General features: G+C 60.6%; 178 protein-coding genes and 6 tRNA genes (1 of these 184 only partly in view). 75 read left to right on the forward strand and 109 right to left on the reverse strand.

Annotated elements, in window-relative coordinates; genetic code table 11:
- Nucleotides 1-7, reverse strand: partial view of an AMP-binding protein gene (locus DTI93_RS05740; RefSeq protein ID WP_249079951.1) — the 5' portion only. 1,634 nt of this gene lie to the left of the window's left edge; the window shows 7 of its 1,641 coding nt (coding positions 1-7); the start codon lies at nt 5-7; its stop codon lies beyond the left edge, outside the window.
- Complete coding sequence (locus DTI93_RS05745; protein ID WP_043561817.1) at nt 7-291, reverse strand: phosphopantetheine-binding protein; 285 nt, start codon at nt 289-291, stop codon at nt 7-9. Before DTI93_RS05745 ends, DTI93_RS05740 begins: the two co-directional genes overlap by 1 nt.
- A 15-nt stretch (nt 292-306) precedes the next feature.
- Here DTI93_RS05745 and DTI93_RS05750 point away from each other — a divergent pair, with 15 nt between their 5' ends.
- Nucleotides 307-978: a hypothetical protein gene (locus tag DTI93_RS05750; RefSeq protein WP_249079953.1), complete on the forward strand. Its 672-nt coding sequence runs from the start codon at nt 307-309 to the stop codon at nt 976-978.
- A gap of 155 nt (nt 979-1,133) precedes the next feature.
- Nucleotides 1,134-2,072, forward strand: a complete 939-nt coding sequence (locus DTI93_RS05755; protein ID WP_249079955.1) for a hypothetical protein — start codon at nt 1,134-1,136, stop codon at nt 2,070-2,072.
- 165 nt (nt 2,073-2,237) lie between these two features.
- Here DTI93_RS05755 and DTI93_RS05760 read toward each other — a convergent pair.
- The 6 genes from DTI93_RS05760 to DTI93_RS05785 all read right to left on the reverse strand — a co-directional run bounded on the left by DTI93_RS05760 (nt 2,238) and on the right by DTI93_RS05785 (nt 8,906).
- Nucleotides 2,238-2,313, reverse strand: a tRNA-Glu gene (locus DTI93_RS05760).
- Nucleotides 2,314-2,354: 41 nt separating this feature from the next.
- Nucleotides 2,355-4,181: a single-stranded-DNA-specific exonuclease RecJ gene (gene recJ, locus DTI93_RS05765; protein WP_052349224.1), complete on the reverse strand. Its 1,827-nt coding sequence runs from the start codon at nt 4,179-4,181 to the stop codon at nt 2,355-2,357.
- A 17-nt stretch (nt 4,182-4,198) separates the two neighbouring features.
- Nucleotides 4,199-5,203 carry a class II fructose-bisphosphatase gene (glpX, locus tag DTI93_RS05770; RefSeq protein WP_043561816.1) on the reverse strand — a complete coding sequence of 335 codons (1,005 nt, stop codon included), beginning with the start codon at nt 5,201-5,203 and terminating at the stop codon, nt 4,199-4,201.
- Nucleotides 5,200-6,534, reverse strand: a complete 1,335-nt coding sequence (locus DTI93_RS05775) for a homoserine dehydrogenase (RefSeq protein ID WP_249079957.1) — start codon at nt 6,532-6,534, stop codon at nt 5,200-5,202. The genes glpX and DTI93_RS05775 overlap by 4 nt, the downstream gene beginning before the upstream one ends.
- 57 nt (nt 6,535-6,591) lie before the next feature.
- Nucleotides 6,592-7,785 (reverse strand): LL-diaminopimelate aminotransferase, encoded by a 1,194-nt coding sequence (locus DTI93_RS05780; RefSeq protein ID WP_249079958.1) that lies wholly within the window; start codon nt 7,783-7,785, stop codon nt 6,592-6,594.
- A 149-nt stretch (nt 7,786-7,934) separates the two neighbouring features.
- Nucleotides 7,935-8,906 carry a hypothetical protein gene (locus tag DTI93_RS05785; protein WP_081562521.1) on the reverse strand — a complete coding sequence of 324 codons (972 nt, stop codon included), beginning with the start codon at nt 8,904-8,906 and terminating at the stop codon, nt 7,935-7,937.
- Nucleotides 8,907-9,236: 330 nt separating this feature from the next.
- Here DTI93_RS05785 and DTI93_RS05790 point away from each other — a divergent pair, with 330 nt between their 5' ends.
- Both DTI93_RS05790 and DTI93_RS05795 read left to right on the forward strand, forming a co-directional pair.
- On the forward strand, nt 9,237-9,842 hold the full coding sequence (locus DTI93_RS05790) for an ATP-dependent Clp protease proteolytic subunit (RefSeq protein ID WP_181005240.1): 606 nt from the start codon (nt 9,237-9,239) through the stop codon (nt 9,840-9,842).
- Nucleotides 9,843-9,868: 26 nt separating this feature from the next.
- Nucleotides 9,869-10,888, forward strand: coding sequence for a hypothetical protein (locus tag DTI93_RS05795; RefSeq protein ID WP_081562520.1), 1,020 nt, complete (start codon nt 9,869-9,871; stop codon nt 10,886-10,888).
- A gap of 121 nt (nt 10,889-11,009) precedes the next feature.
- On the opposite strand, the gene recA is transcribed toward DTI93_RS05795, so the two are convergent.
- Nucleotides 11,010-12,110 carry a recombinase RecA gene (gene recA / locus DTI93_RS05800; protein WP_052349241.1) on the reverse strand — a complete coding sequence of 367 codons (1,101 nt, stop codon included), beginning with the start codon at nt 12,108-12,110 and terminating at the stop codon, nt 11,010-11,012.
- Between the two features lie 141 nt (nt 12,111-12,251).
- On the reverse strand, nt 12,252-13,673 hold the full coding sequence (locus DTI93_RS05805; RefSeq protein ID WP_248630814.1) for a gamma-glutamyltransferase: 1,422 nt from the start codon (nt 13,671-13,673) through the stop codon (nt 12,252-12,254).
- Between the two features lie 337 nt (nt 13,674-14,010).
- Between DTI93_RS05805 and DTI93_RS05810 the strand changes: the two genes are divergently transcribed.
- The 4 genes from DTI93_RS05810 to folE are packed head-to-tail and all read left to right on the forward strand — an operon-like array spanning nt 14,011 to nt 17,191.
- Nucleotides 14,011-14,778 carry a DsbA family protein gene (locus DTI93_RS05810; protein ID WP_249079960.1) on the forward strand — a complete coding sequence of 256 codons (768 nt, stop codon included), beginning with the start codon at nt 14,011-14,013 and terminating at the stop codon, nt 14,776-14,778.
- 27 nt (nt 14,779-14,805) lie between these two features.
- Nucleotides 14,806-15,666 (forward strand): dihydropteroate synthase, encoded by an 861-nt coding sequence (folP, locus tag DTI93_RS05815; protein ID WP_249079962.1) that lies wholly within the window; start codon nt 14,806-14,808, stop codon nt 15,664-15,666.
- Complete coding sequence (gene folK / locus DTI93_RS09510) at nt 15,663-16,532, forward strand: 2-amino-4-hydroxy-6-hydroxymethyldihydropteridine diphosphokinase (protein WP_103765738.1); 870 nt, start codon at nt 15,663-15,665, stop codon at nt 16,530-16,532. The genes folP and folK overlap by 4 nt, the downstream gene beginning before the upstream one ends.
- A 17-nt stretch (nt 16,533-16,549) precedes the next feature.
- A complete protein-coding gene (gene folE, locus DTI93_RS05830; RefSeq protein ID WP_249079963.1) occupies nt 16,550-17,191 on the forward strand; it encodes a GTP cyclohydrolase I FolE in 642 nt (213 codons plus the stop codon).
- Between the two features lie 20 nt (nt 17,192-17,211).
- Here folE and DTI93_RS05835 read toward each other — a convergent pair whose 3' ends face one another.
- The 6 genes from DTI93_RS05835 to DTI93_RS05860 all read right to left on the reverse strand — a co-directional run bounded on the left by DTI93_RS05835 (nt 17,212) and on the right by DTI93_RS05860 (nt 21,505).
- Nucleotides 17,212-17,766 (reverse strand): 6-carboxytetrahydropterin synthase, encoded by a 555-nt coding sequence (locus tag DTI93_RS05835; RefSeq protein ID WP_103765739.1) that lies wholly within the window; start codon nt 17,764-17,766, stop codon nt 17,212-17,214.
- The gene (gene queC / locus DTI93_RS05840) at nt 17,763-18,503 is read right to left on the reverse strand and encodes a 7-cyano-7-deazaguanine synthase QueC (protein WP_249079964.1); all 741 of its coding nucleotides are present in this window, start codon (nt 18,501-18,503) and stop codon (nt 17,763-17,765) included. The genes DTI93_RS05835 and queC overlap by 4 nt, the downstream gene beginning before the upstream one ends.
- Nucleotides 18,503-19,144 carry a 7-carboxy-7-deazaguanine synthase gene (gene queE / locus DTI93_RS05845; RefSeq protein ID WP_103765772.1) on the reverse strand — a complete coding sequence of 214 codons (642 nt, stop codon included), beginning with the start codon at nt 19,142-19,144 and terminating at the stop codon, nt 18,503-18,505. The genes queC and queE overlap by 1 nt, the downstream gene beginning before the upstream one ends.
- A gap of 144 nt (nt 19,145-19,288) precedes the next feature.
- Nucleotides 19,289-19,365: transfer RNA gene (locus tag DTI93_RS05850), tRNA-Asp, on the reverse strand.
- Nucleotides 19,366-19,486: 121 nt separating this feature from the next.
- On the reverse strand, nt 19,487-20,437 hold the full coding sequence (locus DTI93_RS05855; RefSeq protein WP_249079966.1) for a retroviral-like aspartic protease family protein: 951 nt from the start codon (nt 20,435-20,437) through the stop codon (nt 19,487-19,489).
- Between the two features lie 63 nt (nt 20,438-20,500).
- Nucleotides 20,501-21,505, reverse strand: coding sequence for a tyrosine recombinase XerC (locus DTI93_RS05860; RefSeq protein WP_227656450.1), 1,005 nt, complete (start codon nt 21,503-21,505; stop codon nt 20,501-20,503).
- Between the two features lie 34 nt (nt 21,506-21,539).
- Between DTI93_RS05860 and DTI93_RS05865 the strand changes: the two genes are divergently transcribed.
- The gene (locus tag DTI93_RS05865) at nt 21,540-23,789 is read left to right on the forward strand and encodes a primosomal protein N' (RefSeq protein WP_103765741.1); all 2,250 of its coding nucleotides are present in this window, start codon (nt 21,540-21,542) and stop codon (nt 23,787-23,789) included.
- Nucleotides 23,790-23,799: 10 nt separating this feature from the next.
- On the opposite strand, the gene DTI93_RS05870 is transcribed toward DTI93_RS05865, so the two are convergent.
- Together DTI93_RS05870 and ykgO are read right to left on the reverse strand one after the other, a co-directional pair.
- Entirely contained in the window at nt 23,800-24,402 is a 603-nt protein-coding gene (locus DTI93_RS05870) for a hypothetical protein (RefSeq protein WP_249079969.1), read from the reverse strand.
- Nucleotides 24,403-24,573: 171 nt separating this feature from the next.
- Entirely contained in the window at nt 24,574-24,699 is a 126-nt protein-coding gene (gene ykgO, locus DTI93_RS05875) for a type B 50S ribosomal protein L36 (RefSeq protein WP_043561915.1), read from the reverse strand.
- Nucleotides 24,700-24,929: 230 nt separating this feature from the next.
- On the opposite strand from ykgO, the gene DTI93_RS05880 reads away from it, so the two are divergent.
- Nucleotides 24,930-25,346: a hypothetical protein gene (locus DTI93_RS05880; RefSeq protein ID WP_043561914.1), complete on the forward strand. Its 417-nt coding sequence runs from the start codon at nt 24,930-24,932 to the stop codon at nt 25,344-25,346.
- Nucleotides 25,347-25,411: 65 nt separating this feature from the next.
- Here the strand turns inward: DTI93_RS05880 and DTI93_RS05885 are convergent, their stop codons facing one another.
- Genes DTI93_RS05885 through DTI93_RS05895 form a run of 3 tightly spaced genes read right to left on the reverse strand, consistent with a single transcriptional unit; the run spans nt 25,412 to nt 29,837 of the window.
- Complete coding sequence (locus tag DTI93_RS05885; RefSeq protein ID WP_249080042.1) at nt 25,412-27,553, reverse strand: S9 family peptidase; 2,142 nt, start codon at nt 27,551-27,553, stop codon at nt 25,412-25,414.
- 52 nt (nt 27,554-27,605) lie between these two features.
- A complete protein-coding gene (locus DTI93_RS05890) occupies nt 27,606-28,427 on the reverse strand; it encodes an aminotransferase class IV (RefSeq protein WP_249079971.1) in 822 nt (273 codons plus the stop codon).
- Nucleotides 28,428-28,430: 3 nt separating this feature from the next.
- A complete protein-coding gene (locus DTI93_RS05895; protein ID WP_249079973.1) occupies nt 28,431-29,837 on the reverse strand; it encodes an anthranilate synthase component I family protein in 1,407 nt (468 codons plus the stop codon).
- A 120-nt stretch (nt 29,838-29,957) separates the two neighbouring features.
- Here DTI93_RS05895 and gyrA point away from each other — a divergent pair, with 120 nt between their 5' ends.
- The 9 genes from gyrA (at nt 29,958) to DTI93_RS05940 (ending at nt 39,659) form a co-directional block, all read left to right on the forward strand.
- Nucleotides 29,958-32,735 (forward strand): DNA gyrase subunit A, encoded by a 2,778-nt coding sequence (gyrA, locus tag DTI93_RS05900; RefSeq protein WP_081562510.1) that lies wholly within the window; start codon nt 29,958-29,960, stop codon nt 32,733-32,735.
- Complete coding sequence (gene coaD, locus DTI93_RS05905; RefSeq protein WP_373364577.1) at nt 32,728-33,234, forward strand: pantetheine-phosphate adenylyltransferase; 507 nt, start codon at nt 32,728-32,730, stop codon at nt 33,232-33,234. The genes gyrA and coaD overlap by 8 nt, the downstream gene beginning before the upstream one ends.
- A 116-nt stretch (nt 33,235-33,350) precedes the next feature.
- Nucleotides 33,351-33,830 carry a peptidylprolyl isomerase gene (locus tag DTI93_RS05910; RefSeq protein ID WP_043561902.1) on the forward strand — a complete coding sequence of 160 codons (480 nt, stop codon included), beginning with the start codon at nt 33,351-33,353 and terminating at the stop codon, nt 33,828-33,830.
- A 141-nt stretch (nt 33,831-33,971) separates the two neighbouring features.
- Nucleotides 33,972-34,047: transfer RNA gene (locus tag DTI93_RS05915), tRNA-Lys, on the forward strand.
- Between the two features lie 17 nt (nt 34,048-34,064).
- A tRNA-Leu gene (locus tag DTI93_RS05920) sits at nt 34,065-34,151 on the forward strand.
- A gap of 487 nt (nt 34,152-34,638) precedes the next feature.
- Nucleotides 34,639-36,879 carry a catalase/peroxidase HPI gene (gene katG / locus DTI93_RS05925; protein ID WP_043561779.1) on the forward strand — a complete coding sequence of 747 codons (2,241 nt, stop codon included), beginning with the start codon at nt 34,639-34,641 and terminating at the stop codon, nt 36,877-36,879.
- Between the two features lie 87 nt (nt 36,880-36,966).
- Nucleotides 36,967-37,410: a pseudoazurin gene (locus tag DTI93_RS05930; protein WP_249079974.1), complete on the forward strand. Its 444-nt coding sequence runs from the start codon at nt 36,967-36,969 to the stop codon at nt 37,408-37,410.
- Between the two features lie 110 nt (nt 37,411-37,520).
- Entirely contained in the window at nt 37,521-38,105 is a 585-nt protein-coding gene (locus DTI93_RS05935; RefSeq protein WP_227431408.1) for a cytochrome b, read from the forward strand.
- 270 nt (nt 38,106-38,375) lie between these two features.
- The gene (locus DTI93_RS05940; protein ID WP_043561774.1) at nt 38,376-39,659 is read left to right on the forward strand and encodes a cystathionine gamma-synthase family protein; all 1,284 of its coding nucleotides are present in this window, start codon (nt 38,376-38,378) and stop codon (nt 39,657-39,659) included.
- A gap of 88 nt (nt 39,660-39,747) precedes the next feature.
- Here DTI93_RS05940 and DTI93_RS05945 read toward each other — a convergent pair whose 3' ends face one another.
- The 6 genes from DTI93_RS05945 to DTI93_RS05970 form a co-directional block, all read right to left on the reverse strand.
- Complete coding sequence (locus DTI93_RS05945) at nt 39,748-40,398, reverse strand: methionine ABC transporter permease (protein WP_043561771.1); 651 nt, start codon at nt 40,396-40,398, stop codon at nt 39,748-39,750.
- The gene (locus DTI93_RS05950) at nt 40,379-41,416 is read right to left on the reverse strand and encodes a methionine ABC transporter ATP-binding protein (RefSeq protein ID WP_249079976.1); all 1,038 of its coding nucleotides are present in this window, start codon (nt 41,414-41,416) and stop codon (nt 40,379-40,381) included. Before DTI93_RS05950 ends, DTI93_RS05945 begins: the two co-directional genes overlap by 20 nt.
- Entirely contained in the window at nt 41,413-42,243 is an 831-nt protein-coding gene (locus tag DTI93_RS05955) for a MetQ/NlpA family ABC transporter substrate-binding protein (RefSeq protein ID WP_249079978.1), read from the reverse strand. Before DTI93_RS05955 ends, DTI93_RS05950 begins: the two co-directional genes overlap by 4 nt.
- 306 nt (nt 42,244-42,549) lie before the next feature.
- Complete coding sequence (locus DTI93_RS05960) at nt 42,550-43,437, reverse strand: hypothetical protein (protein ID WP_249079981.1); 888 nt, start codon at nt 43,435-43,437, stop codon at nt 42,550-42,552.
- Nucleotides 43,434-44,306, reverse strand: coding sequence for a 3-hydroxyacyl-CoA dehydrogenase family protein (locus DTI93_RS05965; protein ID WP_043561766.1), 873 nt, complete (start codon nt 44,304-44,306; stop codon nt 43,434-43,436). The genes DTI93_RS05960 and DTI93_RS05965 overlap by 4 nt, the downstream gene beginning before the upstream one ends.
- 176 nt (nt 44,307-44,482) lie before the next feature.
- Nucleotides 44,483-44,770 (reverse strand): YciI family protein, encoded by a 288-nt coding sequence (locus DTI93_RS05970; protein WP_154980905.1) that lies wholly within the window; start codon nt 44,768-44,770, stop codon nt 44,483-44,485.
- Between the two features lie 212 nt (nt 44,771-44,982).
- Here DTI93_RS05970 and DTI93_RS05975 point away from each other — a divergent pair, with 212 nt between their 5' ends.
- Nucleotides 44,983-45,147 (forward strand): YqaE/Pmp3 family membrane protein, encoded by a 165-nt coding sequence (locus DTI93_RS05975; RefSeq protein WP_086441572.1) that lies wholly within the window; start codon nt 44,983-44,985, stop codon nt 45,145-45,147.
- A 106-nt stretch (nt 45,148-45,253) separates the two neighbouring features.
- On the opposite strand, the gene DTI93_RS05980 is transcribed toward DTI93_RS05975, so the two are convergent.
- From DTI93_RS05980 to DTI93_RS06015, 9 genes are all read right to left on the reverse strand, one after another.
- On the reverse strand, nt 45,254-47,716 hold the full coding sequence (locus DTI93_RS05980) for a mechanosensitive ion channel family protein (RefSeq protein ID WP_181005237.1): 2,463 nt from the start codon (nt 47,714-47,716) through the stop codon (nt 45,254-45,256).
- A 211-nt stretch (nt 47,717-47,927) separates the two neighbouring features.
- Nucleotides 47,928-49,211, reverse strand: coding sequence for a tetratricopeptide repeat protein (locus tag DTI93_RS05985; RefSeq protein WP_249079983.1), 1,284 nt, complete (start codon nt 49,209-49,211; stop codon nt 47,928-47,930).
- 3 nt (nt 49,212-49,214) lie between these two features.
- The gene (locus tag DTI93_RS05990; RefSeq protein WP_043558836.1) at nt 49,215-49,655 is read right to left on the reverse strand and encodes a biopolymer transporter ExbD; all 441 of its coding nucleotides are present in this window, start codon (nt 49,653-49,655) and stop codon (nt 49,215-49,217) included.
- 113 nt (nt 49,656-49,768) lie between these two features.
- A complete protein-coding gene (locus tag DTI93_RS05995; protein WP_043558738.1) occupies nt 49,769-50,191 on the reverse strand; it encodes a biopolymer transporter ExbD in 423 nt (140 codons plus the stop codon).
- Between the two features lie 3 nt (nt 50,192-50,194).
- Nucleotides 50,195-51,241 (reverse strand): MotA/TolQ/ExbB proton channel family protein, encoded by a 1,047-nt coding sequence (locus tag DTI93_RS06000; protein ID WP_081563354.1) that lies wholly within the window; start codon nt 51,239-51,241, stop codon nt 50,195-50,197.
- Between the two features lie 202 nt (nt 51,242-51,443).
- Nucleotides 51,444-52,133 (reverse strand): energy transducer TonB, encoded by a 690-nt coding sequence (locus tag DTI93_RS06005; RefSeq protein WP_043558736.1) that lies wholly within the window; start codon nt 52,131-52,133, stop codon nt 51,444-51,446.
- A gap of 12 nt (nt 52,134-52,145) precedes the next feature.
- The gene (locus tag DTI93_RS09515) at nt 52,146-52,271 is read right to left on the reverse strand and encodes a hypothetical protein (RefSeq protein WP_258036102.1); all 126 of its coding nucleotides are present in this window, start codon (nt 52,269-52,271) and stop codon (nt 52,146-52,148) included.
- 462 nt (nt 52,272-52,733) lie between these two features.
- Nucleotides 52,734-53,865 (reverse strand): peptide chain release factor 2 gene (prfB, locus tag DTI93_RS06010; RefSeq protein ID WP_103765750.1). Its coding sequence is split into 2 segments (ribosomal slippage): nt 52,734-53,795 and nt 53,797-53,865, totalling 1,131 coding nucleotides; the frame shifts between segments, so codons are not numbered across the junction.
- Between the two features lie 39 nt (nt 53,866-53,904).
- Nucleotides 53,905-56,463, reverse strand: a complete 2,559-nt coding sequence (locus DTI93_RS06015; RefSeq protein ID WP_249079985.1) for a penicillin-binding protein 1A — start codon at nt 56,461-56,463, stop codon at nt 53,905-53,907.
- A gap of 174 nt (nt 56,464-56,637) precedes the next feature.
- Between DTI93_RS06015 and rph the strand changes: the two genes are divergently transcribed.
- From rph to DTI93_RS06060, 9 genes are all read left to right on the forward strand, one after another.
- Complete coding sequence (gene rph, locus DTI93_RS06020; RefSeq protein WP_043558726.1) at nt 56,638-57,360, forward strand: ribonuclease PH; 723 nt, start codon at nt 56,638-56,640, stop codon at nt 57,358-57,360.
- Nucleotides 57,360-57,980, forward strand: coding sequence for an RdgB/HAM1 family non-canonical purine NTP pyrophosphatase (gene rdgB / locus DTI93_RS06025; RefSeq protein WP_154981003.1), 621 nt, complete (start codon nt 57,360-57,362; stop codon nt 57,978-57,980). Before rph ends, rdgB begins: the two co-directional genes overlap by 1 nt.
- Before the next feature lie 271 nt (nt 57,981-58,251).
- Nucleotides 58,252-59,871 carry an alginate export family protein gene (locus DTI93_RS06030; protein WP_198027189.1) on the forward strand — a complete coding sequence of 540 codons (1,620 nt, stop codon included), beginning with the start codon at nt 58,252-58,254 and terminating at the stop codon, nt 59,869-59,871.
- Nucleotides 59,872-60,094: 223 nt separating this feature from the next.
- Nucleotides 60,095-60,868: a phosphoadenylyl-sulfate reductase gene (locus DTI93_RS06035; protein ID WP_081847662.1), complete on the forward strand. Its 774-nt coding sequence runs from the start codon at nt 60,095-60,097 to the stop codon at nt 60,866-60,868.
- Between the two features lie 65 nt (nt 60,869-60,933).
- The gene (cysD, locus tag DTI93_RS06040; RefSeq protein ID WP_043558821.1) at nt 60,934-61,728 is read left to right on the forward strand and encodes a sulfate adenylyltransferase subunit CysD; all 795 of its coding nucleotides are present in this window, start codon (nt 60,934-60,936) and stop codon (nt 61,726-61,728) included.
- 13 nt (nt 61,729-61,741) lie between these two features.
- Entirely contained in the window at nt 61,742-63,613 is a 1,872-nt protein-coding gene (gene cysC / locus DTI93_RS06045) for an adenylyl-sulfate kinase (protein WP_249079986.1), read from the forward strand.
- Nucleotides 63,614-63,773: 160 nt separating this feature from the next.
- Nucleotides 63,774-64,538 (forward strand): sulfite exporter TauE/SafE family protein, encoded by a 765-nt coding sequence (locus DTI93_RS06050; RefSeq protein ID WP_043558721.1) that lies wholly within the window; start codon nt 63,774-63,776, stop codon nt 64,536-64,538.
- Nucleotides 64,539-64,669: 131 nt separating this feature from the next.
- Entirely contained in the window at nt 64,670-66,919 is a 2,250-nt protein-coding gene (locus tag DTI93_RS06055; protein ID WP_408902107.1) for a TonB-dependent receptor, read from the forward strand.
- Between the two features lie 124 nt (nt 66,920-67,043).
- Nucleotides 67,044-68,021, forward strand: a complete 978-nt coding sequence (locus tag DTI93_RS06060; protein ID WP_052348948.1) for a DMT family transporter — start codon at nt 67,044-67,046, stop codon at nt 68,019-68,021.
- 39 nt (nt 68,022-68,060) lie between these two features.
- Here the strand turns inward: DTI93_RS06060 and DTI93_RS06065 are convergent, their stop codons facing one another.
- From DTI93_RS06065 to DTI93_RS06080, 4 genes are all read right to left on the reverse strand, one after another.
- Nucleotides 68,061-69,518, reverse strand: a complete 1,458-nt coding sequence (locus tag DTI93_RS06065; protein WP_227431429.1) for a replicative DNA helicase — start codon at nt 69,516-69,518, stop codon at nt 68,061-68,063.
- Nucleotides 69,519-69,667: 149 nt separating this feature from the next.
- Nucleotides 69,668-71,005, reverse strand: coding sequence for a folylpolyglutamate synthase/dihydrofolate synthase family protein (locus tag DTI93_RS06070; protein WP_249079989.1), 1,338 nt, complete (start codon nt 71,003-71,005; stop codon nt 69,668-69,670).
- 94 nt (nt 71,006-71,099) lie between these two features.
- The gene (accD, locus tag DTI93_RS06075) at nt 71,100-71,978 is read right to left on the reverse strand and encodes an acetyl-CoA carboxylase, carboxyltransferase subunit beta (RefSeq protein WP_081563350.1); all 879 of its coding nucleotides are present in this window, start codon (nt 71,976-71,978) and stop codon (nt 71,100-71,102) included.
- Between the two features lie 208 nt (nt 71,979-72,186).
- A complete protein-coding gene (locus DTI93_RS06080; RefSeq protein ID WP_249079991.1) occupies nt 72,187-72,663 on the reverse strand; it encodes an Lrp/AsnC family transcriptional regulator in 477 nt (158 codons plus the stop codon).
- Nucleotides 72,664-72,820: 157 nt separating this feature from the next.
- Here DTI93_RS06080 and DTI93_RS06085 point away from each other — a divergent pair, with 157 nt between their 5' ends.
- Both DTI93_RS06085 and DTI93_RS06090 read left to right on the forward strand, forming a co-directional pair.
- A complete protein-coding gene (locus DTI93_RS06085; RefSeq protein WP_249079994.1) occupies nt 72,821-74,524 on the forward strand; it encodes an alpha-keto acid decarboxylase family protein in 1,704 nt (567 codons plus the stop codon).
- An 8-nt stretch (nt 74,525-74,532) separates the two neighbouring features.
- Nucleotides 74,533-75,735 carry an amino acid aminotransferase gene (locus tag DTI93_RS06090; RefSeq protein WP_249079995.1) on the forward strand — a complete coding sequence of 401 codons (1,203 nt, stop codon included), beginning with the start codon at nt 74,533-74,535 and terminating at the stop codon, nt 75,733-75,735.
- Between the two features lie 49 nt (nt 75,736-75,784).
- On the opposite strand, the gene DTI93_RS06095 is transcribed toward DTI93_RS06090, so the two are convergent.
- Nucleotides 75,785-78,259 (reverse strand): heavy metal translocating P-type ATPase, encoded by a 2,475-nt coding sequence (locus DTI93_RS06095; RefSeq protein WP_249079997.1) that lies wholly within the window; start codon nt 78,257-78,259, stop codon nt 75,785-75,787.
- Nucleotides 78,260-78,539: 280 nt separating this feature from the next.
- Here DTI93_RS06095 and DTI93_RS06100 point away from each other — a divergent pair, with 280 nt between their 5' ends.
- Complete coding sequence (locus DTI93_RS06100) at nt 78,540-78,782, forward strand: hypothetical protein (protein ID WP_043558707.1); 243 nt, start codon at nt 78,540-78,542, stop codon at nt 78,780-78,782.
- Between the two features lie 78 nt (nt 78,783-78,860).
- On the opposite strand, the gene trpA is transcribed toward DTI93_RS06100, so the two are convergent.
- From trpA to DTI93_RS06115, 3 genes are read right to left on the reverse strand one after another with little or no spacing between them, the layout of a single operon-like run.
- Entirely contained in the window at nt 78,861-79,676 is an 816-nt protein-coding gene (trpA, locus tag DTI93_RS06105) for a tryptophan synthase subunit alpha (protein ID WP_249079998.1), read from the reverse strand.
- Nucleotides 79,677-79,687: 11 nt separating this feature from the next.
- A complete protein-coding gene (gene trpB / locus DTI93_RS06110) occupies nt 79,688-80,920 on the reverse strand; it encodes a tryptophan synthase subunit beta (RefSeq protein WP_043558701.1) in 1,233 nt (410 codons plus the stop codon).
- A gap of 30 nt (nt 80,921-80,950) precedes the next feature.
- Nucleotides 80,951-83,653, reverse strand: coding sequence for a 2-oxoglutarate dehydrogenase E1 component (locus DTI93_RS06115; protein WP_249080000.1), 2,703 nt, complete (start codon nt 83,651-83,653; stop codon nt 80,951-80,953).
- Between the two features lie 142 nt (nt 83,654-83,795).
- On the opposite strand from DTI93_RS06115, the gene DTI93_RS06120 reads away from it, so the two are divergent.
- The 3 genes from DTI93_RS06120 to hemH all read left to right on the forward strand — a co-directional run bounded on the left by DTI93_RS06120 (nt 83,796) and on the right by hemH (nt 86,738).
- The gene (locus DTI93_RS06120) at nt 83,796-84,434 is read left to right on the forward strand and encodes a 2OG-Fe(II) oxygenase (protein WP_081563348.1); all 639 of its coding nucleotides are present in this window, start codon (nt 83,796-83,798) and stop codon (nt 84,432-84,434) included.
- Between the two features lie 82 nt (nt 84,435-84,516).
- The gene (locus DTI93_RS06125; protein ID WP_081562491.1) at nt 84,517-85,581 is read left to right on the forward strand and encodes an aspartate-semialdehyde dehydrogenase; all 1,065 of its coding nucleotides are present in this window, start codon (nt 84,517-84,519) and stop codon (nt 85,579-85,581) included.
- Nucleotides 85,582-85,706: 125 nt separating this feature from the next.
- Complete coding sequence (hemH, locus tag DTI93_RS06130; protein WP_043558690.1) at nt 85,707-86,738, forward strand: ferrochelatase; 1,032 nt, start codon at nt 85,707-85,709, stop codon at nt 86,736-86,738.
- A gap of 86 nt (nt 86,739-86,824) precedes the next feature.
- On the opposite strand, the gene DTI93_RS06135 is transcribed toward hemH, so the two are convergent.
- From DTI93_RS06135 to metK, 7 genes are all read right to left on the reverse strand, one after another.
- Nucleotides 86,825-87,190, reverse strand: a complete 366-nt coding sequence (locus DTI93_RS06135; protein ID WP_081563347.1) for a hypothetical protein — start codon at nt 87,188-87,190, stop codon at nt 86,825-86,827.
- 290 nt (nt 87,191-87,480) lie between these two features.
- Nucleotides 87,481-87,557 (reverse strand) — tRNA-Pro (locus DTI93_RS06140).
- Nucleotides 87,558-87,748: 191 nt separating this feature from the next.
- Nucleotides 87,749-88,663, reverse strand: coding sequence for an electron transfer flavoprotein subunit alpha/FixB family protein (locus DTI93_RS06145; protein ID WP_103765761.1), 915 nt, complete (start codon nt 88,661-88,663; stop codon nt 87,749-87,751).
- A complete protein-coding gene (locus tag DTI93_RS06150) occupies nt 88,663-89,412 on the reverse strand; it encodes an electron transfer flavoprotein subunit beta/FixA family protein (protein WP_043558796.1) in 750 nt (249 codons plus the stop codon). The genes DTI93_RS06145 and DTI93_RS06150 overlap by 1 nt, the downstream gene beginning before the upstream one ends.
- Before the next feature lie 69 nt (nt 89,413-89,481).
- Nucleotides 89,482-91,131, reverse strand: coding sequence for an electron transfer flavoprotein-ubiquinone oxidoreductase (locus tag DTI93_RS06155; RefSeq protein WP_227449753.1), 1,650 nt, complete (start codon nt 91,129-91,131; stop codon nt 89,482-89,484).
- A gap of 51 nt (nt 91,132-91,182) precedes the next feature.
- A complete protein-coding gene (locus DTI93_RS06160) occupies nt 91,183-91,935 on the reverse strand; it encodes a tRNA (guanosine(46)-N(7))-methyltransferase TrmB (RefSeq protein ID WP_081562490.1) in 753 nt (250 codons plus the stop codon).
- A gap of 60 nt (nt 91,936-91,995) precedes the next feature.
- Nucleotides 91,996-93,180, reverse strand: a complete 1,185-nt coding sequence (metK, locus tag DTI93_RS06165) for a methionine adenosyltransferase (protein WP_081562489.1) — start codon at nt 93,178-93,180, stop codon at nt 91,996-91,998.
- A 187-nt stretch (nt 93,181-93,367) separates the two neighbouring features.
- Between metK and DTI93_RS06170 the strand changes: the two genes are divergently transcribed.
- Entirely contained in the window at nt 93,368-94,495 is a 1,128-nt protein-coding gene (locus DTI93_RS06170; protein ID WP_219811872.1) for a DNA adenine methylase, read from the forward strand.
- 73 nt (nt 94,496-94,568) lie between these two features.
- On the opposite strand, the gene dapB is transcribed toward DTI93_RS06170, so the two are convergent.
- The 3 genes from dapB to dnaK form a co-directional block, all read right to left on the reverse strand.
- On the reverse strand, nt 94,569-95,321 hold the full coding sequence (dapB, locus tag DTI93_RS06175) for a 4-hydroxy-tetrahydrodipicolinate reductase (protein WP_043558682.1): 753 nt from the start codon (nt 95,319-95,321) through the stop codon (nt 94,569-94,571).
- Nucleotides 95,322-95,333: 12 nt separating this feature from the next.
- The gene (gene dnaJ, locus DTI93_RS06180) at nt 95,334-96,479 is read right to left on the reverse strand and encodes a molecular chaperone DnaJ (RefSeq protein ID WP_043558680.1); all 1,146 of its coding nucleotides are present in this window, start codon (nt 96,477-96,479) and stop codon (nt 95,334-95,336) included.
- A 190-nt stretch (nt 96,480-96,669) separates the two neighbouring features.
- Nucleotides 96,670-98,568, reverse strand: a complete 1,899-nt coding sequence (dnaK, locus tag DTI93_RS06185; protein ID WP_043558677.1) for a molecular chaperone DnaK — start codon at nt 98,566-98,568, stop codon at nt 96,670-96,672.
- A gap of 484 nt (nt 98,569-99,052) precedes the next feature.
- On the opposite strand from dnaK, the gene DTI93_RS06190 reads away from it, so the two are divergent.
- From DTI93_RS06190 to murA, 6 genes are all read left to right on the forward strand, one after another.
- The gene (locus DTI93_RS06190; RefSeq protein WP_081563344.1) at nt 99,053-100,078 is read left to right on the forward strand and encodes a hypothetical protein; all 1,026 of its coding nucleotides are present in this window, start codon (nt 99,053-99,055) and stop codon (nt 100,076-100,078) included.
- A gap of 40 nt (nt 100,079-100,118) precedes the next feature.
- Nucleotides 100,119-101,318 (forward strand): glycosyltransferase family 4 protein, encoded by a 1,200-nt coding sequence (locus tag DTI93_RS06195; RefSeq protein ID WP_086431746.1) that lies wholly within the window; start codon nt 100,119-100,121, stop codon nt 101,316-101,318.
- A complete protein-coding gene (locus DTI93_RS06200; RefSeq protein ID WP_166651588.1) occupies nt 101,315-101,491 on the forward strand; it encodes a hypothetical protein in 177 nt (58 codons plus the stop codon). Before DTI93_RS06195 ends, DTI93_RS06200 begins: the two co-directional genes overlap by 4 nt.
- The gene (locus DTI93_RS06205; protein ID WP_227431401.1) at nt 101,492-102,481 is read left to right on the forward strand and encodes a DMT family transporter; all 990 of its coding nucleotides are present in this window, start codon (nt 101,492-101,494) and stop codon (nt 102,479-102,481) included.
- A gap of 159 nt (nt 102,482-102,640) precedes the next feature.
- Entirely contained in the window at nt 102,641-103,192 is a 552-nt protein-coding gene (dcd, locus tag DTI93_RS06210) for a dCTP deaminase (RefSeq protein WP_043558674.1), read from the forward strand.
- A gap of 71 nt (nt 103,193-103,263) precedes the next feature.
- Complete coding sequence (murA, locus tag DTI93_RS06215; RefSeq protein ID WP_043558672.1) at nt 103,264-104,538, forward strand: UDP-N-acetylglucosamine 1-carboxyvinyltransferase; 1,275 nt, start codon at nt 103,264-103,266, stop codon at nt 104,536-104,538.
- Here the strand turns inward: murA and DTI93_RS06220 are convergent.
- Complete coding sequence (locus tag DTI93_RS06220; RefSeq protein ID WP_043558779.1) at nt 104,504-105,058, reverse strand: TIGR00730 family Rossman fold protein; 555 nt, start codon at nt 105,056-105,058, stop codon at nt 104,504-104,506. The two genes, murA and DTI93_RS06220, sit on opposite strands and share 35 nt — an antisense overlap.
- 123 nt (nt 105,059-105,181) lie before the next feature.
- Entirely contained in the window at nt 105,182-106,423 is a 1,242-nt protein-coding gene (locus tag DTI93_RS06225) for an MFS transporter (RefSeq protein WP_043558670.1), read from the reverse strand.
- Nucleotides 106,424-106,697: 274 nt separating this feature from the next.
- On the opposite strand from DTI93_RS06225, the gene DTI93_RS06230 reads away from it, so the two are divergent.
- From DTI93_RS06230 to hrpB, 5 genes are all read left to right on the forward strand, one after another.
- A complete protein-coding gene (locus tag DTI93_RS06230; RefSeq protein WP_043558668.1) occupies nt 106,698-107,276 on the forward strand; it encodes an NUDIX hydrolase in 579 nt (192 codons plus the stop codon).
- Between the two features lie 14 nt (nt 107,277-107,290).
- Nucleotides 107,291-107,944 carry a TVP38/TMEM64 family protein gene (locus DTI93_RS06235; protein ID WP_052348945.1) on the forward strand — a complete coding sequence of 218 codons (654 nt, stop codon included), beginning with the start codon at nt 107,291-107,293 and terminating at the stop codon, nt 107,942-107,944.
- A complete protein-coding gene (locus DTI93_RS06240) occupies nt 107,941-109,203 on the forward strand; it encodes a multidrug effflux MFS transporter (protein ID WP_081847659.1) in 1,263 nt (420 codons plus the stop codon). The genes DTI93_RS06235 and DTI93_RS06240 overlap by 4 nt, the downstream gene beginning before the upstream one ends.
- 95 nt (nt 109,204-109,298) lie before the next feature.
- Nucleotides 109,299-109,838, forward strand: coding sequence for an adenine phosphoribosyltransferase (locus DTI93_RS06245; protein ID WP_043558665.1), 540 nt, complete (start codon nt 109,299-109,301; stop codon nt 109,836-109,838).
- A 30-nt stretch (nt 109,839-109,868) separates the two neighbouring features.
- Nucleotides 109,869-112,355 carry an ATP-dependent helicase HrpB gene (gene hrpB / locus DTI93_RS06250; RefSeq protein ID WP_249080044.1) on the forward strand — a complete coding sequence of 829 codons (2,487 nt, stop codon included), beginning with the start codon at nt 109,869-109,871 and terminating at the stop codon, nt 112,353-112,355.
- Between the two features lie 68 nt (nt 112,356-112,423).
- On the opposite strand, the gene DTI93_RS06255 is transcribed toward hrpB, so the two are convergent.
- Nucleotides 112,424-113,491, reverse strand: a complete 1,068-nt coding sequence (locus DTI93_RS06255) for a glycosyltransferase family 32 protein (protein ID WP_249080004.1) — start codon at nt 113,489-113,491, stop codon at nt 112,424-112,426.
- Nucleotides 113,492-113,836: 345 nt separating this feature from the next.
- Between DTI93_RS06255 and DTI93_RS06260 the strand changes: the two genes are divergently transcribed.
- Nucleotides 113,837-115,120 (forward strand): S1C family serine protease, encoded by a 1,284-nt coding sequence (locus tag DTI93_RS06260; RefSeq protein ID WP_227656456.1) that lies wholly within the window; start codon nt 113,837-113,839, stop codon nt 115,118-115,120.
- A gap of 17 nt (nt 115,121-115,137) precedes the next feature.
- On the opposite strand, the gene DTI93_RS06265 is transcribed toward DTI93_RS06260, so the two are convergent.
- The 4 genes from DTI93_RS06265 to DTI93_RS06280 form a co-directional block, all read right to left on the reverse strand.
- Complete coding sequence (locus DTI93_RS06265) at nt 115,138-115,938, reverse strand: SIMPL domain-containing protein (RefSeq protein WP_156878796.1); 801 nt, start codon at nt 115,936-115,938, stop codon at nt 115,138-115,140.
- Complete coding sequence (locus tag DTI93_RS06270) at nt 115,935-116,282, reverse strand: hypothetical protein (protein ID WP_227449758.1); 348 nt, start codon at nt 116,280-116,282, stop codon at nt 115,935-115,937. Before DTI93_RS06270 ends, DTI93_RS06265 begins: the two co-directional genes overlap by 4 nt.
- Nucleotides 116,283-116,358: 76 nt before the next feature.
- Entirely contained in the window at nt 116,359-117,885 is a 1,527-nt protein-coding gene (locus DTI93_RS06275; RefSeq protein ID WP_086431722.1) for a HAMP domain-containing sensor histidine kinase, read from the reverse strand.
- Nucleotides 117,886-117,896: 11 nt separating this feature from the next.
- Nucleotides 117,897-118,583 (reverse strand): response regulator transcription factor, encoded by a 687-nt coding sequence (locus DTI93_RS06280; protein ID WP_043558662.1) that lies wholly within the window; start codon nt 118,581-118,583, stop codon nt 117,897-117,899.
- Nucleotides 118,584-118,748: 165 nt separating this feature from the next.
- On the opposite strand from DTI93_RS06280, the gene DTI93_RS06285 reads away from it, so the two are divergent.
- Complete coding sequence (locus DTI93_RS06285; RefSeq protein ID WP_043558659.1) at nt 118,749-119,798, forward strand: NADP(H)-dependent aldo-keto reductase; 1,050 nt, start codon at nt 118,749-118,751, stop codon at nt 119,796-119,798.
- A gap of 59 nt (nt 119,799-119,857) precedes the next feature.
- Here DTI93_RS06285 and DTI93_RS06290 read toward each other — a convergent pair whose 3' ends face one another.
- The 6 genes from DTI93_RS06290 to ybaK form a co-directional block, all read right to left on the reverse strand.
- A complete protein-coding gene (locus DTI93_RS06290) occupies nt 119,858-120,601 on the reverse strand; it encodes a cytochrome c1 (RefSeq protein WP_086431723.1) in 744 nt (247 codons plus the stop codon).
- Nucleotides 120,598-121,791: a cytochrome b N-terminal domain-containing protein gene (locus DTI93_RS06295; protein ID WP_249080006.1), complete on the reverse strand. Its 1,194-nt coding sequence runs from the start codon at nt 121,789-121,791 to the stop codon at nt 120,598-120,600. Before DTI93_RS06295 ends, DTI93_RS06290 begins: the two co-directional genes overlap by 4 nt.
- Before the next feature lie 15 nt (nt 121,792-121,806).
- Nucleotides 121,807-122,478: a ubiquinol-cytochrome c reductase iron-sulfur subunit gene (gene petA, locus DTI93_RS06300; protein WP_043558652.1), complete on the reverse strand. Its 672-nt coding sequence runs from the start codon at nt 122,476-122,478 to the stop codon at nt 121,807-121,809.
- A gap of 112 nt (nt 122,479-122,590) precedes the next feature.
- A complete protein-coding gene (locus DTI93_RS06305) occupies nt 122,591-125,905 on the reverse strand; it encodes an efflux RND transporter permease subunit (RefSeq protein WP_249080007.1) in 3,315 nt (1,104 codons plus the stop codon).
- A 153-nt stretch (nt 125,906-126,058) separates the two neighbouring features.
- A complete protein-coding gene (locus tag DTI93_RS06310; RefSeq protein ID WP_043558645.1) occupies nt 126,059-126,514 on the reverse strand; it encodes a hypothetical protein in 456 nt (151 codons plus the stop codon).
- 154 nt (nt 126,515-126,668) lie between these two features.
- Complete coding sequence (gene ybaK, locus DTI93_RS06315) at nt 126,669-127,151, reverse strand: Cys-tRNA(Pro) deacylase (protein WP_043558642.1); 483 nt, start codon at nt 127,149-127,151, stop codon at nt 126,669-126,671.
- Nucleotides 127,152-127,352: 201 nt separating this feature from the next.
- Between ybaK and DTI93_RS06320 the strand changes: the two genes are divergently transcribed.
- Nucleotides 127,353-127,649 (forward strand): putative quinol monooxygenase, encoded by a 297-nt coding sequence (locus DTI93_RS06320; protein WP_043558639.1) that lies wholly within the window; start codon nt 127,353-127,355, stop codon nt 127,647-127,649.
- 21 nt (nt 127,650-127,670) lie between these two features.
- Nucleotides 127,671-128,345, forward strand: a complete 675-nt coding sequence (gene alkB, locus DTI93_RS06325; protein ID WP_249080047.1) for a DNA oxidative demethylase AlkB — start codon at nt 127,671-127,673, stop codon at nt 128,343-128,345.
- Here alkB and DTI93_RS06330 read toward each other — a convergent pair.
- The 7 genes from DTI93_RS06330 to phoU form a co-directional block, all read right to left on the reverse strand.
- Nucleotides 128,314-128,997: a hypothetical protein gene (locus tag DTI93_RS06330; RefSeq protein ID WP_249080008.1), complete on the reverse strand. Its 684-nt coding sequence runs from the start codon at nt 128,995-128,997 to the stop codon at nt 128,314-128,316. The genes alkB and DTI93_RS06330 overlap by 32 nt on opposite strands.
- A gap of 88 nt (nt 128,998-129,085) precedes the next feature.
- Nucleotides 129,086-130,462 carry an L-serine ammonia-lyase gene (locus DTI93_RS06335; protein WP_043558632.1) on the reverse strand — a complete coding sequence of 459 codons (1,377 nt, stop codon included), beginning with the start codon at nt 130,460-130,462 and terminating at the stop codon, nt 129,086-129,088.
- A 192-nt stretch (nt 130,463-130,654) separates the two neighbouring features.
- Nucleotides 130,655-131,512, reverse strand: coding sequence for a sugar phosphate isomerase/epimerase (locus DTI93_RS06340; protein ID WP_081562476.1), 858 nt, complete (start codon nt 131,510-131,512; stop codon nt 130,655-130,657).
- Nucleotides 131,509-132,330: an alpha/beta fold hydrolase gene (locus DTI93_RS06345; protein ID WP_248630843.1), complete on the reverse strand. Its 822-nt coding sequence runs from the start codon at nt 132,328-132,330 to the stop codon at nt 131,509-131,511. Before DTI93_RS06345 ends, DTI93_RS06340 begins: the two co-directional genes overlap by 4 nt.
- A gap of 92 nt (nt 132,331-132,422) precedes the next feature.
- Entirely contained in the window at nt 132,423-133,682 is a 1,260-nt protein-coding gene (locus DTI93_RS06350) for an ATP-binding protein (protein WP_081562474.1), read from the reverse strand.
- 8 nt (nt 133,683-133,690) lie between these two features.
- The gene (locus DTI93_RS06355; protein WP_043558620.1) at nt 133,691-134,422 is read right to left on the reverse strand and encodes a response regulator; all 732 of its coding nucleotides are present in this window, start codon (nt 134,420-134,422) and stop codon (nt 133,691-133,693) included.
- Nucleotides 134,419-135,147 (reverse strand): phosphate signaling complex protein PhoU, encoded by a 729-nt coding sequence (gene phoU / locus DTI93_RS06360; protein WP_227449759.1) that lies wholly within the window; start codon nt 135,145-135,147, stop codon nt 134,419-134,421. The genes DTI93_RS06355 and phoU overlap by 4 nt, the downstream gene beginning before the upstream one ends.
- A 221-nt stretch (nt 135,148-135,368) precedes the next feature.
- Between phoU and DTI93_RS06365 the strand changes: the two genes are divergently transcribed.
- Together DTI93_RS06365 and DTI93_RS06370 are read left to right on the forward strand one after the other, a co-directional pair.
- A complete protein-coding gene (locus tag DTI93_RS06365) occupies nt 135,369-136,283 on the forward strand; it encodes an alpha/beta hydrolase (protein ID WP_086441420.1) in 915 nt (304 codons plus the stop codon).
- Between the two features lie 669 nt (nt 136,284-136,952).
- Nucleotides 136,953-137,315 (forward strand): hypothetical protein, encoded by a 363-nt coding sequence (locus DTI93_RS06370; RefSeq protein ID WP_043558618.1) that lies wholly within the window; start codon nt 136,953-136,955, stop codon nt 137,313-137,315.
- A 114-nt stretch (nt 137,316-137,429) separates the two neighbouring features.
- On the opposite strand, the gene DTI93_RS06375 is transcribed toward DTI93_RS06370, so the two are convergent.
- From DTI93_RS06375 to DTI93_RS06390, 4 genes are all read right to left on the reverse strand, one after another.
- Nucleotides 137,430-138,989, reverse strand: coding sequence for a Hint domain-containing protein (locus DTI93_RS06375; RefSeq protein ID WP_192848576.1), 1,560 nt, complete (start codon nt 138,987-138,989; stop codon nt 137,430-137,432).
- A gap of 240 nt (nt 138,990-139,229) precedes the next feature.
- Nucleotides 139,230-150,401, reverse strand: coding sequence for an autotransporter-associated beta strand repeat-containing protein (locus DTI93_RS06380; protein WP_249080009.1), 11,172 nt, complete (start codon nt 150,399-150,401; stop codon nt 139,230-139,232).
- Nucleotides 150,402-150,590: 189 nt separating this feature from the next.
- Nucleotides 150,591-151,382 (reverse strand): autotransporter-associated beta strand repeat-containing protein, encoded by a 792-nt coding sequence (locus tag DTI93_RS06385; RefSeq protein ID WP_249080010.1) that lies wholly within the window; start codon nt 151,380-151,382, stop codon nt 150,591-150,593.
- 603 nt (nt 151,383-151,985) lie between these two features.
- On the reverse strand, nt 151,986-152,915 hold the full coding sequence (locus DTI93_RS06390; protein ID WP_081847776.1) for a LysR family transcriptional regulator: 930 nt from the start codon (nt 152,913-152,915) through the stop codon (nt 151,986-151,988).
- A 70-nt stretch (nt 152,916-152,985) separates the two neighbouring features.
- On the opposite strand from DTI93_RS06390, the gene DTI93_RS06395 reads away from it, so the two are divergent.
- Complete coding sequence (locus DTI93_RS06395) at nt 152,986-154,623, forward strand: alpha-keto acid decarboxylase family protein (RefSeq protein WP_249080012.1); 1,638 nt, start codon at nt 152,986-152,988, stop codon at nt 154,621-154,623.
- Nucleotides 154,624-154,751: 128 nt separating this feature from the next.
- Here the strand turns inward: DTI93_RS06395 and DTI93_RS06400 are convergent.
- The 7 genes from DTI93_RS06400 to hisB form a co-directional block, all read right to left on the reverse strand.
- Nucleotides 154,752-154,827 (reverse strand) — tRNA-Glu (locus tag DTI93_RS06400).
- A 140-nt stretch (nt 154,828-154,967) separates the two neighbouring features.
- Nucleotides 154,968-155,348, reverse strand: coding sequence for an HIT domain-containing protein (locus tag DTI93_RS06405; protein WP_043562011.1), 381 nt, complete (start codon nt 155,346-155,348; stop codon nt 154,968-154,970).
- A gap of 90 nt (nt 155,349-155,438) precedes the next feature.
- Nucleotides 155,439-155,801: a phosphoribosyl-ATP diphosphatase gene (locus DTI93_RS06410; RefSeq protein WP_052349243.1), complete on the reverse strand. Its 363-nt coding sequence runs from the start codon at nt 155,799-155,801 to the stop codon at nt 155,439-155,441.
- 29 nt (nt 155,802-155,830) lie between these two features.
- Entirely contained in the window at nt 155,831-156,592 is a 762-nt protein-coding gene (gene hisF, locus DTI93_RS06415; protein WP_103765784.1) for an imidazole glycerol phosphate synthase subunit HisF, read from the reverse strand.
- Complete coding sequence (gene hisA / locus DTI93_RS06420; RefSeq protein WP_249080014.1) at nt 156,586-157,980, reverse strand: 1-(5-phosphoribosyl)-5-[(5-phosphoribosylamino)methylideneamino]imidazole-4-carboxamide isomerase; 1,395 nt, start codon at nt 157,978-157,980, stop codon at nt 156,586-156,588. The genes hisF and hisA overlap by 7 nt, the downstream gene beginning before the upstream one ends.
- Entirely contained in the window at nt 157,965-158,609 is a 645-nt protein-coding gene (gene hisH / locus DTI93_RS06425) for an imidazole glycerol phosphate synthase subunit HisH (RefSeq protein ID WP_043562021.1), read from the reverse strand. Before hisH ends, hisA begins: the two co-directional genes overlap by 16 nt.
- 82 nt (nt 158,610-158,691) lie before the next feature.
- Nucleotides 158,692-159,294, reverse strand: coding sequence for an imidazoleglycerol-phosphate dehydratase HisB (hisB, locus tag DTI93_RS06430; RefSeq protein WP_086441412.1), 603 nt, complete (start codon nt 159,292-159,294; stop codon nt 158,692-158,694).
- A gap of 111 nt (nt 159,295-159,405) precedes the next feature.
- Between hisB and DTI93_RS06435 the strand changes: the two genes are divergently transcribed.
- The 3 genes from DTI93_RS06435 to DTI93_RS06445 all read left to right on the forward strand — a co-directional run bounded on the left by DTI93_RS06435 (nt 159,406) and on the right by DTI93_RS06445 (nt 163,216).
- Complete coding sequence (locus tag DTI93_RS06435; protein WP_249080015.1) at nt 159,406-160,023, forward strand: nitroreductase; 618 nt, start codon at nt 159,406-159,408, stop codon at nt 160,021-160,023.
- A gap of 82 nt (nt 160,024-160,105) precedes the next feature.
- Nucleotides 160,106-161,371, forward strand: a complete 1,266-nt coding sequence (ubiM, locus tag DTI93_RS06440; protein WP_081562671.1) for a 5-demethoxyubiquinol-8 5-hydroxylase UbiM — start codon at nt 160,106-160,108, stop codon at nt 161,369-161,371.
- A gap of 237 nt (nt 161,372-161,608) precedes the next feature.
- Nucleotides 161,609-163,216 (forward strand): NAD(P)/FAD-dependent oxidoreductase, encoded by a 1,608-nt coding sequence (locus DTI93_RS06445; RefSeq protein WP_043562029.1) that lies wholly within the window; start codon nt 161,609-161,611, stop codon nt 163,214-163,216.
- 5 nt (nt 163,217-163,221) lie between these two features.
- On the opposite strand, the gene DTI93_RS06450 is transcribed toward DTI93_RS06445, so the two are convergent.
- The 4 genes from DTI93_RS06450 to DTI93_RS06465 form a co-directional block, all read right to left on the reverse strand.
- Nucleotides 163,222-163,983 carry an RluA family pseudouridine synthase gene (locus tag DTI93_RS06450; protein ID WP_249080017.1) on the reverse strand — a complete coding sequence of 254 codons (762 nt, stop codon included), beginning with the start codon at nt 163,981-163,983 and terminating at the stop codon, nt 163,222-163,224.
- A 3-nt stretch (nt 163,984-163,986) separates the two neighbouring features.
- Nucleotides 163,987-167,010: a DNA translocase FtsK gene (locus DTI93_RS06455; protein WP_249080019.1), complete on the reverse strand. Its 3,024-nt coding sequence runs from the start codon at nt 167,008-167,010 to the stop codon at nt 163,987-163,989.
- Nucleotides 167,011-167,107: 97 nt separating this feature from the next.
- Nucleotides 167,108-167,755: an RsmD family RNA methyltransferase gene (locus DTI93_RS06460; RefSeq protein WP_043562032.1), complete on the reverse strand. Its 648-nt coding sequence runs from the start codon at nt 167,753-167,755 to the stop codon at nt 167,108-167,110.
- Nucleotides 167,756-167,759: 4 nt separating this feature from the next.
- The gene (locus tag DTI93_RS06465; protein WP_043562036.1) at nt 167,760-168,539 is read right to left on the reverse strand and encodes a pseudouridine synthase; all 780 of its coding nucleotides are present in this window, start codon (nt 168,537-168,539) and stop codon (nt 167,760-167,762) included.
- Nucleotides 168,540-168,650: 111 nt separating this feature from the next.
- Here DTI93_RS06465 and DTI93_RS06470 point away from each other — a divergent pair, with 111 nt between their 5' ends.
- Nucleotides 168,651-169,130 (forward strand): nucleoside deaminase, encoded by a 480-nt coding sequence (locus tag DTI93_RS06470; RefSeq protein WP_227431393.1) that lies wholly within the window; start codon nt 168,651-168,653, stop codon nt 169,128-169,130.
- Here DTI93_RS06470 and DTI93_RS06475 read toward each other — a convergent pair whose 3' ends face one another.
- Both DTI93_RS06475 and DTI93_RS06480 read right to left on the reverse strand, forming a co-directional pair.
- On the reverse strand, nt 169,131-169,433 hold the full coding sequence (locus DTI93_RS06475; protein WP_043562038.1) for an AzlD family protein: 303 nt from the start codon (nt 169,431-169,433) through the stop codon (nt 169,131-169,133).
- Nucleotides 169,430-170,149, reverse strand: coding sequence for an AzlC family ABC transporter permease (locus tag DTI93_RS06480; protein ID WP_052349255.1), 720 nt, complete (start codon nt 170,147-170,149; stop codon nt 169,430-169,432). The genes DTI93_RS06475 and DTI93_RS06480 overlap by 4 nt, the downstream gene beginning before the upstream one ends.
- A gap of 190 nt (nt 170,150-170,339) precedes the next feature.
- Between DTI93_RS06480 and DTI93_RS06485 the strand changes: the two genes are divergently transcribed.
- Nucleotides 170,340-171,884 carry a Do family serine endopeptidase gene (locus tag DTI93_RS06485; RefSeq protein WP_043562042.1) on the forward strand — a complete coding sequence of 515 codons (1,545 nt, stop codon included), beginning with the start codon at nt 170,340-170,342 and terminating at the stop codon, nt 171,882-171,884.
- Between the two features lie 247 nt (nt 171,885-172,131).
- Here DTI93_RS06485 and DTI93_RS06490 read toward each other — a convergent pair whose 3' ends face one another.
- Nucleotides 172,132-173,196, reverse strand: a complete 1,065-nt coding sequence (locus DTI93_RS06490; RefSeq protein WP_086431761.1) for a low specificity L-threonine aldolase — start codon at nt 173,194-173,196, stop codon at nt 172,132-172,134.
- A gap of 140 nt (nt 173,197-173,336) precedes the next feature.
- Between DTI93_RS06490 and folD the strand changes: the two genes are divergently transcribed.
- The 3 genes from folD to DTI93_RS06505 all read left to right on the forward strand — a co-directional run bounded on the left by folD (nt 173,337) and on the right by DTI93_RS06505 (nt 177,206).
- Nucleotides 173,337-174,248: a bifunctional methylenetetrahydrofolate dehydrogenase/methenyltetrahydrofolate cyclohydrolase FolD gene (gene folD, locus DTI93_RS06495; protein WP_086431762.1), complete on the forward strand. Its 912-nt coding sequence runs from the start codon at nt 173,337-173,339 to the stop codon at nt 174,246-174,248.
- 256 nt (nt 174,249-174,504) lie between these two features.
- Entirely contained in the window at nt 174,505-175,620 is a 1,116-nt protein-coding gene (locus DTI93_RS06500; protein ID WP_043562047.1) for an HlyD family secretion protein, read from the forward strand.
- Nucleotides 175,621-175,628: 8 nt separating this feature from the next.
- Nucleotides 175,629-177,206, forward strand: a complete 1,578-nt coding sequence (locus tag DTI93_RS06505) for a DHA2 family efflux MFS transporter permease subunit (RefSeq protein ID WP_043562050.1) — start codon at nt 175,629-175,631, stop codon at nt 177,204-177,206.
- 29 nt (nt 177,207-177,235) lie between these two features.
- Here DTI93_RS06505 and DTI93_RS06510 read toward each other — a convergent pair whose 3' ends face one another.
- Nucleotides 177,236-177,919, reverse strand: a complete 684-nt coding sequence (locus DTI93_RS06510; protein WP_227449770.1) for a TetR/AcrR family transcriptional regulator — start codon at nt 177,917-177,919, stop codon at nt 177,236-177,238.
- Nucleotides 177,920-178,002: 83 nt separating this feature from the next.
- Between DTI93_RS06510 and DTI93_RS06515 the strand changes: the two genes are divergently transcribed.
- Nucleotides 178,003-179,691, forward strand: coding sequence for an efflux transporter outer membrane subunit (locus DTI93_RS06515; RefSeq protein WP_248630302.1), 1,689 nt, complete (start codon nt 178,003-178,005; stop codon nt 179,689-179,691).
- Nucleotides 179,692-180,044: 353 nt separating this feature from the next.
- Here DTI93_RS06515 and DTI93_RS06520 read toward each other — a convergent pair whose 3' ends face one another.
- Complete coding sequence (locus DTI93_RS06520) at nt 180,045-180,773, reverse strand: YfdX family protein (RefSeq protein WP_249080021.1); 729 nt, start codon at nt 180,771-180,773, stop codon at nt 180,045-180,047.
- 144 nt (nt 180,774-180,917) lie between these two features.
- Nucleotides 180,918-182,462, reverse strand: coding sequence for a carbohydrate porin (locus tag DTI93_RS06525; RefSeq protein ID WP_081562663.1), 1,545 nt, complete (start codon nt 182,460-182,462; stop codon nt 180,918-180,920).
- A gap of 212 nt (nt 182,463-182,674) precedes the next feature.
- Here DTI93_RS06525 and DTI93_RS06530 point away from each other — a divergent pair, with 212 nt between their 5' ends.
- From DTI93_RS06530 to DTI93_RS06555, 6 genes are all read left to right on the forward strand, one after another.
- Nucleotides 182,675-184,033 (forward strand): cytosine permease, encoded by a 1,359-nt coding sequence (locus DTI93_RS06530; protein WP_043562053.1) that lies wholly within the window; start codon nt 182,675-182,677, stop codon nt 184,031-184,033.
- A gap of 283 nt (nt 184,034-184,316) precedes the next feature.
- Nucleotides 184,317-185,180: a transporter gene (locus DTI93_RS06535; protein WP_081563390.1), complete on the forward strand. Its 864-nt coding sequence runs from the start codon at nt 184,317-184,319 to the stop codon at nt 185,178-185,180.
- 76 nt (nt 185,181-185,256) lie between these two features.
- Entirely contained in the window at nt 185,257-186,429 is a 1,173-nt protein-coding gene (gene nhaA, locus DTI93_RS06540) for a Na+/H+ antiporter NhaA (RefSeq protein WP_249080022.1), read from the forward strand.
- An 80-nt stretch (nt 186,430-186,509) separates the two neighbouring features.
- Nucleotides 186,510-187,301, forward strand: a complete 792-nt coding sequence (locus DTI93_RS06545) for an epoxyqueuosine reductase QueH (protein WP_086431766.1) — start codon at nt 186,510-186,512, stop codon at nt 187,299-187,301.
- A 43-nt stretch (nt 187,302-187,344) separates the two neighbouring features.
- Nucleotides 187,345-188,508 carry a glycerate kinase gene (locus DTI93_RS06550; RefSeq protein WP_249080024.1) on the forward strand — a complete coding sequence of 388 codons (1,164 nt, stop codon included), beginning with the start codon at nt 187,345-187,347 and terminating at the stop codon, nt 188,506-188,508.
- An 81-nt stretch (nt 188,509-188,589) separates the two neighbouring features.
- Nucleotides 188,590-191,034, forward strand: coding sequence for a DUF3772 domain-containing protein (locus DTI93_RS06555; RefSeq protein WP_043562059.1), 2,445 nt, complete (start codon nt 188,590-188,592; stop codon nt 191,032-191,034).
- A gap of 59 nt (nt 191,035-191,093) precedes the next feature.
- On the opposite strand, the gene DTI93_RS06560 is transcribed toward DTI93_RS06555, so the two are convergent.
- The gene (locus DTI93_RS06560; protein ID WP_156878809.1) at nt 191,094-191,258 is read right to left on the reverse strand and encodes a hypothetical protein; all 165 of its coding nucleotides are present in this window, start codon (nt 191,256-191,258) and stop codon (nt 191,094-191,096) included.
- 213 nt (nt 191,259-191,471) lie between these two features.
- Between DTI93_RS06560 and DTI93_RS06565 the strand changes: the two genes are divergently transcribed.
- Nucleotides 191,472-192,614, forward strand: a complete 1,143-nt coding sequence (locus DTI93_RS06565; protein ID WP_249080026.1) for an AI-2E family transporter — start codon at nt 191,472-191,474, stop codon at nt 192,612-192,614.
- 32 nt (nt 192,615-192,646) lie between these two features.
- Here the strand turns inward: DTI93_RS06565 and DTI93_RS06570 are convergent, their stop codons facing one another.
- The 3 genes from DTI93_RS06570 to DTI93_RS06580 form a co-directional block, all read right to left on the reverse strand.
- A complete protein-coding gene (locus tag DTI93_RS06570; RefSeq protein ID WP_249080028.1) occupies nt 192,647-194,557 on the reverse strand; it encodes a PepSY domain-containing protein in 1,911 nt (636 codons plus the stop codon).
- Nucleotides 194,557-194,856, reverse strand: a complete 300-nt coding sequence (locus DTI93_RS06575; protein WP_193699483.1) for a hypothetical protein — start codon at nt 194,854-194,856, stop codon at nt 194,557-194,559. Before DTI93_RS06575 ends, DTI93_RS06570 begins: the two co-directional genes overlap by 1 nt.
- Nucleotides 194,857-195,029: 173 nt before the next feature.
- Complete coding sequence (locus tag DTI93_RS06580; protein ID WP_249080032.1) at nt 195,030-195,185, reverse strand: hypothetical protein; 156 nt, start codon at nt 195,183-195,185, stop codon at nt 195,030-195,032.
- 167 nt (nt 195,186-195,352) lie between these two features.
- Here DTI93_RS06580 and DTI93_RS06585 point away from each other — a divergent pair, with 167 nt between their 5' ends.
- The 5 genes from DTI93_RS06585 to DTI93_RS06605 all read left to right on the forward strand — a co-directional run bounded on the left by DTI93_RS06585 (nt 195,353) and on the right by DTI93_RS06605 (nt 198,178).
- A complete protein-coding gene (locus DTI93_RS06585) occupies nt 195,353-195,865 on the forward strand; it encodes a GNAT family N-acetyltransferase (protein ID WP_081562651.1) in 513 nt (170 codons plus the stop codon).
- A 192-nt stretch (nt 195,866-196,057) separates the two neighbouring features.
- Nucleotides 196,058-196,549 (forward strand): hypothetical protein, encoded by a 492-nt coding sequence (locus tag DTI93_RS06590; protein ID WP_081562649.1) that lies wholly within the window; start codon nt 196,058-196,060, stop codon nt 196,547-196,549.
- A 20-nt stretch (nt 196,550-196,569) separates the two neighbouring features.
- Entirely contained in the window at nt 196,570-196,926 is a 357-nt protein-coding gene (locus DTI93_RS06595) for a hypothetical protein (protein WP_143539973.1), read from the forward strand.
- Between the two features lie 141 nt (nt 196,927-197,067).
- Complete coding sequence (locus DTI93_RS06600) at nt 197,068-197,508, forward strand: hypothetical protein (RefSeq protein ID WP_043562073.1); 441 nt, start codon at nt 197,068-197,070, stop codon at nt 197,506-197,508.
- 52 nt (nt 197,509-197,560) lie between these two features.
- A complete protein-coding gene (locus DTI93_RS06605; RefSeq protein WP_043562075.1) occupies nt 197,561-198,178 on the forward strand; it encodes a trimeric intracellular cation channel family protein in 618 nt (205 codons plus the stop codon).
- 9 nt (nt 198,179-198,187) lie between these two features.
- Here the strand turns inward: DTI93_RS06605 and DTI93_RS06610 are convergent, their stop codons facing one another.
- From DTI93_RS06610 to DTI93_RS06655, 10 genes are all read right to left on the reverse strand, one after another.
- Entirely contained in the window at nt 198,188-198,529 is a 342-nt protein-coding gene (locus DTI93_RS06610) for a YnfA family protein (protein WP_081562647.1), read from the reverse strand.
- 92 nt (nt 198,530-198,621) lie between these two features.
- Nucleotides 198,622-198,849 carry a hypothetical protein gene (locus tag DTI93_RS06615; RefSeq protein WP_052349246.1) on the reverse strand — a complete coding sequence of 76 codons (228 nt, stop codon included), beginning with the start codon at nt 198,847-198,849 and terminating at the stop codon, nt 198,622-198,624.
- 75 nt (nt 198,850-198,924) lie between these two features.
- Nucleotides 198,925-199,374, reverse strand: coding sequence for a structural protein P5 (locus DTI93_RS06620; protein ID WP_249080034.1), 450 nt, complete (start codon nt 199,372-199,374; stop codon nt 198,925-198,927).
- A 5-nt stretch (nt 199,375-199,379) separates the two neighbouring features.
- Nucleotides 199,380-199,679 carry a hypothetical protein gene (locus DTI93_RS06625; RefSeq protein ID WP_043562083.1) on the reverse strand — a complete coding sequence of 100 codons (300 nt, stop codon included), beginning with the start codon at nt 199,677-199,679 and terminating at the stop codon, nt 199,380-199,382.
- Between the two features lie 63 nt (nt 199,680-199,742).
- Nucleotides 199,743-199,976: a hypothetical protein gene (locus DTI93_RS06630; RefSeq protein WP_043562086.1), complete on the reverse strand. Its 234-nt coding sequence runs from the start codon at nt 199,974-199,976 to the stop codon at nt 199,743-199,745.
- Nucleotides 199,976-200,209: a hypothetical protein gene (locus DTI93_RS06635; RefSeq protein ID WP_043562088.1), complete on the reverse strand. Its 234-nt coding sequence runs from the start codon at nt 200,207-200,209 to the stop codon at nt 199,976-199,978. The genes DTI93_RS06630 and DTI93_RS06635 overlap by 1 nt, the downstream gene beginning before the upstream one ends.
- An 8-nt stretch (nt 200,210-200,217) precedes the next feature.
- Nucleotides 200,218-200,694 carry a hypothetical protein gene (locus DTI93_RS06640; RefSeq protein ID WP_086431776.1) on the reverse strand — a complete coding sequence of 159 codons (477 nt, stop codon included), beginning with the start codon at nt 200,692-200,694 and terminating at the stop codon, nt 200,218-200,220.
- Nucleotides 200,691-202,700, reverse strand: coding sequence for a right-handed parallel beta-helix repeat-containing protein (locus tag DTI93_RS06645; protein ID WP_043562094.1), 2,010 nt, complete (start codon nt 202,698-202,700; stop codon nt 200,691-200,693). The genes DTI93_RS06640 and DTI93_RS06645 overlap by 4 nt, the downstream gene beginning before the upstream one ends.
- 60 nt (nt 202,701-202,760) lie before the next feature.
- Nucleotides 202,761-203,864 (reverse strand): glycine-rich domain-containing protein, encoded by a 1,104-nt coding sequence (locus DTI93_RS06650; RefSeq protein ID WP_249080036.1) that lies wholly within the window; start codon nt 203,862-203,864, stop codon nt 202,761-202,763.
- A complete protein-coding gene (locus tag DTI93_RS06655; protein ID WP_249080038.1) occupies nt 203,861-204,457 on the reverse strand; it encodes a DUF2612 domain-containing protein in 597 nt (198 codons plus the stop codon). Before DTI93_RS06655 ends, DTI93_RS06650 begins: the two co-directional genes overlap by 4 nt.
- Nucleotides 204,458-204,611: the final 154 nt, after the last annotated feature.

Here is a 204,611-nt window from a genome sequence, read left to right on the forward strand (position 1 = left end):
CAGGCATCAGCCCGGACGGTGTGTGCTGATATGGTGTGCAAGAGAACGGAGGGAGTGAAAGATCTTGCGGTTGTCATCATCATGTGATTCCAGCTTGATCCCGTATTGTGTGTTGACCATGAGGGCTATTTCCAGCACATCGATGGAATCCAGCCCCAGCCCTTCACCAAAGAGGGGCATTTCGGGATCAATGTCCAGGGGATCCATGTCCAGCTGGACGGCCTCTGTCAAATGGGCAGCCAATTCACGTTCCAGAGGCGTCTGATCGTGAGAAGCGGAAACTGTCGTCACTAAGAGGTTAATCCATTGATGATAGGGAAGGTCTATCACAGTCTAGCATCGGGTTTATCCTTCAGCAAGAGGTGGGCAACCCGGTCATGGCGGCTGGTCCTGCTGCTCGGGGGTGTTGGGCTGGTCAGTCTGGTGCCGGAAAGTGCTGGCTGGTCCGCAGGCTGTGTCTGTCTTGGCCTGATGATGCAGCTGGCCGCTCTGCTGTCCGGACGGCATCCGGGCTGGTTCGTGTTCGTACCTGTTGCAGGGGTACTGGGGTGGTATGCTCCGGCCCTGTCCAGAGTGTGTGACCAGCTGGCCATTTACGGGTTGATGTTGTGGGGGATGCTGTGGCTGTTTGTCCGCTCTCTCAGGCGGGGGCAGGTCCCATTGGTGACCCGGCTGGCCGGGGTCGTGCATGGGACTCCCCTGCGGGCGGATGTGCAGCGTTATACGGTGGGTGTGACATGGGCATGGAGCATTTTTTTCACTCTTGCCCTGCTGGCCCCTCTCATGTTGTGGCTCTGGGCACCACATGAGAGGGCATGGCGTTGGCCTCTTGAGGGAGGAACAGGCCTTGCGGCGGTCGTTTTCTTTGCTGTGGAGATGATCATCCGCCGTCTCGTCATCCGGCATTATGACCATTCCACCCTGAAGCAGAATTTCATGGCTGGCCGTGCCGTTTTCATGCGGAAGGACCTGAAATGAATGGCAGGTTTCTGGCTGGCCATTAAGGCCTGTCATCTGGCTGGGCTTTCGCTTAAGACACGGGCAGATGGGTGAATTTGCAGGGGATGGCCTGAAACATGATGGTATTGCTGCCAGTCTATCATTCTGAACCAGAGAGAGCGGGGCCATCCCCCTTGGCCACGATCTGCTATGGAGGGGCCAGTGGTGGGCTGGATGTGCGGAATGGTCGTGTCCACATGACATTGCCCGGGCCTTTGCCGGCGACCTGCGAACAGTGGTGTCCAGCATCCCTATCGGGTGAGACCCGGCACGAACAGGCTGCCAGAGGTCGGCAGGCAGGGCTGGAACAGGGGATCGGCTGGAGTGCAGAAGGTGATCTGCTTTTCGCTGCCTTCTGGGTGGAAGACCAGCCGGAGCTCTGCGAGGCGGTGCAGACCAGTTACGAACGGCTGATCGGCCTAGCGCGGGGCAAGGGTTTTGGCCACATCTATCGGATGTGGAATTATCTGGGGGCCATCAATCAGGACAATGCCCGGGGTGAGGAACGGTATCGGGATTTCTGTAGTGGTCGTTCCCAGGCGTTTGAAGCCATGAGCATCGGTTTGGGTGAGCTGCCTGCGGCAACGGGCATTGGCCTCTCTTCCGGTGGTGTGGCTGTCTTCCTGATCGCCCATCGTCATGTGGGTGGTGTCAATCTGGAGAATCCCAGCCAGCTTCCTGCCTATCATTATCCGCCCCGTTACGGGCGGCGTTCACCGTCCTTTGCCCGTGCCACCGTCATGGAAGGACCAGATCGGACAGCTCTGTATCTCTCCGGCACGGCGAGCATCCGGGGACATGAATCCGTCGGGACGACGGTGGAGGAGCAGCTCTCTGTCACGATTGAAACAATCAATTCATTGCTTGATGCGGCCCGGAAACGTTTTCCCCGTCTTGAAGCAGGGCGCTTTGAGAGCATGAAGCTCTATGTCCGTCATCCTGAAGATGCAGCGGTCGTGCGGGAGGGTATTTCACGGGCCTTCCAGTGCCCGCTGGAGCAGTCCCCGCTCTTCATTGCCGACATCTGCCGGGCAGAGCTGTTGCTGGAGGTCGAGGGGGTGTTTCTGGGGTGAGGGGGACGGCTGATCCGTATCGGCACAAAGGCTGATGGGAGGGTGTCCCCGCCTCATGGCGGCTCAACTGGTCCGGAGAGCTTGGCCCCCGGCAACGTAATCCGTTATTTATGGGAGATAGCCCATGAAAGGCCACATTGTTCTCTTCTCATATGGAAGAAGATGTGGCGTCCCGTACGGGATTCGAACCCGTGTTGCCGCCGTGAAAGGGCGGTGTCCTAGGCCTCTAGACGAACGGGACTAAAGGCGTGAGGCGGTTAATAGGCAGGAACGGGGGTGGCGTCAAGCCCGTGCGGCATCAAAAATGAAAAAAGTAAGATTTTCCCGTTCCTGCCATGTTTCCAGACGCAGCTGCCCGGCTACATGCAGCAGGGGGCGGCTGCGATCTTCCAGAAGATCGGTGAAGTGTTTGTCCCCAGCCCGAAAGACCAGCCCCTTGATCCGGCTGTAGCCATCAGCATCCTGAAGAATGACACGCAGTGTGTTGCCATCCTGCCCGATCCGATCGGCCTTCACGCAGCGGACATCCCGTATGGCCAGCAGGGGTTCCTCATTGCCCGGCCCAAAGGGGGCCAGCAGGGCGATCTGTTGGGCCAGTGTGGGGGTAGCCCCCCTGATGGTGACGACACCATCCAGCAGCAGGTCATCCTGGGGGGGGAGGTGACGGGCCTCATCAAGGGCTTCATCCAGTCGGGCATGGAGGGCGGCGCAGTTTTCTTCTTTTACGGAGAATCCTGCCGCCATGGCGTGTCCTCCCCCCGTCAGGAGCAGGCCGGACTGATGGGCCTGGATGATGGCTGCTCCGATATCCAGACCCGTGACGGAACGGGCAGAGCCTTTCACCACACCATCCTTCAGGGCACCGACCAGAGCAGGACGGTTGAATCGTTCCTTCAGCCGCCCGGCCACGATGCCAACCACACCGGGGTGCCAGTCATCACCATGCAGGAAAATGACCGCATGACCGGCCTCAACCTGTTCCCGGGCCTGCTCGACAGCGGCATCCAGAATGTGGCTTTCCACGGTCTGGCGTTTGCGGTTGATGTCATCCAGTTCTTCAGCAATGGCCTGTGCTTCATGCTCGGACTGGCTGAGGAGCAGCCGCAGGCCCTGGTCAGCCCTGGCAATGCGTCCACCAGCATTGATGCGCGGCCCAAGGGCGAAGCCGCAGCTCATGGCGCTGGCATTGGCCTTGACCCCGGCCACATTGGCCAGGGCGGCCAGCCCGATCCGTTCACGGCGGTTCATGACCTTCAGCCCCTGTGCCACAAGAGCACGGTTGAGGCCCTGCAACGGCATGACATCGCAGATGGTGGCCAGAGCAGTGAGGTCCAGCAGGGCCATGGGGTCTGGGGCGTGATGGGTTTCAAACCATCCCTGCTGGCGCAGGGTGCGCTGGAGGGCCACGACTGTCAGGAAGGCAACGGCCGTGGCGCAGAGATGGCCCAGACCGGACTCGCAGTCCAGCCGGTTCGGATTCACGACCAGCCCTTTGGGCAGGCGCCGTCCATCCGGTTTGTGATGATCCAGAACGATCCGGTCGGCCTGCCCTTCAAAATGGTCCAGAACATCAATGGCCGCTGTGCCGCAGTCCACGCAGACAAGCAGGCTGGCGCCTTGATCCAGCAGGGATTGCAGCGCCGGAATGTTGGGGCCATACCCTTCAGCCAGCCGGTCGGGGATGTGGGTGACGACATGGCAGCCCAGAGCCGTGAGTGTGGAGCTGAGCAGCGCCGTACCACAGGCCCCATCCACGTCATAATCGCCCAGAATGCCTATGGTTGCCCGAGCCTGTACGGCAGCTGCCAGCCGCAGGGCTGTGGCATCCATGTCCCGCAGGATGGAGGGATTGGGCAAGGCATCACGCAGGCGGGGCCGCAGATAGGATTCCACCATTTCAGCCGAAATGCCCCGCCCGGCCAGAATGCGGGCAGCCAGTTCGGAGATGTCCATCTTCTGGGCGAGGGCCAGCGCAAGCCGGTTGTCCGTTTCAGCCAGGACAGGATGCCGCCAGACCCAGCGGCGCAGCCCCGCACTGCGCTGGACATTCAGGACAAGGGCGGGAGTGACCCGGGTATCAGGTTCTGGCTGGGACGTCGTCTGGAGCATAAGGGCGGAGGAGTGGCTCAAACCTTGTGGGGGTCGAAATGGTGGTAAGTCTCCATGTAACGGATTGTACCGCTTTCTGAGCGCATCATGACGGAATGGGTACGGATGTAATTGTCGGAGGGATATTCAATGCCCCGTAGCAGGTCGCCTGCTGTCACGCCCGTAGCGCAGAAGAAGACCGGTCCGGCCGCCATGTCTGTCAGGCTGAGGGCCTGTGTGGGGTCGAGGTCGGGGCGGATCATGCGGCGGGTGCGGGTAATCTGCGCTTCATTCTCGAAGAGCAGACGGCCCTGCATCTGTCCGTTCATGCAGCGTATGGCGGCAGCGGCCAGAACGCCTTCCGGTGCGCCTCCGCTACCGGCGTAGATGTCCACGCCACTGCCAGGCAGGCAGGTGGCAATCACGGCGGCCACGTCACCATCGCTGAGCAGGCGGACACGGGCACCGGCTTCCCGTGCCTTGGCAACGAGCTCCTCATGGCGCTCACGTTCCAGCGCACAGAGGACCAGATCGCTGACATCACATTTTTTTGCCTGCGCAAGGCTGGCAAGATTCTGGCCTATGGAGGCGTCAATATCCACCACGCCTTCTGGCAGGCCGGGACCTACGGCAATTTTCTGCATGTAGATGTCAGGAGCATGGAGGAAGCAGCCTTTTTGTGCCAGAGCCACCACCGTGATGGCATTGGGCAGACTGCGGGCGCAGAGATTGGTGCCCTCCAGTGGATCCACGGCAATGTCCATTTCCGGTCCGCCACAGCCCACTTTTTCACCGATATACAGCATGGGGGCTTCATCCATTTCCCCCTCGCCAATGGTGACGGTGCCATCGATGGCAACCGTATCAAAGGCTTTCCGCATGGCCTCAACAGCGGCACCATCTGCCGCATTCTTGTCGCCACGACCGGTCCAGCGGGCGGAGGCAATGGCGGCGGCCTCGGTCACACGGGCCAGGTCCAGCCCCAGATTGCGGCCCGTGACCCGATATTCATGGGGAACGTGATGGGGCTGTTTGGCTGTCATGGCAGGTCTTCCACTTTCAGGGCCAGTGGAGTGCCTTTTATCAGGGGCATTTCCTCAAGGAGGGGCAGGATGCGGTTGATCCCGCCCAGCGTGACAGGCCCTGTCAGCAGGATGAGCTGTGCGTCGCCCTTCTGTGATGTGTGATGGTGTCCTTTCTCCACGGCAACATCTTCATTGCCGAGGACGGTGCGGATGTCTTCCAGAGCCGTTTCTGCCTCCACGGAGCCCTCCAGCGTGATGCGGAGATAGAAGCGGCTGACCAGGCCCTCCACCGGTTCGCAGGGAATGGGAGCCTGTTCATCCACCCGGCCCCAGAGAGGCAGGCCATGACCACGGGCCAGGTCGATCACGTCGGCCATGACGGCATCGGCCGTGGGGCCTTCCCCGGCACCCTGCCCGGAGATGGTGATGGGACCGCTGAAGGGGCCTTCTGTCGTCAGGGCGTTATAGACGCCATTGACCTGCGCCAGCCCGGACCGTGCCGGGATGAGGCAGGGCTGCACCCAGGCTTCCACACGGTCTTCCGGCAGGCGTCGGGCCACGCCCAGCATCTTGATGGCATAGCCCAGCTTGCGGGCCTGATGGATGTCATCTGTGGTGATGCGCCGCATCCCGCTGACAGCCAGACTGTCAAAAACGATCGGGCGGAAGGCGATGGCTGTCAGGATGCTCAGCTTGTGGGCAGCGTCCCAGCCATCAATGTCGGCAGAGGGATCGGCCTCGGCATAACCCTTGTCCTGGGCCTCTTGCAGCACATCCTCGAAGGCACGGCCTGTTTCGGCCATTTCGGTGAGGATGAAGTTGCTTGTCCCATTGAGGATACCGCCCAGACGGGTCAGGGCATCAGCCGCCACCCCCTCCCGGACTACCTTGATGGCCGGGATGCCACCCGCCACGGCGGCCTCGAACAGGAGAGGAGCTCCATGCTGGTGGCTGAGATGGGCCAGCTCTTCTGCATGGCGGGCGACCAGCGCCTTGTTGGCCGTCACGACGGCCTTGCCTGCCTTCAGGGCTTCTGTCACCAGCGTGTGGGCTGTTCCTTCGGCCCCGCCCATCAGTTCGACAACAACGTCCACATTCGGGTCATTGGCCAGAGCCACGGGGTCGTCATGCCAGTGGAGGCCGGAAAGGTCGATCCCACGGTCCCGCGTACGGTTACGGGCGCTGACGGCCACGACCTCGATGCTGCGGCCGGTGCGGTGGCGCAGCAGGTCTGCATGTTCACGCAGCAGACGGATGACGCCCGTACCCACTGTCCCGAGGCCGGCAATGCCCAGCCGGAGCGGGGATGTGACGGAGGATGAGGCAGTGTTGCGATGTACGGAAGTCATGAGAGGCGGTTTCCTGTCAGGCTGTGGCCCTGCATGGAGGCAGGGCCGGGTGTGGCATTATGGTTTGAGGGCGCTGTGCTGGTTCATGAAGTTTTTGATGGACCGTGTGGCCTGGCGGAGGCGCTGGTTGTTCTCCACCAGCCCGATACGGACAAAGCCATCCCCGTGTTCCCCGAAGCCCAGCCCCGGTGCCACGGCAACCTTGGCTTCCTTCAGAAGAAGCTTGGAGAATTCCACGCTGCCCATGTGGGCGAACTGGGGAGGAATCGGAGCCCAGGCGAACATGGAGCCTTCCGGTGTCGGAACATTCCACCCTGCTGCATGGAGGCCACGTATGAGCACGTCACGCCGGTCCTTGTAGAGCAGACGCATGTTCTCCACATAATCCTGCGGACCGTTCAGGGCGGCGGTGGCTGCAACCTGCACCGGTGTGAACGCTCCATAATCCAGATAGGACTTGATGCGTGTCAGCGCCTGGATGAGGCGGGGATTGCCAGCCGCAAAGCCGATTCGCCACCCCGCCATGGAATAGGTCTTGGACATGGAGGTGAACTCCACGGCAATGTCCTTGGCCCCTTCAATGGAGAGAATGGAGGGCGGGGGCTCATCCCCGAAGTAGAGCTCTGAATAGGCGAGATCGGACAAGACCCAGATGTTTTCTCTCCGGGCGAATTTGACAATCTCCCTGTAGAACTCCTTCGAGGCGAGATAGGCCGTCGGGTTGGAGGGGAAATTGATGATGAGCGCCGTCGGCTTGGGGACAGAGTGGCGCACGGCCCGGTACAGGGCCTCCAGCATGGCATCATCTGGCGAGGCCGGAACGGAGCGGACAGAGGCCCCGGCAATGATGAAGCCGAACTGGTGGATGGGGTAGGACGGGTTGGGGACCAGAATGGTATCGCCGGGGCTCGTGATGGCGGAGGCCAGATTGGCCAGCCCTTCCTTGGAGCCGAGCGTGGCGATGATTTCCGTTTCCGGGTCCAGCTTCACGCCAAAGCGGCGTTCGTAATAGGCGGCCTGCGCTTTTCGGAGGCCGGGAATCCCACGGCTGACGGAGTAGCCATGCACACGGGGATTGCGCAGCGTTTCTGCCAGCTTGTCGATGACATGCTGGGGGGGCGGGCTGTCCGGGTTGCCCATGCCGAGGTCCACAATATCCTCTCCGGCGGTACGCGCGGCGGCCTTGGCCTTGTTGACTTCGGCAAAGACATAAGGCGGCAGGCGGCGGATCTTGTGGAACTCTTCGGTCATGATACTCAATCAGTCAGATGGAAGGGAGACGGGCTGGCTCCCGGGAAACGGGCATCCCATGTTTCATGAGGCTGGTCAGTCCGGCAAGGGGGGACCAGCAGAAAAGACGGAATTTTTACCTGGTTCGTGCCTCTATGGTCCTGCGGCCTTCAGTGGGCGGGGGCAGTTCCGGCCCTGATGTTCTTTTCGTAAGAGACACGCACGCCATCGCCGATGGCCTCCCCTGTCAGGCGCATGTCGTCATGCGGCACGCCGAGGCTGGCCAGACGCTGGGCAACGGCCCGGGCCCGGAGCAGGGCCAGACCGATTTCATGCGTCTGTTCATCAGGAGAAAGGCCGCTTTGGGCGCTCAGGGTCGTGCCGAAGCCCCGGATGAGCAGGAGATGACGGTGTCGCTGGGCTACGATCTGGTTGAACGTGTCTGTCTGGTCTCCATCCAGATGGTCGGTATCGGCCTGGAAACGCACCAGAGCCCCGACCGGTGTGGCGGTATCGAAATCCGGTATGACGGGCAGAACCGTACTGGGGAGTGAAAAGCCGGGGAAAAGCAGAGGCTTTGGCGGCTGGCCGGGGTCCGGCAGGTGGATGGGCAGCGCATGGGTGACGGGCTGGTAGATCAGGCTGGAGCCACTGCCTGCCGGGCCGGTGGACCTGTCCTGACGGATGATGGCCGGATGGCTGGCAGCAGGCCCGTTGCTCTGGCTTTCCAGCGTCATGGAACCGCCATTCTGGGGCTGGGGTGGTGGCGGGTTCATCATGCCGATGGGCAGGGCCCCGCCAGCAGCGGAAATGCGCTGGGAGTAGTTGCGATCCCGCTCCAGACGAGTCGTGATCATCGCCCGGGCATCGGCACTTGGGAATTCCGGCCGGGTGGTGGGGATGAGGGCGATGTTGGGGGCGGGCCTGTCATAACCCGGCGTGGGGGGGCGCAGCCGTCTGATCTCCCCGCCCATGATGTCGTGTGCGATGTCCCGTGTGGTGTCGATGGCATCACGGTGCTGGCAGCCTGCGGTGAAGGCAGGCAGGGCCAGCAGGCAGAGCCCGAACTGGAAGAGGCCGGCACCCCGTGTGAGGGTGGTGGAAATGGAACGGAAAGAACGGGTGAAAAGGCTGGGTGTCATGGTCCGGCGTGCAACAGGGCGGAAGGGGCAGGGCCAAAACAGGAAAGCCCCGGAATGAAAGGGTGGGGAGGCAGGATATGTGTCTCTTCCCTCGGACGCAATTCCTTACTGGGGAAGAAAGGGAGAAAAAGGGTCCTGATTCGATCATGGGAAATGATGAAAAAGCTGCAAGAAAGCGTCGTTTTAAGGCTTGGCAGAGAGGTCAAGCAGGGGCAGGATAGCGGCATGATGACATATGATGAATGCCGCACCCATGATGTTGCCCGCCTGCGGGCTTCTGCCTCTTCTGGAGAGGATGTCCGCCATGGCACCGCCACGGTGCGTCCCCGCATGGAGGACGAGCCGGATGGGCCTCCGGAGGACGAGAAAAAGTCCGGCCCGGCCCCGGAGGTGGAGCGCCACCTCTTCGAGCAGCGCAAGGTGCTGATCTTCGGTGGAGTGAATGACCGCATGGCCCGTGACATTACGGGCAGGCTGCTGGCTCTGGCTGGGGAATCGGACAGGCCGATTGATGTTTACGTCAATTCTCCCGGCGGCCACGTGGAGAGTGGCGATACCATCCATGACATGATCCGCTTTGTGGATTCTGTTGCTCCGGTCAACATCATCGGTACGGGCTGGGTGGCGTCTGCCGGTGCGCTGATTTTTGCGGCGGGGCGTCCGGAGCGGCGTCTGTGTCTTCCCAATACCCGGTTCCTGCTGCACCAGCCGATGGGCGGCGTGCGGGGCCCGGCGACCGATATTGATATCGAGGCCCGCGAGATCATCAAGATGCGTGAACGTCTGAACAGGCTTTTCGCGCGTGAAACGGGACAGCCCTACGAGAAAGTGGCCCGTGATACGGACCGCAACTACTGGATGTCGGCGAAGGAGGCGGTTGAGTACGGGCTTGTTGGCCGCATCATTTCTTCGGCAGCCGATCTCGAACAGGCCTGAGTCCCAGCAAGGAAAGGAGCCTTATCGTGAGCGATGCATATAAAGCGGACGGGAAGAGCTCTCTGGCGGATATTTATTCCCATCTGCCGGATAGCCCATCCGAAAAAACGCTGGAGCAGGTGGACTACGATGCCCGCCACTGGAGCAGCCCGGTCAAAGGGCCGCTGAAGCCGGGTACCCCGGAGCACAAGAAGGCCATGGCCGACATGTTCCGGGAGACGTTCAACCCCTACAAGCCGTCAGTCATCCCCTGGCCGAAGCTGGACCCGGAGACGCTGCACCGCATCACCTCCCTGCCGATCTGGGATATCGCCGTGCAGACCGAAGGCAAGGCCCGCCTGCGCATGGCTGCCTATGCCGACATGCTGGACGACCCGGATGTGAAGGACGCCATTGCCCGTAATGCATGGGAAGAGAACCGCCACAAGGAGGTTCTGGCCCGCATGGTGGAGCATTACGGTATTCCGCTTGCCCCGGAAGACCCCTACATCGAGCCGCGGGATACGGAATGGGCCTATCTGGTGACGGGTTTCTCCGAGTGCTGGGACAGCTTCTTCGCCTTCGGTCTGTTTTCTCTGGCCGAGAAGGCCGGCCTGTTCCCGATGGAGCTGATCGAGACATTCGAGCCTGTCATGCAGGAGGAGTGTCGCCACATCCTGCTGTTTGCCAACTGGCTGGCTTACCATCGTGCCGTCATGCCGCTCTGGCGCCGTCCGTGGTTCGAGATGCGGGTGATCGGTGTGCTGTTCTTCCTGCTTTATGAGCGTCTGAGCCTCGTCCGCAGCTTTGATGATGATGGTGTGGAGCATACGCAGGACAACAATTTCACTGTGACCGGTGCCCAGAGCATGACGGACAAGAAGGTGGATTTTGTTGAGCTGATGGAGCTGTGCCTCAAGGAGAACGAGCGCCGCTTTGCAGGGTATGACCCTCGCCTGCTGCGCCCGCAGATGGCACCGTTTGCGGCCCGCATGGCCCTGCGCGGTGTCAAGCTGTGGCGTCGCCTGCGTGGTCAGAAGGATGGTGATGCCCATCAGGCTGCCTGAGGGGTAGTGCCAGTTCTTGGGACTGGATGGAAAAAAAGCCCCGCTCCAATATGCTGGAGCGGGGCTTTTTGCATGAGGCGTTCTTTTGTCCCCCGCTGCTGGGGGACAAAAGGACCTTCCGTCAGCTTTTGCGGCGGTTGCCGGTGCTGGTGCTGTCCAGCGGCAGCTCATTGGATGAATCCGTATCATCCTCTGCCGACTCACCAACCATCATGTCTTCAGCGATGATGCCAGCATCCTGCCGAACCCGTTTTTCAATTTCCGCAGCCATTTCAGGATGCTCACGCAGATACTGCTTTGCATTTTCCCGGCCCTGGCCGATGCGGGTGCTGTCGTAAGAGAACCAGGCGCCAGATTTCTCCACCACATTGGCCTTTACGCCAAGGTCCAGCAGCTCGCCCATTTTGCTGACGCCCTCGCCATACATGATGTCGAATTCCACCTGCCGGAAAGGGGGGGCCATCTTGTTCTTGACGACCTTCACCCGTGTCTGGTTGCCCACGACCTCGTCCTTGTCCTTCACGGAGCCGATGCGGCGGATGTCCAGGCGGATGGAGGAATAGAATTTCAGGGCGTTGCCGCCTGTCGTGGTTTCCGGATTGCCGAACATCACGCCAATCTTCATGCGGATCTGGTTCAGGAAGATGATGGTGGTGTTGGAGCGGGAAACGGAGCCTGTCAGCTTGCGCAGGGCCTGGCTCATCAGGCGGGCATGGAGGCCGACATGGCTGTCCCCCATTTCCCCTTCCAGCTCGGCCTTGGGCACGAGGGCAGCGACAGAGTCCACGACCAGAATGTCGATGGCCCCGGAGCGGACGAGCGTATCAGCAATTTCCAGAGCCTGTTCCCCGGCATCTGGCTGGCTGAGCAGCAGATTGTCGATGTCCACCCCCAGCTTGCGGGCATAAATGGGGTCCAGCGCATGTTCAGCATCAATGAAGGCAGCCGTACCGCCCTTTTTTTGCGCCTCAGCCACGGCGTGGAGAGCCAGCGTGGTCTTGCCGGAGCTCTCCGGGCCATAAATCTCGATGATGCGGCCCCGTGGCAGCCCACCGATGCCCAGCCCGATATCCAGTCCCAGCGACCCGGTGGAAATGACATCCACCTGCTCCTTGGGCCGCTGGCCCAGCCGCATGATGGACCCCTTGCCGAAGGAGCGTTCGATCTGGCTGAGAGCGCCATCCAGCGCTTTGCTTCTTTCTGCGTTCTTGTCTGCTGACATGAAGACCTCGTGACTGACAGGCCCCGGATGATGGGGCAGGGAGTGGTGGCGGGGCATGTGCCTGCCCCATCAGATGGCGTTCAGAAGGGCTCTGGACAAGCCCTTGGGGCGTATCTGTCCAGAGTGGTGTTCCCTGCTGGTTCAGTGGGTGATGGTATGGGCGGTCAGACCGTTCCCGTTGGGGGCGGCCCGTCCGACACAGTCATCACCGGAGCAGACGATGCTGTTGAGCTGCCCTGTCCCTGTAGAGGGAGCAATGGCCTGCCCCTGTGCGAGCTGCCGCAGCGCATCAGCAACGCTCTGGGCGGCGTCGTTCTGCCCCGAGGCTGCAAGGACGGCCTGCATCCGTTTGTGGGGGGCTTCCAGTATGGCAGCGCTGAGGAGCGGGCGGGGGTAGTCATGCGGGGCTCCAGCGAGGACAACCCCCGTACTGCCGGCCAGACGCCCCGTGCCAAACAGGTTGTTGTCTGTCAGCACGCAGCCAACGCTCAGGCCATGGCCATCCCGTACGACAAAGGAGGTGGAGGCCGGCAGAGGGGGCAGGCCGGTGGCATCGCTCTGGCCAGAGGCCATGAATATCTGGCCTTCCTGGAGGCTTGTCCGGCCGGAACGGCGCCATGCGCTGATGACATTTTCAGCCCGCAGGTTCTGGCGGAAGGCTGCAGCACTGCCCAGTCCACCATCAGCTGGTGGCGCAAGGAAGCTGAGGCGATACGGCCCGCTGGTAAAATGCAGGGCAGATGTCTGTCCGGGCAGGGAGCGGCGCAGGTCGTCGCGTGTCAGGCCTGCACCAGCCTTGTTGGCCTGTGTGACAAAAACATCGGACAGGGCACCGGTATAGAGGTCTCCCACCCCAACCAGTTTCAGGCGGGAGAGGAATGACGTCAGGCGGGGCTGGGTCAGCTGGTCCCCTTCCCGGATGGCCACACCGGAATCCCCCCGGCTGAAGAGGGCCTTCATTCCTTCGTTGGAAAGGAGAGGCCCCTGCACGGCGGCGATGTCATTGGCCAGCTGGCGGCTGACCGTGATGCCCTGCTGGCCAAGTGTTATGGCCGGGTCGATCGTATCACCCAGCTGGACTGACCCGTACCGGAGATTCAGCAGGAACAGTCCACGGGCCATCATGGGTACGGCAGCGGGGCGGTCTCCGCCCGTGCCGGTGCCGTCAACAGGCAGGAAGGAAATGCTCTCGGCGGGCTGGCCCGGGCGGGCAACCAGGCAGGCCCCGCCACCTCCCAGAGAGGCACGGGAGGGGAGTGTGACGGACAGGGCGAAGGCCGTTGCCGTGGCAGCATCGGCGGCATTGCCCCCACGGGCGAGGACATCACGGCCGACCAGTGCTGCCTGCGGTTCATCAGCTACCACAATGCCTGTGTTGGCTCTGGCGGATGGGGCTGTATGGCCGAAGAGATGATGCTTGAGGCTCCTGCCACCAGAACAGGCGACAAGGCTGCTGCCCAGAAGGCTCAGGCAGGCCAGCAGACCAAGCCCGCGCGCCCACCGGGGAGTGGGACGGTCAGACAGGCAGGGGGGATGAGGGGTCCGGCTGTCAGGCTTTACCACGGTGGCGGCTCTCCAGTGTTGCGGGTCACGATCAGGGCTGTTTGCAGGGACTGTCTGCCATCATGGCGGTCCCGGATTGAGGTATGATAGCGTTAAACTGCCGGGATTGGGAGGGCAACCCCGCAGGGGGTGGTTTTAACGGGTCTTACATGCTTCGGCTGTAGGCTGGGGAGCAGCATCATCGTTCCTCATGAAGGGATGGGGCTTCAAAAACAGACCGGTTTGCTGTTTAACAGGGCTGGTCATCGGGGCGGTTCTACCTGCATGGTCAGGTGGGGGGCCCCTCTCTTTCTCAAGCGCCCATGAAATGCTGCATAACCCCATGGAGGGCACGACCATGAAACAGCGTGTGAAGTCATTTTCCCTGGCCCTGCTGGCTGGCCTCCCTCTCATGGGGCTGTCCCTTGCGGGGACGTCCCATGCGGCGGATGAAGCGGTTTTTAACGCAAAGCAGCGGGCGGCGATCATACAGATTGTCCGTGAGGCCCTGAAGAATGATCCGAGCATCCTGTCCGATGCCATCCGGTCCATCCAGCAGCAGGCCAGTTCCCAGCAGGAAGCCCACGTGAAGGCGGCCGTGCGGGCCAACTGGCAGGCTCTTTCCACGGCGCCATCCTATGCCGTACGGGGCAACCCGCAGGGGCAGGTCACGGTCGTGGAATTTCTGGACCCGCGCTGCACCTACTGCCGCCACATGGCCCCGGTGGTGGACCAGTTCCTTGCCAGACACCCGGATGTCCGGCTGGTGGAGAAGGTCATTCCCGTTCTGGGTGATGCCAGCCTGCTGGATGCACAGGCCATCTATGCGGCGGCCTTCCAGGGCCAGTATGACGCCATGCGCCGCCGCCTGATGGAGGAGACGGCCAAACCCGGCATGGAGCATCTTCGTGATGTGGCAAAGAGCCTGAAGCTGGACGTGGCCCGCTTCGAGAAGGACATGAAGGGGCAGGCCGTCATGGGGCTGCTGACAGCCAACCTTGGTCAGGCCCAGAGTGTGGGCGTGCAGGGGACGCCGACCTTCCTGTTCGGTCAGGCTGCCGTGGCACCCGGTGCGCTGGGCATGGAGCAGATGGAGCAGTTTCTCGAGGCAGCCCGCAAGGGGTGATCCTCCTCCTGCTGGTGAAAGGCTGAGATGATGACCCTTGCGGAGCAGATGGCCGCCTGGCTGGCAGCACGTCCTTCCCCTTCATGGAGGCAGCCCCTGCTGATGGGGATCGTCAATGTCACGCCGGATTCCTTCTCGGATGGCGGGCAGTTCTTTACGCCGGAGGCCGCCCTGAAGCAGGCCCATGCCCTTCTGGCCGAGGGGGCGGACCTGCTGGATGTCGGTGCGGAATCCACGAGGCCGGGTTTCACGCCCGTGGATGCGGAAGAGGAATGGCGGCGTCTGGAACCGGTCCTGACGCCTCTGGCCCGGGAGGGGGCGGTCCTGTCCGTCGATACCACGAAGGCCTCCGTGGCCCGGAAGGCCTTGGTGGCTGGCGTGCAGATGGTCAATGACGTGTGGGGGTTGCAGGCCGACCCGGACATGGCTTCCGTCGTGGCCTCCGCCGGTGCCGTGGTGGCCATCATGCACAACCGTGAGGTGGTTGATGCCAGCGTTGATCTCTGGGATGACTGGCGGCGTTTCTTTGACAGGTCCCTGAAGCTGGCCGACCGGGCAGGCATCGCCCATGAGACCATCCTTCTGGACCCCGGCGTCGGGTTCGGCAAGACGGTGATGCAGAATCTCTGGGCCGTGCAGAACATGCGGCGGCTGGAGGCCTATTACGGCCTGCCCGTGCTGCTGGGCGTGTCCCGCAAATCCATGTTCGGCAGGCTGCTGGGGCGGGAAGTGCATGACCGTCTGCCAGCGACGCTGGCGGTCAATCTTTACGGGGCGACGCAGGGGGCCTGCATGGTGCGGGTGCATGACGTGCAGGCACACAGGGACATGCTGGACATGACCGCCCTGCTGGCCGTGAATGGAATGGTGAAGGGAGATGTCGAGTGATCATTCCGTCCCTGACCCATGTGCGGGTGCATGATCTCTGCCTGTTCGGACATCATGGCGTACATGAGGAAGAAACCCGTCTCGGTCAGCGTTTCTATGTGTCGCTGGAGGTTCGGGCTGACCTGTCGGTAGCGATTGCGGGGGATGATTATACACAGGCCGTCTGTTACGGGCAGCTCTGCCAGAGTGCCGAGCGGGTCTTTCAGGCTGGTCCCTGCAAGCTGATCGAAACTCTGGCCGGGCGGATAGGCACTGCCGTGCTGGCGGACTGCCCCGCCGTGCAGGATGTGTCCGTCACGGTGCGCAAGCCTTCAGCCCCTGTGCCCCATGCGGTGGAGGATGTATCCGTCACGGTTACGCAGCAGCGGGAATACCGGGTCGGTTTTTCGCTCGGGGCCAATCTGGGCGAGCGGGAGGCCGTGCTGCGGGCTGCCGTGGAGGCTCTGGGCCATCAGCCGGGGCTGGAGATAGAGGCGGTTTCCTCTTTTTACGACAGTGCTCCGTGGGGTGTGGAAGATCAGCCTCCCTTCGTGAATATCGCCGCCCTGGGGCGGACGGTCCTGCCCCCGCAGGCCGTTCTGGGGCTGTGCAAGGAGATCGAGCGGTCGCTGGGCCGTGTGCCCGGGCGACGCTGGGGCGAGCGGGCGGTGGATGTGGACCTGCTTTTCCATGGGGATGGCACCGTGTGCCATCCTCTTCTGACACTTCCCCATCGTCATCTTTTTGACCGTGCCTTCGTGCTGGAACCCCTTGCCGAGCTGGAGCCGGAGCTTGAGATCGCTGGACGTTCCGTGAAGGAAGCGTTAGCAGGGTTGGATCGTATAGCTGGGGATGTCACACGGCGCAGGCCGGGGCAGGGTGGATGAACTTTGGGGGATGCTGAATGTCAGCCAATGAGACAGGGATTCCGGGGAAACAGGCCCCGACACCGGAGGGTGCCGCCGGAGCGATCACCCGGCCGGAGGACGCCATCAGCCGCATTGCCGGAGGCGTGCGGGAGCTTCTGCTGGCCATAGGGGAAGACCCCTCCCGTGAAGGGTTGCGGGATACGCCGGACCGTGTGGCCAAGATGTATCTGGAGATTTTCTCCGGCCTGTATGAGGACCCGCGGGACCACCTGAAAAAGCAGTTCAGTGCCGACCAGCATGGCGGCCTGGTGCTGGTGAAGGACATACGCTTCCAGTCCACCTGCGAGCATCATCTCCTGCCGGTTCTGGGGCGTGCCCATGTGGCCTATCTGCCGGAAGGTGGCCGCCTGACGGGGCTGAGCAAGCTGGCCCGTGTCGTGGAAGGCTACGCCCGCCGCCCGCAGCTTCAGGAACGTCTGACAGACCAGATCGTGCAGGCGATGGTTGAGGTGCTGGAGCCGAAAGCCGTTCTGGTCGTGGTGGAAGCCGAGCATATGTGCATGAGCCTGCGGGGGGTCCGCAGCCCCGGTGCCACGACCGTGACGACAGGTTCTTACGGTCTCTGGGCCGATGATGCCCAAGCCAGGCAGGAAGTTATGGCTCTGATGCGGGACTGAGACCGCTTTGCGGGGCGGTGTCAGTCCCGTGTGGTATCGTCGGCCCGGTGCCACCAGCACCGGTCTGCCGGGCGGTCCACCAGCGGGAGATAGAGGGACGGGTCGCCATGCAGGCGCACCGTGTTGGTGGGCGTCTCTTTGATCTCAAGCGAGGCGGGGGACAGCAGCCCGCCCTGGGCGGTCAGGAACGCCTGAAGTTTGCTCATCAGCAGGGCGGCGAGCAGTTCCGTCGTCGGGTCGCCGGGCGTGACGACAAGGCGGTCCAGCCGCTGGGGTTCATGCTCGGCAAACCAGCCCAGAAGCGGGTCAGACTCGGAAAGCTGGAAACTGTGGTCCATCCGTTCGTCGATGAAGCGGTGCCAGCGGCCCTTGGCCTCGGCAAAGGGCAGCAGCATGTTGCCGTGCCCATCCAGCCGCCGGTCCTGCGGAGCGTTGGGGCCGGGCACCAGCGTGACGGTGACATATTCGTTATGCCCGTGCGGGATGGCACAACGCTCGCTGCTGCCTGAGATGAGCCGGTGCCCCATGCAGAAACGCCGTGTGAAAACCAGTTCTGTCCGGGTGATGTCGCTCATGCCCCCTCCTGATACTGCCGCCACCCTTCGGCACGTAGGGCGCAGGCGGGGCAGTCTCCGCAGCCGAATCCCCATGCATGCTCATGGGTGCGGTCTCCCTTATAGCAGGAATGGCTCTCATGGCGGATGGTTTCTGTCAGGTCAGCTCCGCCCAGATCGTGGCAGAGCTGCCATGTCTGTGCCTTGTTGATCCACATGAGCGGCGTGTGGAGGACGAAACGCTGCTCCATGCCCAGATTGAGGGCAACCTGAAGGGCCTTGATGGTGTCATCCCGGCAGTCGGGATAGCCGGAATAGTCCGTCTCGCACACACCGGTGATGATGTGGCGGATGCTGCGGCGGAAGGCGAGGGCAGCGGCGAAGGTCAGGAAGATCAGGTTCCGGCCCGGCACGAAGGTGTTGGGCAGCCCGTTCTCCCCCATGCTGATCTCGGCATCCCGTGTCAGGGCGGTATCAGAGAGGGCGCCGAGGCTGGCCAGGTCGATCGTGTGATCCTCTCCCAGCTTTTCCGCCCATGCGGGATTCTGGGCACTGATGCCCTGCCGCAGGGTGGTGCGGCACTCCAGCTCCACGGCGTGACGCTGCCCGTAGGCGAAGCCGACCGTCTCCACATGGTCGAAATGATGCAGGGCCCAGGCCAGACAGGTGGCGGAATCCTGCCCACCGGAGAAGAGGACGAGCGCACGGCGGTTCCGGGCGGCCTGATGGCTGGCGGAGGGGGAGGCGGGTGTCGTCATCAGGGGATTCCGATCAGTTTGTGGGTTTGCAGGCTCAGCCGCCATTGCGGGTGGGTCTGGCAGTAGCGCACGGCCTTTTCCGTATTGGCAGGGCGGTCCGGTCCATCCATGGGTTGTAGCCAGAAATGCTGGAAGTCGCACGCCGCAAACTGTTCCGGCGTCAGGGTGTCCTGTGGATAGACGAGCTTCAGCTCATGGCCATGTGTCTGTTTCAGCGGCTGGCCGGGTTTGGGGCTGACGCAGACCCAGTCGATTCCTTCAGGGGCAGGAAGACTGCCATTGGTTTCCACGGCGATGGTGAAACCACGGGCCCTTGTGGCGGCGATCAGGGCTGCATCAAGCTGGAGCAGGGGCTCCCCACCGGTGAAGACGACATAACGCCGGGTCACGTCCGCAGTGTGGGCCTGCCAGCAGTCATCCAGCGCAGCGGCCAGAGCTTCAGCCGTGGCAAAGCGGCCTCCGCCGGGGCCGTCCGTCCCGATGAAGTCTGTGTCGCAGAAGGTGCACTGGGCCTTGTGGCGGTCCTCTTCCCGGCCGGACCAGAGATTGCAGCCGGTGAACCGGCAGAATATGGCCGCACGCCCGGAATGGGCACCCTCACCCTGCAATGTGGCGAATAGTTCCTTGACGATATAAGGCATGGGCAGAGATGTCGGGCAGCTGCGTTCAGGATGCAAGGATTTTCTTGCCTGAAAGGGCCGAAACGATCTTTCCGCAGCAGAAGGCGGATCATGATATCAAGGAGGAGAGGAGGGAATAAAAAACGCCACCCTTTTGAAAAAGAGTGGCGCGAGTGACGGGGCTCGAACCCGCGACCTCCGGCGTGACAGGCCGGCGCTCTAACCAACTGAGCTACACCCGCAGTCTTCAGCTTTTCTGGAAAAGCGTCGTTCCCTTGGGATGGCGTCTATCTAGCGGGATACGGTGTTGTTGGCAATAGAGAAATATCACTTTTTTACGTTTTTCTTCATGAAAATTCCATTTCAGGGGGCGTGTATGAAAACGGCCCCCTCCGGCCCTGCCGAGAGCCAGAGCTGATGATGGATCAGCCAGTCGGCTCCGAGGAGCATGTCGGCCTGTTCATGCAGGGAAGTGACGGTGAGGACCGGGTGCAGCTGGGTCTGCCCGCCAAGGGTGAGGCGGTTGAAACGGTGCCAGTGATAGCGGTGCTCCCTGTCGCCAATGCCTGCGCTGGTCCCGCCGGGGTCCCGGTCCAGCTGCTCTTTCGTGATGCCGAGCCTGTGGACGAAGTCCCGGCTGATGATGTGGGAGCGGGCCCCGCTGTCGATCAGCGCCAGCCCTTTCTGACCATCCAGCGTGAAGGGGATGAAGAACCGGTTGCGGATGCGTTGGGCGACAAGCCGCTGCCCCGGTGTGGACCAGAAAGGCGGCTGGCGGCAGAGGAGGGACCCGGTATGGATGTCCCACAGGCTGAGCCGGTGATGGGGCAGGTCGAGGTCCAGATCATAATGGCCGAGCAGGTCCATGCCGATCAGCCCCAGCACGGGGGGCTGTATGGCGGGGAATCCCGGCAGGGTGCCCAAAGGCAGGACAGGATGGTGATAGGTGAGCTGTCCAAGCGTGATGGTCGCCAGCTGGATGGTCGGCACTACATGCCCCCGTCCGTCCGGCCCGGAGATGATGGTGGCATCTTCCTCATTGGGGGCGAGATGCAGGTGGGTGATGGCATCTGGTGTCAGCAGGCTGCCCTCGGACCCTGTATCCACGATCATGGAGAGGGAGTGGCCATGAATCTGCGCCACGGTCGTCAGGTAATAGCCTGTTTCCTTGAGGGGCAGCGTGGTGATGTGGGTCTGGCGGCAGGCCGGTTCGGGGCTGGAGGCCAGAGCCGCAGAAGACGCCATGAAGGAACTGCCAAATGCCAGAATGATGCTGGTGAGGAAAGGGAGGAAACGGGAAGCGTGCGTCGTCATGGGATGATGGGTCTGTCCGAAGAGGTCGGCAATGAAAGGTCAGTCTGGATCAGGAAGGAGCTGTCAACGGTCGGCCCGGGGATGGGCCTTCTGCCAGACCTCCATGAGGTGATGCTCGTCTGCCAGCGTGTATATCTGTGTGCTGGACAGGCTGGCATGACCCAGAAGTTCCTGAATCGCCCGCAGGTCTGCTCCATTCTGGAGCAGGTGGGAGGCGAAGGCATGGCGCAGGGCGTGGGGGGTGGCAGAATCGGGCAGTCCTTCCATCAGGCGCCATTGCCGCATGGCCCGTTGGGCCACACCCGGATTGAGGCGTCCACCCCGTACGCCGCAGAAAAGCGGTGCACTGGCATGGGGTGAGGGATGGACGGCCAGCCAGCGTCCCAGAGCATCCCGGACGGCGGGCAGGACAGGCACGGCTCTTTCCTTCCCTCCCTTGCCTGTGACAAACAGAATGTCATCGCTGATCCGCTCCACGTCACCGACATTGAGGGACAGTCCCTCGCTGATGCGCAGGCCCGTGCCATATAGCAGGGTGAACAGGGCGGCATCCCGCAGGGCAAAATGGCCATCGGCTGTCTGGTCGGCAATACCGTCCGGGGCCGTGCGTGCCGTTTCCGGCGTCAGAGGGCGGGGGAGGCGGGTTTTCAGCCGGGGGCTGCGCAGGAGGGTGAGGGCCGGATTGGTGATGCGGTGTTCTTTTTCCAGATAGCGGTAAAAGGCCCGCAGAGCGGAGATGCGGCGGGCCCGGCTGCGGGCGTGGCCATCTGGCGTGTGACGGCTGCCAGGATGGAGGCGGGCCATCTTTTCGGCCCGGTTCGTTTCATGGGCCAGCCATGAGCGGAAATCAGCCAGTGTCAGCTTGTCCAGCGCTTCCAGCGGCAGGTCCCCACCAAAGTGGCGGCTGAAGAAACCGAGAGCGAGGGAGACATCGTGCAGATAGGCTGTCCGTGTGGCCTTGCTGGCTCTTTTCTCATGGGTCAGCCAGTCCTGCCAGGCCGTGAGGGCCTCATGGGCCGTATGAATGGTCATGGCGCTGGAGGGGGGGCTTCCAAATGGAAGGCGCATGGTATTTCCCTGCCGGAGAGGTTAGGATGAAGACATGGCAGAAAACAGCCTCCCTCCCCATAGCAGGAGAATGGAAGCCGGTCATCGTCTTTCCGTTCTGGTGCCCCGTCCCTTCGATGGCCCGCTGGATTATCGGTCCGACAGGCTTCTGGCACCGGGAACGCTGGTGCGTGTGCCGCTGGGGCGGCAGGAGCTGACAGGTTGTGTGTGGGACGGCGAGCCAGCCCATCTTCCTGTCGATTTCCGTCCGGTCTCCAGAGGGAAAACGTTCGCTTTTGCAAAACTGCGTCCCATCTCGGCCGTGCTGGAACATGTACCGCCCCTCCCGGATGATCTCCGCCAGTTCATCGACTGGGTGGCGGCCTATGGCCTGAGTGCGCCGGGCATGGTGCTGGCCATTGCCCTGCGGGTTCCGGCGCAGGCGGGCAGCATGAAACCCCTCATGGGCTGGATGCGGAAACCCGGCCCCCTGCCGGACACGCTGCGTCTGACCCCGGCCCGCAGGGCCGTTCTGGAGGCTCTGGAACAGGGTGGGCCCGGCACCACGGCGATGCTGGCGGCGCAGAGCGGGGCCAGTGCGGCGGTGATCCGGGGTCTGGCCAATGCAGGGGTGCTGGAAGAGTGCCTCATGGAGGTACCATCCCCTGCCGGACAGGCGGACCCGGACCATGCCCCGCCGACCCTTTCCGCAGAGCAGGCCGAGGCGGCGGAGGCGCTGGTGGCCGGCGTGGAGGAGCGGACCTTCAATGTCACGCTGCTGGAGGGGGTGACGGGGTCCGGCAAGACGGAGGTCTATTTCGAGGCTGTGGCAGCGTGCCTGAGGCAGGGCAGGCAGGTACTGGTGCTGCTGCCGGAGATCGTCCTGACGGCCCAGTGGACGGACCGTTTTGAACGGCGCTTCGGCATCCGGCCTGCCGTCTGGCATTCCGAGCTGGGGCAGAAGACACGGCGGGAGACATGGTGCGCCATTGCCGAGGGGCGGCAGCAGGTTGTCGTGGGGGCACGCTCTGCCCTGTTCCTGCCTTTTGCCCGTCTCGGGCTTGTGGTGGTCGATGAGGAACACGAGAACACCTACAAGCAGGAAGAAGGTGTTCTCTATCACGGGCGGGACATGGCCATCGTGCGGGCGAGGCTGGTGCAGGGGGCGGTCATTCTCGTCTCCGCCACACCGTCCATGGAGACGCTCGTCAATGTGCAGAAGGGGCGCTTCCGTCATGAGGTGCTGGAGGCCCGGCATGGAACGGCCCAGATGCCGGAGATCACCCTGATCGACATGAAGGAGCATGGCCCGGAGCGGGGGCAGTTTCTATCCCCTCTGCTCTGTGAGAGCATTGAAGAGCGGATGAAGGCCGGGGAGCAGAGCATGCTGTTTCTGAACCGGCGTGGCTATGCACCGATGACGTTGTGCCGTGCCTGTGGGCACCGCCTGCAATGCCCTCACTGTTCGGCGTGGATGGTGGAGCACAGGCGCCGCCGGATTCTGGCCTGTCATCACTGTGAATACACCCAGCCACTTGTCAGTGCCTGTCCATCCTGCGGGGCGCAGGACAGTCTCGTGCCGATCGGCCCGGGGGTGGAGCGCATTCATGAGGAGGCACAGGCCCGCTTCCCGGATGCACGGCTGCTGAGCATGGCCTCCGATACGCTGACCTCGCCCACGGCCATGGAAGAGGCCGTGCGGAAAATCGCCAGCAGGGAGGTGGACCTCATCATTGGCACGCAGGTCGTGGCCAAGGGCTGGCACTTCCCGGACCTGACGCTGGTCGGGGTGGTGGATGCGGACCTCGGGCTGGGTGGGGGTGACTTGCGGGCGGCGGAACGGACCATGCAGCTGCTTCATCAGGTGGCGGGGCGTGCAGGGCGTGGCACGAAGCCGGGGCAGGTGATGCTGCAAAGTTATGCGGGCGATCACCCGGTGATGAAGGCCCTGCTGGCCAATGACTTCATCAGCTTCATGGAGCAGGAGGCCGCCCAGCGTCGTCCGGGATTCTGGCCTCCTTACGGGCGTCTTGCTGCTGTGATCGTCAGTGCGCCGAAGGAGCGGCAGGCGGAGGAGCTGGCCCGCCTGCTGGCCATGCACGCCCCACGGGGGGAGGGGATTCAGGTTCTGGGGCCGGCTCCGGCCCCTCTGGCCCTGTTGCGGGACCGCTACCGGTACCGTCTTCTCCTGCGGACCCGGCGGGACATCGCCCTTCAGCCCCTGCTGAGGCGGTGGCTGGACGGTGCGCCCCGCAAGAATGATGCCCGCATCGACGTGGACGTGGACCCGGTGTCTTTCATGTAACCGGGAAAGGTCAGTCCGGGATGCCGTTGGCCTGCTGTTCCAGCTGCCGGTAGCGTTTCTGTCCGTCCGGGAGCAGGGGGGCGTGTGTCAGGGCCTCGGTATAGGCATGGAGGGCCTGATGGGGATGATGGAGATGTTCCTGCGTGTGGGCCAGAATGTCCCAGCTCTGGGCATCGCCAGGGTCATGCACCAGCGCCACCTGAAGGTCCTGCACGGCTCCTGTCAGATCATTGCCGAGAAAGCGGACGGCAGCCCGCTGGCGGCGGAGGAAGGCGTTGTCGGGCTGGAGGGTCAGAGCCGCAGAGAGGTCTTTTTCAGCGTCACCTGTATGGCCTTGTTTGAGTTCATCCTGTGCCTCGCTGAGCAGGATGCGGCCACTGTTCTTGACACTGTAGAGGCGCAGCGTGTCAGCCTTTTTCATCAGGCTGTGGGCCTTCTGGTCATCCTGCTCGCTGGCAATGGCCTGCTCGGTCTGTTCCAGCTTTTCTTTCAGGCTCGGGCTGTGCGGCTTTGGGGGCGGTGGAACATGAAGGCTGTTTTTGGAGTCGGGTGCGGGTATTGCTGCATGGGGCTGGCCCTGCACTGGCTTGTGGGCCGGAGCGGTGGCTGCCATGGCCGCTGGCCCTGCACTGTAGAGTAGACAGGCCGCCGCCATAAAAAAAGCCCCCAGCCGAAAAGCGGGAGGCCTCAGCCCCCCGGAGGGGGCTTCACGCTTCAGAGCATGAAAGACAGGGTGGCGCAGCGGAGCCGTGGACATGCCGCACCGTCCCATCCGTCTGTCAGCTCAGCCCTGACGGGCCTTCATGCGCGGGTTCTGCTTGTTGATGACATACACGCGGCCGCGACGACGCACGACACGGCAGTTCTTGTCACGAACCTTGGCGGACTTCAGGCTGTTACGGATCTTCATGATGTTCAGGCTCCCCGACAGAAAAGACAGGCCTGCCTGCCCTTCCGGACAGCGGCTCTCATAATGCAGGGCTGAGACGCCCGCGAAACTTGGCGTCCGCATACCCTGTCCTTTGGGGGTGAGTCAAGGTTGTGGCGGCCAAAACCCCATTTCTTCCTGATCCTTTTCAGATTATGCTGCCCGGCATGAGCCAGTTTCCATCTTTTCGTCCTTCATGTTTCCGCAAGCTCGTGCCGGTTCTTTTCCTGGGGAGCCTCTGTCTGGCCAGCCAGGCCTGGGCAGGGGGTGCGGCCCGAACGGATGATGACGACCCAGCCGTGAATGCCAAGGGCGTCGTGGTGAACAATATCCTTGCTGTTCTGCGCGTCAGCCCGAATTCGGCGGGCAACCAGTGCCTGAAGACCCTGGATGAGATGCGCAAGGTGCAGAAGCAGCTGGATGACGAGGAAACGGCCCAGCGCAGCTTCGATGTCGGTCTTCTACGGGATGTGCTGGAATCGGACATGGAGAGCGTGATTGCCAGCTGCGGCCGGGATGCACGCACGGCCTGTGGGGGTGGGGTTGCCGGGCAGAATGCACGGCTGGGCAAGATATGTAACCAGCTCTCTGAACTCGATTCGGAAGATCAGGGCGACGATCTCCAGTAAGTGGGCGGGACCGCCAGAAAAAGCCCCTGTTCCGTAAAATGAGCAGGGGCTTTTCTTTCAGGAGGTCAGTTTTCTGCCTGTTTCAGGCTCCAGAGGGCGAAGGCCTGCACGAGAGCCACTTCCTTCAGGCGGGCAAAACGGCCTGAGGAGCCACCGTGTCCTGCCTCCATGTTGATCTGGCAGAGGAAGGGGCCCCCCCGTGCCTCTTCCCGCAGGCGGGCGATCCATTTGGCCGGCTCCCAGTAGGTCACCCGTGGGTCGGACAACCCTCCCAGGGCCAGAATGGCCGGGTAGGAGACGGGGCGGATATTGTCATAGGGAGAATAGCTGGCGATGAGGTCGTAAGCCTCCGGGTCCGTCAGCGGGTTACCCCATTCCGGCCATTCCGGCGGCGTAAGCGGCAGGGAGACGTCCGACATGGTGTTCAGCATGTCCACGAACGGTACCTGTGCGGCGATACCGGCAAACAGCTCCGGTGCCATGTTGGCAACGGCTCCCATCAGCAGCCCGCCTGCCGAGCCCCCATGCGCCACGATGCGGCGGGGGGCGGTGTAGCCTTCGGCAATCAGGTGCCGGGCACAGCTGATGAAGTCGGTGAAGCTGTTGGTCTTTTTGGTTGCCCGCCCTTCAAGGAACCAGTTCCAGCCCTTTTCACTGCCACCCCGCACGTGGGCCGTGGCATGGATCACGCCACGGTCCACGAGGCTGAGGGCGGTGGTGGAGAAGCTGGCCTCCATGGAGATGCCGTAGGAGCCATAGCCGTACAGCAGCATGGGATTCTGCCCATCCAGCTTCGTCCCTTTCTTCATCAGGAGGGTGACAGGCACCATGGCGCCATCATCAGCCCGGGCGAACAGGCGGCGTGTTTCATAGGCGGCAGGGTCGTGGCCCGAGGGAACCTCCCGCACCTTGCGGAGGTTTTTCTCCCCTGTCCGCATGTCATAATCATACCAATGCGCCGGGGTCGTGGGGGACTGGTAGATGTAGCGCAGGAAGGGCTGGTCATATTCCAGCACGCCCAGCAGGCTGAGCGTATAGGCGGGTTCGTCCATGCTGATATGGCGGGCATGGCGGCGGATGTCGCCCCTGTCGGCGTCCTCACGGCTGAGGGTGAAGATTTCCGTATTGCCGTTGCGCCGCTCCAGCCAGGCCAGATGGTCCTTCCCGGCACTGACACCGAGGAGGAAATGGCCTTCCTCATGGGGCAGGAACTCCTGCCAGTGGGCACGGTCCGGCGTGGCTTCCGGGGCCGTCATCAGCTTGAAGTCCACGGCCCCGCCTGCGTTGGTCAGGACGATGAAGCGGTCCTGCCAGTGGGTCAGGCTGTAGCGTTCCCCCCGCACCAGCGGTGCAGCGACTTTGGGCATGGCCGTCGGGTCTGAGGCGGGGATGAGCAGGGTCTCGTTCGTGTCATGGTCACCCCTTTCAATGGCGATCCATTTCCGGGAGGCACTGACACCGATGCTGAGGAAGAAGCCGGGGTCGGTTTCGTCAAAGATGAGCGTGTCCTCACCACCCAGAAGCGGGCGGCGATAGATGCGGGAGGGGCGACCATTGTCGTCCCGGTAGATCCAGAAGAGATGCTGGCTGTCCGGGGAGAGGGTGAAGCTGCCCGTGCTGCTCTCCACGGCGGGGGCGCAGAGTTCACCCGTGGCAAGGTCCTTGACCTGAATCCGGTAGACTTCCGACCCCTGCACGTCCTCGGCATAGACGTAATAACGGTGGTCCTCTGTGTGGGCGGCCTGGGCGAGGCTGTAGAAGCTGTGCCGGGCGGCAAGTTCGTTCACGTCCAGCAGGATTTCTTCCGGTCCGTCGGCCTCGCTGGCCCCGGCCTTGCGGGGGCGGCGGACATGGAGCGGGTACTGGGCGTCCTTCTCGAAGCGCAGGCCGTACAGCCACGGCCCGTCAGGCAGCGGCACGGACTCTTCTGCCGGAGGAATGCGGCCGACCATCTCCTTGAAGAGGTCTTCCTGAAGCGGCACCGTTCCGGCGAGGACGGCCTCCGTATAGGCGTTTTCCTGTTTCAGATGGGAGCGTATGTCATCCCGCAGGACGGACGGGTCCCGCAGGACCTTCTGCCAGTTTTCGTCCTTCATCCATGCGTAGGAATCCGTACGGGTGCGGCCGAGCTGTTCCAGCACGACGGGATTGCGCCGGGCCACGGGGGCCTTGGGCAGGGCGGGAGTGGTGTGTTTGTCAGCAGTCATGGGGGAGATGTGGCGGTTGATCGGGAGGGATTCAATGGTCCAGATGGAGACGTCATGAGGCGTCATAAAGAAAATGCCGCAGCCGGCCCGTCTGTTCCGGCTGAAGTGGCAGCGCCTGCGTCCCTATGGCGGCGACCGGGGTCAGGCTCAGGGCCGTGATGAGCCAGGCCCCCTGGAACTTGGGAATGTCGGCTTCCGTCAGAAGGCGTTCCGTGCAGAGACCGGCAGCGAGCAGGCGGCCCCGGGAGATTCCGGGCAGGATTCCGGCGGAGAGGGGTGGCGTGACGATCTGCCCATCCAGCAGGGCCAGAAAGCTGGCGGTTGTGGCTTCGGCAATCTCACCCTCGTGGGTGAGCCAGAGGGCATCATCGGCCCCTTTTTCCCGTGCTTCCATGCGGGCAAGGATGGCGGGCAGGGCGTTGAGGGACTTCACCTGGTTCAGCACGGCCTGCCTGTCCCGTCGCTGCGTGCTGACATGCAGCCGGACGGGGGTGGCGGACTGTTCTGACGGCGGGGCTGTCGTGATGAGCAGTGTGGTATGTGGTCTGACAGGCGGAGCCAGCCCTCTTGGGCCGGGGCCTCGTGTGAGGGTCAGGCGGGCGGAACCATCCGTCAGGCTGTTGGCAGCCATCAGGTGGGGCAGGGCCTGCCGGATCGTGTCCCGTCTGGGAAAGGGCAGGCGCAGGGTATGGCAGCCATCTTCCAGCCGTGCCAGATGGGCTTCCAGCCGGGGGGCAGCCCCGTGGCGAAGCTGCATGGTTTCAAAAAGCCCATCACCCAGCAGAAAACCACGGTCCTGTGCCATGATGGCTGGACTGTCCGCCGGGAGCAGCTGGTCATTGAGCCAGAGAAAGGGGCAGGGTGTGGGTGCCATGCATCAGGCTCCATGGTCACGCAGGACGGCCAGCAGGGGAGCGGCCTTGAGGCACATTTCCTCATATTCCCGCTCTGGATGTGAAGGGTAGGTGATGCCCCCACCGGCTCCTACCTGCAAATGGCTGGCTGTGGCGCTGATGCTGCGGATGATGACGGAACTGTCCAGCGCACCATCCCAGCCCAGCCGGAAAAGCGTGCCGCAATAGGCTCCTCTGGCAGAAGACTCGACCTCATCAATGATCTGCATGGCCCGGTATTTCGGGGCTCCGGTGACGGAACCGGGGGGAATCGTGGCTGCCAGAAGGTCGGTGGCATCATGGTCCCTTTGAAGCTGCCCCGTCACGCTGGAGACGAGATGGTGAACGTGAGCGAACCGTTCCACGGCAAAAAGCTGCGGAACATCCACACTGCCCAGCTGACAGACCCTGCCGATGTCGTGGCGCATGAGGTCGGTGATCATCAGGTTCTCGGCCAGCTCTTTCTCATCCCTGTGGAGGGCCTCTTTCAGGGCGCCATTCTGCTGGGGATCATCACTGACGGGGCAGGTGCCCTTGATGGGCCGTGTCTCGATGCGTCCCTGACGGTCCAGTGAAAGAAAGCGTTCGACCGAGGCACTGAGCAGCGTGAAGTCTGGCGTGTGGAACCAGGCCCCGAAGGGGGCCGGGCAGCGAGTGCGGAGCTGATTGTAGAGGGCGTGCAGATCGAGCGTCTCCGGGCGGGGGGCGACCCAGCGCATTGTCAGGTTGGCCTGAAAGATGTCTCCGGCCGCAATGTACTCCTGCACGGTCCGGACGGCAGCCTGCCACGTGGCGGCATCCTGTTCGGCCACGGGGGTGAGAGACGGCCCCGGGCGGTCCGGTCTGGCCGTAGTGGCGGGCTGGCCCGGTGGTGGGGTGCCGTCCGCACTGACCCACCAGAGTCTTTGCTCCAGCCTGTCGAAAATGAACAGGTCCCGGCAGGCCAGTGCAGTGAAGGCGGGGCAGCCCGTTGCGTGGCGGGAGGTGAGGCCCTCACGGGCCATGCCGGCCTCATAGCTGAGCAGGCCGATCACGCCGCCGGTGAAGGGAAGTTCCGGCAGATGGGGGGAAGGGCGGCCCGCCGGTGCATGGGCGGCCAGAAAGGCCCGCAGATGCTGCGGGAGATGGTGCATCTCCGCCAGGGGCAGGGTGAGCCGTCCGGCCGGACGGGGACAGAGGAAGCTCCAGCGATGCCGTTCCTGTTCTGCCGGGCCGCCGCTATCGAGAAAGACGGATGCGCCTCCCTCCCGGCAGAGGGGGAAGAGCCGCTCCGGGGGGCACCATGGCAGTTCCGTGATGTGGGGGGCAGGAAGAGGAGGAGAAAAAGGCATGGGGGAGGGGCGGGGTATCCGGTCACGTTGCAGCAGGGCGGGTGGGGAGGAACTAGGCACCTGAGGTAGAATGGGTTATGCTCGATCACTGACCATTTACAGAAAACTGGTGGACCTGTCTTGAGCGAGCCGCACGATATTTTGCCTTCCGACCGCCTCCCGGTGACGATTGAAGAGGAAATGCGTTCCTCCTATCTGGCCTATGCGATGTCGGTGATTGTTTCCCGTGCGCTGCCAGATGTGCGTGACGGCCTCAAGCCCGTGCACCGGCGTATCCTGTACGCCATGCGGGAGAGTGGTTTCACGGCGGACAAGCCCTACCGCAAGTCGGCCCGTGCGGTCGGTGACGTGATGGGTAAATATCACCCGCATGGTGACAGTTCCATTTACGACGCCATGGTGCGCATGGCGCAGTCCTGGTCCATGCGTGTGCGGCTGGTGGATGGGCAGGGCAATTTCGGGTCTGTCGATGGCGACAGTCCGGCGGCCATGCGCTACACCGAGGCCCGGCTGGCCAAATCTGCCTCCTTCCTGCTGGATGACATTGACCGGGATACGGTCGCCTTCCAGCCCAACTATGACGAGAGCGAGCAGGAGCCGCAGGTTCTTCCGGCTGCCTTCCCGAATCTTCTGGTCAATGGGGCGTCCGGCATTGCGGTGGGCATGGCCACCAACATCCCGCCCCACAATCCGGGCGAGGTGATCGATGCCGTTCTGGCCCTGATCGCCAACCCGGACATGACGCTGGAAGAGCTGATGCAGATCGTCCCGGGGCCGGATTTCCCGACCGGCGGGATCATCATGGGCCGTCGGGGCATCCGGCAGGCCTATGAGACGGGCCGTGGCTCCATCCCTGTCCGTGCCCGTGCCGAGATCGAGGAGATCCGCAAGGACCGCTTCGCCATCGTGGTGACGGAGATTCCGTATCAGGTCAACAAGGCCACACTGCAGGAGAAGATTGCCGATCTCGTCCGCTCCAAGGACATTGAGGGCATTTCCGACATCCGGGATGAAAGTGATCGTTCCGGCATGCGGGTGGTGATCGAGCTGAAGCGTGACGCCACGCCGGAAGTGGTGCTGAACCAGCTTTACCGTTTCACCCAGCTTCAGACGAGTTTCAGCGTCAACATGCTGGCACTGGATGAAGGCCGCCCCCGCACCATGGGGCTGCGGGACGTGCTGGAGGCCTTCATCCGCTTCCGTGAGGATGTGATTCTCCGCCGTGCCCGTTTCGACCTGAACAAGGCGAGGGATCGGGGGCATCTGCTGGTCGGTCTGGTGCTGGCCGTGGCCAACATTGACGAGGTGATCGCCCTCATCCGTTCCGCCCCGGATGCCGCCACGGCCCGTGAGCAGCTCATGACACGCACATGGCCTGCCGCCGACGTGGAGCCGCTGCTGGAGCTGATCCATGATGAAGGCAATGTGATCGTCGATGGCCGTGTCCATCTGACAGAAGCGCAGGCCCGTGGGATTCTGGAGCTGCGCCTCCAGCGTCTGACCGGTCTGGAGCGTGAGAAGATTCAGGCGGAGCTGGCAGAGGTCAGTGCCCGCATCACGGAGCTTCTGGAGATCATTGGCAGCCATGTGCGCCGCATGGAGGTCATGCGGGACGAGCTTCAGGCCGCCCGTGCTGCTCTGGCTGACCCACGCTGCACGGAAATCTCCGATGCGCTGGGTGACCAGTCCGATGAGAGCCTGATCGAGCCGGGACAGATGGTGGTGACCATCACACGGGACGGTTTCATCAAGCGGACGCCGCTGGAGCTGTTCCGTTCGCAGAACCGTGGTGGCCGTGGCCGCACGGCAGCGGGGCGGCGAGGTGATGACATCGTCATCCGCAGCTTCAATGCCCATACCCACCAGTGGGTGCTGTTCTTCTCCTCGGGCGGGAAGGCCTACCGCATGAAGGTCTGGCACCTGCCGGAGGCGGCCCCGACGGCCAAGGGGCGGGCACTGGTCAACCTGCTGCCGGAGCTGGGCGAGGATACCATCACGGCCGTTCTGCCGCTGCCGCAGGATGAGGAGCTGTGGGATGACCTGCATCTCGTCTTTGCCACGGCGAGCGGGAACGTGCGGCGCAACCGCCTGAGCGACTTCCGCAACATCCGTTCTTCCGGTCTGATCGCCATGAAGCTGGATGAGAATGACCAGCTGATCGGCGTGGCAACATGCCGGGAGGGGCAGGACGTGTTCCTCGCCACCCGTAATGCCCGGGCCATCCGCTTCCAGATCACGGATGACGTGCTGCGTGTTTTCGCTGGCCGTGGCAGCACCGGTGTGCGGGGCATCCGCCTTGCTGACGGTGACCGGGTCGTTTCCCTAGCCGTGCTGAACCATGTCGAGGCCAGCGTGGAGGAGCGGGCTGCTTACCTCCGGGCTGCCAATGCCCATCGCCGTGTTCTGGCGGCCCAGCCCGGGGATGAGGGGCTGGAGGAAGAGATCGAGGATGGCAGCGAGCTGGCTTCCGATGAGGAAGGGCTTGAGGAGATTCTGGCTGACAGCCCGCTGAGCGAAGACCGTTATGCCGAGCTTGAGGCGCAGGAGCAGATCCTGCTCACCGTGACGGACACGGGCTTCGGGCGGCGGTCCTCTGCCTATGACTATCGTGTCTCCGGCCGTGGCGGGCAGGGCATCAACAACATGACCTTCTCCAACGCCCGCCGTGGGCGTGAGGTCGTGGGTACGCTCGTGACGCTGGATGGCACGGACGTGATGATGGTGACGGATACGGGCCGTCTCATCCGTCTGCCGGTCGAGCAGGTGCGTGTGATGTCCCGTCAGGCAGGGGGTGTGACGCTCTTCCGTGTGGATGGTGACGAGCGCATCATCAGCGTTTTCCCCGTGATGGAAGATGATGCGGACGATACCGCCGAGGGTGAGACCGAGGCTGATGGGGCGGACGGTGGAGACACCGGAGCTGCCCCGGCGGCTGATGCCGGTGGGACGGATGACTGACCGGCGCATCGGCTTCTATCCTGGCACGTTCGACCCGGTCACGTTCGGTCATCTGGACGTGATCGACCGGGCGGCGGCCCTGTTCGACCATGTCGTGGTCGGTGTGGCGATCAATGATGCCAAGGGGCCCCTTCTGGGTTTCGAGGAGCGACGGGAGCTGCTGGAGCAGGAAGTGGCCGCCCTGCCGCATAAGGACCGCATTTCTGTCACCGGGTTTGACACGCTTCTGGTGGATGCCGTGAGGCAGGCCGGGGCGGGCACGGTGATCCGTGGTCTGCGTTCTGCCGGGGATTTCGATTTCGAGACCCAGCTTTCCGGTGCGCTGCGGCGTCTGGCCCCGGAGATTGAAACGGTTTTTCTTCTGGCATCCGAGAGCCATCGTACGACGGCGAGCCGGATCGTGAAGGAAATTGCCCGTCTTGGGGGGGATATTTCCCCATTTGTCAGCCCCATGACCGCCCGCCTCGTGCGGGCAAAACTGACAGGAGAACAGACATGAGACGGCGACATTTCATGGCCGGTCTTGCAGCAGTTTCTGCCTTGACCGGTGGAACCCTGACACAGGCATGGGCCGGTGGTCAGGATGGTAACGATCAGCTCAGGGAGAGCACGATAATGACAGGTACGACAACAGGCAAGAAGCTGGTTCTGGAGCTGAAGGATGGCAAGGTGGTCATCGCCCTGCGTCCCGATCTGGCCCCCAAGGCTGTCGAGCGTCTGGAGACGCTGGCCAATGAGGGTTTCTATAACGGCGTGAAGTTCCATCGTGTGATCGAGGGCTTCATGGCACAGGGTGGTGACCCGACAGGCACGGGGACGGGCGGCAGCTCCTATCCTGACCTGCCGGCCGAGTTCAGCCAGACGGCCACCTTCGACCGTGGCACGCTGGGCATGGCCCGCACGATGGACCCGAACTCCGCCAACAGCCAGTTCTTCATCATGTTCGACCGTGTACCGTCCCTGGATGGCCAGTACACCATTGCCGGTCAGGTGATCGAGGGCATGGAGCATGTGGACAAGATCAAGCGTGGCTCCGGGGCTTCTGGCATGGTCCAGAATCCGGATCATATCATCAAGGCTTACATCGAGAACTGACATAACTGTCTGAAACCTGATGATTCTCCGTCCGCATGGTGGCGTGCCGTCCGGCGGATGAAGAAAATCGTGAGGGTGGTGTTTTCTGCGGCCTCCGGGGTTGACGCTCCCCGGGGGAGCAGGTAGATAGCCTCCTCAAGTGAACCGGTAGCTCAGTTGGTAGAGCATTCGACTTTTAATCGAATGGTCCTGGGTTCGAGTCCCAGCCGGTTCACCATGCTCGCAAGAGAGTGTGCCCAGATGGCGGAATTGGTAGACGCGCAGGCTTCAGGTGCCTGTGTCCGCAAGGACGTGGAAGTTCGAGTCTTCTTCTGGGCACCAGTCTTTTTTCCAGAAAATATAATATCCGGTAACAGAGTGCTTGATATGAAGCAGAATTACTGGTGTGGGCTGTTGTGAATATTTAACAGCTGATAAAAGAGCGGCCCCTTTATTTCATGCCCCTGCCTGTGTGCTGGTAGCGTGTGGGGCGGAAACACAAGCTGTCAGGCCAGGTTCCACATTGTAAGAGATGGCCCGAAAATGGCAGGAAACTGGCAAAAAAAAGATAATAAAGGTATCGTGAGAGGCTTGCGATAATAGTTTTCCTTGTATATATGCTAGGTTTCCTTTATGAGGAAGGGTTTCTCTGAAAAGAGTTAACTTATAAGAGTTATTAAAAATAACGATTTACTTGTTTTACCCCCCATCGATAATATAACTCCTGCGATGTGTAGTAGTGGCGTGTGGGACGGCTCCAATCGTGCTCCGGCTCGTTGTTGCTATACAATCTGTCGAGATCTTATCCATGAATGGGGAACTGATCAGGATGAAACTGAAGAATTTCGGGGCTGCTCTGCTGATCGCCAGCACGACCCTGACATCTTTCGCCTCTGCAGCCATGGCTGCCGATGTTCCGAGCCCGAACCAGTACTACTGGCCGAAGGGCATGAACCTGGCCAAGCTGCGTGCTCACGATTCAGAGTCTGATCCGTACGGTGCGGATTATTATACGAACTATCACAAGAAGTTTGAGCAGCTGAACCTTCAGGAAGTCCGCAAGGACATCGAGAAGGTCATGCTGACCTCTCAGCCCTGGTGGCCGGCTGACTACGGCAACTATGGTCCGTTCTTCATCCGTATGGCCTGGCACAATGCCGGTACGTACCGTGCCATCGATGGCCGTGGTGGTGAAGAGGGTGCCCAGCAGCGTTTCGCCCAGCTGAACGACTGGCCGGACAATGCCAGCCTCGACAAGGCCAAGCGCCTCCTGTGGCCCGTCAAGAAGAAGTATGGTGAGAAGCTCTCCTGGGGTGACCTTATCGTCCTGACCGGTGACGTCGCCCTGAACCAGATGGGCTTCAAGACCCTCGGCTTCGTCGGTGGTCGTCCGGATGACTGGCAGTCCGAGCTGATCTACTGGGGTCCGGGCACGACGTTCTTCCCGAACAAGAGCTCCTTCCAGGTCGGTCAGAACGGTACTCTGAAGCACCCGCTGGCTGCCACGCACATGGGCCTGATCTACGTGAACCCGGAAGGGCCGAACGGCGATCCTGATCCGGTCAAGTCCGCTGCCATGATCCGTCTGGCATTCGGCCGCATGGCCATGAATGACGAAGAAACCGTGGCCCTGATCGCCGGTGGTCATACCTTCGGCAAGGCTCATGGTGCCCATCCGAACTCCTGCCTGAGCGGCCCGCCGGTTGCCAACGGTGTGGAACATCAGGGTCTGGGCTGGGCCGACCACTGCATCAAGGGCAAGCAGACGGCTGACGATGCGTCCACCAGCGGTCTGGAAGGCTCCTGGTCTGCCGATCCGATCCACTTCACCACGCAGTACATTGACAACCTGCTGAACAATGACTGGGTGCTGGGCACAAGCCCGACCGGTGCTCACCAGTGGCACACCAAGACGGATGACAAGATTGCTCCGGATCCGGCAAACCCGAACGATCCGTCCAAGATGCGTCCGATCATGATGTTCACCACGGACATCGCCCTGAAGACCGATCCGGCCTACCACAAGATCCTTGCCCGCTGGGCCGAGCATCCGAACGAGTTCGCCGATGCCTTCGCCCGTGCATGGTTCAAGCTGGTCGTTCGTGACATGGGTCCGAAGAGCCGCTACTTCGGCAGCGAAGTTCCGAAGGAAACCTTCGTGTGGCAGGACCCGGTCAACATGCCGGCCAAGCCGATCAACCAGGCTGACGTCCGTGAGCTGCGCAAGCTGATCGCTGCAACCGGTCTGTCCGACCGTGAGCTGATCAAGACAGCATGGGCTGCTGCTTCTTCCCACCGCGTGACCGATCACCGTGGCGGTGCCAACGGTGGCCGTCTGGCCCTGATGCCGCAGAACGGCTGGGCCGTGAACGATCCGGAAGAGCTGAAGACCGTCCTGCCGAAGCTGGAGCAGGTCCGCGACAAGTTCAACGCTCACAGCGCCCGCAAGGTTGCTCTGGCTGACATCATCGTTCTCGGCGGTAGCGTCGGTATCGAGGATGCTGCCAAGAAGGCTGGTGTGAATATCCAGGTGCCGTTCGCTCCGGGCCGTGGCGATGCCACACAGGACCAGACGGACGTCAACTCCTTCAACCTGCTGGAGCCGACGGCTGATGCCTTCCGCAACTACTACCGTGCGGATGCGGACAACACGCCGCCTCTGAACGCTCTGGTGGACAAGGCTGACACGCTGGGTCTGACCATCCCTGAGATGACAGTCCTGCTGGGTGGTCTGCGTACTCTGGACATCAACACGGGTCACTCCGCCAACGGTGTGCTGACGAAGAACCCGGGTGTGCTGAGCACGGACTTCTTCACCAACGTGCTGACGATGGACACACGCTGGCAGAAGGTTGAGGGTCAGGAAGACCTTTACGAGGGCTTTGACCGTGCAACCGGGCAGAAGCAGTGGACAGCCACGGACGTGGACCTGGTCTTCGGTGCCAACCCCGAGCTGCGTGCCGTTGCTGAGGTTTACGCCTCCAACGATGGCAAGGCGAAGTTCTACAATGACTTCGTGAAGGTCTGGACGAAGGTGATGAACCTCGACCGCTTCGACCTGCAGCGCTAAGATCCGTCTCTTCCTGCGGGAAGATCAGACGATACATTCCGTCGGGGAGACATCTCCCCGGCGGTCTGTCCAAACGTGGAGGATAGCATGTTGAAATTTGCTGGTGGTGCACTCGCCCTGTTTATGGCAACAGCCTTTTCTGCCACGGCGGCTACGGTTGATGTGCAGATGCTGAGCCATGGCAGTCACGGTTTCTCTTTTGAGCCAGCTGTCGTTTACATCCATTCTGGTGACAGTGTTCATTTCATTCCGACGGACAAGGGTCATAACGCCCAGTCCATCCCCGGCATGACACCTGATGGCGCACAGCCCATCAATGTTCCTTTCAGCCAGGAAAAGACGGTACAGTTCACCAAGCCGGGTCTGTATGGCTATAAGTGCCTGCCCCATTTTGCGCTGGGCATGGTAGGGCTGGTTGTTGTCGATAATGCCAACAATGAAGCAGAGGCCCGCAAGGCGCCGCTTTATGGCGCTGCCAAGCGTCGCTTCAATGAGCTGTTCCAGGATGTGGACAGCAAGAAGGGCAAGTAAGAGGGGTCTGGCCCGAGGGCTGGAGACTGTTTACTGCTGGGTCGGCCCTGTTTCCGTTTTCAGGAACGGAGGGGCCGTTTTTTTTATTCCATGGTCTATGGAGACAGAGTGTGTCAGAGAAAGTGGAAACAGGAACCGGCAGACCGGAACGTTATGGTTCGGTGGCCATCATCCTGCATTGGGTGATTGCGGTATTGATCCTCTTTATGATCGGCTTGGGGCTGTATATGGATCATGTACCCCTCAATGATCCGACACCCCTGCATCAGCTGCACAAGTCTGTCGGCATCGTGACCATGCTGCTGATCGTGGTGCGTGTCCTCTGGCGCCTGACACACAGGGCCCCGGCCTTGCCGCAGGACCTGTCGGCAGGGCAGCGTGTGGTGGCAGGTGGGATGGAAGGGCTCCTCTACCTGTATCAGATCATCCTGCCCGTGACGGGCTGGCTCATGGTCTCTGCCATGGCCATGCCGATCGTGCTGTTCGGGCTGGTATCGTGGCCGCTGATCCCTCTGCCGCAGAGCGTGATGGATAGCGGCTATCTGGCGGAAATCATGCCAGATGTTCATAACTGGCTTGCATGGACTTTCGGTGGATTCATAGTCCTGCATGTGCTGGCAGCTCTTTATCACCGTTTCATCCGGAAAGATCAGGTGGTGGACCGCATCCTGCCCCGCCATGGGGGGGGACGGTAAGCGGTTCCTTTTTGCCGGGTCAGCCAGCAAGCACCCTCATCGGTTTGATGGGGGTGTTTTTTTATGTTGGCTGCCAATGGGGGGCACAGCTTTATCCAGTCTGGGGGATGTGGTATCAGTCGATGGATCAGGCAGGATATAAGGAAAACAACATATCCTTGTTCTGCTTTCCAGACTGGCTGCCCTGGTGCCGTATTGGCACTGTCCGGCAGTCCTGAAGCTGGGTGATGGATCATATACAGGCTAGGTACCTGCTGAAGGAAATTCCCAATGGCGTCAGATCACAAGAAGACCCATATTGGCAGCCATAAGCTGCATCCCGAGACACAGATGCTCAATTACGGTTATGACCCGGCCCTTTCGGAAGGAGCCGTGAAACCGCCCGTGTTTCTGACGTCGACCTTCGTTTTTCCCACGGCAGAAGATGGCCGGGATTTTTTTGATTATGTTTCCGGCCGGAAAGAACCGCCGGAAGGCAAGGGGCAGGGGCTGGTCTATTCCCGCTTCAACCATCCGAACAGTGAGATTGTTGAAGACCGTCTGGCTGTTTACGAAGAAGCAGAGCGTGGGGTGCTGTTTTCTTCTGGCATGTCGGCCATTGCCACCACTCTGCTGGCCTATGCCCGCCCCGGTGATGTGATTCTTCATTCCCAGCCGCTCTATGGTGGGACGGAAACCCTGCTGACCAAGACCATGGCTTCCTTGGGAATCAAGTCCGTGGGGCTGGGAAGCTGCGGAGTGGATGAGGCCATCATGCGTGAGGCTGCCGAAAAGGCCATCGCAGAAGGGCGTGTCTCCCTGATCCTGATCGAGACACCGGCCAACCCGACCAATGGTCTGGTGGACCTGAAGCTGGTGCGCCGCATTGCCGAGGAGATCGAGGCCAGACAGGGCAGCCGTCCCATCATCGTCTGTGACAACACGCTGCTCGGGCCGCTTTATCAGCATCCGCTGAAGCATGGGGCCGATCTGTCACTGTATTCCCTGACAAAATATGTCGGCGGCCATTCCGATCTCGTGGCCGGGGCCGTTCTGGGCAGTGATGCCATGACACGCCCGGTGCGTCAGCTCCGTGGGGCCATTGGAACCCATCTGGACCCGCATAGCTGCTGGATGCTGGGCCGCTCTCTGGAGACGCTGGGGCTGCGCATGGAGCGTGCCACCCTCAATGCCCAGCGTGTGGCGGAGCTGCTGCGGGATCATGCCAAGGTGAACAAGGTGCATTTCCCACCGTTCTACGAGGCTGATTCGGCGGAGGGGAAAGTCTATGCCCGCCAGTGCAGTGGTGCCGGCTCGACCTTCTCCTTTGATATTGAAGGGGGTGAGGCTGCGGCTTTCCGCTTCCTTAATGCGCTGAAGATCATGAAGCTGGCTGTCAGCCTAGGAGGCACGGAGTCTCTGGCCAGCCATCCGGCGACGATGACACATTCCGGCGTGCCGAAAGAGGTACGGGAGCGCATTGGCGTCACGTCATCCACCGTGCGGCTCTCCATCGGTGTGGAGCATGTGGATGATCTGCTGGTGGACGTGAAGCAGGCGCTGGACGCCGCCTGAAGGTCACGGTGTCAGCCCTGATACGGAAAAGCCCGCCTCTCTGAAGGGGCGGGCTTTTTTTAGTGGCGATAGAAAGAAGGCGGATGCTTCAGTGTTTCAGCCAGCGGGCCAGACTGTTGCCGATGAGCTGCATCAGGCTGACCATGATGATGAGAACCACCACCACCCCGAACATGACGGTGGTGTTGAAACGCTGATACCCGTAACGGATGGCAAGGTCACCCAGGCCCCCCGCCCCGATGACGCCCGCCATGGCAGAGGCCCCGACCATGGTGATGAGCGTGACCGTCACGCCGGTGACAAGTCCCGGCAAGGCCTCGGCAATCAGGACGGAGCGGATGATGGTCATGCGTGTGCCACCCATGGCCCGGACGGCATCCACAAGGCCGGAATCAACCTCCCGCAGGGCCATCTCGGCAATGCGGGCAAAATAGGGAATCCCGGCGATGGATAGCGGCACGATGGCCGCTTCCGTCCCCAGAGACGTCCCGGCGATGAAGCGCGTGACAGGGATGAGCAGCACCAGCAGGATGATGAATGGCACGGCACGGACGGCATCCACCACCATGCCCATCAGTCGGGCGGCAAAAGGCAGCCGGTACAGCCCCTGCGGGCCGGTGGCGATCATGAACAGGGCCAGCGGCAGTCCGAACAGGACGGAAAGGGCCGTGGAGGCCACGACCATTTCCAGCGTCTGCCATGTGGAATGGAGGATCAGCTTAAGAATGAGAGGGGACATATCCCAGGACCTCCATGTTCTGCGCTGCCGTCTTCAGGTGATTCAGAGCCTGTTCCGTCCTGTCTCCTTCAAGGCTGAGGATCATGTCACCACTCAGATGGTCCCCGACGGTGGTCACGCCGCCCTGTAGCAGGGCCGTCTGCACGCCGAACCGTTCATGCAGTGCACTGAAGAGCGGCTCGCTGGCATCAGTCCCGCTGAGGACGAGCCGTACGATGGCCTTGTGTGGTCCTGCTGACGGTGTGGCAGCCATCGTCTGTGCCAGAAAGGCAGGGAGGGAGGGACGGATATCTGCCAGAAGGGTCTGGAGGGTCCGGTTGTTCTGTCCATCCCGGAGGAAGTCCAGCAGGGTTCCATCTTCGACGAGGCGGCCATGATCGAGGACCAGGATCCGCTGGGCAAAGCGGCGGACCACATCCATCTCATGGGTGATGAGAACGATGGTCAGCCCCAGCTTCCTGTTGATGTCGGCCAGCAGGTTGAGGATGGAGCTGGTGGATTCCGGGTCCAGAGCAGAGGTGGCTTCATCGCAGAGGAGCAGCGTCGGGTTGGCTGCCAGAGCACGGGCAATGCCGACACGCTGTTTCTGCCCGCCGGAAAGCTGGGAGGGGTATTTCTTTTCAAAGCCCTTCAGCCCGACAAGCTCCAGCAGTTCCGCAATGCGGTTGGCCTGTTCTTTGCGGGGGCACCCGGCGATCTGGAGGGGCAGGGCAATGTTGCCTGCCACGGTGCGGGAAGTCAGCAGATTGAAATGCTGGAAGACCAGACCGATCTTGCGGCGGATGCGGACAAGCTGCCGCTCTGGTTGTGTGGTGAGGTCCACACCATCCAGCAGGATGTGGCCCTGCTGGGGGCGTTCCAGCGCACAGAGGCAGCGGAGCAGGGTGGACTTCCCTGCTCCAGAACGGCCGATCAACCCCACGACCTCCCCCTGCTTTATCGAGAAGGAGATGTCCTGAAGAGCCGTATGCTGCCCAAAACTGTGGGTGACGTGCTGGATGTCGAGAATGGGCTTCATGGCCACGCAGGTGTGACTGTGCCGTGATAGATGTCCAGAATGAGCTTGTGGACATTCGGCTGGTGATAGCTTTCCACCAGCGGCTTGACCCATTCAGCGTTGGCATCACCCTCATTGACGGAGATGAAATTGACGTACGGGTTGTTCTTCAGCCCCTCCACGCCAATGCGTTCCTGCTCGGTGATGCCTGCCTTGCGGGCCCAGTCCATGTTGACAACGGCAGCATCCAGATCAGGCAGGGAGCGGCCAACCACACCGGCATCCAGCTCTTCGATGGAGATGTTGCGGGGGTTGTCGGTGACATCCAGCGCCGTGGGGAAAAGGCCGGAATCAGCAGGCAGACGGATCAGCCCCAGTGTTTCCAGCACATGGAGGGCACGACCCTCGTTGCTGGGGTCGTTGGGGATGCCAATACGGGCATTCTGCGGAATTTCGGCCACGGAGTGCCATTTGTGGGAATACAGGCCAATCGGCTGGAAGTATGTGTCGCCGACAGGGACGATCCTGTAGCCGTGGGCCTTGATCTGGGCATCGAGGAAGGGCCGGTGCTGGAAGGCATTGGCGTCCACGTCATGCTCGGACAGGGCCTCATTGGGCGTGTTGTAGTCGGAGAATGGGATGATCTTCAGCGTCAGGCCACGCTGGGCAGCATTCTGGCTGACGAGCCGCCAGATATCCTCGTCCTCGCCAGACATGATGCCGATTTTCAGCGTACGGCCATCGGCACGGGCGATTCCCGGATGGGCCAGGCCAAGGGCGGCAGCACCAGCCAGCCCTGCTGAAAGGCCAAGAAAACGGCGCCGGGGAAGGTGGGGAAACCGGGACATGGTGGTACCTTTCAACATTAAGGGGTGGATCAGTACGGTATCATGGACAGTTCCACAGAGGTGGAAAAGTCTTGCCAAGGCTGCACCATTACATCCCGCTTGTGCGGAATGATTTTTCTGGCCGGGGAAGGCCGTGCGTAGAGAGTGTTTTTAGCGGGTCGCTCTATTCTGTCAAGGTAAAGAGATGACCATATGAACAGTTAATGATAAAGGAATATAAAGCCTGATGAATATGTGCGGGACTTTATGAAAGGCCTTTCACCGTGTCTGTTCGGGGGCAGGTGTTCCTGCCCCCTGTAGAGGAGGTCAGTCTTCCTGTATCACCAAACAGAGACCTGTTGTTGGTGCCTGTTTAGTGATGAGTCTGGCCTGTCCGGTTTCGAGAATGACTTCCCGGATGGATCCGCCAAGGTCACTGACAAAGGCCAGGGTACCTTCGGCATCGACCGCCAGACCGATGGCCTCATCCAGGTCCCGCAGGATGACCTGCTGGTCATGCAGCCCGTGTTCATCCACCCGGGCGACATTGAGGCTGTTGCCATCGGGCGCAGCGCCACGGTCCGTCCACCAGAGCTTGCCCAGAGCAGGCGAGACATGCAGGTCGATCGGCTCTGGCAGATGGTCGGCCAGAAGCTCGATGTCGTGACGGTCTGCGGGGTCCGTACCGGCAGGGAGGTCCAGAGACATGCGGAAAATGCGGCCACGCCCCCCTTTGGGAGGGCCTTTCTGCGACCAGTAGAGATGGCCGTTGCTGGTATCAAGGGTGATGCCTACACAGTGGCGTGTGGCATCCTTCATGTGCTCCGGGTAGGTGCCGGTCTGAAGAAGCACCTCCACGTCGGAGCCATCACGGCGGCACCGCATGATGCGCATTCCTTCACGGTCGCACCAGTAGAGATGCTCGCCTCCCGGGGTGGATGTCAGCTGTTTGGGGGTGACGACCAGTCCGTTGGCCACAAGCACCTTGTGGTCGCTGCCATCCAGTCGGGCGGATTCGATGGTGCCATCGGCATCACTGGGGTTGGCGCCCATGTTCGTCCAGTATATCCGGCCTTCCGTGGGGTCGATCCACACCCCGTCCGGGCAGCCCCAGCCGATGTCGATATGGGACAGTGGGCAGCCATCCTGTACGGAGAGGGCAGTGATCCGGGCAGGTTCGATCTCGAGTGAATGAAGAATGATGTTTCGGGTCATGAGGTGGCCTTGCTGTAATCATAGAAACCACGCCCGCTTTTCACGCCCAGCCTGTGTTCGGCAATCATCCTGCGGAGCAGCGTGCGGGGCGCTTCGGGCAGGTGGGGGAAGGCTGCGGCATAATGTTCCTCGATCTGGAGGACGATATCGAGTCCGACCTGGTCCATGAGGCGGAATGGCCCGGCAGTCGTGCCCTGTGTCTCGCAGTAGAGGCGGTCTATGGTTTCGGGGTCGGCCACACCTTCTGCGGCGACACAGAGGGCTTCACGCTTGATGGCGGCCCAGATGCGGTTCTCGATGAATCCGATGCTCTCTTTCCGGGCAATGTAGGGGGACAGTCCCACCTCGCTGAAATAGCGGGCCAGATCCTCCATGAGGGCCGTGTCAGTCTCTCCACAGGACATGAGTTCCACGGCCCGTTTTTCAGGTGGCATCATGAAGTGGGTGTTGAGGACCCGGTTCTTCTTCGTCACCTTGCCGACGATCTGGCTGGAAGGGAATGAGGAGGAGTTGGTGGCGAGGATGGCATCGGCAGGTGCCAGCTGGTCCAGCTGGCCAAAGATGTCTGTCTTGAGGTCCTGCTTTTCAGGCAGGGCCTCGATGACAAGCCAGGCGTCTTTCACGGCGTCTTCCAGTGTGGTGGCGATGTCCACATGGCCGGCTTTTCCACCTTCGACAGAGGCGACAACGTCAGGCAGGTGCTGCCCGACATAGGCGATGGCCTTCCGGGTGGTTTCTTCCTGCCTGTCAAAAAGGCGGACGGTGCCGCCGCGTGTTGCCAGCATCAGGGCGATACGGGAGCCCATCGTGCCAGCGCCAAGGATGGCGGCAGGGCGTTCAGGCACCTTTTCCGTCAGAAAATCTGCCATGGCATGTTCCTTTGCTGAAAGGGGCTGGCGGGGGCCAGACCTCACGGCTCATCTTATTGAATGAATGGCTAACATTTACTTTATCATTACGTGTCGCCTGCTGCGATCATCTTTGGATAACGGAGACGTCATCTGGCAGGCCATGCTCCTTGTGGCGTGGCCTGCCGGGCTCATGGTCAGCGGGTCTCTGTCAGTTCGGGGGCAAGTTGCGCCGTTTTGAACTCGGTGAAGTCGTATTGCCCCACGCCAGAGGTGATGAAAGGGTCTTCCGCCAGAAGGGTTTCAATTTCCTCTCTGGTGATCCCATCCCGGACAATGAGAATGCCCCCATCCCCCGATAGTTTGGGGCCGGATGCCAGCAGGATGCGCCGCTCGAAAAGCGTTGCAAGGAAGGCACGGTGTGCAGGGCGTTGGGCCTGAACCTCATTCGGGGAGGTGAGATAGGACACTGAGGCGATGATCATGGCAGACACTCTTCTGATTCATGGTGCCGTTTTGGGGGAGAGGAGCCCCCGGGGCGGGTGGAAGTTCCGGTTTTCTGGCAGTGTCATTCCAGCGGACAGAATAACACTTTCATAATAATGGCATTTTTTTTAAGGATGAAGGAGATGGTTTTCCGTACTGGGAACCCACTGTTTTTGCAGTCATACCTGTATTGCATGGAGGAATAGCCATGATTCGTATTCTGATCGCCTTTTTCGTCCCCTGGCTGACGTTCTTTACCATTGGCCGTCCGATTGCAGGGATCATCTGCCTGGTGTTGCAGGTCACCCTTCTGGGCTGGATTCCGGCAACCATCTGGGCGCTTCTGGCTCTGCGCTCCTATGATGAGGCTCGTTGAGCTTTCAGTCTGGCCGGAAAAAAGCCCCTGTCCGTAAAGGCAGGGGCTTTTCTGTATCAGCCCCCCTTGCCTGTCATGGCAGAAGGGGGGGAAGGGCAGAGGCCGGTCAGGCCTTGTTCTGCCCGGTGGTTGTATCGGGCACGCCCCTGCTGTTGATGAAATGTTCCAGCGCCGGGCCCTGGATGTCCACCACATCACGGGGGTACTGGATACCCGCCTGTTCGAACCGTTTTTTCATGCGGCGGTTGAATTCCCATTCCACCGTCCAGCGTCCGGCATTCGTGGTGGGATAGACACCCTTTACGGAGACGGAGGATGTGCCGATGGCAGACACGCCCCAAAGGTCGAAATCTGCCAGGATGAGGTCTCTGTAGGCCTCTTCATTCCGCATTTCCTTGCCAATTTCCACAAGGATGGCAGCGACCTGGTCCGTATCGCTGTCGATGTCCACCGTGGCGAGAATCATCGCACGGGAGAAGTCACGGTTGTAGTTGGTCACCTGGCTGAGCGAGCTGAACGAGAAAATGTTCATCGACCCGTCATTGGCCCGGACATGAACGGAGCGCAGGGAGAGCCGTTCGATCACGCCATAGGTGCCGTTCAGCGTTACGGAGTCGCCGACAGTCAGGGCATTTTCCAGCAGGAGGAAAATTCCGCTGATGAAGTCCTGCACCAGCTTCTGGGAGCCGAAACCCAGCGCCACACCAAAGATGGAAGCACTGGCGATGAGCGGGCCTGTATCAATTCCAAGCTGGGAGAGGACCGTCAGCCCGATGATGACAGCCAGAACCAGCAGGAACAGGATGCGGAACATCGGTGTCAGTGTCTGCAGGCGGGCAATGCGGATCTGCACATCCCGGCTGTCCTGTTCGCCCAGACGGCGGATATGATGCTCGATGGTCACATTGGCGACCTCCCAAGCCAGAATCCCGATGACCAGAGCCACCAGAATGGTCAAGGCTGCCTGGAAGATGCGGGGACCAAGCGTGTCATGGCCGAGCAGGATGTAAACCGGAGCGCCCCACGCCAGAGCAAGGGCCAGAATGGTCAGGACGGCCATGACGAGACGGATGACCGTCGTGGCAGCCGGGTAGTAACGGCGGATGCGGAACAGCGTTTCTTCATTGAGATTCCAGCTGTCCAGTGCCCGCATGAAGCGCTCCAGTCCGCCATAGGCCAGAATGCTGACAATGCGGACAGCTACCAGCGCCACCAGGGTACGGACGAATATCTGGAGGATGAGCTGGTATCCGCCATCAATGTCGGCTGCCCAGACAAGCCACAGGGCGAAGTCGAAGAACAGGGCCACAATCCACCAGCTGCCGGAGACCAGCGCCATGATGGACTGGAGGCGGCGGTTGGCTGCACCGATATGCTGGCAGGCATGCTGCACCCGCTTGCGGGAGCGGATGATCATGACGGCGAGGAAGAGGTGGACGGCCAGCAGCAGGAGCTTCTGGAGACCGCTGGAAACAGCCATAGGCATGGCCATGGCGTGCAGCATGGCCAGCAGTGAGAAGCCCCAGGCCAGAATGACACCAATCTGGCGGAAATAGCGGAAGATGAAGGTTGAGGAACTGTCCCGCAGGATGCTCAGCCGCAGCCATGGGGTCTGTGGGGCGAGGAAGATGCGCAGGACCAGGGTCCACACGCCCAGCCCGATGCCGATCAGCCAGGAGATGCTCCAGATTGCATGGGCCGCTTCGGTGGAAGGGGCAGGGTCCAGCACGCCCATCAGCAGGGCGATCAGGGGAAAGGTGCAGATGGTGATCAGCTCCAGCAGGGCGCAGGCCAGCGTATAGGGAGCGCGGCGCAGGCAGAGCATGAGCTGTGTCAGTGCCCCCTGATGGCGGAGACTGTCCTCAAGGCTGGCCTGGGTGGCGGCGGCCTCCTCTTTGGTCTGCTCATTATGGGTGGCTGCCGTGCGGGCTGTATCCGTGGCGGCTTCCGTTGCTTCGGCACGGGTCTTGTGCAGTTTTTCAGCTTCCTGCTGGAAAACCATGTGGTCGTGCTTTTTCGCCATGCTGCTGATGCGCCGGTAGAGAGGGCGCAGGATGATGCGCACGCCGAAGAAAAGCAGGTAGCTGCACACCAGCATGATGACCACACGCAGGGCGATGTGGCCGACACGGGCCTGTAGGGCCGGGTCATGCACAAGGGCCTGAACCCACGGGGCAATGGCGCCGAAATCGATGATGCTCTGATGCAGGATGTGCAGCTGCTGGAGGGCACGGTCACCGAAAAGGGCAATGTTTTCCCGGGCCAGATCAATGACGGAGGCATGTTTCGCCTGTGGCTCGGCCTGGGTCAGGTTCTGGAGGGTCGTCAGGAATTTCTGACGCTGGGCATCATCGCTCAGGACAGAAATGAGCTGGCGGGCCTGGTCAGCGGAGAGACCTGTCGTGGTGGCTGGTGCCGGGGCGTCTGCGGCCAGTGCCCGGGCGGGCAGGGACCCGAACAGGGCCAGACAGGCCACCAGCAGGGCTGGCAACAGGCTGCGTACGAACAGACCGGTAAAATGCCGGTACGGAGCGGCCCCCGTGTTGGGGTGCGGTATTCTGTCAGTCATGTAGATACGCATCTCCTTTTTTGGTGTGAGGCGGCAGCATGCCTTCTGTCCGGGCCGTTTTCGCAGAACAGTGTCAGGATTTTAAGGCACGCTCTGGTGAAAGGAGGATTAATTTTCTGAAATCCCCTGTTTCAGGCAGGAGGGGTACCGCCATCCCGTCCCGGTATCGGAGATGGAATGGCGGAGTATGCAAGGCCTTATGGCCCGTTTTTCAGTGGGATGGACGTGCGGAGAGCTGAACGGCCCATAGCTGGGCCAGATTGTTGGCAGTCCCCTCGCCATCCATGCTGCTGAAGAGCTGGAGGGCTTCTGTCCGGCGTCCGGCGTCCATCATGGCCATGCCCAGGGAGAGGCGGGCGAGGTCCGGCTGGTGGGGCTGTTTCCCCAGCCCCTGCTGCATGAGGGCCAGACCCTGATCCACCTGTCCGTTGAGGACAAGGTTGTATCCGGCTGTCAGGGAGGGGCCCGCCTCGGTGGAGGTTTTGGCTTTTTCTACCATGGCGGGGAGGCTGGTGCGGGCTTTTGCGGCACGTTGAGCCACGAAAGCCCGGAAATGCGCCTGGGCTTCTGCCCCGGTGCCAGTTCCCAGCAGGTGGCGGGCATAGCCTTCATCCAGAAGGTTCAGGGCCAGCTGGGGCAGCTCCATCTGCACGGCCCGTTCTGCCATGTCCTGAAACTCGGCCGGGCTGGTCAGCAGGCCAGTGGCCAGGCGCAGACGCTGGAGATTGAAGACCATGCGTGGCGTGAGGGAATGGTCGGTTGTCAGGTCATGGATCAGCATCTGCCAGTACTGGGGTCGGGCATGATATTTCACCAGTTTGACATAGATGCCTGTCTTGCCCGCCGTGTCATGCAGCTGGTCGTAAGCGGCGGCGAGCATCTGGAGCTGGTTTTCCGCCGGAATCTGTCCAGCCTTCCGGTCGGCGGCCAGCATGGCCCGGCCTGCCTCCACCGTGCCTTTCCAGTCCTGCTGGAGATAGTGGCACTGGAGGAGAAGGGTCTGCATCTGCTGGTTCGGGCCGACTTCCTTCAGATAACGGCTGGCTGCGTTGGCGGCACTGGCATAGTCACGGGCTCCATAGGCCAGACTGGCCTGCGCCATGAGCATCTGCTGCCGTGCGGCCGGAGTGGTGCGGCTGTTCCTGATGAGGGTTTCATAGGCCTTCAGTGCGACAGGGACATTGCCCGCCTGGCTGGCCGCCGCTGCCCGCATCTGAGCGATGACGTAGCTTTCATAGTCGCTCTTTCCTGCCACGGCATCAGCAGCATTGACGAACTCCAGGGCTTTGGCTGGCTGATGGCTGGACAGAGCCGACTGTGCATTCTGGAGCTGCGTGCCGACCTCCCGGCCCAGCTCATCCTCTGCCTGCGCTGCCCCGATGAGCAGGCGGGTGGGAGCCTGCCCGGAGATGGGGGACAGGCAGGAGAGGGCAGACAGGCCAAACATGCCAGCCAGCAGCCAGCCGTGCGGGTGTTTCGGGTTTGGCAGGCTCATGGGTTACTGTCCTTCCACAAACTGGTCCAGACCAACAATGCCCAGCTTCGTCACGCCAAGGCGCTGGGCGTCCGCCATCACATGGGCCACGGTCTTGTAGGTGGCAAGACGGTCGGGACGGATATGGATCTCCGGCTGTTCACCTGTCACGGGATGGACGGCCCCGTTCAGATGGGCCTGAAGGTCCTCCTCCGAGGTGATGGGCGTGTCATTCCAGCTCAGCGTATTGTCATAGCTGATGCCAATTGTTGCAACCTGTGGTTGTATTGCAGAGGGTGGTGGATCGCCCTGGGGGAGGTCGATCGCTACGGAATGGGTCTGAAGCGGGATGGTGATGATGAGCATGATGAGCAGCACCAGCATCACGTCGATCAACGGTGTCGTGTTGATGTCGACAATGGCTTCATCTTCATGAGTGCTGCCCGTACCAACGTTCATGGCCATGAGGAATCTCCAAAAACTGTCTGCCTCGGGCGTCATGCCCCGGTGAACCGGGCCGGGGAGAACCGGCAGGAAGGGCCCCCACCCGGCAGGGCAGGGGCCGGAAAGACCACAGGTCAGTCGTGCGGCTGCTCTGTGATGAAGTCAACGTGCTGGATGCCTGCCTCCTGGCAAGCCGCCACGATCTTGCCAATGGGCATGTACTGGGCCGAACCGTCCCCGCGGATCTGTATCTGCGGCTGGGGCTGCTGGCGTGCTGCTTCCATGAGACGGCTGACAAGCACCTTGTGGTCCCCGATGGGTTGCGTGTTCCAGTAGGTCTGCCCATCCGCCGTGACAGCCAGCACGATGTTGCCAGGCTTGGTCTGGGTTGGCTGGTTGCGGTCTACCGGCAGCTTGACCTTTACGGTGTGCGTGGCCACCGGGATGGTGATGAGGAAGATGATGAGCAGCACCAGCATGACGTCAACCAGCGGTGTCGTGTTGATGGCTGATACCACCTCGCCATCATCACCCATGTCTCCGGTGTTGAATGCCATGGTTCAGATCCGCTCGTTCGTGGTTGTCGTGGTCGGGCTGTTATCCTTCGTGCTGTTGAACACGGCGTCATGACGGTAACCGCCGATCAGGACGGAATGAAGGTCGGACCCGAAGTTGCGGACACGGTCCATCGCACCCTTGTTGCGACGGACGAGCAGGTTGTAGCCCAGCACGGCCGGCACGGCCGTGGCCAGACCGATGGCTGTCATGATCAGGGATTCACCGACAGGACCGGCCACCTTGTCGATGGAGGCCTGGCCGGCAATGCCAATGGCTGTCAGGGCATGATAGATACCCCAGACCGTACCGAACAGCCCGATGAAGGGGGAGGTGGAGCCGACCGTACCAAGGAAGGCCAGCCCGCCCTGAAGACGTGTGTTGATGGTCTCCAGCGCCCGCTGGATGGACATGCTCGTCCATGACTGGAGGTCGATGGAATCCCGCATGGAGCCTTCATGATGGCGTGCTGCTACGATGCCGGTCTCGGCAATGTAGCGGAAGGGGGAATCCGCCTTCAGTGTCTGTGCCCCTTCCTGGATGGTCTTCTGTGTCCAGAAGGTCTGGTTGACGGCCCTGGAGGCCCGGAAGAGGCGGGATTGTTCAAGGAATTTGCTAATCATGATGATCCATGTCCCCAGAGACATGATGGCCATGATGAGCAGGACGCCACGGGCGATGATGTCACCGTTTTTCCAGAGTGCACCCAGCCCGTAGGGGTTTTCCTTCGGTGCTTCCTCGGTCGGTTTTTCACTGACCGGCGTAGCGGTGACCGGGGTGCCGCTTTCAGCACCAGCTGGCGGAGCAGCGGGTGTGGCCCCTGCTGGTGCCGTGGCCGGTGCAGCCCCGGCGGGGGGAACTGCGGGTGTGGTGCCTGCGGGAGGCTGGGCTGTCATCGTGGTCCCGGCGGGCGGAGCGGCCGGGGCAGCGTCCTGCGCAAAAGCGGTGGAGGCCAGCGGCATGGCAGCCAGAGTCAGGGCCAGGGCCGTGCCATAGACAGCGTGCGCCCGGGGCGCAGCAACAGTTACGGGGAGGCGGAACAGTCTGGTCATGAATCCCATATCCTTGTCTAAAAAAGCACCAGTCTGGAGGTGCTGCACCGGTGGGAGAAACCTCCCGTATCGGTCTCCCTGTCATTCCTGCCATCCATGGCAGGTCGGGACAATGTGAAAACGTCTGCTACCCTGCCCCCGCAGGGGTGGCCCGTTTGGGGCAGGGCAGCTTCATGCTGGTCTGTGCTGGCTCAGAATGGCTTCATTCATCACCAAGGGTAAAGTCCACATGCAGGACGTGGTTGTGTTCCACGACTGGCTGCCCACCCACCACGGCTGGCTGGTAGCGGACTGGTGAACGCTCGAGGAAGTCCAGCGCACTTTCGGCAAAATCGTGCCCGCCCTTGACGCTCAGCAGCTTGCAGTTGGCCGGTTTGCCGTTGGTGAGGATGTCGCAGGAGGCCGTCACGGAGCCTTCACGGCTTTCCTCCTGTGCTTCCTCTGGATATTCCGGCCGCACATTGTTGATGGGCATGGCACCAGCGGAGTGGTCACTTTCAGACGAGCTGTTGCTGGAGCTTGCCGACGGTGCCGCTGCTGAAGACTGGGCCGGGGCCGATGGTGCAGGCTGGGGTGCCGCTGCCTTCGGTTTGGGGGCCTTCTGGTGGCTGTGCTGGATCGGCGGTTTGGGGGGGGGTGCCACCCTGATCTTGGGAGGGGGGATATAAGGTGGCGGCGGTTGCACCATCACCGGTTGCGGTGGTGGTGGAGGCGGCGGCGGTGGGGGAGCCTCCGCAATGACACGTGTCTGGATGGGAGGATGCGAGGGTTCCTGCTTTTCCATCCTGGTAAGTGTCAAGGCATAGACCACCAGCCCGATGGCCAGAAAAGCCACGACAACAGCGACGATGTAATCCGTCGGTTTGCGTTGCTGGGCGGCATAGCTTCTCATTCCAAAACCTTCTTACCCTTTTCCACGCCGCAGGTCCGGCGCTTCTTCCCGGCAGGGCAGGCCTGCCAGCATGACTGGTACCCTCACAAGACGGGACGTGCCCGTACGGGGGAGGGGAAAAACCTTGTGCCGCATCACGGGCACGGCCCCATGCCGATTCCTTCTCTTCGTCCCTGGCGGTCAGGCCCTGCCCGGTAAGGGGAGACAGCAAAGCAGCACGGGAACGTTCCCGTATCGGTTCCTTTACCAATGGCCCAAGCCGCCCCTTTGATGCAAGGGCTCTCATGCGACTCTTTCGCAGGATCGCCTGTGCATAAATATGGGTATATCTGTGGATATTTTTTGAGGAAATCGGAAAAACGGCAGTTTATGGACGATTTTGAAAGGTTTTTCGTGGCTGTGATGATGCCCGGCCTGTGAATTGTTTTGGTTGGTCCTTCTTATGAAAAAAACATATTTTTTTGATGATTGATATTAAATACGATATTTAATCGTTTTATTGGCGGAAAAAGCTACCATTAAGAGAGGGGACATGAACCAGAATGTCATGCCCCCTCTCTTGCGGTCTGCTCCGGGTGAGTGCCCCCGTGTCAGACGGGTTTACTGTGCCGTGGCGCTGGCCTCGGAGCGTGTGGCGCTCACACGCTGGGCCAGAGATGCTGCCATGAACTCATCCAGATCGCCATCGAGCACAGCATCAGGGTTGCCCTTCTCGATGTTGGTCCGCAGGTCCTTGACGAGCTGATACGGCGCCAGAACGTAGGACCGTATCTGGTGCCCCCAGCCGATGTCCGTCTTGGCGGCCTCGGCGGCGGAGGCCTCGGCCTCCCGCTTCTGAAGTTCGGCCTCATAGAGGCGGGCCTTCAGCATTTCCATGGCCGTAGCCCGGTTGCGGTGCTGGGACCGGTCCGTCTGGCAGGCCACGACGATACCTGTCGGGATGTGGGTGATGCGGATGGCGGAGTCCGTCTTGTTGACGTGCTGCCCACCAGCCCCGGAGGCCCGGAACGTATCCACACGGAGGTCGGAATCGATGATCTCGATTTCGATGGAATCATCCACAACAGGTGAGATGTAGATGGAGGCAAAGGAGGTCTGCCGCCGTGCAGCGGAGTCGAAGGGGGAGATGCGCACGAGGCGATGCACCCCGGCTTCCGTCTTCAGCCAGCCATAGGCATTGGGACCGCTGACGAGGATCGTGGCGGATTTCAGCCCGGCCTGTTCCCCTTCACTGCTTTCCATCAGGGAGACCTTGTAGCCATGCTTTTCGGACCAGCGGGTATACATCCGCAGCAGCATCTCGGCCCAGTCCTGCGCTTCCGTACCGCCAGCACCGGCATTGACCTCAAGATAGCAGTCATTGCTATCGGCTTCACCGGAGAGGAGGCTTTCCGTCTCACGCTGCTGGGCCTGGGCGGCGAGGCTGCGCAGGGTGGCGAGGCCTTCCTGCACCACGGTGTCGTCATTTTCCATCTCGGCCAGCTCGACAAGGTCCAGCGTGTCCTGCACGTCGGCCTCCAGAGCCTCGACCCCTTCGATCTGGTTGGCGAGCATCGTGCGCTCACGCATCAGTTTCTGGGCGGCGTCCGGGTTGTTCCAGAGGTCCGGGTCTTCAGAGAGATGGTTCAGTTCGGCAAGGCGTGTTTTGGCGACATCCCAGTCAAAGATGCCTCCTCAGCAGTGCCACCGACTGCTTGATCTGTTCGGAGAGGGCTTCGGTCTCAGCCGACATCAGGCGTTCTCCTGCTTTCTTCAGGTTGATGTTGCTGCCTTAGTATAGACCACCGACGCCAATGTCACCTCCCTCTGCCGGGTTTGCTTTCTCCTGGGGCGGTGCCGCAGGCAGGGAAGCAGGGGCATGTGAGGGCATGGTTCCATCCAGCGGGTCGGTGATGGTACCACTGCTGGACGGGCTGGAGCTGGGCATGTCCGTCTCGGAATCAGGAATCATGTCCGCACCGGTGTCAGCAGCGGTAAGGGCCTGTGTCCCGGCTCCGAAACCATGCAGCGGCACGGAGGCTCCCGGAATCTGGTTCGGTTTGAAGGCATCCGTGGCACGGATGCGCCCTGTATCATATTCCGCCAGCGTGATGCCGTCCGGTGCGGGGAACTCCAGCCGGGGCCGGGTGGCGAAGACGGCCTTCATGATGCCGTTCCAGATCGGCCCGGCCAGATGGCCGCCTGTTTCATTCTTGCCCAGGCTGCGGGGCGCATCATAGCCGATCCACACCACGGTGACGGTGTCGGGAGAGAACCCGGCGAACCAGGCATCATGATAGTCCTGACTGGTACCGGTCTTCCCGGCGATGGGGCGGTCGATTCCCACGCCAGCCCGTACGCCCGTGCCCCGGGCGATGACATCCCGCATCATGGTGGTGATCTGGAAGGCACTCTGCGGCGAGGCCAGGACCGGACGGCCATCATGGATGACGGGCATCCCGTTTTCTGTTGTCACGGTACGCCGGTTGGCCTGGTTGCGCCAGATGATGGTGCCATCAGGATTCTGGATGTAGTCGATCAGGCTGGGGGTGATGCTGTGGCCACCATTGGCGATGGCCGCATAGGCCCCGGCCTCCCGCAGGACGGTGGTCTCCACGGCTCCGAGGGCAGCGGGCAGGTAGGGTGGCATGTTGTCCACCATGCCGGACCGTACGGCCATGTCGCTGACGGCCTTCATGCCCAGATGGGCCGCCACACGGATTGTCACGAGGTTGCGGCTTTCCCGCAGGGCATCATGCAGGGTGGTGGGGCCCCAGTTGTCGTGTTCGTAATTCTGCGGCTTCCAGTCTCCGAAACTGATGGGAGAATCATCGAATGTTTCGGAGGGGGAAATGTCCCGTTCCATCGCTGCCAGATAGACCAGCGGCTTGAAAGAAGACCCCGGCTGGCGCTGCGCCTGCGTGACACGGTTGAACTGGCTCTGCTGGAAGGACCAGCCCCCCACGAGGGCCAGGACACGCCCCGTATGGGCATCCAGCGTAACGGTCGCCCCTTCCACCTGCGGAATCTGCTCCAGGGCGGCGGAGCCGTCATCCTGCGGCTCGATCATCACGAGGTCACCCGTCTGAAGCGGATGGGTGCGGCGGCTCCATGTTTCGTCTGTCTTGCGAAGCGTGGCAGTGTGGGCCTCATGCGCCTTCACCCAGCCGACACGGGGTGCTGGTGTTGTGGAGAGGACGACGGCCAGACGCCATGTGGACAGCATGCCAGCCGGATTTTTCTGCCGGGCCATGCTGCCCTGCCAGTCTGCCATGGCGTCACTGTCCAGATGGCCGACAGCCCCGTGCCAGCCCTCATGGGTGCGGGCATAGGCCATCAGCCCTTCCCGCAGCAGTTTCGTGCTGACCTGCTGGAGGTGCGGGTCGAGGCTGGTATGGACGTCCAGCCCGCCTTCCGTTGTCTGTTCCTCATTATAGAGGGATGTCAGCTGGCGGCGGACTTCCGCAGCGAACCATTCGGACCCTGCAAGCGGACCGAAGCGCACCTGCCCTTGCGGCACGAGCGGGTCCTGCTTGGCCTGCTGGGCTTCATCGGCAGGGATGGCGTGGGTTTCGCCCATCCGGTCCAGCACCCAGTTGCGCCGCCACATGGCCGCTTTGGGGTGGAGGAACGGATTATAGTTGCTGGGGGATTTGGGCATGCTGGCGAGCATCGCCGCCTCGGCATCGCTCAGCTGGTCCAGCGTCTTGTTGAAGTAGGTCTGCGCTGCCGCCTCGACCCCGTAGGCTCCGTTCCCCAGATAGATGCCGTTCAGGTAGATTTCCAGAATCCGGTCCTTGGAAAGCGTGTGCTCGATCCGCATGGCGAGCAGGGCTTCCCGCACCTTCCGTTCGATGGTCAGGCTGTTGTTGTTCAGCAGCATGACCTTGGCCACCTGCTGGGTGATGGTCGAGGCCCCCAGAGGCCGTTTGCCCTGATGGGTGAGGATGCTGACGATGTCCGTCACGCCCGCCCGCAGCATGGCCAGCGGGTCCACGCCGCCATGGGAATAGAAATTCTGGTCCTCCGCCGCAATGAAGGCATTGCGGACGAGCGGGGGAATGGCCCGGATGGGCACATAGATGCGCCGTTCGTGGGACAGCTCCGCCATGAGCTGGTCATCGGCCGTGTACAGCCGGCTGACCACGGGCGGCTTGTAATGCTGGAGAGCGTCCACGCTGGGCAGATTGGCGCTGAGATGGGCATACAGTCCCACCCCTGTGAGAATGACGGCAGAAACGCCAAACGTACCGATGCCAAGGGCAGCCCCCAGCAGAAACCGCCAGCGGCGGAAACGGGGCTTCTGGGATGGTGAGGGCGGGCTGTCTGGCAGCATGGGGGAACGCTTCATGCCCTCCCTATAACATGGCCTGCAAAAGAACGGGAAGAAGCAGAGTGTTGCCTGTTTTTTATGGGTGGGTATGGCCGAGGGGACGGGGGCTGCCTATGGTGGTGCCCTGTCATGGGGTGGCTGGTCCAGTCCCGCCCATGTGGATTTTCTGAAGAGATTCGAGGAAGCTGTTTCATGTTCGAACGTCCCTCCGGCCGTACTGACGACGCCCTTCGCCCGGTTACCATCGAGACCGGTTTTTCCACTCATGCGGAAGGGTCCGCCCTGATCCGTGTCGGCGGGACGGAGGTGCTCTGCACCGCTTCCGTCGAGACACGGGTGCCGCCGTTCCTGCGGGGCCAGGGCCAGGGCTGGGTCACGGCGGAATATGGGATGCTGCCCCGTGCCACCCACACCCGTGGCTCCCGCGAGGCCGCCCGTGGCAAGCAGTCCGGCCGCACGCAGGAGATCCAGCGACTCATCGGCCGTTCCCTGCGGGCCTGTGTGGACCTCAAGGCTCTGGGCGAGTGCATGATCACGCTGGACTGTGACGTGCTGAACGCTGATGGCGGCACACGCTGTGCCTCCATTACCGGGGCGTGGGTGGCTCTGGCCATCGCTCTGGAAGGCATGGGCAAGTCGAAGGCGCTGACGGGGCAGGTGGCTGCCGTGTCCTGCGGGCTGACGGATGCCGGGCCGGTGCTGGACCTTGATTATGCGGAAGACAGCACGGCACAGGCTGATACCAATTTCGTTCTGACCGCTGATGGCGGCATCGTGGAAATTCAGGGTACGGCAGAAGAACGACCCTTCCGGCCTGAAGAATTCCAGATTCTGTTTGGTCTGGCCCAGAAAGGTGCAAAGGAGCTGTTCGCCGTGCAGAAAGAGGCTCTGGCCCGCAGGAAGGAAGGTGCATGATGAGCGGGCAGGATTCTGGCCGCCGTCTGGAGCGTGGCAGCGAGATTGTTCTGGCAAGTCACAATGAAGGCAAGCTGCGGGAATTTTCTCTCCTGCTGGCAGAGAGCGGCATCACGGTCCGCTCGGCTGCCGAACTGAACCTGCCAGAGCCTGAAGAGACGGCTGCCGACTTTGAGGGCAATGCGCTCATCAAGGCGGAAGCCGCTGCCAGGGCAACGGGCCTGCCGGCACTGGCCGATGATTCCGGCTTCTGCGTGGCGGCATTGGATGGCAGACCGGGCGTCTATTCTGCCCGCTGGGCAGGCCCGCAGCGGGACATGATACTGGCGATGAACCGTGTGCATGAGGAGATGCAGGCCAGCGGGTCGGCTGACAAGGCAGCGTCGTTTGTGGTGGTGCTGTGTCTGGCATGGCCGGATGGGACGCATCGCTTCGTACGGGGTGAGTGTCGGGGGCAGGTCTCATGGCCACCGAGGGGGACGCATGGGCATGGTTATGACCCCATCTTCATTCCTGAAGGAGAAAGCCGCACGTTTGCCGAGATGGCCGAAACGGAGAAAAACCGCTTCAGCCATCGTGGGCAGGCGATGCAGCAGTTTCTGAAAGAGTGCGTAGCCTGATTGTAATAGTGGCTGTGTAGGGGATGGGTACGGTACCATTGGTGGCTGTGCCCATCTTTTTTTTGGCCATGGGAAACGTGATGGATGAGAGAAAAGTTAATTCACGTCTTCACATGGGTAATAAAATGAGATTTAATAAAAATAACTATTATTTAAAGTAATAAGTGAGCCGCTCATGCAGACAGGCAGGCCATCGTGGCGAGTGACGATGCAGGAAAGACCGGACCTGTCTCTGAGGTGTGTCAGCCTGTTGGGGCGGACGGGCAGGTTTTTGCGGTCCCCGGTAGTTCTTGCCGTACTGTCTGTTGCTGCAGGGCTGGGACAGGCGGAAGCGCAGGTTACTGAAAAGGTTCCCCCTGCCGTGGAGACCATGCCGGGAGCCGGGGTGATCGGCCAGCCACGCCGTGTCACGCTGGAGGAGAACCGGTCCCGCAAGCGGCATCAGGGAGACTGGGGAGCCTTCAACTGGGGGAATGGTGAATTTGCCGGGTTCGGGCCAGTTGGTGTCTACGGGGTCGCCCCCTGGGCCGAGGACTGGAGCAGCAAGAAAGACCCCAGGAATTACACGGATTTTCTTGATCCCCTGAAGGCCATCCGCCTCAATGAGTCGGGCAGCATCTGGCTGTCGCTTTCCGGTGAATCCCGGATACGCAACTGGTATGAGTCGAGCCCCATGCTGGGGACGGTGAACAGGCGTCATTCCGGCCGGTTTACGGTACGCAACCTGCTGGGGGCGGACCTTCATCTTGGTCCGCACTGGCGGATATTCGGGCAGCTGAACAATGGTGAGGCGGCCGGATGGAACTATTACGGCTATAATGCGACATGGCGGCGCAGGCTGGGGGTGCAGCAGCTCTTTGTCGGGTATGAGCGTAAACTGTTTGGTGCAAAGACCGGCGTGATGGTCGGGCGGCAGCAGTTTCTCGATGCCCCTTCATGGCTCGTCTACATGCGGGAAACTCCCAACGTCCCTCTTTCGTGGAATGGTGTCCGTGGCTATGCGCTGTGGAACCGGATCAGGCTGGACCTGTACAATTTTGTCGCTACACAGGTGACGAGGGATACCATCATGGGGGGCGGGTTTGATGATGGCACCCGCCTTTATGGGGGGAATGTCGGGATCGCCCTGCGGCCCTTTTCCATTGGGGGGGAGCAGGTCCATTCCTTTCTGGACCTCTTCTGGATGGGTTTCCGTGATGAGGGGAAAACGGCAGCCGTGGCCCGTTACAAAGGGTCGGAGGCGGGAACGCAGACACGACAGAATGGTGGCTTCCGCTGGTATGGTTCGGCACCGTCTTTCGAATATGAGCTGGGGGGCGTGTATCAGGGGGGACGGTTCCATCCCGGCACGTCATCCATTGCCAGCCGCCCCGTGAGTGCCTGGGCCGTGCGGGGCGTGCTGGGCTGGCGTCATTCCTCATCCTTTCTGCATCCCTTTCTGGGCGTGCAGGCGGAGGCTTACAGCGGAGGAGACAACCGCCGGAAAGAGGGAACCGTGGGCACGTTCTCGGCTCCGTTCTCACCCCGTAATGGAACGTTCGACCTGACACGCACCATTGCGAGGGCCAACATCGTGAGTGCCGGCCCGCTGGCCAGCATCGCACCCCGGCCTTTCATGAACATCCGCATCCGGGTGCCTTACCTCTGGAGGGAGAGCATGAATGACGGGCTGTATAATTCATCATCGCCCTTTTCTTTCCTTTCAGGGCCGAAGCTGCGGCAGGCCGGGCGGGCCGTGGGGTTGCAGCCGCAGGGGCAGGTGCAGTTCCAGCTTCAGCAGCACGTCAACTGGCAGATTGATGGGGGAGCGATTCTGCTGACACATCGCATGAGGCAGGCCGGGGGGAAGAACGGGACCTACATGCTCTCGACCCTCACGCTGCGTTTCTGAGTCCGCTGATAAATACGATTTAGTATTGTGAAAAAGAATGGCGGGCTCAGAGGCGATTTTCAGCCGTTTCCTGCCGGAGGTCAGGCTTCCTGATTCTCTGGCAAGCTCATAATGACATTCTTATATCCTGAAAAATTGATGATTTATCAAAAATCATCATTGAAGCCCGTTAAATATGTAATTAGTTTCTTTCTTATCGTATTTTCCGAAGGGAGCAGATCACATGGCAATATCGGACGATGAGTTCCAGGCCCTGCCCCGGCAGGAAGACGTGGCTGCCTCGGAGGAGGAAACGGGCCGTGTACTGTCCTCCGTTCTGGCCCGTTTTCCGGGCCGTGTGGCGGTGATTTCTTCCTTTGGTGCCGAGTCTGCCGTGCTGCTGGCGCAGGTGGCGGCACAGGACAGAGCCGTGCCTGTCTTTTTTCTCGATACGGAGCGGCATTTCCCGGAAACGCTGGCCTATCGGGATGAGCTGACCCGTCATCTGGGGCTGGAGGATGTCCGCACCCTGCGCCCTGCCCGTGCCGAGGTGGAGTATCGGGACCCGGAGGGTCAGCTTGTGGCTTTCGACCCCGATGCCTGCTGCGCCCTGCGGAAGGTGGAACCGCTGGAGGTGGTTCTGCCGGAGTTCGACATCTGGGTGACAGGCCGCAAGCGGATGCAGGCGGCCACCCGGGCGGCCCTGCCCGTGGCGGAACGGCAGGAGGATGGCAGTGTGAAGCTGAATCCTCTGGCTGGCTGGAGCGAGGCGCAGATCGCCCGTTTCATGGAGGAGAAAGCCCTCCCGCCGCATCCGCTGGTGGCGCAGGGTTACCGCTCCATCGGCTGTGAACCCTGTACGAGGCCCGTGGGAGCGGGAGAGGACAGCCGTGCCGGACGTTGGGCCGGACTGGCCAAGACGGAATGTGGCCTGCATCGGCCCGTTTCCACACCGCCCGACGCCAATGTGGAAGAAATCTCAGCTGCTGCCCTGATTGCAGAGCGGCCCGCACGATAAGACCGGGCCGCATGGCCCATCAGGAAGGAAAGGGAGCAGTCATGGCTCTGGAAGACGCACATATCATGGATGGTCTGGACCAGCTTGAGGCCCAGAGCATCTTCATCCTGCGGGAGGCCTACCGCAAGCTGAAGCCCCTGGCCCTGCTCTGGTCACTGGGCAAGGACAGCAACGTGATGGTCTGGCTGGCCCGCAAGGCCTTCATGGGGCATGTGCCTTTTCCTGTCATGCATGTGGATACGGGCAAGAAATTCCCGGAGATGTATGCCTTCCGGGATGAGTACGTCAAAAAGTGGAATCTGGACCTTGTTCTCGGGGAGTGTCCCCCGGTCGAGGACATGGACCCCTCCCTGCCACCGGCGGCCCGGTCTGCGGCCCGCAAGACGGCTGGTCTGGCAAACCTGATCGACCAGCACAAATTCCGGGGTGTTGTTGCGGGCATCCGGCGTGATGAGCAGGCCACCCGTGCCAAGGAGCGTGTCTTCAGTCCCCGTGGTGCCGGTCACCAGTGGGATGTCCGCAACCAGCCACCGGAATTCTGGGACCAGTACGCCACGCCTTACGAGGAGGGGATGCATGTCCGTGTCCATCCGCTGCTGGCGTGGCGGGAGCTGGACATCTGGCGGTACATCGAGCGTGAGAAGATTCCGCTCGTGGACCTCTATTTTGCAAAGGATGGCAAGCGTTATCGCTCACTGGGCGATCAGGACATCACCAGCCCGATCGAGAGCAATGCCTCCACCGTGGCGGAAGTGATTGCCGAGCTGGAGACGAGCCGTACCTCCGAGCGTGCGGGCCGTGCCATGGATCATGAATCGGAAGATGCCTTCGAGCGTCTCCGTGTTGCCGGTTATCTGTGAGGGGACTTTTTCGATGACACAGACTCATTCACCATCATCGCAGGTCCGTCACGGTGTCAGCACGCCGATCGTGATCGTGGGCCATGTGGATCACGGCAAATCCACCCTGATTGGCCGCCTTCTGTATGATACGGACAGCCTGCCGGATGGCCGCCTCGTCCAGATCGTGGAAAGCAGCCGGAAGCGTGGTCTGGCCGTGGAGTGGAGCTTCCTGCTCGATTCCCTCCAGATCGAGCGGGATCAGGGTGTGACGGTGGATTCCACCCGCATTCCGTTCCAGCTGGATGGCCGGGATTTCGTCATCGTGGATGCGCCGGGCCATCGGCAGTTCCTGCGCAACATGATTACCGGTGCTGCCGATGCCGAGGCCGCCGTGCTGGTGGTGGATGCCGCCGAGGGTGTGCGGGAGCAGACACGCCGCCACGCCATGCTGCTGCGGCTCATCGGCATCAATCATGTGATCGTCCTGCTGAACAAGGCCGACAGCATCGGGTTTGATGAAGCCAGACTGAAGCAGGTGGAAGGTGACATCCGCCAGCTGCTGGGGCGGCTGGAGATCAACGTCAACCAGGTCATTCCGGCCTCGGCACGGGATGGCGACAATATCGCCACACGTTCTGAAAAGGCCGACTGGTACAGGGGGCCGACCCTGCTGGAGGCCCTGTCTCTCATCCAGCCTCCGGCATCCCGTCATGCCCTGCCATTCCGTATGCCGGTGCAGGACGTGTATCGTTTCGAGGGCATCCGCTATGTGGCGGGACGCATCGAGCGTGGCACGGTGCGGGAAGGAGACCGGCTGGAAATTGGCGGGCAGGGGCAGGAGGCCACCGTGGCCGAGGTCTGCCGCTGGCATGCTCCGCATCATCCTGTGGCCGGAGCTGGTGAATCCATCGCCCTGCGGCTGGAGCCTGATCTGGTGCCGGATCGTGGGGACCTGCTGTTCCCTGCCGGTGATGAAGCCGCAGCCCCGCTGAAGGCCGCCCGTCTCAGGACACGGCTGTTCTGGCTGCGTGGTGAGCCGCTGCGTGTGGGGGAGAGTTTCCGGCTGCGTCTGGCCACGGCAGAACATGATGTCACCGTGGCTTCCATTGATGCCGTGGTGGACCTTGATGATCTCAGCCTGAGTCCGGCGGATGAGGTGCCACCGGATGGCTTTGCCGAGATCACCCTCGCCGTGGCCCGCAACGTCCTCTTCGATCCCTTTGCGCCAGGAATGCCGGACGGGCGTGGCGTGCTGGTGGACCGCCATCAGAAGATCGTTGGCGGTGCCCCGCTGATCGGTCCGGCGGCCCTGCCGGAGGGAGCCAAGGCCATCCATCCGACAGCCAGCGGCGTGAGTGATGCCGTCCGGGCTGGTCTGCGGGGGCATGGTCGGGCCGTGTTCTGGATGACCGGTCTGCCCGGTGCCGGAAAGAGCACCATCGCCCGCCATGCCGAGGAGGCCCTCAGCCGTGAGGGGCTGCATGTCACCGTGCTGGATGGCGATACGGTTCGCTCCGGCCTGTGCAGCGATCTTGGCTTCTCGCCGGAAGACCGGCGGGAGAATATCCGCCGTGTGGCCCATGTGGCCCGTATTCTGGCGGATGCCGGGCAGATCGTGCTGGTGGCTCTGGTCTCTCCGCTCATCCGGGACCGGGCGATGGCCAAGGCGATCATCGGGGAAGACTGGCACGAGGTCTTTGTGGATACGGCCCCCGAGCTGTGCCGCCGCCGTGACCCGAAGGGCCTGTATGCTCAGGCGGAAGAAGGCCGGATTGCCGAGTTTACGGGTGTGTCTTCGGCTTATGAAGCACCGGAAAAGCCGGATGTTGTCGTCCCCGGTGATGGTGACGTGGCCCGGAGCGTACGGTACCTGACGGACGCCGTTCATAAGGTCGTGCGCTGACAGATGGTTCTGCCGGGCCTTCCTCCATGAGGTGAGGCCTGGCGGGCCCCGGTTTCTGAAAGAACATGGAACAGGAACCCGGTTTTTCCAGCAGGAAAATGCCGGTGGGGGAGGCTTTGTCTGAAAAAGGCTCTTTCCGTTCTGGGAGAAGGATAAGGTGATGGGGCACCTGGCTTATGTCATCTCCGGCGCACTGGTCGGGTTTCTGGTCGGCATGACAGGCGTGGGTGGCGGATCGCTGATGACGCCGCTGCTCATCCTGCTGTGTGGGATCCACCCCAAGGCTGCCGTGGGGACGGACCTCGTCTATGCCGCCGTGACGAAACTGTTCGGGACAGTCCTGCACAGGCGGTGCGGGCCGGTACGCTGGTCCATCGTGCTGTGGATGATGGCAGGCAGCCTCCCCGGTGTGGCGGTGGCTCTGCTCTGGCTGCGGCATCTGGGGTCGCCGCAGGAGATGGCGCATGTCATCCGCCTGTCGCTGGGCATCTGCCTGCTGGTGACGGCCCCGGCCATCCTGTTCCGTCCGACGCTTAAAGCGTGGGTGCTGCGGCATCAGCTGGGGGGACCGGTACAGTCACGGGTTCTGACAGTCGTGCTGGGTTTCGTGCTGGGCTGCATGGTCAGCCTGTCCTCCGTCGGGGCCGGGGCCATCGGCATGGCCGTGCTGGTGATGCTGTATCCGACCCTGCCCCTGCGTGAACTCGTGGCCATCGACATTGCCCATGCCATCCCCCTGACACTGATTGCCGGTGCAGGCCACTGGGTGGAAGGGGACGTCATGGTGCCGACCCTGCTGCTCCTGCTGAGTGGCTCCCTGCCGGGCATCTGGCTTGGTACCCATTGCGCCGGGCGATGCCCGGAACGCTGGCAGCGGCTCATTCTGGGAACTCTGTTGTTGCTGATTGGCGTGAAGATGATCTGAGGAAAGGCCGGGACATGTCCCGGCCTTTTTTATGGGCACCGGAAAAGAATGGCTTCACATATGTTATGTTATAACATAACTTGCGATGAACAATCAGACCAGCATGACGAGGACTGGAGAACATCATGGTGATGATGGGACGGGGTGGAGCCATTTATGCGGTGTTGGCCCTGGTGGCGTCTGGCACGCTGTCTCAGGCAGCCCAGGCTGGTGATGTGGAGACGGGCGGGAAGCCGTCAGTCACATCCACGGGAGACCAGCCCCAGAATGGGGGGGATGGGTCTGTCCGTAAGGCGGACAGCAGGGAGGAGCATATTCACGTCACGGCCCGGCGGCTGGATCAGGCCCGTGCGGCTCTTCAGCCTGCCATCGGGGCCACGCAGACGAATTTTTCCCGCAAGGCCATCGAGGCCAATCCCGGTGCCGACAATGCCCCGCTGAACAGCATCCTGTTGCAGGCTCCCGGCGTGGCGCAGGACAGTTACGGGCAGATTCACATCCGGGGAGATCATAATGATGTCCAGTTTCGGCTGGATGGTGTGGCCCTGCCGGAAGGTGTGAGCGTTTTCGGGCAGGCTCTGATGACCCGCTTTGCCCATTCCATGAGCCTGACGACCGGTGTCCTGCCAGCGGAGTACGGCTTCCGGCAGGCCGGTGTGATCGACATCCAGACGAAGAACGGCGTGTCGGATGAAGGCGGAACCCTCTCCGGTTATGGTGGCGTGCGGGACTATGTGCAGCCTGCCATCCAGTATGGCGGGCATTGGGGGCAGTGGGATGGCTTCATCACGGCAGATGCCGTTCACAATCGGGTGGGGATCGAGAACACGACCCCCAGTTACAATGCCATTCACGACCTCTCCAACCAGTATCATGTTCTGGGGCATCTGCGGTATACTCTCCGGCCAGAGACACGCTTCAGCCTGACGGCGGGGCTTTCCAATGCCTGGTACCAGCTGCCCAACAATCCCGGCCAGCAGCACCAGTTTGCCACGCCGCTTTTCAAGGCGGACAATCGGCCTGTGCAGGAGGATGCGCCAGACAGCAGCCATCTGGATGAACACCAGCAGCAGATCACGGATTTCGCCATCCTCTCCTGGCAGGAAGACCATGAGAAGGTCAGTGCACAGACATCCGCCATCCTGCGGTACAGTTCCATGCGCTACTCACCCGACTGGGTGGGGGACCTTGTCTATAACGGTCTTGCCCAGCAGGCAGCCCGGTCGGTGTTTTCCAGCGGTGTGCAGAGTGATGTGACATGGCACGTCAATCGCACGCATACCGTGCGGGGAGGTGTGCAGGCTTATGGCGAGCGTGCTGTGAGCAAGAGCAGCTCACTGGTCTACCCAGTTGATGAAGAAGGGACTGTCAGCCCCCAGACCGTGAAAGTGCATGATTCATCGGGCAAGACGGGTGCTTTGTACGGGGTCTATCTCCAGGATGAATGGCACCTTGCACGGTCTCTTGTCTTCAATGGAGGGGTACGGTTTGATGGTGTGGAGGAATATGTTCATGCCCACCAGCTCAGCCCCCGTGTGTCGCTGGTCTGGACACCATGGCATGGCGGGCGGTTCCATGTGGGATATGCACGTTATCTGACACCTCCGCCTTTCGAGACGATTGGCACGACATCTCTGGACCGTTTTGAGGGGACATCCGCCGCACCGGCCAACTATCAGAATGATCGTGTGAAGGCGGAGCGGGACAATTATTATGATGTCGGCTTCATGCAGCAGCTGACACGCCATTGGCATGTCGGGCTGGATGCGTACTGGAAGCAGGCGAAAAACCTGATTGATGAAGGGCAGTTCGGCGCCCCTGTCATTCTGACAGCGTTCAATTATCACCGGGGCCGTGTCCGTGGTGTGGAGCTGACGACTGATTACAGCACAGGCCCCCTGACCCTCTACGGCAATCTGGCGGTGTCACGGGCCACGGGCAAGGAGATTACGTCAGCCCAGTGGAATTTTGACAGTGACGACCTCCACTACATGAGGAATCACTGGGTCCATCTGGATCATGACCAGCTGATCACGGCCTCTGCCGGTGGCTCCTATGCTTTTTTCCACGGGACGAATCATCCCCTCCAGTTTTCGGGCACCATGATTTATGGCAGCGGCCTGCGGAAGGACAGGGAAACAGCCGGAGGTACCATCCCCAATGGGGCGCATGTGCCGCAATATGTCACCTTCAATCTGGGGCTGGTGCAGGCTTTACGGCATATGCCCTGGCTGGGCGGACACACCATGCAGCTGCGGCTGGATGTCATCAACCTGTTCGACCGGCAATACATGTTGCGTGATGGCAGTGGGGTCGGTGTTGGTGCCCCGCAATATGGTCTGCGGCGCAGCGTGATGGGGGGCGTTGCCTTGTCCCTGTGACGATGGAACATCATCACAGGGCTGCCATCCTGTAGAGATATGGTTGGGTGGTTTCTTTTTGGTGGGTTAGCCCTTACCCTTGGCATGACGCCATAGCGGCCGGAGTGTCAGGGACAGGGATTGCATGAGGAAGATACTTTTTACATCGGGCATCGTACTGGCCTTTCTGGGGTATGCGTTTTTTTCCATCAGTGATGCCTGTTCCAAGGGGTTGGCCGGGCGGCTGGACCCGTTCGAGGTGGCGTTTTTCGGCGGTGTGTTCGGCCTGTTGATCGTTCCGCTGCTGAAGCGCCCGAATGAGTCTTATCGGGCGCTGGTGTTGTCCAGTCATCCGTGGCTCTGGCTCGTGCGGGCGGCGGCGGTCTTCGTGGCCACGGCAGGCAGTGTGGAGGCCTTCATGCTTCTGCCCATGCCAGAAGCCCTCTCCCTGATGTTCCTGATGCCGTTTTTCGTCACCATCGTCTCCGTGCTGTTCCTCAAGGAACAGGTGACGGGATGGGCGTGGCTGTCTGTCCTGCTGGGTTTTGCAGGTGTGATGATCGTGCTGCGCCCCGGTGTGAAGGCGCTTCAGTTCGGGCATCTCTGTGCCATTGTGGTGGCCATGGCTTCGGCTGTCAGCGTGATTGCCTACCGTTTTGCGGGCAAGGAAACATCCCGCCTGACGCTGTACGGCTCCAGCCTGTGCGGGCCGCTGGTGGGAGATGGCATCCTGATGGTGCAGCATTTTGTCGTGCCACATGGGGTGAATGAATGGCTGCTGCTGTTTGGCTACGGGTTTCTGGCCGCAGCCGGGCAGCTGCTGCTCATGCTGGCCGCCTCCATTGCCCCGGCCAATCGTGTGGCCCTGCCGCAATACAGCCAGATGGCCTGGATCGTGGCTTTCAGCTACTTCATTTTCAACCAGCCCGTGGACATGTGGGATGGTATAGGCATTGCCGTCGTCACCCTGTCCGGAATGTTGAACTGGCTGCGGCAGAAGATCCGTTTCGAGAAGATGCTGCATCGTGGCTGGTGGTGGCGGCGCAAGCCTACACCGGAGGTCATTGCCGCCACTCCTGCCGCCGTCATCACCCCGCCGCTTGAGGACAAGCCCCACGAGTGAGGGGAAGCGGGGCCTCGTGACAGGCCCCGGTGACCGGGATTACTCGTGGAAGGTATCCAGGTCTCCAAAGCGGGTGAATTCACCTTCAAAGTAGAGATGGACAGTGCCGGTCGGCCCGTGGCGCTGCTTCTCCAGAATCAGCTCGGCCTTGTTGTGGACGAGCGACATCTTCCGCTGCCATTCTTCCAGGGCGATCTGGTATTTGTCCGGACTGGGGAAGGAGGCTTCCTTGGGTTTGCGCTGTTGCAGGTAATATTCGTCACGATAGACGAACATGACAGCATCGGCATCCTGCTCGATGGAGCCGGATTCACGCAGGTCGGAGAGCATCGGGCGCTTGTCGTCACGGGATTCGACCTGACGGGAGAGCTGGGAGAGCGCAATGACGGGCACTTCCAGCTCTTTGGCGATGGCTTTGAGGCCCTGCGTGATCATCGAGATTTCCAGCACGCGACTGTCCGGTCTTGTGCCAATGGCCGGGCGCATGAGCTGGAGATAGTCCACCACCACGAGGTTCAGCCCATGTGTGCGGGCCAGCCGGCGGCAGCGTGTCCGCATGGCGGAGAGGGAGATGGCTGGTGTGTCGTCAATATGCAGGGGCAGGCGTTGCAGCTCCGTGGCAACACGGACGAACCGGTCGAACTCCTTCGGCCCCACGTCGCCACGGCGGATGCGCTCGCCTGAGACCTCGGCCTGTTCGGAGAGGATACGGGCGGCCAGCTGTTCGGAGGACATTTCCAGTGAGAAAATGGCCACACTGCCACGGGGTGGCTCACCTTTTTCTTCTGCCTCCCGCAAGAGGGACTGCGCTGCGGAGAAGGCGATTTTCGTAGCAAGGGCGGTCTTGCCCATGGCAGGACGGCCAGCGAGGATCAGCAGGTCGGACGGGTGCAGGCCACCGGTTTTCTTGTCGAAATCCCGCAGGCCAGAGGTCAGCCCGACAATGTCGCCCGTATGCTGGTAGGCCTGGTCGGCAATGTCGAGAGCCTTCTTCAGGGCCTGGGAAAATACGAGAAAGCCGCCTTCCTGTCCCTTGTCCGTTGCCAGGTTGAAGAGGGCTTCTTCCGAAGCGGAAATCTGTTCCGGCCCGTCCAGATCAGGTCGGGCACCGTGAGCGTTATTGACGATGTCCGTGCCGATGCCGATCAGCTGGCGGCGGACCCAGCAGTCATGGATGACCTTGCCATAATCACGGGCATTGACGATGCCCACCATGGCATTGAGCAGTTTGGCCACATAGTCAGCCCCTCCGGCCGCAGCCAGAATGGGGCTGGCCTCGAAGTCGCCCCGCATCGTGATGATGTCGACGCCTCCCTTGCCGCCATTACGCTCGATGCGTTGCGTGATCATCTCATAGATGTGGGCATTGACGGCATCGGCAAAATGGGAGGGGTGCAGGAAGTCCGAGACGCTCTCATAAGCCTTGTTGTTGGTCAGGATGGCCCCCAGAAGGGCCTGCTCCGCTGGCAGGTTGGCAGGTGGAACACGCTGGAGCATTTCATGGAGGCTTCCGCCGGGTTCCGCTGCGGGGCTGGGCTGGGGGGCAGGGGACTGGTCGCTCATGCTGGTCCGTTTCGCTCTGTCATTGGGGTGTGTCCACACAGTGGCAGGGTGCGGACGGGAAAGGGGAAAGTGTGATCCCCTATTCAGTGCGGGGAGGCGCCATCCAGCGCCAGGGCGCAGCCTGCCAGATAGAGGCTGCCGCAGATCAGGACTCGGGCTGGTCTGCCCGTGGGGCTGGCGCTGTCACGCAGGCGTTTCAGGGCGGTGCGTATGTCCGGCCCGGGCAGGGCTGTGCCGCCTGCCGCCGCTGCGGCTTCCAGAATGGTCTGGACAGGCATGGCCAGGTGCTGTCCGTCTTCCGCCACAGCCTGTATGGAGGTGGCATGGGGGATCAGGGGGCGCAGGAACCCCTGCACGTCCTTGCTGTCCTTCAGCCCGACGATGAGATGCAGGGGCCGGTCCTGCCATGTTTTGAGAACATCGGCCAGAACGGTACCGGCCCCGGGGTTGTGGCCACCATCCAGCAGCAGTTCCCAGCCTGGGGGCATGTCATGGGTAAGGGTGCCATGCAGCGTCTGGAGGCGGGCAGGCCAGCATGTGCTGGCAATGCCGGCAAAGGCCGTGTCTGGCAGGTTCAGGCCGGCATGGCGGAGGGCTGCCACGGCCAGGGCCGAATTCTGTGCCTGATGGGGACCATGCAGGGCTGGAGCAGGCAGTGTCAGCTTTCCGGCCTCGTCCTGATAGAGCAGGCCGTCCTGTCGCAGCGTGATGGTGAATTCATGGCCCAGCCGGTAAAGTGGAGCTTCGTGGGTTCTGGCAATCTCTGCGATGGCTGCCATGACATCATCCGGCTGTGGAGCCACGAAGACCGGCACGCCCCGCTTGATGATTCCGGCCTTTTCCCGGGCAATGCCTGCCAGATCATCGCCCAGAAAGGCCTGATGGTCCAGGCTGATGGAGGTAATGATGCAGGCCCGGGCCGTGGGGATCACGTTCGTGGCATCAAACCGGCCACCAAGCCCGACCTCCAGAACCAGAAGGTCAGCCGGAACACGGGAAAAGAGGAGGAACCCGGCGGCTGTCAGTACCTCGAAGACGGTGATGGGGGCTCCATCATTGACCTGTTCAATTTCTTCCAGCGTGGCCACGAGCTGATCTTCACTGACAAGCTGTCCGGCCAGACGGAAGCGCTCCGTCACGTCCAGCAGGTGCGGGCTGGTCATGACATGGACCTTCAGTCCCGCAGCTTCTCCAATGGCTCGCAGATTGGCACAGGTGCTGCCTTTGCCGTTGGTCCCGGCAACATGGATGGTCGGTGGCAGGGACCGTTCAGGATGGCCGAGGCGGGCGAGCAGGACTTCCAGCCGGTCCAGAGAGAGGTCGATCAGCTTGGGGTGCAGTTCCTGGAGGCGGCGTACTACCGCCCCGGTCCGCCCGTGGAATTCACTTTGCGGGGTGCTGGTCTGCTGGCCTGTTGCCATGATTGCGTAATCCGGTTGTCTCAGGGGGGGACGGCAGGAGAGAGGCATCGTCCCGCCCTGCTGTCAGCCGCAGGGCAGCAGGGCAGGGACACGTTCAGGAAGCCCGGGCAGCCTTGGCGTCCCCGTTGGCGGCGGGGGACAGCATCCCGATCAGACGCCCCAGAAGGGCGGGGAGTTCGGCACGGCTGGCAATGATGTCCACCATGCCGTGGTCTTTCAGATATTCGGAACGCTGGAAGCCTTCCGGCAGTTCCTCACGCACCGTGTCACGGATGACACGGGGGCCGGCGAAGGCGATCAGGGCATTGGGTTCAGCGATGTGGATGTCGCCCAGCATGGCGAAGGAGGCGGACACGCCACCCGTCGTCGGGTTGGTGAGGACTACCAGATAGGGCAGCCCGGCCTCACGCAGCATTTCCACGCCGATGGTGGTGCGGGGCATCTGCATCAGGCTGACAACCCCCTCCTGCATCCGGGCCCCACCGGAGGCCGTGAAGATGATGAGCGGTGCCTTGCGCTGGATGGCCTCCCGGCAGGCTGTCAGGAAAGCCTCCCCAAGGGCGCTGCCCATCGTCCCTGCCATGAACTCGAAGGCCATGACGGCCACGACGGCTTCCCGCCCGTCGATCCTGCCATGGGCGACAAGCAGGGAATCATCAAGACCCGCCTTGGAGCGGGCAGTCTTCAGGCGGTCCGTATAGCGTTTGGAGTCCCGGAAATGCAGCGGGTCGGCCGGGACGGCGGGCAGGTCGATGGTGGTATACTGGCCATCATCGAAGGTCCATTTCATCCGCTCATGGGCTGTGGCACGCATATGGTGCCCGCAATGGGGGCAGACCTTCTTCTTGCGGACCAGCTCCTTGGTGAGCATCATCTGCGAGCATGATTCACAGTTGGTCCAGAGATTGTCTGGCACATCCCTCTGTAACAGGCTCCGCAGTTTGGGACGGACATGTTCGGTCAGCCAGCTCATGGTGTTCTGTTCACTCTCCAGCAGTGGTGCATCATCAGGCGGACCCGGGCCTGCCGGAGGGCCATCGGAGTGGTGCATCCCGGTACGGAGGCACCATGGCACTGGCCGGAAGGGGGGCTTCATGGTCGGGCGACTTTATCCGGGCTTGCCTGAAGATGCCAGCTTTCTCTTCACCGGCTGCGTGACTTCCTGCCCAGCGGGAGGGTTTTCAGGGCAGGAATGGCGGTAGAGGGCTGTCTGTCTTCAGGGGGCGGAGGGCGATGTAGGATTTCACGTGGCCGATCGTGTCATGCGCCAGCAACTGGTCTGTAACGAAAGTGGAGAGGCTCGGCAGGTCTTTCGTCACGACCTTGAGGATGTAATCGGCATCACCGCTGACGGCATGGGCTTCCTGGATCATGGAGGTACTGTTTATGAGGGCCTGGAAGCGTTCGAAGGCCCCGGCAGCATGGCCCTTCATGATGACCTGGACGAAGGCCATCACGCCCAGCCCCATGGCCTGCTGGTCCAGCGTGACACTGTACCCCCGGATGACACCGGCCTTCTCCAGCAGGAGTCGGCGGCGGGAACACTGGGACGGTGAGAGGCCGATGGCCTCGCCCAGCTCCCGGTTGGTCAGACGCCCGTTGCGGTGCAGGGCGGACAGGAGCTTCCAGTCAAGATGGTCCATGATGTGCGCTTTCATGCGTGATCCGTGCGGAGAAGGGGGCATGATAGATCATATTTGCACACAGATTGCATATATATTGCAGTATGATCGAGGGCCGAACGGGGTTTCGTGCGAGGCGGGTATTCTGCCTGTACGGGAGTACGCCCTCTTCACAGGTTTTAGGAATTTGTTCATGCGCATGCAGATCGGGGCCTATCTGGCCCGCCGCCTCGTCGAGGCAGGAATCAGCCATCTTTTCGGTGTTCCGGGGGATTTCAACCTTTCTTTTCTGGAGCAGGTGGAGGCTGATGCGTCCCTGACCTTCGTGGGAAACTGCAACGAGCTGAATGCCGCCTATGCCGCCGATGGCTATGCCCGCACCTCCGGCCTGTGCGGCCTGGTGACGACCTTTGGCGTGGGTGACCTCGGGGCCATCAGTGGCATTGCCGGGGCCTATGCCGAGCGTGTTCCGTTCGTGCACATCACCGGGATTCCACCGCTTCATGCGGTCGAGGGGCGTGCCCTGCTGCATCATACGCTGGGTGATGGCGGGTATGGCAACATCGGGCGGTGCATGGCGGAATATACGGTCGCCCAGGCCCGCCTGACGCCGGAAAATGCCGTGGAAGAAATCGACCGTGTCCTCCAGACCTGCTGGCGGGAGCGGCGGCCTGTCCATCTCCAGCTGCCATCCGACATCACCCATCTGAACATCGAGGTGCCCGAAGAACCGTTCCGTTTTGCCCTTCCGCAGGGTGATGCGGAACAGGTGGCCCTGGCGGCCGGGCACATCGCCACACGTCTGGCTGCGGCCCGCTCGCCGGTGATGATTCTCGATTCCGATGCCGACCGCTTCGGCGTGGCCAGGCAGATTGCCGTGCTGGCGGAACGCTGTGCAATCCCCTGTGTGGCGGCGGCTCCGGCCAAGGCCGTGCTGGATGAGACAGCCCCCTACTATCTGGGTGGCTATGTGGGTGGGGCCAGCCGCCCGGACATCAGGGAGCTGGTCAGCCAGTCAGACTGCGTGATCGGGGTCGGCCTGCGTTTCACGGAGCTCAACACGGGCTTCTTCACGCATGAGATCCGCCCGGAGGCGTTCATCAATCTTCAGGCCCATGATGTGAGCCTTGCAGGCCGGTCCATTCCGGCTGCCCCTGTCGGGGCCGTGCTGGAGGCCCTGCTGGCGCAAGTGACGCCGTCTTCCCGCACGCTGCCTGTCCGTCCGGCGGATTCTGCTGCGTCCCTGCCCGGTGAGGCGGCGGACCGGCTGACCCATGCGACCCTCTGGCCCCGTGTGGCCCGTTTCCTGAAGGAAGGGGATGTCGTGGTCGGTGAGGCGGGGACGAGCAACACCGCCCTGCTGGGCACGCCTTTCCCCCGGAACAGCCATTACATTTCCCAGCCCATCTGGGGGGCCATCGGCTATACCCTGCCAGCCCTGTTCGGCTCCCAGCTTGGCAGCCCGGACCGGCGGCACCTGCTCTTCATCGGTGATGGCTCCTTCCAGCTGACAGCGCAGGAACTCTCCACCATCCTGCGGCATGACCAGAAGCCCATCATCTTCCTGCTCAACAACAGGGGCTATACGATCGAGCGCCTGATTCTGGGGGAACATTCCCGGTACAACGACATTGCCAACTGGCGTTATGCTGACCTGCCCCGGGCGTTCGACCGGGAGGACAGGGCCCTGTCCCTCGTGGTGGAAACGGTCAGCGATCTGGAGCAGGCCCTGAAACAGGCAGAACAGGCCGACCGTGCCGTGTTCATCGAGGTCCTTCTGCCGGAGATGGATGCTCCGGATGCCCTGAAGAGATTTGGCATGGTCGTGGCGGATTATGATTACGGTCCGCAGGGCCCGCGCAATGCCAGCATGAAGACCAGTGCGAAAGAAGGATGAAGCAGTCCATGTTCCAGTCTGTTGAACTGTCTCCGGGGGATCCCATCCTGTCGCTGGTGGAGGACTTCAAGCGGGATGACCGGGTGAAGAAGGTCAATCTCAGCATTGGCCTGTATTATGATGAGGCAGGTCATGTCCCGCAGCTGGCCTGCATCCGCAAGGCGCATGAAAGGCTGGCCACCCAGCAGGACAGGCCGGACCTCTACCTGCCGATGGAAGGTCTGGCTTCCTACAGGCAGGCTGTCCAGCACCTGCTGTTTGGCTGTGGCAGCGAGCCGGTGCAGACCGGCCGCATCGCCACGGTCCAGAGTCTTGGTGGGTCTGGCGCACTGAAGGTCGGGGCAGATTTCCTGCACCGCTATTTTCCGCAGGCCGAACTGTGGGTCAGTGATCCGACATGGGAAAATCACATTTCCATTTTTGCCGGAGCCGGTTTCAGGACACAGGCCTATCCCTATTTTGACCCGGCAACGGGCGGTGTGAATTTTGAGGCCATGATGGCCTGCATCCGCCAGATTCCGGAACATCATGTCGTCCTGCTTCATCCCTGCTGCCATAATCCGACAGGGGCCGATCTGACGGCTGACCAGTGGGATGAGCTGATCCCTGTCCTGAAGGACCGGAAGCTGATCCCGTTTCTGGACCTTGCCTATCAGGGGCTGGGTCATGGGCTGGAGGCAGACGTGTATGCCGTGCGGGCCATGGTGGATGCGGGGCTGGAGTTCCTGCTCAGCAATTCGTTCTCCAAGATATTTTCCCTGTACGGGGACCGCATCGGGGCCCTGTCGGTCGTCTGTCGGGATGGTGATGTGGCAGAGCGGGTGCTGAGCCAGCTCAAGGTCACGGTGCGGCGGAACTATTCCAGTCCGCCCGTCCGTGGGGCGCAGCTTGTGGATGCCGTTCTGGGAGATCAGGCCTTGGCGCAGCTCTGGCGGGAGGAAGTGGCAGCCATGGGGGCCCGCATCCGTGTGATGCGCCAGAGGCTTCATGAGCAGCTTTCCGCCCGTCTGCCGGGGCAGGATTTCCGGTACCTGCTGAAGCAGCGTGGCATGTTCAGCATGATGAAGCTGTCACCCGCTCAGGTGGACCGTCTGCGGGAGGAGCATGGTGTCTATGTTCTTCGCAGTGGCCGTGTCTGCATGGCGGGGCTGAATGAGCACAATCTGCCGCCTGTTGTGGAGGCTCTGGCCGCCGTTCTGGCTGGTGTGTGAGGAGGAGAGGCCGGGGGCAGGGCATGAAGGCCCGCCCCCGGCCAGGGTCTCAGACTTCCGTGCTGGTCTCGGTTTCCACGACCGTGCGGAGGCGTCGCAGCCGTAACGTGTTGCAGAGCACGAAGATGCTGGAGAGCGCCATGGCCCCTGCGGCGAAAGGGGGGGACAGCAGCGTGCCAGTGAATGGGTAGAGCACCCCTGCGGCAATCGGCAGCAGCACGATGTTGTAGGCGAAAGCCCAGAAGAGATTCTGCCGTATGATGGTCATCGTGGCCCGGGACAGGGCAAGGGCATTGGGCACGGTCATCAGGCTCTCGCCCGTCAGGACGAGGTCTGCGGCCTCTATGGCGATATCTGTTCCATGGCTGATGGCAAGCCCGGTGTCAGCCTGTGCCAATGCCGGGGCGTCATTGATGCCATCGCCCACGAAGGCCACGGAACCGTGTGTCTTCTGAAGGGTCCGTATGGCCTCACCTTTTTCATGCGGCAGGACCTGGGCGATGACTTCCTCGATTCCGGCCAGGCGGGCGATATGCCGGGCTGTAGGTTCGATGTCCCCGGTAATCATGGCTGTCCGTATATTCTGGGCCCGCAGGGCTGCAACGGCTTTCATGGCGGAGGGGCGGATGGGGTCCGCCACGCCCATGAGGGCCACGATCTGTCCCCCATGGGCCATGAAGAGGGGGGACGTGCCTTTCTGGCTCAGCTCTGCAGCAAGCCGGTTGGCTTCTGCATTATGGAAGCCCAGAGCCCTCATGCAGGCCTGGCTGCCAAGATGGATGCTCTGCCCGTCTTCATCCTGCGCTTCTATGCCCAGTCCGGGCATGATGCGGGCATGACGGGTCTTTACGGAAGGCAGGTCCCGTTCCTGCGCAGCTGTGACGATGGCCCGGCTGACAGGGTGGTCGGACTGCGTTTCGACTGAGGCGGCAAGGGCCAGCAGGGTGTTCTCGGCCTGCTCAGGATGGTCGGAGGTGTTCTTGTCCAGCAGGTAGAATTCTGTCATCCGGGGCTGGCCGGCCGTCAGGGTGCCGGTCTTGTCGAAGGCAACCAGAGTGGTGGATTCCAGCGTCTGGAGGGCTTCGCCCTTGCGGAAGAGGATGCCCATTTCCGCCGCTTTGCCCGTACCGACCATGATGGCTGTTGGCGTGGCGAGGCCCATGGCACAGGGACAGGCGGCGATCAGTACGGCAATGGCATTGACGAGAGCATGGCCCAGCGCCGGGGCAGGGCCCAGAAACAGCCAGATGAGGAATGTCAGCACGGCCAGCAGAATGATGGCTGGGACAAACCACAGGGTCACTTTGTCCACGAGGGACTGGATGGGCAGTTTGCCACCCTGGGCCTGTGCGACCATGCTGATGATGCGGGCCAGCATGGTGTCGGCTCCAGTGGCCGTGGCCTGGACCGTCAGTGTTCCTTCCTGGTTGATGGTCCCGCCGATGACGGTATCGCCGACCTGCCGGAGGGCTGGCATGGGCTCGCCTGTCAGCAGGGATTCATCCAGATGGCTTTCCCCTTCCAGTACGATTCCATCCAGCGGAACCCGCTCGCCGGGGCGGACAAGAAGCCTGTCGCCCGTCTGTATCTGGGCGACAGGGACAATGCGGCATGCTCCTTCAGTCAGCAGATGGGCATGCTGCGGTTGCAGATGGGTCAGTTTTTCCAGCGCTGCGGATGTGCGGCCTTTTGCTCTGGCCTCCATCATGCGTCCCAGAAGAACGAGCGTCAGGATGGCCAGGATGGTGTCAAAGTAGAGATGCTGTGTACCGGCTGGCATCAGGGTGGGGCAGAACACCACGAGGCTGGAGTACAGATAGGCGGCCCCAGTCCCCAGTGCGACCAGTGAGTTCATGTTTGGTGCCCGGCGCAGCAGGGCCGGTATCCCGGCCTGGTAGAAGCGCCGGCCCGGCCCCAGCAGGGCGACACTGGCCAGTGCCCATTGCAGCAGGGGCTGTATGGCAGGTGGAATGAGACCAAACCCGTGTCCCATTGTCATGAACAGGATGGCCAGCCACAGCAGGGCAGACATCATCAGGTCCCGCCACTGGGTTTTCATGGCCTGCTTCATGCGTTGTTTCTGTGTCAGGGCATTTTCCAGCCCTGTCTCTCCCTCCAGCAGCGAGGCGGCGAATCCCATTTTCTGGATGGCGCTGATGAGCGCCTGATGTGTGGCTGTCCCGGTTACCTGTGCGGTGGCTGTTGCCAGATTGACGCTGGCCATCCTGACGCCGATGACGTCCTGAAGGCTCTTCTCCACCCGTGTGGAACAGGCAGCGCAGCTCATCCCTTCAATGCGTAATGTGATGGGCGGGGACGGGACATCATACCCGGCCTGTTCGACAGCCTGGATGAGAGCCGTGCGGGAGGCCGTGCCTGTGACATGGGCCGTGGCAGTTGCCAGATTGACGCTGGCCTGTTCAACGCCTGGAACGGCCCGGAGGGCTTTCTCCACCCGTGCGGAGCAGGAGGCGCAGCTCATCCCTTCTATGGGAAGCGTCTGGGATGATGGTGAAGCAGGCATGGGGCTCCCCTGTATGGTGGTGTCAGGCTGGTATATCGTGCAGTAGCATGTGGAACAAAAGTAGCATTTGCTGGGCATGGGTGAAGAAAAAACGTTTTTCTGCATGGGAGTTAGACAGACATATGCAGAAAAGACGAGGCTCCCATGAGAGAAATTTGCTGAATGGTAAAATGATCAGTGGTATGTTTACCGGCAGTCAGTAATTTTCTGGCGCAAATGCAAGATTTGATCCGCCAGACCGGTTGTTCCGGTACAGTGGCGGATTCAGGGAGGAATATCCATGGCGGACGCTATCAATGTTGATGAGCTCAAGTCCAAGGCTGAGGAAATCGTCAACCCCGATGAACTGAAAGCCAAGGCTGAGGAATATGCCAGCCGTGCCCAGGAGGCATTCCAGTCCATCAGCAAGGACCTGAAGCCCAAGAGCCGTTGCCAGTGTGTTGGTCAGACGCTGCTGTGGAGTGGTGCCATTGTGGCCGCTCTGGCTGGCCTGTGTGCCATTGGCCGCTGGCTGAAGAAGTAAGCCTTCAGAGCCAGTTCTGTAAAAAGATGCAATCGGGAAACCCCCAGCCCTGCGGCTGGGGGTTTTTCGTGTCCGGTTTCAGCTGCGCACCGCCTTGGCCAGAGAACGGATTTTCTCCAGTGCCGTGGGGATGCTTCTGGCCGTGGCGTGGCCGTGTTCATCATAGGTGGCGGCCATCTCCTTGATGATGGCGGATGCCACGACGGCCCCGTCGCTGATGCGGGAGGCCGTGCGGGCCTGCTCCGGCGTGCTGATGCCAAAACCGGCCACGACGGGAAGGTCCGTGGCGGCCCGAAGGCGGGTCATGGCGACTTTCAGCTGCTCTTCCGTGGCGCTGCGTGTGCCTGTGATGCCCGTGATGCTCACATGATAGACGAACCCGCTGGCCTTCCTGAGGATGGTCTTCAGCCGGTCATCCGGGGTGGTGGGGGCGGTCAGGGTGATCATGTCCAGCCCTTCCGCTCTGGCGTGGGGGGCCAGCTCCTCGGACTCCTCAGGCGGCAGGTCCACCACGATCAGCCCATCCACACCGGCGGAGCGGGCATCCTTGCAGAATCGCTCCACACCGTAACTGTCGATCGGGTTGTAATAGCCCATCAGGATGATCGGCGTATGGTCATTCTCCTTGCGGAAGTCCCGGATGAGCTCCAGCGTTCCCTTCAGGGTGGCCCCGGCCTTCAGGCCACGCCGTGCGGCTAGCTGGATGGTCGGGCCATCGGCGGAGGGGTCGGAGAAGGGCACGCCGACCTCGATGAGATCGGCCCCGGCCTCGGGCATCTGGCGCAGCAGGGCCAGGGATGTCTCCCTGTCCGGGTCGAAGGCTTCCAGATAGGGCAGCAGGGCACCACGGCCCTCTTTTTTCAGGCGGTCGAAACAGGTCTTGATGCGGCTCATGGTGGCTCTCCTTACAGTTTCACGCCCAGATGGGCCGCAACGGTGGGTACGTCCTTGTCACCCCGGCCGGACAGGTTGACGATGATGGTCTGGTCTCTGGTCATGGTCGGGGCCATGACGATGGCATGGGCCACGGCATGGGCACTTTCCAGCGCCGGGATGATGCCCTCCAGCTTCGTGAGGGTCTGGAAGGCGTCGAGGGCCTGATCGTCCGTGGCGCTGACGTAGTTCACCCGGCCAATATCCTTGAGCCATGAATGTTCCGGCCCGATGCCGGGATAGTCCAGCCCCGCACTGATGGAGTGGGCCTCCGTGATTTGCCCGTGTTCGTCCTGTAGCAGGTAGGTGCGGTTGCCATGCAGGACGCCGGGCCTGCCACGGGCGATGGACGCTGCCGTCTTGCCGCTGTCCAGCCCCAGCCCGGCGGCCTCCACGCCGTAAAGCGGGACATCGGCATCATCGAGGAAGGGGTGAAAAATCCCCATGGCGTTGGACCCGCCCCCGATGGCGGCGATGACGGCATCCGGCAGGCGGCCTGTCTGTTCCTGTATCTGCTCACGGGCTTCCGTCCCGATGACGGACTGGAAGTCCCGCACCATGGCCGGGTAAGGATGTGGCCCTGCCACCGTGCCGACAAGGAAGTAGGTGTTCTCCACATTGGCCACCCAGTCCCGCATGGCCTCGTTCATGGCATCCTTCAGCGTGCCGGCTCCCGCCGTGACGGGATGGACCTTGGCTCCCAGCAGGTGCATGCGGAAGACATTGGGCTTCTGCCGCTCCACATCGGTGGCCCCCATGTAGATTTCGCAGTCCAGCCCGAAGAGGGCACAGACGGTGGCCGTGGCCACGCCGTGCTGTCCGGCCCCGGTCTCGGCCACGATGCGGGTCTTGCCCATGCGGCGGGCCAGAAGAATCTGGCCCATCACGTTGTTCAGCTTGTGGGAGCCCGTGTGGTTCAGCTCTTCCCGCTTGAGGTAGATCTGCGCTCCGCCGAGCGTCTCGCTCAGCCGTCTGGCGTGCCAGAGCGGGCTGGGACGACCCACATAGTGGCGGAGGTAATAATCCAGCTCTTCCTGAAACTGCGGGTCAGTCTTGGCGTGGTTGTAGGCTTTTTCCAGTTCCAGCATCAGGGGCATGAGGGTTTCGGCCACGAAACGCCCGCCGTGGATTCCGAAATGCCCCCGTTCATCCGGTCCGGTGCGAAGGGAATTGAGCTGGCTGGTGATGGGTTTGTCTACTGGCATGATGTGTGTCTTTACGTCTTGAATGAAGGATCAGTCGATGGATGGGGAGGCGGCCTCCAGCCCCAGGGCCTGCCGGATGAGCGTTTCCTGCTCGGCCTGGTGGATGCCGGGCAGCCCGGTGGCGGGTGAGGCGGAGGCCTTGCGCCCGGCATAATGCGGGCGGGTGCAGGCATGGCCGATCTCCCGCAGGCAGGCTTCGATGCGCCGGTCCACGAACTGCCAGGCCCCGCCATTTTCCGGCTCTTCCTGACACCAGATGACGTCTTCTGCCTGGGGGTGATGACCCAGCTCTTCGGCCAGGGCATGATGGGGGAAAGGATAGAGCTGCTCCAGCCGGATGATGGCGCAGTGTTTCAGTCCGGCGTCTTCCCTTTGCTGGAGGAGGTCGTAATAGACCTTGCCACTGCACAGGATGACCCGCCGTGCGCCACCGGCGCAGGTGGCATCGGCAATGACGGGCGCAAAGCGTGTCTGCGGTCCCATCTCGCTGAGCAGGGAGACGGCCTGCTTGTGCCGCAGGAGCGACTTGGGGCTGAACACGACCAGCGGCTTGCGGCAGCGGCGGGCGATCTGCCGCCGGAGCAGATGGAAGAAGCTCGCCGGGCTGGAGGGCATGCAGACCCGCATGTTGTTCTCGGCACAGAGCTGGAGGAAGCGCTCCGGGCGGGCGGAGGAATGTTCCGGCCCGGCTCCCTCATAGCCGTGGGGCAGGAGCAGGGTCAGGCCGGATGTCCGCAGCCATTTCGTCTCTCCGGCCGCAAGGAACTGGTCGATGATGATCTGCGCCCCGTTGGCGAAGTCGCCAAACTGGCCTTCCCACAGCACCAGCGCATCCGGGTTGCCCAGAGAATAGCCATACTCGAACCCCATCACGCCATATTCGGAGAGGGGGGAGTTCCACACGTTCACGGGGGCCTGCCGGGGGGCGATATGGGCCAGCGGCGTGTAGTGATGGCCCGTATGCTGGTCCGTCAGCACGGCATGGCGCTGGCTGAAGGTTCCCCGGCCGCAATCCTGCCCGGAGAGGCGTATGGCGTGGCCATCAAGGGCCAGCGTGCCAAAGGCAAGGGCCTCTGCCGTGGCCCAGTCTACCGGGCCGCCCTCGGCCAGCGTGGCCTGCTTCGCCCGAAGCTGCCGGGCCAGACGGGGATGGACGGTGAAATCCGCCGGAATGGCTGTCATTGCTTCCCCAACCTGCTGGAGCCGGGGCAGGGGCACGCCCGTCATGGGCTGGATGCGTTCGGGCGTGTCCAGCAGGCGGGTGGGGTCCTGCGGGCTGTAATCCAGCCAGTCGGTCGGGTCCGGCTGGTAGGTGTCGGCATCCTCGAAGGCCTGATGGAGCTGGGCCTGCACATCATCCCACAGGGCCTCCACCTCGGCAGGGTGGATGTCCGTCTCGGCCAGAACCTTCCCGGCATAGAGGCGGCGGAGTGTCGGGTGCTGGCTGATGGTCTGCACCATCGCAGGCTGCGTGAAGGCGGGGTCGTCCGTCTCGTTATGGCCGTGGCGGCGGTAGCTGATGATGTCCACCACGATGTCGCTGGCAAAGGTCTTCCGCCATTCATGGGCAAGGGCGGCACAGCGGGCCACGGCCTCGGGGTTGTCGCCATTCACGTGCAGGATGGGGGCCTGCACGGTTTTGGCGATGTCGGTGTTCCAGATGCCGGAATGGGCTGAGTCCGGGCTGGTGGTGAAGCCCACCTGATTGTTGATGATGAGATGCACCGTGCCGCCGGTACGGTATCCTTCCAGCCGGGACAGCTGGAGTGTTTCATACACCACGCCCTGCCCGGCGAAGGCGGCGTCCCCGTGGACGAGAATTCCCAGATGCTTCTGGCGGTCCTCATCCCTGTCCCTGTCCTGGTCGGCCCGGACACGGCCCAGCACGACCGGGTCCACCGCCTCCAGATGGGACGGGTTGGGGAGGAGGGAGATGCGGATCTCGTGGCGGCCCTGCCGGATGGTGGTCGTGGTGCCCAGATGGTACTTCACGTCCCCGGAGACCCGGATGCCTTCCGGGTAGAAGGCCTTGCCTGCGAATTCGCTGAAGATGGCGGCATAAGGCTTGCGCAGGATGTTGGCCATGACATTCAGCCGCCCCCGATGGGGCATGCCGAGCGAGATGGAGCGCACGCCGTCCCGTGCCGCCTCATTCAGCAGGGCCTGAAGGGCGACGATGAGGCTTTCTCCGCCTTCAAGGCCGAAACGGCGCATCCCGGTGAAACGCTGCTGGCAGAAGGTCTCGAAGCCTTCGGCACGGGTGAGCAGGCTCAGGATGCGCTCCTGCGAGAGGGGCAGGGCGGTGGCCGGTTTTTCTTCCAGATGGTCGATCCACCACTGCCGCTGCTGGCTGTCCTGAAGATGCATGAACTCCGCCCCGATCGGCCCGCAATAGGTCCGTTTCAGGCGGGCCAACAGGGTGGGGTCGGTCTGGCTGTCGGGGGTGAGGGCATCGATCTGGCGGGCAGGGCGCAGGCCCAGCGGGTCCAGCTCTGCCTGGAGATGCCCGCAGAGGCGGAAGGCCTCCTTCAGCCGTTCATCCCGCAGGCTGACGTCCGGGACCGTGGCGTGCGGGCCTGTCTCATGTCTGGCAGGGTCGCCCATGGTGGCGAACAGCGTGTCATAGTCGGAAGGGACGGAGGCCGGGTCCTCCAGCCACTGGGTGTACAGCTCACCGAGATAGGCGATGTTTTCGCCATTGATCGCATTCTGGTGGTTCGGTGAGCCCGTCATGATGGCATCTTTCCTTCTTGCCTCGCTGGGAGGGTATTTTTAACCGATCGTGCCGGGAAGGCAAAATCTTCCCTCACCTTGTCGTCAGAGGGGCCGGGACGGCTTGCCTGCCCTGTCGGAGGGCGGTAGCGTGACTGTCACCATGAGTACGATTTCTATCAATTACGAGGCTGTCAGGCGGGCCGTGGTCAGCCGGGTGCCATGTCCGCACATTGTGGTGCCGGATTTCCTTGCGGGGCCGTCGCTGGCCCGGGCCGTGTCCCTGCTGCCGGAGATACGGGCGGGCGGGTCTTTCCCCATCGGGGCGCTGGAGCTCCATCCCGAGCTCAAGGCCATGATGGAAGACTTTGCCGGGCCCCGGCTGAAAGAGATCGTCTCTGAGAAATTCGGGCTGGATGTCCGTTCTGCGCCCAGCATGGTGACCATGCGGGGCCAGACACGGGCCAAGGATGGCCGCATACACAGGGACAGTGCCTCCAAGCGTGTGACCATCCTGCTCTATCTCAATGACCCGGAAAAGGATTGGGATCACAAGGGGGGGTGCCTGCGTTTTCTCAACGGGCCTGACGATGTGGAGGATTATGCCAGCGAGATTCCGCCTGTTGGTGGCACGCTGGTCATTTTCCCCAATGGGCCGGACACATGGCACGGCCACCGCCCCTATGTGGGGGCACGCCACACGGTCCAGCTCAATTACATGGCGCGGGATGGCCGTGCCCGGTATGAGCTGGTGCGTCATCATGTGTCCGCCTTCTGCAAGCGGTTGCCTTTTTTCGGGTAGAGACAGCTCTTATAATGAGGCCCGGATGGGTTTCTGAATGAAACGGGGCGGGGTTGGGCCCTGCCCGAGGGAGAATGAGAGAATGGGTTACAGGGTTGCCGTCGTTGGAGCGACAGGGGCTGTTGGGCGTGAGATTCTGAAGACACTGGCGGAACGTCAGTTCCCGGTGGATGACATCGTGGCACTGGCCTCCGCCCGGTCTGCCGGGCGTGAGGTGTCCTTTGGTGAGAAGAAGGTCCTGAAGGTCCAGAATCTGGAGACGTTCGATTTCACGGGCTGGGATATCGCCCTGTTTTCTCCCGGTGGGGCGGTCTCTGCAAAGTATGCCCCCAAGGCTGCGGCAGCGAAATGTCTGGTCGTGGACAACACGTCCCATTTCCGCATGGAGCCGGGCGTGCCGCTCGTGGTGCCGGAGGTCAATGCAGCTGCCCTGAAGAAGGCCCGCAAGGGCATCATCGCCAACCCCAACTGCTCCACCGCCCAGATGATGGTGGCCCTGAAGCCGCTGCATGACCTGTTCCGCATCAGGCGTGTGGTGGTGTCCACCTATCAGGCCGTGTCGGGAGCCGGGAAGTCTGGCATGGATGAGCTGTTCAGCCAGACGAAGGGCAGCTTCGTGAATGACGCACCGACCATTGCCCAGTTCACCAAGCAGATCGCCTTCAACCTGATCCCGCATATCGACCGCTTCATGGAGGATGGTTCCACCAAGGAAGAATGGAAGATGGCGGTCGAGACCCGCAAGATTCTGGACCCGGACATCAAGGTTCTGGCCACCTGCGTGCGTGTGCCGGTCTTCATCGGTCATTCCGAGGCCATCAGCATCGAGTGTGAGAAGCCGGTCGATCTGGAGAAGGCCCGTGCCGCCCTGCGGAAGGCTCCGGGCGTCGTGCTGCGGGACGAGCGGGAAGATGGCGGTTACGTCACTCCGATCGAATGTGTGGGTGAGGATGACACCTATGTGTCCCGCCTGCGCATCGACCCGACCGTGGAGAATGGTCTGGCCTTCTGGTGCGTGTCGGACAATCTCCGCAAGGGAGCAGCCCTCAATGCCGTGCAGATTGCCGAAAGCCTGCATGAGCAGCATCTGATCGGCAAGGACTCGCCGCTCTGGCAGCCGGTTGCCCGCCCGGAAGAGCCGGCGTAAAAGGCGTTACTTTCTGGAAAAGGTTCTGCCTTTCTGGTGGAACCTTTTCATAAGTTATGCCTGTAAAAGAGTGTAAGTGAAATCCTCTTCCCAAAAGGTGGTGCTGTCTCCATAGTGGATGAGCTATGTCTTATTTCACTTACACGCCTCCTCGCACGCCTGTTCCCTCCGGGGGGCGGGTTGGTGTTCTTCTCGTCAATCTCGGCACGCCGGATGATACGGGGTATTTCTCCGTCCGCCGCTATCTGAGGGAGTTTCTTTCAGACAGGCGGGTGATTGAGGCCCATCCCCTCATCTGGCAGCCGATCCTCAACACGCTGGTGCTGGCCCGTCGGCCCTCGGCCAGTGGGGCCAACTATGCCCGCATCTGGGACAGGGAGGAGAATGCCTCCCCTCTGCGTGTTTTTACCCGCAAGCAGGCGGAAGGGCTGGCCGAGCGTCTGGCCCCGGATGGAATCCCGGTGGCCTGGGGGATGCGCTATGGCCAGCCCTCTGTGAAGCAGGCCGTGGCGGAGCTGATGGACCAGGGTTGTGACCGTATCGTCAGCATTCCTCTCTATCCGCAATATTCCGCCACGACGACCGCAACGGCCAATGACCAGCTGTTCCGTGCCCTGATGCGCCTGCGGCGTCAGCCTTCCGTGCTGACGGTTCCTTCCTTCCCGGATCATCCACAGTTCATTGAGGCCCTGGTGGCTTCCGTGCGCCGGGTTTATGAGGGACTGTCTTTCACGCCGCAGCGTCTGGTGGCCTCCTATCATGGCCTGCCGAAAGAGTTCGTGGAGAAGGGCGACTCCTACCGGGATGAATGTGTCCGCACGACGAAAGCTCTGGCGGCGGCTCTGGGTCTGAGCGAGGAGGAGGTTCCGCTGACCTTCCAGTCACGCTTCGGCCCCATGGAATGGTTGCAGCCTTATACGGCCCCTTACATCTCGGCCCTGCCGAAACAGGGGATCACGAAGATTGCCGTCATCATGCCCGGTTTCATGGCGGACTGCATCGAAACGCTGGATGAAATTGGTCGTGAGGTGCGTGAGGAATTCATGGAAGCAGGTGGTGAGGAATTTGCTTTCATTCCCTGCCTGAATGATGCGCCAGAGGCTGTCACGTTGCTGGAGACCCTCTCCCGGCAGGCCATGAAAGGGTTCCAGTTCTGACTGGGTGAAGGAATATTCCGTTCAGGCATGAAAAAACCCGGCCATTTCTGGCCGGGTTTTTCTGTTCACACAGGAACGGTCAGGCATCAGTGAGCCGCAGGCTGTGCGTCACTTTCCGGATGTTCGGCATCGTACCACTGGGCCTTCTGGTTTGTCGCAGCAGCAGAATGGTTGTTCTGCCACCAGCCGGAACCATTCTGCTTGCTGTCGACAGGATGTTCCTTCTCCCACAGGGCAGCTTTCTCGGCGATGCTCTTGCGGTATTTGTGGCGCTGATACATGCCGACGGCGCAGCCGCCTACAGCACCGATTACGCCATGCTTATGGGCAACATGGCCAGCTACGGCCCCGGCGGCACCATATTTCAGGCAACCACCCGGCTCGGCCATGGCTGGAGCAGCAGAACCGGCCAGCACGGCAGCAGCGATGAGAGAGTAAATCTTGCGGGTCATGATCTGATCCTTGCAGAAAAATGAGACTGGCCTGTTGGTCATGGATGAGTGGCGTCCGGTTTCGGCCATCATGATGAAAGGCACGCCCTCTTATTGCTCATAATGGAGAGAGCGTCCATTGCCCCTTCATGATATGGGGTGAGGGACAGGGCTGGAAAGGATGCTAAAGGTTAATCTTTACTTTAATGATACGATCACACTATGGGGAGCGCCAACATGACAAAGGGACCACGCCGGGAAAGACAACCTGCCTGGCCAACGAAAGAAAATGGAATTGTCAGGGGATGAAATGGTCGGAGTGAGAGGATTCGAACCTCCGGCCCCTGCGTCCCGAACACAGTGCTCTACCAGGCTGAGCTACACTCCGACTTTGTGGGGCTATTCCTACCCTTCATCAGGGAAAGGCGCAAGGGGCAAACGGACTGTTTTTATAGAAAAATGAAGCCTTCTTTACAGAAATGGGCATGACACGCAAAAAAACCCGCCTCCCAGAAGGAAGAGCGGGTTTTTTGCAAAGAACCGGGCAAAGGGGCGTGTCTGCCTCGCCTGCCGGGTGCCTCAGAGGGCTTTTTCCAGAGCGGGGAGAAGCTCGAAGAGATCCCCGATCATGCCATAATCGGCCACTTTGAAGATCGGTGCTTCAGGGTCGATGTTGATGGCAACGATCACACGGCTGTCCTTCATCCCGGCGAGATGCTGGATGGCCCCAGAGAGGCCGGTGGCGATATAGAGTTCGGGAGCCACGACCTTGCCGGTCTGTCCGACCTGCATCTCATTGGGCGCAAAGCCGGAATCAACAGCCGCACGGGAGGCCCCGATGGCAGCGCCCAGCTTGTCGGCCACTGGTTCCAGCAGGGTATGGAAGTTGCTGGCATCCTTGAGGCCCTTGCCGCCAGAGATGACCACACGGGCCACTTCCAGCTCCGGCCGGTCAGACTGGCTCTGCTCCAGTTTTACGAAGCTGCTTTTGCCGTCATCTGCCGGAGCGTCCAGCACGTCGATGGGGGCACTGCCACCTTCTTCTTCCACGGGGTCGAAGCTGGAGGAGCGGACAGTCATGATTTTGATGCTGTCGCTGGACTGCACGGTAGCCAGTGCATTGCCCGCATAGATGGGCCGCACAAAGGTGGCATCATCCTTGATGGCCACGACGTCGGAGATCGGCTGGGCGTCCAGCAGACCAGCGAGGCGGGGCAGGATGTTTTTGCCAGTGGAGGACGCTGCGGAGAGGATATGGCTGTAAGACTCTGCCAGGCTGGCCAGCAGGGCAGCCGCAGGTTCGGCCAGAGCATGGTCCAGTGCGGGGACATGCAGGACCTTGCGGATGCCCGGCAGTTTGCTGGCGGCCTCTGTTCCTGCCTTGCCCAGAAGCAGGGCATCGACATCGCCAAAGCGGGAGGCAGCGGCAACGGCGGAGCGGGAGCCCTGACGTATCCTGCCGTTTTCGGCTTCAATCAGAACAAGTGCGGTCATCAGATCACCTTCGCTTCCGTCTTGAGCTTTTCGACCAGCTCTTCCACCGTTTCCACAATGACACCGGCCTTGCGTTCCGGCGGCTCCGCCACGCTGACGATCTTCAGGTGCGGCGTCAGGTCCACGCCGAGGGAACCGGCCTCGATCGTTTCCAGCGGTTTCTTGCGGGCCTTCATGATGTTGGGCAGGGAAGCATAGCGTGGCTCGTTGAGGCGCAGGTCCGCCGTGATGACGGCTGGCAGGCTCAGGGAGACGGTTTCCGTTCCGCCATCGACCTCACGGGCGACCTCGACCCTGCCATCGGCAATTTCCACCTTGCTGGCGAAGGTCCCCTGCGGCCAGCCCAGACGGGCGGCCAGCATCTGGCCTGTGGCGTTCATGTCGTCATCAATGGCCTGTTTGCCCATGGAGACAAGACCCGGCTGTTCTTTCTCCACAACGGCCTTGAGAAGGCTGGAGACGGCACGGGGTTCGACTTCGGCATCGGTCTGGATGAGGATGGCCCTGTCGGCACCCATGGCCATGGCCGTGCGCAGAACATCCTGAGCGACCTGTGCCCCGATGGTAACAGCAACCACCTCGTCAGCCTGGCCTTTCTCACGAAGGCGGAGGGCCTCCTCCAGTGCAATTTCGTCGAACGGATTCATGGACATTTTCACGCCCTGCGTTTCGACACCACTACCATCAGCCGCGACACGCGGCTTGATGTTGTAATCAACAACCCTTTTGACGGGGACAAGAACCTTCATGGTCATCCTTTGTTGCTGTCGCGGCTCAAAGTGAAACTGCCTTCAGACTATCCCCTTTTGTCTCAAAAGTCACATCCCGGAAGGATAGTTGGGCCCGCTGCTGCCCTCTGGCGTGCACCAGGTGATGTTCTGGTCCGGGTCTTTGATGTCGCAGCTCTTGCAGTGCACACAGTTCTGGGCATTGATGACCAGCTCGTCCGTTTCGCTGGTCTCATAGACACCAGCCGGGCAGTAGCGGCTCTCCGGTGCGGCGAAGCGGGTCAGGTTGACCTCTTTCCATGTGGCCATGTCCTGCACTTTCAGGTGTACGGGCTGGTCCTCATCATGGCTCAGATTGCTGAGGAAGACGGACTCGGCCCGGTTGAAGGTCAGTGTCCCGTCCGCCTTGGGGTAGCTGATTTTTGGGGCCTTTTCTGCCGGGATCATCGTCTCGTTGTCGGCATGGCGATGGCGCAGCGTCCACGGGGCCTGCCCGCGGAAGATCATGCTGTCGATTCCGCTATAGAGGGCCCCGCCCAGCATCCCCCAGTGCGAGAAGGCCGGACGGATGTTGCGGGCGGCGTGCAGTTCCTTCCACAGCCACGAGCTTTTGAGGCGGTCCATGTAGGAAGACGCTTCGGCCTGCTCATTCTGGATGGCGTCCATCACCGCCTCGGCAGCGATGATGCCGGATTTCATGGAGGTATGGATGCCCTTGATCTTGGGCATGTTGAGGAAGCCGGCACAATCGCCTGTCAGCACCCCTCCGGGGAAGACCGGATGGGGCAGGGACTGCACGCCTCCCTCAGAGATGGCCCGTGCCCCGTAGATGATGCGCCGGCCACCCTCGAAATGCTCCCGGAAGGCCGGGTGCTGCTTGGTGCGCTGCATTTCCTCGAACGGTGACAGCCACGGGTTGCGGTAATCCAGGGCCGTGATGAAGCCGTAGGAGACGAGATTTTTCCCGAAATGGTAGAGGAAGGCCCCGCCGTAGGTGTGTGTGTCCAGCGGCCAGCCGAAGCTGTGCTGCACGAAGCCGGGGCGGTGTTTTTCTGCCGGAATTTCCCAGACTTCCTTGATGCCAAGGCCGAAGGTCTGCGGGTCGGCCCCCTTGCGGAGGTCGAAGGTGTTCATGGCCTTCTTGCTCAGGGAGCCACGGGCACCTTCGGCCAGAATGGTCTGGCTGGCCCGCAGGATCATGCCCGGCATGTAGTCCGGTTTTTCTTCTCCCTTCCGGTTCACGCCCATGTCCCCGGTGATGATACCGCAGACCCTGCCATTCTCGATGAAGAGGTCAGCTCCGGCGAAACCGGGATAGATTTCGACTCCCAGAGCCTCGGCCTGTTCTCCCAGCCAGCGGCAGAAGGCTCCGAGAGAGATGACGTAATTTCCCCGGTTGTCCATCTGCGGCATGAGCAGATGCAGGGCCGGGACGGGGAGAGCGGCCTTTCTGGTCAGGAACAGCAGCTTTTCACTGCTGACGGGTGTATCCAGCGGGGCCCCCCGTTCTTTCCAGTCCGGGAAGAGTTCGGCCAGCGTTGTGGGCTCCAGTACGGCGCCAGAGACGATATGGGCGCCGACTTCGCTGCCCTTTTCCAGCAGACAGACGGAGAGGTCCGGATTTTCCTGTTTCAGCCGGATGGCCGCCGTCAGTCCGGCAGGCCCCCCACCCACGATGACAACATCAAAAGCCATTTCTTCCCGTTCAATGGCGGTGTTATCGCTCTGTGGCTGCGTCATGGCGTACTCCTGCTGGCTGCCTGAAACATGAAGCTGTACGGGGGACGTATCTCACCCTTTCCGTGTGAAGGTCCAGTAAAAAGGCTGCCGTCCTTCACGGAAGGCCTTGGCCTCATAACGGGTGGGGGACCAGCCCTCAGGCCGTTCCAGTGCAGGGGCTGGAGCCTCGAAGAGGTCCTGCTGGCCCATCACTTCTGTGACCCACTCCTGATAGACGGGATGGTCGCTGGCCACTCGCCAGTGGGCACCGGGCTTGAGGAGTCTGGCCATCTGCCGGATGTTTTCGGGATGGATGAAACGCCGTTTGGCATGGCGTGCTTTCGGCCACGGGTCCGGGAACATGAGGTAGGCCCGGTCCAGGCAGCCATCGGGCAGGCCCTTCAGCAGCTGGCGGCCATCTTCCGCCCAGAGGCGCAGGTTGTCAGGACCGGTGGCCGTGGCCTCTTCGCCTTCGGGAATGATGCGGGAGAGGAGGGAGCAGACGCCGTTATCGAACACTTCCGAGGCGATGTAGCCTGTCTCGGGGTTCCGGGCCGCCTGATCGAAGGCATGTTCACCGCCACCGAATCCGATTTCCAGATAGAGCTTTGAAACCGGCTTCCCGAAGCCCTTCAGCGGGTCGGCCATGTTGCGGAAATGCACACGGGGCAGGGCCTCATCCAGCAGGCGCTGCTGGCGGGGGCGGAGAGGATGGCCACGCTGGCGGCCATAGAGACGTTCGGGCTGGGGTTTGATGTCGTCAGGCAACGGTCGATACACAGTCTGAAAATGGCAAAAAGCCCCCACCCTCAACGCATGGTCCATGCGGGTCGGGAGAAGGGGCCTGAAGGGTGGAGGGGGACAGCCCCCTCCATGGAGACAGACTCAGCGGTTGAGCGCGCTCTTGAGCTGCTCGGCCAGGTCGGTGTTCTCCCATGTGAAGTTGTCCAGAGCGGGGTCTGGAATACGGCCAAAATGCCCGTAGGCAGCCGTCTTGGCGTAGATGGGGCGGTTCAGGCGCAGGCGTTCACGGATGCCACGGGGAGAAAGGTCCACCATCTCGTTCAGCAGGGAGCCGAGGCGGACCTCATCCACATCCTTGCCGGAGCCGTCGAGATCGACATAGACGGAAAGCGGACGGGAGACGCCGATGGCGTAGCTGAGCTGGATGGTGCAGCGGTCGGCCAGACCGGCAGCTACCACGTTCTTGGCGAGGTAGCGGGCGGCATAGGCGGCGGAACGGTCCACCTTGGTGGGGTCCTTGCCGGAGAAAGCCCCGCCACCGTGAGGGGCGGCACCGCCATAGGTGTCCACGATGATCTTGCGGCCTGTCAGACCGGCATCACCATCCGGCCCACCGATGACGAAGTTGCCCGTCGGGTTGACGTAGAATTCGTGTTCCGGGCACATCCAGCCTTCCGGCAGGACTTCACGCACGGTCTCACGCACCATCTCACGGATGGTGTTCTGCCGCATTCCTTCGACATGCTGCGTGGAGACGACGACGGAAGTTGCGCCGACCGGCTTGCCATCCACATAGCGCAGCGTGACCTGGCTCTTGGCATCTGGCAGCAGGCCGACGCCACGGGCATCACCCTGCTTGCGGTAGTCCCGGATGCGCTCGAGGATGTTCTGGGCATAGAACAGGGGAGCAGGCATCAGCTCTTCTGTTTCACGTGTAGCGAAACCGAACATGATGCCCTGGTCACCGGCCCCTTCATCCTTGTCGCCTGCGCTGTCCACGCCGACGGCAATGTCAGCGGACTGGGCATGGAGGAAGGAGGTGATCTCGGCCTTTTTCCAGGAGAAGCCTTCCTGGTCGTAGCCGATGTCCTTGATGGCCTGACGGGCACGGTCGATCAGGGTGTCCTCCACGGCCTTGGGGCCACGGACTTCACCGGCCAGAATGACACGGTTGGTGGTAACCAGCGTTTCACAGGCTACACGGGCTTCCGGGTCGGCTTCAAGGTAAGCATCGAGGACGGTATCGGAGATACGGTCTGCCACCTTGTCGGGATGACCTTCGGAAACGGATTCAGACGTAAAGAGAAAATCGCCGTGATTGCGCACTCAGGGACCTCACAGGGAATGAGTGGTGAAAAGAGGCTGCCCCTGCCCCCCGAAAGGCACAAGTGACAGGAAGTAAGAGTTCTACCGCTTGGCTGAAAATACCCTCGAGGTCAAGAGCGGGCTTACTGCATGGCCGGGATGTGCTGTATGGGAGGGGCATGATGAATATGAGAGGATAGGTTTCAGAGTGACTGGATGTGCAGGGGAAAATGAAATCCTGTTCCGGGAAGAAGAGGATTTTCTCAGAACCCAGCTGATTACCTATCTGGGAAATAAAAGGGCGCTTCTGGATTTCATCGAGGCAGCCATCGTCGATGTGAAAACAAGGCTTGGCAAGGATCACATTGATTTTCTTGACCTTTTTTCAGGAACAGGCGTCGTGGCCCGCATGGCCAGACGCCATGCCAGATGTATCCACTGCAATGATCTTGAAGAGTACAGCTTCGTTACGAATACCTGCTACCAGACGAACAGGGGGGCTCTTGATATTCATGAGCTGGATCATGAAATCCGGCGGATCAGACGGGATGTTGAAACGAATTTCGAGCCGGGCTTCATTGCGGAATTATATGCTCCGCAGGATGATCGCACCATAAAATACGGAGAAAGAGTTTTTTACACGAGACGGAATGCCATTTTTCTGGACAGTTTTTGTAGAGCTCTTGCCCAGACACCGGATCATCTGAAACCGTATGTTCTTGCTCCGGTCATTGCCCAAGCATCCGTGCACACGAATACATCTGGTGTTTTCAAGGGATTTTACAAGAATCGGGCCGGATTTGGTCAGTTTGGAGGAGATTCCCGCAATGCCTTGTCCCGCATCATGCGGAATATTGAGGTGGTTGCGCCGGTTCTGAGCCATTTTTCCTGTGAGTCGTTCATTCATAAGGGCGATGCGAATGACGTTGTAAGGGATGTTGGGAAGGTGGACATTGCCTATTTTGATCCCCCTTACAATCAGCATCCTTATGGATCGAACTATTTCATGCTGAATATCTTATGTGATTACAGGAGACCGCTTGATATCAGTCGGGTTTCCGGCATCCCGAAGGAGTGGAACAGATCTTTCTACAACAAGGCACGACATGCAGAGACACGTCTCTTTGATGCCATTGACAATGTGAAAGCCGATTTCGTGCTTATTTCCTATAATTCCGAAGGGTTCATCAAGCGTGACCGTTTCATATCGGAACTCTGGTCCTTGGGGGAGGTGAGTGTCATGGATACGTGTTACAACACGTTCCGTGGCTGCCGGAATCTGTCTGACAGGGACAGATATGTAACAGAGAATCTGTATCTGGTGGACAAAAGGTAAGGATACACGACCAGAAAGGACGGGATGGCATGCGGGACCTGCCTGTTGGCAGCTCCCACATGATGCAGGGGGCTCAGGGTGTGTTCAGTACGTCCTGCATCCCGTAAAGGCCGGGGGTGCGGCGGGGATCAGCCAGCCAGAGGGCGGCTTTCAGTGCCCCACGGGCGAAGACACGGCGGTCCAGCGCCCGGTGGGAGAGGGAGATTTCCTCATCAGCGGCAAAGAAGCGCAGATCATGCTCGCCAACAACCTGCCCGCCTCGCAGGGAGGCAAAGCCGATGGCACCATCAGGCCGTTTCCCGTTCTGATCCAGCCGCCTGACAGCCTCGAAGTCATCATCCCGGCCTGCGGCTACGGCTCGACCGATGGCCAGTGCCGTGCCAGAAGGTGCATCCAGCTTCTGGCGGTGATGGACTTCCAGAATTTCAGCATCGTAGTCCGGCAGGGCGGCACCGAGCTGACGGGCCAGGGAAAGCAGCATCGTCAGGGCCGGGGAGAAATTGGCCGCCTGTAGAACGGCTACCTGTCCGGCGGCTTCATGCACGGCCTGCTGGGCTGCTCCGTCCAGCCCTGTTGTGCCCAGAACCCAGGCACAGCCTGCCGCAGCGAAGGCTTTGGCATGGGCGGGGACAAGACTGGCATGGCTGACATCAATGATGACATCGCATCGGCTGGCCAGTTCTGATGCGCTGGAGACGATGTTGCGGGCAGGGTCTGCCGTGCGGGACAGGCCGCCAGCCAGAAGGGCCCCGGCTTCCTCGGCGCAGAGATGGCCAAGACGCCCTGTGATGCCAGCAATGCCGATGCGGGGGGAGGTGTTGCTCATCGTTGGTGTCCTTTACCGGTGGTCAAGGAGCTTTTTGACACGGGCAAAGAAGCCGGTATGTTCCGGGCTGCCTTTGCTGTGGTCACCGCTTTCGGCCTCAAACTCCTCCAGCAGCTCACGTTGGCGCTTGGTCAGATGGCTGGGTGTTTCCACGGTGATGCGGATATACATGTCACCTCGTGCCTTGGAGTGCAGGACGGAGAAGCCCTTGCCACGAAGGCGGAAATTGTCGCCTGTCTGTGTCCCGGCAGGGATTTTCACCATTGTCCGGCCACCATCAATCAGCGGCACTTCGATCTCGTCGCCCAGAGCGGCCTGTGTCATGCGCAGGGGCACACGGCAGTGGATATTGGCTCCTTCACGCTCGAAGATGCTGTGACTGTCCACTGTGACCAGAACATAAAGGTCCCCGGGCTGGACACCTTCACCTCCGGCTTCGCCCTTGCCTGCCACACGGATGCGGGTGCCATCTTCGATCCCAGCCGGGATGTCGATTTTTACGGTCTCTCTGGCGGCTTCCGTACCGCTGCCGTGGCAGCTGTGGCATGGATTGCTGACAGTCTGGCCTGCGCCGTTACAGGTGGGGCAGGGGCGCTCCACCACGAAGAAGCCCTGCTGTACCCGCACGGCACCCTGCCCGTGACAGGTCTGGCAGGTCTGCCGGCTGGCGTTGGGATCGGCCGAACCTGAACCATGACAGCTGGAACATGCCTTGCGTGTGGCGATCTCGATCTCCCTGCTGATGCCTGAGAAGGCTTCCGTCAGGGAAATGTCGACCTGGACCTGTACATCCTCGGCCTGACGCTGCTGGCGGCCACGACGTCCGCCCATATTGAACATCTGCTCGAAAATGTCGCCCAGACCGCCAGCATCAAAACCGCCGAAGCCGCCACCAAAACCACCGGCTCCACCGCCGCCGCCCATACCGTTCTGGAAGGCATCATGGCCGAAGCGGTCATAGGCGGCCCGTTTCTGGTCGTCTTTCAGCACTTCGTAAGCGGCATTGACTTCCTTGAATTTCAGCTCGGCCTTTTCGTCCCCCGGATTGCGGTCGGGATGGTAGCGCATGGCCAGCTTGCGATAGGCCTTTTTGATCTCTTCACCGCTTGCGGAGCGGGAGACACTGAGTGTCTCGTAATAATCCATCTGTGTAGCCATAGTGATCCTCAGTCACGCAGGAGAGCGGACACCCGGACAAGGCGTGCGGGGTGTGGCCTGCCGGAGCCGGACAGGTGCAAGGCCCTCAATGTAAAAAGGGCGCCTGTTCCCCGCAGAGAGAGGGAAACAAGACGCCAACCGCAGGAAGGGAGCCCGGCCTGCCGGCACGGACTCCGTCCCTTTTCAGCGATTATTTCTTTTTCTTGTCGTCAACATCTTCGAATTCAGCATCGACGACATCTTCGTCAGTCTTGCCACCGGCCTGATGTTCCTCACCGGCGGAGGCACCGGCCTGATGGACGGCCTGGCCAACCTTCATGGCAACCTGTGTCAGATGCTCGCTGGCGCTCTTGATGGTCTCGGCATTGTCGCCTTCCAGAGCCTCGCGGGCCTTCTTGATGGCTTCCTCGGCTTCGGTCTTGTCAGCGGCCGGAACCTTGTCACCATTTTCGGAGAGGGTCTTCTCCGTCTGATGGATCATGGCTTCGGTGCTGTTACGCAGGTCCACCAGCTCACGGCGGGCCTTGTCAGCAGAGGCGTTCTCCTCAGCTTCCTTGACCATGCGATCAATGTCGGCATCGGAGAGACCACCATCGCTCTTGATGGAGATGTTCTGCTCCTTGCCTGTGGCCTTGTCCTTGGCGGAGACGTTCACGATACCGTTGGCGTCAATGTCGAAGGTCACTTCAATCTGCGGCACACCACGGGGAGCCGGAGCGATGCCTGTCAGGTCGAAGTTGCCGAGCAGCTTGTTGTCCGCAGCCATTTCGCGCTCACCCTGGAAGACCTTGATGGTCACGGCAGGCTGGTTGTCTTCGGCTGTGGAGAAGGTCTGGCTCTTCTTGGTCGGGATCGTCGTGTTGCGGTCGATCAGACGGGTGAAGACACCACCCAGCGTCTCGATACCGAGGGACAGCGGGGTCACGTCCAGCAGCAGCACGTCCTTCACGTCACCCTGGAGCACGCCACCCTGCACGGCGGCACCGATGGCAACCACTTCGTCCGGGTTCACGTTGCGGGCGGGTTCCTTGCCGAAGAACTCCTTCACGCTTTCCACGACCTTCGGCATACGGGTCTGGCCACCGACAAGGATGACTTCCTTGATGTCAGCCGGTGTCAGATCAGCATCCTTAAGGGCCTTGCGGCAGGGCTCCAGAGAGCGCTTGATGAGGTCTTCAACGAGGCTTTCCAGCTTCGCACGGGTCACCTTGACGACCAGATGCTTCGGACCGGAGGCATCTGCCGTGATGAAGGGCAGGTTGACTTCCGTTTCCTTGGCGGAGGACAGCTCGATTTTGGCCTTCTCGGCGGCTTCCTTCAGGCGCTGGAGGGCCATCTTGTCCGTGCGCAGGTCCAGACCCTGCTCACGCTTGAACTCGTCAGCCAGATAGTCGATCAGCTTGTTGTCGAAGTCTTCACCACCGAGGAAGGTATCACCGTTGGTGGACTTCACCTCGATCACGCCATCGGAGATTTCGAGGATGGAGATGTCGAACGTACCACCACCAAGGTCATACACGGCCACGTTGCCGGAATCGCCCTTCTCGAGCCCGTAAGCGAGAGCGGCGGCGGTCGGCTCGTTGATGATGCGCTTGACGTCCAGACCAGCGATGCGGCCCGCATCACGGGTGGCCTGACGCTGTGCATCGTTGAAGTAGGCCGGAACGGTGATGACGGCTTCGGTCACCTTCTCGCCCAGATAGGCCTCTGCCGTCTCTTTCATCTTGCCGAGAACAAAGGCGGAAATCTGGGACGGAGCGTAGTTCTCACCACGGGCACGCACCCATGCATCGCCGTTGTCACCCTTCACGATTTCGTAGGGAACGGTCTTCTGGTCCTTGGCGACGGTCGGGTCATCGTAGCGGCGACCGATCAGACGCTTGACGGCATAAAGCGTGTTGGTGGGGTTGGTGACGGCCTGACGCTTGGCGGCCTGACCGACCAGACGCTCACCGCTATCTGTAAAGGCAACGACAGACGGCGTGGTGCGGGCACCTTCGCTGTTCTCGATCACCCTGTTCTCGTTACCCTCGCGGACTGCAACGCAGGAGTTGGTGGTCCCGAGGTCAATACCAATAATCTTGCCCATGGATATCTGTCCCTTTTCAGCGGCTTCCCACAACCCCTCAAGGCATTGGGAGAAGCCCTATTGCGACGTTATCAGGTCTGGGGGCAGGCCAAGGCCTGCAACACCCTTGCTGTTCGATCTGGGGAGGGGTGTCTTGTGTTTCAAGAGCAGGAATGGAAAAGATTTACAGTGTCCTGCTGGAGGTGTGAGGAGTTTCTTTTTGGTCAAGGTCTTCTTTTTCGGGTAAGGTCCCACCTTTACCCTGCAACCGGTTTCATCCGTGGGAGCCTGTCTTCTGTCCTGTCTGTTTTCCCTGTTCCGCAAGGCGGGCCGTCTTCTGCCCCTGTTTTCCGAGCCGGGGCGGGGCCCGACCCGGTGTTCGGTTCTTTTTCTGCCGTCTGCTGCTTTTCTGCTGCTGTGTGCCTGCCAGCCCATAGGGCCGGAACATCTCCAGAATGATCAGCTGGCTTATTCCCGGGCACTGGGGGAAGTGCAGAAGCGTGAGATGCTGCTCAATATCGTGCGGCTGCGTTATGGCGAGCCGCCTGCGTTTCTTGACACGACACAGGTGATTGCCGGTTACAACTTCTCCCGCAGTGTTTCGGGGGGGTACTATGGCTATCCGGCTTCTGCTGTCAGCAATTACCTGTTTGGAACGGGGACACTTTCCCAGGCGGAAAATCCGACCATCACCTATCAGCCTCTGACAGGTGAGCAGTATGCGGAAAATGTGGTGCGTCCCATTTCGCCCACGGCCATCATGCCGCTCAGTCTTGGTGGCATGGCCATCGATACACTCCTGCGGCTGACGGCACAGTCCATTGATGGATTGTCCAATGTGCGGGGTGTCGGGCCATTCGGGGGTGGGTCCGTGCGGTTCTACCTGCTTCTGCATGACCTGCGCCAGCTTCAGCTGGCCGGGGCGATGACGGTACGTATTTCTACCGATGACCCGGCTGCCTCCGGCAAGGGGGGGAAATCGGGTACTGGCAGTGCAACCGGTCAGGGGAATGGCAATGCCGGGTCCGGCAATGGTGGCGGGGGATCAGGCAATACGTCTGGCGAGCATATCTATCTTGTGCTGACAACCACGGCGGACAGCAATCTTCAGGCCATACAGGGGGAGGTACGCCGCCTGCTGCATCTGGAGCCCAATACGGCGGAGGCGGAGATCGTCTATGGGCCATATCCGAAGAAACAGGGGCAGATCGCCATTCTCACACGGTCCATGCTCGCCATGCTGACCCAGCTTTCCTATGAGATGGAAGTGCCGGAGAAGGATGTCCGCTCCGGCAGGACCCTGCCGACCATCGGGCAGGTTGGCATCGAGAGCCGCCCTGAGGTTGCCATTCATTCCGGCAGGAATGAACCTGGGGAAAGCTATGTTTCCGTTTTCTATAAAAAGTGCTGGTACTGGATTTCCGATACGGATTTCCGTAGCAAGGAGGCATTCACCATGGTGCAGGTCCTCAGTACCCTTGCGGCAACCAGTCATGGCGGCGGTGCCGTCGTGACGATTCCGGCAGGGTGACCGGGCACGGGATGGGTGTGGACATAGCGGAAAAATGGTCATGAAGCAGAAACCGGTGATCCTTCAGATTCTGCCGGCATTGGGTATTGGCGGCCTTGAGCGTGGCGCCATCGACATGGCCGAAGCCATAAGTCAGGCCGGTGGCCGGGCGCTCGTGGCGGCGGAGAGTGGAGCTCTGCTGTCCCGTCTGCGGTATGTCGGTGGTGAGCATGTGGAGCTGGCGTTTCGCAAGAGGATGTCCCTGCGGTATTTTTTCAGCCGGGTGAAGGCCTTGCAGATGCTGATCCGGCAGGAGGGGGTCGATCTTGTCCATGCCCGGTCCCGGTATCCGGCTCTTGTGGCGGTTGTGGCCTGCCGCCGGGAGAAAGTGCCGTTGGTGACGACCTGGCACGGTGACCACCAGACGAATTTCTGGCTCAAGAAGTTCTATAATTCCGCTCTGGTACGGGGGCAGCGTGTCATTGCCGTTTCCGAGCATATCGGCGAGAGACTGCGGCATGATTACAGGGTTGGGGAGGACAGGCTGCGCATCATCCCCCGTGGCAGTGATCCGGAGATTTTTTCCCCGGGGGCGGTGAAAGGCCTCCAGATGCAGACGCTGCTGGAGCGCTGGCGGATTGGTGAGGAAAGCCGCATCATTCTCATGCCCGGCCGCATGACCCGCTGGAAAGGACAGGAATGTCTGATCGAGGCTCTTGGCTATCTGGCCACCCATCATCCGGGGCTGGACTGGGTCTGCGTCATGGTCGGGCCAGGGGAGGACAGCAGCTATGCCCGGATGCTGCACAGGATGGCCGAGGAGCGGGGCATAGCGACTCGTCTGCGTTTTGCTGGTCCCTGCCGGGACATGGCAGCGGCCTACCGGCTGGCGCATGTTGTGACGGTGCCTTCTCTCCGACCTGAGCCCTTCGGGCGGGTGCCGGTGGAAGCACAGATGATGGGCTGCTGGGTGATCGGCTCGGCCCGTGGCGGCCTGAAGGAAACCATACAGCATGGTGAAAGCGGGACGCTTGTTCCGGCGGGGGACCATCGGGCGCTGGCCGGTGCCCTGAGGGAAGTGCTGGACGTGCCACCAGAACTTATGGCAGAGCGGCAGGACGAGATCCGTGCCCATGCTCTTGCCCATTATACCAAGCAGCACATGCAGCGGGCGACACTGGGCGTGTATGATGAGCTGCTTCCTGCTGGCTTGCGGGAAGCGTTTGTGCGCTTTCATGAGGAGAGGGATGCAGGTTCATGAAGCCTGAACAGGAGAGAAAGACCGGCGAAGCCCCCATGACAGCACGGCAGGAGCGCCAGCTGCGGGAAGCCCAGGCCCTGCGGGCCAACCTTCTGCGTCGCAAACAGCAGCAGCGCAGCCGTCCGGCCGTGTCTGGGCGTGTAACAGCCTCTGCCAGCCAGGGGGATCGCTGAGTGACCAGCCCGCGTCTGCCACTGCCATCGCGGCAGGAGGTTGCCCTCGGTATCATCACGGTGTTGTGGGGGGGGACCTACTACATCATCCAGATGGCGCTGAAGACTAGCGGTCCTCTGTTTTTCATCGGGGTCCGGTTCCTCATCGCTGCCCTGTTTGTGGTCTGTTTTGTCGGGCGCAAGCATATCATGCAGGGGATTCCACGTTCGGAGATATGGCGTGGCGGGCTGATCGGTATCGTGCTGGCTTTCGGTTACATCTGTCAGACGATCGGGCTGATGAGCATCACCAGCAGCCGTTCTGCCTTTCTGACAGCTCTCTATGTGCCGTTGGTGCCACTGCTTCAGTGGATCATCCTGCGCAAGGCTCCGAGCAGGAGTGGGATTGCCGGCATTTTTCTTGCCTTCGTTGGGCTGGTTCTGCTGGCCGAGCCGTGGAAGACCGGCCTGACCATGAGCACGGGTGACGGCCTGACCCTGCTGGGGACTTTTTCTTACGCTTTTGAGATCATCTGCGTCGGGCTGTTCGCTCTTCACACGGATAGCCGCCGCATGGCGTTTGTCCAGCTTGTGGCGGGTGGACTTTTTGCTTTCTGTGCCATGCCGGTAATGGGAGAGCATGTGCCCGCCTTCAGCTGGGGCTGGATGGGGTGTGCGCTGGTGATGGGCATTGTGAGTGCGGCTACCCAGCTGGTGCTCAACTGGGCGCAGAAAACGGTCTCTCCCACCAAGGCGACCCTCATCTATTCCAGTGAGCCGATCTGGGGGGGGCTGGTTGGCTGGGTGACGGGTGACGTGTTGACGATGACCACGCTCATTGGGGCTGGTTTCATTGTGGCTGGTGTGCTGGCCAGTGAGGTCAAACCCCGCTGGCCCCGCTTCCGTCGGACGTTGCGTGGTGGTGCCGTGCGTGAACTGCCTTCGGAGAGGAAGCGTCGCCGTCGGCTCAGCATGTCTGAGCTGGTGATCCGTGGTTCATCGGGGGATTGACCCCCTCCGGGCCGTTCCTCCGCTTTGCGCCGGGGCAGACAGATGATATGACAGGGCAGGCCCGGCTGGTCGGGTCTGTCTCTGTCCGGGGGCGGTCTGTCCCTGTCAGGTTTTTGTCGATTTTCAGTAAGACATCACCATCCACAAGGGAGAACGGCCATGTCGATCATGCCTGACCACTGGATACGCCACATGGCGCAGGAACACGGCATGATAGAGCCGTTTGTCGAGGCGCAGAAGCGTGAGAAGGTCATTTCCTACGGGTTGTCCTCCTATGGGTATGATGCTCGTGTCGCTGATGAATTTCACATCTTCACAGATGTTGACAGTGCCGTGGTGGACCCCAAGAATTTCTCTGCTGACAGTTTCGTGACACGCCGCGGGGACATCATCATCCCGCCCAACAGTTTTGCACTGGCCCATACGGTGGAATATTTCCGCATCCCCCGTGATACGCTGGTCGTGTGCCTTGGCAAGTCCACCTATGCCCGCTGTGGGATCATCGTCAATGTCACACCGCTGGAGCCGGAATGGGAGGGGCAGGTGACCATCGAGATCAGCAATACCACCCCCCTGCCAGCCCGTATCTATGCCAATGAGGGCATCTGCCAGTTTCTGTTTTTTCAGGGAGCCAGTCCTTGTGAAGTCAGCTATGCTGACCGTGCCGGAAAGTATATGCGCCAGTCCGGTGTAACGCCCCCGCGGCTTTAAAATTCAGACAAGCAGAGAACCTCATCCAGCCTGTGAGGCACGGTGATGGGATGAGGTATGGAGAGAGACAGATGGATTATTTCCTGATCGAAGGTGGCCACCGTCTTGAGGGGCGCATTTCTGTTGGTGGGGCCAAGAATTCGGGCCTGAAACTGATGGTGGCCGCCCTGCTTTCCGAAGGGCCTCTCATTCTTTCCAATATTCCCGATATTGCGGATATCCGTACCATGCGGACCCTGCTGGGGCAGCTGGGTTATGACGTGGTGGAGATTGATGGTCCCCGGCAGCTCAGCCTTGGTGGAACCATCCAGTCGGTAGAGGCTCCTTACGACATCGTGTCCCGGATGCGGGCCTCCATTCTTGTTCTGGGACCTCTGCTGACCCGTATGGGAGAAGCCCGTGTCTCCCTGCCGGGTGGGTGTGCCATCGGGACACGCCCGGTGGACCTTCATCTCAAAGGACTGGAGGCCCTGGGCGCCGAGATCACGCTGGAGGGGGGTTACATCAATGCCAGAGCGCCCAATGGCCTGAAGGGCGGGCGTGTCGTGCTGCCATTCCCCAGTGTGGGGGCGACGGAGAATGTTCTCATGGCAGCCACGCTGGCCCGTGGCACGACGGAGATCGTCAATGCTGCCCGGGAGCCGGAAATTCTGGACCTTGCCAACTGCCTCAATGCCATGGGGGCGAAGATCACCGGGGCACATTCCGGCACCATCATGGTAGAGGGGGTGGAGCAGCTTCATGGTGCTCGTTACTCCGTCATGCCAGACCGCATCGAGTGTGGCACCTATGCCTGCGCCGTGGGCATGACGGGTGGGGATGTCCTGCTGGAAGGTGGCCGCATGGTAGATCAGGAAGCGGTTGTCTATGCGCTCCAGCAGGTTGGCGTGGATGTTACGGAAGAGGCTGATGGCTTGCGGATACGGAGTGAGGGAAAGCTGCGGGGGCTGGACCTGACAACCGAACCTTACCCCGGTTTCCCGACCGACATGCAGGCGCAGTTCATGGCCATGCTCTCTGTAGCGGAGGGAGCGTCCATGATTACGGAAACGATCTTCGAGAACCGTTTCATGCATGTGCCGGAACTGAACCGCATGGGGGCCAACATCACCATCCAGGGGCGGTCAGCCGTGATCCGTGGGGTGGAACGCCTCTCTGGTGCCAAGGTGATGGCCACGGATCTGAGGGCATCTTTTTCACTGATCCTGGCTGGCCTCGTGGCCGAGGGTGAGACGGAACTGAGCCGTGTCTATCATCTCGACCGTGGGTATGAGCATGTGGAGAAGAAGCTCTCCGCCTGCGGGGCCAAGATCAGGCGTGTGAAGGTTTCTTCAGACGCCGCATGACGCTGGGCACGTCCGTTACGACCTCGTAGAGGGTTTCTGCCCCTGCATCGGCGAAACCCTGTGCCTGCGTGGCCTGCAGCAGGGCGATGAGCGGGTCGGCCCAGCCATTGGTGTTGAGAATGATGATGGGCCGCTGGCTCAGCCCCAGCTGGCGGTTCACGAGAACCTCCATGAATTCGTCGAATGTGCCAAACCCTCCGGGGAGGATGACATAAGCGTCAGCTTCTTCGAATAGCCGGGCTTTCCGGCTGGGCATGTCTTCTGTCACTTCTAGGTCTGTGACGCCTTCATGCAGGATTTCCTGCGCTTCCAGGAAGCGGGGAATGATGCCTTTTACGGTACCGCCGGCCAGCAGGGTAGCATCGGCCACGGCGCCCATCAGGCCAGCAGTCCCGCCCCCATAGACGAGAGTGAGACCCGCTTCCCCCAGGGCTGTTCCGAGGGCACGGGCTACCTGCATGTGGGCCGGATCGTGCCCGGGGCGTGACCCGCAGAAGACGGAGCAGGAGCGGATGGTCATGATGGACTGTTTCCTCCGAACAGAAAAATGCCGGGCAGAGAAGACTGTACCCGGCATTCTGGCAACTGGCAGCCCCGCTGGGGAGGAACCGGGAAAGGCCCCCACCCAGCAGGCGGCTGTTGGTCAGGCAGCGTTTTTCGGCACACCACATCCCGGAATACGGGAGAAGATGGCACTGAAGGCGATACCACTGATGCAGAGCACACCAGCCACGGCAAACATGACACCCCAGCCCATGTGGTCACGCAGACCGCCCATGAACCAGCTGGAAATCACGATGGTCAGGTCGGTGAAGATGGAGTAGGCGGCGATCAGGATACCGTGGAACTCCGGCCCATCGGTACGGACGGCCATGGTGCCCATGGCGGGGAAGAGCAGGGAGAAGCCCGCACCCGTCAGTGCAGCACCGATCAGGCCACCCGTGGGGTTGTGCACCAGGCAGAAGACGGCCATGGCAATGGCTTCCGTCACCAGGGACATGTAAGCGATCGGCACACCGCCATGCTTGTCGATCTGGCCGGAGACGAAAATACGCATGAAGATGAAGCAGGCAGCGAAAACGCCGAAGGCCACACCCAGGCCAGTCCAGTGGTTATCCGTGTAATACAGGGCCAGGAAGCTGTTGACCGTACCAAAGCCGACAGACCCGGCAGCCAGAGCGGCACCATACGGCAGCACTTTCTTGACGGCGAGGGCGAAGGACATCGGCTTGCCTTTGCTCGGCAGCGGCTTGATGGCTTTGTAGAAGGTCAGCAGGATGATGCCGCCAATACCCAGCAGGGTGGCAAAAATGCCGACGGGCAGCAGCCGGATGTTCGGCAGGATGCCGCTGAGGAACTGGCCGACGGTCACGCCAACAGCGATACCACCGTAGGAGGTGACACCGTTCCAGGAAATGGCGACGGAGGAGTGCGCAGGGCCGACGCGGCGCAGGTTCCATGTCGTGACGGAGGTGGAGGTGCAGCTCTCGGACCAGCCGATGAAGAGACGGCTGATGAGGGCAATGCCCAGGGCCACATAGCGGGACGTGTCATTCAGGCCCATGAAGCTGGGGATCAGAGCTGCAAGGCACATCAGCAGGCCGGAGATGGTGCAGAAGATGAGACCATACCGCAGAATGGCCTTGGGGCCATGCACGTCAATGCGATGACCGACGATCACACGCCCCATGGCGGTACCGATGTACTGCAGGGAGATGGTGCTGGCGGCAATGGCTGTGCTGAAACCCAGCGTGTTGTGCACGAACTGGGCACCAATGATGGCATTGGGCAGCCCGATGACAAAATAGACAAGGAGGTTGAACAGGACTACGGGCATGACCCGCATGGTCGGCGAGCACGTATAGGTTGCGTCTTCATCAGACATGGGCGTCCCCTTTGCAGTTTCCGCAAGCCGTGCCCACCTGGTAACTGTAACCGGCACAGCCTTTCTTGGTTATCGACCATAGGTGAGAAAGCCTTTTGCGTCACGGGGCAATGATTTGCTCAGCTTGCATAGTTATGAATGGCTGCCATGCAGGGATATCAGTAGGATGATATCTGGCTGGTTGGGGTAAAGCGTTTCACTTTTTCTTCTTCACCATGATACAGGGCGGCCTGATCACGATGATGAGCGACCGGCCATTGCTGCGAAGGAGCCGATGATGATTGATGATGCGGTAAAGAAAGCCTGTGAGGATGCAGGCTACCAGATTCTTTCTTCCGAGATGGTTTATGAAAACCCATGGACTGCGGTGCGGGAAGACAGGATCATCCATCCTGGTGGCAGGAAGGGTCTGTACGGCGTTGTCGAACGGGGGACGTTTGCCGTCATCATGCCCATGCATGCTGATGGTCGCCTGACACTGGTCCAGCAGTTCCGCTACCCGGTGGGAAAGCGGCTCTGGGAGTTTCCCATGGGCATGTGGGAGACACGGCCGGATGCAGATGCCACGGAGCTTGCCCTTGGTGAGCTGCGGGAGGAAACGGGCCTGCGTGCCGGTGAGTTGATCCATGCAGGGACACTGTATCAGGGAGCTGGATACTCCACGCAGATGGGGCATGTTTTTCTGGCCCGGAATCTTGTCCGTGGTGAGGCCGAGCGGGAAGCGACGGAAGCCGACATGAAGGTGAAAGACATCCCGCTTGCCGAGTTTGAGCGCATGATCGTGGAAGGGGAGATGACCTGCATGGTTACGCTGGCCGCCTATGCCCAGATACGGGCCCGGGGTCTGCTCTGAGGAGTCCCGTTCCGTTGCGGGCGGCAGTCCGCCCCGCTCTTCTGGTCCTGCTTCTGGTGGGAGGGCCGCTGCTTTTGTGGCGGATTCCGGCCATCCAGCATGGGCTGGGACTGATGCGGGAGTGGGCCGGGCAGCCTTATGCGGCCCTGCGGGTCCTGCCGCTGGCCGTGCTGTATTGTGCTTTTGGTCTGCCCCGGCAGGCACTCTGTTTCGTGCTGGGAGCGGGGTTTGGCGTTGGCATCGGGGTGGTGGAGGCCAGCCTGGCCTATGGGGCCGGTGCCCTGCTGGGCTATGGCTGGGGGCGGCTCTGGCGGTGGAAATGCCCGGTCAGGGCGGCTTCCGTGCCGTGGTTCATCCGGGCTGGACAGCGGGCTCCATTCCGCATGGTGGCCTGTGCCCGGCTGCTGCCGGTCGGGTCTGCCCTCCTGGTATCGGTCTCGTCTGGCATGGCGGGGCTTGCAGTTGGCCGGTTCCTGCTGGCGACCATGCTGGGAGGATTGCCCCAGAATCTGGTTTTTCTTCTGGCTGGCAGGGGTGTAGAACTACGCCATGGCTGGGCACTGGTTACCGCCGCCGTGCTGGCACTTCTTTCCGCCGTGTTGGGAGGCTGGGTATTACGCGGGTTTCACAAAGAGATGAGATGGGAAAGGCAGGATAGCGGAGCATGAAGACGTCACAGCATGGCTTTTTTGAACATGCCCTGATTGGCAAACCGCTTATCAAGGGTGGGAAGATGCCTTTCTGGCTGCCGATCCTTCTGGGAACGCTGACGGCGGTTGGCCCTGTCTCGACAGATATCTATCTGCCGGCCCTGCCAGAGATGGAGCAGCAGCTTGGTTCCGCACCGGGAACGGGCAGCCTGACGATGGCGGCCTGGGTGGCGGGGCTGGCCATCGGGCAGATCATTGTCGGGCCGGTGACGGACCGCTTTGGTCGTCGTCGTCCGCTGCTTGTGGGTACCCTGTTCTATGCTCTGGCCGCAGCAGGCTGTGCCCTTTCGACCTCCATGCCCATGCTCTGTTTCTTCCGGGCTTTTGCCGCCCTGATGGGGGCTGCCAGCCTCGTGGTGCCCAATGCCTGCGTCAGGGACCTGACAGTCGGTGACGCCACGGCGAAGATGATGTCCCGCCTTATTCTCATACAGGGTGTCGTGCCCATTCTGGCGCCGGCTCTGGGTGGTTTTGCTCTCCAGTTCATCAGCTGGCGGGACATTTTCTGGGCAACGTCCCTTTATGGTGTAGTGGGGCTGCTGGCGGTCTTCCTTTTCCTGCCAGAAACACTGGATGGTGAAGACCGTCACCCCATGCGTCTCTGGCCCATTATCGTCCGGTATGGGCAGACCCTGAAGGACAGGAACTACCGCTTCAATGCGCTCATCTGGATGGTGCAGGGATTCGTCATTTTCACCTATCTGACGGCTGCACCCTTCCTCTTCGAGAGCGTGTATGCGTTCACGCCGTTCCAGTATGGCGTGCTGTTTGGTGTGATGGCGGTGTGCATGATCGGTTCGTCCCAGATCAATGCCTGGTTGCTGAACTACTATCACAGCCGGACCCTGCTTCGGGCCGGGCTTGCCATCAGCTGCGTAGGGGCGGTTGTACTGCTGGGGCTGGCCATCTGGTCTGCACTGGATGTCGATGCGGCAGGGCATCTCAGGCACATCTATCTCTGGCCACTGTTCGGGGCGATGCTCTGTGCGCTGGGGCCGGGGGGATGCATTGGCCCCAATGCCATGGCCGGTGCCCTGCTGACACAGGGGCGCAATGCCGGTGTCGCTACCGCTCTGGCGGGGACGGGGCAGTATGTGTTCGGTATTCTGGCCAGTGTCATGTTCTCATGGCTGCCGGTGGGTACGGCGATCCCAATGGGGGGAATGCTGCTGGCGGCTTTCCTCCTCATGATCCTGTTTGCCCGCATGGCTCCCTGATGGCAGCAAGGAGAGCCTTCCCTTTCAAAAGGACGGCACAAGGGCCTATAAGGGGGGCTTCGTGCATATCATGACCTGCAATGTGAAGGCCTGCCATGTCCTTTGAAGACCCTGCTCCGCTGGATTTGAAACAGTATATCCGTGAAGTTCCGGATTTTCCGAAACCGGGCATCCTGTTTTATGACATTTCCACCCTGATCCGGAATCCGGAAGCGTGGCAGGTGGCTACGGGGCGTCTGGCGCAGGCGGTGGCCCGCTTCCAGCCAGACCTTCTGGCAGGGATCGAGAGCCGTGGCTTCCTCACGGCAGCTCCGCTGGCAACCCGCCTCGGCTGTGGTTTCACCATGCTGCGCAAGCCGGGCAAGCTGCCGGGCAAGACCATTTCCCACAGATACAGCCTCGAATATGGTGAGGATGAGCTGCACATCCAGGCGGATGCCGTCCGTCCCGGCCAGCGTGTGGTGGTGCTGGATGATCTTCTGGCAACCGGCGGTACGCTGGCTGCCTCCATCGACCTTCTGCGCAAGGCTGGGGCCGAGGTTGTCGGGGCTTCCGTGATGATCGAGCTGCTGGCTCTGGGAGGCCGTGGAAAGGTTGACGTGCCGGTCACGTCCCTTCTGACATACGAGGACTGAGCCGGGACAGGGCCTACAGGAGGCAGCATGATGTCGGATTCCCTGCCCGTGACGGCGGTCCTGCCGGCTTTGCTGGAGGCACTGGCTGCTGGCTCCAATGCTGTGCTTGTGGCGCCGCCGGGTGCCGGAAAGACTACGGCCGTGCCGCCTTTTCTGCTGGAGGTTGCGCCTGGCTGGCTGGGGGATGGCCGTATCCTGCTTGTGGAGCCACGGCGTGTGGCCGTACGGGGAGCGGCCCAGCGCATGGCGGCCTTGCGGGGTGAAGCCCCCGGCGGGGTGATCGGCTATCGCACCCGCATCGACAGTGCCGTTTCGGCCCGGACCCGCATTGAAGTCGTCACGGAGGGTCTGCTGGTCCGCCGTCTGCTGGCAGACCCCCTGCTGGATGGCGTATCTGCCGTCCTGTTTGATGAAGTGCATGAGCGGTCACTGGATGGCGACACGGCTCTGGGGTTCTGCCGGGACATGCAGCAGAGCCTGCGGCCGGAGCTGCGGCTCGTGGCCATGTCGGCCACGCTGGATGCGGGCATTTTCACGACCGCCCTTCAGGCCCCGCTGATCGAGAGTGACGGACGGCAGCACCCGGTGGAGGTCCGCTACCGGCGGGACATTGCCCATCTGCGTGATCTGCCGGAGAGCTGTGCCCAGGCCGTGGCACAGGCCTGGCGGGAGGAAGAGGGCTCCATTCTGGCGTTCCTGCCCGGGGTGGGAGAAATCCGCAGGGCGCAGGCCAGTCTTCAGGGACTTCTTGGGGACCGGGTGCCTGTCTATCCTCTGTACGGGGAGCAGTCGGTGGAGGATCAGGCCCGTGCGCTGGCTCCGGAGTCCGGGCGGCGTATCGTGCTGGCGACATCCATTGCCGAAACGTCCGTGACGGTTCCCGGTGTGCGTGTGGTGGTGGATGGTGGCTGGCGGCGTCTGCCCCAGCGTGATGCCGGTACGGGGCTGCCCCGCCTTCATACACGGCGCATTTCCCGGGCAACGGCGGAACAGAGGGCAGGCCGTGCGGGGCGTCAGGCTCCCGGTATTGCCATCCGTCTCTGGTCTGAAATGACCCAGCGTAGCCTGATCGTGCAGGAAGTCCCCGCCATAAGGGAGGCGGACCTGTGTGATTTTGCCCTCGTGACGGCAGCCTGGCAGCAGGCGATGGGCACGGCCCCGGCGGCTCTGCCGCTCATCGAGCCAGCCCCGGAGGGGGGACTGGCCGCAGCGCAGTCCCTTCTCCAGTTTCTGGGGGCTCTGGATGGTCAGCGGGAGCTGACGGCTCTGGGGCAGCGGATGGTCGGGTTTGGTACGCATCCCCGGCTGGCTGCGATGCTCTGCGCTGCCCGGACGGTGGAGGAGATGGCCGTGGCGGCCTGTCTGGCGGCCCTTCTGGAAGAACGTGATCCGCTGGGCGGCCGTGGGGGCCGGGGAGGAGAGGCCTCCGCTGACCTCCGGCTGCGTCTGAAACTCTTCATGCAGGATGATGCCCGTGTTCCCAGGCATGTGTTGCGGCAGCTCCGCCATGCTGCGGGGCGGTTCCTGCGCCGGGCCGGGCAGGGGACAGGGCAGGATGGTCTTGCGGACCTCGTGAGCGATGGGCTGACGGGTCACGTCACGGGACGTCTGGTGGCGGCGGGGTTCCCTGACCGTCTGGCACAGCGGACCAGTGCCGATGGACGGTACCGTCTGGCAGGAGGTGGCAGTGCCCGCTTGGGGGCGACAGACCCGCTGGTGCAGGAGGACCTTCTGGCTGGGGCGGCCTTCCATGTCCGCAAGGGGACGGACATGACCCTTGCGGCTCCGGTCACGTTGGAGACCCTGCCCGATTCCGTACAGGCCAGCCTGAAGGAACAGCGGGAACCGGCCCTTGATGGTACATCGGGCAAGGTTATTGTCCGGCAGAGGCTGCGGCTGGGCAATCTGGTGCTGAAGGATCGTAACGTCTCCCCCGAGGCGGAAGACATCACGGTGGCCCTTCTGGCGAAGGTGCGGTCTGATCTGGCCCGGCATCTGGACTGGTCGGCGGCGGCCCGCCAGTTTCAGGCCCGTGTTGCTCTGGCCCGGACGCATTATGCGCCCCATCTGCCTGATCTGTCTGACGAGGCACTGGCCGAGGACATGGAGTGGCTGGAACCGTGGCTTGCGGGACTGGACCGGCTCACACAGATTCAGGAGCTGGACCTTGTGGCCATTCTGGCCAGCCGTCTGTCCTACGAGGACAGGCAGGAGCTGGACCGCCAGCTTCCGTCCCATGTGGCTCTGAAGGTCGGGCGCAGGCGCATTGATTACACGACGGTCGTGCCATCCCTTTCTGCCCGGGCGCAGGACTTTTATGGCACCACGGCCCTGCCGAAGCTGGCAGGTGGCCGGGTGCCGCTCCATGCTACCCTGCTGTCCCCTGCCGGACGGCCACAGGCCGTGACGGCGGACCTTGCCCAGTTCTGGACGTCAGGCTGGCTGGACATGCGGCGGGACATGCGGGGGCGCTACCCCAGACATAAATGGCCCGAAAATCCCGCCGAGGAGGCTTGAGGCCGTTCAGTCTCCGGTTTTCTGTCCCCGGTGGTTCGAGCATGTGCTGCTTCGGGGAGGAGAGGCCATCATATGGTATCGCCCACACGGGTGGATTGTATGACGAGGGGCAGGACCTGCTCGTGATATTGGTCCTTGCGGTAAATGTTCTTCACCATGTGGGGATTGAGGCCCTTCGCCAGAATGTTTTCCATCCTGATGTCGAATTTGTTCAGGTTGTTGAAGACGACTCTTGTGAACAGGATGGGGCCGGTCACTTTCAGTGTTGCCACGCTGCCCGTGCTGTGCAGGTTGGGCGTGTAAAGGAAGATGTTGGCGATCAGCTGGTTGATGACCTTGGCCATAAGAGGATGGCCCGGCGCACAGATGAGACACCATATAGGGAATTCGCCCCCTTCAATGTGGGGAAGTTCGGCTTTTTTGCCCCACTCGAAGTATTGAGGCAGGCTCCAGTCCCATTGTGAAATGATGAACTGGTCGTCATCACGGATAATGGAGGATAATGGCCGGCTGCTGCCCGATTTCATGTCCAGATAGACGCCGCCATGCTGATACAGGCAGAGATATCTGAAAAAATCCGCCTGTGCTGCGCCATAGAGGCGGTTCAGCCGCAGATAGACACTCAGCACGTCCCATCCATAATGGGTATGGATGAAGTCAATGCGGTCTTTTTCTGAATAATACCGGTACTCCCAGTCCTTATTCATTGTTTTCAGGGACGTTATGTTTTCAAGATAGCCTGTTTCCGGGTGAAGGGCATTGTCTGTCTGGTGGATGATGTGCGGTATATGGGGAGAAAAAGGTTTTTCCTGAACGAATTTGAATGGAATGCTCGAGAGGCGTCTGAACTCTTCCCACCAGTTGGCCTTGTTGGCGAAGCCGAAGGTGCCTTCGGGGCGGGCGGACAGGAAATTGCCGTCTTTCAGCAGGACGAACGTATCATCCTTCGGGTTCAGGACGGTGATGCCATGTGCCGTCAGCTGTTCATGGGTGGGGAGGCAGGCCCTGTAATGTTCGATGTCGCAGAAATCGACATGCCTGAACTCATCATTCTGGATGATGAGAACCGTAAAGAAATACGTCACGAAAATCGGGTGATGCAGGGTAATTGCATTACGTTCGCTGTGGGCTGTCATGTATCCGTCCTTCTGGCGCATCCGGCATGTCTTTTTCAGGTCTTCAGGAGGTGGGGGGCATGGTTGTTTTCAGCCCGTGCTGTCTGAATGCTGGGTCTTTCCTGACCTGCCCTACCTGCCCTGAAAATGAAAGAAAAGTAAACTGCCACGGAGACCGGGTCCCTGCAAGTATTTTGCAAGGTGGAGACGGGGTGTTTTCTGCTGGGGCGGGCTGATATGTGGTACAGCCTGAAGGTCAGGAAGGTGCTTTCAAACGGGATGGAGTGTGGTAGGGAGTGGAAGACTTGAAGAGACATTGCGGCAGCCGTGCCGCAGTGAGGGGAGCGCATGTGAATGCAGCCGGTTATGAGGCACTTGGTCTGGTCTGTCCTGCTGCCGGCGGCCGTGGGGAGCATGGTGGCTGCGGGCGTATGCCTGTGGTGGGTGCCTGGTGGGGAAAAGGTTCCCGAGCCGATAAAGAATACGAGCCTGTATAAGGCGGTCCGTCATCCGCCTGTCCCGGTGTCGTCTCCGCTTGTGCTGCCGCCTGCTGCCACGCCGGTGGGGGCCCTGCCCGTGGGTGTGAACCATGAAGCGCCCGCTTTGCGGGAGGCGTTGAATCTGCCCAGTTTTGCGCCTCTGGTCCATCAGGTCATTCCGGCGGTGGTGAATATTTCAATCTCTCATGCGTCATCCTCGGCGGATGAGGATGATGAGGGAGAGCCTGATACGGCCTCTCCGCCTGCCAGCCAGGAGCAGCGCCGCGCTTCACCGGCCCCCCGGAAGAAGCATCGTCTCCGGCATCATGTGACGGGCAAGGGGCATCACATGCTGCATCCGGCTGATGACGAGCTGACAGGGGCGGGATCCGGTTTCGTGGTGGATGCTTCTGGCATCATCGTGACGAACCGGCATGTCATCGGCCACGCCACGAGGATCATGGTGTCCCTGTCTGACGGCCGCTCCCTGCCCGCTCACAGCCTGGGGGATGACCCGATGACGGATATTGCCGTCATCAAGGTGGATAGCCCGACACCGCTGCCCTGCGTTTCCTGGGGGGACAGTCGGCAGGTGGAAATCGGGGACTGGATACTTGTGGCAGGCAATCCGTTCGGGTTCGGGTCGTCAGTGACGGCAGGCATTGTTTCTGCTGTCGGGCGTGATCTGGGCAGTGGGGCGCTGGATGACTTCATGCAGCTGGATGCCCCCATCAATCCGGGCAATTCTGGTGGGCCTGCTTTCAATCTCCAGGGGCAGGTCGTGGCGATGAACGCCGCCATTGCGTCCCCCAGTGATGGTTCCGTGGGGATTGGCTTTGGTATTCCGTCGGAAATCGTGGCGCCTGTCGTGGAGGCCATCCGCCAGACGGGCCATGTGGAACATGGCTGGCTGGGTGTGACGCTCAACGATTCCAGTTTCCCCATGTGGGTGGAGGATGTGGATCCTCACGGAGCGGCATGGCGGGGAGGCCTGCGGAAGAAGGATGCCATCCTGGCGATTGGCAACATCCCGGTGCATGATGCCCGGACGGTGTTGCGCAGTGTTGCGGCAGCCCATCCCGGGACGGTTTTCAATTTCACCATAAGGCGGGAGGGCAAGATCATCACCCTCCCGGTTGCGCTGGGCAAGCGCCCCACGACGGTTTTCTAGGGCTGGCTGCCCCTCCATCAGGGTGCAGTCGGGGGTTCCCTGTCTGCCAGACGGGCCTGGGCGCTGACGGTGACACGGACGGTCTGCATTTCTGCCGTGCTCTCCGGTGCTGCGGCAGCGCTGCGGGCTTCGGCCATCATGAGCATTGGGCCTGCGGGGTGGAGCGGTTCAAAACCATCTGCGCCGTGGCTCCCGATACGCACACGTTCCAGACCAATCAGGGTCTGGCCCAGAGCGGCGGCATCTTCCTCGGCCTGCTGGCGGAGCTTTTTCAGGGCCCCCAGACGGGCCTGCTTTTCCAGCTTTTCACGGGTCTCGGGGTTGAGAGTCCATTGCATGTCCTCAAGGCCCAGCCCCAGTTTCTGAAGTTTTTCGGCCAGAGCAAGCAGGCCGTCACGGTTCTGGCTGCTCAGGGTCAGGCTCTGGCGGGCAACCCAGCTGCGTTTGTCATGAGGACCATATTCCTGCCCGACCGTGTAAGTCTCCGCCGTACTTTTCACGTCCGGCTGATCTTTCAGGATGGCCATGGCACTGCTGACAAGCTGGTTGAGGTGCTGCTGGGTGCCGGTGGGAGAACTGCCCTCCGTTCTGGCTGAAAAGCGTATGGAGAGCGTATCTGCCTTTGCCTGTGCTTCATCAGAAACGGCAAAGGCGAGCAGCGTACCATGTGGGTGTGGCGGCTCTGGCGGGATCATGGCAGGGGGTTCGCCATCGGGGATGGTTGGTGCCGGGGGTGCTGCCATGGCCACGCTGCCTAGCAGACATCCGGTGGCCAGTGCAGTCAGGCCCGTGAATTTCAGCGAACGATGGAGGGTCATTGGTGGGAGCCTTCCTGATTTTTCAGCAGAACAAGTGCGCGCCGCAGGCGGCCTATGCCCGCCCGTATGTGGTTCTGCTGGCAGAGTTCCTGCCCTTCTTCCTGAAGATGCCGTGCATCATCCATGGCCCCGACGGGAACATCATGAGGCATGCGCATCTTTTCTGCCAGATGCTCGCTGAGCTGGGCGCAGTAAGCCTGGCTGTCGCTGGTGATGACAAGGTCCTGCGCAGGGGTGGAGGGTTCTTCTTCCGGCAGCAGTGACCCCCAGGCGTGCCCCGGCCGGAGCGGCATCTGGGCCAGCAGGAGAAGGACAGTGAGGAAGAAAACGGTGCGCATGGTCATCAGACTATCACAGCTTGTTTGCCCGGAAGATGGGCGAGGAATGAAGATTTGGTAACAGGCCTGACGGGACGGTGTCTCATGGTGTGGTTTCCGCCGGAGTGGTGCTTCTGCCGGTCCGTTCTGCTTCTGGCAGAAGGGGCAGGAAGAGTGTGACTTTCAGGCCGGGATTGGCCTGGGTAAGGGTCAGACGGCCATGATGCAGGCTGGTGACGGCCTGTACCAGAGAGAGGCCAAGGCCGGAGCCTGGCGTGTTGCGGGCGCTTTCAGCCCGGAAGAAGCGCTCGTGGGCGCGCAGTATGTCGGCATCATTCATTCCCGGCCCCTGATCCCGGACGCTGATCTCGAGTCCCTGTGGTTTTTTCTCCGCGCCGCTGCCCGGGGCTGTTCCGGCCATGACGGGATGGGCGCTGAGGGTCAGCATACTGTTTGGTGGGGAGAATTTTATGGCATTGTCCAGCAGGTTGGCCAGTGCCTGCTGGAGCATTCTTTCATCACCAAACAGGGAGGGCAGAGGGGTGACATCCAGTGCCAGGCTCAGCCCGGCATCCTCGGCCGAGGCTTCGTAGAGTTCAGCCATGTTGGACAGGAGCTGGTTGAGGTTGACGGTCGTGAAGGCCGAGCGGCGTGCTCCTGCTTCTATCTGGGCGATCCGGAGGAGGGCCTCGAAGATGCCGGTAATGTGGTCCAGGTCCCCGATGGCCCTGTCCACGGCCGTGCGCAGTTCATCGGGTGAGGTGGCAGAGAAGAAAGCTTCTTCCAGCTGGTTGCGGGCCCGGGTTATGGGGGTGCGCAGGTCATGCGCAATGGCGTTGGAGACCTGGCGGACGCCCTCCATCAGCCGGTTGATCCTGTCCAGCATGGTATTGACCGTTTCGGCGACGAGATCGGTTTCACTGCCTGTCAGGGCGATGCGGTGGTTGAGGTCGCCATTGGCTACGGCAGAGGCTGTACGGGCGATGGAGCCAACCATGCGGCGGAAGAGGTCCCGTACCACCAGGGCGCCGCCCACGGCCAGCAGGGAGATCATGACGGCACACCAGATGAGCGTGCGGGTGATGACAGTGCTGAGGAGGGTGCGGCCCCGTATGTCGTGCCCGACAATCAGCTTGAAGCCATGCGGCAGGGTATAGGCCTTGAACTGGGCAGGCGTCGTGAAGGTGTAGCGGCGGATGGTCAGCTCGTAAAAGTGGTTCATCTTTTTGACGGCCACCGGCCAGCCCGGCAGGTTGCCCGCCATTCGCCGCCCATGGCGGTCTATCAGCAGATAGAGGGCGTCATCATCAATGTTCTGTTCCAGCCTGTCATTGATGGCCTCACTCAGGGCGGGGGCCCCGCCGTGCCCCCAGCGGTGCCGGAGTTCCTGCGCATCCGTCTCGATGAAGGCACGGACATGGTCGTTCAGCAGGTTTGTGCTGCTCCACCAGATGAAGGAGAGAAACAGCGTGGCCGAAATGAGAAACAGGACACCATAGCCCAGAGCAAAATTGATGCCCGCCGAGCGGATGGGCCAGCGCCGTTTTCCGTTCCGGCTGTGGAGGAGAGGGAGTCGGAACAGGTGGCGGCGGGACAGACGGCGGTATAGGGGTGTCCTTTCCTCTGCCATGGTGTTGGCTGTCAGTCCTGCGTGGGGCGGAGGATATAGCCTGCATTGCGGACCGTGTGGATGATGGCCGTCTCAAACGGCTTGTCCACTTTCTGGCGCAGGCGGGAGACATGGACATCAATCACGTTCGTCTGCGGGTCGAAGTGATAGTCCCAGACTTTCTCCAGCAGCATCGTCCGGGTGACAACCTGCCCCGCATGGCGGACGAGAAACTCCAGAAGGCGGAATTCACGGGGCTGGAGATCGATTTTCTGCCCATCACGGCGGACTTCGCGGGAGAGGAGGTCCAGCGTCAGGTCGCCTACGGTCAGGGATGTTTCCGGGGCGGATTCATTGTGGCCCCGGCGCCCCAGGGCTTCCACACGGGCCAGAAGCTCGGAGAAGGCGAAAGGCTTCGTGACATAATCATCCCCGCCGGCCCGCAGCCCATCCACCCTGTCATCCACGTCGGAAAGAGCGGAGAGCAGCAGCACGGGGGTGTTGTTCTTCTGGCCACGCAGGGTTTCAAGGATGTTCAGCCCGTCAATGCCACCGGGGAGCATCCTGTCGAGGATGATGATGTCGTATTTCTCGCCAATGGCCAGATACAGCCCATCCTTGCCGTTGTCGGCCTGGTCCACGTTATGGCCAGCTTCTTTCAGCCCCTTGAGGACAAAGGAGCGGACAGTCGGATCATCCTCAACCAGTAGAATACGCATTGGTCCTGCCTGTTTTCCTGATATGCTGCGTAGTGTATCGTTGTGGGGCAGGATAGCGGCAAGCCGGGGCAAAAGGGAAGCAGGCCCTTGCCTGGTGGTCGGGCCCTACATTACGGGCATGTCAGGATGCCCGCCATATAGTGACCATGACAGGAAGGAATGCCCATGCAGTACAGAACACTGGGACGGACTGGCCTGAAGGTGAGTGAGCTCTGCCTTGGCACCATGACGTTCGGCCAGCAGAATACCGAGGCAGAGGGTCATGCCCAGCTCGATATGGCGCTTGAACATGGCGTAAATTTCATCGACACGGCTGAACTTTATTCGATTCCACCGCGTGCGGAGACGCAGGGTTCGACCGAGCGGATCGTGGGAAGCTGGCTGAAGGCCCGTGGCAACCGGGACAAGGTCATCCTTGCCAGCAAGGTTGTTGGACGCAGCCAGAATGACTGGTTTCGCCCCGATGGTGAAAAGCCACGTCTGACACCGGCACAGATACGTTATGCCATTGATGAGTCCCTGAAGCGGCTGAACACTGATTATCTGGACCTTTACCAGCTGCACTGGCCGGACCGGGTGGTGAACATCTTTGGTGAGGGCGGCACGACCTTCCGCACGCTCTCCGATGCTGATGAGGTACCGATTGCCGAGACACTGGGCGCTCTGGGTGAGCTGGTGAAGGAAGGCAAGGTCCGTCATGTCGGTCTCTCCAATGAGACCGCTTGGGGCGTGTCCGAGTTCCTGCGTGTTTCCCGGGAGGAAAAGCAGCCCCGCATTGCTTCCATCCAGAATGCCTACAATCTGCTGAACCGGACCTATGAGATCGGTCTGGCCGAGATGGGTCTGCGGGAAGATGTCGGCCTGCTGGCCTATTCCCCTCTGGCGCAGGGCTATCTGACCGGCAAATATCTGGATGGTGCCCGCCCGCCGGGAGCCCGGACGACCCTGTTCAACCGGGGCCAGCGTTATGAAAAGCCGGGTGTGGATGATGCCATCCGGGCCTATCAGGCTCTGGCGAAGGAATCCGGGCTTGATTTCGCCCAGATGGCCATTGCGTTCGTCACGTCACGCCCGTTCGTGACATCCAACATCATCGGTGCCACGACGATGGAACAGCTTGAGACGGCTCTGACCTCCATTCAGGTGGAGATCACGCCGGAGCTGGAAGAGAAGATCAACGCCATCCACCAGCTGAACGCCAACCCGGCTCCCTGAGGCCGGATGTCGTTCCGAGGTTGGCCCCGTCCCGGTTTCTGGGGCGGGGCTTTTCCGTTTCAGGCTTCTTTTTTCAGCAGCCGCCAGAGCGCAAGCAGTATTCCGCCCAGCAGGGCGAGATAGAGCAGGACGGCCGTGCCGATGAAATGGCGGGTGCTGCGGTGGGAATCATCAGCCCACTGGAGAAAGGCCGTCACGTCGCTGGCCATCTGGGGAATGGTGGCCTGTGTACCGTCCGGGAAGGCGATCATGCCCTCATGCAGTGGGGGGCGCATCTTGAACCTGTGATGATGCGTCAGGGCGATGGGGTTGTAATAGGTATTCGGTGCCAGGGTGACGCCGGGCGGAACGGGGCGGTAACCTGCCAGCATCTGGCGGATATAGTCCGGGCCGCCCCGGATGGTGCGGGCAATGTGGGAGAGGTCCGGTGGATAGTCCCCGCCATTATTGGCCTTGCCTACAGCCACACTGGGATAGGGGGAGGCGATGGGGCTTTCCAGCCCGGCATGACGCTGCTGTGCCCAGTGTTGCAGGGCCGTGACGGAGGGCTGGAGGTCAATCATGTCCCCATAATGGGCACGCTCCATGCTGTGGCAGGAGCTGCATACCTGCTGGAAGATCATCAGCCCCCGTTCTTCCGGGCGCATGGTGGTTGGCGGGACTGTTGCAGGGGCCGCCACCTGCGCAGCGGCAGGGGCCTGTGTTGGGGCAGGGTCATCCGCTCTGGCCGTGGCGGGGAGATGGGCCAGGGACAGGGCGGCCAGAAAGACCATGCCCGTTGGGCGGAGGCATGAACGCATCATGGTGCATCTCCCTGTGTGGAGGCGTCACTGGCTTGCCGTTCCCTGTAGGCTGCCAGAGGGAGCAGCCCCAGAAAGGTGAGGAACCAGACCAGCATGGCGCCCCGGCTGAGCCAGACCCAGAGGGGGGTAGCTCTGTTCATTCCTGCCAGAATGAGGATGATGAAGGCGATGAAGAACAGCCCCAGCCCCATCCGGGCCAGCGGGCGGTAGGTGGCGTTATGGCGGGGGGACTGGTCCAGCCAGGGCAGGATGAAGAGGACAAGCAGGCTGGTGGCTGCTGCAATCAGCCCGCCCAGACGGGAAGGGACAGCCCGCAGCATGGCAAACCACGGGGCCAGATACCATTCCGGTGTGATGTCTGCCGGTGTTTTGAGGGGATTGGCTGGGATGATGTTGTCCAACTTGCCCAGCAGCCCCGGCAGGAAAAAGATCAGCCCGGCAAACAGGGCCAGAAACACGCAGACGGCCAGACAGTCCTTCACCACATAAAATGGAGCAAAGGGGCGGGTCGTGCGGTCCGGGTGGGGGCTGTCCAGCGTGGGGTTGCTGGAGCCTGTACCATGCAGGCAGAGTATATGGAGCCCGACCACCGCAGCGATGATGAAGCCAAGGGTGAAATGCAGGATGAAGAAGCGGTGCAGGGCCACACCGCCCAGCGTGTCTTCTCCCAGAAGATAGACGAGCAGCCCGTGACCGATGCCGGGTATGGCCTCCACGGCATGGGTGATGACGGTGGCCCCCCAATAGGACATCTGCCCCCATGGCAGGACATAACCTGCAAAGGCGGTCGTCATGAACAGAAGCATCAGGAACAGGCCGGAGAGCCAGACAAGTTCCCGTGGGGCCTTGTAAGACCCGTACCAGAGGCCTCGGCCGACATGGAGATAGAGCGCAGCAAAGAGCAGGCTGACCCCGCCTGTATGGATGCTGCGGATGAGCCAGCCGGAGGGGACCCGCCGTTCCATGGCTTCCACACTGTCGAAAGCCTGGGCGAGATCGGGTTGGTAATGCAGGGAGAGGAACAGACCGCTTACGACCATCAGCCCGAAAGCAACCATCAGACAGGCACCAAGTGTCCAGAGCAGATTGACCGGCGGCATGGGGAAGCGGGTCATGTGCTGGCAGAAAGGCCGCAGGAAGGGCAGGCGGGAGTCGAGCCAGCTTCTGGTCGGGTGTGTGTTGTCGTTCATCGTGTGGACCGTCCCTCAGAGCTGCTGGATGCTGTTCATGCCGTAATGGGGTGAGAGAAGGCTTTCTCCCAGCCTGATTGTATGGTCATCCACGAAATGGAGTGGGGGAACCGGGAGATTGTAGGGGGCGGGCATGTTGCGAAGGACCCGGCCAGCTCCATCAAACTGCGACCCATGGCAGGGGCAGAAGAATCCGCCAGAGGCGGGCAGGCTGGTGATGTTCTGATAGTCCGGTACGCAGCCCAGATGGGTGCAGATGGTGACATACACGCCATAGTCGGGCCGGAGGGACCGGTGGGCATTTTCAGCCTCACGGGGCTGCTGCCGGATGCGGGATTGCGGGTCCAGCAGCTGGGCGAGCAGGGCGGGGTCCTCCAGCGCACGGATCATCTCTGGTGTGCGGCGCTGGATGGCAACGGGCATCCCCTGCCAGACGACGATCTTGTGCGCACCGGGCTCCAGGTCCTGTACGGAAATATCCAGGACCGTTTCTTCCTGTGTGCTGGCAGCAGAGCTTGCCCGGGTGCGGCGGAGACTGTCCAGAAAGGGTGCGGCCAGCGTACAGGCCCCGGCCCCTCCCAGCGCCACGGACCCAGCCGTCAGGACCGTGCGGCGTGTCGGGCGGGGAAGGAGGGACTCTTCATCAAGGGATGGATGGGGCGTGCTGGCATCATGGTTCCGGGTCATGGGCGGGCGTTCTCCTCAGGCCCTTTTTATAGAAAGAGCCGCAGCGCGGTGCAATTGGCCCGTGGAGGGTCCGGCTGACCGTTTTTTCCTGTCGGGTTCATAAGGGGCAGGCTTACAGGGCGGCCCGGACCCGCCTCATCAGGGACAGACTGTGGTGTTTCAGCTTTTCCATCAGCAGATAGACAGCTGGTGTGGTGTAGAAGGTGAGCAGCTGGCTGATGGCCATGCCGCCCAGAATGGCCACGCCCAGAGGGCGGCGCAGTTCGCAGCCATACCCCTGGCTCATCAGCAGCGGGATACCGCCGAGGGCTGCGGCCAGTGTTGTCATAAGGATGGGGCGGAAGCGGGTGACAGAGGCATGGCGGATGGTCTCCTCGGCTGTCATGTCTGGATGATGGTGGTGGATGTGCAGGGCAAAGTCGATCACCAGGATGGCATTCTTCTTCACGAGGCCCGTCAGCAGGATGACGCCGATGATGGCCACAAGACTGAACTGCTCACCGGAGGCCCATAGCCCCAGCACGCCCCCCACGCCAGCGGACGGCAGGGTGGAAAGGATGGTGATGGGGTGGAGGAGACTTTCGTAGAGAACGCCGAGGGCAATGTACATGATGGTGATGGCTGCCAGGAAGGCCAGCAGGGCATTGAGCATGAGGTCCGTCGTCTCTCCGGTTGTCCCCGTGAACTCCCCATGAATGCTGTCCGAAGCATGAAGGTTCACCAGTGCCCTGTGTATCAGCGAGATGGCATCATCATAGCTGGTGCCTTCGGCCAGATCGAAGGAGAGTGTCGTGGCATAATAGCCATTATGGTGGGTGATGCTGAGCGGCATGGGCGTTTTGACAATGCTGGCAACATTGTCCAGCGGGATCATCGTTTCCTGGGATGAGGAGACGGCGGCCCCGTTCGAGCTGTTGCCCGAGAGCTTGTTGGCCAGGGAGTTGGTGACGGAATCCCGGGAGAGGGAGGCCTGGGTACTGAGCGTGCCTTTGGTCCTGACCCGGATGAGGTTGGAGGCAATGCCCCCTGCTGCCGTACCAGCCGAGGTGGACAGCCAGAGATGGTGCAGTGTGTTGGAATATTCCCGGAACGGTTCCGCCACCACCATGACCACCCGGTGATTGGTCAGGGGAAGGTGGATGGTGGAGACGATGCTCTGCCCGTAGGCATCGAAGAGCGCATTCTGCACGAGCTGGGGCGTGATGTTGTAGCGGGCTTCCAGGTCACGGTGGATGAGGACATTGGCAAAAAAGCTCAGATCCTCTGCATCGGTGGAGAGGTTGCGGAACTTCCCGCTGGCCCGCAGCTGGGCCAGCAGGGGAGGCATGGTGGCGTAAAGGGGGCCGTTGCTGTCGCTCTGGAGAACATAACGGTAATTGCCCGTGGTGTTGCTGTCGCCCCCTCCCTGGCGGCCATTGTTCAGAGCCCAGAAAAAGGCCTCCGCCCCGGCCTGCTGGGGAATGGCCTTGCGCAGCCGGGCCAGGATGACGGGGATGCTGTCACGCACGCTCTTGTCCTTGAGCGTGACGAAGATGCGCCCCGTATGGCTCGTGCGGTTGAAGGTCACGACGGTCTGCACGGCCGGGTCTTTCTGGATGATGCTTTCCACCTGATGCATCCGGCGTGTCAGGGCCTTGAAGGAGAGGCTTGGTTCGCCATTGATGCTGCCCTGAAGAATGGCAAGGTCCATGGAGGGTATGGCCGTCTTGGGCATGAGAATGATGATGCCGACCATGAGCAGGAAGCTTCCCGGCAGGGTCAGCCCGATGATGATGGGGTGGCGGAGGCTCCAGTGCATTGAACGGTCATAGAGCGACGTCAGGTGGTAAAGTCCCGTTTCCACGGCACGGACAGTCCTCATGGCACCATAGAGAAGCCAGGAGACAGGGTCTGCCAGGGGAGAATAGCGGGGCCTTTCGGGAATGGCCGGCGTGCTGCCTGCTGGTTCTATCGTCAGGAAATGGGCGCAGAGCATGGGCGTCAGGGTCAGGGACAGGACCATGGAGATGGCAATGGTCGCAGCCATTGTCAGCGCAAATTCATGAAGGGCCGAACCAAGCGTACCGGGGATGCAGAGCAGCGGGATGAAAACGGCGATGAGGGACAGGCTGATGGAGATGATGGTGAAGGCGATCTCGGAGGTGCCGACGATGCTGGCCTGATAGCGGTTCATCCCGTTTTCCATGTGGCGGGCGATGTTCTCCAGCACGACAATGGCATCATCAATGACAAACCCGACTGCAATGGTCAGCGCCATGAGGGAAAGGATGTTCAGCGAGAAATTGAACCACGCCATGGCTGTCAGCGTCCCCGAGAGAGCGACAGGGATGGTGATGGCCGGGATGAGCGTGCTGGCCATGTGGCGGAAGAAGAGGGCAATGACCAGCACGACCAGAAAGATGGAAATGACCAGTGTCTGTTTGGCATCTGCCAGCGAGGCCCGGATGGTCAGGGACAGGTCCAGGCCGGTGCGGAGTTCCGCACTGGCAGGCAGGGCCTGCTGGAGCCGGGGAAGACGCCTGACGATGTCGTTGACAATCTCCACCGCATTGGCGTGTGGCTGAGGGATGACAGCGATTGTGATGGCTGTTTTCCCGTTCAGTGTACTGTTCTGGTACACGTCCTGCACGTCATCCCGTACGGTGGCGATGTCTTTGAGGTAGATGGGATTTTTCCCGTTGCGGTAGGCCACGATGAGGTCCCTGTAATGGGCGGCCTCGGTAGCCTGGTCATTCGTCTGGAGCTGGATGCGCTGGTTTCCCGACGTGATGAAGCCCTTTGGCGTGAAGGCATTGGCCGAGGCCAGCGCCGCCCGGACATCCTCGGGGTTCAGCCCCCAGCGGTAGAGAGGATAGGGGTTCAGTTCGACCCGGACAGCCGGGTTGGAGGCCCCGAACAGCTCGACACGCCCCACACCGGCTATCTGTGCCAGTATGGGGCGGACCCTTATGGTGGCGAGGTCATAAAGCTGTGCCCTGGGGAGCTGGTCTGATGTCAGATGGAGCAGATAGATCGGTTTGTCGCCATCCAGCTTGAAGGCCTGCGGGTCTGCTTCCAGCGTGCTGGTGGGCAGGTCGCTTCGGGCGGCATGGAGGGCTGCCTGCACATCCCGCAGGGCGCCATTGATGTTGCGGGATGAGGAAAAATCCAGAAAGATGGACGTCTGCCCTCTGGTCGTGACGGATTCCAGCGTCTGGATGTCTGCAATGGTCGCCAGCCGCCGCTCCAGTGGAGTGGAGACGGAGGTGGCCATCTGCTGCGGGTCCGACCCCGGCTGGTTGGCGATCACCATGATGGAGGTCGCCGTCATGTCCGGCATGGTGGAAATGGGCAGGAAAGGCAGGGCAATCATGCCGGACAGAAAGATGGCGAGTGCCAGAAGTGTTGTCGCCACGGGGCGGTCAATGAAAAGACGACAGAAGACCATCCCTGACTATTAACTCTTTCTTATCGTGTTATTGCAGAACCTGTGCCTCCATAGAGATATTATCCCACTCAAATCAACCAGTTTTTACTGGTTATTCAAGTAATACCAGTTTGGGAAGAAAAGGTTAAAATCCTCCCTTTTCGTCTGGCCTGCTCAGGGCGTCACGGGCTGGGGCTGCGCCGGAACATAGCCATAGCCCTGTACGTATGTGGTCGTCTGGGCGACATATCCCTGACCGGGCTGAAAATGGGTGTAGCCGGGCACGGGGTAGGGGTAGCCGGGTACAGGCGGAGGAGCCGCAGGCTGCTGGATGACAATGACATTCGTGCTCTGTGGTGGCGGTGGCGGCGGGGCATAGCTCGGGGCCATGTAGGGCATGGCGTAGCCACCATCGTAATAGCCGCCTCCGCCATAGCCGTTGAAGACACGGTCAACCACGTTGTACCCCACACCGGACCCTACGCCGAAGCCAAGCCCCCGGGCGAAGCTGTGGCCGAAACTGTGGTGATGGTGTGCCTCGGCTGGCGTGATGGCCAGACCGCAGGCCAGAGCTGCCAGAGCAAGGCCTGCGGCTGCCCGCTTCATCAGTAGTCCGGAGACATGGATCATCTTGCGTTTCCTTGTACCAGTTCTGTCAGGCTGCCTGCCTGTCCAGCCTCTCTCATGTGGGGCTGTCCGCATGGGAAGATACAGGAGCAGGGTGATAAAATGTTAGTGAAATCACTGTCATGAAATGGTCATGTCTGTGGGGGGTGAAGACCGGTCATTCGGCAATGCTGGCAAAAATCCCCTGCGTCACCATCTGCACATCCTGGGGTGTCAGGCAGGCCAGAAATCCCCGGTCCCCGGCATTGATCCAGATTGTCCTGTGTTTCTGTGCGCTGCGGTCGATGACGGTGGGCAGGGTTTCACGGGAGCCGAAAGGCGTTGTTCCACCCGAGACGAATCCCGTGCGGTCATGGGCCTCATCGGGCTGCATCATCTTGGCATTCCGGCCACCCAGAGCCGCTGCCAGTGCCTTGAAGTTGACCCGTCTGTCCACCGGGATGACTGCAAAAGCGGGCTGCTTCCTGTCGATCTTGACGGCAAGGGTTTTGAAGACGGCGGAAGGCTCTGCCCCAATGGCGCTGGCGGCCTGCTCGCCGATATGGCCTTTCTGTGGGGCATAGTCGTAGCGGCATGTCCTGTATGAAATGGCGGCACTGTCGAGAAACCGGGTGGCGGCGGTATCCTGCCTGTCTGTCATGGGGTGTCTCCTGTTGGATATGCAGGGGTGGATGAGGCTCCAGTCAGGAAACCTTGCGACTCTTCGTCTGGCAAGCCGTCATGATACAGCCCTGCCCTGCTTTGGCCTCACGGCCGGGATGGTTGCGTCTGGTCCGGTTGCGGGCCATTCTGCCAGAAGGGTGGGTCGGTCTTCATCCATCCGTCATGCAGGAGACGTTCCATGTGTGGACCACTTGTCGTTCTGGCAGAATTCGAGGCCAGAGAGGATACTCTGGAGGCATTCCTTGAGGTCTGCCGTCATGATGCGGCCCGTTCCAGGGCTGATGAGCCAGGCTGTCTGGAATTTACCATTCAGTGCAGTGAGGATGATCCCATGCTTGTTGTGCTGCACGAGGTGTATGAGAGCCGGGCTGCCTTCCGGGCGCATGAGGCTGCTCCGCATTTTGCCGTTTTTTCCAGAGCGTTGCAGGATCTGAAGATTGTCACGAGGCAGATACGGTTCTTTCATCGGCAATGAGAGGGGAGTGACTGGCCCTTGATGGATGATCTTTTCCCGGAGACCCGGGAGCAGCTTGTCCTGTCGCCCGGGGCGGTTCTGCTGGGTGGCTTTGCCCGTGCGGAGGCGCAGGTGCTGCTTCAGGCTGTGGAATCCATCAGCCAGAAGGCTCCTTTCCGTCATTACAGGACGGCTGGTGGAGGGGTGATGGCAGCGGGCATGACGGCCTGTGGTCCATATGGTTGGGTGAGTGACGGGCAGGGCTACCGTTACATGCAGACCGACCCGCTGACGGGCCAGCCCTGGCCGGCCATGCCTGCCCTTTTTGCAGATATGGCAGGGCGTGCTGCACGGGCGGCAGGTTACGAGGGGTTTGTCCCACAATGCGGGCTTGTCAATCGGTATGCCGTCGGAGCGGGAATGGGGCTGCATCAGGATCGTGACGAACGCACCATGCAGGCCCCCGTCGTTTCGGTCTCGCTGGGGCTTTCAGCCCTGTTCCTGTGGGGTGGTGCCCTGCGGGGTTCCCCCTGCCGCAAGGTGCCGCTGCATCATGGGGATGTGGTGGTCTGGGGTGGCCCAAGCCGATGTCATTTTCACGGTGTGGCACCGATACGGGCCGCACCAGCCGTCGCCGGGCTGGACTGCCGGTACAACCTTACCTTCCGGGTGGTGGACCGCCCCTTCAGCGGGAAGGGGCTACATCATCCAGATTGATGAGGCTTGTTGCAGGCTGGAACCGCCGGGGAGAATGGGCGGCCTTGTCCATGTTGTTTTCTTCTGCCGTTACGGGGGGCACGTGTGTAAAGCTCAGCTTTACCGTGACGGCCCGGTTGTGCAGGAAGACATTCCCGACTGTTTCATCCTGTGCCCGGCTGATGCCATGGGCAGGCTGGGTCCCCCGCCATGGAACGATGAGACGGGATGACCAGGCGTCTTCACTGGACACGGCATCAGGCTGGTCGGTCTGCTCATCCGAGAAATAGGGCGTCAGCTGGCTGTCGGAGAAACAGGCATGGCCCATGTAGGCAGCTACGGCCTCCCGGTAGGGGCGGGCGCCATGATGGCGGGGCATGTAAAATCCGTTCCATCTGGAGTCGTATCGGCACGCCTTGGCCCGCCAGAGATCGTCCTGCCCTTTTTCCATGCTGCACTGCACACGGACATGCAGCGAGTCGTCACTGCCTGTGGAGGCATAGGTGAGAGGTGTACTGGCCAGCGTCTGGCAGGGAAGGGTGGGAATGAGAAGAGCCGGTGCTGCAGGGCGCTTGTCCACAGGGAGAGGATCACCCGGCTCTGCCCGGGCGGTGGACACGACCGCCATCATGGAGGCGGCAAGCAGAAGAGCGGGCATGTGATGGAGTGTCATGAGGCAAGGATACCGCAGCACGGGGAGAAAAAGGACTCACGATATCGTATGAGCTGTGGTGTGTTCAGGCAAGCGGTTCCAGCAACCATCAGCAGGCCGGGACGTTGACAGCCAGACCGCCCAGGGCGGTTTCCTTGTAACGGTGGTTCATGTCACGTCCGGTTTCGGCCATGGTCTTGATGACGTGGTCCAGCGAGACATAATGCGCCCCGCTGTCATCACTCATGGCCAGAGATGAAGCATTGATGGCCTTGACGGCTCCAAAGGCGTTTCTCTCGATGCAGGGGATCTGCACAAGCCCGGCCACCGGGTCGCATGTCATGCCCAGATGGTGTTCCATGGCGATTTCCGCAGCATGTTCGCACTGTTCCGGCGTACCACCCAGGGCGGCCGTCAGCCCTGCTGCTGCCATGGATGACGCCACGCCGACCTCGCCCTGGCAGCCTACTTCCGCCCCGGAAATGGAGGCATTGAGCTTGAACAGCCCGCCAATGGCTGCTGCTGTCAGGAGGAAGGTCCGCAGCCCGTTGGTCGTATATTCGGGGCAGAAGTCCCGATAATAGCGCATGACAGCCGGGATGACGCCCGCAGCGCCATTCGTGGGGGCGGTCACGACCCGTCCACCAGCAGCATTTTCCTCGTTGACGGCAATGGCGAAGAGGCTGATCCAGTTCATCACGCCATGGGGGGACGGGGCAGCATTGGTTTTGGCCTGGAGGCGTGCATACAGTTTGGCCGCCCGTCGCTGGACTTTCAGGGGACCGGGCAGGGTGTCTGTATTGTGCAGCCCGGCTTCAATACAGGCCAGCATCGTGTCGGCAATCCTGTCCATGCCGCGTTCCACGTCCCAGAGAGGGCGGGTGGCGGTCTCGTTGGCCATCATGATGCTGGCAATATCGGTGTTCTGTCGTTTTGTGTGGGCGAGGAGGTCTGCACCACTGCGGAAAGGGAAGGGGACATCCGGCAGGGAGTAGGACATCGTCCGTGCCTGTTCCTCTGGTGTAATGAATCCCCCGCCAACGGAGCAGAAACGCTGGCGGGTTATCAGCGTGCCATCCCGCCCGAAGGCTTCAAACTGCATGGTGTTGGGATGGATGGGCGGGATGGTGGCCGTGTCCAGGCAGATGTCGGTCTGATAATCAAAGGAAAAGCTCGTGCCATTGAGGTTCAGCAGATGCGTGCTTTCAATGTGCTGGACCAGCTTTTTTGCTGCGTCAGGGTCGACATGTTCCGGTGTTTCGCCAGCAAGGCCAAGCAGGACGGCCTTTATGGTGCCGTGTCCTTCGGCTGTCAGGGCCAGGGAGCCATAAAGGGTGACGACAATGCGGGCCGGACTTTTTTCCAGCGGGCCGTCAGGCAGGTCCGCCAGGACATCGGCAAAGCGTTGTGCCGCCCGCATGGGGCCGACCGTATGGGACGACGAGGGACCGATCCCGATTTTGAACAGGTCAAACAGGCTGAGCATGGAAACGGACCCTCATTGCGTAAGACACTCCATCTTTATGGGATAGAATTGTGCCGGAGATAAGCCTTAAAAAATAAATTATTCTGATTATGAAACAAATATCAGACGCTGTTATGAAGGAAACTGTCCGGGGTGCCTGCCATGCACACAGGGTCACGGCAGGAGGGTCTTCCCATGGCCTTTATGGCAGGCTCATCCGGCGCCAGGATGGGTCCAGATATGCTCCAGTGCGGCCCGGCACTGGGTGATCAGGGCAGAGAGGTCGCCTTCATAGAGGCTGTCCGGCACGTCGGAAGAGAAAATCTCCACGGCACAGGCGCCCCGGAATCCGGCATCCCATGTGGCGTGGAGAAGCTCATGGAGGGGGATGCATCCTTTGCCGGGTATGCGCCTGTCTGCGGCAGAACGTGGCGTGCGCCAGTCGCTTATCTGTACGACATTGATGAGTGCCCCTGCACGGCGGATGGCGGCACAGGCCTCTGGCTGCTGCCAGATGTTCCAGTAATCCAGACACAGCCCCAGAGCGGGATGGTCCACGGTCTTGATGATGTCCAGAGCCTGATCGATGGTCCAGATGGCCGTCTCGTAATTAATGGAGGTCGGGTTCAGTGGCTCCAGTGAGAGGGTGATGCCCAGTTCCGCTGCCAGAGGGCAGAGGCGGCGCAGGGCATCGATCGTGCGGGTGATGCACCCTAGAACATCGCCATTCTCAGGGGCCCCGGTATTGACGACAAACGGCACCCCCTGGGTGTAGGGAGCGTAACGGCGCATGCTTTCTTCCAGCCGGGCAAGGCGGCGCCCAGGCTCCTGGGGGTAGGGCATCATTTTGCTGGCCCCAAAGGTACGGACGGCAGGCTGGAAGGAGCTGACCTTCAGGCCGCTTGTTTTCAGCAGCGCCATCTGTTCGTCCACCCGCTGCGGATCCAGCTTGCTTTCACACAGCTCAAGCGTCTCCACGCCCAAGGCGGCATAGCGCTGGATGTCTTCCTCAAAGGGCCATGGCTGGGTTGTGAATTCGTTCATTCCGAAGGCGAAGGGGAAACCACTCATGCTGCTGCTCCTTCTTTCATGAAGGTGAGAACCGTCTGATTGAATTTTTCCGTCTCATCGAGAAAGACCATGTGGGAGCTGTTTTCAAACTCCACGGCCTGACAGTGCGGCATGTGCTCGGCGACCCAGCGGGGCCCCGCAGCCGGAAGAACCTTGTCTTTGCCGGCAATCATCATCAGGCAGGGCAGGTCAAGATGGGGCAGGACGTCTCGCCAGTCCTGGGTCGTGTGGTCGGCCATCATGAGAGAGGCTGCCTGGCTGGGACATTTGGCCATTTCTTCCAGAAGCATGGCCTTTTCGTCTTCGGGCAGACTGGTGCTGAGGCAGTCCGAGAGGTTCTGCCTGTCGAAAGCGGACCGGTTGAAAACCAGCTGCTGCTGGAGGAAGGTCAGCCCGGCCCCATCGTAGCAGGTGGCGTGGCCCAGCTTCCAGTCCGGGGCGAAGAACTGCTTTGGTGTCTGCTGCACGAAGATGGCGCTGCGGAGCCGGTGCCGGCCGAACAGCTCCAGATAGGACCATATGATGGGGGAGCCGATGGACCAGCCCAGCACGGTGGCGTCTTCAATCTCCAGTGCTTCCAGCAGGTCCCGGAGGTCTGCTGCCAGACGGGCGATACGGTAGCCGTGGTCCGGTTTCCCGGATTCTCCATGCCCTCGCAGGTCCAGCGTGATGACACGATACTGTTTTGCGAATGACCCGACATTGCGGTGGAAGAAGCGGCTGGAAAAGGTCCAGCCATGGATCATGATCAGGGGGCGTCCCTGGCCGTGATCCTCGTAATGCAGTTTCACATGGTCGCTGGTGGTGATGTAGGGCACGCAGGGTCTCCCTGTTTCATGGGCCTGTGCAGGCGGTTGCTGCCTTGTCTTCCAACTTGGGGCTGGCCAGCGTCCGTCTGCAAGGGGGGCTGTCATTTTCCTGCTGCCTGGTCCTGTGGGAGTGGGGCGGCCGGGAGCCAGACGTGGCAGGTTGTTCCCTGCCCAACCGTGCTGGTGAAGTGCAGTTGCCCACCATGTCTCTCCAGAATTTGTCGGACGATGGCCAGCCCCAGCCCCGTACCCTGTCCGGCCTCCGCATGGCTGGAGTCGGATGGCGGCGTGATGCGGTAGAAGCGTTCTGTAAGGCGGGGGAGATGGTGGGCGGCAATGCCAGGGCCGTTATCTTCCACCGTGATCAGGAGTCCCGGCAGGGAGGAGGTCGGTCCTTCGGCTGGGGTGGCCCGTCTGGCGTGAAGGCGGACGTGCAGGGTCCGTTCCGGCATTGTGCCGTACCGGATGGCATTTTCGATGAGGTTGAGGAGAACCTGCACCATTTCATCCCGGTTGGCCAGCAGGGTCAGGCTGTCTTCCTGCGTCACGGTCAGCCTGCGGCTGTCGTGCTGGAAACGTGGGGTGACTTCGCCCAGCACAAGGGCGAACAGTTCTTCTGCCTCCAGCTCTTCCCGGGGGTGGTGGTGGCCTTTCATCTCAAGCTGGGACAGATAGAGCAGCCGGTCGATCAGCCGCTGCATCCGTGTTGCCTGCTGGCTCATGATCTCCAGATACAGGGTGCGGGATGTCTGATCGGTCTGGTCGCCTCCCTCTTTCATCAGGTCGATGAAGCCGGTGAGGGAGGCCAGAGGTGTGCGGAGCTCGTGGCTGGCGTGGGCCACGAAGTCGGCTCTCATGCGGTCTACAGCCTGAATGAGACTGCGGTCATGCAGCAGGACGAGGACAAGGCTGTTCCGTCCTGCTGCACCGGGCAGTCTGCGCATGGCGAGATGGACGGAGCATTTTACGGGGACATCCAGCCTGATGGTGGTTGAACAGGGTGCAGGAAGGCCATCATCCATTGGGGGAGCATGAAGGGCGCTATGCAGGGTGCTGTGTGCCGTGGGGTGGCGAAGGAGCGCCCCGAGGCTGTTGCCATAATGGGTCCGTGCCGCCTCGTTGCAGGCCATGATCTGTCCGACGGAGCCGAGAATGAGGGCCATGCCCGGGATGGTATCTACCAGCAGGGTGGCCTCATGGAAGGGCAGAACGCTGCCCGGGGGTGGGGCAGATGGTCTGGGGCTGTCGGGGCGGGTGGTGCCGTGGGGGCGCCGGGACAGGTGCCAGACCATGGCCCAGCCCGTCAGGGCAAGGCAGGCACAGATTGCCGTGATGATCTCTGGCAGGAGCGGAGAGGCCATGAGGCGGATCAGCCGGAGGATGGGCCGTGCTGGCTGATGGTGCCATCATCCAGCGCATAACCGGCGGCCCGTACGGTCCTGATGAGGTCGGCTTCCCCCGTTTCATTCAGCGCCTTGCGGAGGCGGCGGATATGAACGTCCACCGTGCGTATCTCCACATGGACGTTGGGGCCCCACAGACGTTCCAGCAGGGTTTCCCGGGAGAAGACCTTGCGGGGATGGTGGATGAAGAGTTCCAGCAGGCGGTATTCGGTTGGCCCCAGGGCGATGGGACGCCCGGCCCGTGTGACCTGATGATTCTCCGGTTCCAGCGTAAGGGGGCCGAATGTCACGATGTCCTGTACGGGGCGTGTGCGGCGAAGCAGGGCCCGCAGGCGGGCATCCAGCCTGTCGGTACTGCATGGTTTGGTCAGATAGTCATCAGCGCCGTTGTCCAGCCCGGCGATGACATCCTGCTCGTCCGTCCGGGCCGTGAGGAAGAGGACGGGCAGGTCCTTCAGCCCCGGTTTCTGCCGGATGATGCGGCAGAGTTCCAGCCCGGAGAGACCGGGCATCATCCAGTCCAGCAGGGCGACGTCCGGTCGTTCTGTTTCGAGGAAGGCCAGTGCCTGTTCGCCATCCATGACGGTGCTGACCTGATAGCCCCGCTGCCTCAGGCTGTGTTCCAGAAGGACCCGCAGGGTGGGTTCATCCTCCACGACAAGAACAGAGCCTTTCTGGGGGCTGGCAGGGGGTTTCATGGGCTGGGGGACTCCTGTCCGGGTGGGAGTGGCTGGCTGTCATGGCCATGCGGGCGGGTCGGGGGCAGCGTAGCCCCCGTGACCATGAAGACCACACGTTCGGCCATGTTGGTGGTGTGGTCGCCGATCCGTTCCAGATTCCTGATGATGAAAAGCAGGGAGATATGGAGGCGGATGGTATGGGGATGACGGGTCATCTGTTCCAGGGAATCTGCCGTCATGGCTTCACAGTATTTGTCCACGAGCTGGTCGGCGGCCCAGATGGCATGGGCGGCACTGTCATCCTTGTGGGCCAGGGCATCCATGATGCGGCGGAGATGCTCCAGCACCAGCCGTCCCATTTCGCTCAGGGCGAGGCGGGCGGGGCGGGGAAGGGGCTGTTCCATCTGGCTGAGGCGCCGGGCGATGGAGCTGGCATAATCGCCCATGCGTTCCAGGGCGCCAGCCATGGGGATGCAGGCGACGATCTCCCGCAGATCTGCCGCCATGGGGCTGCGCAGGGCCAGCAGACGGATGGCGAGTGTTTCCACCTTTTGTTCCAGTGCATCCACTTCATCATCCTGCCGTGCTGCCTGAAGGGCTGTCCGGCCATCATTCTCGGCAATGCCTGCAAGGATGAGGGAGAGCTGATGCTCTACCAGTCCCCCCATCTGCTCCATCAGGGACCGTAAATGGAGCAGCTCATCTTCATAACGCTGCACGATATGCTGCTTCTGGCGCATCATGTGTCTGTCCCCTTTCAGGCGGGCTAACCTACCGTAATTCACGGGGAGCGGAAACAGCACCGCCAATCGGGTCACAAGCGGCGGAAGAGTAGGGTTTTTGCCGGGTTCAGGAGAGGTTTCAGCTCTCTTTTACGGAGATGTCATGAATATTTCATGTTTCCGCACGGTGGGGGTGCAGGTAGGGTTTCCGTGTCGTCGTCAGAAGGAAAAGAGGCCGATAGATGAGCACCCGCCGCCAGTTTCTGCAAGGCTGTTCCGCTCTTTCCCTGGCGGTCTCTGCGGGAGGGGGCAGGCGTGGTCTGGCCCGAGGGACATGCCCTGTGAAGGCCATGCTGCATGATGAGTCTGGCTTTTATCCTCTCTGGCCGGAGGTTGGTACCATGGAGCAGCCCCGTGTTGCGCGGGGAGGGCGTGTTTACGGTATTCATGTGCCGGGTCTGCATGTCATGCGGCCTGTCCATCCGAATGGATCGGCTGTCATCATCGCAGCAGGTGGTGGTTATGGGCATATTGCCGTAGGGCATGAAGCCTTGCCTGCGGCCCGGTGGCTGGTCTCGTTGGGTGTGACTGTTGCCATTCTTCTGTATCGTCTGCCAGGCGAGGGATGGGCTGAAGGCATGGAGGCCCCACTGGCGGATGCCAGACAGGCCCTGCATCTGTTACGGTCCGGGCAGGTTGGTGGAAGTGGTAATGTGCGGCGTGTGGGTTTCATGGGTTTTTCTGCCGGGGGGCACCTGCTGGGTCTGACAGCTTTGCAGGACCATGATGCGCCACCGGCCCTGCTGATGCTGCTTTATCCGGTTGTCAGTGTTGCGCCCCCTTTTACCGGGAGTCGTACCAGTCGGGTGTGTCTGGGGGATAATCCGACAGTGGAACGGGCTGTCCGCTGGTCTCTGCCATCGCATGTCCGGGATGATGCGCCGCCTTTGTTCATGGCTCATGCGCTGGATGACCCGATCGTGTCACCTGAGCAGGAGACGTTGCTGTTGCAGGCCTATCAGCGGCATGGGCGACCTTGTGAAGACCACCGTTTTGCAACTGGGGGTCATGGCTTTGGTCTGGGGCGCAGGAATGGATCAACAGGGCAGTGGCCCATTCTGGCCGAATTCTGGATGAGACGGCAGGGGTTCCTGTGAACAGCCATACCGTCCCGTTGGGGCTGGTGACATTCCTGCGCAGGGTTTCGAATTTGTGCTGCCGTTATCTGTGGGGAGGGAATGGCGTTGCTTTCTTCATGGGGGCCGGCAGCCTCATCGGGAATCGTATGATTTTTGTCCGTAGTGGCCCCCGTGCAGGATTCGGGTGGCTGTTGGCAACATTGACCAGCTGGCGTCAGGAGAGACTGAATCGCTTCGGGCCGATGGTTCAGAAGACTGTATGTGGAGACTTTTGGGGTGTTGAAGAGGAGAGCATGACAATGGTCTGCTGTTTCTTCATCTTTTTCATGAGCGTGTATGAACAGTCATATAGATTAAAATTCATTAATTGTAGGGTGTGATGCGGGTCTGTTTATTGGATGTTCCAAGGAATTTTAGCAAAATTTTTCATAATTCAACTTTAAATTTTTGTATTTTAATTTTAATTATTAAAATAAAATGTATATAAATACGAATATATGATCAAAATGTTAAAAAAAATACAAAGTAAAATTATAAAATAAATTGTGCATTTAAAGTTATTGCAAAGTTAAACTGGAAGAATTCATCATTTTCCTGTTGACTGTATTTCGTGAATATGGATTTATGACATCGGAAGACGCATATGGGGCTTCCAACTCCTTAATAGAAAGTGTGTGGAGACTTGACATGAGAGCTCTCAGCAACCGCGAGCTGGACAGCGTTTCTGGTGGTTTTGGTCTGGGCAACCTGATTGGTGGTCTGGTTGGTGGTCTTGGTGGTCTTGGTGGCGGCGCACAGAACCCGCTGGCCGCTCTGGCCCCGGCTGCCAATACCAATACGATCCCGGCCGTTAGCTACCCGCAGGGGGCTGCTGCTCCTGCTGCCGGTTTCAATCTTGGTGGCCTTGGTGGTCTTGGGCAGCTGCTGTCTCCTATCCAGAGCTTTACCTCTGCTTTTAGCAATTTCCTGCAGCATCCTCTGCGTACGATCCTGTCTCTCGTAGGGACGGGCATTCAGCAGGCTGTGAACTTCGTCACACGTCTGATCTGATCCCTGTCATCCCGCAAGGGATGGCCGTGGGTAGGGTCTCTGTCCAGTCAGGGCAGGCTCTCTGTGAGGGGATGGTCCGTATGGGCCATCCCCTTATGTGTTTTCAGTGGGTTGTCAGGCAAGAGCATAGGGGCCTGCACTGAGTATCTCGAGCTTCAGCAGGCAGCCATTCTGCTGTTTCATGTCAGGCAGTGGCAGATGGGCTGCCCCGGTGGTCCAGCGGCATGGAACAGGCTCTGTAACATCCCATCCTGTGTTCGGGGCGGCTGTCAGGTGTGATGTCAGGGGGATGTCGGTTCCATCAGGCTGAACGAGCGTTATCTCGCCGACAAGAACGCCCAGGGTTCGTCTGTCATCCACGAAAGGGCCAATCTGTCTGTCCGGCCGGCTTGTCCGGGACTTGATGGTGAGAAAGGATGGACTGTTTTTCAGCCAGAACAGGTAGTGTCCGCCATTGCGCTGATACAGGGCGAGTTCGGTCCCCTGTGGGTCCAGCAGGGTCAGGGCCGGGTCGTCCGTGGTGGCTGGTCTGGCGGTTTCCGGTGGGAATCCCAGCCGGGTTGCCCGTTCTGCCAGTGCAGCATGCAGGGGCTCGACAAAGGCCCGATCCACGTTCAGCGGGGCGGCGGCGTCCTGTTGCCAGTCTTTGGGGCGGGAGTGGAAGGACGCTGGGGAGGGAATGGACAGGGCTGCTTCAGGTGTCGTGAAACTGTGGCGGTTGCCCGTGTCCAGATATGTTTCGGACAGGACACCATTGGCACTGATGATGCGATGCTCATAGGTCTCGATGTGGTAAATGTCGTAGCTGTCCCGTTCTTCCCGCAGGATCGTTCTGCCATTGACGAGCATACGGGCGGGAATGAAGCTGCCTTTCAGCAGCAGGCAGTGCTCTTCGGTAATGTAGAGGTCACGGAAGGGGCAGTTCTCCCCGAATGTGTGGCGTCTGATGCGTATTGGCCAGTCGTCAGACGAGGTGGGTGTGACGGATTTCCAGCCACTCCAGCGGAGATGTTCGATGTGTTTGTGACCATTCCGGAAGACATGGATGGCATCACCGGCCCTCAGCTCCTCAATGGGTCTGGGGCCCTGGGGGGTGTCTATCAATGTGCCTGCTAGGTAGCAGACAACATCCGCACTGGTTTGTGGTGGTGCCGGAGGTGTGAACGGGGACCAGCGTCCATCCTGCGGGAGGCCATATGGATTGCCGGGAATGAAGATGTTTGCATGGACCGTGCTGTAGAAGCTGTAATCCTCGTTCATCTGGATGATGGTCTGGTTGGCCGAGGCATCGTAGCGCTGCCGTGTTGTCGTTCTGGATGTCGTCTGGCCGGAAAATGTGAACTGGAATGTGAAGCCGGATGGTGGTGGGCTGACCAGATGGAGGTCCAGGGAAAGATTGGTCTGGAGGGAGGCGCTGCTCAGCCCTCCGTAATCAAGAGCAAGCTGTCCACCTGTTCCGGGGTCTATGGTCAGGGAATGGGGGGCAGCCATGAGAGAAGAGCTGACGGTGCCATTCCATGATGCCGGTGAGATGACCAGTGACCCTCCCTGAAAGGCGAAAAACGTATCCTCCTGTGGCAACGACAGGTTGTCAGGCATGAAAAGCGTGGTGTTGATGACAGCTTTACGGGATTGGGGAGTGTACGTGATGGTCTGGTTCTGTGCGACAATCATGAGCAGCTATCTTGGGCGGTATCCGGTTTTTTCGTGGAAACCGTCTGAAGATAGGGGCTGTTCCCTTATCAGAGATTAAGCCAGTCCTTCATAATTACCTGCACAGGTCAGTCTGTTACGGTCTGTTCTGTACTGTGGGCAGGCGTATCCCCAGGGGGCAGCTGGTAGGAGCCACACCCAACAAAAAGGGCGGACCATGGTGGTCCGCCCTTTTCTGTCTGCGATACCGGAGATACGGGATCAGAACTTCATCTTGAAGGTTCCCGTTGCACCGCTTTCGGTCGACTGGTTGCCGTACTGGCCAATGTAGGACAGATCCAGATCAATACGATCAGTCAGGCGGGCCGTCATGCCAGCATTCACGACAGCCGCATTGCTGGAGAGCAGAACACCGGCGACGTCCATGTCGCTGGTCCCGCCTGTCGTGGCAAAGGCCTCATGCTGGCGGGACCCCAGGCGACCGAAGCCATGGCGGTAGGCTGCCGTGAGGTGCGGCATGAAGATCGTCCGGCCGATATTCAGCGTCGTGGCGGCACGGAAACCGAAGGTTGAGAAGGTGACCCCCGTATCCGTCCCACGGCTGCGCAGGGCGGCCTCGTTGCCATGCTCATGATAGCTGTTGGTCTGCATGTTCACATACGCCACGTTCATGAACGGCTCGAAGACGCCGCGCCCGGTGCGCATCTTGTAGCCCAGTTCAGCGAATGTCTGTGCAGTTCCACCCAGATAGCCACTGCTGAGGCGCCCGCCATAATCACCAACGGCGACATGTCGACGGGTGTTGATGACATTCCAGCTATAGGCAGCGCCCAGCCGTAGGTTCAGGCGGCCCCAGTGTGTCCCGGCATAGGCCCCAACAGTGATGTTGTTGCTGTTGCCGGAGGAGGAGCGCCCCCGCTGGATGTTGAACTGGGAGTGACCATAGGACAGCAGCCCGCCGACACGCCAGTTGCTGCGGTTGATCGGCGCATCCGCCCCCATGATGAACCCGGCCGTGTTGTGGTGCATGAGGGCAGCATTGCCATCCCCGCTGTTATGGCCGAGGGCTCCGTAAGCCTGCCCCCACAGGACAGCATGGTCGGAATAGCAGGCGCCATTCTTTTTATGCGTCTTCAGGTCATAGAGGCTCTGGCCATTATGGCCATAATCGCAGTCGCTGTTTGCCAGACGGTCCATCACCGCATTGCGGATGTAGAAGCTGTCCTGAATCAGCGCCGTACGGATGGAGGCGTGCAGCTCACCGGAGAGATTGTCCAGCGCCCGCCGTGCCTGGTCCCGTGTCAGGCCTGTCATGGCCTGGCTGAGCGCCGAGCTGGGAGCGAGATGGTCCAGCCCCTGGCCGGTGGTAATCTGGTTGCGGGTTTCACCTACCGTGCTGAACGAGCTGGCATTGCGGCGCAGGACGATGTCAACAGCATCGGCACTGTAGGCAAAGGCTGGGTCCAGATAGGCATACTGGGGTGCCAGATTGCTCGACAGTTTTTCGTCAAACTGGCCGTTGACACCGCCGGATGCCGTCAGGACACGATAAGCCTGCCCATATGTCAGGCCAGCGCCTGCATTCTTCAGCTGGAGGTCCAGAGTCCCGCCCTGCAGATAAGCCGTGCCCGTGACAGCCAGACGGTCGGAGGTGAGTTCATGGAACCCGTTGCCTTTTGCCGTGTCAATGGTCTGGCCCGTCGTATCGCTCGTCCCGCGGATCCGCAGGACAGAGCCCTTGGCCATGGTCAGGTTACCACTGACATGCAGGGTGGAGAGCGCATCAGAGCCGATCGCACCGGGGGCGACCGTAGCACCGGAGACAGCCTGGGTTGAGCCGACGGTGCCGGTACCACGCAGGGTTGCGCCATTGCCGACGGAAACCGGGCTGGAACCATTACGACCATCCACTTCCAGAGTTGCCTGGTTCTGGATCATCGTCGGGCCTGAATAGGTGCTGTCACCTGTCAGGATTTCCGTCCCGCCATCGATGGTCAGCCCGCCCTTGCCGGAGAGGATACCGTTATAGGTGTCATTGGCCTTTGTCAGGGTGAGCGTGCCATCCAGCGTGCCGTTGCCGTTTCCTGCGAGGGACCCGGCGGAGGCATTGTTGCTGGTGACGGTCAGGTTCTGGCCATCATGGGTGAGGGTACCGCCGATGGTGCTGTTGTCGAGTATCAGGGATCCGTTGCCCGTATTGGTGACAGCACCATCCGTTTTGTTGCCCCCGGCGAGGGTCATGACGCCGCTGTTTGTTGTGGAGGCTTGGGACCCGCCCGTGGCGCTGAAGGTGGCATTGGCAGCGTTTGTTACGGTCCCTGCGGATGTTCCGGCAAGGGCTGTCTGTCCACCATTGCTGCTGACGTCCCTGACGATGCTGTCATTCAGGGTGACGGTCCCCGCATTGGTAACGAGATTGGCCAGTCTGGCTCCGTTCGCCACCAGTGATCCATCATTGTTCGTGACCGTTCCGGTGACGGCTGAACCATCCTGGAGGGCGGAGTGGCCGTTGTTGACAAGTGCCCCGGAAAGGGAGCCTGTCAGGGTCAGGTCACCACTCTGCCCGACGGTTGTGTCGCCGGTATAGGCCTGATGGTTCGTGAGGGTTTCGGTCCCGCCATCGATGGTCAGGCCCCCCTTGCCGGAAAGAGACCCGGCGTAGGTGTCACTGGCCTTTGTCAGGATGAGCGTGCCATCCAGCGTGCCGTTGCCGTTTCCTGCGAGGGACCCGGCGGAGGCATTGTTGCTGGTGACGGTCAGGTTCTGGCCATCATGGGTGAGGGTACCGCCGATGGTGCTGTTGTCGAGTGTCAGGGACCCGTTGCCCGTATTGGTGACAGCACCATCCGTTTTGTTGCCCCCGGCGAGGGTCATGACGCCGCTGTTTGTTGCGGAGGCCTGGGACCCGCCCGTGGCGCTGAAGGTGGCATTGGCAGCGTTTGTTACGGTCCCTGCGGATGTTCCGGCAAGGGCTGTCTGTCCACCATTGCTGCTGACGTCCCTGACGATGCTGTCATTCAGGCTGACGGTCCCCGCATTGGTAACGAGATTGGCCAGTCTGGCTCCGTTCGCCACCAGTGATCCATCATTGTTCGTGACCGTTCCGGTGACGGCTGAACCATCCTGGAGGGCGGAGTGGCCGTTGTTGACAAGTGCCCCGGAAAGGGAGCCTGTCAGGGTCAGGTCACCACTCTGCCCGACGGTTGTGTCGCCGGTATAGGCCTGATGGTTCGTGAGGGTTTCTTTCCCCCCGTCAAGGGTCAGCCCGCCCTTGCCGGAGAGGATACCGTTATAGGTGTCATTGGCCTTTGTCAGGGTGAGCGTGCCATCCAGCGTGCCGTTGCCGTTTCCTGCGAGGGACCCGGCGGAGGCATTGTTGCTGGTGACGGTCAGGTTCTGGCCATCATGGGTGAGGGTACCGCCGATGGTGCTTCCATCGAGTGTCAGGGACCCGTTGCCCGTATTGGTGACAGCACCATCCGTTTTGTTGCCCCCGGCGAGGGTCATGACGCCGCTGTTTGTTGTGGAGGCCTGGGACCCGCCCGTGGCGCTGAAGGTGGCCTTGGCAGCGTTTGTGACATTGCCCGCCCGGCTGCTGCTGAGGGTTGCTGCACCATTGTTGGTGATGTCAGCCAGCGTGGCGCCATTGGAGACGTTCAGCGTCTTGTTGTTGATGGTGGTGTTCTTGACCTGCGCATTGGGTCCTGAGACCTGGGCATACTGGTCGTTGACCAGCCTTCCGGCGATGGACCCTGTCAGGTCCAGCCCGGCCCCTGCGGCACTGGTCACATGGGTGTCGCCGGTATAGCGGTTCTGGCCGCTGAGGGTTTCTGTTCCGCCATCGATGGTCAGCCCGCCCTTGCCGGAGAGGATACCGTTATAGGTGTCATTGGCCTTTGTCAGGGTGAGCGTGCCATCCAGCGTGCCGTTGCTGTTTCCTGCGAGGGACCCGGCGGAGGCATTGTTGCTGGTGACGGTCAGGTTCTGGCCATCATGGGTGAGGGTACCGCCGATGGTGCTGTTGTCGAGTATCAGGGATCCGTTGCCCGTATTGGTGACAGCACCATCCGTTTTGTTGCCCCCGGCGAGGGTCATGACGCCGCTGTTTGTTGTGGAGGCTTGGGACCCGCCCGTGGCGCTGAAGGTGGCATTGGCAGCGTTTGTTACGGTCCCTGCGGATGTTCCGGCAAGGGCTGTCTGTCCACCATTGCTGCTGACGTCCCTGACGATGCTGTCATTCAGGGTGACGGTTCCCGCATTGGTAACGAGATTGGCCAGTCTGGCTCCGTTCGCCACCAGTGATCCATCATTGTTCGTGACCGTTCCGGTGACGGCTGAACCATCCTGGAGGGCGGAGTGGCCGTTGTTGACAAGTGCCCCGGCGAGGGAGCCTGTCAGGGTCAGGTCACCACTCTGCCCGACGGTTGTGTCACCGGTATAGGCCTGATGGTTCGTGAGGGTTTCTTTCCCCCCGTCAAGGGCCAGCCCGCCCTTGCCGGAGAGGATACCGTTATAGGTGTCATTGGCCTTTGTCAGGGTGAGCGTGCCATCCAGCGTGCCGTTGCTGTTTCCTGCGAGGGACCCGGCGGAGGCATTGTTGCTGGTGACGGTCAGGTTCTGGCCATCATGGGTGAGGGTACCGCCGATGGTGCTTCCATCGAGTGTCAGGGATCCGTTGCCCGTATTGGTGACAGCACCATCCGTTTTGTTGCCCCCGGCGAGGGTCATGACGCCGCTGTTTGTTGCGGAGGCCTGAGACCCGCCCGTGGCGCTGAAGGTGGCATTGGCAGCGTTTGTGACATTGCCTGCCCGGCTGCTGCTGAGAGTTGCTGCACCATTGTTGGTGATGTCAGCCAGCGTGGCGCCATTGGAGACGTTCAGCGTCTTGTTGTTGATGGTGGTGTTCTTGACCTGCGCATTGGGTCCTGAGACCTGGGCATACTGGTCGTTGACCAGCCTTCCGGCGATGGACCCTGTCAGGTCCAGCCCGGCCCCTGCGGCACTGGTCACATGGGTGTCGCCGATATAGCGGTTCTGGCCGCTGAGGGTTTCTGTTCCGCCAGCGATGGTCAGGCCCCCCTTGCCGGAGAGGGAGCCGGCATAGCCGTCCTGTGCGTTTGTGAGGGTGAGCGTGTCATTGAGGGCGCCGGTGCTGTTTGTGCCGGAGAGAGTTCCGACCGTGGCCCCGCCATCCCCGATGGTGAACTGGCCCCCAGTGGCGGCAAGCTTGCCGGAGACATTGGTTCCCCTGTCGAGCAGCAGCGTCCCGGCTGTCGTGACATTGCTCAGCTGGGCATTGTGGGCCTCCAGCGAGCCGGTGCTGGTGTTCGTGACCGTTCCGGTGACGGCTGAACCATCCTGGAGGGCGGAGTGGCCGTTGTTGACAAGTGCCCCGGCGAGGGAGCCTGTCAGGGTCAGGTCACCACTCTGCCCGACGGTTGTGTCGCCGGTATAGGCCTGATGGTTCGTGAGGGTTTCTTTCCCCCCGTCAAGAGCCAGCCCGCCCTTGCCGGAGAGGATACCGTTATAGGTGTCATGGGCATTGGTGAGATGCAGGGCACCATCCAGCGTGCCGTTGCTGTTTCCTGCGAGGGACCCGGCGGAGGCATTGTTGCTGGTGACGGTCAGGTTCTGGCCATCATGGGTGAGGGTACCGCCGATGGTGCTTCCATCGAGTGTCAGGGATCCGTTGCCCGTATTGGTGACAGCACCATCCGTTTTGTTGCCCCCGGCGAGGGTCATGACGCCGCTGTTTGTTGCGGAGGCCTGAGACCCGCCCGTGGCGCTGAAGGTGGCATTGGCAGCGTTTGTGACATTGCCCGCCCGGCTGCTGCTGAGAGTTGCTGCACCATTGTTGGTGATGTCAGCCAGCGTAGCGCCATTGGAGACGTTCAGCGTCTTGTTGTTGATGGTGGTGTTCTTGACCTGCGCATTGGGTCCTGAGACCTGGGCATACTGGTCGTTGACCAGCCTTCCGGCGATGGCCCCTGTCAGGTCCAGCCCGGCCCCTGCGGCACTGGTCACATGGGTGTCGCCGGTATAGCGGTTCTGGCCGCTGAGGGTTTCTGTTCCGCCAGCGATGGTCAGGCCACCATTGCCGGAGAGGGAGCCGGCATAGCCGTCCTGTGCGTTTGTGAGGGTGAGCGTGTCATTGAGGACGCCGGTGCTGTTTGTGCCGGAGAGAGTTCCGACCGTGGCCCCGCCATCCCCGATGGTGAACTGGCCCCCAGTGGCGGCGAGCTTGCCGGAGACATTGGTTCCCCTGTCGAGCAGCAGCGTCCCGGCTGTCGTGACATTGCTCAGCTGGGCATTGTGGGCCTCCAGCGAGCCGGTGCTGGTGTTCGTGACCGTTCCGGTGACGGCTGAACCATCCTGGAGGGCGGAGTGGCCGTTGTTGACAAGTGCTCCGGCAAGGGAGCCTGTCAGGGTCAGGTCACCACTCTGCCCGACGGTTGTGTCGCCGTTATAGGCCTGATGGTTCGTGAGGGTTTCTTTCCCCCCGTCAAGGGCCAGTCCGCCCTTGCCGGAGAGGATACCGTTATAGGTGTCATTGGCATTGGTGAGATGCAGGGCACCATCCAGCGTGCCGTTGCCGTTTCCTGCGAGGGACCCGGCGGAGGCATTGTTGCTGGTGACGGTCAGGTTCTGGCCATCATGGGTGAGGGTACCGTCGATGGTGCTGTTGTCGAGCGTCAGGGACCCGTTGCCAGTATTGGTGACATCTCTTGAAACTGTACTGAAGGCCCCCAGTGTCATGGAGCCTTGGTTGTCGGCAGAGCTGATCGTTCCGCTGTTCTGGAGGGTGAAGCTGGCCCCAGCAGCATTGATGACATGGCCAGCGGTAGTTCCGCTATCCAGCGTGGCTGTTCCGGCGTTGTTACTGACATCACCCAGCCTTGAGTTGTAGGTGGTGAGTGTGCCGGAATTCGTGGTCTGCCCGTTTATCGTGGTGTGGTCGAGTTTCATCGTGCCCGCATTGTCGGCGGAAGCGAGACTGTTGTTGACTGTCGTGCCGTCGGAATGCTGGCTCTGCTGGGTTGTGAAGGTGGCTCCCTTGGCGTTGGTGATGGCCCCTGCCGTCGTGCCGGTGAGGACCGTCTCCCCGGCATTGTTGTCAATGTCCTTGGTCTGGCTTTCATTCAGCGTGGTGGTGCCATCATTGTTGATGACCTTGCCCAGAATGGCATTTTGCGACGTGAAAAGGTGTGTATTGGTCGTCGTCCCGCCGATGCTGACTTGGCCTGCGGTGTTGGCATTGGGGTTGACGTAGGTATCACCCTCGTTTCTGAGGTCCCCGGTGATGCTGCCTTTCAGGGTGAAGGAGCTGTTCTGGCCGATATGGGTTTCACCGTTATAGGTGTTGTGGCCATTGAGATACTCACCCGTGCTCTGGATGTCGTTTTTGCCGCCCCCGAGGATGGTCAGGCCACCCGTGCCGGTGATGGTACCGTTATAGCCATCATGCCCACCGGTGAGTGTCAGGGTGTCATTGAGCGTGATTTTGGCGTCACTGTTCGTGCCTGCAAGCGATTCAGCACTGGCGCCGCCTTGACCGATGGTAATCTGGCCACCATCAGAAGCAAGGGTGTGGGCAATGGTTGTTCCCTGGTCGAGCAGCAGCGTCCCGGCCGTACTGGTATTTGTGGCAGCCCCCAAGGCAGCACCATGTGCTTCCAGAGAGCCCTGATTGGTGTTTGTGACCACTCCGTTGACAGCGGAACCGTTCTGGAGAGTGGAGTGGCCGCCATTGACAAGTGCCCCGGCAAGGGAGCCTGTCAGGGTCAGGTCACCACTCTGCCCGACGGTTGTGTCGCCGGTATAGGCCTGATGGTTCGTGAGGGTTTCTTTCCCCCCGTCAAGAGCCAGCCCGCCCTTGCCGGAGAGGATACCGTTATAGGTGTCATGGGCATTGGTGAGATGCAGGGCACCATCCAGCGTGCCGTTGCCGTTTCCTGCGAGAGAACCGACAGAGGCGTTTTTGTCCGTGACGGTCAGACTCTGGCCATTATGGGTAAGGGTACCGTCGATGGTGCTGTTGTCGAGCGTCAGGGACCCGTTGCCAGTATTGGTGACATCTCTTGAAACTGTACTGAAGGCCCCCAGTGTCATGGAGCCCTGGTTGTCGGCAGAGCTGATCGTTCCGCTGTTCTGGAGGGTGAAGCTGGCTCCAGCAGCATTGGTGACATGCCCGGCAGTGCTGTTGCCATCCAGCGTGGCTGTTCCGGCGTTGTTGCTGATGTCACCCAGTTTTGAGGCAGAGGTGGTGAGTGTGCCGGAATTCTTAGTCTGCCCGTTTACCGTGGTGCGGTCGAGTGTTGTTGTGCCGGCCTCGTTGGTAAGGTCCTGCGTGGTGCTCTGATGCAGGGTTGTGGTGCCACTCTTGTTGATGACATTGCCCAGGATGGCACTCTGTGCGGTGAGCTGGTTCGTGTTGGTTGTTTTCCCGCCGACACTGGCCTTGCCTGCCGTTGCTGTGTTGGGGTTGATGTAGGTCTGCCCATCGTTGTTGAGGTCCCCGGTGATGCTTCCCTGCAGGGTGAGGTTGGCATTGGGGCCGACATGGGTTTCCCCGGCATAGGTGTTCTGGCCGTTGAGATATTCGCCACTTCCCCCGGTGATGTTCAGGCCACCATTGCCGGAGAGGGTGCCGTTATAGCCATCATGACCATTGGTGATGGTCAGGGTGTCATTGAGGGTACCCGTGCTTTTGCTGCTGCCAGAGAGAGAGCCGACACTGGCCCCACCTTCACCAATGGTGAACTGGCCATCAGAAGCAGCCAGCGTGCCAGAGGCGGTTGTCCCCTTGTCGAGCAGGATCTGCCCGGCCGTACTGCCGTTGGTGATGTCCGCCAGTTTTGCGTCATGTGCCGTCAGCGTGCCGCCATGGTCGTTCGTTACTGTCTTCGTTATCTCGGCACCGTTCTGGAGAACGGACGTGCCGTTATTGAACAGCTGGCTGTCGAGCTTTCCGCCATCCAGGGTCAGGCCTGCCTGCTGGGCGACGACCGTATCACCTGTGTAGGTATTCTGCCCGGTGAGTGTTTTTTCCCCGGCAAGGATTTTCAGGCCGCCGGTTCCAGAGATGACACCATCATAGCTGTGCTGTGAATCAGCCTGCGTCAGGGACAGGGAGTGGTCACCAAGAGCCACATCACCGCCACCCCGGATGTCGGTCAGATTCTGGTCATTGGCGGACTGGCTGATGTCCAGCTTTGCCCCCTTGTTGACATCAACAAAGGAGGAGTTGGTAATGGTACCCTGGCCAGCGAGGGCAAGGGTACCGTTGTTGACGGTCGTGGAGCCGGTGTAGCTGTTGTTGCCTGTCAGTGTCTGGGTGCCCGTTCCCGTTTTGACAACGGATCCCTTGTGGTTGCCAGCATCCCATATGATGGCGGAAAGAGTGTCGTCCTTGTTGAGGGCACCGACTGTCAGTGTCTGGTCGCCCAGAGACACGTTGCCATTGCCGGACAGGGAGCCGATGGACACACCATTGGTCGCCTTCGTGATATCAACAGTGGCCCCATCGCTGTTGTTCTGGACTGTGGCCTGGTCTGCTGTTGCATTGTCCGCAAAGAACACATGCCCGGCATTGCTGATGGTGGATTGAGAGGCCGAGCTGTCGTTCCTGAAGGTGACGCTGGCGTTGTTCGTGTTCGTGATGTTGGCCGTGTCGGCAACGCTCCTGTTGTTGAAATACAGGGCGCTGTTGTCATTGATGACGACATTGCGGTTGCCCATGGAGGCAGATTTGTCCTGCCCGCCATTCATGTTGACGATGGCCCCTGCCGTGATGTTCAGGTCGCCACCTTTTGTTGTGCTGTCAGAGGTGCCAAATGGGGTTTTGTCATTGGCATTGACAACGACATTGGACCCACCAATACCCCAGTTGCCCTGGATGTCCGTCCTGCCCAGATAGGTGTTGTCGGCATTGAGGTTGAGCACCGGCACAGTGCCGCTCTGGGGGCCGCCAGCATTCTGCAGGGCCGTGCTGAGCCCGGAATTGTCCGTGGTGCTCCTGATGGCTATGTTGGCCCCCCGGGGACCAACGATGGAGCCATTGTTGTCGTAAGTATGACCATTGAGGTCAATGGTGGCGCCGTTATATCCCAGAACAGTATTGCGGTTGGCGTTGGTGGCGAGGTCCTGGCCGATCCGCAGCGTCCCCCCGCTGATGCCCAGAGTGCCGTTCTGGGCGCCCAGGCTGGCATCGGAGGTGATTTCCAGCACACCATTGGTGATGACGGTTCCGCCATTGTAGCTGTTGTTGCCGTCCAGAACGAGCGTACCCGTATCCGTCTTTACGAGGGTCGTCGGGTTGCTGGGATCATCCTTGATGGGTGTCTTGATGATGGCAAGGTTGGTGTCACCATAGCCTGAACCATCTCCCACACGGATTGTGGAGACAAGTCCTGACTTGTTGACCAGGGTACCGTTGTTCTGCTCGTACTGCTTGATGTCAGCATCAGTCTGGGTGCCAGACTGGCCTGTGCTGTCGGTGATGTAGAAATACCGGTTGAGCTTGTCCGGGTGCTCCTTGTCCGTATAGCGGTTGCCATACAGTGTGATGGAGCTGTTTCCATCCTTGGGGATGACGGAATAGGAGGACGGGCGGGCATTCTGGCTGAACTGCATGCCAGCCACATCGACATTGCCATCCACCGTCACGTTCTGGGCAGCGTTTTTGCTCTGTTGGATGGCATCATCGGAAGGCTGGCCAAAAATGGCGTATTCCTTGCCCTGCCAGGCGGAACTCTGGCTGCCGTTGGCCGTGGTCCAGTTGGTGGCGCTGTTTGCCCCCTGGGACCAGGTACCATCGCCTGCCCGTATCTGGCCATCAGCAGTTGTCTTGCTGCCATTCCAGAACGTCAGATTGTCCCCGGCATTGGCCGTGACCAGATTGACCTGATGGTTGCCTGTCTGAAGGTAGCTCGTACCCTTGGTGTCTGGCGACAGGAAGGGCTTGCCAGTCTCATCTCCCGTGAACTGATATACATTCAGGGTTGGATTGCTGGTTGTCAGCTGCTTTGCGTAGCGGAAGAGAGTCTGGACACCGGAGCCCTGCTGTGAGGAGAGGTCAACCGCATTGACTGTTCCGCCCAGATCCAGGTTGCCACCGACAGAGATGGATCCATTGGAAAGTCTGCTGGAGCCATTGTCCTGGAGACCGCTGAAATCGGATGTGCCCCGGGTTGTGAGATCATTGCCGATGGACAGGGTCTGCCGGTAGGCAGCAGGCGTGCCGGGGTTGATGCTCCCACCCTGTTCGATTGTTGTCGTGCTGCCTGAGGAACCGATGGTGCCCGTGCCATCCAGCTTGCCACCGTTGCTGACAGTGACCTGCGGCGTACCGATGACAGCACCGTACACATGCAGCGAGCTGCCATTGTTGACGGTCGTGCTGCCTGTGTAGTCGAACTGCTTGCTGCCATACATGTCAACGATACTGGCATTGGTGACGAGGCTGGTATTGCCGGTGATGGTGCCGTTGAAGCCCTGTTTCTGACCCGAAACATTTAGGGTTGCTCCATCCCCCTTGAAGGTCGCTCCATTTGTATCATTGGAGCCACTGTTGGTGATGTTGAGCGTGTTGCTGCCCAGATTGACGACAGCGCCATTGTTGCCTCACATGATGGACTGGACATCAACCGGGTGTGAGGCCTGCGAAATGTCAAAGGTTGAAGGGCCGGAAACATCCCGGTTGTTCAGCTGGACACGGGTGTTGGCGAGGTTGCCATTGCCCGTCAGGGCAAGGGTGGCCCCGTTGTTGATGCTGGTATCACCGCTGTAGGTCTGGGCATTTGTCAGGGTCTTGGACCCACCGTCAACGGTCAGGCCGCCCGTCCCGGAGATGACGCCGTCATAGGGGCTGCCAGCCTTGGCTGATGAGAGGGTGAGTCCGTTCTGGCCGAGAGTGACATGGCCTGCACCGGACAGGTCCTGCACCGTGACGTTGGAGCTGCTCCCGCTGATGTCGAACGTGGTGTTCTTGCCCACGGTGACACCGCTGGAATTGGCGATGCTGCCATTGCCGGAGAGAGCCAGCGTCCCCTGCGTGATGTCTGTTGCCCCGGTATAGCTGTTGGCGGCGGAAAGGACAGTCGTCCCCGCACCAGCCTGCTCTACGGAGAGGGGGGTGTTTCCTTTACCATCCGTAATGGTGTCTGTGACTGTATCAGTCTCTCCAGCAGCAGGGGAAAAGGTGCGGACAGTACCGCCTTGCTGGGACTGTGCCGTATCATCCGAACGTGCAGGTGTGCTGATGATGGAGAAGGACGATACGCTTGCCAGAAGCAGCGCAATCCTAGCCGATACCTTCATGGAAGAAGATGCCTTCCGCCCATAGGCTGGCACCTGTTCTGAGGGGGCCAGTGTGACAGATGTCGTTTTCCCGTACGAAAAGTTGAGGTCTGTCATTGTGATCGCACCTTCCTGTAGATGTTGCACACGCTGCTCTGTCCGTCTGATGAGATGTACGGACGGGACGTACAGATCATGACTGAAGTAGACTGGGTTTACTCTTGCTTAAGGAACACTTTAAAGAAATTCAAGATACATTTTTGTTAAATCCAAACAACTTGTTGGGATAAGTAATTTTATAGTGGATGCAATATGTGGTTGTAGTGAAGAAGTTTTTGTAAAATTGGCATTGAAGAGAATATATACATTACTAATTAAAAATTTTATTTGATATTTATCCTTCATAAAGTCTGTATGAATGGTTTTCCATGGATATTTTTCGTTATTTGTAAGGAGTATCGAGCAGAGCGACCCGGCACTCGGCCTCATGGGTTCTTTTGTGCGTTTTTTTCACGGAGACTCCATCATTCTACAGAGATAGGATTCTGATACCAGCAAGAAGGCAGTCAGAGACCATGTCGACTGCAGGTTGTGATGGAAGTGGAATGTTTGTCTTTTCATGGCTTTCCTGAGCCATGTGTTGGAAAATTGGCCTTGTGTCGGGGAGAGCCGAATGGAGGCCGGGGCATGTTGGTGCTTGCAGGCGTCTCGGGCAGGGGGTCAGGGCAAGCTGGTCTGCAACCAGGCTTCTTCGGCTTTGTTCAGGGGGCTGTTGCGGCGGACAGCGAGTGAAATGGTGATGCGGATGGTCGGGTCCTGCAACGGGCAGCAGTACAGCCCGTCATTCTGGGCCGGATTGTGGAAGGCCGCCGGAATGATGGTGACGCCGACACCCGCCTGAACCATGGTCAGCAGGAGGGTTGTGTCACCCGTGCGCCCGGTGACATGGGGTGCGGCCCCGTGACTGGCAAAGGCCTCCGAGATGAAACGGTTTATCTTGAAGTTCTCATTCATGAGGACGATCTTCTCATCCAGAATGTCCGTGAAGGAGCAGCTCTCCCGGCCTGCGAGCCGGTGTGAGTCGGCCATCAGCAGGCAGAGTTCTGCCTCTGCAAAGGGGATGGTGCGTAGCTGCCTGTTCTGGACAGGCCCTATGAGGGCGGCGATGTTCGTGTGATGGCCGAGAAGCTGGGCCACCAGCCTGTCGGAGGGATGTTCCTCGATGTTCAGCACGACATCGGGATAGAGGCTGCAGAACTGCCGGATGATGGGACGGAAATAGATCGCCCCCAATATGGGTGGGAGTGCCAGATGGACCGTCCCCTTCAGGGGGCCTGAATCATCCGCCATCGCCCGGTGAAGATTCTGTTCGGCCTCAAGTAGACGTTCAGCATGAAGAAAGAAGGTCTTGCCCTTTTCCGTCAGGGTGATGGTCTTGTGGGACCGCTCGAAAAGGCGGACGTCCAGTTTGTTTTCCAGAGAGCGTATGCCCATGCTCAGGGAAGGCTGGCTGATGTGCAGCTGGTCACTCGCACGGCTGAAGCTGCCCTGTGTGGCAACAGCCATGAAGTAGTGGAGTTCCCGGAGAGTCAGTTGGGGGTATGGCATAGGGAAAAGGCTATAGTCTGTATAGAAATATAATATTATCATATTGAAGATGGGCTGGATAGGCTTTCCTCAGAGGCACGGACTGACGTGCCAATGATGAAAGGAACGTACGATGGCAAAGGTTGTCGATTATCTTCTGGACCAGCTCTCCCGGCTGGGTGTGGAGCATGTCTTCGGTGTCCCGGGTGACTATGCCTTCCCGATCAATGACGCCATCACGGCCAGGGCGGACATGCGCTGGATTGGGTGCTCCAACGAACTGAATGCCGCTTATGCGGCCGATGGCTACGCCCGCATACGGGGGATTGCGGCCCTGAACACGACCTATGGCGTTGGCGAGCTGAGTGCCATGAACGGCGTTGCCGGGGCATATGCGGAGCATCTGCCGGTCATCCATCTGGTTGGCCTGCCCAAGCGGGCCGTGCTGGATGAAAAGCGGCTTGTGCATCATACCCTGGGCAACGGGCAGACCACGGCCTTTTATGATGCTGCCGGTCATGTCGTTTGTGCCCGTACCATTCTGGATGGCCAGAACTGCGTGCAGGAGCTGGAACGTGTTCTGGCCACGCTGCGCCGGGAGCGGCGGCCGGTCTATATTGGCATCCCGTTCGATGCAGCTCATGATGATGTGGTCATGCCTGATGGTGACATGTCCCTTCCGGAAGTGCGGAGCGGGAAACAGGCCGCCATCGTGGCACGGCGCATCATGGCCGAGCTGGAGCGCAGCACGTCTCCCTGTGTCCTGCCGGGTATCCTGACGGCCCGGTTTGGCTGCCGGGAGGCGATGAGACGGTTCCTCAGCCGGTCCGGTCTGCCCCATGCCACCATGTTCATGGACAAGGGCGTGGTGGATGAACAGGCTGAAGGGTTTGTGGGGATGTATGGCGGGCATCTCGTGCAGGAAGATGTCGCCGACTTTGTGGAGCAGGCCGATCTCGTCCTGACGCTGGGTGCTGAAATGACGGATTTCAACACCGGGCTTTTCACCCAGAAGCTGGACCCGGAGCGCATCATCAGTGTCATGGCGCATGAGGTGCGCTTTGGTGATGGTGCCGTTCATGCCGTTGATCTGGCCGATGTGATCGAAGCCTTGGCCGATCTGGCCGATACCGTATCCTGCCCCGCCGGTCCCGGCTATCTGGGGATGGAACTGCCCCCTCGGCAGGCTGACGAAGGGGATGATGGGGTGATCAGAACCCATACCTTCTATGCCGCCATACGGGATCATCTCCGGGCTGGGGATATCGTCGTGAGTGAGACGGGGACGGTCGCCATGGGCATGGGCTTCATCCGTCTGCCTGAAGGGGTCGACTATGAGGAGCAGAGCCTGTGGGGGTCCATCGGCTGGGCCACGCCGGCGGCGTTCGGCATGGCCATCGCAGCCCCTCACAAGCGGATCATCCTGCTGACCGGTGAAGGGTCACATCAGCTGACGGTACAGGCTCTCGGTGAGTTTGCCCGTTTTGACTGTCATCCGCTCATCCTTGTCCTGAACAATGATGGCTATCTGATCGAGCGTCTGCTCTGTGATGACGGGGAACGTTATTACAATGACATTGCCAGCTGGGATTACACGGCTCTGGCCCGTGGGTTCGGCGGCAAGGACTGGCAGTGCGAGCGCATCAGCACACCCAAGGCTCTGCGTCAGGCTCTGGACGCTGTCAGGCCGGGGCAGGGTACCTATCTGGAGGTCGCCGCACCCCGTTATGATGCTCCCGTCATGGCCGAGGCTCTGGGCGAGATGCAGTAAGGTCTCGTTCTGAAACCGGGTGGGCAGGCGCACTCCGTGTCTGCCCACCAAGGGGAAGAATGGTACGTCAGGATGATGTCCAAGAGATGCCTGTCAGGCCAGATTGTTCAGAGTTTTCACGAAATGTCTGGCGTCCCGTACGGGATTCGAACCCGTGTTGCCGCCGTGAGAGGGCGGTGTCCTAGGCCTCTAGACGAACGGGACTAAAGGCGTGAGCTCTCTCTAGAGGGAACGGCGGGGAAGTGCAAGAGGGAAAGATACCTTTTGTAAAAAAAGGTTTTCCAACCAGTCCCGAAAGGGGGGGAAGCCGCCCAGAGGCGGCTTTCCCGGATGGGGCGGTGCCGTTACTGGTCAGCCGCCAGGATGGGGCCGAGCGGTCGCCCACCCAGAAGATGGACGTGGAAGTGCGGCACTTCCTGTCCACTGTCGCGACCCACATTGCTGATGAGGCGGAACCCGCTGGGGATGAGGGACTGCTCGGCGGAAATTTTGTCCACCAGTTTCCAGAAATCCAGAATCTCTTCATCGCTGGCACGGGAGATGAAGTCGTGCAGGTCCGTGTAGGCGCCACGGGGGATCACCAGAACATGGATCGGGGCGAGGGGAGAGATGTCGTAGAAAGCGAAAGAATGTTTGCTGTCGCAGACACGTTCAGCGGGAATCTCTCCCCGCAGTATCTTGGCGAAGACATTGTTGGGATCGTAAGCGGGGGTAGCGGTCGGCATAAGATGGGTTCCTCCTCTTCCTCCATGATTGGGGAGTGAGGTGGGGGGAAGTCAAGGGAGGGGGAGGCAACCCACCTATGAGCCGTGCCTTCAGAAGGCCGGTTTCGGCCGGGAGGCTTTTTCCTCGATGCCGCTCGTGCCTTCACGGCGTTCCAGCTCGGCCCAGACATCCGCCGGATCAATGCCCGCATCAACCCACATCACGATCAGATGATAGAGGACATCCGCACTTTCGCTGATGAGGCCCTGCCTGTCGCCCTTGATGGCCTCGATGACACATTCGACGGCTTCTTCGCCAAATTTCTGGGCAATCTTGCTCCGCCCCCGAGCCATGAGACGGGCCGAATGGCTGACGGATGGTGAGGCTCCCTTGCGGGCCAGAACCGTATGGTAAAGTCGTTCCAGAACCTCTTTGCGGCCTGTCTCACGGGAGGGGGTATTATTCTGGGCCATATGTTTTCTGTCCTTTGTCATGCCAGTCCCTAGCGGCCCAGCCTGACGGGCAGCCGGGCATCGTGCAGGGCCTGTTTGACTTCACCGATCCTGAACTGGCCGAAATGGAACACGCTGGCGGCCAGCAGACCGCTGGCACCCGCCCGGGCTCCTTCCACGAAATGGGCCAGTTCCCCCACACCACCGGAGGCGATGACGGGAACGGAAACACGTTTGCAGATGGTTCCCAGCAGATCAAGGTCAAAGCCGGACCGTGTACCGTCACGGTCCATGCTGGTGAGCAGGATTTCTCCGGCTCCCCGTGTGGCCATCTGCTCGGCCCAGGCGACGGCATCCAGTCCGGTTGGTTCCCGTCCGCCCTTGGCGTAGACCTCCCACCCGCCATGGCCATCGGAGCGGGCATCTATCGCCACGACGATGCACTGGCTGCCAAACCGTTCCGCTGCTTCATTGATGAGCTCTGGCGTGCGGATGGCGGCGGAGTTGATGGCACACTTGTCGGCACCGCTCAGCAGAAGTCTGCGGATGTCCGCACAGCGTCGCACGCCACCACCAACGGTGAGGGGCAGGCGGACTTCGGCGGCGGTACGTTCGACAACGTCAAGAATGGTGTCCCGATTGTCCGAGCTGGCCGTGATGTCCAGAAAGGTCAGCTCGTCCGCTCCGGCGGCATCATAGAGGCGGGCCTGTTCCACCGGGTCTCCGGCGTCCCGCAGGGAGACGAAATTGACCCCTTTGACGACCCGCCCGTCATGGACGTCGAGACAGGGGATGACACGTAGTTTCAGCATGATCCCTCCAGTACGGACAGGGCTTCCGGCAGATTGATGCGGCCATCATACAGGGCGCGCCCCACGATCACGCCGGTGATGCCGGGTGTTTCATCGGCCGCCTGTCGCAAGGCCCGGAGATGGTCCAGCGTGCCCACGCCGCCGCTGGCGATGACGGGGATGGAGACATGGCGGGCCAGCTCGACCGTCTGATCAATGTCCAGACCTTCCAGCATGCCGTCCCGGGTGATCTCGGTGAAGATGATTCCGGCGACGCCTGCCTCTTCCATCCGGCGGGCGAGGTCGGTGGTGGTCAGCTCGGAGACTTCGGCCCAGCCTTCGGTGGCAACACGGCCCTGCCGGGCGTCGATCCCGGCGATCACGCGGCCCGGCCAGGCACGGGCGGCCTGCCGGACAAGGCCGGGGTCTTTCACGGCGGCGGAACCAAGGATGACCCGGCTGACACCGGCTTCCAGCCAGCGTTCAATGGCTTTCATGTCCCGCAGCCCTCCGCCGAGCTGGACAGGAAGAGATGTGGTGGCGATGATGTCCTCCACAGCCTTCACATTGGCCGACCGGCCCGCAAAGGCGCCGTCCAGATCGACAATGTGGAGGTGGCGGCACCCGGCCTGTTCGAACAGCTTGGCCTGGGCAGGAGGATTGTCGGAATAATGGGTGGCAGCATTCATGTCCCCCTGTCGCAGGCGGACACAGGCCCCGCCCTTGAGGTCGATGGCCGGGTAGAGGGTCAACGGTTTGCGGAGGGTTCCGCCCGGTGCGGGGCCATGGTGTGGCACGGAGAGCGGTGTGCCGGCAGGCTGCCACTGCATGGCTCTTTCTTCAGGGACGAGGAGTTTTGAGAAGAATAGTCCGCGCACTGTCCGGTCTCCGATTCGTGCAAAATAGGGGTGTGTGCCCCAGTGGGTGAAGTTGAATGAGGTGAGCAGGGTTATGGCGTCGTGCAGTGTTTCACGCACACGGCAGTCCAGTACCTTGGCGCCCCGGGTCATTGCCCTGTTGATGATGGCCTCCATGAGGAGGGCGCCCAGACCTTTCCCCCGCTCGTAAGGAACGATGAAAAAGGCGGTGATGGTGGCGCTGGCACCGTATATTTCGGACCGGGACGTGGCATGAGCGAGAACAGCCGCCCCGCAGATGCTGCCATCCGGTGCCCGGACGATGAAGACGTCCCGGTCCGGTACCAGCAGGAGGCCCTCGAAGAAACGCCTCAGGACGGCACTTTCAGGGGGCGTGTGCCAGTCGAACACGCCCTCGGCCAGAATGGCGGCCACGGTGCTTTCCATCAGGCTTTCGAGGTCATCCTCGCTGATGGTGTGGCCCAGCCGTTCGGCCCGGTAACTGTCTGGAGGCTGGTTCCATGGCCGTCCCTGCATCAGCCAGGCTGCCATGTCAGGAAATTGCCCAGGATGGTCAGACCTACATCCTGGCTTTTTTCCACGTGGAACTGTGTGCCGCAGCGGTTGCCCCTGGCCACGATGGCCGGAATGGTCATGCCGTAATCCGCCGTGGCGATGGTTTCTTCTGCCCGGGCGTCCACCAGGGCATAGGAATGGACAAAATAGCCGTGATTTCCCGGCTCAAGCCCTTCTGTCAGCGGATGGGCACCGGGTGTGAAAGAGAGAGTGTTCCACCCCATGTGCGGCAGCCGGAATCCCTGTCGGGTACTGTCATCCATGGGAGCGATGTGGCCATCAATCCAGCCCAGCCCTTCCGTGCGGCCATGTTCCAGCCCGTACTGGGCCATGAGCTGCATCCCCACGCATATGCCGAGAAAGGGCGTGCCTTCTGCTGTTGCCTTTTCCAGCAGGGGGCGGAGAGCGCCCTCGTCCAGCCCTTTCGCACAGTCGGCAAAGGCACCCTGGCCAGGCAGGATGAGACGGTCGGCAGCAAGGATGTCAGCCTCGTTGCGGGAGATGGCGATGTCGGCTTCCAGCCCTCGCAGGGCTGCGGCCCTTCGTGCTGCCTGTGCAGCAGAAGCCAGGTTGCCGCCATTGTAGTCGATTACAACAACACGCATGAACACTCTCCATACTGCAAGCTGCCCGGTCCTGTTTCAGGCAGGTGGGGGAGACAAATCAAGGAAAAACCGTGAGGGAGCCTTACAGCACCCCTTTGGTGGATGGAATCTGCCCGGCGCTGCGGGGGTCGCGGGAGAGCGCCATGCGCAGGGCCCGGGCGAAGGATTTGAAGGCACTTTCGGCAATGTGGTGGGCATTGGTTCCGGCACGGCCATTCATGTGCACGGTGATGCGGGCGGACATGCAGAGAGCACGGAAAAACTCTTCCACCATTTCCGTGGCCATGGCGCCGATCATCTCACGGGGGAAGGTGATGTTCCAGGCCAGGAAGGGACGGCCTGAAATGTCCACGACCGCTTCACAGAGCGCTTCATCCAGAGGGACAAGGGCAGAGCCGAAACGTTCGATGCCCCGCTTGTCGCCGATGGCCTTGTGGAGGGCCTCTCCCAGCGTGATGCCCACATCCTCGATGGTGTGGTGGTCATCAATATGGAGGTCGCCTTTCACCTGTACGGTGAGGTCCAGCCCGCCATGCCGGGCCAGGGCATCCAGCATGTGGTCGAAGAAGCCGATGCCTGTCTGGATGCTGTTCTTCCCGTGTCCGTCAATGGCGAGGGAAAGGGTGATGTCGGTCTCGCCTGTCTGGCGATTCAATGTGGCGGTTCGTGATGTCTGAGTCGTCATGTCTTTCTGCTATACCAATATGGGCTGCTTTCCAAACTTGCTTATTGTGACGCTGTGGGTGAGACTGTCCAGTTAACAGACCATGACAAGATTTTCAGGAGAGCCGTCATCATGGCGCAGGCTTCATCCGTTTCCCCGCTTGATGTGTTGCTGGAGCGTTCCTCGACAGGCGATCTGGTCGCTCCGGCTCCGCAGGGGGAGGTGCTGGCCCGCATCCTCTCCGCCGGGCTGAGGGCTCCGGATCATGGGCATCTCTGCCCGTGGCGGTATGTGGTGATTGCTGGCGATGCCCGCCCGGCCTTTGCCGGACATGTTGTTGCCGCCGTGGCCCGGCAGGAGCCTGATGCCCCGGAGAAGAAGCGTGAGAAGCGGCGCAGGCGTTTTTCCGAGACGCCGATGGTCATTGCACTGGGGATGCATCTCCGGCCGGAGCACAAGGTTCCCGTCATGGAGCAGGAAATGGCTGTGGCCGCCGGGGCCATGAATGTCCTCAATGCCCTGCACATGGAAGGATTCGGAGGGGTATGGATCAGCGGGAGGTTCTGTGAGGACCGGTCCCTGCTCAGCCAGCTGGGGCTGGAGGCCCCGCACCGGCTTGCGGGGTTCCTGCTTGTCGGTACGCCAGAAAAGCCGGAACGGGCCCATGGCCGCCCGGATGTGGGTGATCATGTGGCTTTCTGGGATGGGCAGACACCTGTCACATTCGGTGCGGATGGCAGGCAACGCTGAGGACGGGGACGGGCTGCTTGCCGGGGCATGCCTGGTAGGTTAAAGCCGTGACCAGGGAGAACTGGGGGACAGGGGCTGCATCATGACACGACATGGTAATGATCATCAGGCAGAGGGGCCAGAGCAGAAGGGGGGTTCCGCCTGTGATGTGGTGATCGCCGGTGGTGGTCCTGCCGGTCTGGCGGCCGCCCTGTCTTTTGCCCGGGAAGGCTGGCAGGTGAGCGTGGTGGAAAAAGCTCCCTGCAGCGTGCTGGAGGCTCCGTCCTTCGATGGGCGGGAAATTGCCCTGACCCACCATACCGTGCATTGGCTGAAACAGCATGGCGTTTGGGACGAGATTCCGGCAGAGGCCATCTGCCCCCTTGATGTCGCCCGGGTAGAGAGTGGCAGTCTGGGCGGCCCTCCTCTCATTTTCCATGCGCCGGATGGGGGAGGGGCTGCCTCGTCCGATGCGGGGCCAGAAGGGGAACCGCTGGGCTTTCTGGTGGCCAATCATCTCATCCGTCGTGCCCTTCATCGTGTCGTGAGCCGGACAGAGGGCATCACCCTGCTCTGCCAGACAGGCGTGACAGGGTATCAGACCGGGCGGGATGCCGTGCAGGTCCGGCTGTCGGATGGGCGGGCCATGCAGGCCCGTCTTCTGGTCGGGGCGGATGGCCGCTTCTCCCAGATACGGGAGCTGGCCGGGATCGGGGCCATCGTGCATGATTTCGGCATGAGCATCCTTGTCTGCCGGATGCGGCACCTTACACCGCATGACAATACGGCCCTGCAATGGTTTGATGAACGCCAGACGATCGCCCTCCTGCCGGTCGCCCCGGATGGGGGTATGGGCGATATTTCGTCTCTGGTGCTGACCCTGCCGCCGGATGATATTGCCCGACTTCGTGTAGCGGCCCCGGATGATTTCAATGCCGAGATCACCCGTCGGACGGATGAACGGCTCGGCCTCCTGCGGGTGATGAGCGACCGTATCACCTACCCGCTCAAGGCCGTCTATGCCCATCGCTTTCAGGCTCCCCGTGTGGCCCTGATTGGTGATGCTGCCGTGGGTATGCACCCCATTACGGCACATGGTTTCAATTTCGGCATCCGGGGGCAGGAAACACTGGTGCAGGAGTTGAGCGCTGGACCTGGGGACCCGGGTGATGCGGCGTCGCTCCAGCGTTTTGAGCGGCGACATCGCAAGGCAACTTTCCCGCTCTTTACGGCGACCAATGCCATTGCTGTGGCCTACACCCGGGATGATGGACCATTCCCTCTGGCCCGCCGGGCCGGACTTATGCTGGCCAACCGTCTGGCCCCTTTCAAGAAGGCCGTGACACGGATGCTGATGGACCCCGTGTGAGGTTCATGCCTGTTCAGGGGATCAGATTCCCTCTGTGGGAATGGTTTATTTTTAATTAACAAAATGACTTGCCTGATATGGCTTTCCACGGTGATACTGGTCGTGGGAGCAATCCGGTGAAGGAAGCCGTCCCATATGACAATGTGGGATGAACGGATCGGGACGGCCCAGTGTATCTGATTGTCAGGTTCCAGAAGCTGGCAGTTGCGTCATGTGTGGAGTACAGGGTGAGTTGTGATGTATGACGTCCTTATTATTGGTGCGGGATTTGCTGGACTGACACTGGCCTATCAGCTCAGGAAAAAGTCCAGTGACCTGCGCATTGCCATTGTGCATGATTCTTCCTTTCCCCTCGATGACATATCAGACAAGGTCGGTGAGTCCTTCAATGAAATAGGGGCTGTTTATTTTGATCAGATGCTCGGGCTGAAGGAATTCATGAAGGAGCGTTACCCGCGGAAGCTGGGAATGCGTTTTTTCAAGATCAATGAATCATCCTATCAGGAAATGGGTTACAATAATTTCACTCCCAACCATGCCTTTCATTTCGAGCGTGGGAAGCTTGAGAATGATCTTTTTGACCTTGTCAAAGACAAGGTGGATTTTTACCTGAACCATAAATATCTTGATTTCGAAACGGTTGATGGTGAAAAGCACGTTCATGTTCTGGACAGGAATGATAAAAGTTCCAGAACGTTGAAAGCGCACTGGCTTGTTGATGCTGCCGGGCTGAAGAAGCTGCTGGCCCGTAAATTCGACCTCACACACAGGTTGCCACTCAACCATTCGTCTGTCTGGTTCCGGGTTGGGGGTGGTGTCAATGTGGATGATTTTCTGCCACTGACCAGCGACAACCCTTTCACGACGGAGAATCGGTCATGGAGCTCCATTCATCTGGAAGGTGTAGGGTACTGGGTATGGATCCTGCGTCTTTCCGAGAACGTGACAAGTGTCGGCATCATTTTTGATGAGAACATGTACGAGTTCCAGGATCTCGCCACATGGGAGAAGACAAAGCTCTGGTTGAGAGACAATGTCCGGGTCCTGATGGATTATCTTGATGAGGAACAGTTTCCCATCATGGACTTCAGGATCTTGAGGCGGTTTGCTACCCAGTCTGATTATTGGGTGAGTGATGAGCGCTGGGCTCTGGTGGGGGATGCCTACGGAATATGGGACCCCTACTATTCCAATGGATTTGACCTGATTGGCATGCAGAATACGATCCTGACAGAGCTGATCCTCGCAGAACGTGCTGGCCAGGAGATCCATCAGCGCATCCAGGGGGCCAACCGGTTCATAAGCGATGTCATGAGGGGGTTTGCCGCCACCTTCACGGATTTCTACTCACGGAAAGACCGCTGGTACTACATCTGTTCAAAATATAACGTCGACATGGCCGTCTATTTCCCGATATTGGCCACCATCGTGCATAACTCCTTGGAGTCCATGTTTGTGGATGAAGACCCGGTATTCCGGGACAGGGTCCTGTTTTATCTTGAGGAGGGTGGAGGTATCTATTTTCAGCTGATCCATCTCCTGGCGTCTGACGAGTTCAAGAACAATGGGGTGGACGGGTACGATTACATGCCGCTCAATGCGGATACATATCATGCTTTCGTCCCGGAAATGGATATCCCCTATCATGAGAAAGAGCGGGTATTTCCCATTCTGGAAAAGAACTGCAATCTGCTCTGGTGCGTTTTCCATTATCTGAAATCAGGCCGCAACTATATGGATTTCATAAAGAACGGGGCCTATTTTGCCATTACGGAACAGACGGACCCCGAGCGTTACAGGGATAACCCGGACCAGCTGGAAGCTGATCTGTTCCATTCTGCCTGAGGATATTACGGTCTGGCTGGGATGGCGTGGGCCTGGAGGAACCGCTCCAGTTCCACGTCTCCTGCTGTGGCCTTTATGCGGCATGAGCTGGCGATCTGGGGGACGGTTCTGTCCGTTTCCGGTGGAGAGACCAGTCTGACGGGCACTTCCAGGGAGCGGGCGAGCAGACGCATCCGGCCTGCATCATGGCGGCTGCCATAAAGACCATCCCCGATGATGGGTGTGCCCAGTGCGGCGCAATGGACACGGGCTTGGTGGGTCCGTCCTGTATGGAGGGTCAGCTCCAGCAGGCTGGATGTTCCGTCACTGGCCAGAACACACCATGACGTCCGGGCCAGATGGCCCTGGTCAGTCTGGGAAGGGTGTACTGTTTCGGGCATGGGGTCGGAGACCATTTTCCATCCCTGCCGGATTGAGGAAACACGTCGCAGCAGGGTTGTGAGAGTGCCCTGCTGTCTGGTGGGATGTCCTTCAACCAGTGCCCAGTACCGTTTGATGGTTTCATGTGTGGCAAAGGCCTTCTGCGCAGCAACAAGGGCTGATTTGCGTCGGGCTATGAGAAGGCACCCTGCCGTATCAGCATCCAGCCGGTGGACCAGCCACGGGCCGCCCCGCTTCTGGGGGAGCAGACGGCTCTCGACACTGTCCTGGACTTTGGGGCCGGGATGGGCGGCAAGTCCTGCCGGCTTGTTGATGACGACAAAATGACGGTCCTCCCAGAGGAGGGGCAGCTCCTTTCCGGGCTGGAAGAGGGGAGGGGGCGCCATGGGTCAGTCCTCGTCATCAGGATCGTGCCGGTCCAGCCCCAGAGAGGCCTTTGTTGCCAGAACATCCCGTTTTCCCACATGGTTGGCAGCGCTGATGATACCTTCTCTCTCCATCTGGTCGATGATGTTGGCAGCCCTGTTATAGCCTATGCGGAGATGGCGCTGCACGAAGCTGGTGGATGCCCTCTGGGCCCGGACGACAAGTTCCGTTGCCTGTTCATAAAGGGCACTGTCCTGATCTTCATCAGAACCTTTGCCGCCCCCTTTACCGCTGGAGGATGCATCTTCCTCTTCCTGTTCGTCAGCCAGCACCTCGGTGTTGTAGACAGGAGAGCCTTTGGAGCGCAGGTCGGCCACCACGGCTTCGACCTCTTCATCACTGATGAACGGCCCATGCACACGGGTGATGCGGGCACCACCCTGCATGAAGAGCATGTCACCCCGGCCAAGAAGCTGTTCGGCCCCCTGCTCACCCAGAATGGTGCGGCTGTCGTATTTGTTGGTGACCTGGAAGGAAATGCGGGTTGGGAAGTTGGCCTTGATCGTTCCGGTGATCACATCAACAGAAGGACGCTGCGTGGCCATGATGACATGCACGCCAGCGGCACGGGCTTTCTGGGCCAGACGCAGCACGGAAGCTTCAATCTCTTTACCGGCCACCATCATCAGGTCAGCCATCTCATCAATGACGATGACGATGTAGGGGAGGTGTTCCAATGGCAGGCGATGTTCGTCAAAAACGGGGCGGCCCGTTTCCGGGTCGTAGCCTGTCTGGATGCGGCGGGTAGGTGTTTCACCGGAGGCTTTCAGGTGGCGTATCCGGTCATTGTAACTGCTGATATTCCGCACACCATGATCCGCCATCAGGCGATAACGGCGGTCCATTTCCTGTACGGCCCATTTCAGAGCACTGACAGCCTTGGGTGGTTCGGTCACCACCGGGGTCATCAGATGCGGGATGCCGTCATAGATGGACAACTCCAGAATCTTCGGGTCGATCATGATGAGGCGGCAGTCTTCCGGGCTGAGCCGGTAGAGCAGCGAGAGGATCATGGCGTTGATCCCGACTGACTTGCCGGACCCGGTCGTTCCGGCCACGAGCAGATGCGGCATCCGTGCCAGATCGGCCATGATGGGCTCCCCGGCAATGTCCTTGCCAAGGGCCAGTGGCAGCTTGCTGCGGTTTTCTTTCCAGGCCGTTGAGAGCAGAAGCTCAGGGAAATAGACTGTCTCACGGGTCTTGTTGGGGACCTCAATCCCGATGACATTCCGGCCCGGCACTGTGGCGATGCGGACGCTCAGTACGGCAAGGGTGCGGGCGATGTCATCAGCCAGTCCGATCACCCGGGAGGAGCGCACGCCAGGGGCTGGCTCCAGCTCATAGAGTGTGACGACTGGCCCGGCCCGGTAATCGGTAATGGTTCCCTGTACGCCGTAATCATCCAGCACTTTTTCCAGCATCTGGGCATTGGCCTGGAGAGCCTCTTCGGAAGGACCAGTTTCGTTCTGGTCTGGCAGCGGGTTGAGCAGGCCAATGGAAGGTGGCAGCCAAGCGGAAGGGGCTGTCATGCCGGGCAGTGGTCCCGGAGCCATACCGGGTGGTGGCGGAACAGGGCGTGGTGGCATGACAGATGCCCCGCCCGGTTGCATGGAGCCTTCATGGGCCGGAGCCCCGTTCATGCCGACTGCATGATCCGTAGCTGCCTGCATGGTGGGAGCAGCATTGTAGGCTGTTTCTTCCACCATGCCGGAAGAGCCCGACCCGGCGCCCGCCGCCGGGCTGGTAGCGGCCATGAAGCGCTTCAGGAAGCCGGGCTGCTGTGCCGGACCGGAAAGTTCCTGTGGCTGGATATCCAGGGGGGCGCCAGAGATGTCGTCATGGGTCTCTTCCGCATGGCGGCGCTGGACCGTGCTTGTCCGCCCGGGGTCGTGGCGGATATGGGCCAGCATACGGGCATAGGGATTGTCGGCTTCGTCTTCCGGCTGTGTGGCCTGAAGGGCGTCTTCTTCCTGGACAGGGACCGGGTCAGGCCGGGGAGGGGGTTGTGTCTGGGCGGAAGAGGGCTTCTGCCAGGGGGCCGCCCCCTGCTGCATGGGGGACCATGGCGTGGTGCCGGTGGGGGCTGGTGCTGTCCGCTCTGCCTGTCGGCTGAGGTTGCGCATGATGAAACCGGATGGAAGAGGGGCATTTCCCATGGCCGGGCGTCCATGGCGGATGGGACCGCCAGAGCCTGAAGGATAAGCGACCTGCCGTTCTGCCTCGGGGGTTGCTCTGCGGGAGCGGAGCAGGGCCCTGACAGGGAGGCGCACCAGGGCGCTGAGGCCGCGGCCAACGGAGCGCCACTCCCGCCCCTGCAGCCCCATGGACAGGGGACAGAAGACGGCCAGTATGGCAAGGCTGATCAGGATGGAGAGAATGCCCCCCATGCTGCCAGTTTCACCCGAGACAAGATTCAATAGCTTCTGGGCAAAGAAAACGCCGGTTTCCCCTCCCAGCCCGCTGCTGGTAGGCCAGGCAATGCCCAGCCCGGGAACGGTCAGCTGTAACAGGCCGATCGTCATTGCGGCGGCCGGACAGAACAGTGCCGCAGCTACGAGGCGGAGCAGAGGCAGGCCAAGATGGTGATGGCGCAGGAGCTGCCACGTCCATGCCAGCAGGACGAGGACAGGGACAATGCCTGCCAGGCCGAGCAGCTGCATCAGCCCATCGGCAATGGTGGCTCCGAAACGTCCGAGCAGATTGGTCGGTTCAGTGCCTGTGGCGGTGTTGAAGGAGGGATCATGCGGGTTGAAGCTGAAAAGGGAAGCCGCAATCGCCAGTGCCATGATGAGGAGAATGACAGCCAGTATTTCCATCATCCGTGCCGAGAGGATGCGGGAAAAGGGGGAGTCATGCCATGCGGGAATGTCCAGGGTGTCGTCCGCCATGTCATGCCCGGGAAATGGGTCAACGGTGCTGGCATGGCTGCGCCGTGAGGCAGGCAGGATGGCACGCAGCTTGGCGGGAAGGCGAAAGCGGGAAAGCACAGGGGCAGATCCTCTGGCGGGTCAGGAAGGCATGATCGGTCCGCAATATAGCCTGTCCGGACTGATTCTGGAAAGCGGAACCACCCGTTCGCCCGGATCAGGGCACAGGGCGGCTGCCTTTGACACTGCCATCATGGCGCCAGACATGCAGCGTGGCAGCGCCGAAACTGCGCTGTGCCAGCAGTTCTGGCGGGGGAGCCGCAAGGCTGGGCAGGAGATGGGCATGGAAGGGCTGGAAGGGCTCTCCAGGGTCCCGGCCATCATTCTGGAGGGGTGTGGTTTCCGTTTCTGCAACAATCAGGGCTCCGTCAGCCACCCAGCCTGCACGCCACAATGTGCGCAGGCCCTTCTGCACCAGCCCTTTGTGATAGGGAGGGTCGAGAAAAATGAGCGTATGAGGCTGAGGCGCCTTGGGGGGATGGGTTACGTCACAATGGCGCAGGCGGGCACGGTCCGCCATGCCGCAGCTGCGGAGATTGGCCTGGAGGGCGGCAATGCCGGGACGGCTTCCTTCCATGAAGGTGGCAAACCGTGCCCCACGGGAGAGGGCCTCCAGCCCCAGGGCACCCGTACCGGCGAAGGCATCCAGTACCAGCGCTTTTTCCAGCTCATCCCGGCCAAACCAGGGAGCATGCATGAGCATGTCAAAGAGGGTCTGCCGGGCGCGCTGGGCTGTCGGGCGGGTGGTCATCCCTGCGGGGACCTGAAGGCGACGGTTGCGGGCTGTACCGGCAATGATCCTCATGGTGTCAGGACCGTGTCCTGCCGGTCCTGCCGGACTTCAGGCCCGGAATCTGCTCCAGCAGGGTCTTGTGCGAGACCTCTTCCAGCTCATGGGGTTTGAGAGTGCCAAGGCTGAAGGGGCCGTAGGAGAGGCGGATGAGGCGGCTGACATGGAGGTTCATGCCCATCATGACCTTGCGGATTTCGCGGTTCTTGCCCTCCCGCAGGCTGACGGTCAGCCATGAATTGTCCCCTTTGGAGGAATCCAGCGTTGCCTCGATGGGACCATACTGCACACCATCCAGCACACAGCCTTTTGCAAGCTCTTTCAGCCGCCGTTCATCCACAAGACCGAAAACACGGACACGGTAACGGCGGATCCACTGGCGGGAGGGTAGTTCCAGCTCACGGGCCAGGCCGCCATCATTGGTCAGCAGCAGCAGTCCCTCGGAGTTCAGGTCCAGCCGTCCCACGCTGACAACACGGGGCATGGCGGCGGGCAGGGAGTCGAAAACCGTGCGGCGTTCTTCCGGGTCGTGATGGGTCGTGACCAGCCCGGCGGGCTTGTGATAGCGCCAGAGGCGGGTCCGCTGGGGTGGGTCCACGGGCTTGCCATCCACGCAGACAACATCACCCGGCTGGATGAAAGTGGCTGGATGGGTGACCGGGCTGCCACCAAGGGTGATGCGGCCTTCCCCTATCATCCGTTCGATGTCACGGCGGCTGGCCACCCCGCGGCGGGCCAGAGCCTTGGCAATGCGTTCACCACGCTGTGTTTCGGAGGAAGGGGATGCAACATCTTTCATAACCTGCGGACATACAGTGTCCGGCCTTTCCTTGGCAATCCATTTACGGCTCTATAAAGCAGTCAGGGAGGGATTTTGTGGTTGGTTTTCCAGTATCAGGGGTGCGTGTGCATGTCTTTTCCCGCCGTCATGACAACACAGCAGGCCATGCAGCAGGCCCTGGCCCTGGCGGATGAGGCTGCCCGCATGGGGGAGGTGCCTGTCGGGGCCGTAGTGCTGGATGGGCAGGGGCATGTTCTGGCCATGGCCCGCAACCATGTCGAGGATCATCACGATGCCAGCGCTCATGCCGAGCTGCTGGCCATGAGGCAGGCAGCACGCCATTGTGGCACGGCCCGGCTGGAAGGCTGCACGCTGGTCGTGACGCTGGAACCCTGCCCGATGTGTGCTGCGGCCATCACCCATTTCCGGCTCAGTCGCGTGATCTATGGCGCTTACGACCCCAAGGGGGGTGGGGTGGACCATGGGCCCCGTCTTTTTGCCCGGCCGGGCTGCCTGCACCGGCCCGGGGAGATCATCAGTGGTGTGCGGGAACGTGAGGCCGGAGCGCAGCTTCGGCGTTTCTTCCGGGTGCTGCGGCAGAGGGACTGATTACCCCAGCACGGCCCGGAGCAGCCCCGTCGTGATGATTCCGCAGAGCATGGTGGGCAGGAGGGAGAAACGTGTGGCGGCCAGAATGGTGGCGAGCAGTCCCAGAATGTCCGCCGGGCGGCCTGTGGCAAAGTCCGGGGCAATGACGGCTACCAGCACGCAGCCGGGCACGATGTCCATGATGGCCTGCATGCGGGGCGAGAGGCAGCGGCCTGCGAGCAGCAGATAGCCGCTGATGCGTGTCAGGTACGTCACCAGAGCCATGACGATAATGGCCAGCAGGGCAGGGAGATGGAGGATCATGCGCCCCTCACCACCAGCAGGGCCGTGATGATTCCGGCCAGCGTTCCAGCCGGGACATACCAGGCTCCGGGTAGCAGGTGATAGACCAGCACGGCAACGCCAAGGCTGACACACCATGGCAGGGCATTGCGGGCCCCTTTCCACATGCCCTTCAGCAGCATGATGAAGACGGCGGGAAAGGCCATGTCCACGCCATAGCGGGTCATGTCACCCAGCAGGTTGCCTGTATAGCCGCCCATGAAGGTGAAAATGAGCCAGCAGAGATACAGGCAGACCGTGATGCCGCCATAGAAGCCGGTGCTGAAGCGGCATCCCGGCCTGTCATGCAGGTCAGCCAGCGTGAGCGCCCAGACCTCGTCACACATGAAGAAGAGCAGCAGAAAGATCTTCCAGCGAGGCAGATGGCGCAGATGCGGGGCCAGCGTTGCCCCCATGAGAATGTGACGGCTGTTGATGAGGAAGGTCACCCCGGCCAGCAGCAGGATGGCAGGGGGAATGGACCAGAGGCCGACAGCGGCGAATTCTGACCCACCAGCAAAGTTGAGGCCCGTCAGCAGGGGAACTTCCACAATGGAGAACCCCTTCTGTACGGCTCTGCTGCCCAGCAGGAGGCCGAACGGCACGAAGGCGATGAGCAGCGGCAGGGATGTCTTCATGCCCCGGAGAAATTCCGGCCAGAATGTGCCCTGCCTGATGGGGGGGGATGTGGTCTGCATGGTGCCTGTTGTAAAATCATGCCGCCCTGTCAGCAAGAGCCTTGGGAAAGGGCCGGAGAGGGACATGGCTGGCCATGCCTTACATTTCTTTTATGTGGCACTTGCTTGCAGAGCGGCCTGCCCTGTTCCTATCTAATAGGACAGTTCCAGTTGATAAGAGTTTAACATCTAGCGTCAGGAAATCTCTGCGATGAAATCGCCTTCCCGTCTGTCTCTGGCATGCATGGCCATGCTGCCCGTGTTGGGTCTGGCCAGCCTTCCGCTGCCTGCCGTGGCCCAGAATGCTCCCATCCGTCCGCAGATGTCGGGCGGGCAGGGGATTCCCGACTTTGTGCAGATCGTAAAACAGGTCAAACCGGCAGTCGTGTCCATCACGGCCCATATCCGCGAGGGCGCTGATGATGAAGAAGGGGGACCATCCGGAGGGAATGGCGGGCCGCAGGGGTTTTCATTCCCGTTCCCGTCCTTTCCCTTCCCGTTCCAGATGATGCCGGGTATGCCGTCCAACCGCATGGTGGAGGCTCGGGGGTCGGGTTTCATCATTTCGGCTGATGGCTACATCGTGACCAACAATCATGTCATCAATGGTGCCACGAAGGTCAGCGTGAAGCTGGATGACGGGACGACCATGCCAGCAAAGGTCATCGGTCATGACGCCAAGACGGACATTGCCCTGCTGCGTGTGAAGGCCGACCATCTGCCTTATGTCGAGCTGGGCAATTCCGACGACGTGCAGCCGGGGCAGTGGGTCGTGGCCGTCGGCAATCCGTACGGTCTGGGCGGTACGGTGACGGCGGGCATCATTTCCGCTCTGGGGCGTGACCTCCATTCCGGTGCCTATAACGACTTCATACAGGTGGATGCGCCCATCAATCACGGCAACTCCGGTGGCCCGCTCATCACGCTGGATGGCAAGGTGATTGGTGTCAATTCCATGATCATGTCGCCCAATGGTGGCGGGTCCATCGGGATTGGTTTTGCCATTCCGTCCGCCACGGTGCGCTCGGTGGTGGATCAGTTGCGGGCCACTGGCCATGTGGTGCGTGGCTTCATCGGTGTGGAGACGCAGGACATAACCCCGACCATGGCCCGTGCCCTTGGGCTGGTCAGCAGCGACCATCCCGGTGCCCCGTCCCATGGGGCGCTGGTGGCCAATCTCATCAAGGGGGGACCGGCAGACAGGGCCGGGCTGAAGAGTGGCGATGTGGTCCTGTCGCTGGATGGTCACGATGTCCGCAGTGCGCACGACCTCGCCGTGAAGGTCGTATCCATGGCGCCGGGTTCCAAGGGGACATTTACCGTGCTGCGGGATGGCAAGACGGTGTCCCTGACCGTTACGGTCGGCAATCAGGCCCGCAGCGGGCAGGAAGGGGCCGGTACGGATGGCAGCACGGCAGAAGCGCCGTCTGGCAAGCTCGGGCTGGCTCTTGGCGTGCTCACGCCCAAGATCCGTCAGGAGCTGGGGCTGGATGACAGCGTGCAGGGCTGTGTTGTGGCCGATGTGGGGCAGGGCAGCCCTGCCGACCATGCGGGCATCCGTCCCGGGGACATCATCGTGGCGGTTGGCAACCAGATGACAGCCAATCCCCATGCCGTGGTCGCGCTGGTGCAGAAGGCGCTCAGGCAGCATCAGCCTCCGCTGCTGCGGATCCTGCGGGATGGCCAGCAGCTCTTTGTGGCCGTTTCTCCGGATGGTTCGGGGGATGGTGATGAAGATGGCGAGGACAGCCAGTAAGATACCGGCCTGGTTTCTGCTGTCTTTCTGAGACTGCCGTGCAAATCCTGCTCTTCCGTAACGGGAAGGGCAGGATTTTCCGTATGGTCTGCTCCAGTCCCGGCAGCGGGGACCATTTACCAGAATGGATGGCCATGTGGCCCTCTGGCTGGACTTCCCGTAAATCCAGCGACCCAGTGCCGTGATGGCTTGTCAGGGCGCTGCTGCTTCCGGGCTCCGGTTCATGGTCGTGCTGTCTGGCGGCCTGTCAGCTGATGAGACTTTCCAGCAGGGCATCCACATCTTCAGGGCGTGTGTAGAAGCTGGTGACAAACCGGACCAGCTGCCCCGGGACTCCTTGGGGAGTGGGGTAGGTGTAGAATGCGTAGCCCTCGGAGTGGAGCTGCTTTACCTGTGCTTCTGGCAGGACAGCAAAGATTTCGTTGCTCTCCGTGGCAAAGGGCAGGTTTACGGCAGGGTGTTTGTACAGCCCGTGGCGCAGACGCTGGCACATGGCATTGGCGTGGCGGCAGTTTCCCAGCCAGAGGCCGTCATGCAGCAGGGCCAGAAGCTGGGCTGAGAGAAACCGCTGTTTGGACCATAGATGCCCTCCCCGTTTGATGCGGCGGGTCATGGTATCCACCATTGGGCGGGTCCGGTCATTGAGGAAGAAGACAATGGCTTCAGCGGCCATGGCTCCTGCCTTGGTGCCGCCAAAGCTCAGGACATCGATGCCCGCCTTCCAGGTGGTGTCGGCGGGGCTGCATTCCAGATGGGCAATGGCATTGCCCAGTCGGGCACCGTCCATGTGAACGGTCAGCCCGTGGTCATGGGCACTTTCCGACAGGGCGGCAATGGTCTCGCAGGAATAGGTCGTACCCCATTCCGTGGCCTGTGTCAGGGAGAGGGCCGTAAAAGGGGGGGCCAGAACACCCTTGCTGCGGTTCAGCTGGAGAGTGGGGGGCAGACTGGCCGGGTCCATCCGTCCCTCTGGAGAGGGAAGGCCGACCAGCTTGGCCCCCTGCATGAAGAATTCCGGCGCACCACCTTCCTCGGTGTTGATGTGGGCGCTCTGGTCGCAGAGGACACTGCCATAGGGTGGCACCATGGCCGAGAGGGCCAGTGAATTGGCCGCCGTCCCTGTCGTGACGGGGAAAACGGCAACTTCTGCCTCGAAGACATCTCCGAAACGCTGGTTCAGGGCCAGGGAAAGATCGTCGTGACCGTAGGAAGGAACATTGCCGGTATTGGCTTCAGCGATGGCCTGCATGACAGCCGGGCAGGCAGGGGTCACATTATCGCTGGCAAAATTCTTGCGTAGATCGTCACGCACGGGGTGAGTTCCTTCGTCTTTGGCTGGAGAGGCTGTCCATTTCCGTTTTCCAGTCTCTAGCGGAAAGATCGGGTCTTGTCATGTCTTGTCCAATGGGCATAGAGAGGCGGGAATACGGGTTTGGCAGAGGGTTACTGAGCATGACGGCAGCATCCAGCGTACACGCAGATGGCGGGGCGGCACTGATTGATGGCAAGGCCATGGCCGCCAGCATGACGGCCGGGATCCGGGAGCAGGTTGAACATCTGGTCGAGCAGGGGCATGAGCTGCCCGGTCTGGCCGTTGTTCTGGTTGGCAATGACCCGGCCTCGGAGGTGTATGTCAAGAACAAGGCGATCCAGACACATCGGGCGGGGATGAAGTCTTTCATGCAGATGATGCCGGAAAGCACTTCGCAGGAGGAGCTTCTGGCCCTGATCGAGGAGCTGAATGCCAATCCCAAGGTGGACGGGATTCTCGTCCAGCTGCCGCTGCCACCGCAGATTGATGCTGCTGCCGTGACCAACGCCATCCATCCTGACAAGGACGTGGATGGTCTGGGTGAGGTCAATACGGGCCGTCTGGCGCTGGGAATGGAGAATGGCATCGTGCCCTGCACACCGCTGGGCTGTCTCAAGCTGTTGCAGTCCGTCCATGAGGACATGACCGGGATGCATGCGGTTGTCATCGGTGCCTCCAATCTGGTTGGCAAGCCGATGGCGCAGCTTCTTCTCCGGGCCAACTGTACGGTCACGGTGGCGCACATCCATACCCGCAATATCGAGGCATTGGCCCGGGAGGCGGATATTCTCGTCGTGGCTACCGGCAAGGCGGGGCTGGTGAAGGGAAGCTGGATCAAACCCGGTGCCACGGTCATTGATGTGGGCATCACCCGTGTGCAGACCCCGGAGGGCAAGAGCCGTCTCGTCGGGGATGTGGTGTTTGAGGAGGCAAGCCAGATTGCCGGGCATATCACGCCTGTTCCGGGTGGGGTCGGGCCGATGACCATTGCTTGCCTGCTGCACAATACCTTTCAGGCAGCGAGTCGTCGCAGGGCTTCTTCAGAGGGCTGAACAGGTTCTGCTGGCCTGGCTGCCGCATGGTCTTTCCGCCCTGCGCAAGGCAGCCATGGCTGGGCAGATGATGGCACTGTCGTGGCAATTGCCCAACAATTGCTTGATTGTTCCACATGGATGGGATATCGCCTGTTCATGCACAGAATGACCGACTGGTCATTTTTCTCCCACAGCATTGCTGGTCCCATCATGCCACGAGGTTTCTGGCCGGGCAGGACGGGGGACGGATGATTTTCATATTCCAGAGGTGACCATGGCACAGTCCGCTACACAGTCTGATACGCAGTCTGCCACACAGGGTGGACAGGAGCAGCAGGCGGGCAGGCCGTTCAGGGACCGTGGGGCACGGAAGCTCATTCTGGTCCTTATTCTGGTCATGGTCGTGCTGGGGATCGGGCTGTATCTCTTTTTCAACCGGAACAAGGTCGAGACGGATGATGCCTATGTGACAGGCCGCAAGATTTCCATTGCGGCGCATGTCAGCGGGTATGTTTCCCGCCTGCTGGTGGATGACAACCAGTTTGTGCACAAGGGTGATCTCCTCGTGCAGATTGATGGCCGGGACTATCTGGCACAACTGCATCGGGCTGAGGCTGCCGTGGCACAGGCCGAGGCGGACATGGTGTCCTACAACCTTTCTTACGCCGTGGCGCAGAAGAATTATCCCGGCCAGTTGATGGCTGCCCAGGGTGCCCTGAAAGAAGCCAAGGCCCGCCTCTTCCGGGCGCAGACGGATTATGTCCGGCAGCATCGTGTGGAACGTGCTGCTACGACCCAGCAGAATATCGACTATGCCCGTGCTGCGCTGGATGAGGCGACAGCCTCCGTTCTTCAGGCACAGGGGCAGCTGACACAGGCTGAGCCGGTGGATGCGAACATTGGCAATGCCTATGCCCATTACACACAGGCACAGGCCACGCTGAAATCAGCCCAGGCCGAGCTGGAGCTGGCCCGCCAGAATGTGGACTGGATGGACATCCGGGCCCCACGGGATGGCTGGGTGTCGCAGCGTACGGTGGAGCAGGGCAATTTCGTGCAGACAGGGCAGGAGATGTTCTCCATCGTGGCCAGGGATGTCTGGATCGTCGCCAATTACAAGGAGACCCAGCTTGCCCACATGCGGCCGGGCCAGAAGGCCGAGATTGAGGTGGATGCTTACCCCCAGCTGCATCTGAAGGGCCATGTGGACACCATACAGAAGGGGTCCGGTGAATCTTTCAGCGCTTTTCCGCCTGAGAATGCAACGGGGAACTTCGTGAAGACCGTGCAGCGCATTCCCGTGAAAATCCTGATCGACAGCGGGCTTGATGATGAACGGCCTCTTTCCTTGGGCATGTCGGTCGAGCCAACCGTCCATGTGGATGAGTGAGGCCGGCGATGGCTGATACATCGACAGAGGAGCATCACAACTGGAAGCCCAGGCATAACCCCTGGCTTGTGGCGGTTGTCGTGACGCTGGCAGCCTTCATGGAAGTGCTGGATACCACAATTGTCAACGTGGCTCTGCCGCATATCGCAGGTTCGCTGGGCAGCTCTTACGATGATGCCACATGGGCGCTGACCTCCTACCTCGTGGCCAATGGGATCGTGCTGACGATCTCGAGCTGGCTGGCGAAGCGGTTTGGAAGGAAACGGTATTTCCTCATCTGCGTGGCGATGTTCACCATGTCCTCCTTCCTCTGCGGTCTCTCCACTTCTCTTCCCATGCTGGTAATTTTCCGCCTGATGCAGGGTTTTTTTGGCGGTGGATTGCAGCCGGTGCAGCAGGCCATCATTCTGGACATTTTCCCGCCAGAGAAACGTGGCGCAGCCTTCGGTCTGACGGCCCTGGCCATCGTGGTGGGGCCGGTTCTGGGGCCGCTGGTAGGAGGATGGCTCACGGACACCTATTCATGGCGATGGATTTTTTACGTCAACGTGCCCTTCGGCATCATGACGGTCATGGCCGTGATTGCACTGGTGGAAGATCCGCCATGGGTGAAGGCCGTGAAGGAGAGGGTGGATGTTGTCGGCATCAGTCTGATCTCGCTGGGTCTTGGCTGCCTGGAGATCATGGCGGACCGTGGTGAGGATGACGACTGGTTCGGCTCGTCTTTCATCACGACCATGGCCATTATCGGGGGGCTGTGCACTCTTGGGGCCATCATCTGGCTGCTCAAGGCCAAGAATCCTCTTCTGCGGCTCAGCGTGCTGAAGGATCGCAATTTTGCCCTCGGAACATTCATGATCGGGGCTGTGGGTGTGCTGCTCTATGCGTCCGCCGTGATTGTGCCGCAGTTCGCCCAGCAGGTGCAGGGTTACACGGCCACCATTGCAGGGCAGCTCATGGCACCGGGTGGCATGGCTGTGATGGTGCTGATTCCCTTTGTGGGAATGCTGATGAAGCATGTGCAGGTCCGGTATCTCATCGGGCTGGGTTTCTTCTTCATGGCCCTGTCCTGCTTCTTCGCAGCCACGCTCTATTCCGATGTGGACTTCTGGTATCTGGTACTTTGCCGCATGAGACAGACAGCCCCACTGGCTTTTCTGTTCGTGCCCATTTCCACCATTGCCTATGCGACCTTGCCGAGGGAGCTGAACGGCGATGCTTCGGCCCTGTTCAGTATGGTAAGGAACTATTTCGGGTCACAGGCCATTTCGCTCTCTACAGCGGCGTTGACGGAAATGCGTCAGGTTCAGCAGACGGATGTGTCCTCACACGCCATTGCCTCACGGCCAGAGTTCCGAAACTATCTTTTCCATGTCCAGCAGCTGGCGGAAGCGCATGGTCTGGCCCCGCTGCGTGCGCATGCTTTTGCCGTTGCCCATATGTATCAGGAGTTTCTGCGGCAGGTGGCCATGCTGGCCTATAATCAGCTCTTCAATGTCCTGGGGATCATGGCTCTCTGTATCGTGCCGTTCTGCTTCCTCATGTCCCCGATGAAGGGCGGTGGCCAGGGGGGAGGTGGCCATTGAAAGCGGAGCAGCCCCGCCGGATGATTGTTTCAGGGAGCGTACATCCTGAGAAAACTCTCCGCCACCATGGTAGCCACGCCGTCTATGCTGTTCTGGCTGGTGTCCACGGGCAGGGAGAGGCGGCACCGGTGGATGATACGGGTCTGGCACATCGTGAGAAACTGCTCGGCAGCAAGGTCGATGTCAGAAATGACCAGTTGGCCGCCTGCATGTTTTTCTGCAAACCAGTCGGCAAGGCCGGTCAGTGTCCGGGAGACACCGTAATGCCAGAGCGTGTCTGCCAGATTGGGGAACTCGTTGGCCTCTGCCACGACGATGCGGTAGAGGCCTATGGCCTCCGGGTCGATCATCAGGGTGATGATGGTGGCTGCTGCCTGCCTGAGGGCCGTGCGCAGGTCAGGCTGAGGCGCCCGGGATACGGATTTCAGCGTGTTGAGGCGTGTGCGGCTGCGTTCTTCGAAAAAAGCCGTGAACAGATCAGCCTTGTTCTCGAAATGGTTGTAGAGCGACCCTTTGGAGACACCTGCCAGATGAGCGATCTGCGACATGGAGGTTCGCTCATAGCCCTGTTGGAGGAAAAGCTGTCCAGCACTCTGGAGTATCTGCTCGCATTTGCGGGAAGCCGCTTTGCTGTTGCGGGGTGGACAGGGGGCCGGGTGTTCGGTCTGGGTCATCGTTTTGTGGAAGGGTTGCTCCTGCGTATGGAGGGGCATGATAGGCTGCTGGGGCGGCATGGTCCATATGGGCGATCTGTTTCTGGCCCGTTTTATGTTGATAATTCTACAGGAGCTTCACAGTGAAAGACGCTCATTTGTTCCGTTCCGTCCGTAAGGGAGTGGGAAACCTGTCTTCACGCGGTTTCAGCTGGCAGCTTCTGTCTGGGGTGGCTCTGCTGGGGCTGGGGGGGTGCCTTATGGTCGGCCCTAAATATCATCAGCCGAAGGATTGGGCCCCGCCGCATTATGACCTGCATAATGGTAGCAACCAGCCGTCCGGCAAGGGGGCATCTGCTAAAGGAAATGGCCCTCATGGGGCCAATGCAGCGCCGGAGGACAGGACCAGTAAACAGGCCTCTCCCGCTTCTGTCGTGACAGAGCTGCCCATGGCGGATGCCTGGTGGAAGAGTTTTCACGACCCTGAGCTGACATCTCTGGAAGACCGTGTGGCCACGCAGAACCTGTCTTTCCTTCTGGCTACCCAGAATCTGGCGCAGAGCCGGGCCCAGATGATCATTGCCGGGGCGGAGCGGTTCCCCAGTCTTTCAGCGTACGGAACCTATGTGCGCTCGCAGCACAGCTCCAAGCAGCTTCAGGAAATCTTCAAGCGTGTAGGCAAGGGGTTCCCAGACCTGCCAGCGCAGGAGGCCAATTTTCTTCAGGGCTCCCAAGAGGCCCAGGTCCCGCTGCTGAACCAGTGGCAGGACAAGATTGATGCAACCTATGAGATCGATCTTTGGGGGCGTGTGGCCTACCAGTATCAGGCGGCAAAATATCTGATGAAGATGAGCGAGGAGGAACGGCGCAGCATTCTCATTGCCCGTCAGGCCGACATGGCCCGTGATTATCTCCAGCTGCGGGGTGATCAGAAACGTCAGCGCATTCTGGCAGATAGCCATGCCACCGTGCAGAATCTGCTTTCGTTGGCGCAGAGCCGCTATAAGAGCGGGCTGGTTACGGAGCTGGATGTGGACAGCATGAAGGCCCGTCTTCATGGAATTGAGGCCCAGCAGGCCAATCTGGATGAGACGGTGGCGCGGGAGCAGAATGCCATAGCCCTGTTATTGGGTATGCCACCGCAAAGCCTGAATGAGGAGCTTGGACAGACGGCGGGTGTGCCGACTGTTCCCCCCTTCGTTCCGGCTGGTCTGCCATCGGAACTGGCCCATCGTCGCCCGGATATCCGAGAGGCGGAAGAGCATCTGCGGGAAACGGTAGCAGAAGTTGGTGAGGCCACAGCGGATTTCTATCCCAAGGTGACCGTGACGGCAGATTTCGGGTTCCAGACCCTGTCTTTCCGGGACCTTGGGTTCTGGAATGCCCGTGCCTGGAATGTCGGGCCCAGCATCTCTCTCCCCATTTTCCAGGGCGGGCGGCTTTATGGTCAGCTTCGTCTGAAAAAGGCAGCGCAGCGTGCTGCAGCCGTGGAATATCGGCAGACGGTTCTTCAGGCCTGGAATGAGGTGGATAATGCCTTGCAGGCCTATCATGATGAGCAGATTCATCATGAAGGATTGGCAAAGACCGTGGATGATGAGAAGCGGGCTCTGTCTCTGGCAACCAGCCAGTATCGGGCTGGTCTGGCGACTTACCTGTCCGTTCTGGAAGCACAGGAGAAACTGCAGGAAGCCCAGCTTGATCTGGCTGCCAGTGACAGTGCGTTCGCAACGGATCTTGCCCGTCTCTACAATGCGTTGGGTGGGGGCTGGTCTGATACCCTGCCTGATAAGGAGCAGGTCAGCCAGGCAGCGCAGCCAACGACACACTGAAAAAGGGCGGGGAAACAGCCATGCAGGCGGGGAGGTTGTGCTGGCCTGCCAGCAGTGGCTGTGCATGGTTTTTTCCTCATGATCCTGCGACTCCACGGTCTTGCTGATGAGACTCGCTGTCAAGGGGAGCCATCTCTTGCCCACAGAGTTTTCCACAGGTGCGAGGGCGCAGAAAATGGCCACCTTCACTGTATTGTGTGAGTGATTATCCACACCTCTTTTCGGGGGTGTGGACTACGTGGATACCTTGTTGTGGGGCAGGATCAGGGGGGATGAATACAAGAAAACCGGCATGAATACATGCCGGTTTTCTTTTGGGGCAATCCCGTCTCCAGCAGAAACAGGAGAAAGCCTTATTTGGTTTTCTGGGCTGCAGCAGTGGCTTCGGTCACGACATTTTCGGAGACGAAGACCAGCGTGTTCAGGGCATCGTTCAGGGCCACGTTGGCAGCCTGGGGATTGTGACCCTGTGCAAAGATCAGGGCACGGTTCACAAAACCCTGGAGCTGGTTCAGCGGAGCCAGAGCAATGATGAAGTCGATGTCCTGCCCGACGAGTTGAAGGGTCTGGGCGGCCTGATCGGTCTGTCCGGCCTTCAGCTGGGCATTAGCCGTTGCCACGGCACTCTTTTTGCTGGGTTCCAGCATGTCTGTTGCGATGACCTCACCCCCGACCGGGACCCAGTCCGTCGGACCGTTCTGGGGTGTGTGGCTGCTGGAGACAGGATGCTGGGGAGCGGGGTGCAGGTCGGCTTCGGCGGCTGTGAACTGTTCACGGGCCTTGGCGGCTGCCTGGAGGTGGGTCACGGCGGCGTTGAGAGCCGGCAGGGCCTGCTCGCTTTGCCCGGCTGCGAGAAACTGCTGGGCCTGCACGATGCTCGCCATGGCCTTCTGGCCGTGTTCGGAGAGATGATGGAAGGCGCGATGCTCTTTTTTGCGCACGCTTTTCACATGCTTGCTGGAGACGGCGGCAGGGGCATTGTTGCTGGCCGGTGCGGCATCATCGGCGAAAGCGGATGTGGTCAGGGCGCCCAGGCCGAAAAGGGAAAGGGCCAGGCCCTTGTGCAGTGTATTGAAGCGCATGGAAATATCCTTGTTCATAGGATGGAGGATGCCCTCCCATGCAGATGGTTGCAGCCCTCTGCGCAGGATGCAGGTCATCCCGATCACAGTGATAACAGCTTAAAAACAGCTCATGTGCAACTGTTATGATCGGGCTGAAAATTCTCAGAAAATCTCGATATGGCTTTTGAAGCCAAGCAGAGCCGCATCCCGGAGATTGCCCTGGCCATTGGGGCGGAAGAAATATTCCAGCAGTGGCTGAAAAATGACACCCCGATAGACATGGATGGCGTAGTTGACTTCAAACACGGCGGCATGACGCTGTACGCCAGTTGCATGGTCCGGGAGGCGGCTGAACTGCTGTGTGTCTAGCATCATCGTCTCGGTGGCCTGCACACCGGGGGCAATTTTCTCGTAGGTGAAGGAAAGACCAAACGTGTCAAAGGGGCGGGAGCGGAAAATTCCACGGTCTATGAGAGCCCCATAGGCTTCCCATTCCCGCAGGGCGATCCGTTTATCATTATAGAGGAACCCCCCCAGCAGCGTGATGCCCCGTTTGCTGCTGTGGTAATGGTTCAGGATATGCTGGTCGGCCATGAACCAGGCGCCGTAACCGTCATGCCGTGTGCGGGGTCTGCCATGGGTCAGGGCGTAGGGACGTCCCTGCTCATCAAGATAATTGTCGGGGCTGGGGGCGGTCATCATCACGCCGCCGACCTTGTAATGCCCGGGATGGTTTTTGCCGAAGAGGGGCTCCCATCCCATTTCAAAGGGGAGGCGGAACCCGTTGATGTTGCCGCCATTGAACTTGAAGCCGGTACGGTGCTGCTCGTTCTTGTAGATGCCGTTTTCTCCGGCATAGAGGCCGCTCTGTATATAAAGGAAGCGGGAGGGACGGACCCGGATGCGCCCAGCCCAGACAGCTGCAGGATAACCGCTGACAAAGCTGCTGTCCGTGGCGGCCTTGGGCCGTCCGCAGATGCTGCCATTCTGGAAGTTGCAGAAGAGGGGGCTGTTCTGGAAGTCCGACATTTCCGCCATGCGGCCGGCAGCGATGGCAAGGCGGCCATTGAACAGGTCTTCTTCACCATAGGCCATGACGAGATGGACAACCACATTGCCGCCACCGCCGTAATCTTCCGATGCATGGTTCAGCCAGTCACCAAACATGCGGTTGGCTGTTGTTCCATAGCGGCCGACAACAATGCTGTGTGTGGAAAAACCCCGCAGCCCGATGAGCTGTTCCCAGTTTATGTTGAGTGAGGCGGCATATTGCCCGGCATTGCTGGCGCCCTGTTTGTAGGGTGCGAAATGCTGGGAGTTGGGATAGTTTTTCTTGGGCGGCGTGATGGCCCCGGCAAATTCATTCGTATTGTCGAGGAGGAGGGCAATGCCCCGTTTGCGCAGCCAGTCCGTCATGCCAAAGCCATGGGGAAAGAGGGCCTCCGGCCTGCCAAAGGGAGGAACCGAGGTCGTATAGCCGCCATGGGCAGGCAGGGGGGTATCAACCCGGAGCAGGGGTTCGTTACCGACGATTTCATCAAGTACCTGTGCCTGCGCACCGGGGGTGGCGAAGCAGAAGAGGGCGACTGGCAGCAGCCAGGACCAGTGCCTGGCCAGCTTTTTGAGAAAAACTGATGAATAACGGCGTAGTTCTTTTAGAGAAATGGGTACGTTCTGCCGTATGGGGCAAGAGAATATGGCAGGCATAATAGTCCCCATTTCTATAAAAAGAACCCTGACGGTACGAAATTGCCCCCAAGAAAGAGCGCATTGTTGCGGAATCTGTTAAAGAAGTTTGGGTAAAACTTCAAAGTCTATCTTCCACCTCTGGATATTTTTCAGTCTGACCTGCTGTCTGGACGGGACTGCCATGAAGTAACCTCTTTTCACGCCTCTGGGAGTGTGGGAAAAGCGGGGCCATGAGTACCCATATGGAAACCCATACCATTCACCCCGTTCCTCAGGCGCATCGTCACGGGCGGGTAGCGGACCTGTTCTCGGTCTGGTTCAGTGCCAACATGACATTGCTGACGGTTGTTACCGGGGCTCTGGGGCCAGCCGTATTCGGGCTGTCGCTCATCTGGTCCGTTTTGGCGCTGGTGCTGGGTAATGTGGTGGGGGCTGTCTTCATGGCGCTCCATGCGGCACAGGGCCCGCGTCTGGGTGTGCCCCAGATGGTGCAGAGTCGGGGGCAGTTTGGCGTTTATGGGTCGGTGCCGATCATCCTGCTGGTCGTGCTCATGTATATCGGTTTTGCTGCTTCCAACTGTGTCGTGGGGGGAGAAGCCCTGGCGCATGTGCTGCCTGTCTTCCAGGGCAGCAGGGGGGTCTGGCTCATTGCGGTGCTGACACTTCTGCCCTGCATGATGGGGTACAGGGCCATCCATGTCTGTTCCCGTCTGGCCAGCTGGATTTCCATTGTGGCGGTCATTTATGCCATCGGTTGTGGGCTGGGCGGGTTTTCCCGCACATTGCTGGCAGACATGCACGGCACGGTAGCCGGATTCTTCGGAGCCTTTTCCGTTTCGGCTCTCTGGCAGATCGCCTATGCCCCTTATGTTTCCGATTCTTCCCGGTATCTGCCGGATGAGGCCGGGTCCGGCCGGCAGGCCTTCTGGGCGACCTATGGGGGAACTGTCATCGGGGCTGTTCTGCCCATGGTGCTGGGGAGCCTGCTGTCACTGAGCTATCCGTCCCTGCCGTTGGCTGGAGCGCTCTCCCTGACGGGCGGCCATATGGGTAATATCGTTCTTCTGGTGCTGGCACTGGCCATTCCGCTGGCCAATGCCATGAGTGTCTATTGTGGAGCGTTGTGCAGCCTTACTCTGGTGCAGACCTTTTGGCCGTCGTGGCGTGCCGGCCTGTGGGGGCGGCTGGTCATGACGGTTCTTCTGCTGGGGGCGGCCCTGGTCATGAGCCTTGGCATGGTTGGTGACTTCCTGAAGGCATACACGTCGTTTCTGGATGTATTGATGGCAGTGCTCGTGCCGTGGACGGCAATCAATCTGTGCGATTATTACCTGCTGCGCCATGGCGAGTATGATGTCATGGCCTTTTTCAGGGCGGATGGTGGACCGTATGGGCGGTTCAATCTGCCGGTCGTGTTGATTTATCTCCTGGGTGTGCTGGTTGAACTGCCTTTCATGAAGACCGGCCCGTATACAGGGCCGCTTGTGGAAGCCCTGCATGGAGTGGATATTTCATGGATTGTCAGTCTGCTGGTGACGGCCGTCGTGTATTACCTCTGGGTGAGACGATGTGACGGGGTGAGAGCCTGAGCTTTATCTGGTCGTATGAGGGGTTTCATTGGGGTCTGATGTAAGCTGTACTGACAGGGTACTATTATATTTGTAATTGATCTGACTTGTTAAAAGAGAACCGATCCTTCTATACAGGCAGAAGCCGTTTTAGACTGGCCATCCCTGTGGGGGTGGCAGGGGACGTGATGCAGCTCTTTTGTTGACGGCCGGGCCCTGCGTCATGTCTGCTCTGTGGGGAAGGCTCTGCATGCTGTGGCTGAGGAGGGTGAGATCACCGGGTGGGCTGCTGGTGCTGGGTGGCATGGTCGTGTTCTGGCTGCTGTCGTCTGCTTCGGCAGAAGCATCGGACATCACGTTTGCCGTCATTGGTCCGCATGAATATGACCTGCCAGTGGATTTCAAGCCTTTCAATGTATTCGTCCAGTATGGTGACGGGAATGCAGCAGGAAATTATTATGATGGGCAGGGGGCCAGAAAGCCGGAACGGGGCAGCCATACATGGTCTGGCCTGAGCAAATACGTCCATTTCTGGACGTTTGATTCCATTCCTCATGTCGGTTTTGCCTATGAAGTCATCCAGACGGAAAGTTACCGTCTGGCGGATGGCACAAATTATGGTGGATTGGGGCCGACCATCACAGGGCCTGCGGTGTGGTTCAAACCGAATGAACACAGCACGTTCGGTATCCAGACCTTCATGCAGACACCCAGCGCCACCCGGAAAGTCCTGAACCCGCAATACTGGTCCAATCTTTCAAGCTTCATGTTTGATTATGAGTGGAAACATTTCAGTTTCGGTGGAGACCTCGGGGCTGTGGTGGCTTCGACCATGCATGTCAGAGGGGAACATTCCTATCATCCGGGGACGGCCTTTCACAGCAATCTGCGTTTCAGCTGGAAAGCCAGCCGCAGGTGGGAGCCATTTTTCTCCATGGATTGGCAGAACAATGCCGGCTGGCATGACAACACGCTGGGGCGTTCCGTGGCGGACAGCAGCAGCCGGGAGGTTACGCTGGGCGTGGGATTGATGTGGAACATCAATCCCCGGCTTAACATCACGACCCGCTATGCCCATTCGGTGGACGGACGTTATGTACCGGAGACCAACGCTTATTATTTCAAGCTGGTTTATCTGTTTGAGGGGGCCCTGTTCTCACATTACTGACCATCTTGCAGGTGGTAGAGATTTTTTCCCCGGAGCGCTGTAAGAGGGGAGCGGTCTCGACAGCCATAAAAGGACGATGATGACGGCAACATGCAGACATCGGTTTCTGACGCCGGAAACGGGCGGCCCCTGCCTTCTGCTGGTCATGGCGCTGGCAGGTTTCATCCTGGCCAATTCACCATGGCGGTCTTTTTATGTGCTGCTGGCCAAGCCTCTGGGACCTGTCCCGTTGGGGGATGGCCTGTCACCCTTCTGCCTGCCCAGCGTTGCAGAGCTGGTAACCATTGGGCCGATGACGCTGTTTTTCCTCACCATTTCGCTTGAGCTGAAAAAGGAACTGACAGCCGGGCATCTTGCAGAATTTCGCCAATGTCTTCTGCCCTGTCTTTCTGCTCTGGGAGGTGTGGTTGTTCCAGCAGGGCTGTATGCGCTGATTGCTGCACCTGACCCTGCCCTGCGGTCAGGCTGGGCCATTCCCGTTGCAACGGATGCAGCTTTTACGCTGCCTGTACTGTTGGCGCTGGGGCGGCGTGTTTCGGAAGGAGGGCGGGTCTGGCTGATGGCACTGGCCATTTTTGATGATGTGCTGGGCATTTTCATCATCGCCCTCTTTTATGGTGGAACACCGCATGCCATGCCGCTTTTCGGTACGGTCATCCTTGTGGGCATGATGGCCTGTGCCGGCTGGCGGGGTGTCCGTTGCCTGTGGTTTTATGGCATTGGCGGGGGGCTTCTGTGGATTTGCCTGAAGGAAGCGGGGCTGCATCCCACATTGGCGGGTGTCGTGGTGGGGCTCTGCCTGCCGACCGCCCGGCATGATGGCCCGTCTCCTCTGGAGCGTGTGGAGCATGGTCTGGCGCCGTGGGTCACATGGGGGGTGTTGCCGCTGTTCGGTTTCGTCATGGTGGGTGTGCCGTTGGCTGATACGTCTCTCACGAGCCTTGATCTGCGTCTGATCGTGGCTGTTGTGGTGGGGCTGGTATTGGGCAAGACGGCCGGAATTTTCGGCATGACGTGGCTTGCCATACGGTGCCGCCTGGCTTCTCTTCCGGCCCGGACATCATGGCCGATGCTTTTTGGTCTGTGCCTGCTCTGTGGGTTGGGTTTTACCGTCAGTCTTTTCATGGCTTCGCTGGCCTTTCCTGCTTCGGGCCTGCTCATATCCAGCAAGATCGGTATTTTTCTCGGCTCTCTCATGGCCGTGGCCAGTGGCTGGTTCTGGTTGAGATGCGTGGTGAAAGAGACGTGAAGCTCTATCTACTCGACAGTTCTGCTGTGCCTCTGTATGGGGGCAAGCGTGTGCTGATGATCGGATAGAGGAACTCACTGATGAGCCATGAGCGGACAGACCGGCCGGATGCCCTTCATGACCCGGCCTGTGATGGAACGACACATGCCGGAGTGGCCAGCCCGACCGGTAGGGAACGTGGCTATGCAGCCCGGAAAAAGCGCCGTGTGTCTGCTCCGCTGACACCGTCCGGCAGGCCGGTTCTGGAGCCTCCGGGTGGGCAGAAAAAGGTGCTGCTTCACTCCTGCTGTGCCCCCTGCTCTGGTGAGGTGATGGAGGCGATGACGGAATCAGGCATCGACTACACCATCTTCTTCTATAATCCGAACATCCATCCAGAGCGGGAATATCTTCTGCGCAAGGAAGAGAATGTCCGGTTTGCCGAGGCACACAACATCCCGTTCGTTGATGCCGATTATGACAGGGACAACTGGTTTGAGCGGGCCAAGGGCATGGAATGGGAGCCGGAGCGTGGCATACGCTGCACGATGTGCTTCGACATGCGTTTTGAGCGCACGGCCCTGTATGCGCATGAGCACGGGTTTCCTGTCATGACGAGTTCTCTGGGCATTTCACGCTGGAAGAACATGGCCCAGATCAATGATTGTGGTGCCCGGGCCGTGGCGCCCTATGATGGGTTGTCCTACTGGGATTTCAACTGGCGCAAGGGGGGAGGCTCTGCCCGCATGATCGAGATCAGCAAGCGGGAGAGATTCTACAAACAGGAATATTGTGGCTGTGCCTATTCCTTGCGGGATACGAACAATTTCCGGCGTTCAAAAGGGCGGCCCGCCATCGTGCTGGGAGAGGAATTCTACGGCGAAGAAGACTAGACCTTTTCCTGCCCGGGGAGCACCCTGAAGGCAGGAGGGATGTATGAAAATTGCCATTGTCTGTGATTCCTTCAAGGAAAGTCTGGCCCCACTTGAGGTGGCTGAGGAGATAAAAGCAGGTTTCTCCCGCGTGTTTCCTGAAGCATCGTATATCTGTCTGCCTATGGCAGATGGTGGAGAGGGAACAGTGGAAGCCCTCGTGCAGGGTACGGATGGTAAACTGGTGCATTGTTCCGTCACGGGGCCGCTGGGGATGCCGGTTCCTGCTTTTTTCGGCATCAGCGGTGATGGGCAGACGGCGATCATTGAGATGGCAGCAGCGGCGGGCCTTCCCCTGCTCCAGCCAGAAGAGCGTGATCCCTTGCGGACGACCACTTATGGAGTTGGGCAGCTCGTTCTTGCCGCTCTGGAACATGGGTGCCGACATGTCATTCTCGGCCTGGGGGGCAGTGCTACCAATGATGGAGGGGCCGGGTTTGCGCAGGCTCTCGGGGCTCGCCTGCTCGATCAGCAGGGGCAGGAGCTGCCGCCTGGTGGTGGGGCTCTGGCCAGGCTGGCGGATGTGGACCTTTCCGGTCTTGATAGACGCCTGTCTGACATCACGCTGGAAGGGGCCTGCGATGTGACCAGCCCTCTGACAGGGCCGCGGGGGGCCTCGCATGTTTTTGGTTCTCAAAAAGGGGCTGGACCAGAGGATGTAATTCTTCTGGATGATGCCTTGGCGCATTATGCCCGTATCCTGGCCCTTCGGTGTGGGAAGGATGTGGCGGCTGTGCCCGGGGCCGGTGCTGCGGGGGGATTGGGCGCGGGGCTTCTGGCTTTTACGAAGGCACGGCTGCGGCCAGGTGTGGAGATTGTTGCAGACCAGCTTCAGCTGGCTGCCCGTTTCAGGGATGTGGACCTTGTCATCACCGGGGAGGGCCGGATGGATGGCCAGAGTGCCCAGGGCAAGGCTCCCATGGGGGTTGCTCAGGTTGCCAGAGCCCAGGGGCGGCCTGTCATTGCCATTGTCGGTTCTACGGGAGAGGGTGTGGACAGGATGCATCAGGTGGGCATTGATGCTTTCTTTGATACGGTTCCCCGTCCCGAGGCGTTGCCGGTCGTGCTGGCGCAGGCCCGTGAGAATGTCCGTCGTACAGCAGAGAATGTCGCCGCTGCGATACGGACAGGGATGGAGATGGGACGGAACCTGTCGGGATCATCTTGAACGGTAACATAACTCTACCATATTTCTGTGTTCGTCTGCCCAGCAGGTCATGAATCAAGACATTGGAAACAAGCAGGTTTTATGAAGCGTTATTCTGTTCGTCAGATCATGGTGAGCATGGGGGCAGGCCTTGGGCTGGTTGCCATGCTGGCGGCTCCTGCGCAGGGCATGGCCGCCAGTGCTGCTGACAAGGTGGATTCCGGGTCAGCCCCGGCGCACGCTGCGCCCGTCGGGACAGTTTCCCTGCCTCTGGGGCAGCCGGAAGGTGATTTTGGCTGGGCCGGTGTGTCGGGGGCATTGCGGACCCAGCTGGACCAGGACCAGACGACCTTGCGGACGGTTGGTGCCGCTCTGGGGGGGCTGAAGGGGCTGCCTGCCGGGCGGTTGCTGGATTCTTACACGCAGCAGGTGGCGAAGGTCCGCCAGCATGTGACGGACGGGATGGCGCAGATCCAGGCTTATGAGGGCTCCATCAATTCCCTGCTGAAGGTTCTTGGCGACAAGGCCGAGGATGGGGAGGATGCTTCCATCACCCGGCAGCGTGTCACGGCCCGCAAAACCTCCATGGGGATTACGGCTCTTCTGGTGCGGATGCGTGTCTGTGATCTTCAGACCCGCCAGCTGGAAGGTCAGCTGGACGACCTGCGCCGCAAGGTCCAGCAGGGAGCGCTGGTACGGCATGTCGATTCTCCTCTGGGGGTCGGTTTCTGGCGGCGGGCCCTGTCGGATGGTTATGCGACATTCCGGGATATGGGGCAGGATGAGCCGAGGGCACTGGTTGGTGTTCTGGGTATTGGCTGCCTGGTCATGCTGTTTGGCTTCGTGCTGAGGCAGCTGGCGACCCGTGTTCTTGCTTCAGCCCGGGGGCAGGCGAGCTGGGGGGGCGTGATCCGCAGCCAGCGTGCCCTGGGGAGCGTGTTGGCCGGTGTCTTGTGTGGTCTGCTGGCGGAAATCCTCTGGCAGGGCTGGCAGCTTGTGGGTTTCGACAGTGATGGCGTGCCCGCCATGCAGGGTGCGTATCTGACACAGGCACTGCCGGTGTGTGGTTTCATCATCGGGGCCGGGGTGTCCCTCAAGCGCTGGCTTCTGGGCAGGGCGTGCCTGCCGTGCAGTTTGCTTCTCGGTGGAGGAATCCTGTTCTACGGAGCGTTGCGGACGGCCGAAGTCAGCCGCGATGTTGGCCCCGGGCTGGATGCCGTGCTGGAAGGAGCATTTGCGCTTTCCACATCCATCCTGCTGTATCTGACGTGCCGCTCCAGCAAACGTGACCAGAAAAACGGGGCGGCTCTGGGGGATGTGGAGGCAGGCAGTACGGGGCAGGATATTGGTGCCGTACTGATCCAGCATATTCCCCTGCATGGTGTTTCTGCCCTGCTCATGGGAGTGACGGCCGTTGCCGTTCTGAGTGGTTATATCTCCTTTGCTTTCCTGCTGAATGACTGGGTGCTGACGCTGCTTTATGCCTTTGGGGCCGTCATGCTGCTCATGCAGGCGTGGCGGGACTTTTCACAGTTCCTCTTTTCGGCACAGAGCCGTCTTGGGCGGCTGTGGACCGAGCTGGAGCTGAGTGCCCGCCGTCTTGCGCAGATGGAGGTCATCACTACGGCGCTGGTTGGTCTCAGCCTTGTCATGGTATTCATTGCCCTGTTGCAGGGTAGAAATGGTGTTTCCTTCATCGGGACATGGCGGCAGCTGGAGCATGTCTTTGGTGGGGGTATCCTGTTTGGTGTGCCCGTCTCGCCAAGGACGATAGTGGGAGCGGCCCTGCTGCTGGTGGGCGTTTATTACGCCATACGGTTTTTGCAACAGTGGCTGCAGACACGTCTGTTCCCGGTCACGTCCCTGGATAATGGGGCACGGACATCCATCATCAGCATTCTGACTTATACATTGTGGATCGCTGCGGGGCTCAAGCTTCTGGCCATGATCGGCATTTCCGTACAGAATCTGACATGGGTTGTCAGTGCGCTGTCAGTGGGTGTGGGTTTTGGTCTCCAGTCCATCGTCAAAGACTTCATTTCTGGTCTGATCCTGCTGGCGGAACGTCCGGCCCAGGCTGGGGACAAGATCACCATCAGTGGCAATACGGGGGTGATTCAGCGTGTGAATGTCCGGGCAACGGATATCCGGCTGAGTGATGGCACGACACTCATTGTTCCCAACTCCCAGTTTATCACGGCGAATGTGCAGAATTACAGTGCGGGTCATAATCCGCTGAAGATGAGCCTTGTTTTCGCTGTACCGACCAATGTGAGTGTGGACAAGGTGAAGGCGCTTTTCATGCTTGTCGTGGCGGATCAGCCGGATGTTCTGAAGGACCCGGCCCCGCAGAGCTGGCTGGGTGACAAGGTGGGGGATACGGTTTCTGCGACGCTGGCGATCTATGTTGCACGGGGCACGAACAGTGATGCCGTGAGAACGGCTGTTATCTCCGGGGTGCTGGCACGTTTCAGCCAGGAAGGTATCAGCCTCATGGTGCCGCAGGTTTCTATGACGCTGCCATCTGATGATGGGTCCCAGACATGAAAAAAAAGCCAGGGTGACTGTCACCCTGGCTTTCCATGCCACTGTCGTGCGGGGAGGTTTTACTTGCCGTCGACGGAACGGGCAATTTCAGCCACGAGCTTGAGAAGGTAGGCACGGTCGATCTTGGTGTTCGGACCTTCGATGCGGACTACATCCTGCACCAGAGCGAAGATGAGGTCTTCGCGGGTCATGCTGCGGGCGATATTGTTTTCTTTCTGAGACATGCAGGTAAATCCTCTCATGTGGTGAATTGGCAACGCCGGGTAGACGGTACCGTGCCGGTATCCGTCCCAGCAATCTTTTAGCAGTTTTCATTGAGATAGGTCACGAGGTGTGGATGAAAAGATTGTAACCATAGTCATGGTACCGGTCTTCCATCTTTCCCGGGATTCTATTTTATTGGGGCCATACAGGCACCTTTTTGCTCAGGATAGGTCATGATAACGCGTTTCAGGAATTTCTTTGCTTCAGCCGAGGCTACGACCCGGGCTGCGGTCAGCCCGGTCCGGCCAGTACTGACCGCTCTGGCCGTGGGGCTTCTGCTTCTGGCCGCGGTATGGATCATCCATCCTTTCCTGCCCCCCATTCTCTGGGGGGCGACGATTTCTGTCACGCTCTGGCCGCTGGTTCAGCGGTTGCAGACCATATGCTTTGGCAGCCGGTCAGCGGCGGTCTTTTTTACCGTCCTGGCCGCCATGATCATCTTCTTCCTGCCTGCCGTGCTGGTGATCGTCATTTTTGCACGGCATGTTGATGCCGTGTCCCATTTCATTGGGATCCTGCCGACAATACAGCTGCCAGCAGCGCCCGCCTGGGTGGGGCGTATCCCTTACGTTGGGGGCAATATCATTCCGTTCTGGGATCATCTGCGGGAAAACAGCCTGCCGGAGCTGCTGAAACAGGTCATCCCGTCGCCAGAGAAGATCCTGCATGTTCTTCTGGCATCAGCGGGCAGCTTTGGGTCTCTTTTGCTGGAATTCGCTCTGACATTGATCGTCATGGTGCTGCTGCTGGGCCGGGCGGAGGGCATCATCATGCTTCTGGACCGGATTGGTGGTCAGCTTGGCGGCAGAAAGGGACGTGCCCTGCTGAAGCAGGCTGAGATCACGACACGAGGTGTTGCTCTGGGTGTCACGCTGACAGCCATTCTTGAATCACTGTTCGGCTGGGTTGGCCTGATGGCCGCCGGTATGCCGATGGGCAGTGTCGTGGCGGCGGTCATGTTCATTTCCTGTGTTCTACAGTTCGGTGGGGCATGGGTGATGATTCTCAGCACCGTCTGGCTTTATTTTACGGCACCGTTGATGCACGCCATCATCATGCTGCTGTTTGCGCTTGTGGTGATTGCAGGAGACAATTTCCTTCAGCCGCTCATCATTCGCCGGTATGTGCGGATTTCTGTCATCGTTATCATGGTGGGCGCTTTTGGTGGGTTGTCCACACTTGGTTTTGCTGGTGTCTTCATCGGTCCAACCCTGCTTTATCTGACGGAGACGATGATTCGGGACTGGGCGGGCCTGCCTGCTGACGATGAAAAGGCGGGTCAGGCTGATGCTTCAGCTGATGTCTCCGAGAGCTGAGCGTGTATCAGGCCGGCTTCCGCTGGGGGGTATCACCTGCCAGTGGGAGCGACCTGTTTCCAACGGTAGAGCGTGAGAAGACTCCCAGCCCAGAGGGCCAGACTGGCAAAGCTGAAGGCGATGGTCAGTTCTGCCGCAAGAGGGGTCTGCACGGCTGTATGACGCATAAGCACGATTGTGACGGCTCCCGAAAGACAGAAGGCCGCAAGGGCCAGAATGATCCCGCGGCATAAGGCTCTGGGCAGCAGACAGTAGCTGACCAGTGTCAAGGCAATCAGCCCATGGTAGGCTAGGCTGGTCTGCTGGTATGAGTGTTCCATGTCTGGCGTTGAGACGCTGGACAGATGGGGGATCGGTGTCAGATGGGTCATGAGGGGGCTGATGGCGATGATGCCGCACAGCCCCAGCAGGCAGCCCAGCAGTGTCCCTTCGCTCAGACGGCCCAGCCAGAGGGTGGCGGGTGTTTCCACGCAGGACGTCTGTCCCGGTTTCCTGCGGCGGTGGGTATTGAGCCAGAGCTGGTTGGCAGCATGGAAAAAACCGACGCCGCACAGACCCAGTGCCACATAGAGCCAGCGGACAAATTCGCCGCCAAAACTCCCGAAATGCAAGGCGAGGCACCATGTCAGGATATGGCGGGCGGGTGTTTGCTGGCCGGGTAGATTCTGGCTGTCGATCAGGTGGCCTGTTTCGGGGGTCAGCAGGACAGCGCCACGATCCCGGCCAATGAGCGGGTTCTGGAGGTCTGTTCCTTCTGCCAGCAGATAAGACTGTCCTGCCGGAGGCAGGCTCCGCTCCCCATTGGCATTGTAAAGCGGGGCATGGAGGGCAAGGCGCTCGGCCTGACTGTCCGTGCCGTGAGGGGACAGGACATAATCCAGCGTGAGGGGATGAAAATCTGGTGCCAGTTCATGCAGGAAGGACAGGGCTTTTTCGGGGGGAAGAAGCGATGATGCTGATGGCATCTCTCTGGCAGTTGCCTGCTGGATGCCGTCATGCCCCGAGGAGACAGGGTACAGTAGCGGCGAGAAGGCAAAAAGCGCCGTTGTCAGGGCGATGATGAGGTGGAAGGGCAGGGAGCAGAGGCCGAGAAGACTGTGGAGGTCGAGCCAGAGGCGGCGGCTGTGGCCCTGCAGGCGGACGCTCATGAGGTGGCGCCATATGCCGGGCAGAAGAAGAATGACACCGGAGAGCAGCGCCAGGCCGTAAAGGAGGCAGACGGTACCGACAAGAGGCATGGCCCAGTTTTCGGGCAGTGGCAGGCCCAGACGGCGGTGCAGCCCTCCGATGAACGTGGGAACAGGGGACAGGGTCAGTTGGTGAAGGGAGGGAGTATGAGAGGCAGGCAGGCTGATGAGAATATGGGATGCTGGCAGGCCGAGGGGCAACTCTGGCCCTGTCGGGATGCTGAGGGTGGCCGTATCTGATGTTTTGAGGCCGACCCTGTAATGGAGGCCGGGGAAGATGGAGGGTAGGTCTTCTGTCCGGGATGTGAGAATCTGGTCAAGCGTTGCGGGGATGTCTGCCAGTGGGAGGGCTCCATGGTCCGGCAGGGGCGGCTGGCTCCATTGTTGGAGAGGGGCGGCAAACAGGGTCATGGTTCCGGCCAGAAAGCTCATGGAAAGCAGAGTGCCGGTTGTAATGCCGATCCAGCCATGCAGGGCGCGGTACCGGATGGCCAGATGCTGGAGCTTCTGCCACGGGCCGAGGCCGATACACAGGGTCAGCCCCGTAATCCCGGCCAGACAGGCGCCCGTCATCAGCAGGCAGAAGCCTGTCATGCCATAAGGGCGGAAACAGGGGAGGGTTATGTCTGCCCAACAGGCCGCCATGATGAAAAGAGCTGCCAGCAGGCCACCGATGCCCAATCGCAGCCACAATACGGCAGAAGGATGGGGCTGTGGGGGAACCGGCCGCCTGTCCCTGCCTCGTGATTCCTCCATCAGGACGTATGGGACTGGGTGGAAATGAGAATGGCCCAGAGGATGGGCATGATGCACAGCAGCACCATGCCAAGCCCACCAAGGCAGAAAAAAGCGGTTACGGCACCGAAGACATGAGCCCATAGCAGCCATGCCAGCCCGCTGGACAGGGCAAGGCCGACCACACCGGCAGTACGGCCCAGCTTCTCGGGTCTGGGCGTATTGCCGGGGAGCTGCATCCACAGGAGCACGGCCCACACGGCCCCGGCCAGAAGGCCGCCCCAGAAGAAAACGGGCTCAGACGCAGTCTCCAGTCTCATGCTCCCTCCGGCTTCCCCGCATTCCGCCTGCTACAGGAAGGCTGGCAGGTGGATCATGCTCTGTAATGGGCCGGATTTTATGGGGAAGAGGGAAGAGACGTCAAACCTGTATAATTTATACAGGATATAAGGAGTCCTGATGTCAGGCTTCCATGCCGCACTGCCGCCGCTTCTTACTGCCGCCGGAAGGGGAGGCGTTTGCGCAGGCCGCTGAGTGGTCCTGCTGCCGCAAAACCAACGAGCAGGGAAGCTGTGACGGTCAACTGAAAAAGAAAGTGATAGGAGGACGACATGATTCTGTTCTCCAAGGCGGGGGTGATGGATGTCATCTTCAGGCATCAGTAATTAATTTTACGTAATAAAGGAATGGTTTTTTGGAGGCTTCTGCAAAAAATATGAAAGGGTGCTGTTTTTGCTGCCTGTTCTGTGGAACGTACTGCTATGGGCAGGCCCTCTGGCAGGTAGGGGAGCGGGCCCGGAAGAAGAGGAAGCAGGGATGAAGATTCGGCCAGCTGAAGACAGGGACATTGCCGCCATTACCGGGATATACAACCATGCTGTCAGTACGACGACAGCCATATGGAATGACAGGGTGGTGGATAGTGCCAATCGTGCCGCCTGGCTGAAAGCCCACGATGAGGCAGGCCTTCCCGTGCTGGTGGCCGTTGATGACGGGGGTGGAGTGGCTGGTTATGCCACGTTCGGGCCATGGCGTGCCTGGGATGGCTACCGTCATACCGTGGAACATTCCGTCTATGTTCACAAGGACAGGCAGAGGGCCGGGATCGGGAGGGCTCTGATGGTGGCTCTTCTGGAAGAGGCCCGCCAGCGGGGATATCATGCCATGGTTGCCGGGATTGAATCGGGCAATGTCGGCTCCATCCGACTGCATGAACAGCTGGGTTTTGCTGTGGTTGGGCAGTGTCGGCAGGTCGGCTGCAAGTTCGGGCGCTGGCTGGATTTGACCTTCATGCAGATTCTTCTTGATGATCGCTCCAGCCCGGGCTGAAAGTCCTTCTCTGTCGGAATCTTGATTTGCACGGCAAAGCTGATGTGTGAATGTTAATTCATGTTCCGGTTGGGGAACAAAATGACAGCTTGCCGGGAAGGAGACGGTCATGGTGACAGGCTGGGCCTCCTTTGGCATCTGTGCCCTGCCGGTCTGTGACAAGTGTGGAATGATAGGGAGGTCCTGGGACTGATGATGGTACGATATGGGAAAGCCGGTCTTTATGGTGGGATGATGGCACTGGGCATGAGCTTAATGGCTGGAGCTGCCCAGGCAGAGGGCTTGGACCGTGTGTATGAGGTGCAGGCCCAGCTGTCTCCAACAGCCCTTGTGGCGGGCAACAGCACGCCAGTGGATGTGCTGAAGACCCAGATCGGCCCGAATATCCGGCAGGAACAGGATGAGAAGACGGTTTCCATCGGTCAGGACAGCTACAGGCTGGACCAGTACCGCATGAGGGTGCGTCTGCGCCATGGTGCTGGTGGCGGGTATGATGATGGTACGGTAAGCTATGTGATCTCTGCCAACCTGAGCCGGAAGAACAGCGATCATGCGACGTCCATTTTCACGCGGGTGAGAGGCGTCCTGAAGATGCATGATGGCCAGGCTACGGCTGTTCTGCCAGCCAATCGTTATTTCAAGGGGACGGTGCAGGTTGGTGCCATTGCGGCGAAGCTGTTCTGAACGTGAAGGGAGACTGGACCGTGTGGCGGTTTACGAAAGGCAGCATGGCCCTTCTGGCCTGTCTCATGGTTCCGGCTGGTGCCATGGCGGCTGGGCTGGCCCTGCCGGCTTCAGGAATCAAGGCGCCGTACAGCCCGTTGGCCATTCCAACCCGGATGACGCCCCTTGAAGATTCCCTGGAAACCCTGCTGGACAGGCAATACCGTGTTGTTGCTGCCCATCAGGCCGGAGGGGAGGAGGTGCTGGTTCTGTTCCGGGGGGATATGCCGGACAGGGCTGGAAGTACGGTCCTGTGTGCCCTGACGATGCCCAATCCTGCCAGGGATCAGAATGTCGTGACATCACGTTGCTGGGCCCTGAACCATCCTGACCGGTAAAACATGCCGTCATGCCTGTGCAAGAAAGCCGTTCTGCTGTGTGTACAGGTATGTTACTCATTCTGCGATGTCATGTGGTCCGTCATGCCTCATGTCTCTGCCCTCGGGTAGAGAAGACGGCTCAGGGAGGGAGCTATCTTTATGGTTGATTCAGTTTACAGTCTGCTTGGTTATGAGGCGGAGGTGCGCCAGCTGGGGAAGAAGATCGGGCGTTTGTCCAAGCATGAGCTTTTTTCACAGGATCTGACAGCTTTCCCTACTGCACACCCACGGGTCGAGCCCCGGCATGAGGCTTTTTATCGTGAGATCGAGGCATCCCATCTCTTTTACCGGCAGATGGTCAGCTCGATGGAGCGGGAGTTTCATGCTCTTTGTGAGTGTTTTTCATCTGAGCGCTATTATGCGGTTGATGGTGACTTCAACCATCTGATGGTGAAATTCAACGGTGATGCTGCCAACGATACGCTGGCCTCCATGCGGTTCATGAATCGTTTTATCCTCTGCCTGAAGAAGGGAGCACCCTTTGGGGAGGATGACACGCATGTCCTGTTCGCCAATTACGGGCGGCTGGTGGTCCGCTAGGCGGCAGGGCTGCATTTTTTCTGGCAGAGTGGCGCATGGCAGGGAATCCGGCATGACCTTTGATCTCTACACCACGCTGTATATCGTGGCCATCATTGCCGAGGCCATGACGGCTGCCCTGCTGGCGGGCAAGCTGGAGATGGATCTTGTAGGGGTGTTCCTGTTGGGATGGATCACCGCCTTGGGGGGAGGGTCCATCCGGGATGTGCTGCTCAACCATTATCCATTGTCCTGGGTGCGGCATCCCAGTTACCCGCTCATTACCGGGTTTGCCGCCCTGGCCACCATCATGGTGGCCCAGCACATGCACAGGTTGCGCAAACTGTTCCTGTTTCTGGATGCAATTGGCCTTGTCGTCTTTACCGTTATGGGCTGCCAGGTAGCGATGACGGAACATCTTTCTGTGGTCTGTGTCATCATTTCTGGCATGATCACGGGATGTATGGGCGGCGTGCTGCGGGATATACTCTGCAATGACATTCCGCTGCTGTTCCGGTCTGAACTGTATGGCACGGTGTCTGTCAGTACGGGGGTCGTGTTTCTCTGCTGCTCCCATATTGTGGACAACAGGAACATCGAGCTGCTGATCTCCATGATTTTCGGCATCAGTTTCCGTCTGCTCTCCATCCGTTACAACTGGACACTGCCACGCTTCAGTTATCGGTCCTGAGGCAGGTGGTCAGGTCCGGCCATGGGGGGCCAGAAGAATGAGCAGGGCTCCCACCAGGCAGAGGGCAGCCCCTGCCATGTCCCATGCATCCGGTGCCAGACCCTCCACGGCCCAGCCCCAAAAGAGGCTGGTGATGATATAGAGGCCGCCATACAGGGCATAGGCCCGCCCGGCATGGTCAGCCGGGCTGAATGTCAGCAGGATAGCGAACAGGCCGAGGCACAGCCCGCCGGGCAGGAGCCAGAGCGGGGACCGCCCCAGCCGCAGCCAGGCCCAGACAGAGAAACAGCCTGCAATTTCAGCGAAGGCCGCCAGGCCGTAGAGCAGGCAGGCAATGAGAGCATGTGACATGGCCGATGGTCCTGACGTGATGACGCTGTCTGTTCTGTAGCAGGTGAGACAGCTCACAGGCGAGGGGGGGAGAGACGGTCTCTGCCTGGGGCTCAGGAATTATGTGAGGCTTCTTTCGCTGGGTGCCCTGGCTGGAGGTGATTTCTGGCCCAACCGACATTCAGTGCCAGCGTGGATATGCATCGGTATGGCAGTATCCAGCGGGAACCGGCCGCTGGCGGGCGGATGAACACGGTCATCAGATTGCAGAGGATGATGACCAGCGCCACGTAGTTCTGGAGACCATCGGGAAGGGTGGTGAAAAAGGAGCTGATATCCATTGGCGGTATCTCCGTGATGATAAGGCCGCAGAGAGGCGGTCATGGGATTGATGTATGATGAGATGGAAGCGTCAGTCAGGTCGCTGGGGTCTGCCGGAGGGCAGGGAGGGCTGCTGCGACCTGGGCCACCAGCCGTCCATAAGGGTTCTGGCCATTTTCGTAGTGGATGATGGCCTCCATCAGGCTGGCAAGCAGGGTGGCCGTAGGCGGGCCGAGGACTGTATCCGGCGTCACGCCAAGGACCTGCGCAACAGTATCAATGTAGCGTCGGGTATCGTTCTCGGCCGGAGGGGCCCATTGGCTGATGATGCAGGCGACGGTATCCAGCCTGTCCCGTACCATGTAACGGCAGAGCTGGTCCCGCAAGGCCATCAGGCCAGCTTCTGATGTGGAGAAGCGGGCGAAGCGGGGCGTGATGCCCGGTCCAGCAGGCTCCAGAACGGCGCCGGGCTGATGGGCGAAGTTCAGATTGCCGGGGTTGTTGTTGCGGATGCCACGGGGCGGCCGGGTGGGTGTCTGGGGCATGGTCATCAGCCTCCGAAGAAATGGGGGTAGAGCGTGTGGATAAGTTGATAGAGCCCCACGGCGACTGCTCCGCCAACCGCACCGCCGCCTGTGATGGCGGCTGTAACAGTGCGTGACCGTAATGAATTACTCTCCCGTATCTGTTCGCTCAGGGAGGCAATGCCAGCATGAAGTTCCAGCGCCAGATTATCGATCTTGTTGCTGAGCTTTGTGAGGTCTTCATCATGACGGGCCTGTACTGCCTCCAGGGCGGCAATCCGTTCGTTGAGAGGGGTGATCCTGTCAGGAAGGTGTGTGGGCATCATGGGAGCAGTTCCATAAAAAAAACCGCCTTGGCGGGCGGTCAATGTGGGATGAGAGCGTGGTGGTCAGCTACAGATTTTTTGAATTTCATGGCGTTCATTTCCATAATCCAGAAGGAAGAGGGGCGTTTCCTTCAGGTCAGGATGGAGATGGAGCTCTCTGGCGACAGCCCGCTCTTCTTCTGGCGAATAATGGACAAGCGCCGGGCAGAGGGGACGAAAGGGAGGCTGGTTGCAGCCTGCCAGCAGGCACAAGGCCAGCCCTGCCAGTAGTCCCGCAGGCGGTGGAGCGGGGGCCATCAGAATTGTCCTTTTTCCAGTGTGTCCAGCAGCTGGGTGCGGGTCCGCAGGCCGTTGGTACGGGCTTCGAGCATGGTGCGGGCGGCCTTGCTTGTGGCCTGGGCTGTTGCCGCGTCCTGCTGGCTGGACCGGACCCGTGCGCTGTTGCGTCCAGCCCTGTTGGCATAGGCAATCAGCCCTCCCAGAAAGGCCAGCATGGTGAGGAGAAAACAGCCTGCAAAATAGGGATTCATGGGGGCTCTCAATCTGTTGGTCTGGCGGGTAACGTGGGGAGGGACGTTGGTGTGTCAGAACCATCCAGGATGGCTCTCAGTGTGCTGACACAGGCCCGCATTTTGGGGCCGAAGGTTTCGCCCATGGCGGCAGTCATGGCTGCCTGTTGCTGAACCTGCAGCATCATGGCGGCGGCCTGGTCCCGCAGGGTGGTGGAGGGTGTTTTTCCCTGTGTGATGCCCCCCTTGGAGAGAACTGGATTTACAACAGGGCGGGCGTTCCAGTCTTCATCCGTGACATGCAGGCGGATGGCCCGGCTTCCCGCAGGCATGTGCGGTGTGACCTGCTGGAGCAGCTCTTCTTCCGTCAGGCTGTGGGCGGTTATGGTGCCATCGGCCTGTTTCCTGTCCTGCGTGAGGGGAATGATGGTCCAGCCACGGATGGGGACAGGCTCCATGGCGGCTCCTTCATCAATTATGGCGAAATAGGCCATGTTCTGGGTCATGACGAAAGCTCTCCAATGGCCATGACAGTAATGTCATCGGCCGGATCAATATTGGCACCTCCCAGTCCGACCCAGAATTTTCCAACCGTGAAGCCGGTGCGGTCCGGTGGGGAGAGGGTTGAGGGGCCGCCAACAATCATGTTGGTTCCGTTATGGAATGGCGGAACCATTACCGACACGGTGTCGCTGGTGAAGGATTGCGGAAAGGTGACCCTGTCTCCATGGGCTGCCTTTATGGTGAAAACCTGCATCATGAGCGGTGCGCCGGATGGGCTGCGTATGTTCAGCAGGACGTGGCCGTTCGGTGTGGTGATGGCCCCGTTCAGTGAGAGGGAAAAGACCCGGAAGATGTTGCCCTTGTTCAGGACAATATCGCCGGAAACGGCTCCCGTGGTCTGGTTCCGTGCTGTCTGGAGGAAGAGGCCCGTATCATCGGTCGTGGCACCGATCTGCCTGCTCAGTGTACGGCCATCATAGTCATAATGGCCTGATGCCACGATGTTGCTGCTTCGGGGGAGGGTATCCAGCAGTCCGCCCATGCCATCTGGCTGGCTGATGAAAGCTGTATCAGTCTGCCATGCCAGAGCCAGCAGGGGGCCGGCCATTGGTCCGGCTGCTACATTGCCGCTGATGAGGCCAGCAGCACCGACCGTTCCGCCAAGGCCTGTACGGAGCGGGCCGGAGGTACCAGCCGTGTTGGCAAATATGTTGTTGCGGATGATGGCGCCAGTGGGCCTGTTGAGATAGATGGCCGTTCCCGGATTGGCAGTGGAGCCGATATCCTCAAAATGATTGCCTTCAATTTCGACAAACTGGCAGCTGTCCGAGACATAGGCGGCATAGACCGGGTTGCCCGTTCTGGCGGTTGATCCATCACGGGATACAAGGTTGTTGCGGACCTGTACGCCATGAGCCGCCACGATGCCGATGGATCCACCCCCGTTGCGTCCGTGCGTATTGTTGTTGGAGAGGATGTTTCCCGTAATGAGGATGTTCCGCTGGATCAGCCCGTCTGCACTTTTCTGGTCTGTCGTCGTGATGCCAATGCCCCCGTCGGCATTGTCGTGAACATGATTGTTGGCGATCAGGATGTTCTCGTTGGCGGGCTGGTCGGAACTGTCGGCATAGACGCCGATCCCGTCATGGTTGCCGGAGACCGTATTACCTGTGGCCCCGCAGCGGCGGCAGCCCATGTAGAAGACGAAACCGCCATCGGTGTGACCGGTTGATAGGCTGTCCGTGAACCAGCAGTTGTCAGCCGACCAGATGAACTGGGGGCTGTTGCCGCCATCCAGCAGCGTGACGTTGGTAATGAGGCTGTTGCTGATGAACCCCAGAGAAAGCGGCCAGTTGAAGGTGTTGCGGATCGTGATTCCGGAAATCAGCAGATTGTCGATCCGTGTTGGAAATGAAGGCATATCAGGCGTATTGTCTGTATGGCTCAGCGTGTTGGCGCATATGCCGCCACTTACGGCGGTCTGTCCCCCCTGCTGGCCGGACCGGTTTCCGTCAATGATTCCCTGTCCCGTGATGGAAATCCGCTCCAGAGACTGGCCGGGGGCATAGATGTCCAGACAGTTCGTGTTGCTGTCTGGCGCCAGGGTGATGATACCATCCAGGACGAGATGCGTATCCGGGCGGGTGATGCGGAGCGTTCCAAGCATGACGGACAGCCCGGCAGGGTGCACCAGCCGGAAGGTGCCTGCACAGTCATTGATGGCGGCCTGATAGGCGGCACTGTTGGCGGCTGTGTGCTGGCCGTCAGGGTCGTGGGTGACACCGTAGCTGGTCACCAGTTTTTCCGGGAAGCGGGCCAGAACATCCCGGACTTTTTCTCCTGCAAGGGTACTGTCACCATCAATGGTCAGCCCCGCTGCCTGGCCGTTGATGGCGTCAATCTTGCCGCCAATTTCCCTGGCAACGGTTGTGGAGGGGACGATGTCTGTCGGGTTTCCCGTTGCCGTGTAGGAGCGCCAGGCAGGAACCCTGTTTGCTGGTTGTGTCATGGTTTCCTCATGCTGGTTTCATTGCGCCGCCTGCGGGCGGTCCCAAAGGCTGGATGACGCTCAGACCAGCCAGCGATAGCGGATCAGGCCGTTGCCTCCTGTGCCGCCAGAAAAGAGTGTGTTTTTGGAGAAGGCATCATAGGCTCCACCTCCTCCCGCACCGAAGGAGGAGGCATCCAGTCCTCCCTGTGCACCGGCCCGTCCACCGCCCCCGAAAGCAGAGTCGCCTCCGTTGCCAACAAGAATGAACGGGCCGTTCTGCCCGTCTGACCCTGGGGCACCGGTCTGCATGAGGATGTTTCCTCCATGTGCGGAACCGCCAGGGGCCCCAGCACTGGAGGCCTTTGCCTGCCATGAGGCTCCTCTGCCGCCACCTGCCGTCATGACGGCAGTTCCGTTGATGAACAGTACGGTATCGCCGCCAGGCTGTTCTGTGGCGCCCCCCTGGCCGACCCTGACGGACAGGGTATCGGCAGGAGAGATGGAGAAGATACCCTCTGCATAGGCGCCAGCTCCACCGCCACCGCCTGAAGAATTGGTGTTGGAGAATTCGCCCCATGCCTGGCAGTTGGCACCTCCCCCTCCTGCCCCCAGTGCCACGACATGAAGGCGTGTGGCCCATGCTGGGGGAGCGGGCATTGATCCGTCCTGATAGAGCGAGGCGAACAGGAGATTGGCTGAGGCTCCATCAAGACGGCTGAGCCTGCTGTCCAGACGGTCGGAGAGGGCCCCCAGTGTGTGCTGGAGTGCCTCATCATTGCCGATGCGCCGCCAGTATGTTCCGTCAGGGTCGGTCGCGGGGTTGGTCATGTTGCCATCCTGCTGGCTGATGAGCAGAATGGTCGGATCCGTGGTGGATCGCAGAACAGCTCCCAGCGGGTAGCCTCCGACATCATGGGCGAATGATGCATCGAATGTCATCGTGGTGCCTGCACACCATGCCCGTGCGATGGATGAGAGGGCAAACAGGATGCCGTTCATGTCCCGGCCATCTGGTGGTGTGCCCCCAGCCCCCGTAGGCTGAAAGGTCAGCGCGGGGAAACCCAGCATGAAAGAGGCCGCCCCTGCATCACTGCTCTGGAGAGGGATGTCACGCCGATAGGCCAGACCTGCATTCTGGGCAAAAGGAACGGTAATTTTCTCTGGAAGGTCGGAAGTCTTCATAGAATGTCATTCCCGAAATCATTTTTGGCAGGGGGGATGAAGGTGTAGCGGTACTGCACGCCAGAGGGGCGGGGCAGCACACCGGATGCGATGATGGAAACGTCAATGGCTGTGGGGCGGAAGGAGAAAACGAGCATCATGGTGTGGTCGCTCGTATCGGCCAGGTAGCAGTTGCCACGGTTGCCGAAGAGGATCATGAGGATGCGGTTGATGTCAGCGATGGACCCGGCAGAAATGTTTGCTGCTGCCTTGGCCAGGATCAGCTGGCGGTAGTTTTCGTCTGTCAGGCGGTAATTGGCTGTTGCTCCACGCCCGGAATACCAGATGCCTTCACCAAAGGTTCTGGAGGTCGGATAGCCTTGTGCAAATCCCCAATAGCCTGTCGTGTCAATGCGTAGAACCCGCCCGACCCCAACAATCCTCCCCCACACGTCCAGCCCCCAGCCTTTGGCCGTGGCCGGGCTCCAGACATCATGGAGGAAGGTCTCGATAGACCGTTGCGGGTCCACCGCCGCATTGAAGCGCTCGAGGATGCCGGTGAGGGCAGGGCTGTTGGCATACTGGGCGAGGATGGTCTCCCGTATGTCGATCATGCCACCACCTGCACGCTGATCGTGTCCGCCGTCACCGTGGGAAGCTGGTTGATCGGCAGTGTGATCCTGTTCTGGCCCGCATTGCCATCAGTGCCGATGGTCAGGGTAAGCACCTCCGCCCAGTCCCCCAGCCCGTCCACCACGGCAGAAAGGC

Source organism: Parasaccharibacter sp. TMW 2.1884, assembly GCF_023337695.1.
GTDB lineage: Bacteria > Pseudomonadota > Alphaproteobacteria > Acetobacterales > Acetobacteraceae > Bombella > Bombella apis.

Excerpts from the sequence above, each read along its gene's own strand:
- DTI93_RS06270 (WP_227449758.1), bottom strand. The coding sequence starts at position 116,282 with ATGACCATGCGCACCGTTTTCTTCCTCACTGTCCTTCTCCTGCTGGCC.
- DTI93_RS06370 (WP_043558618.1), top strand. The coding sequence starts at position 136,953 with ATGAGAGCTCTCAGCAACCGCGAGCTGGACAGCGTTTCTGGTGGTTTT.
- DTI93_RS06575 (WP_193699483.1), bottom strand. The coding sequence starts at position 194,856 with ATGAGACTGGAGACTGCGTCTGAGCCCGTTTTCTTCTGGGGCGGCCTT.
- DTI93_RS06285 (WP_043558659.1), top strand. The coding sequence starts at position 118,749 with ATGCAGTACAGAACACTGGGACGGACTGGCCTGAAGGTGAGTGAGCTC.
- DTI93_RS06615 (WP_052349246.1), bottom strand. The coding sequence starts at position 198,849 with ATGGATATCAGCTCCTTTTTCACCACCCTTCCCGATGGTCTCCAGAAC.
- DTI93_RS06560 (WP_156878809.1), bottom strand. The coding sequence starts at position 191,258 with ATGTCTCAGAAAGAAAACAATATCGCCCGCAGCATGACCCGCGAAGAC.
- DTI93_RS06245 (WP_043558665.1), top strand. The coding sequence starts at position 109,299 with ATGTCCTTTGAAGACCCTGCTCCGCTGGATTTGAAACAGTATATCCGT.
- DTI93_RS06385 (WP_249080010.1), bottom strand. The coding sequence starts at position 151,382 with ATGACAGACCTCAACTTTTCGTACGGGAAAACGACATCTGTCACACTG.
- DTI93_RS05955 (WP_249079978.1), bottom strand. The coding sequence starts at position 42,243 with ATGTCCCGGTTTCCCCACCTTCCCCGGCGCCGTTTTCTTGGCCTTTCA.
- DTI93_RS06295 (WP_249080006.1), bottom strand. The coding sequence starts at position 121,791 with ATGAACGACAACACACACCCGACCAGAAGCTGGCTCGACTCCCGCCTG.
- DTI93_RS06310 (WP_043558645.1), bottom strand. The coding sequence starts at position 126,514 with ATGATCCATGTCTCCGGACTACTGATGAAGCGGGCAGCCGCAGGCCTT.
- DTI93_RS06485 (WP_043562042.1), top strand. The coding sequence starts at position 170,340 with ATGAAATCGCCTTCCCGTCTGTCTCTGGCATGCATGGCCATGCTGCCC.
- DTI93_RS05940 (WP_043561774.1), top strand. The coding sequence starts at position 38,376 with ATGGCGTCAGATCACAAGAAGACCCATATTGGCAGCCATAAGCTGCAT.
- hisB (WP_086441412.1), bottom strand. The coding sequence starts at position 159,294 with ATGACGACTCAGACATCACGAACCGCCACATTGAATCGCCAGACAGGC.
- dnaK (WP_043558677.1), bottom strand. The coding sequence starts at position 98,568 with ATGGGCAAGATTATTGGTATTGACCTCGGGACCACCAACTCCTGCGTT.
- DTI93_RS06150 (WP_043558796.1), bottom strand. The coding sequence starts at position 89,412 with ATGAAGGTTCTTGTCCCCGTCAAAAGGGTTGTTGATTACAACATCAAG.
- DTI93_RS05965 (WP_043561766.1), bottom strand. The coding sequence starts at position 44,306 with ATGGCAGATTTTCTGACGGAAAAGGTGCCTGAACGCCCTGCCGCCATC.
- petA (WP_043558652.1), bottom strand. The coding sequence starts at position 122,478 with ATGACCCGGAACCATGATGCCAGCACGCCCCATCCATCCCTTGATGAA.
- glpX (WP_043561816.1), bottom strand. The coding sequence starts at position 5,203 with ATGACAGCCAAACAGCCCCATCACGTTCCCCATGAATATCGGGTCACG.
- DTI93_RS06160 (WP_081562490.1), bottom strand. The coding sequence starts at position 91,935 with ATGGACCATGCGTTGAGGGTGGGGGCTTTTTGCCATTTTCAGACTGTG.
- DTI93_RS06650 (WP_249080036.1), bottom strand. The coding sequence starts at position 203,864 with ATGAAGACTTCCGACCTTCCAGAGAAAATTACCGTTCCTTTTGCCCAG.
- recA (WP_052349241.1), bottom strand. The coding sequence starts at position 12,110 with ATGTCAGCAGACAAGAACGCAGAAAGAAGCAAAGCGCTGGATGGCGCT.
- DTI93_RS05995 (WP_043558738.1), bottom strand. The coding sequence starts at position 50,191 with ATGGCATTCAACACCGGAGACATGGGTGATGATGGCGAGGTGGTATCA.
- DTI93_RS06605 (WP_043562075.1), top strand. The coding sequence starts at position 197,561 with ATGACCTTTGATCTCTACACCACGCTGTATATCGTGGCCATCATTGCC.
- DTI93_RS06135 (WP_081563347.1), bottom strand. The coding sequence starts at position 87,190 with ATGACCCGCAAGATTTACTCTCTCATCGCTGCTGCCGTGCTGGCCGGT.
- DTI93_RS06640 (WP_086431776.1), bottom strand. The coding sequence starts at position 200,694 with ATGACCCAGAACATGGCCTATTTCGCCATAATTGATGAAGGAGCCGCC.
- DTI93_RS05855 (WP_249079966.1), bottom strand. The coding sequence starts at position 20,437 with ATGACGACGCACGCTTCCCGTTTCCTCCCTTTCCTCACCAGCATCATT.
- dcd (WP_043558674.1), top strand. The coding sequence starts at position 102,641 with ATGTCGATCATGCCTGACCACTGGATACGCCACATGGCGCAGGAACAC.
- hisH (WP_043562021.1), bottom strand. The coding sequence starts at position 158,609 with ATGCGTGTTGTTGTAATCGACTACAATGGCGGCAACCTGGCTTCTGCT.
- DTI93_RS06280 (WP_043558662.1), bottom strand. The coding sequence starts at position 118,583 with ATGCGTATTCTACTGGTTGAGGATGATCCGACTGTCCGCTCCTTTGTC.
- dapB (WP_043558682.1), bottom strand. The coding sequence starts at position 95,321 with ATGAGCAACACCTCCCCCCGCATCGGCATTGCTGGCATCACAGGGCGT.
- murA (WP_043558672.1), top strand. The coding sequence starts at position 103,264 with ATGGATTATTTCCTGATCGAAGGTGGCCACCGTCTTGAGGGGCGCATT.
- DTI93_RS06260 (WP_227656456.1), top strand. The coding sequence starts at position 113,837 with ATGAGGCACTTGGTCTGGTCTGTCCTGCTGCCGGCGGCCGTGGGGAGC.
- DTI93_RS06320 (WP_043558639.1), top strand. The coding sequence starts at position 127,353 with ATGTGTGGACCACTTGTCGTTCTGGCAGAATTCGAGGCCAGAGAGGAT.
- DTI93_RS05890 (WP_249079971.1), bottom strand. The coding sequence starts at position 28,427 with ATGGCACCCACACCCTGCCCCTTTCTCTGGCTCAATGACCAGCTGCTC.
- DTI93_RS06625 (WP_043562083.1), bottom strand. The coding sequence starts at position 199,679 with ATGATGCCCACACACCTTCCTGACAGGATCACCCCTCTCAACGAACGG.
- DTI93_RS06100 (WP_043558707.1), top strand. The coding sequence starts at position 78,540 with ATGGCGGACGCTATCAATGTTGATGAGCTCAAGTCCAAGGCTGAGGAA.
- hisF (WP_103765784.1), bottom strand. The coding sequence starts at position 156,592 with ATGCTGAAACTACGTGTCATCCCCTGTCTCGACGTCCATGACGGGCGG.
- DTI93_RS06630 (WP_043562086.1), bottom strand. The coding sequence starts at position 199,976 with ATGGCCCCCGCTCCACCGCCTGCGGGACTACTGGCAGGGCTGGCCTTG.
- DTI93_RS06155 (WP_227449753.1), bottom strand. The coding sequence starts at position 91,131 with ATGACGCAGCCACAGAGCGATAACACCGCCATTGAACGGGAAGAAATG.
- DTI93_RS06475 (WP_043562038.1), bottom strand. The coding sequence starts at position 169,433 with ATGATCCTCCATCTCCCTGCCCTGCTGGCCATTATCGTCATGGCTCTG.
- DTI93_RS05910 (WP_043561902.1), top strand. The coding sequence starts at position 33,351 with ATGACAGGTACGACAACAGGCAAGAAGCTGGTTCTGGAGCTGAAGGAT.
- DTI93_RS06090 (WP_249079995.1), top strand. The coding sequence starts at position 74,533 with ATGTTCCAGTCTGTTGAACTGTCTCCGGGGGATCCCATCCTGTCGCTG.
- DTI93_RS06445 (WP_043562029.1), top strand. The coding sequence starts at position 161,609 with ATGTATGACGTCCTTATTATTGGTGCGGGATTTGCTGGACTGACACTG.
- DTI93_RS06465 (WP_043562036.1), bottom strand. The coding sequence starts at position 168,539 with ATGAAAGATGTTGCATCCCCTTCCTCCGAAACACAGCGTGGTGAACGC.
- DTI93_RS05780 (WP_249079958.1), bottom strand. The coding sequence starts at position 7,785 with ATGACCGAAGAGTTCCACAAGATCCGCCGCCTGCCGCCTTATGTCTTT.
- DTI93_RS06290 (WP_086431723.1), bottom strand. The coding sequence starts at position 120,601 with ATGATGCGTTCATGCCTCCGCCCAACGGGCATGGTCTTTCTGGCCGCC.
- ybaK (WP_043558642.1), bottom strand. The coding sequence starts at position 127,151 with ATGACAGACAGGCAGGATACCGCCGCCACCCGGTTTCTCGACAGTGCC.
- rdgB (WP_154981003.1), top strand. The coding sequence starts at position 57,360 with ATGAGCGGGCAGGATTCTGGCCGCCGTCTGGAGCGTGGCAGCGAGATT.
- DTI93_RS06500 (WP_043562047.1), top strand. The coding sequence starts at position 174,505 with ATGGCACAGTCCGCTACACAGTCTGATACGCAGTCTGCCACACAGGGT.
- DTI93_RS06530 (WP_043562053.1), top strand. The coding sequence starts at position 182,675 with ATGAGTACCCATATGGAAACCCATACCATTCACCCCGTTCCTCAGGCG.
- DTI93_RS06405 (WP_043562011.1), bottom strand. The coding sequence starts at position 155,348 with ATGCCGACCGCTACCCCCGCTTACGATCCCAACAATGTCTTCGCCAAG.
- DTI93_RS06590 (WP_081562649.1), top strand. The coding sequence starts at position 196,058 with ATGATGGTACGATATGGGAAAGCCGGTCTTTATGGTGGGATGATGGCA.
- DTI93_RS06305 (WP_249080007.1), bottom strand. The coding sequence starts at position 125,905 with ATGGTCTTCTGTCGTCTTTTCATTGACCGCCCCGTGGCGACAACACTT.
- DTI93_RS05930 (WP_249079974.1), top strand. The coding sequence starts at position 36,967 with ATGTTGAAATTTGCTGGTGGTGCACTCGCCCTGTTTATGGCAACAGCC.
- DTI93_RS05885 (WP_249080042.1), bottom strand. The coding sequence starts at position 27,553 with ATGACTGCTGACAAACACACCACTCCCGCCCTGCCCAAGGCCCCCGTG.
- rph (WP_043558726.1), top strand. The coding sequence starts at position 56,638 with ATGTTCGAACGTCCCTCCGGCCGTACTGACGACGCCCTTCGCCCGGTT.
- DTI93_RS05865 (WP_103765741.1), top strand. The coding sequence starts at position 21,540 with ATGGCAGAAAACAGCCTCCCTCCCCATAGCAGGAGAATGGAAGCCGGT.
- DTI93_RS06220 (WP_043558779.1), bottom strand. The coding sequence starts at position 105,058 with ATGACCATCCGCTCCTGCTCCGTCTTCTGCGGGTCACGCCCCGGGCAC.
- coaD (WP_373364577.1), top strand. The coding sequence starts at position 32,728 with ATGACTGACCGGCGCATCGGCTTCTATCCTGGCACGTTCGACCCGGTC.
- DTI93_RS06225 (WP_043558670.1), bottom strand. The coding sequence starts at position 106,423 with ATGTCTGATGAAGACGCAACCTATACGTGCTCGCCGACCATGCGGGTC.
- DTI93_RS06635 (WP_043562088.1), bottom strand. The coding sequence starts at position 200,209 with ATGAATCCCTATTTTGCAGGCTGTTTTCTCCTCACCATGCTGGCCTTT.
- DTI93_RS06435 (WP_249080015.1), top strand. The coding sequence starts at position 159,406 with ATGGCGCAGGCTTCATCCGTTTCCCCGCTTGATGTGTTGCTGGAGCGT.
- DTI93_RS06655 (WP_249080038.1), bottom strand. The coding sequence starts at position 204,457 with ATGATCGACATACGGGAGACCATCCTCGCCCAGTATGCCAACAGCCCT.
- ykgO (WP_043561915.1), bottom strand. The coding sequence starts at position 24,699 with ATGAAGATCCGTAACAGCCTGAAGTCCGCCAAGGTTCGTGACAAGAAC.
- DTI93_RS06545 (WP_086431766.1), top strand. The coding sequence starts at position 186,510 with ATGAGCCATGAGCGGACAGACCGGCCGGATGCCCTTCATGACCCGGCC.
- cysC (WP_249079986.1), top strand. The coding sequence starts at position 61,742 with ATGACACAGACTCATTCACCATCATCGCAGGTCCGTCACGGTGTCAGC.
- DTI93_RS06015 (WP_249079985.1), bottom strand. The coding sequence starts at position 56,463 with ATGAAGCGTTCCCCCATGCTGCCAGACAGCCCGCCCTCACCATCCCAG.
- DTI93_RS06255 (WP_249080004.1), bottom strand. The coding sequence starts at position 113,491 with ATGACAGCCCACAGCGAACGTAATGCAATTACCCTGCATCACCCGATT.
- DTI93_RS06550 (WP_249080024.1), top strand. The coding sequence starts at position 187,345 with ATGAAAATTGCCATTGTCTGTGATTCCTTCAAGGAAAGTCTGGCCCCA.
- DTI93_RS06050 (WP_043558721.1), top strand. The coding sequence starts at position 63,774 with ATGGGGCACCTGGCTTATGTCATCTCCGGCGCACTGGTCGGGTTTCTG.
- DTI93_RS06005 (WP_043558736.1), bottom strand. The coding sequence starts at position 52,133 with ATGAGAAGCTATGCCGCCCAGCAACGCAAACCGACGGATTACATCGTC.
- queE (WP_103765772.1), bottom strand. The coding sequence starts at position 19,144 with ATGCCTTATATCGTCAAGGAACTATTCGCCACATTGCAGGGTGAGGGT.
- DTI93_RS06480 (WP_052349255.1), bottom strand. The coding sequence starts at position 170,149 with ATGCAGACCACATCCCCCCCCATCAGGCAGGGCACATTCTGGCCGGAA.
- DTI93_RS06080 (WP_249079991.1), bottom strand. The coding sequence starts at position 72,663 with ATGAAAGCGCACATCATGGACCATCTTGACTGGAAGCTCCTGTCCGCC.
- DTI93_RS06190 (WP_081563344.1), top strand. The coding sequence starts at position 99,053 with ATGCTGCTCAATATCGTGCGGCTGCGTTATGGCGAGCCGCCTGCGTTT.
- DTI93_RS05985 (WP_249079983.1), bottom strand. The coding sequence starts at position 49,211 with ATGAGCCTGCCAAACCCGAAACACCCGCACGGCTGGCTGCTGGCTGGC.
- hisA (WP_249080014.1), bottom strand. The coding sequence starts at position 157,980 with ATGGCAGCCTGGCTGATGCAGGGACGGCCATGGAACCAGCCTCCAGAC.
- DTI93_RS06460 (WP_043562032.1), bottom strand. The coding sequence starts at position 167,755 with ATGAGGATCATTGCCGGTACAGCCCGCAACCGTCGCCTTCAGGTCCCC.
- DTI93_RS05870 (WP_249079969.1), bottom strand. The coding sequence starts at position 24,402 with ATGGCAGCCACCGCTCCGGCCCACAAGCCAGTGCAGGGCCAGCCCCAT.
- DTI93_RS06095 (WP_249079997.1), bottom strand. The coding sequence starts at position 78,259 with ATGCCTGCTTCACCATCATCCCAGACGCTTCCCATAGAAGGGATGAGC.
- katG (WP_043561779.1), top strand. The coding sequence starts at position 34,639 with ATGAAACTGAAGAATTTCGGGGCTGCTCTGCTGATCGCCAGCACGACC.
- DTI93_RS06125 (WP_081562491.1), top strand. The coding sequence starts at position 84,517 with ATGGGTTACAGGGTTGCCGTCGTTGGAGCGACAGGGGCTGTTGGGCGT.
- DTI93_RS06470 (WP_227431393.1), top strand. The coding sequence starts at position 168,651 with ATGTCTTTTCCCGCCGTCATGACAACACAGCAGGCCATGCAGCAGGCC.
- dnaJ (WP_043558680.1), bottom strand. The coding sequence starts at position 96,479 with ATGGCTACACAGATGGATTATTACGAGACACTCAGTGTCTCCCGCTCC.
- folP (WP_249079962.1), top strand. The coding sequence starts at position 14,806 with ATGATGACCCTTGCGGAGCAGATGGCCGCCTGGCTGGCAGCACGTCCT.
- recJ (WP_052349224.1), bottom strand. The coding sequence starts at position 4,181 with ATGCTCCAGACGACGTCCCAGCCAGAACCTGATACCCGGGTCACTCCC.
- DTI93_RS06390 (WP_081847776.1), bottom strand. The coding sequence starts at position 152,915 with ATGATAATATTATATTTCTATACAGACTATAGCCTTTTCCCTATGCCA.
- DTI93_RS06145 (WP_103765761.1), bottom strand. The coding sequence starts at position 88,663 with ATGACCGCACTTGTTCTGATTGAAGCCGAAAACGGCAGGATACGTCAG.
- DTI93_RS05835 (WP_103765739.1), bottom strand. The coding sequence starts at position 17,766 with ATGAGCGACATCACCCGGACAGAACTGGTTTTCACACGGCGTTTCTGC.
- DTI93_RS06070 (WP_249079989.1), bottom strand. The coding sequence starts at position 71,005 with ATGGCAACAGGCCAGCAGACCAGCACCCCGCAAAGTGAATTCCACGGG.
- DTI93_RS05860 (WP_227656450.1), bottom strand. The coding sequence starts at position 21,505 with ATGCGCCTTCCATTTGGAAGCCCCCCCTCCAGCGCCATGACCATTCAT.
- DTI93_RS06085 (WP_249079994.1), top strand. The coding sequence starts at position 72,821 with ATGCGCATGCAGATCGGGGCCTATCTGGCCCGCCGCCTCGTCGAGGCA.
- DTI93_RS06505 (WP_043562050.1), top strand. The coding sequence starts at position 175,629 with ATGGCTGATACATCGACAGAGGAGCATCACAACTGGAAGCCCAGGCAT.
- DTI93_RS06580 (WP_249080032.1), bottom strand. The coding sequence starts at position 195,185 with ATGACATCCATCACCCCCGCCTTGGAGAACAGAATCATGTCGTCCTCC.
- DTI93_RS06610 (WP_081562647.1), bottom strand. The coding sequence starts at position 198,529 with ATGTCACATGCTCTCATTGCCTGCCTGCTCTACGGCCTGGCGGCCTTC.
- cysD (WP_043558821.1), top strand. The coding sequence starts at position 60,934 with ATGGATGGTCTGGACCAGCTTGAGGCCCAGAGCATCTTCATCCTGCGG.
- DTI93_RS06375 (WP_192848576.1), bottom strand. The coding sequence starts at position 138,989 with ATGATTGTCGCACAGAACCAGACCATCACGTACACTCCCCAATCCCGT.
- alkB (WP_249080047.1), top strand. The coding sequence starts at position 127,671 with ATGGATGATCTTTTCCCGGAGACCCGGGAGCAGCTTGTCCTGTCGCCC.
- queC (WP_249079964.1), bottom strand. The coding sequence starts at position 18,503 with ATGACGACACCCGCCTCCCCCTCCGCCAGCCATCAGGCCGCCCGGAAC.
- DTI93_RS06380 (WP_249080009.1), bottom strand. The coding sequence starts at position 150,401 with ATGTATGGCAGCAAGCAGTTCGACTACACAGGCAGCACGACCGTCAAC.
- DTI93_RS06525 (WP_081562663.1), bottom strand. The coding sequence starts at position 182,462 with ATGCCTGCCATATTCTCTTGCCCCATACGGCAGAACGTACCCATTTCT.
- DTI93_RS05960 (WP_249079981.1), bottom strand. The coding sequence starts at position 43,437 with ATGACCCGAAACATCATTCTTCATTCACTCGAGATCGAACCTGCCCGG.
- DTI93_RS06340 (WP_081562476.1), bottom strand. The coding sequence starts at position 131,512 with ATGAGTGGTTTCCCCTTCGCCTTCGGAATGAACGAATTCACAACCCAG.
- DTI93_RS06365 (WP_086441420.1), top strand. The coding sequence starts at position 135,369 with ATGAGCACCCGCCGCCAGTTTCTGCAAGGCTGTTCCGCTCTTTCCCTG.
- DTI93_RS06200 (WP_166651588.1), top strand. The coding sequence starts at position 101,315 with ATGAAGCCTGAACAGGAGAGAAAGACCGGCGAAGCCCCCATGACAGCA.
- DTI93_RS06115 (WP_249080000.1), bottom strand. The coding sequence starts at position 83,653 with ATGACGGGCTCACCGAACCACCAGAATGCGATCAATGGCGAAAACATC.
- DTI93_RS06620 (WP_249080034.1), bottom strand. The coding sequence starts at position 199,374 with ATGCCCCAGACACCCACCCGGCCGCCCCGTGGCATCCGCAACAACAAC.
- DTI93_RS06335 (WP_043558632.1), bottom strand. The coding sequence starts at position 130,462 with ATGCTCAGCCTGTTTGACCTGTTCAAAATCGGGATCGGTCCCTCGTCG.
- DTI93_RS06000 (WP_081563354.1), bottom strand. The coding sequence starts at position 51,241 with ATGACCAGACTGTTCCGCCTCCCCGTAACTGTTGCTGCGCCCCGGGCG.
- DTI93_RS06395 (WP_249080012.1), top strand. The coding sequence starts at position 152,986 with ATGGCAAAGGTTGTCGATTATCTTCTGGACCAGCTCTCCCGGCTGGGT.
- DTI93_RS06555 (WP_043562059.1), top strand. The coding sequence starts at position 188,590 with ATGAAGCGTTATTCTGTTCGTCAGATCATGGTGAGCATGGGGGCAGGC.
- DTI93_RS06065 (WP_227431429.1), bottom strand. The coding sequence starts at position 69,518 with ATGCTCCAGCGTGTTCCACCTGCCAACCTGCCAGCGGAGCAGGCCCTT.
- DTI93_RS05980 (WP_181005237.1), bottom strand. The coding sequence starts at position 47,716 with ATGACTGACAGAATACCGCACCCCAACACGGGGGCCGCTCCGTACCGG.
- nhaA (WP_249080022.1), top strand. The coding sequence starts at position 185,257 with ATGATGACGGCAACATGCAGACATCGGTTTCTGACGCCGGAAACGGGC.
- DTI93_RS06520 (WP_249080021.1), bottom strand. The coding sequence starts at position 180,773 with ATGCGCTTCAATACACTGCACAAGGGCCTGGCCCTTTCCCTTTTCGGC.
- DTI93_RS06120 (WP_081563348.1), top strand. The coding sequence starts at position 83,796 with ATGAGTACGATTTCTATCAATTACGAGGCTGTCAGGCGGGCCGTGGTC.
- hrpB (WP_249080044.1), top strand. The coding sequence starts at position 109,869 with ATGTCGGATTCCCTGCCCGTGACGGCGGTCCTGCCGGCTTTGCTGGAG.
- DTI93_RS06535 (WP_081563390.1), top strand. The coding sequence starts at position 184,317 with ATGGTCGTGTTCTGGCTGCTGTCGTCTGCTTCGGCAGAAGCATCGGAC.
- folD (WP_086431762.1), top strand. The coding sequence starts at position 173,337 with ATGACGGCAGCATCCAGCGTACACGCAGATGGCGGGGCGGCACTGATT.
- DTI93_RS05790 (WP_181005240.1), top strand. The coding sequence starts at position 9,237 with ATGGAGGACGAGCCGGATGGGCCTCCGGAGGACGAGAAAAAGTCCGGC.
- DTI93_RS05775 (WP_249079957.1), bottom strand. The coding sequence starts at position 6,534 with ATGACTTCCGTACATCGCAACACTGCCTCATCCTCCGTCACATCCCCG.
- DTI93_RS06035 (WP_081847662.1), top strand. The coding sequence starts at position 60,095 with ATGGCAATATCGGACGATGAGTTCCAGGCCCTGCCCCGGCAGGAAGAC.
- DTI93_RS06060 (WP_052348948.1), top strand. The coding sequence starts at position 67,044 with ATGAGGAAGATACTTTTTACATCGGGCATCGTACTGGCCTTTCTGGGG.
- DTI93_RS05810 (WP_249079960.1), top strand. The coding sequence starts at position 14,011 with ATGAAACAGCGTGTGAAGTCATTTTCCCTGGCCCTGCTGGCTGGCCTC.
- hemH (WP_043558690.1), top strand. The coding sequence starts at position 85,707 with ATGTCTTATTTCACTTACACGCCTCCTCGCACGCCTGTTCCCTCCGGG.
- DTI93_RS06275 (WP_086431722.1), bottom strand. The coding sequence starts at position 117,885 with ATGGCAGAGGAAAGGACACCCCTATACCGCCGTCTGTCCCGCCGCCAC.
- accD (WP_081563350.1), bottom strand. The coding sequence starts at position 71,978 with ATGAGCTGGCTGACCGAACATGTCCGTCCCAAACTGCGGAGCCTGTTA.
- trpB (WP_043558701.1), bottom strand. The coding sequence starts at position 80,920 with ATGCCAGTAGACAAACCCATCACCAGCCAGCTCAATTCCCTTCGCACC.
- DTI93_RS06510 (WP_227449770.1), bottom strand. The coding sequence starts at position 177,919 with ATGCCCCTCCATACGCAGGAGCAACCCTTCCACAAAACGATGACCCAG.
- DTI93_RS06570 (WP_249080028.1), bottom strand. The coding sequence starts at position 194,557 with ATGGAGGAATCACGAGGCAGGGACAGGCGGCCGGTTCCCCCACAGCCC.
- gyrA (WP_081562510.1), top strand. The coding sequence starts at position 29,958 with ATGCGTTCCTCCTATCTGGCCTATGCGATGTCGGTGATTGTTTCCCGT.
- DTI93_RS05990 (WP_043558836.1), bottom strand. The coding sequence starts at position 49,655 with ATGGCCATGAACGTTGGTACGGGCAGCACTCATGAAGATGAAGCCATT.
- DTI93_RS06645 (WP_043562094.1), bottom strand. The coding sequence starts at position 202,700 with ATGACACAACCAGCAAACAGGGTTCCTGCCTGGCGCTCCTACACGGCA.
- DTI93_RS06450 (WP_249080017.1), bottom strand. The coding sequence starts at position 163,983 with ATGGCGCCCCCTCCCCTCTTCCAGCCCGGAAAGGAGCTGCCCCTCCTC.
- DTI93_RS06600 (WP_043562073.1), top strand. The coding sequence starts at position 197,068 with ATGGTTGATTCAGTTTACAGTCTGCTTGGTTATGAGGCGGAGGTGCGC.
- trpA (WP_249079998.1), bottom strand. The coding sequence starts at position 79,676 with ATGAGCCGCATCAAGACCTGTTTCGACCGCCTGAAAAAAGAGGGCCGT.
- DTI93_RS06410 (WP_052349243.1), bottom strand. The coding sequence starts at position 155,801 with ATGGCCCAGAATAATACCCCCTCCCGTGAGACAGGCCGCAAAGAGGTT.
- DTI93_RS06195 (WP_086431746.1), top strand. The coding sequence starts at position 100,119 with ATGAAGCAGAAACCGGTGATCCTTCAGATTCTGCCGGCATTGGGTATT.
- DTI93_RS06265 (WP_156878796.1), bottom strand. The coding sequence starts at position 115,938 with ATGACCCTCCATCGTTCGCTGAAATTCACGGGCCTGACTGCACTGGCC.
- DTI93_RS06330 (WP_249080008.1), bottom strand. The coding sequence starts at position 128,997 with ATGACACTCCATCACATGCCCGCTCTTCTGCTTGCCGCCTCCATGATG.
- DTI93_RS05785 (WP_081562521.1), bottom strand. The coding sequence starts at position 8,906 with ATGACACCCAGCCTTTTCACCCGTTCTTTCCGTTCCATTTCCACCACC.
- DTI93_RS06585 (WP_081562651.1), top strand. The coding sequence starts at position 195,353 with ATGAAGATTCGGCCAGCTGAAGACAGGGACATTGCCGCCATTACCGGG.
- DTI93_RS05945 (WP_043561771.1), bottom strand. The coding sequence starts at position 40,398 with ATGTCCCCTCTCATTCTTAAGCTGATCCTCCATTCCACATGGCAGACG.
- DTI93_RS06230 (WP_043558668.1), top strand. The coding sequence starts at position 106,698 with ATGATGATTGATGATGCGGTAAAGAAAGCCTGTGAGGATGCAGGCTAC.
- DTI93_RS05970 (WP_154980905.1), bottom strand. The coding sequence starts at position 44,770 with ATGATCATCGCCTCAGTGTCCTATCTCACCTCCCCGAATGAGGTTCAG.
- DTI93_RS06240 (WP_081847659.1), top strand. The coding sequence starts at position 107,941 with ATGAAGACGTCACAGCATGGCTTTTTTGAACATGCCCTGATTGGCAAA.
- folE (WP_249079963.1), top strand. The coding sequence starts at position 16,550 with ATGTCAGCCAATGAGACAGGGATTCCGGGGAAACAGGCCCCGACACCG.
- DTI93_RS06355 (WP_043558620.1), bottom strand. The coding sequence starts at position 134,422 with ATGAAACCCCCTGCCAGCCCCCAGAAAGGCTCTGTTCTTGTCGTGGAG.
- phoU (WP_227449759.1), bottom strand. The coding sequence starts at position 135,147 with ATGATGCGCCAGAAGCAGCATATCGTGCAGCGTTATGAAGATGAGCTG.
- DTI93_RS06055 (WP_408902107.1), top strand. The coding sequence starts at position 64,670 with ATGATGGGACGGGGTGGAGCCATTTATGCGGTGTTGGCCCTGGTGGCG.
- DTI93_RS05950 (WP_249079976.1), bottom strand. The coding sequence starts at position 41,416 with ATGAAGCCCATTCTCGACATCCAGCACGTCACCCACAGTTTTGGGCAG.
- DTI93_RS06565 (WP_249080026.1), top strand. The coding sequence starts at position 191,472 with ATGATAACGCGTTTCAGGAATTTCTTTGCTTCAGCCGAGGCTACGACC.
- DTI93_RS06350 (WP_081562474.1), bottom strand. The coding sequence starts at position 133,682 with ATGGCCTCTCCGCTCCTGCCAGAGATCATCACGGCAATCTGTGCCTGC.
- ubiM (WP_081562671.1), top strand. The coding sequence starts at position 160,106 with ATGACACGACATGGTAATGATCATCAGGCAGAGGGGCCAGAGCAGAAG.